At 73.1% G+C, this 229,470-nt stretch carries 188 protein-coding genes, 1 pseudogene and 1 riboswitch (2 of these 190 only partly in view); of the genes and pseudogenes, 82 read left to right on the forward strand and 107 right to left on the reverse strand.

Features of this window, described 5'->3' with window-relative positions; all coding sequences use genetic code 11:
* Positions 1–424: the 3' portion of a DUF1838 family protein gene (locus tag AMK18_RS31180; protein ID WP_073865437.1), read on the forward strand. 323 nt of this gene lie to the left of the window's left edge; the window shows 424 of its 747 coding nt (coding positions 324–747); its start codon lies beyond the left edge, outside the window; the stop codon is at positions 422–424.
* A gap of 214 nt (positions 425–638) precedes the next feature.
* Positions 639–3,836 carry a TIM-barrel domain-containing protein gene (locus AMK18_RS31185; protein WP_073865438.1) on the forward strand — a complete coding sequence of 1,066 codons (3,198 nt, stop codon included), beginning with the start codon at positions 639–641 and terminating at the stop codon, positions 3,834–3,836.
* 52 nt (positions 3,837–3,888) lie between these two features.
* Here AMK18_RS31185 and AMK18_RS31190 read toward each other — a convergent pair whose 3' ends face one another.
* The 5 genes and pseudogenes from AMK18_RS31190 to AMK18_RS31215 all read right to left on the reverse strand — a co-directional run bounded on the left by AMK18_RS31190 (position 3,889) and on the right by AMK18_RS31215 (position 27,161).
* Positions 3,889–4,338: a hypothetical protein gene (locus AMK18_RS31190; protein ID WP_018102969.1), complete on the reverse strand. Its 450-nt coding sequence runs from the start codon at positions 4,336–4,338 to the stop codon at positions 3,889–3,891.
* A gap of 107 nt (positions 4,339–4,445) precedes the next feature.
* Positions 4,446–11,987, reverse strand: coding sequence for a non-ribosomal peptide synthetase (locus AMK18_RS31195; RefSeq protein WP_073865439.1), 7,542 nt, complete (start codon positions 11,985–11,987; stop codon positions 4,446–4,448).
* Positions 11,984–20,704: an amino acid adenylation domain-containing protein gene (locus tag AMK18_RS31200; protein ID WP_443333243.1), complete on the reverse strand. Its 8,721-nt coding sequence runs from the start codon at positions 20,702–20,704 to the stop codon at positions 11,984–11,986. Before AMK18_RS31200 ends, AMK18_RS31195 begins: the two co-directional genes overlap by 4 nt.
* A 19-nt stretch (positions 20,705–20,723) precedes the next feature.
* A pseudogene (locus AMK18_RS31210) lies at positions 20,724–26,504 on the reverse strand (non-ribosomal peptide synthetase); the annotation flags it as partial.
* A gap of 438 nt (positions 26,505–26,942) precedes the next feature.
* Positions 26,943–27,161, reverse strand: coding sequence for an MbtH family protein (locus tag AMK18_RS31215; protein WP_018102966.1), 219 nt, complete (start codon positions 27,159–27,161; stop codon positions 26,943–26,945).
* A gap of 558 nt (positions 27,162–27,719) precedes the next feature.
* Between AMK18_RS31215 and thpR the strand changes: the two genes are divergently transcribed.
* Together thpR and AMK18_RS31225 are read left to right on the forward strand one after the other, a co-directional pair.
* Positions 27,720–28,349: an RNA 2',3'-cyclic phosphodiesterase gene (thpR, locus tag AMK18_RS31220; RefSeq protein WP_073865440.1), complete on the forward strand. Its 630-nt coding sequence runs from the start codon at positions 27,720–27,722 to the stop codon at positions 28,347–28,349.
* A 138-nt stretch (positions 28,350–28,487) separates the two neighbouring features.
* A complete protein-coding gene (locus AMK18_RS31225; RefSeq protein ID WP_018102964.1) occupies positions 28,488–29,048 on the forward strand; it encodes a hemerythrin domain-containing protein in 561 nt (186 codons plus the stop codon).
* Positions 29,049–29,103: 55 nt separating this feature from the next.
* On the opposite strand, the gene AMK18_RS31230 is transcribed toward AMK18_RS31225, so the two are convergent.
* Complete coding sequence (locus tag AMK18_RS31230; RefSeq protein ID WP_073865441.1) at positions 29,104–29,631, reverse strand: hypothetical protein; 528 nt, start codon at positions 29,629–29,631, stop codon at positions 29,104–29,106.
* 142 nt (positions 29,632–29,773) lie between these two features.
* On the opposite strand from AMK18_RS31230, the gene AMK18_RS31235 reads away from it, so the two are divergent.
* Complete coding sequence (locus AMK18_RS31235) at positions 29,774–31,327, forward strand: FAD-dependent oxidoreductase (RefSeq protein ID WP_073865442.1); 1,554 nt, start codon at positions 29,774–29,776, stop codon at positions 31,325–31,327.
* On the opposite strand, the gene AMK18_RS31240 is transcribed toward AMK18_RS31235, so the two are convergent.
* The 3 genes from AMK18_RS31240 to AMK18_RS31250 are packed head-to-tail and all read right to left on the reverse strand — an operon-like array spanning position 31,324 to position 34,584.
* Positions 31,324–32,445, reverse strand: coding sequence for a lipid II:glycine glycyltransferase FemX (locus AMK18_RS31240; RefSeq protein WP_073865443.1), 1,122 nt, complete (start codon positions 32,443–32,445; stop codon positions 31,324–31,326). The genes AMK18_RS31235 and AMK18_RS31240 overlap by 4 nt on opposite strands.
* 40 nt (positions 32,446–32,485) lie before the next feature.
* A complete protein-coding gene (locus AMK18_RS31245) occupies positions 32,486–33,922 on the reverse strand; it encodes an MFS transporter (RefSeq protein WP_073865444.1) in 1,437 nt (478 codons plus the stop codon).
* Positions 33,919–34,584: a TetR/AcrR family transcriptional regulator gene (locus AMK18_RS31250; RefSeq protein WP_073865445.1), complete on the reverse strand. Its 666-nt coding sequence runs from the start codon at positions 34,582–34,584 to the stop codon at positions 33,919–33,921. The genes AMK18_RS31245 and AMK18_RS31250 overlap by 4 nt, the downstream gene beginning before the upstream one ends.
* Positions 34,585–34,709: 125 nt before the next feature.
* Here AMK18_RS31250 and AMK18_RS31255 point away from each other — a divergent pair, with 125 nt between their 5' ends.
* The 11 genes from AMK18_RS31255 to AMK18_RS31305 all read left to right on the forward strand — a co-directional run bounded on the left by AMK18_RS31255 (position 34,710) and on the right by AMK18_RS31305 (position 40,678).
* Complete coding sequence (locus tag AMK18_RS31255) at positions 34,710–35,030, forward strand: gas vesicle protein GvpO (protein WP_073865446.1); 321 nt, start codon at positions 34,710–34,712, stop codon at positions 35,028–35,030.
* Between the two features lie 33 nt (positions 35,031–35,063).
* Positions 35,064–35,501, forward strand: coding sequence for a gas vesicle structural protein GvpA (locus tag AMK18_RS31260; protein WP_073865447.1), 438 nt, complete (start codon positions 35,064–35,066; stop codon positions 35,499–35,501).
* Positions 35,502–35,504: 3 nt separating this feature from the next.
* On the forward strand, positions 35,505–36,254 hold the full coding sequence (locus tag AMK18_RS31265) for a GvpL/GvpF family gas vesicle protein (protein WP_073865448.1): 750 nt from the start codon (positions 35,505–35,507) through the stop codon (positions 36,252–36,254).
* A 1-nt stretch (position 36,255) separates the two neighbouring features.
* Positions 36,256–36,510, forward strand: a complete 255-nt coding sequence (locus AMK18_RS31270) for a gas vesicle protein GvpG (protein WP_073865449.1) — start codon at positions 36,256–36,258, stop codon at positions 36,508–36,510.
* Positions 36,511–36,517: 7 nt separating this feature from the next.
* Positions 36,518–37,402, forward strand: a complete 885-nt coding sequence (locus AMK18_RS31275) for a histone protein (protein WP_073865629.1) — start codon at positions 36,518–36,520, stop codon at positions 37,400–37,402.
* A 6-nt stretch (positions 37,403–37,408) separates the two neighbouring features.
* Entirely contained in the window at positions 37,409–38,476 is a 1,068-nt protein-coding gene (locus tag AMK18_RS31280; protein WP_073865450.1) for an SRPBCC family protein, read from the forward strand.
* A complete protein-coding gene (locus AMK18_RS31285) occupies positions 38,469–38,795 on the forward strand; it encodes a gas vesicle protein (RefSeq protein ID WP_073865451.1) in 327 nt (108 codons plus the stop codon). Before AMK18_RS31280 ends, AMK18_RS31285 begins: the two co-directional genes overlap by 8 nt.
* A complete protein-coding gene (locus AMK18_RS31290) occupies positions 38,792–39,586 on the forward strand; it encodes a GvpL/GvpF family gas vesicle protein (RefSeq protein WP_073865452.1) in 795 nt (264 codons plus the stop codon). Before AMK18_RS31285 ends, AMK18_RS31290 begins: the two co-directional genes overlap by 4 nt.
* Positions 39,587–39,588: 2 nt before the next feature.
* On the forward strand, positions 39,589–39,816 hold the full coding sequence (locus tag AMK18_RS31295) for a gas vesicle protein (protein WP_073865453.1): 228 nt from the start codon (positions 39,589–39,591) through the stop codon (positions 39,814–39,816).
* On the forward strand, positions 39,813–40,091 hold the full coding sequence (locus tag AMK18_RS31300) for a gas vesicle protein K (RefSeq protein ID WP_073865454.1): 279 nt from the start codon (positions 39,813–39,815) through the stop codon (positions 40,089–40,091). The genes AMK18_RS31295 and AMK18_RS31300 overlap by 4 nt, the downstream gene beginning before the upstream one ends.
* 140 nt (positions 40,092–40,231) lie before the next feature.
* On the forward strand, positions 40,232–40,678 hold the full coding sequence (locus AMK18_RS31305) for an Asp23/Gls24 family envelope stress response protein (RefSeq protein ID WP_073865455.1): 447 nt from the start codon (positions 40,232–40,234) through the stop codon (positions 40,676–40,678).
* 26 nt (positions 40,679–40,704) lie between these two features.
* Here the strand turns inward: AMK18_RS31305 and AMK18_RS31310 are convergent, their stop codons facing one another.
* The gene (locus AMK18_RS31310) at positions 40,705–41,586 is read right to left on the reverse strand and encodes an RNA polymerase sigma factor SigF (RefSeq protein ID WP_073865456.1); all 882 of its coding nucleotides are present in this window, start codon (positions 41,584–41,586) and stop codon (positions 40,705–40,707) included.
* A 237-nt stretch (positions 41,587–41,823) separates the two neighbouring features.
* On the opposite strand from AMK18_RS31310, the gene AMK18_RS31315 reads away from it, so the two are divergent.
* Positions 41,824–41,994: a hypothetical protein gene (locus tag AMK18_RS31315; RefSeq protein ID WP_026171501.1), complete on the forward strand. Its 171-nt coding sequence runs from the start codon at positions 41,824–41,826 to the stop codon at positions 41,992–41,994.
* Between the two features lie 128 nt (positions 41,995–42,122).
* Complete coding sequence (locus tag AMK18_RS31320) at positions 42,123–43,331, forward strand: PP2C family protein-serine/threonine phosphatase (RefSeq protein ID WP_073865457.1); 1,209 nt, start codon at positions 42,123–42,125, stop codon at positions 43,329–43,331.
* On the opposite strand, the gene AMK18_RS31325 is transcribed toward AMK18_RS31320, so the two are convergent.
* Positions 43,276–43,731 carry a hypothetical protein gene (locus AMK18_RS31325; RefSeq protein WP_073865458.1) on the reverse strand — a complete coding sequence of 152 codons (456 nt, stop codon included), beginning with the start codon at positions 43,729–43,731 and terminating at the stop codon, positions 43,276–43,278. The two genes, AMK18_RS31320 and AMK18_RS31325, sit on opposite strands and share 56 nt — an antisense overlap.
* A gap of 169 nt (positions 43,732–43,900) precedes the next feature.
* Here AMK18_RS31325 and sigJ point away from each other — a divergent pair, with 169 nt between their 5' ends.
* From sigJ to AMK18_RS31340, 3 genes are all read left to right on the forward strand, one after another.
* The gene (sigJ, locus tag AMK18_RS31330) at positions 43,901–44,860 is read left to right on the forward strand and encodes an RNA polymerase sigma factor SigJ (protein WP_073865459.1); all 960 of its coding nucleotides are present in this window, start codon (positions 43,901–43,903) and stop codon (positions 44,858–44,860) included.
* Between the two features lie 40 nt (positions 44,861–44,900).
* Complete coding sequence (locus AMK18_RS31335) at positions 44,901–45,665, forward strand: uracil-DNA glycosylase (protein WP_073865460.1); 765 nt, start codon at positions 44,901–44,903, stop codon at positions 45,663–45,665.
* A 66-nt stretch (positions 45,666–45,731) separates the two neighbouring features.
* Positions 45,732–46,409 carry a DUF4232 domain-containing protein gene (locus tag AMK18_RS31340; RefSeq protein ID WP_241836687.1) on the forward strand — a complete coding sequence of 226 codons (678 nt, stop codon included), beginning with the start codon at positions 45,732–45,734 and terminating at the stop codon, positions 46,407–46,409.
* 25 nt (positions 46,410–46,434) lie between these two features.
* Here AMK18_RS31340 and AMK18_RS31345 read toward each other — a convergent pair whose 3' ends face one another.
* Both AMK18_RS31345 and AMK18_RS31350 read right to left on the reverse strand, forming a co-directional pair.
* Complete coding sequence (locus AMK18_RS31345) at positions 46,435–47,058, reverse strand: cysteine hydrolase family protein (protein ID WP_073865462.1); 624 nt, start codon at positions 47,056–47,058, stop codon at positions 46,435–46,437.
* 89 nt (positions 47,059–47,147) lie between these two features.
* Entirely contained in the window at positions 47,148–48,140 is a 993-nt protein-coding gene (locus AMK18_RS31350; RefSeq protein WP_073865463.1) for a GlxA family transcriptional regulator, read from the reverse strand.
* A gap of 157 nt (positions 48,141–48,297) precedes the next feature.
* Between AMK18_RS31350 and AMK18_RS31355 the strand changes: the two genes are divergently transcribed.
* Complete coding sequence (locus AMK18_RS31355; protein ID WP_018102948.1) at positions 48,298–48,486, forward strand: DUF6381 family protein; 189 nt, start codon at positions 48,298–48,300, stop codon at positions 48,484–48,486.
* A 17-nt stretch (positions 48,487–48,503) separates the two neighbouring features.
* Here the strand turns inward: AMK18_RS31355 and AMK18_RS31360 are convergent, their stop codons facing one another.
* The 6 genes from AMK18_RS31360 to AMK18_RS31385 form a co-directional block, all read right to left on the reverse strand.
* Entirely contained in the window at positions 48,504–48,911 is a 408-nt protein-coding gene (locus tag AMK18_RS31360; RefSeq protein WP_018102947.1) for a DUF6221 family protein, read from the reverse strand.
* A 67-nt stretch (positions 48,912–48,978) separates the two neighbouring features.
* Positions 48,979–49,425 carry a nitroreductase family deazaflavin-dependent oxidoreductase gene (locus tag AMK18_RS31365; RefSeq protein WP_018102946.1) on the reverse strand — a complete coding sequence of 149 codons (447 nt, stop codon included), beginning with the start codon at positions 49,423–49,425 and terminating at the stop codon, positions 48,979–48,981.
* A gap of 116 nt (positions 49,426–49,541) precedes the next feature.
* Positions 49,542–50,264, reverse strand: a complete 723-nt coding sequence (locus AMK18_RS31370; protein WP_018102945.1) for a DUF4230 domain-containing protein — start codon at positions 50,262–50,264, stop codon at positions 49,542–49,544.
* Positions 50,265–50,343: 79 nt separating this feature from the next.
* Positions 50,344–50,859: a DinB family protein gene (locus AMK18_RS31375; RefSeq protein ID WP_018102944.1), complete on the reverse strand. Its 516-nt coding sequence runs from the start codon at positions 50,857–50,859 to the stop codon at positions 50,344–50,346.
* Positions 50,860–50,901: 42 nt separating this feature from the next.
* The gene (locus AMK18_RS31380; protein ID WP_073865464.1) at positions 50,902–51,684 is read right to left on the reverse strand and encodes a DUF4389 domain-containing protein; all 783 of its coding nucleotides are present in this window, start codon (positions 51,682–51,684) and stop codon (positions 50,902–50,904) included.
* Between the two features lie 152 nt (positions 51,685–51,836).
* Positions 51,837–52,580, reverse strand: a complete 744-nt coding sequence (locus tag AMK18_RS31385; protein WP_073865465.1) for a VanZ family protein — start codon at positions 52,578–52,580, stop codon at positions 51,837–51,839.
* 129 nt (positions 52,581–52,709) lie between these two features.
* On the opposite strand from AMK18_RS31385, the gene AMK18_RS31390 reads away from it, so the two are divergent.
* The 3 genes from AMK18_RS31390 to AMK18_RS31400 all read left to right on the forward strand — a co-directional run bounded on the left by AMK18_RS31390 (position 52,710) and on the right by AMK18_RS31400 (position 56,362).
* Positions 52,710–54,239, forward strand: a complete 1,530-nt coding sequence (locus AMK18_RS31390) for an SDR family oxidoreductase (RefSeq protein ID WP_073865466.1) — start codon at positions 52,710–52,712, stop codon at positions 54,237–54,239.
* 66 nt (positions 54,240–54,305) lie between these two features.
* Positions 54,306–55,679 (forward strand): cryptochrome/photolyase family protein, encoded by a 1,374-nt coding sequence (locus AMK18_RS31395; RefSeq protein ID WP_073865467.1) that lies wholly within the window; start codon positions 54,306–54,308, stop codon positions 55,677–55,679.
* Between the two features lie 23 nt (positions 55,680–55,702).
* Positions 55,703–56,362: a YoaK family protein gene (locus AMK18_RS31400; RefSeq protein WP_073865468.1), complete on the forward strand. Its 660-nt coding sequence runs from the start codon at positions 55,703–55,705 to the stop codon at positions 56,360–56,362.
* 124 nt (positions 56,363–56,486) lie between these two features.
* Here the strand turns inward: AMK18_RS31400 and AMK18_RS31405 are convergent, their stop codons facing one another.
* The gene (locus AMK18_RS31405; protein ID WP_073865469.1) at positions 56,487–56,747 is read right to left on the reverse strand and encodes a type B 50S ribosomal protein L31; all 261 of its coding nucleotides are present in this window, start codon (positions 56,745–56,747) and stop codon (positions 56,487–56,489) included.
* A 332-nt stretch (positions 56,748–57,079) separates the two neighbouring features.
* Here AMK18_RS31405 and AMK18_RS31410 point away from each other — a divergent pair, with 332 nt between their 5' ends.
* Entirely contained in the window at positions 57,080–58,507 is a 1,428-nt protein-coding gene (locus tag AMK18_RS31410; protein WP_073865470.1) for a PP2C family protein-serine/threonine phosphatase, read from the forward strand.
* A 54-nt stretch (positions 58,508–58,561) separates the two neighbouring features.
* Here AMK18_RS31410 and AMK18_RS31415 read toward each other — a convergent pair whose 3' ends face one another.
* Positions 58,562–60,055, reverse strand: coding sequence for a DNA-binding protein NsdB (locus AMK18_RS31415; RefSeq protein WP_018102936.1), 1,494 nt, complete (start codon positions 60,053–60,055; stop codon positions 58,562–58,564).
* 232 nt (positions 60,056–60,287) lie between these two features.
* Between AMK18_RS31415 and AMK18_RS31420 the strand changes: the two genes are divergently transcribed.
* Positions 60,288–61,424, forward strand: coding sequence for an aminoglycoside phosphotransferase family protein (locus tag AMK18_RS31420; protein ID WP_026171500.1), 1,137 nt, complete (start codon positions 60,288–60,290; stop codon positions 61,422–61,424).
* 82 nt (positions 61,425–61,506) lie between these two features.
* On the opposite strand, the gene AMK18_RS31425 is transcribed toward AMK18_RS31420, so the two are convergent.
* On the reverse strand, positions 61,507–62,838 hold the full coding sequence (locus tag AMK18_RS31425) for an N-acetylmuramoyl-L-alanine amidase (protein WP_073865471.1): 1,332 nt from the start codon (positions 62,836–62,838) through the stop codon (positions 61,507–61,509).
* A 348-nt stretch (positions 62,839–63,186) separates the two neighbouring features.
* Here AMK18_RS31425 and AMK18_RS31430 point away from each other — a divergent pair, with 348 nt between their 5' ends.
* Entirely contained in the window at positions 63,187–65,400 is a 2,214-nt protein-coding gene (locus AMK18_RS31430) for a terpene synthase family protein (RefSeq protein WP_073865472.1), read from the forward strand.
* A 57-nt stretch (positions 65,401–65,457) separates the two neighbouring features.
* Here the strand turns inward: AMK18_RS31430 and AMK18_RS31435 are convergent, their stop codons facing one another.
* A complete protein-coding gene (locus AMK18_RS31435; RefSeq protein ID WP_026171499.1) occupies positions 65,458–65,958 on the reverse strand; it encodes a hypothetical protein in 501 nt (166 codons plus the stop codon).
* 113 nt (positions 65,959–66,071) lie between these two features.
* Positions 66,072–66,479: an ACT domain-containing protein gene (locus tag AMK18_RS31440; RefSeq protein WP_073865630.1), complete on the reverse strand. Its 408-nt coding sequence runs from the start codon at positions 66,477–66,479 to the stop codon at positions 66,072–66,074.
* Positions 66,480–66,602: 123 nt separating this feature from the next.
* Between AMK18_RS31440 and AMK18_RS31445 the strand changes: the two genes are divergently transcribed.
* Together AMK18_RS31445 and AMK18_RS31450 are read left to right on the forward strand one after the other, a co-directional pair.
* Positions 66,603–67,661 carry a right-handed parallel beta-helix repeat-containing protein gene (locus AMK18_RS31445; protein ID WP_073865473.1) on the forward strand — a complete coding sequence of 353 codons (1,059 nt, stop codon included), beginning with the start codon at positions 66,603–66,605 and terminating at the stop codon, positions 67,659–67,661.
* Positions 67,662–67,696: 35 nt separating this feature from the next.
* Positions 67,697–68,758 (forward strand): methyltransferase, encoded by a 1,062-nt coding sequence (locus tag AMK18_RS31450; RefSeq protein ID WP_073865474.1) that lies wholly within the window; start codon positions 67,697–67,699, stop codon positions 68,756–68,758.
* Between the two features lie 69 nt (positions 68,759–68,827).
* Here AMK18_RS31450 and AMK18_RS31455 read toward each other — a convergent pair whose 3' ends face one another.
* The 7 genes from AMK18_RS31455 to AMK18_RS31485 form a co-directional block, all read right to left on the reverse strand.
* The gene (locus AMK18_RS31455) at positions 68,828–69,160 is read right to left on the reverse strand and encodes a TcmI family type II polyketide cyclase (protein ID WP_073865475.1); all 333 of its coding nucleotides are present in this window, start codon (positions 69,158–69,160) and stop codon (positions 68,828–68,830) included.
* A gap of 20 nt (positions 69,161–69,180) precedes the next feature.
* Positions 69,181–69,660, reverse strand: coding sequence for an SRPBCC family protein (locus tag AMK18_RS31460; protein WP_018102927.1), 480 nt, complete (start codon positions 69,658–69,660; stop codon positions 69,181–69,183).
* A 1-nt stretch (position 69,661) separates the two neighbouring features.
* Positions 69,662–69,919, reverse strand: a complete 258-nt coding sequence (locus AMK18_RS31465; protein ID WP_018102926.1) for an acyl carrier protein — start codon at positions 69,917–69,919, stop codon at positions 69,662–69,664.
* 48 nt (positions 69,920–69,967) lie between these two features.
* A complete protein-coding gene (locus tag AMK18_RS31470; protein ID WP_073865476.1) occupies positions 69,968–71,206 on the reverse strand; it encodes a beta-ketoacyl synthase N-terminal-like domain-containing protein in 1,239 nt (412 codons plus the stop codon).
* Positions 71,206–72,465 carry a beta-ketoacyl-[acyl-carrier-protein] synthase family protein gene (locus AMK18_RS31475; RefSeq protein WP_018102924.1) on the reverse strand — a complete coding sequence of 420 codons (1,260 nt, stop codon included), beginning with the start codon at positions 72,463–72,465 and terminating at the stop codon, positions 71,206–71,208. The genes AMK18_RS31470 and AMK18_RS31475 overlap by 1 nt, the downstream gene beginning before the upstream one ends.
* Positions 72,462–72,896, reverse strand: coding sequence for a cupin domain-containing protein (locus tag AMK18_RS31480; RefSeq protein WP_018102923.1), 435 nt, complete (start codon positions 72,894–72,896; stop codon positions 72,462–72,464). The genes AMK18_RS31475 and AMK18_RS31480 overlap by 4 nt, the downstream gene beginning before the upstream one ends.
* Positions 72,897–72,969: 73 nt before the next feature.
* Entirely contained in the window at positions 72,970–74,091 is a 1,122-nt protein-coding gene (locus AMK18_RS31485) for a SchA/CurD-like domain-containing protein (protein ID WP_073865477.1), read from the reverse strand.
* A gap of 195 nt (positions 74,092–74,286) precedes the next feature.
* On the opposite strand from AMK18_RS31485, the gene AMK18_RS31490 reads away from it, so the two are divergent.
* Complete coding sequence (locus AMK18_RS31490; RefSeq protein ID WP_073865478.1) at positions 74,287–75,915, forward strand: FAD-dependent oxidoreductase; 1,629 nt, start codon at positions 74,287–74,289, stop codon at positions 75,913–75,915.
* Positions 75,916–75,934: 19 nt separating this feature from the next.
* On the opposite strand, the gene AMK18_RS31495 is transcribed toward AMK18_RS31490, so the two are convergent.
* Complete coding sequence (locus AMK18_RS31495; RefSeq protein WP_073865479.1) at positions 75,935–77,455, reverse strand: alpha/beta fold hydrolase; 1,521 nt, start codon at positions 77,453–77,455, stop codon at positions 75,935–75,937.
* Between the two features lie 183 nt (positions 77,456–77,638).
* Here AMK18_RS31495 and paaK point away from each other — a divergent pair, with 183 nt between their 5' ends.
* On the forward strand, positions 77,639–78,922 hold the full coding sequence (gene paaK, locus AMK18_RS31500; RefSeq protein ID WP_073865480.1) for a phenylacetate--CoA ligase PaaK: 1,284 nt from the start codon (positions 77,639–77,641) through the stop codon (positions 78,920–78,922).
* A gap of 102 nt (positions 78,923–79,024) precedes the next feature.
* Positions 79,025–79,813, forward strand: coding sequence for an SAM-dependent methyltransferase (locus AMK18_RS31505; RefSeq protein ID WP_073865481.1), 789 nt, complete (start codon positions 79,025–79,027; stop codon positions 79,811–79,813).
* An 18-nt stretch (positions 79,814–79,831) separates the two neighbouring features.
* Here AMK18_RS31505 and AMK18_RS31510 read toward each other — a convergent pair whose 3' ends face one another.
* Entirely contained in the window at positions 79,832–81,331 is a 1,500-nt protein-coding gene (locus tag AMK18_RS31510; RefSeq protein ID WP_073865482.1) for an acyl-CoA synthetase, read from the reverse strand.
* Between the two features lie 176 nt (positions 81,332–81,507).
* On the opposite strand from AMK18_RS31510, the gene AMK18_RS31515 reads away from it, so the two are divergent.
* On the forward strand, positions 81,508–83,337 hold the full coding sequence (locus AMK18_RS31515; protein ID WP_073865483.1) for a serine hydrolase domain-containing protein: 1,830 nt from the start codon (positions 81,508–81,510) through the stop codon (positions 83,335–83,337).
* A 145-nt stretch (positions 83,338–83,482) separates the two neighbouring features.
* The gene (locus tag AMK18_RS31520; protein ID WP_241836689.1) at positions 83,483–84,472 is read left to right on the forward strand and encodes a hypothetical protein; all 990 of its coding nucleotides are present in this window, start codon (positions 83,483–83,485) and stop codon (positions 84,470–84,472) included.
* Positions 84,473–84,498: 26 nt separating this feature from the next.
* Here the strand turns inward: AMK18_RS31520 and AMK18_RS31525 are convergent, their stop codons facing one another.
* Genes AMK18_RS31525 through AMK18_RS31555 form a run of 7 tightly spaced genes read right to left on the reverse strand, consistent with a single transcriptional unit; the run spans position 84,499 to position 92,753 of the window.
* Positions 84,499–86,043, reverse strand: a complete 1,545-nt coding sequence (locus AMK18_RS31525) for a phytoene desaturase family protein (protein WP_073865485.1) — start codon at positions 86,041–86,043, stop codon at positions 84,499–84,501.
* Positions 86,044–86,091: 48 nt separating this feature from the next.
* Entirely contained in the window at positions 86,092–88,164 is a 2,073-nt protein-coding gene (locus AMK18_RS31530; RefSeq protein WP_073865486.1) for a serine/threonine-protein kinase, read from the reverse strand.
* Positions 88,146–89,081, reverse strand: coding sequence for an oxygenase MpaB family protein (locus AMK18_RS31535; protein WP_073865487.1), 936 nt, complete (start codon positions 89,079–89,081; stop codon positions 88,146–88,148). The genes AMK18_RS31530 and AMK18_RS31535 overlap by 19 nt, the downstream gene beginning before the upstream one ends.
* Positions 89,082–89,124: 43 nt before the next feature.
* The gene (locus tag AMK18_RS31540; RefSeq protein ID WP_073865488.1) at positions 89,125–90,570 is read right to left on the reverse strand and encodes an amidohydrolase family protein; all 1,446 of its coding nucleotides are present in this window, start codon (positions 90,568–90,570) and stop codon (positions 89,125–89,127) included.
* A 35-nt stretch (positions 90,571–90,605) separates the two neighbouring features.
* Positions 90,606–91,550 carry an amidohydrolase family protein gene (locus tag AMK18_RS31545; protein WP_073865489.1) on the reverse strand — a complete coding sequence of 315 codons (945 nt, stop codon included), beginning with the start codon at positions 91,548–91,550 and terminating at the stop codon, positions 90,606–90,608.
* A 28-nt stretch (positions 91,551–91,578) separates the two neighbouring features.
* Positions 91,579–92,160 carry a nuclear transport factor 2 family protein gene (locus tag AMK18_RS31550; RefSeq protein ID WP_073865631.1) on the reverse strand — a complete coding sequence of 194 codons (582 nt, stop codon included), beginning with the start codon at positions 92,158–92,160 and terminating at the stop codon, positions 91,579–91,581.
* Between the two features lie 32 nt (positions 92,161–92,192).
* On the reverse strand, positions 92,193–92,753 hold the full coding sequence (locus AMK18_RS31555; RefSeq protein WP_073865490.1) for a flavin reductase family protein: 561 nt from the start codon (positions 92,751–92,753) through the stop codon (positions 92,193–92,195).
* Positions 92,754–93,037: 284 nt separating this feature from the next.
* On the opposite strand from AMK18_RS31555, the gene AMK18_RS31560 reads away from it, so the two are divergent.
* Positions 93,038–94,228, forward strand: a complete 1,191-nt coding sequence (locus tag AMK18_RS31560; RefSeq protein WP_073865491.1) for an acyl-CoA dehydrogenase family protein — start codon at positions 93,038–93,040, stop codon at positions 94,226–94,228.
* Between the two features lie 9 nt (positions 94,229–94,237).
* On the opposite strand, the gene AMK18_RS31565 is transcribed toward AMK18_RS31560, so the two are convergent.
* Entirely contained in the window at positions 94,238–95,563 is a 1,326-nt protein-coding gene (locus AMK18_RS31565) for a PucR family transcriptional regulator (protein ID WP_073865492.1), read from the reverse strand.
* A 114-nt stretch (positions 95,564–95,677) separates the two neighbouring features.
* Complete coding sequence (locus AMK18_RS31570; RefSeq protein ID WP_073865493.1) at positions 95,678–96,358, reverse strand: GntR family transcriptional regulator; 681 nt, start codon at positions 96,356–96,358, stop codon at positions 95,678–95,680.
* A gap of 117 nt (positions 96,359–96,475) precedes the next feature.
* On the opposite strand from AMK18_RS31570, the gene AMK18_RS31575 reads away from it, so the two are divergent.
* The 6 genes from AMK18_RS31575 (at position 96,476) to AMK18_RS31600 (ending at position 104,196) form a co-directional block, all read left to right on the forward strand.
* Entirely contained in the window at positions 96,476–97,339 is an 864-nt protein-coding gene (locus tag AMK18_RS31575) for a fumarylacetoacetate hydrolase family protein (RefSeq protein ID WP_073865494.1), read from the forward strand.
* Positions 97,340–97,400: 61 nt separating this feature from the next.
* Positions 97,401–98,360, forward strand: a complete 960-nt coding sequence (locus AMK18_RS31580; protein WP_073865495.1) for a VOC family protein — start codon at positions 97,401–97,403, stop codon at positions 98,358–98,360.
* 11 nt (positions 98,361–98,371) lie between these two features.
* Positions 98,372–99,967 (forward strand): bifunctional 3-(3-hydroxy-phenyl)propionate/3-hydroxycinnamic acid hydroxylase MhpA, encoded by a 1,596-nt coding sequence (gene mhpA, locus AMK18_RS31585; RefSeq protein ID WP_073865496.1) that lies wholly within the window; start codon positions 98,372–98,374, stop codon positions 99,965–99,967.
* Entirely contained in the window at positions 99,964–101,970 is a 2,007-nt protein-coding gene (locus AMK18_RS31590; RefSeq protein ID WP_073865497.1) for an acetoacetate--CoA ligase, read from the forward strand. The genes mhpA and AMK18_RS31590 overlap by 4 nt, the downstream gene beginning before the upstream one ends.
* 241 nt (positions 101,971–102,211) lie before the next feature.
* Complete coding sequence (locus AMK18_RS31595; RefSeq protein ID WP_143202282.1) at positions 102,212–103,591, forward strand: hypothetical protein; 1,380 nt, start codon at positions 102,212–102,214, stop codon at positions 103,589–103,591.
* Positions 103,588–104,196 carry a hypothetical protein gene (locus AMK18_RS31600; RefSeq protein ID WP_198957119.1) on the forward strand — a complete coding sequence of 203 codons (609 nt, stop codon included), beginning with the start codon at positions 103,588–103,590 and terminating at the stop codon, positions 104,194–104,196. The genes AMK18_RS31595 and AMK18_RS31600 overlap by 4 nt, the downstream gene beginning before the upstream one ends.
* Positions 104,197–104,256: 60 nt before the next feature.
* On the opposite strand, the gene AMK18_RS31605 is transcribed toward AMK18_RS31600, so the two are convergent.
* Positions 104,257–105,330: an Lrp/AsnC family transcriptional regulator gene (locus tag AMK18_RS31605; RefSeq protein WP_073865500.1), complete on the reverse strand. Its 1,074-nt coding sequence runs from the start codon at positions 105,328–105,330 to the stop codon at positions 104,257–104,259.
* Between the two features lie 104 nt (positions 105,331–105,434).
* Here AMK18_RS31605 and AMK18_RS31610 point away from each other — a divergent pair, with 104 nt between their 5' ends.
* The 3 genes from AMK18_RS31610 to AMK18_RS31620 are packed head-to-tail and all read left to right on the forward strand — an operon-like array spanning position 105,435 to position 109,042.
* Positions 105,435–106,652, forward strand: a complete 1,218-nt coding sequence (locus AMK18_RS31610) for a M20 metallopeptidase family protein (RefSeq protein ID WP_073865501.1) — start codon at positions 105,435–105,437, stop codon at positions 106,650–106,652.
* Positions 106,649–108,085, forward strand: coding sequence for an MFS transporter (locus tag AMK18_RS31615; RefSeq protein ID WP_073865502.1), 1,437 nt, complete (start codon positions 106,649–106,651; stop codon positions 108,083–108,085). The genes AMK18_RS31610 and AMK18_RS31615 overlap by 4 nt, the downstream gene beginning before the upstream one ends.
* A 39-nt stretch (positions 108,086–108,124) precedes the next feature.
* A complete protein-coding gene (locus tag AMK18_RS31620; RefSeq protein WP_073865503.1) occupies positions 108,125–109,042 on the forward strand; it encodes an ADP-ribosylglycohydrolase family protein in 918 nt (305 codons plus the stop codon).
* On the opposite strand, the gene AMK18_RS31625 is transcribed toward AMK18_RS31620, so the two are convergent.
* Positions 109,032–110,174 (reverse strand): methyltransferase, encoded by a 1,143-nt coding sequence (locus AMK18_RS31625; protein ID WP_073865504.1) that lies wholly within the window; start codon positions 110,172–110,174, stop codon positions 109,032–109,034. The two genes, AMK18_RS31620 and AMK18_RS31625, sit on opposite strands and share 11 nt — an antisense overlap.
* Before the next feature lie 85 nt (positions 110,175–110,259).
* Positions 110,260–110,460, reverse strand: coding sequence for a hypothetical protein (locus AMK18_RS31630; RefSeq protein ID WP_018102896.1), 201 nt, complete (start codon positions 110,458–110,460; stop codon positions 110,260–110,262).
* Between the two features lie 248 nt (positions 110,461–110,708).
* On the opposite strand from AMK18_RS31630, the gene AMK18_RS31635 reads away from it, so the two are divergent.
* Positions 110,709–111,527 carry an endonuclease I family protein gene (locus AMK18_RS31635; protein WP_018102895.1) on the forward strand — a complete coding sequence of 273 codons (819 nt, stop codon included), beginning with the start codon at positions 110,709–110,711 and terminating at the stop codon, positions 111,525–111,527.
* A 33-nt stretch (positions 111,528–111,560) separates the two neighbouring features.
* Here the strand turns inward: AMK18_RS31635 and AMK18_RS31640 are convergent, their stop codons facing one another.
* Positions 111,561–112,127 carry a hypothetical protein gene (locus AMK18_RS31640; RefSeq protein WP_073865505.1) on the reverse strand — a complete coding sequence of 189 codons (567 nt, stop codon included), beginning with the start codon at positions 112,125–112,127 and terminating at the stop codon, positions 111,561–111,563.
* Positions 112,128–112,277: 150 nt separating this feature from the next.
* Here AMK18_RS31640 and AMK18_RS31645 point away from each other — a divergent pair, with 150 nt between their 5' ends.
* Positions 112,278–113,393 carry a baeRF3 domain-containing protein gene (locus tag AMK18_RS31645; RefSeq protein ID WP_073865506.1) on the forward strand — a complete coding sequence of 372 codons (1,116 nt, stop codon included), beginning with the start codon at positions 112,278–112,280 and terminating at the stop codon, positions 113,391–113,393.
* 71 nt (positions 113,394–113,464) lie between these two features.
* On the opposite strand, the gene AMK18_RS31650 is transcribed toward AMK18_RS31645, so the two are convergent.
* The 7 genes from AMK18_RS31650 to AMK18_RS31680 all read right to left on the reverse strand — a co-directional run bounded on the left by AMK18_RS31650 (position 113,465) and on the right by AMK18_RS31680 (position 122,349).
* Positions 113,465–115,843, reverse strand: coding sequence for a phosphoketolase family protein (locus tag AMK18_RS31650; protein ID WP_073865507.1), 2,379 nt, complete (start codon positions 115,841–115,843; stop codon positions 113,465–113,467).
* 60 nt (positions 115,844–115,903) lie between these two features.
* Complete coding sequence (locus tag AMK18_RS31655) at positions 115,904–117,316, reverse strand: NADP-dependent succinic semialdehyde dehydrogenase (RefSeq protein WP_073865508.1); 1,413 nt, start codon at positions 117,314–117,316, stop codon at positions 115,904–115,906.
* A gap of 183 nt (positions 117,317–117,499) precedes the next feature.
* A complete protein-coding gene (locus AMK18_RS31660; protein ID WP_073865509.1) occupies positions 117,500–118,021 on the reverse strand; it encodes an ATP-binding protein in 522 nt (173 codons plus the stop codon).
* A gap of 168 nt (positions 118,022–118,189) precedes the next feature.
* Entirely contained in the window at positions 118,190–120,289 is a 2,100-nt protein-coding gene (locus tag AMK18_RS31665; RefSeq protein ID WP_073865510.1) for a xanthine dehydrogenase family protein molybdopterin-binding subunit, read from the reverse strand.
* 18 nt (positions 120,290–120,307) lie between these two features.
* Complete coding sequence (locus AMK18_RS31670; RefSeq protein ID WP_073865511.1) at positions 120,308–121,294, reverse strand: FAD binding domain-containing protein; 987 nt, start codon at positions 121,292–121,294, stop codon at positions 120,308–120,310.
* The gene (locus AMK18_RS31675; protein ID WP_073865512.1) at positions 121,291–121,863 is read right to left on the reverse strand and encodes a 2Fe-2S iron-sulfur cluster-binding protein; all 573 of its coding nucleotides are present in this window, start codon (positions 121,861–121,863) and stop codon (positions 121,291–121,293) included. The genes AMK18_RS31670 and AMK18_RS31675 overlap by 4 nt, the downstream gene beginning before the upstream one ends.
* A gap of 93 nt (positions 121,864–121,956) precedes the next feature.
* Positions 121,957–122,349, reverse strand: a complete 393-nt coding sequence (locus AMK18_RS31680; protein WP_073865513.1) for a hypothetical protein — start codon at positions 122,347–122,349, stop codon at positions 121,957–121,959.
* Between the two features lie 206 nt (positions 122,350–122,555).
* Here AMK18_RS31680 and AMK18_RS31685 point away from each other — a divergent pair, with 206 nt between their 5' ends.
* Positions 122,556–122,888: a DUF6479 family protein gene (locus tag AMK18_RS31685; protein ID WP_018102885.1), complete on the forward strand. Its 333-nt coding sequence runs from the start codon at positions 122,556–122,558 to the stop codon at positions 122,886–122,888.
* Between the two features lie 121 nt (positions 122,889–123,009).
* Entirely contained in the window at positions 123,010–123,831 is an 822-nt protein-coding gene (locus tag AMK18_RS31690; RefSeq protein WP_073865514.1) for a VOC family protein, read from the forward strand.
* Between the two features lie 10 nt (positions 123,832–123,841).
* On the opposite strand, the gene AMK18_RS31695 is transcribed toward AMK18_RS31690, so the two are convergent.
* Positions 123,842–124,333, reverse strand: a complete 492-nt coding sequence (locus AMK18_RS31695; RefSeq protein WP_241836690.1) for a GNAT family N-acetyltransferase — start codon at positions 124,331–124,333, stop codon at positions 123,842–123,844.
* Positions 124,334–124,378: 45 nt separating this feature from the next.
* Positions 124,379–124,783, reverse strand: a complete 405-nt coding sequence (locus AMK18_RS31700) for a J-domain-containing protein (protein ID WP_073865515.1) — start codon at positions 124,781–124,783, stop codon at positions 124,379–124,381.
* Positions 124,784–124,999: 216 nt separating this feature from the next.
* Between AMK18_RS31700 and AMK18_RS31705 the strand changes: the two genes are divergently transcribed.
* The gene (locus AMK18_RS31705; RefSeq protein WP_018102881.1) at positions 125,000–125,584 is read left to right on the forward strand and encodes a hypothetical protein; all 585 of its coding nucleotides are present in this window, start codon (positions 125,000–125,002) and stop codon (positions 125,582–125,584) included.
* Positions 125,581–126,141: a hypothetical protein gene (locus AMK18_RS31710; protein WP_073865516.1), complete on the forward strand. Its 561-nt coding sequence runs from the start codon at positions 125,581–125,583 to the stop codon at positions 126,139–126,141. The genes AMK18_RS31705 and AMK18_RS31710 overlap by 4 nt, the downstream gene beginning before the upstream one ends.
* A 75-nt stretch (positions 126,142–126,216) precedes the next feature.
* Here AMK18_RS31710 and AMK18_RS31715 read toward each other — a convergent pair whose 3' ends face one another.
* The 3 genes from AMK18_RS31715 to AMK18_RS31725 all read right to left on the reverse strand — a co-directional run bounded on the left by AMK18_RS31715 (position 126,217) and on the right by AMK18_RS31725 (position 127,984).
* Complete coding sequence (locus tag AMK18_RS31715; protein WP_073865517.1) at positions 126,217–127,020, reverse strand: tyrosine-protein phosphatase; 804 nt, start codon at positions 127,018–127,020, stop codon at positions 126,217–126,219.
* Positions 127,021–127,202: 182 nt separating this feature from the next.
* A complete protein-coding gene (locus AMK18_RS31720; RefSeq protein ID WP_073865518.1) occupies positions 127,203–127,505 on the reverse strand; it encodes an SHOCT domain-containing protein in 303 nt (100 codons plus the stop codon).
* 50 nt (positions 127,506–127,555) lie between these two features.
* Positions 127,556–127,984 carry a DUF6325 family protein gene (locus AMK18_RS31725; RefSeq protein ID WP_234011824.1) on the reverse strand — a complete coding sequence of 143 codons (429 nt, stop codon included), beginning with the start codon at positions 127,982–127,984 and terminating at the stop codon, positions 127,556–127,558.
* Positions 127,985–128,179: 195 nt separating this feature from the next.
* Between AMK18_RS31725 and mutA the strand changes: the two genes are divergently transcribed.
* Genes mutA through meaB form a run of 3 tightly spaced genes read left to right on the forward strand, consistent with a single transcriptional unit; the run spans position 128,180 to position 133,247 of the window.
* Complete coding sequence (mutA, locus tag AMK18_RS31730; RefSeq protein WP_073865519.1) at positions 128,180–130,036, forward strand: methylmalonyl-CoA mutase small subunit; 1,857 nt, start codon at positions 128,180–128,182, stop codon at positions 130,034–130,036.
* Entirely contained in the window at positions 130,036–132,237 is a 2,202-nt protein-coding gene (gene scpA, locus AMK18_RS31735) for a methylmalonyl-CoA mutase (RefSeq protein ID WP_073865520.1), read from the forward strand. The genes mutA and scpA overlap by 1 nt, the downstream gene beginning before the upstream one ends.
* Before the next feature lie 11 nt (positions 132,238–132,248).
* Positions 132,249–133,247 carry a methylmalonyl Co-A mutase-associated GTPase MeaB gene (gene meaB, locus AMK18_RS31740; protein WP_018102874.1) on the forward strand — a complete coding sequence of 333 codons (999 nt, stop codon included), beginning with the start codon at positions 132,249–132,251 and terminating at the stop codon, positions 133,245–133,247.
* 24 nt (positions 133,248–133,271) lie between these two features.
* On the opposite strand, the gene AMK18_RS31745 is transcribed toward meaB, so the two are convergent.
* The 6 genes from AMK18_RS31745 to AMK18_RS31770 all read right to left on the reverse strand — a co-directional run bounded on the left by AMK18_RS31745 (position 133,272) and on the right by AMK18_RS31770 (position 141,871).
* On the reverse strand, positions 133,272–134,633 hold the full coding sequence (locus tag AMK18_RS31745; protein ID WP_018102873.1) for an NAD(P)/FAD-dependent oxidoreductase: 1,362 nt from the start codon (positions 134,631–134,633) through the stop codon (positions 133,272–133,274).
* 133 nt (positions 134,634–134,766) lie between these two features.
* Positions 134,767–135,135: a hypothetical protein gene (locus tag AMK18_RS31750; RefSeq protein WP_073865521.1), complete on the reverse strand. Its 369-nt coding sequence runs from the start codon at positions 135,133–135,135 to the stop codon at positions 134,767–134,769.
* Positions 135,132–136,862 carry an aa3-type cytochrome oxidase subunit I gene (gene ctaD / locus AMK18_RS31755; RefSeq protein WP_018102871.1) on the reverse strand — a complete coding sequence of 577 codons (1,731 nt, stop codon included), beginning with the start codon at positions 136,860–136,862 and terminating at the stop codon, positions 135,132–135,134. Before ctaD ends, AMK18_RS31750 begins: the two co-directional genes overlap by 4 nt.
* A gap of 173 nt (positions 136,863–137,035) precedes the next feature.
* A complete protein-coding gene (locus AMK18_RS31760; RefSeq protein ID WP_018102870.1) occupies positions 137,036–139,255 on the reverse strand; it encodes an NADP-dependent isocitrate dehydrogenase in 2,220 nt (739 codons plus the stop codon).
* Between the two features lie 101 nt (positions 139,256–139,356).
* Positions 139,357–140,382, reverse strand: a complete 1,026-nt coding sequence (locus AMK18_RS31765; protein ID WP_073865522.1) for a glutathione S-transferase family protein — start codon at positions 140,380–140,382, stop codon at positions 139,357–139,359.
* Positions 140,383–140,392: 10 nt separating this feature from the next.
* A complete protein-coding gene (locus AMK18_RS31770; RefSeq protein ID WP_073865523.1) occupies positions 140,393–141,871 on the reverse strand; it encodes an MFS transporter in 1,479 nt (492 codons plus the stop codon).
* Positions 141,872–141,969: 98 nt separating this feature from the next.
* On the opposite strand from AMK18_RS31770, the gene AMK18_RS31775 reads away from it, so the two are divergent.
* The gene (locus AMK18_RS31775) at positions 141,970–142,365 is read left to right on the forward strand and encodes a TOBE domain-containing protein (RefSeq protein ID WP_018102867.1); all 396 of its coding nucleotides are present in this window, start codon (positions 141,970–141,972) and stop codon (positions 142,363–142,365) included.
* Between the two features lie 4 nt (positions 142,366–142,369).
* On the opposite strand, the gene AMK18_RS31780 is transcribed toward AMK18_RS31775, so the two are convergent.
* Positions 142,370–142,909: a DUF1697 domain-containing protein gene (locus AMK18_RS31780; protein ID WP_073865524.1), complete on the reverse strand. Its 540-nt coding sequence runs from the start codon at positions 142,907–142,909 to the stop codon at positions 142,370–142,372.
* A 146-nt stretch (positions 142,910–143,055) separates the two neighbouring features.
* Here AMK18_RS31780 and dhaK point away from each other — a divergent pair, with 146 nt between their 5' ends.
* The 4 genes from dhaK to AMK18_RS31800 are packed head-to-tail and all read left to right on the forward strand — an operon-like array spanning position 143,056 to position 145,609.
* Positions 143,056–144,048 carry a dihydroxyacetone kinase subunit DhaK gene (gene dhaK, locus AMK18_RS31785; RefSeq protein WP_026171490.1) on the forward strand — a complete coding sequence of 331 codons (993 nt, stop codon included), beginning with the start codon at positions 143,056–143,058 and terminating at the stop codon, positions 144,046–144,048.
* 28 nt (positions 144,049–144,076) lie between these two features.
* On the forward strand, positions 144,077–144,691 hold the full coding sequence (dhaL, locus tag AMK18_RS31790) for a dihydroxyacetone kinase subunit DhaL (protein WP_073865525.1): 615 nt from the start codon (positions 144,077–144,079) through the stop codon (positions 144,689–144,691).
* Complete coding sequence (locus AMK18_RS31795) at positions 144,688–145,089, forward strand: PTS-dependent dihydroxyacetone kinase phosphotransferase subunit DhaM (protein WP_018102863.1); 402 nt, start codon at positions 144,688–144,690, stop codon at positions 145,087–145,089. Before dhaL ends, AMK18_RS31795 begins: the two co-directional genes overlap by 4 nt.
* A gap of 28 nt (positions 145,090–145,117) precedes the next feature.
* Positions 145,118–145,609, forward strand: coding sequence for an NUDIX domain-containing protein (locus AMK18_RS31800; protein WP_073865526.1), 492 nt, complete (start codon positions 145,118–145,120; stop codon positions 145,607–145,609).
* 33 nt (positions 145,610–145,642) lie between these two features.
* Here AMK18_RS31800 and AMK18_RS31805 read toward each other — a convergent pair whose 3' ends face one another.
* The 8 genes from AMK18_RS31805 to AMK18_RS31840 form a co-directional block, all read right to left on the reverse strand.
* Positions 145,643–146,683, reverse strand: a complete 1,041-nt coding sequence (locus AMK18_RS31805) for an NAD(P)-dependent alcohol dehydrogenase (protein ID WP_018102861.1) — start codon at positions 146,681–146,683, stop codon at positions 145,643–145,645.
* An 81-nt stretch (positions 146,684–146,764) separates the two neighbouring features.
* Entirely contained in the window at positions 146,765–147,535 is a 771-nt protein-coding gene (locus AMK18_RS31810; protein WP_018102860.1) for an SDR family NAD(P)-dependent oxidoreductase, read from the reverse strand.
* Positions 147,532–148,209, reverse strand: coding sequence for a TetR family transcriptional regulator (locus AMK18_RS31815; RefSeq protein ID WP_073865527.1), 678 nt, complete (start codon positions 148,207–148,209; stop codon positions 147,532–147,534). The genes AMK18_RS31810 and AMK18_RS31815 overlap by 4 nt, the downstream gene beginning before the upstream one ends.
* A gap of 79 nt (positions 148,210–148,288) precedes the next feature.
* Positions 148,289–149,500: a PP2C family protein-serine/threonine phosphatase gene (locus AMK18_RS31820; protein ID WP_073865528.1), complete on the reverse strand. Its 1,212-nt coding sequence runs from the start codon at positions 149,498–149,500 to the stop codon at positions 148,289–148,291.
* Positions 149,501–149,660: 160 nt separating this feature from the next.
* Positions 149,661–150,374 (reverse strand): GNAT family N-acetyltransferase, encoded by a 714-nt coding sequence (locus AMK18_RS31825; protein WP_073865529.1) that lies wholly within the window; start codon positions 150,372–150,374, stop codon positions 149,661–149,663.
* A complete protein-coding gene (locus AMK18_RS31830) occupies positions 150,371–151,288 on the reverse strand; it encodes an NADP-dependent oxidoreductase (protein ID WP_073865530.1) in 918 nt (305 codons plus the stop codon). The genes AMK18_RS31825 and AMK18_RS31830 overlap by 4 nt, the downstream gene beginning before the upstream one ends.
* A gap of 240 nt (positions 151,289–151,528) precedes the next feature.
* Positions 151,529–152,434: an NAD(P)-dependent oxidoreductase gene (locus tag AMK18_RS31835; RefSeq protein WP_018102855.1), complete on the reverse strand. Its 906-nt coding sequence runs from the start codon at positions 152,432–152,434 to the stop codon at positions 151,529–151,531.
* 50 nt (positions 152,435–152,484) lie between these two features.
* On the reverse strand, positions 152,485–153,075 hold the full coding sequence (locus AMK18_RS31840; RefSeq protein WP_073865531.1) for an adenosylcobinamide amidohydrolase: 591 nt from the start codon (positions 153,073–153,075) through the stop codon (positions 152,485–152,487).
* A 374-nt stretch (positions 153,076–153,449) separates the two neighbouring features.
* Here AMK18_RS31840 and AMK18_RS31845 point away from each other — a divergent pair, with 374 nt between their 5' ends.
* The gene (locus AMK18_RS31845) at positions 153,450–154,460 is read left to right on the forward strand and encodes a PRC and DUF2382 domain-containing protein (protein ID WP_073865532.1); all 1,011 of its coding nucleotides are present in this window, start codon (positions 153,450–153,452) and stop codon (positions 154,458–154,460) included.
* A gap of 85 nt (positions 154,461–154,545) precedes the next feature.
* On the opposite strand, the gene AMK18_RS31850 is transcribed toward AMK18_RS31845, so the two are convergent.
* From AMK18_RS31850 to AMK18_RS31930, 17 genes are all read right to left on the reverse strand, one after another.
* Positions 154,546–155,331, reverse strand: a complete 786-nt coding sequence (locus AMK18_RS31850; protein WP_018102852.1) for an ABC transporter ATP-binding protein — start codon at positions 155,329–155,331, stop codon at positions 154,546–154,548.
* Positions 155,328–156,410: a FecCD family ABC transporter permease gene (locus AMK18_RS31855; protein ID WP_018102851.1), complete on the reverse strand. Its 1,083-nt coding sequence runs from the start codon at positions 156,408–156,410 to the stop codon at positions 155,328–155,330. Before AMK18_RS31855 ends, AMK18_RS31850 begins: the two co-directional genes overlap by 4 nt.
* Positions 156,407–157,447, reverse strand: coding sequence for an ABC transporter substrate-binding protein (locus tag AMK18_RS31860; protein WP_073865533.1), 1,041 nt, complete (start codon positions 157,445–157,447; stop codon positions 156,407–156,409). Before AMK18_RS31860 ends, AMK18_RS31855 begins: the two co-directional genes overlap by 4 nt.
* Before the next feature lie 60 nt (positions 157,448–157,507).
* Positions 157,508–157,694, reverse strand: a riboswitch (cobalamin riboswitch).
* A 37-nt stretch (positions 157,695–157,731) separates the two neighbouring features.
* Positions 157,732–158,955: a beta-ketoacyl-[acyl-carrier-protein] synthase family protein gene (locus AMK18_RS31865; RefSeq protein ID WP_026171489.1), complete on the reverse strand. Its 1,224-nt coding sequence runs from the start codon at positions 158,953–158,955 to the stop codon at positions 157,732–157,734.
* Entirely contained in the window at positions 158,952–159,191 is a 240-nt protein-coding gene (locus AMK18_RS31870) for an acyl carrier protein (protein ID WP_018102848.1), read from the reverse strand. The genes AMK18_RS31865 and AMK18_RS31870 overlap by 4 nt, the downstream gene beginning before the upstream one ends.
* Positions 159,192–159,433: 242 nt before the next feature.
* Positions 159,434–161,278, reverse strand: a complete 1,845-nt coding sequence (locus AMK18_RS31875; protein WP_073865534.1) for an acyl-CoA dehydrogenase family protein — start codon at positions 161,276–161,278, stop codon at positions 159,434–159,436.
* Between the two features lie 52 nt (positions 161,279–161,330).
* Positions 161,331–162,578 (reverse strand): beta-ketoacyl-[acyl-carrier-protein] synthase family protein, encoded by a 1,248-nt coding sequence (locus AMK18_RS31880; protein ID WP_073865535.1) that lies wholly within the window; start codon positions 162,576–162,578, stop codon positions 161,331–161,333.
* A 99-nt stretch (positions 162,579–162,677) separates the two neighbouring features.
* On the reverse strand, positions 162,678–163,610 hold the full coding sequence (locus tag AMK18_RS31885) for a carbohydrate kinase family protein (RefSeq protein ID WP_073865536.1): 933 nt from the start codon (positions 163,608–163,610) through the stop codon (positions 162,678–162,680).
* 79 nt (positions 163,611–163,689) lie between these two features.
* Positions 163,690–164,574, reverse strand: a complete 885-nt coding sequence (locus AMK18_RS31890) for an ABC transporter substrate-binding protein (RefSeq protein WP_073865537.1) — start codon at positions 164,572–164,574, stop codon at positions 163,690–163,692.
* A gap of 102 nt (positions 164,575–164,676) precedes the next feature.
* Positions 164,677–165,297, reverse strand: coding sequence for a GNAT family N-acetyltransferase (locus AMK18_RS31895; protein WP_073865538.1), 621 nt, complete (start codon positions 165,295–165,297; stop codon positions 164,677–164,679).
* Between the two features lie 42 nt (positions 165,298–165,339).
* On the reverse strand, positions 165,340–165,666 hold the full coding sequence (locus AMK18_RS31900) for a cupin (protein ID WP_020207421.1): 327 nt from the start codon (positions 165,664–165,666) through the stop codon (positions 165,340–165,342).
* A gap of 110 nt (positions 165,667–165,776) precedes the next feature.
* Positions 165,777–167,402, reverse strand: a complete 1,626-nt coding sequence (locus tag AMK18_RS31905) for a glycoside hydrolase family 13 protein (protein WP_073865539.1) — start codon at positions 167,400–167,402, stop codon at positions 165,777–165,779.
* A gap of 107 nt (positions 167,403–167,509) precedes the next feature.
* Positions 167,510–168,469 carry a carbohydrate ABC transporter permease gene (locus tag AMK18_RS31910; RefSeq protein WP_079199373.1) on the reverse strand — a complete coding sequence of 320 codons (960 nt, stop codon included), beginning with the start codon at positions 168,467–168,469 and terminating at the stop codon, positions 167,510–167,512.
* A 16-nt stretch (positions 168,470–168,485) separates the two neighbouring features.
* The gene (locus AMK18_RS31915; protein ID WP_018102839.1) at positions 168,486–169,445 is read right to left on the reverse strand and encodes a carbohydrate ABC transporter permease; all 960 of its coding nucleotides are present in this window, start codon (positions 169,443–169,445) and stop codon (positions 168,486–168,488) included.
* Positions 169,446–169,536: 91 nt separating this feature from the next.
* Positions 169,537–170,961: an extracellular solute-binding protein gene (locus AMK18_RS31920; protein ID WP_026171488.1), complete on the reverse strand. Its 1,425-nt coding sequence runs from the start codon at positions 170,959–170,961 to the stop codon at positions 169,537–169,539.
* A 214-nt stretch (positions 170,962–171,175) separates the two neighbouring features.
* Complete coding sequence (locus tag AMK18_RS31925) at positions 171,176–175,450, reverse strand: discoidin domain-containing protein (protein ID WP_107422377.1); 4,275 nt, start codon at positions 175,448–175,450, stop codon at positions 171,176–171,178.
* A gap of 398 nt (positions 175,451–175,848) precedes the next feature.
* Complete coding sequence (locus tag AMK18_RS31930) at positions 175,849–176,328, reverse strand: GNAT family N-acetyltransferase (protein WP_073865541.1); 480 nt, start codon at positions 176,326–176,328, stop codon at positions 175,849–175,851.
* A gap of 157 nt (positions 176,329–176,485) precedes the next feature.
* Here AMK18_RS31930 and AMK18_RS31935 point away from each other — a divergent pair, with 157 nt between their 5' ends.
* Together AMK18_RS31935 and pgm are read left to right on the forward strand one after the other, a co-directional pair.
* Positions 176,486–177,220: a 4'-phosphopantetheinyl transferase family protein gene (locus AMK18_RS31935; protein ID WP_073865542.1), complete on the forward strand. Its 735-nt coding sequence runs from the start codon at positions 176,486–176,488 to the stop codon at positions 177,218–177,220.
* Between the two features lie 46 nt (positions 177,221–177,266).
* Positions 177,267–178,907, forward strand: a complete 1,641-nt coding sequence (pgm, locus tag AMK18_RS31940; RefSeq protein ID WP_073865543.1) for a phosphoglucomutase (alpha-D-glucose-1,6-bisphosphate-dependent) — start codon at positions 177,267–177,269, stop codon at positions 178,905–178,907.
* A gap of 57 nt (positions 178,908–178,964) precedes the next feature.
* On the opposite strand, the gene AMK18_RS31945 is transcribed toward pgm, so the two are convergent.
* Positions 178,965–180,854 (reverse strand): rhamnogalacturonan lyase, encoded by a 1,890-nt coding sequence (locus tag AMK18_RS31945; RefSeq protein ID WP_073865544.1) that lies wholly within the window; start codon positions 180,852–180,854, stop codon positions 178,965–178,967.
* A 217-nt stretch (positions 180,855–181,071) separates the two neighbouring features.
* Between AMK18_RS31945 and AMK18_RS31950 the strand changes: the two genes are divergently transcribed.
* The gene (locus AMK18_RS31950) at positions 181,072–183,144 is read left to right on the forward strand and encodes a SpoIIE family protein phosphatase (protein WP_073865545.1); all 2,073 of its coding nucleotides are present in this window, start codon (positions 181,072–181,074) and stop codon (positions 183,142–183,144) included.
* 101 nt (positions 183,145–183,245) lie between these two features.
* Here the strand turns inward: AMK18_RS31950 and AMK18_RS31955 are convergent, their stop codons facing one another.
* Together AMK18_RS31955 and AMK18_RS31960 are read right to left on the reverse strand one after the other, a co-directional pair.
* The gene (locus AMK18_RS31955) at positions 183,246–183,725 is read right to left on the reverse strand and encodes a lamin tail domain-containing protein (RefSeq protein WP_073865546.1); all 480 of its coding nucleotides are present in this window, start codon (positions 183,723–183,725) and stop codon (positions 183,246–183,248) included.
* 405 nt (positions 183,726–184,130) lie between these two features.
* Entirely contained in the window at positions 184,131–184,430 is a 300-nt protein-coding gene (locus tag AMK18_RS31960; RefSeq protein WP_018102830.1) for a DUF1876 domain-containing protein, read from the reverse strand.
* A 166-nt stretch (positions 184,431–184,596) separates the two neighbouring features.
* On the opposite strand from AMK18_RS31960, the gene AMK18_RS31965 reads away from it, so the two are divergent.
* Both AMK18_RS31965 and AMK18_RS31970 read left to right on the forward strand, forming a co-directional pair.
* Positions 184,597–185,424 carry a PP2C family protein-serine/threonine phosphatase gene (locus tag AMK18_RS31965; protein WP_073865547.1) on the forward strand — a complete coding sequence of 276 codons (828 nt, stop codon included), beginning with the start codon at positions 184,597–184,599 and terminating at the stop codon, positions 185,422–185,424.
* A gap of 73 nt (positions 185,425–185,497) precedes the next feature.
* Complete coding sequence (locus tag AMK18_RS31970) at positions 185,498–186,493, forward strand: MASE1 domain-containing protein (protein WP_073865548.1); 996 nt, start codon at positions 185,498–185,500, stop codon at positions 186,491–186,493.
* Between the two features lie 9 nt (positions 186,494–186,502).
* Here the strand turns inward: AMK18_RS31970 and AMK18_RS31975 are convergent, their stop codons facing one another.
* A complete protein-coding gene (locus AMK18_RS31975) occupies positions 186,503–187,765 on the reverse strand; it encodes a D-arabinono-1,4-lactone oxidase (protein WP_073865549.1) in 1,263 nt (420 codons plus the stop codon).
* Between the two features lie 465 nt (positions 187,766–188,230).
* On the opposite strand from AMK18_RS31975, the gene AMK18_RS31980 reads away from it, so the two are divergent.
* Complete coding sequence (locus tag AMK18_RS31980; RefSeq protein ID WP_073865550.1) at positions 188,231–189,685, forward strand: sugar transferase; 1,455 nt, start codon at positions 188,231–188,233, stop codon at positions 189,683–189,685.
* Positions 189,686–189,772: 87 nt separating this feature from the next.
* On the opposite strand, the gene AMK18_RS31985 is transcribed toward AMK18_RS31980, so the two are convergent.
* A complete protein-coding gene (locus tag AMK18_RS31985) occupies positions 189,773–190,750 on the reverse strand; it encodes a GDP-L-fucose synthase family protein (protein WP_073865551.1) in 978 nt (325 codons plus the stop codon).
* Between the two features lie 112 nt (positions 190,751–190,862).
* Here AMK18_RS31985 and gmd point away from each other — a divergent pair, with 112 nt between their 5' ends.
* The 4 genes from gmd (at position 190,863) to AMK18_RS32005 (ending at position 195,800) form a co-directional block, all read left to right on the forward strand.
* Positions 190,863–191,876 carry a GDP-mannose 4,6-dehydratase gene (gene gmd, locus AMK18_RS31990; RefSeq protein ID WP_073865552.1) on the forward strand — a complete coding sequence of 338 codons (1,014 nt, stop codon included), beginning with the start codon at positions 190,863–190,865 and terminating at the stop codon, positions 191,874–191,876.
* Between the two features lie 137 nt (positions 191,877–192,013).
* Positions 192,014–194,260: a LamG-like jellyroll fold domain-containing protein gene (locus AMK18_RS31995; protein ID WP_073865553.1), complete on the forward strand. Its 2,247-nt coding sequence runs from the start codon at positions 192,014–192,016 to the stop codon at positions 194,258–194,260.
* Entirely contained in the window at positions 194,257–194,976 is a 720-nt protein-coding gene (locus AMK18_RS32000; protein WP_073865554.1) for a hypothetical protein, read from the forward strand. The genes AMK18_RS31995 and AMK18_RS32000 overlap by 4 nt, the downstream gene beginning before the upstream one ends.
* Positions 194,973–195,800 (forward strand): glycosyltransferase family 2 protein, encoded by an 828-nt coding sequence (locus AMK18_RS32005; protein WP_073865555.1) that lies wholly within the window; start codon positions 194,973–194,975, stop codon positions 195,798–195,800. Before AMK18_RS32000 ends, AMK18_RS32005 begins: the two co-directional genes overlap by 4 nt.
* Here the strand turns inward: AMK18_RS32005 and AMK18_RS32010 are convergent.
* Complete coding sequence (locus tag AMK18_RS32010; protein WP_073865556.1) at positions 195,772–196,962, reverse strand: glycosyltransferase; 1,191 nt, start codon at positions 196,960–196,962, stop codon at positions 195,772–195,774. The genes AMK18_RS32005 and AMK18_RS32010 overlap by 29 nt on opposite strands.
* 113 nt (positions 196,963–197,075) lie before the next feature.
* Here AMK18_RS32010 and AMK18_RS32015 point away from each other — a divergent pair, with 113 nt between their 5' ends.
* Positions 197,076–198,545 (forward strand): hypothetical protein, encoded by a 1,470-nt coding sequence (locus tag AMK18_RS32015; protein ID WP_073865557.1) that lies wholly within the window; start codon positions 197,076–197,078, stop codon positions 198,543–198,545.
* Here the strand turns inward: AMK18_RS32015 and AMK18_RS32020 are convergent.
* Genes AMK18_RS32020 through AMK18_RS32030 form a run of 3 tightly spaced genes read right to left on the reverse strand, consistent with a single transcriptional unit; the run spans position 198,520 to position 202,747 of the window.
* A complete protein-coding gene (locus tag AMK18_RS32020) occupies positions 198,520–199,758 on the reverse strand; it encodes a hypothetical protein (protein ID WP_073865558.1) in 1,239 nt (412 codons plus the stop codon). The two genes, AMK18_RS32015 and AMK18_RS32020, sit on opposite strands and share 26 nt — an antisense overlap.
* A complete protein-coding gene (locus AMK18_RS32025; protein WP_073865559.1) occupies positions 199,755–201,488 on the reverse strand; it encodes a lipopolysaccharide biosynthesis protein in 1,734 nt (577 codons plus the stop codon). Before AMK18_RS32025 ends, AMK18_RS32020 begins: the two co-directional genes overlap by 4 nt.
* On the reverse strand, positions 201,485–202,747 hold the full coding sequence (locus AMK18_RS32030) for a glycosyltransferase (RefSeq protein WP_073865560.1): 1,263 nt from the start codon (positions 202,745–202,747) through the stop codon (positions 201,485–201,487). Before AMK18_RS32030 ends, AMK18_RS32025 begins: the two co-directional genes overlap by 4 nt.
* A 165-nt stretch (positions 202,748–202,912) precedes the next feature.
* Between AMK18_RS32030 and AMK18_RS32035 the strand changes: the two genes are divergently transcribed.
* Positions 202,913–203,359: an adenylyltransferase/cytidyltransferase family protein gene (locus tag AMK18_RS32035; RefSeq protein ID WP_073865561.1), complete on the forward strand. Its 447-nt coding sequence runs from the start codon at positions 202,913–202,915 to the stop codon at positions 203,357–203,359.
* Here the strand turns inward: AMK18_RS32035 and AMK18_RS32040 are convergent.
* Entirely contained in the window at positions 203,328–204,059 is a 732-nt protein-coding gene (locus tag AMK18_RS32040) for a CDP-alcohol phosphatidyltransferase family protein (RefSeq protein ID WP_073865562.1), read from the reverse strand. The genes AMK18_RS32035 and AMK18_RS32040 overlap by 32 nt on opposite strands.
* A 151-nt stretch (positions 204,060–204,210) precedes the next feature.
* The gene (locus AMK18_RS32045) at positions 204,211–204,897 is read right to left on the reverse strand and encodes a ribonuclease H family protein (RefSeq protein WP_073865634.1); all 687 of its coding nucleotides are present in this window, start codon (positions 204,895–204,897) and stop codon (positions 204,211–204,213) included.
* Positions 204,898–205,048: 151 nt separating this feature from the next.
* Between AMK18_RS32045 and AMK18_RS34785 the strand changes: the two genes are divergently transcribed.
* The 7 genes from AMK18_RS34785 to ligD all read left to right on the forward strand — a co-directional run bounded on the left by AMK18_RS34785 (position 205,049) and on the right by ligD (position 209,349).
* Positions 205,049–205,216 carry a DUF6381 family protein gene (locus AMK18_RS34785; protein ID WP_158071815.1) on the forward strand — a complete coding sequence of 56 codons (168 nt, stop codon included), beginning with the start codon at positions 205,049–205,051 and terminating at the stop codon, positions 205,214–205,216.
* A 144-nt stretch (positions 205,217–205,360) separates the two neighbouring features.
* Positions 205,361–206,095, forward strand: a complete 735-nt coding sequence (locus AMK18_RS32050; protein ID WP_018102811.1) for an SDR family NAD(P)-dependent oxidoreductase — start codon at positions 205,361–205,363, stop codon at positions 206,093–206,095.
* Between the two features lie 22 nt (positions 206,096–206,117).
* A complete protein-coding gene (locus tag AMK18_RS32055; RefSeq protein ID WP_073865563.1) occupies positions 206,118–206,636 on the forward strand; it encodes an HAD domain-containing protein in 519 nt (172 codons plus the stop codon).
* A 93-nt stretch (positions 206,637–206,729) separates the two neighbouring features.
* Positions 206,730–207,362 carry a class I SAM-dependent methyltransferase gene (locus AMK18_RS32060; protein ID WP_241836691.1) on the forward strand — a complete coding sequence of 211 codons (633 nt, stop codon included), beginning with the start codon at positions 206,730–206,732 and terminating at the stop codon, positions 207,360–207,362.
* 128 nt (positions 207,363–207,490) lie between these two features.
* Positions 207,491–207,757 (forward strand): hypothetical protein, encoded by a 267-nt coding sequence (locus AMK18_RS32065; RefSeq protein WP_026171485.1) that lies wholly within the window; start codon positions 207,491–207,493, stop codon positions 207,755–207,757.
* Between the two features lie 3 nt (positions 207,758–207,760).
* The gene (locus AMK18_RS32070) at positions 207,761–208,336 is read left to right on the forward strand and encodes a hypothetical protein (RefSeq protein WP_073865565.1); all 576 of its coding nucleotides are present in this window, start codon (positions 207,761–207,763) and stop codon (positions 208,334–208,336) included.
* A gap of 44 nt (positions 208,337–208,380) precedes the next feature.
* Positions 208,381–209,349 (forward strand): non-homologous end-joining DNA ligase, encoded by a 969-nt coding sequence (gene ligD, locus AMK18_RS32075; protein ID WP_018102806.1) that lies wholly within the window; start codon positions 208,381–208,383, stop codon positions 209,347–209,349.
* A gap of 10 nt (positions 209,350–209,359) precedes the next feature.
* On the opposite strand, the gene AMK18_RS32080 is transcribed toward ligD, so the two are convergent.
* Positions 209,360–210,109, reverse strand: a complete 750-nt coding sequence (locus tag AMK18_RS32080; RefSeq protein ID WP_241836692.1) for an IclR family transcriptional regulator — start codon at positions 210,107–210,109, stop codon at positions 209,360–209,362.
* A gap of 265 nt (positions 210,110–210,374) precedes the next feature.
* On the opposite strand from AMK18_RS32080, the gene AMK18_RS32085 reads away from it, so the two are divergent.
* Positions 210,375–213,749 carry a pyruvate carboxylase gene (locus tag AMK18_RS32085; protein ID WP_073865567.1) on the forward strand — a complete coding sequence of 1,125 codons (3,375 nt, stop codon included), beginning with the start codon at positions 210,375–210,377 and terminating at the stop codon, positions 213,747–213,749.
* A gap of 96 nt (positions 213,750–213,845) precedes the next feature.
* Positions 213,846–214,688, forward strand: coding sequence for an acetylglutamate kinase (argB, locus tag AMK18_RS32090; protein ID WP_073865568.1), 843 nt, complete (start codon positions 213,846–213,848; stop codon positions 214,686–214,688).
* 47 nt (positions 214,689–214,735) lie between these two features.
* Here argB and AMK18_RS32095 read toward each other — a convergent pair whose 3' ends face one another.
* The gene (locus AMK18_RS32095) at positions 214,736–215,245 is read right to left on the reverse strand and encodes a GNAT family N-acetyltransferase (RefSeq protein WP_073865569.1); all 510 of its coding nucleotides are present in this window, start codon (positions 215,243–215,245) and stop codon (positions 214,736–214,738) included.
* A gap of 5 nt (positions 215,246–215,250) precedes the next feature.
* Positions 215,251–215,463, reverse strand: coding sequence for an MbtH family protein (locus tag AMK18_RS32100; protein ID WP_018102801.1), 213 nt, complete (start codon positions 215,461–215,463; stop codon positions 215,251–215,253).
* A 102-nt stretch (positions 215,464–215,565) separates the two neighbouring features.
* Here AMK18_RS32100 and AMK18_RS32105 point away from each other — a divergent pair, with 102 nt between their 5' ends.
* Positions 215,566–216,687 carry an alpha/beta hydrolase-fold protein gene (locus AMK18_RS32105; protein ID WP_073865570.1) on the forward strand — a complete coding sequence of 374 codons (1,122 nt, stop codon included), beginning with the start codon at positions 215,566–215,568 and terminating at the stop codon, positions 216,685–216,687.
* Between the two features lie 12 nt (positions 216,688–216,699).
* Here the strand turns inward: AMK18_RS32105 and AMK18_RS32110 are convergent, their stop codons facing one another.
* The 3 genes in view from AMK18_RS32110 to AMK18_RS32120 are tightly spaced (at most 57 nt apart) and all read right to left on the reverse strand, a layout consistent with a single transcriptional unit that may run on beyond the window.
* Complete coding sequence (locus tag AMK18_RS32110; protein ID WP_073865635.1) at positions 216,700–218,400, reverse strand: ABC transporter ATP-binding protein; 1,701 nt, start codon at positions 218,398–218,400, stop codon at positions 216,700–216,702.
* Positions 218,387–229,264: a non-ribosomal peptide synthetase gene (locus AMK18_RS32115; protein WP_073865571.1), complete on the reverse strand. Its 10,878-nt coding sequence runs from the start codon at positions 229,262–229,264 to the stop codon at positions 218,387–218,389. The genes AMK18_RS32110 and AMK18_RS32115 overlap by 14 nt, the downstream gene beginning before the upstream one ends.
* 57 nt (positions 229,265–229,321) lie before the next feature.
* Positions 229,322–229,470, reverse strand: the end of a protein-coding gene (locus tag AMK18_RS32120) for an ABC transporter ATP-binding protein (RefSeq protein WP_073865572.1). It continues 1,624 nt past the right edge of the window; the window shows 149 of its 1,773 coding nt (coding positions 1,625–1,773); its start codon lies off the right edge, out of view — the gene reads right to left on this strand; its stop codon occupies positions 229,322–229,324.

Here is a 229,470-nt window from a genome sequence, read left to right on the forward strand (position 1 = left end):
GGTGCCCATGACGGAGCTGGGCAGCCAGGTGTGCTTCAGCCTGGAGATCCCACTGGCCTATCCGTCGCCGCTGCCCGTCGCGGAGTACCCCGTGCACTCGTCCGGGGACACCTACCGGGCGCTGGAGCTCTTCCAGTTCTTCGCCGACCGGGCGGACCTGGCCGGTCCGGCGCCGAGTGTGCCCGCCACCATGTCGTGGACGCGGATGTCCCCGTGGCTGCCGTGGATGGCCCGGGGCCAGGCGCCGGGCGGGCTGACGTTCCACTGCCGGGGCCGGAAGCTCGGTTCGTACGCGGAGGTGCCCGAGCGCACCCGCGCCTACATCGCCGACCGGCACCCGGAGTTCGCGCACGCGCCGGAGCGGTGGAGCGAGCCGAACGAGACCAGCTGGACATACTTCCGCAAGCTCAATCCTCCGGCGTAGCAAGGAGCCGCCGCCCGGCTTATGGACACCGCGTCATGGGCGTGCTCTCATGCCACTTGCCCTTTTCCAACGATGCACAACGAGCGGTGCGGTACGGACGGGCCTGCCGGTCGGGGTGAGAACGGAGTCGCACATGAAACCTCCATCCGCGAGGCGGCGCAGAGGGCTGCGGCGGTGGATCGGTGGAGCCGCCGTCCTCGGGACCGCCGCGGCCATGACGGTGACCGGCACGGCGGGTCCGGCCTCGGCCGGCGGTCCGCGCAGCCACCGCGTCCCGACGGTGACCTCGGGCGACGCCCGGTTCCAGGTCCTGTCGCCGACACTGATCCGGACCGAGTACGCGGGTGACGGGGCGTTCACCGACGAGGCGACGTTCAACGCCATCGGCCGGGGCTCCTTCACCCCGGCGGCGTACACCGCGAAGACGGCGGACGGCTGGCTCACCGTCAAAACGAGCGCGGTGACGCTGCGGTACAAGGTCGGGTCCGGGCCGTTCGACGCGAGCAACCTGTCGGTCCGGCTCAACGCGGGCCACTCCCCCGTGACCGCCACCCCCTGGCACCGCATCAGTTGCCCGCCCGGCGCGCTGTGCGAGGCGGAGAACCTGCGGGCAGGCGGGGTCTCCGTGGCGTCCGACCACGAGGGCTACACCGGAACCGGGTTCGCCGCCGGGTTCGAGAGCACCGGCGCTTCCCTGTCCTCTGACATCGATGTCAAAGCGGCGGGCTCCTACCGGTTCGCCGTGCGGTACGCCAATGCGCGCGGCGGTGACGGCAAGAGCGAGCCGCGCACCCTCACCCTGTCGGTGGACGGCGGTGACGAGCAGCGGGTGACGCTGCCGCCGACGGCGGACTGGGACAGCTGGGACACCGTCTCCGCCGGGGTCCGGCTGGACGCCGGGCACCACACGGTCGGCCTGACCCGGGGCGCCGCGGACTCCGGCAGTGTGAACGTGGACAGCGTCGCGCTGCTGGGCGAGGGCGAGGCGTACCCGCCCGCGTCGAGCACGGCGATCGCCGACTGCCGGTTCGGGGTGAGCTGCGAGGCGGAGGCCGGGCGGGTCGTCGGTACGGCGGCCGCCGCCACCGACCATCAGGGCTTCGCCGGGAGCGGCTTCGTCGCGGAGCTCAACCAGGGTTCCTCGCTGACGACCCATGTGGTGGAGGTCCCCTCGGCCGGGACGTACACCCTGCGCGTCCGTTACGCCAACGGCCCGGGCGGCGACGGCCGGCACGAGGCGCGCACCGCCTCCGTGTCGGCGGGCGGCGCCACCGGGACCCTGTCGTTCCCCGCGACGGACGACTGGGACACGTGGTCCACGGCCACCCTGCCCGTCCACCTGGCGGCGGGCGCCAACGACGTCACCCTCGCCTGCCCGGACGCCGGGAGCTGCCATGTGAACGCGGACACCGTGTCCGTCGCCGCCCCCGGGGACCCGGCTCCGCAGCCGCATCTGGCCCTCGGCGGCTACCGGCGCGGCCTGGACGGCGTCACCGGCGACGGCGCACCGCCCGCCACCACGCCCGGCCTGCTCAACCAGGACGGCTGGTATCTCCTGGACGACACCCCGTCCGCGCTCTACGACTCCGCCACCCGCAAGGTGACCCAGCGCTCCGACCACGGCGGCGCCCCGTACCAGGACGGCTACCTCTTCGGCTACGGGCACGACTACAAACGGGGCCTCGGCGACCTGGCGACGCTCACCGGGCCGCCCGCGCTGCTGCCCTCCTGGGCGTACGGGGTCTGGTACTCGGAGTACATCGACCGCACGGACGCCGACTACCGGAACACGATCCTGCCGAAGTTCCGGTCGGAGGGTGTGCCGTTGGACGTGCTGGTGACGGACACCGACTACAAGGCCGTCAACGCGTGGAGCGGCTGGGAGATCGACCCGGCCAAGTTCCCCGATCCGAAGGGGTTCTTCGACTGGTCCGAGTCCCAGGGCCTGCACAACACGCTCAATGTGCACCCCAGCATCCTCGCCGCCGACCCCCAGTTCGCCCAGGCACAGAAGACCGCCAAGGGCAAGCTGAAGAAGGGTGGTTGCGCGGGCGGCGCGGGCTCCGACTGCTACACCTTCGACTTCGGGGACCCCGATCAGTTGCAGGCGTACATGGATCTGCACCGGACCATGGACGAGCAGGGCAACGACTTCTGGTGGCTGGACTGGTGCTGCGACGCGGCCCAGTCGTCGCTGCCCGGTGTGACCCCGGACGCGTGGATCAACCAGCAGTACGCGGACGCCACCGGCCGCCACCTCGACCGGCCGTTCGTCCTCTCGCGCGCCTTCGGTTCGCTCCAGGCGGGCGGCTACAGCGGCCAGCAGGCGGTACCCACCGGGCCCTGGGCCGACAAGCGCACCACGGTCCACTTCACCGGTGACACGTCGTCCACCTGGGGCACGCTGAAGTTCGAGGTCGGGTATACCCCGGCCGAGTCGGCGGCGACGGGCATGGCCAACGTCACGCATGACATCGGCGGCCACAACGACACGACGGGCCTGAAGGGGTCGGAGACGTACACCGACGGCGGCGGCACGCACACCACGACGAAGCTGCCCGACGACCTGTACGCGCGCTGGGTGCAGTTCGGCACCTTCCAGCCCGTCGACCGGCTGCACAGCAACCACAGCGACCGGCTGCCCTGGCAGTACGGCCCCGAGGCGTCGGCGTCCGCGAAGAAGTTCCTCAACCTCCGGGAGAAGCTGCTGCCGTACACGTACACCCTCGCGGAGGAGGCCAACCGGACCGGTGTGCCGATCGTCCGGCCGATGTATCTGGAGTACCCGGAGGAGCGGCAGGCGTACGAGAGGGCCGGCAGCGAGTACTTCTACGGCTCCGACCTGCTGGTCGCCCCGGTCACCACGCCCGGCGCCTCCGCGAAGACGTCGGTGTGGTTCCCGCCGGGGCAGTGGACGGACTACTTCACCGGCAGGACGTACGAGGGCGGCACCACCCAGGACGTGACGACGACGCTGGACACCATGCCGGTGTTCGTCAGGGCGGGCGCGATCGTCCCGGGCCGTACGCAGGACGTCGCCCACGACGGCGCGGCCGGCGCGGACGACCTCACGCTCACGATCGCCCCGGGCCGGTCCGGTTCGTTCAGCCTGTACGAGGACGACGGGGGTGCTGCGGGCAAGGCCCGGAGCGCCACGACGAAGGTCTCCTACAGGGAGTCGGGCGGACGCCACACGGTGTCGGTCGGAGCGGCGAAGGGGTCCTTCCGGGGCCAGGCGAAGGACCGTGTGTGGACCCTGTCGGTCAAGGCGGACCACGCGCCCCGGCAGGTCACCGCGAGCGGGACTCACCTGTCCGCCCAGGCGTACACGTGGGACGCGGGCTCCAGGACCCTGACCGTCACCCTGCCGAAGCGCAGCGTCCGTGCGCCGGTGACCGTCACTTACTGGTAGCGAGCGGCCCGCCCCCGGTGGGAGCCGGGGGCGGGCCGGTGAGCGGCGCGGGTCAGCGGACTTCGAGGGTCCGCTGTTCCTTCAGCGAGGCGCAGTTGGAGTTGTCGACGGACACGGACACGTTGGCGATGTGGCCGCCCCAGCTGACGCAGTGGCCCTTGCCGTAGGCGTAGACCGGACCGGCGTACGACGTGTAGTTGCCGTAGTCGCTCGCCGAGGCGTCGGTGTCGGGGACGTAGATGTACGCCGACATCTCCTTCGCGGCGCCGGGCGTGGACCGGATGGTCACGACACAGTTCTTGCCGTTCGACGCGTTGTACGTCAGGTAGACCGTGCCGAGGGAGCCCACGGCGGCGGAGTTGACGGTCTTGTACGCGCTGCCGCAGACCTTCTGCGGGGTGGTGTTGGGCGCGGCGGATGCGGTCGGGCCGAAGGCGGCCGTCGCGCCCACCATCAGGGTGGTCAGGGCCCCGGCGGTGGCGAGAGTACGGATGTTTCGCATATTTCCCCCTTGTAGTTCCAGGAGTGTTTTGCTCCCACTTGTTGGGACCTCCGGGGGACACGGATGGTTGTATGCGAATCGCCGGGGATCTGACGGTTGGTGATCGTTTACGTTCCCGGGAGCGCTCCGGGGGCCGGCAGGAAGCCCGTGACCTGGAAGTACGTCAGATAGCGCGTCAGAACCTCGTCGGTGAGAGGTGGTTGGCGTACGCCCGCCTCCGCCGCCGCCCGGGCCGTGCGGCCGGAGTCGAAGCGGCGGTGGTCCGCCTCGTCCTCGCCGGTCCCCCCGTCGTCGCCGAGGAACAACTGCGCCGCGTTCTCCGGGTGTTCGGCCACGCAGGCCCGCCATTCCTCGGGGGTCACGGGGCGCAGCTCGTATCCGAGGCGCGCCGCCGCCTCGAAGACGCGGTCCAGGCCCGGCGCGTCCGGGTTGGTGTAGTGGTACGCCGGTGCCCCGGGCCCTTCGGCGGTGCTGAGGGCCGCCACGGCGGCGCTGACGTAGTCCACCGGCACCCAGTCGGTCGTGCCGTGCGCCAGATCGGGCACCGCTCCGGCCTGGAGGCAGCCCTTGATGAGCTGCCAGAGCAGGTCCCGGTCCTGGCAGGCCCCGGTGGCGGTGTCGCCGCTGATGCGGCCCGGGCGGTGGACGGTCACCGGGAGGCCGCGCTCGCGGGCGAGGCCCACCAGTTGCTCGGCGACCCACTTGCTCTGCGCGTACCCGTCGGGCAGGCCGTCCGCCGGACCGGTCGGGGACGACTCGGTGAGCGGTGCGGGGTCCGTCCCGCGCGACGGGGCGTACACACCGGTGGTGGAGACGTAGTGCAGGCCGGGCGAGCCGGAGTCCGCGAGGAGCCGCAGCAGTTCCTCGGTGCCGCCCACGTTGGGCGCGCGCAGATCACCGTACGGGGCGGCGAAGTTGACGCGTGCCCCGTTGTGCAGGACGGGTCCGAGGCGCCGGGCGAGGGCGGTCCGTTCGGCGGGGTCGAGGCCGAGGCCGGGGGCCGCGAGGTCGCCGGGGACGGGGTGGATCAGGTCGGCGTACCGGGACTGCCACAGGCCGTAGTGCTCCAGGTTGGCCCGGATCCGCTGGGCCGCGCTGTCGGGGCTCGCGGCCCGGACGAGGCAGTCGACCGGGCCGTCCGTGGCCTCGATGAGGTCGCGCAGCAGGAACGCGCCGAGGAAGCCCGAGGCACCCGTGAGCAGGGGCCGCGCGGAGGGGCGGGCGGGGCGGCGTTCCCCGGGGCCCCCGCGCTCGGCGGTGCTCCGGCGCTCGGCGGTGATGTCGGAGGCGAGCCGCACCTCGGCGGCGAAGTCCGGGGCCGCCGCTTCCTCCGGCTCCTCCTCCCCCGGCGCCCGGCCGAGCAGCCGGTCGACGCCTTCGACCGTGGGCGTCGCGAACAGGGCGCGCAGGGAGGGCCGTACGCCGCAGCGTTCCCCGATCCGGCGGGCCAGGGTGACGGCGAGCAGGGAGTGGCCGCCCAGCGCGAAGAAGTCGTCGGTGACGCCGACTTCGGGCACGCCGAGGGTCTGCGCGAACACCTCGCAGAGTTCCCGTTCACGGGCGGTGCGCGGGGCCCGTCCGCCGGCCGCCGCCGGGCTCTCCGGGGCGGGCAGCGCGCGCCGGTCGGTCTTGCCGTTGGGCGTCATGGGGAAGGCGTCGAGCCGGACGTGGGCGGCGGGCACCATGTGTTCGGGCAGGGTGGCGGCGAGGTGGGCGCGCAGTTCGGCCCAGCCGGGGGCGGTTTCGCCGTCGGCGGCCACGGTGTAGGCGACGAGGCGCCGGTCGCCGGGGCGGTCCTCGCGGACGGTGACGCAGGCGGCGGCGACCCCGGGGTGCGAGCCGAGGGCGGCCTCGATCTCGCCGAGTTCGATGCGGAAGCCGCGCAGCTTGACCTGGTCGTCCACGCGGGAGACGTAGAGGAGGCGGCCGTCGGGCGTCCACCGCACCAGGTCCCCGGTGCGGTACATCCGGCCGCCCGCGCGGTCGAAGGGGTCGGCGACGAAGCGGGTGGCGGTGAGCCCGGGGCGGCCGAGGTAGCCGCGTGCGACGCCTTCCCCCGCGACGTACAGCTCGCCGGTGACGCCGGGCGGCGCGGGGGTCAGCCGGTCGTCCAGGACGTAGATGCGGGTGCCGTCGACGGGGGCGCCGATGGGGACGGTGCGGTCGGGGGCGAGGGGGCCTTCCGCGTGCTGGAAGGCGCTCATGGTGGCGCAGACGGTGGTCTCCGTCGGGCCGTAGGCGTTGACGAGGAAGCGGTCCCTGGCCCAGGCGTGTACGAGGGCGGGCGGGCACGCCTCTCCGGCGAGGGCCATGGTGAGGCCGGTGGGCAGGGAGTCCGGGGGCATCACGGCGAGGGCGGCGGGCGGGATGGTGAGGTGGGTGACGCCCCGGTCGCGGACCAGGGCGGCGAGGGCCGGACCCGGCAGCAGGGCGTCGCGGGTGTCGATCTCCAGGCAGGCGCCGGTGAGCAGCCCCATGCACAGCTCCCAGAACGCGGCGTCGAAGCTGACCGAGGCCATGTGCAGCACCCGGCTGCCCGGTCCGACGCGCAGCCGCTCGCTCTGGGTCCTGGCCATGGCGCGGACACCCCGGTGCGTGACGACGACGCCCTTGGGGCGGCCGGTGGAGCCCGAGGTGTAGATGACGTACGCCGGGTTGGCCGGGTCGATGCGGGCGGGCGCGGGGGCTGTGCCGCTCGCGCCGAGGTCGTCGGTGTACAGGTGCGGCACCGGGTGCTCGGGCAGGCGGCGGTGGAGTTCCGGGGTGGTGAGGAGCAGCCGGGGGCGCGCGTCGTCCAGCATGTACGACAGGCGCTGGGCCGGGTAGTCCGGGTCCAGCGGCAGATAGGCGGCGCCCGCCTTGAGGACGGCGAGCAGGGCCACGACGAGCTCGGACGTCCGGGGCAGCGCGACGGCCACCCGGTCCTCCGGGCCCACCCCGAGCGCGGCGAGGTGACCGGCCAACGCGGTTGCGCGGGTGTCGAGTTCGCCGTAGGTGAGGGTGGTGTGCGCGTCGCGGACGGCCGGGGCGTCGGGGGTGCGCCGGGCCCACTCGTCGAAGAGCGCGGGGACCGTCGTGGCGGGCAGGTCGTCGGCGGGCCCGGTGCCGAGGGCGGTGAGGCGGCCGTGCTCGGCGGGGGTGAGCAGGTCGTACGCGTGCAGGGGGCGGTCCGGGTCGGCGGTGACGGCGGCCAGGAGGCGGACGAGCCGGTCGGTGAGCCCCTGGACGGTGGAGGCGTCGAAGAGTTCGGTGGCGTAGTCGACGGTGCCCCGCATCCCGTCGAGGGCGCCGGTGTCGTCGTAGGTCTCGGTGAGCGCGAACGACAGGTCGAACTTGCTGACCTCCGCCTCGGCGGGCACCCCGGTGACGGTGAGGCCGGGGAGGTCGATGGCGGCGGCCGCCTGGTTCTGCAGGACCAGCATGGTCTGGAAGAGCGGGTGGTGGCTCTGGGCGCGCGCGGGGTTGAGGAGTTCGACCAGCCGCTCGAAGGGCACGTCCTGGTGGGCGTAGGCGGCGAGGTCGAATGCACGGACCCGGCCGAGGAGTTCGCGGAACGTGGGGTCGCCGGACAGGTCGGTGCGCAGGACGAGGGTGTTGACGAAGAAGCCGACGAGACCGTTGGCCGCCTCGTCGGTGCGTCCGGCGACGGCCGTGCCCAGGGGGATGTCCTCGCCGCCGCCGTGCCGGGACAGGACGGTGGCCAGGGCGGCCTGGAGGACCATGAAGGCGCTGGACCCGCAGGAGCGGGCGAGCTCCGTGACGTGGCGGGTGGTGGCGCGGTCCACGGAGAAGCCGAGGGTGGCGCCGGTGTGCCGGGAGGTGGCGGGGCGCGGCCGGTCCCAGGGCAGTTCGATCGCCTCGGGCAGCCCCTCCAGCGCGTGCCGCCAGTGGGAGAGCTGCCGGCAGACCAGGCTGTCGGGGTCCTTCTCGTCGCCGAGCAGGTCGCGCTGCCAGAGGGTGTGGTCCGCGTAGTCGACGGGGAGCGGGGCCCAGTTGGGTTCCTCGCCCCGGGCGCGGGCGCGGTAGGCGAGGCCCAGGTCGTGGGCGAGGGGCGCGAGCGACGTGCCGTCGGCGGCGATGTGGTGGACGACGAGCACCAGGACGTGGGCGTCGGGCGCCAGGCGGAGCAGGGTCGCGCGCAGCGGCAGGCTGCGTTCGATGTCGATGGCCTCGGCGGTGGCGGCGGCGACGCGGTGGCGCAGCTTCGCCTCCTCGACGCTCTCCATGGCGAACGGGATGACGACGTCGCCGGGTGCGGTGATCTGCTGGCACGGCCCGTCCTCGCCCTCGGGGAAGACGGTGCGCAGGGCGGTGTGCCGTGCGATGAGGTCGGCGACGGCGGTGCACAGGGCGTCGGGGTCGAGCGGTCCGTCGATGCGGACGGCGAGCGGGATGTTGTACGTGGCGGAGGGCCCGTCGAGCCGGTGCAGGAACCACAGCCGCTGCTGGGCGTACGAGAGCGGGAGTTCGGCGGGGCGCGGCTGCGGGACCAGCGGGGGGCGGGTGCCGCCCTCCGCGCCTTCCAGGGCGGTGGCGAGCGCGGCGACGGTGGGGTGCTCGAACAGGGTGCGGATGTCGGTCTCGGTGTGCAGGGCGGTGCGGATGCGGCCGACGAGGCGGGTGGCGAGCAGGGAGTGGCCGCCCAGCGCGAAGAAGCTGTCGTCGGTGCCGACCCGGTCGACTCCGAGCACATCGGCGAACAGCCCGGCCAGGATCTCCTCCATGGCGCTGCGCGGGGCGCGCCCCGCCGCCGTGCGCGGCACGGTGGGCGCGGGCAGGGCGTTGCGGTCGATCTTGCCGTTGGGCGTCAGCGGCAGGACGTCCAGCGGCTGGATGACGGCCGGAACCATGTACGCGGGCAGCAGCCGGCCGACGTGGGCGGCGAGCAGTCCGGGGTCGGGGGTCTCGCCGGGCGCGAGGACGACGTAGGCGGTGAGGGTGCGGTCGCCGGGCAGGTCCTCGCGTACGAGGACGCAGGCGGCGCGGACCGCCGGGTGGTCGCGCAGGACCGTTTCGATCTCGGCGGGTTCGATGCGGTGGCCGCGCAGCTTGATCTGCTGGTCGGCCCGGGCCACGTAGCGCACGGTGCCGTCGGCGTCCTGGCGCACCAGGTCGCCGGTGCGGTACATGCGGGTCCCGTCGGCCGCGAACGGGTCGGCGACGAAGCGGGTCGCGGTGAGGGCGGCCCGGCCGAGGTAGCCGCGGGCGACGCCGGGGCCCGCGAGGTAGAGCTCGCCCTCGGCGCCGGGCGGCACGGGGCTCAGGGCGGCGTCGAGGACGTAGGCGCGCATGCCGTCGAGCGGGTGGCCGATGGGCGGGGCGCCGCCGGGGGTGTGGTCGGGGCCGACGTGGTGGGCGGTGGCGAAGGTGGTGGTCTCGGTGGGGCCGTACACGTGCAGGACGGTCGTGCCGGGGTGGGCGGCGGCGATGCGCTGCATGACCCCGGGCGCGGCGGCCTCGCCGCCGGCGGCGACCAGGCGCAGTTGGCCGAGGGAGCCGGGGTCGGTCTCGGCCAGCACGTTGAAGAGGGCCGTCGTCAGGAAGGCGGCGGTGACGCCGTGCCGGGTCACCAGGTCCCGCAGGATGTCGGGCTGGAGCGGCCCGTCCGGGGCGACGACGACGCGTCCGCCGCGCAGGAGCGGGGCCCAGAGCTCGAAGGTCGAGGCGTCGAAGACGTACGCGGAGTGCAGCAGGACGGCGTCGGCGGCGTCGTCCCAGCCGTGGTGGGCGGCCAGTGCGGCGATGTCGCCGTGGCTGACGCCGACGCCCTTGGGCAGTCCGGTGGACCCGGAGGTGAACATGACGTACGCGAGCCGGTCGCCGCCCGGTGCGGCGGGGAGGGGGCCTGGTGTGTCGGGGCCGCCGGTGAGGGCGCGACCGGCCCGGTCGACGGTCAGGAGGGCGGTGTCCTGGCCGAGTTGGCGGACCCATGGCAGCGTGGCGGTCGTCTCGTCCACGACGAGGACGCGCAGGGGGACGACGTCGGTGACCCGGTTGAGCCGTTCGGTGGGCCAGCGGGGGTCGAGCGGCACGTAGGCCCCGCCCGCGCGCAGGGTGGCCAGCGAGGCGGTGACGGTGGCGGCCGAGCGGGCGACGAGGATGCCGACGCCGTCCTCGGGCCCGGTCCCGAGCCCGGTGAGGTCGGCGGCGAGCCGGTCCGCGAGGGCGGTGAGCCGGGCGTACGTCAGCTGCTCCCCGGCACCGGAGACGGCCACCGCGTCCGGGTGGCGGGCGGCGTGGGCGGCGACGGCCTCCGGGATGCCGAGGGCCGTGGTGCCGTCGGGGAGCGCGGCGCCGGTGCCCCGGGCGATCAGCTCCTCGCGTTCGCCGTCGAGGAGGAAGGGCGCGCTGTCGGCGCGGCTGCCGAGGTCCTGGGCCATGGCCGTCAGGAGCTGCCGCATGCGTGAGACGGTCTCGGCCACCTCCTGGCGGTCGAGCACGGCGGCCCGGTAGCCGAAGGTGATCCGCAGGGTGTCGCCGGGGGCGACGGTGAGGGTGAGCGGGTAGTGGGCGGCGTCGGTGCCGCTGAAGCCGGTGACGGCGAGACCGGGCAGTCCGCTCTGGGCGGTGCGCAGGGCCTCGGCGTCCATCGGGTAGTTCTCGAACACGACGAGGGTGTCAAAGAGTTCGTCCAGGCCGGTGACGCCCCGGATGTCGCTGAGGCCCACGTGCTGGCTGTCGAGGAGCCGGCCCTGTTCGGCCTGGAGCCGGGTCAGGTATTCGGCAAGGGTCTCGCCGGACGCGGGTCCGGTGCGTACGGGCACGGTGTTGATGAAGAGGCCTACCATGGACTCGACGCCGGGGATCTCCGGCGGGCGCCCGGACACGGTGGTGCCGAACACCACGTCGGACCGCCCGGTGAGGTGGCCGAGCAGCAGGCCCCAGGCACCCTGGACCAGGGTGTTGAGGGTGAGGCGGTGGGCGCGAGCCGTCTCGCGCAGCCGGGACGTCACGGCCGCGTCCAGGTCGAGGACGAGCGTCTCGGGCAGTTCGGCGGTGCCGTCGGGGCCGTCCCGCTCCGCGAGGAGGGTCGGCGCCTCGATGCCGGCGAGGGCGGCGGACCAGGTGTCGAGGGCGGCGGCGCGGTCCTGCTGGGAGAGCCAGACGAGGTAGGCGCGGTACGGGGTGACGCGCGGCAGTGCGCCGTCGTCGCCGCCGGCCGCGTACAGCTCGAAGAGCTCCCGTACGAGCAGGGGCAGGGACCAGCCGTCGAACAGGATGTGATGGCTCGTCATGACCAGGCGGTGCCGGTCCGGCGCGGTCCGTACCAGGGTGAACCGCATCAGGGGCGGGGTGGCCAGGTCGAAGCGGCGGGTGCGGTCGGCGGCGAGGAAGGCGGTGAGCCGGTCGGGCACCTCGTCGGCGCCGGTCAGGTCCAGTTCCTCCAGGGGTACGGGGACCTCGGCCGCGACCGCCTGCACGGGCTCGTCCAGGTCCTCGTGGAGGAAGCCGACGCGCAGATTGGCGTGGCGGCGGAGCAGTCCGGCGACGGCGGCGCGCAGCGTCGCGACGTCGACGGGGCCTTCGAGGTCGAAGACGAACTGCGCGGTGTAGACGTCCACGGCGTGCGCGTCGTACAGGGCGTGGAAGTACATCCCGGCCTGCAGCGGCGTCAGCGGGAGTACGTCCTCCAGTTGGAACCCGTTCACTTGCGTCCACCCCACTTGTTCTGCAGTCGGTCGATCTGGGTCTGGTTGAGCGAGACCAGGGGAAGGTCGGACGGCGTCCAGCCGCCTGCTCCGGGCTGTTCGGCGTGTTCCGCGACGGCACGCAGGGCGCGGTTGAACGCCTCGGCGAGTGCGCCCACGTCCTCCTCCTTCAGCAGGTCGCTGGGCCAGGTCCAGCGGGCCACCAGGCGGGGGCCTTCCGGCCGGTCCTCGGTGTGCGCGTTGATGTCGAGGACGTGGTGCACGGGCATGTCGGGGTCCTGGCTGCGGGGTCCGCCGGCGTCGAGCAGGACCTCCCAGTCGCCGTCCGCCGCCTGGCCCGGGGCCGCGTACCGTCCCAGGTAGTTGAAGCCGATCTGGGGTGCGGAGGCGGCCAGCCGGGGGCCGGTGGCCGGGTTGAGATGGCGCAGCATGCCGTGGCCGACGCCGTGGTCGGGGACGGCGCGCAGCTGTTCCTTGACGCGCTTCACTGCACGCTCAACGAGCGAGGCGCCGAAGCGTGCCGGGTCGCGGGCGTCCAGCGGGCCCGGGTCGACCCGGACGGGGTAGAGGCTGGTGAACCAGCCGACCGTGCGGGAGAGGTCGATGTGGTCGGCGATCTGTTCGCGGCCGTGGCTCTCCAGGTCGAGCAGGACGGCGGTCTCCGGGCGGCCCCGCCAGCTGCTGACGGCGAGGGCGAGCGCGGTGAGCAGGATGTCGTCGACTCCGGCGTGGAAGGCGCCGGGGACGGTGCTGAGCAGGGGCTTCGTCCAGGTGGCGGGCAGGTGGGTGGTGAGGGTGCGGGTGCCGTCGGCGGTGTCCAGGAAGGGGTCGAGCGGCCGGTATCCGAGCTGCGGGTCGGGGGTCCTCAGCGCCTCCTCCCACAGGGGCAGTTCGCCGGTGCGGGCCGGGGTGCGGGCCTGTTCGGCGAGGAGCTGGGACCAGCGCCGGTACGAGGTGGTGGTGGCGGACAGCGCGGCTGCCGTGCCGGTGGCCGCCTGCCAGGCGTGGGCGAGGTCGTCGGCGAGGATGCGCCAGGAGACCGCGTCGACGGACAGGTGGTGCACGACGAGGAGCAGCCGGCCGCGCGCACCGGGCCCGGCGTCGCCCCAGACGGCTTCGAAGACGGCACCGGCGGAGGGCCGCAGGCGCCTGCGGGCCCGTTCGCCCGCTTCGGTGAGCGCGGCCCGGGCGGCGTCGGCGTCGAGTCCGGCGATGTCGATGCGGGTGAAGCGGCGCCGGGCCGTGACGGCGCCGGGCGGCAGCGCTTCGAGTACGGGGTCGCCCCCGGCGGTGCGGGTGACGCGCAGGCGGAGCATGTCGTGGTGGTCGGCGAGGAGCTGGAGCGCGGCGACGAGGGTGTCCTCGCCGGCCCCGGCGGGGGTGCTCAGCACTCCGGACTGGTTGTAGCCGTCGGTGGTGCCGGGGCGTTCGAGGAACCAGGCGGCGATGGGGGGCGGTTCCATCGTGCCGGTGCCGTGGCCGTCCGGTTCGCCGGCGGCGTCGTCCAGCGGTGCGGCGACGGCCGCGATGGCCTCGGGGGTGCGGTGGACGAAGACGTCCCGGGGGGTGACGGCGAGCCCGGCTTCCCGGACGCGGCTGACGAGCTGGATGGAGAGGATGCTGTCGCCGCCGAGCGCGAAGAAGTCGTCGTCGGTACGGACGGCGGGGGCGCGCAGTACGGAGGCGAACGCCTCGCACAGGACGCGTTCGGGCGCGGTGCGCGGCTCCCGGCCCGGCCGGGCGGTGTCCGGGCGCTCCGGTGCGGGGAGCGCCGCGCGGTCCGTCTTGCCGTTGGGCAGCAGCGGCAGCGCGTCCAGGGCCACGAAGGCGGCGGGCACCATGTACGGCGGCAGCTGGGTGCCGAGCCGGGTGCGCAGTGCGCCGTCGGTGGGGCGGGCGCCCACGGTGTACGCGACCAGGCGCCGTTCGCCCGGCCGGTCCTCGCGGACGAGGGCGCAGGCGGCGGTGATGCCGTCGACGGCGGTGAGGGCGGCCTCGATCTCGCCGAGCTCGACGCGGAAGCCGTTGAGCTTGACCTGGTGGTCGGCGCGGGAGACGTAGTGCAGGAGTCCGTCGGCATCGCGCCGGACCAGGTCGCCGGTGCGGTACATGCGGCTGCCGGCCGGGCCGAAGGGGTCGGCGACGAAGCGGGTGGCGGTGAGCCCGGGGCGGCGGAGGTAGCCGCGGGCGAGGCCGTCACCGGCGATGTGGAGTTCGCCGGTGACTCCGGCCGGTACGGGCTGGAGCGCGGCGTCCAGGACGTAGGCGCGGGTGTTGTCGACGGGGCGGCCGAGCGGGACGCCGCCCTCTTCTCCCCCGGCGGTCACGTGGTGGGCGGTGGCGTCGATGGTGGTCTCGGTCGGGCCGTAGAGGTTGTGGACCTCGGCCGCCCAGGCCTTGGCGGCCCGGGCCGCGAGGGCGTGGGTCAGGGGCTCGCCGCCGCAGGCGACGGCCCGCAGCGCCGGGGGCGCCGCCTCGGCCCCGGTCTCGGTGAGCAGGAGCGCGAGGTGGGAGGGCACGAACTGGGCGAGGGTGACGCCCTCCTCGCGCATCCGGGCCAGCAGCCCGGCCGGGTCATGGTTGAGCGCGGCCGGTACGGGGCAGGTGGCGCCGCCGTGCAGCAGGGGCAGCCAGGTCTCCCACACCGAGGCGTCGAAGCTGGGCGAGGTGCGGGCGAGGACGCGGTCCTCGTCGGTGAGGCCGAAGTGGCCGGCCATCCAGGCCATGTGGTTGGTGAGCGCCCCGTGGGTGACGACGACGCCCTTGGGGCGGCCGGTGGAGCCGGAGGTGTAGATGACGTACGCGGCGTCGTCGGGGCCCGGCGCCGCGGCGGCCGGTGGCGCCCCGCGTCCGCCCGGCCAGGCGGACGGATCGCCGAGCGCGAGGCGGGGCACGGCCGTGAACCGGGCGGCCCGCGCCGCGTCGTGGACCAGGAACAGGGCGGGGCGGGCGTCGTCCAGCATGTGGGTGACGCGGGCCTCGGGGTAGTCCAGGTCGACGGGCAGGCAGGCGGCCCCGGCCTTGGCGACGGCCAGCATCGCGACGACCCGGTCGGCGGTGCCTTCGGCGGCGAGCGCGACGAGGTCGCCGCGGCCGACGCCCCGGTCGTGGAGGTGGTGGGCCAGGTCGTCGGAGCGGGCGTCCAGCTCGGCGAAGGTGAGCTGCGCGGAGCCGGCCCGGACCGCGATCCGTCCGGGGGTCCGGGCGGCCTGGGCGCGGAACGCCTCGGGGGCGGTCCGGGCGTGGACCGGGCGGACGGGGCCCGGGGCGGCCCGGTCCAGTTCGGCGCGCTCGGCCGCGTCCAGGAACGCGGCGGTGCGGACGCGCCCGTCGGGGTCGGCGGCGAGCGAGGCGAGCAGCCGGGTCAGGCGTGCCGCCAGGGCGTGCGCGGTGGCGGGGTCGAAGAGGTCGGTGGAGAACTCGAGGTTCCCGTCGAGCCCGCTGGGGCGGCCCGTGGCGTCGCGGGTCTCCGTGAAGGTGAAGGTGAGGTCGAACTTGCTGATCCCGGTCCGCACGGGCTGCCCGGTCACGGTGAGGCCGTCGAGGCCGAGCACGGTGTCCGCCTGGTTCTGGAGGACGATCATGGTCTGGAAGAGCGGGTGGTGGTCCTGTGCCCGGGCCGGGGCGAGGGCGTCCACCAGCCGTTCGAACGGCAGGTCCTGGTGGGCGTAGGCGGCCAGGTCGAACGCCCGGACCCGGTCCAGCACTTCGGTGAAGGTGGGGTCGCCGGTCAGGTCGGCGCGCAGGACGAGGGTGTTGACGAAGAAGCCCACCAGATCGTCCAAGGCTTCGTCGGTGCGTCCGGCGACGGCGGTGCCGAGGGGGATGTCCTCGCCGGCCCCGTGCCGGGAGAGCAGGACGGACAGGGCCGCCTGGAGCACCATGAACAGGCTGCATCCCCGGGCGCGGGCCAGCTCGGCGAGCGCCCGGTGCGTGTCGGCGTCCACGGGGAACGCGAAGGCGTCGCCCCGGTAGGTGAGGACGGCGGGGCGCGGCCGGTCCATGGGCAGGGCGAGCAGTCCGGGGCTGCCCGCCAGCGCGGTGCGCCAGAAGTCCAGCTGCCGGGCGGCCCGGCTGTCGGCGTCGTTCTCGTCGCCGAGGAGGGTGCGCTGCCAGAGGGTGTAGTCGGCGTACTGGACGCGGAGTTCCGGCCGGCCGGGCGCCTCGCCCCGGCTGCGGCTGCGGTAGGCGTCGCCGAGGTCGCGGGCCAGCGGGGCGAGCGACCAGCCGTCGCCCGCGATGTGGTGGACGAGCAGGACGAGGACGTGGGATTCGGCGCCGAGGCCGAGCAGCCGGGCCCGTACGGGCAGGTCGGCGGTGACGTCGAAGGCGTGCGCCACCTCGGCGGCCAGCGCCTCGTCCAGGGTGTCAGGGCGGATGTGCCGGGGGGTCAGGTCCAGGTCGGCGTGGTCGGCGGCGAGGACGAGCTGGCGCGGCACGCCGCCGGTCTCGGGGAAGACGGTGCGCAGGCTCTCGTGCCGTTCCACGACGTCCATGAGGGCGCGTTCCAGGGCCGGGGCGTCGAGCGGTCCTTCCAGGCGCAGCACCAGCGGCACGTTGTAGGTGGGGCTGGGGCCCTCGAACCGGTTGAGGAACCACAGCCGCTGCTGCGCGAAGGACAGCGGCAGCGGGTCCGGCCGGTGCGGGGTGCGTGTCAGCGGCGGGGCGGCGGTCTCGGCCCCGTCGAGGGCGGCGGCGAGCCCGGCGGGCGTGGGGTGCTCGAAGACCGCCTTGACCTGGATCTCGGCGGCGAGCGCGGTCCGGATGCGGGCGACGAGCCGGGTGGCGAGCAGGGAGTGGCCGCCCAGGGCGAAGAAGTCGTCGTCGGCGCCCACGGCCGGGAGGCCGAGGACGTCGGCGACGAGCCCGCAGACGATCTCCTCGCGCACGGTGCGGGCGGCGCGCCCGCGGGGTGCGGCGTGCGTTTCGGGCGCGGGCAGGGCGCGCCGGTCCACCTTGCCGTTGACGGTCAGCGGCAGGGCGTCGAGCAGGACGAACGCGGAGGGCACCATGTAGGCGGGCAGGGACCGGGCGACGGCCTCGGCGAGGTCGGCCGGGTCGGGGCGGACGGCCCCGGCGGGCACCACGTACGCGACGAGCCGCCGGTCTCCGGGGATGTCCTCGCGTACGACGGTGAAGGAGTCGGCGACTCCTTCGCAGCAGGCGAGGACGGACTCGATCTCGCCGGGTTCGATGCGGTAGCCGCGCAGCTTGACCTGGCTGTCGGCGCGGGAGACGTAGGCGATCTGCCCGTCCGGGGTCCACTTCACGAGGTCGCCGGTGCGGTACATGCGTCCGCCGTCCGGGTCGAAGGGGTCGGCGACGAACCGGGTGGCGGTCAGGGCGGGCAGGCCGGTGTAGCCCCGGGCGACGCCGCGCCCCGCGAGGTACAGCTCGCCCGTGACGCCCGCCGGGACCGGGCCCAGCGAGCCGTCGAGCACGTGGAGCCGCATGCCGTCGAGCGGCCGGCCGATGGGCGGCGGGCCCGCCGGGAGGTCGGCGGCCACGTCGTAGCGGGTGGCGAAGGTGGTGGTCTCGGTGGGGCCGTACACATGCAGGACGCGGACACCGGGCGCGGCGCCGGCGATGCGCTGCATGGCGTCGGGCGAGGCGAGTTCGCCGCCCGCGCAGACGAGGCGGAGCCCGGCGAAGGCGCCGGGGTCGGTGTCCGCGATCACGTTGAGCAGAGCAGTCGTCAGGAATACTGCGGTGACGCCGTGTTCGCGGACGGCGTCGCGGAGCGTCCCTGCTTCCAGGACGCCTTCCGGTGCGACGACGACCGTGCCGCCGCGCAGGAGCGGCGCCCACATCTCGAAGGTGGACGCGTCGAAGACGTACGCCGAGTGCATGAGGACGGCGTCGGCCGCGCCGCCGTGCCAGGCGGCGTCCTCGGCCAGCGCCGCCACGTCGGCGTGGCTGACGCCGACGCCCTTGGGCAGCCCGGTCGAGCCGGAGGTGAACATGACGTACGCGAGCGTGTCCGGGCCCGGTACGGGGACGGGCCCGCCGGGTGCCGGGGGCGCGCCGCGCAGGACGCGGCCGGTCCGGTCCACGACGAGGACCGGGACGCGGCGGGCGGTCTCGGTCACCCAGGCGGACGCGGCGGCCTGCTCGTCCACGACGAGGATCCGCACGTCCGCCACGTCGGCGACCTGGTCGAGCCGTTCCCGGGGCCAGCGCGCGTCCATCGGGACGTACGCGGCGGCGGCCCGCACCGCGCCGAGGGAGGCGGAGACGAGGGCCGGTGACCGGGAGAGCAGCACCCCGACGCCGGTCTCCGGGCCCGCGCCGAGCGCGGCGAGGGCAGCGGCCAGGTCTGCGGAGACGGTGTCGAGCGCGGTGTACGTGAGGGTGGCGCCGCCCCCGGTCACGGCCACGGCGTCCGGGGTGCGGCGGGCCTGCGCGGCGAAGAGCGCGGGCAGGGTGGTGTCCGGTGCGGGGGCGGGCAGTTCGCGGCCGGCGCCCCATTGCACGGTGCGGGTCCGCTCGTCCGGTGTCAGCAGGTCGTAGTCCGCGAGGGGCCGGGCGGGGTCGGCCGCCACCTGTTCCAGAAGCCGCAGCAGGCGCGCCGCCAGGGCTTCGACGGTGACGCGGTCGAAGAGGGCGGTGGCGTACTCGATCCCGGCGGTGAGTCCGGCCCCGCCCCGCTCCTCGCCGAAGGCGAAGGTGAGGTCGAACTTGCTCAGGTTGTTGTGGACGAGCCGGTCCTCGACGTCGAGCCCCGGCAGTTCGGGACGTACGGCGTCCTGGTTCTGGAGGACCAGCATCGTCTGGAACAGGGGGTGGTGGTTGCGGGCTCGGACCGGGTTGACGCTCTCGACCAGCCGCTCGAAGGGCACGTCCTGGTGGGCGTACGCGGCGAGGTCGAACTCCCGCACCCGCCGGAGGAGTTCACCGAAGGTGGGGGCGCCGGACAGGTCGGTGCGCAGGACGAGGGTGTTGACGAAGAACCCGACCAGCTCCTCCAGCGCCTCGTCCGTGCGGCCCGCGACGGGTGTGCCGAGCGGGATGTCGTCGCCCGCGCCGTGCCGGTGCAGCAGGGTGGCCACGGCCGCTTGGAGCACCATGAACAGCGTGGTTCCCGACTCCCGCGCCACGCGCAGGAGTTCGGTGTGCAGCCCGGGCGGTACGTCGAAGGCGTGCACGGCCCCTGAGGGGTCGGTGGTGACCGGGCGCGGGCGGTCGAGCGGCAGGTCGATGAGCCCGGGCAGTCCGTCGAGCGCGGTGTGCCAGTGGTCCAGCTGCTCGCGCAGGACGCTTCCGGGGGCGTCCGGGTCGCCCAGCACGGTGTGCTGCCACAGGGTGTAGTCCGCGTACTGGATCCCGTTCCCGGCCTCGGGCTCCCGTCCGGCGAGGCGGGCCCGGTAGGCGTCGCCCAGGTGGCGGGCGAGCGGGGCGAGGGACCAGCCGTCGCCCGCGATGTGGTGCAGGACCAGCACGAGCACGTGGTGGCCGGGCGCGGTGCGCAGCAGCCTGGCCCGCAGCGGCGGGTCGGCGGCCACGTCGAACGGTGCGTCCACGGCGTCCGTGACGGCCGCCTCCAGCCAGGCCGGTGCCGTGCTCTCCACGGGCAGCCGGGGCGCGACGACCTCGGCGGGCAGCACCAACTGGTGGGGCACGCCGTCGCGTTCGGGGAAGACCGTGCGCAGCGCCTCGTGCCGCTCCATGACGTCCAGCAGGGCGGCGCGCAGCGCGTCGGTGTCCAGCGGCCCGTCGATGTCGAGCACCAGCGGGATGTGGTACGAGGAGCTGAGCCCGTCGAGCCGGTTCAGGAACCAGAGCCGCTGCTGCGCGTACGACAGGGGCAGCGGGTCGGGCCGCTCGGCCACGGGGCGCACCGGCGGGCGGGACTGCCCCCGGGTGTCCAGGGCCCGGGCGAGCCCGGCGACGGTCGGGTGCTCGAACAGGGTGCGGACGGCGAGGTCGGCACCGAGGACCGTGCGGACCCGGCTGACGACGCGCATCGCGAGGAGCGAGTGCCCGCCCAGGTCGAAGAAGCCGTCGTCCCGGCCGACGCCGGGGCGGCCCAGCACCTCGGCGAAGATCCCGGCGAGCAGGTCCTCGCGGGGGCTGAGCGCGCCGGAGCCCTCGGCGGTGTGCGCGGCCTCCTCGTCGGGGCGGGGCAGGGCGCGCCGGTCCGTCTTGCCGTTGGGCAGGAGCGGCAGCTCGTCCAGGACGACGACCGCGGCGGGCACCATGTAGTGCGGCAGTGCCTCCGCGAGGGCGTCGCGCAGGGCGGCCGGGCGCGGCCCCTCGTCCGTGGTGACGGCGTAGGCGACGAGGCGGCGCTCCCCCGGCGCGTCCTCTCGGATCACGGCGCAGGCGGCGGCGACCCCGGGGTGGCCGAGCAGGGCGGCCTCGACCTCGCCGGGTTCGATGCGGAAGCCGCGCAGCTTGACCTGGTCGTCGGCGCGGGACACGTATTCGAGGAGCCCGGCCGTGTTCCACCGGACGAGGTCGCCGGTGCGGTACATGCGGGCGCCGGTGCCGTTGAAGGGGTCGGCGACGAAGCGGGCGGCGGTCGGTCCGGGCCGGTTGAGGTAGCCGCGGGCGAGGTTGGGGCCCGAGAGGTAGAGCTCGCCGGTGACGCCGGGCGGGACGGGCCGCAGCCGGTGGTCCAGGACGTAGGCGCGCATGGTGTCGACGGGCCCGCCGATCGGCACCGTCTCGTACGCGGTGTCCGGTGTGGCGGGGACGCGGTGGGCGGTCGCGTCGATGGTGGCCTCGGTCGGGCCNGACGAAGCGGGCGGCGGTCGGTCCGGGCCGGTTGAGGTAGCCGCGGGCGAGGTTGGGGCCCGAGAGGTAGAGCTCGCCGGTGACGCCGGGCGGGACGGGCCGCAGCCGGTGGTCCAGGACGTAGGCGCGCATGGTGTCGACGGGCCCGCCGATCGGCACCGTCTCGTACGCGGTGTCCGGTGTGGCGGGGACGCGGTGGGCGGTCGCGTCGATGGTGGCCTCGGTCGGGCCGTACAGGTTGTGCACCTCGGTACGCCACAGCGCGGCCGTCTCCTCGGCGAGGGCGCGCGGCAGGGGCTCCCCGCCGCACAGGACGGCGCGCAGCCCGGGCAGGGGCGCGGCGCCGGATGCCTCGGACAGGACGAGCGCGAGGTGCGAGGGCACGAACTGGGCGACGGTGACGCGGAACCGGCTCATCCAGGAGACCAGCGCCTCCGGCTCCGTGTTGGCTCCGGACGGCAGTACGCACACCTCGGCGCCGTACATCAGTGGCAGCCACACCTCCCACACGGAGGCGTCGAAGCTGGTGGACGTCCTCGCGAGGACCCGGTCCGCATGAGTGACCGTCAGGTGTCCCGCCATCCAGGCCATGTGGTTGGCCAGGGCGCCATGGGTGACGACCACGCCCTTGGGGCGGCCGGTGGACCCGGAGGTGTAGATGACGTACGCCGGATGCGCCGGGTGGGGTGCGTACGGGAGCGGGTTGGCGGGCGGGAGCGGGGCGTCGACGGCGAGCCGCGGGATGTCGCCGGTGGGCACGTCCCCGGCGGTGAGGACGAGGACGGGGCGCGCGTCGTCCAGCATGTGGCGGATGCGGGCGTGCGGGTAGGCGGGGTCGACGGGCAGGTACGCGGCGCCGGACCGCAGCACGGCCAGCATCGCGGTGACGGTGTGCACGGAGGGCGGCGCGGCGATGGCGACCGTGGTCTCCGGGCCCGCACCGCGCTCGCGCAGGGTGTGGGCGAGGGCATCGGCCCGGGCGTCGAGCTCCGCGTAGGTGAGGTGGGTGTGCGCGTCACGCACGGCGACGGCTTCCGGCGCACGCAGGGCCTGTCCCCGCACCGCTTCGGGGGCGGTGCGCACCGGCAGGGGCCGGGGCGCGCCGTGTCCCCGGGCGAGGAGGCCGTCCCGCTCGGCCGGGGTCAGGGGGTCCAGTTCGCCGATGGGGCGGCCGGGGTCGGTGACGGCCTGGGTGAGGACGCGGGCGAAGCGGGCGCAGAGGGCGCGGGCGGTGGCGGCGTCGAAGAGGTCGGTGGCGTACTCCAGGTAGCCGCCGATGCCCCCGGCGGCTTCCTCGGCCTCCGGGCCTCCGGTGGTCTCGGTCAGCGAGAAGGTGAGGTCGAACTTGGAGCCGCCGTGGTGCCGGGAGCGGTCGCGGACGGTGATGCCGGGCAGCTCCGGTTCGGCCCGGTCCTGGTTCTGGAGGACCAGCATCGTCTGGAAGAGGGGGTGGTGGTCGCCGGAGCGTTCCGGGTTGACGGCCTCCACGATCCGCTCGAAGGGCAGGTCGCTGTGGCCGAAGGCGGCGATGTCGGACCGCTTGACGCGGTCGAGGAGTTCGCGGAACGCCGGGTCGCCGGAGAGGTCGGTGCGCAGGACGACGGTGTTGACGAAGAAGCCGACCAGATCGTCGAGCACTTCGTCGGTGCGCCCGGCGACCGCGGTGCCCAGCGGGATGTCGCTGCCCGCGCCGTGGGCGCCGAGCGTCACGGCGAGGGCCGCCTGGAGCACCATGAACGGCGTGCATCCCGCGGTGCGGGCGAGCCGGACGAGCGCGGCGTGCGCCGGGGCGGGCAGCTCGAAGGGGACGGAGGCGCCCCGGTGGCTGGGCACGGCGGGGCGCGGCCGGTCGAGGGGCAGATCGAGCAGCCCGGGGGCGCCGCGCAGCGCCTCCTGCCAGAAGGCGGTCTGCCGGGCGGCGAGGCTGTCCGGGTCGCCGTCGTCGCCGAGCAGTCGGTGCTGCCAGAGGGTGTAGTCGGCGTACTGCACGCGCAGCGGCGCCCAGTCCGGGGTGCCCGTGCCCTCGGTCCTGGCCAGGTAGGCGGCGGAGAGGTCGCGGCAGAGCGGGGCGAGGGACCAGCCGTCGGCGACGATGTGGTGCAGGACGAGGACCAGGACGTGCCGGGCGGGCCCGTGCCGGAGCAGGTGGGCGCGGACGGCGGGGTCCCGGCTCAGGTCGAAGGGCGCGGTGCTCAGGCGGCGTACCGTCTCCGCCTCCCAGGCGTCGGTGTCCCCGTCGGCCGGGGGGTGTTCGACGGTGAGGGGGACGAGCTTCGCGGCGGCGTCCGCGTCGGTGATCCGCTGGCGGGGGACGCCGTCGTGCTCGGCGAACACGGTGCGCAGGCTCTCGTGCCGGACGGCCACATCGGCCAGGGCGCCGCGCAGGGCCCCGGCGTCGAGGGGTCCGTCGAGTTCCAGGACGAGCGGGACGTTGTAGGTGTCGCCGGGCGCCTCGGACCGGTTGAGGAACCAGAGGCGCTGCTGCGCGAAGGACAGCGGCAGCACCTCGGGCCGGGTCTGCGGTACGAGGACGGGGCGGGCGGCGCCCGCGGTGTCCAGGGCGGCGGCCAGGGAGGCGACCGTGGGGTGGTCGAAGAGGGTGGCGAGGGCGAGTTCGACGCCGAGGGCGGCCCTGACCCGGCCGGTGAGCCGGGTGGCGAGCAGGGAGTGGCCGCCGAGGGCGAAGAAGCTGTCGTCCACTCCGACCGCGCTCACGCCCAGCACGTCCGCGAACAGCCCGGCGAGCACTTCCTCGTACGCGGTGCGCGGTGCCCGGCCGGTGCCGGTGGCGGTCCGGGGCGCGGGCAGGGCGCGGCGGTCGACCTTGCCGTTGGGGTTGAGGGGCAGGGCGTCGAGGACGACGAAGGCGGACGGCACCATGTACGCGGGGAGCGTGCGCCCGACGCGGCGGGCCAGCGCGGCGGTGTCGGCGCGGGCTCCGGGGGCGGGCACCACATAGGCGACGAGCCTGGGGTCGCCGGGGGTGTCCTCGCGGACGACGACGCAGGCGCCGCGCACCTCGGGGTCGGTGAGCAGGGCGTACTCGGTCTCGGCCGGTTCGATGCGGAAGCCGCGCAGCTTGACCTGGCCGTCGGCGCGCCCGACGTACTCGATGTCCCCGGCGGCGGTCCAGCGCACGAGGTCGCCGGTGCGGTACATCCGGCCGCCGGGCGGACCGTAGGGGTCGGCGACGAAGCGGGCGGCGGTGAGCGCGGCGCGGCCCAGGTAGCCGCGGGCCACGCCGTGCCCGCTCACGTACAGCTCCCCCACCACGCCCGGCGGTACCAGGTCCAGGGTGCCGTCGAGGACGTACAGGCCCATCCCGTCCAGCGGGCGGCCGATGGGCGGCACGCCGGGAATGTCGGCGGTGACGGGGTGCCGGGTGGCGAAGGTGGTGGTCTCCGTCGGGCCGTACACGTGCAGGACGCGCGTGCGGGGCGAGGCGGCGGCGACGCGTTGCATGAGGTCGGGGGTGGCGGCCTCGCCACCGGTGGCGACCAGGCGCAGTCCGGCGAAGACGGCGGGGTCCGCCTCGGCCATCACGTTGAACAGGGCGGTCGTGAGGAACAGCGCGGTGACGCCGTGCCGTTCCGCCGTCTCGCGGACGGTGCGCGCCTCCAGGACGCCGCCGGGGGCGACGACCACCCGGCCGCCGTTCAGGAGCGGCACCCAGAGCTCGAAGGTGGAGGCGTCGAAGACGTACGCGGAGTGCATGAGGACGGCGTCGGACACCCCGTCGGTCCAGGCGCTGTCGGCGGCGAGGGCCAGTACGTCGGCGTGGGTGACGCCGACGCCCTTGGGCAGTCCGGTGGAGCCGGAGGTGAACATGACGTACGCGAGCCGGTCGGGTCTGCTGATCCGGGGCAGCGCTCCGGGCCGTTCCGGCGCACCGTCGAGCACCCGGCCGCTCGCGTCCACGACGAGGAGCGGCAGCTGGGCGGCGGCCTCGCGGACCCAGGGTTCGCGGGCGGTCCGCTCGTCGGCGATCAGGGCGCGGACGCGGGCCGAATCGGCGACACGGCCGAGCCGTTCGGCGGGCCAGGCCGCGTCCATCGGGACGTAGGCGGCGCCCGCGGCGACGGTCGCGAGGGTGGCCGCGGGCACGGCGGCCGAGCGCCCGAGGAGCACCCCGACGCCCTGCTCGGCACCGATGCCCCAGCCGGTCAGCGCGCTCGCCAGGTCGTCGGCCGCCCGGTCGAGCTGCCGGTACGAGAGGGTGTGCGTCCCGTCCACGACGGCCGGGGCGTCCGGGGTGCGGCGCGCCTGGTCGCGGAACGCCTCCGGCAGGGTCCGCGCGACGGCCCGTTCGGGCAGTTCGGTGCCGAGCCCCTGGGCGCGCAGGGCGGGGGCGGTGGATTCGTCCACGAGCGGCAGGTCGCGCAGGGGCAGGGCGGGGTCGGCGGCGGCCAGGGCGGAGACGAACGACACGACGGCCTGCTCGTGCAGCCGGACGTCCTCGGGGTGGTAGAGGTCGGGGCGGGCGTCGAATCCGATCAACGGCCCCTTGCCCTCGGCCCGTTCGGAGACGAAGAGGGACAGGTCGTCCACGGGACCGACCGACAGCACCCGGGAGGGCGCGGGGATTCCGGCGAAGTCCCGGTCGTAGTCGTAGCCCATGATGTTGACGACGATGCCGGTGAGGCGGGACGGGTCGTCGCCCGTGTTCAGTTCGCGGGCGAGCTGTTCGCGCGAGAAGCGGCGGTGGCGCAGGGCGCCGCGCATCTCGGCCGCGGCCTCACGGACGAGTTCGCCTACGGACATGGTGCCGGTGGGCGTCAGGCGCAGCGGCAGGATGTTGGAGGTCATGCCGACGATGTGCCGCAGACCGCCGTGCCGGCCGTTGGAGGCGAGGCCCACGGTGACCTCGCGGGTGCCGGTGACCCGGGCGGTGTAGGCGGCGACGGCGGCGACGAGGACGGCGCTCCACGTGGTGCGGTGGGCGGCGGCGAGCCGGCGCAGGTCCGCGAAAACCTCGGCGGACAGGGACTCGCCGTTGTGCAGCCGCAGGCCGGATGCGCCGGGGGCGGCCGGTGCGTCGCCCGCCGGTGCGGGGAGGTCGGTGCGGCGGCGGATGAGGGTCCGGCCGCTGTGCCCGTCGTCGTCCCCGGTGTCTTCCGGGGCCCGGTCCGCGAACTTGGCGGTCCAGTAGGCGCGGTCGGCGTCGTGGCGGCCGGATTCGCGGTGGGCCGTCTCGTCGGCGACGAGGTCGCGCAGGGGCGCGGCGGGCAGCGTGACCTCCGCGAGGTCTTCGCCCTTCACCGCGCGCCCGTAGAGGTCGGCCACGACGCGGGTGAAGACGGCACCGCCGAGGCCGTCGACGGCTATGTGGTGGAAGCGGACGTACCAGTAGGACAGCCCGGTGCCGGCCCGGAGCAGGGCCATGTGGTGGCGGGGGCGGTGCAGGGTGTCGGGCGTGGCCATGTCCGTCGCCAGGTAGCGCTCGACCTCGGCGGCGGGGTCGGCGGCCCCGGACACGTCCACGATCCGGAGCCGGCGGGCCCCGGGTTCGCGGACGACGCGCTGGAGGAGGGTGTCGCCCTCCGTGACGAACTCGAGGTTGAGGCTGTCGCACAGCTCGCAGGCACGGTCGACGGCGGCGGCGAATAGTGCCTCGTCCAGGTCGCCCCGGATCTCGAAGCATTCACCGACGTTGTATTTCGGGCTGTCGGGGTCGACGAGTTGCCCGTACCAGACGCCCTGCTGGGCTGCGGTCGTCCCGAAGAACTCTTCGGGAGCGGATTCAGGAGCGGATTCCGGGGAGACAGAGCCGTTTTCGCGCATGCCGGGACACACCTTCGGGGAGAGCTTTCGGGGGGACGAAGAGGGCAGGACGAAGCCGGCCGTGCCGGTGCGGCGTCCATGGCCGACAACGGGCGGGTAATAGCGAGGAGAAGGTCACCGGCCCCGGGCATCGGGCACCGCGGGACCGGCTTCCCGTTCCGAAAACCGGGAGCGGGCTCGGTTTTCTGCGCTTATCGAGGACAGGCCGGCGCACGGCCCATCAATGCGGTCCGTCGACACAGTCCATCAATGCAGCCCGTCACTGCAGTCCATCAATGAGGGAAATAAAGCCGCGTGACAGCGGTATGAACATTTCCCGCCGGAGTGTGATCGATCGCAAGCCGGGACTGATCGACTTTGCCCGGATGGGAACGACATCGATCGAATGGATCGCGCGCGGCCTGCGGACCGTAACGGCCTGCCGACCCGCGCGCCGCGCTACCCGGCGTCGGCCTCCATCGCCCGGACCAGGCCTGCGGGCCGCATGTCCGTCCACGTGGCCTCGATGGCGTCGAGACACTCCTGTCGCGAACCCTCCGGACCGCCGACGCTCCAGCCGCCCGGAACCTCGATGTGCGCCGGCCACAGCGAATACTGCCCCTCGCCGTTCACCAGCGTCACGAACCGGCCCGACTCGTCATCGAAAGGATTGGTCACGACTGTCCCCCCACTTGTTTTCCCACATGCCACCGCATGTTCCACAGATATATGCGGGCCTGCCGCACGGATTCACCGCTCCCCCGCCATCGGACCACCCGTCCCCACCGCGCAAGTCCGGCCGCATGGACCGGAGATACGTTACGCCTCGGGATACCGGCGTGATGCCGATGGCCGGCCGGTCATCCGGCTTCGCCCGTTCACGCCAATCACCATAGAGGACCGCCGACAGCCCAAGAGTCGAATTCGGCCCATTACTTATCAGCCCGCACGGCCGCGACGAGCGGGAAGGCCGGCCGGAGACATATGCCAGGCCCGCTCCCCCGGAAATTTTCAGCCACCCGATGTCCCGATTGTGCGCATTTAACTAAATACGACCCGCGCACATTCGGATAACCGCCGGCGTACACCCCCTCATTCGCGGGCACGCGCCGAACGCATCGCGCTCCCGTGCGCCGGGTGCGCGCCCCATTCGAAATCAATGGCCATTTCCCTCACCCTGCGTCATGTTCCGGGCCGTGGCGCGGGCGCCCACCCGGCGGGGACGGCCGGCCCCGCATGCGATACGAATGCCGGGTGACCGAAGAGACCCCGCCCGCGACCGTGCGCGTGTTCATCGCCCTCGCCCCGCCCGACCCGGCGAAGGACGAGCTGGCCCGGGTACTGCGCCCCGCCTACGCGACGCACCCGCAGGTGCGGTGGAACCGGGTGGAGGACTGGCACATCACCCTGGCGTTCCTGGGCGCGCTCCCGGTGGACACCGTTCCGCTGCTCCGTCCGCCGCTGGCCGCCCTCGCCGCGTCCCACCCCGCTCCGCGCCTGGCGCTGCACGGCGGCGGCACGTTCGACGAGCGGGTGGCGTGGAGCGGGATCGCCGGCGACCTCGAAGGACTGCACCGGCTCGCCGACGGCGTACGGGCCGTGGTCCGCGACTGCGGGATCGCCCTGGAGACCCGGCCGCTGCGCCCCCATCTGACGCTCGCCCGGGTGCGCCGGGGCGACCACACGTCGGCCGGGGAGATCGCCGCGCTGCTGACCGAGTTCCGCGGCCGCCCGTGGCCCGCCGAACGCCTGCATCTGGTCGGCAGCAACGCGGGGAACGGCCCCGGGCAGATCCGATACCGCGACATCGAGGCGTGGCCGCTCGGCACGGCTTCCGGGATCACGGCGCCGCCCGCACGTCCCTGAGGACGGGCCCGCCGGACCGTTACGCCAGCCTGACCGGAGTGGGGCGTGGCTCCGTGTGTTGGTGAGGTTCGGGGGTACCGCTGTGGAACGGTGAGCCTGACTTGGGCGCGCACCACACGAGCGGAGAGGGTTGCACTCATGGGACACGGCGGGAACGTGATCGCGGAGCTCACCACGGACCACCGCGAGGTAGACGAACTGTTCGCGAAGATCGAGGCTCAGCCGGTCGGCGACGAGCAGCGCAGGAAGCTCGCCGACGAGCTGACGATCGAGCTGGTCCGGCATTCCGTGGCGGAGGAGATGCACCTCTACCCGGTGGTCCGGCGGTTCGTGGACGACGGCGACGACATGGCCGACGAGGAGCTGGAGGACCACGCCAGGATGGAGCAGCACCTCAAGGAGCTGGAGGGGCTGCCGGCGGACGACCCGCAGTTCGACCACCTGGTGGCGCAGCTCAAGCTCGAAGTGACCAAGCACGTGCGCGACGAGGAGAACCGGCTCTTCCCGCTCCTGGCTGCGGCCGTCTCCCCGGAGACCCTGGACCAGCTGGGCGAGAAGGTGCGCGCGGCGAAGAAGACCGCGCCGACGCGTCCGCACCCGTCCATGCCCGACACTCCGCCCGGCAACAAGATCCTGGGCCCCGGCGCCGGTCTGGTCGACCGGGCCCGCGACCTCCTGAGCGGTCGCGGCAAGGGCTGAAGCCCCCGGCGCCCCCGCTCCCGGCGCCCTCGGCTCCCCGACGCCTCCCCCGGTCTCAGCAGGCGCGGGCCGGGCCGAGGCGCAGTCGGTCGAGCAGGTCCGCGTGGTGGAGGCGGGCTATCGGCTCCAGCAGGTCGGGGTGGCGCAGCAGTGCGGTGGCGGCCAGGTCGTGCGCGCTGGGCGCGGTCAGGCGGCGGAACTCGGCGGGTCCTGTCCCCCCGTGCTCGGTTTCTTCGAGCGCCCTCACCGCCTCCTTCGCCGCGTCGGGCGCGGTGAGCAGATGCGCGGCCCAGCTGGCGACCACCTCGTCCACCCAGCTGCGCCAGGCCAGGTCCGCCGGACCGGCCGCCGCCCGGCCGTGGCCGCCGGTGACCTCGTCCAGGTGGGCGGATCCGCCGGGGCCGGTCAGGACCACGAGCGCGGCGTCCAGGTCGGTCGGGTAGCGGAGCCAGGTGGCGACCGTGACGGCCTGGCGGGCCTGCGCCTCGGCCAGGGCGGCGGTGAGCGGGCCCCCGCCGGCCGGGAACGCGCGGGTCAGCCACTGGGTGGTGGCGGCGATGAGCGGGGCAAGGTCTGCGGGCATCGGGGCGTCCCCTCGGGTGCTGGATCGCCGTGCAGCGTACTGCGCCCCTCCCCGGCCCCCGTATGACGCAGAGCACCTTCCGGCCGTGGTGTGCGTCATGACCGGCGACACCCCGGGTTCTGAGCGATTGGGAGAGCACACGATGAACCACCCCCGCCCTCTTCCGGGGCTGGACGAGTCCTTCTGGATGGACAGCACCGACGCCCCCGAGCACCCGCGGCTGGCGTCGGACACCGATGCGGACGTCGTCGTGATCGGCGGCGGCATCGCGGGCCTGAGCACGGCGTGGGAGCTCAGCCGGGCGGGCCGGAACGTCGTGGTGCTGGAAGCGGACCGCATCGCCTCCGGGGTGACCGGCTACACGACGGCCAAGGTCTCCGCCCTCCAGTCGCTGGTGTACGCCCGGCTGCGGCGGACCCGGGGCCTGGACGCGACCCTGCTGTACGCGGCCTCGCAGCTGGACGCGGTGGACCGGGTGGCCGGGATCGTGGAGGAGCTGGGGATCGCGTGCGACCTGGAGCGGGTGAGCGCGTACAGCTACGCGGCCGGGCCGGAGTCCCGGCACCTGGTCGAGGCGGAGGCGCGCGCCGCCGCCGACGCGGGGCTCGATGTCGCGTACGTCTCCGAGACGGAACTGCCGTTCGCGGTCGCCGGGGCGGTCCGGGCGGACGGCCAGGCCCAGTTCCACCCGCGCAAGTACCTGCTGGCGCTGGCCCGGGATCTGATCGCGCAGGGGGGCCGGGTCTTCGAGCGCAGCCGGGTGACCGGGCTGTCCGAGGGGACGCCGTGCCGGGTGACCGTCGAGTCGGGGCGGAGTGTGACGGCCCGGGACGTGGTCGTCGCCACGCACTACCCGGTCTTCGACCGCGCGATGCTGTTCGCCCGGCTCTCACCCCGGCGGGAGTTGGTCGTCGCCGCGCCCATCCGGGCGGACCTGGCACCGAAGGGCATGTACATCACCGAGGACGAGGGGAAGCGCTCGGTGCGCTCCACCCCGCTCGACGACGGCCGGCGCCTGCTGATCGTGACCGGGGAGAGCTTCACTCCGGGCACCGGCGACCCGGGCGAGCGATTCCGGCGGCTCGACGCGTGGCTGCACGAGCGGTTCCCGGCGGCGGGCCCGACCGCGTACCGGTGGGCGGCGCAGGACAACGATCCCAGCGATACGGTCCCGTTGATCGGACCGTTCCACCTCGGGGCCCGGCACACCTATGTGGCGACCGGGTTCGGCGGCTGGGGGATGACCGGCGGGGTGCTCGCCGGGCGGCTGCTGACCTCGCTCATCGCGGACGGCGTCCCGCCACTGCCGTGGGCGGAGTTGTACGACCCGAGGCGGCTGGGGAGCGCGGTGCGCGAGGCGGGGTCGCTGCTGGGTGCGCAGGCGGAGGTGGCGAAGCACTTCGTCGGCGACCGGCTGCGCGTCAGCCACCTCGACTCGGTGAGCCAGGTGGTGCCCGGCACGGGGGCGGTGGTCCGGGTGAACGGCCGGCGCTGCGCCGTGTACCGGGAACCGGACGGCTCGGTGCGGGCGGTGTCCGCGCGGTGCACGCATCTGGGGTGCCTGGTGGCGTTCAACGAGGCGGAGACGGCGTGGGAGTGCCCGTGCCACGGTTCGCGCTTCGGGGTCGACGGCTCGGTGCTCCAGGGCCCGGCGGTGCGGCCGCTGGAGGCGCTGGACCTGGACGACAGGCCCTAGCGGCGCGCCATATAGAGGCTGAACGCCTTGTGCAGGACCTTGTTGAGCGGGTAGTCCCACTCGCCGACGTATTCGGCGGCCTGCCCGCCGGTGCCGACCTTGAAGCGGAGCAGCCCGAGCAGGTGATTGGACTCGTCCAGGGTGTCGGTGGTGCCCCGGAAGTCGTAGACGTGCGCGCCCATGGCGTGGGCGTCGCGGATCATCTGCCACTGGATGGCGTTGTTGGGCTGGACCTCGCGCCTGCGGCTGGTGGACGCACCGTACGAGTACCAGACGTGCCCGCCGACGGTGAGCATGGTGGCCGCGGCCAGCACCTCGCCGTCGTGGGCGGCGAGGTAGAGCCGCATCCGGTCGGGGTGCTCGGCGGTGAGCGCCTTCCACATGCGCTGGAAGTACGCCAGGGGGCGGGGGATGAACCGGTCGCGTTCGGCGGTCTCGGTGTAGAGCGCGTAGAAGGTGTCCAGGTCGGCGTAGTCGCCCTGGACGACCTTGACGCCGGCCTTCTCGGCCTTCTTGACATTGCGCCGCCACAGCTGGTTGAACCCGGCCAGGAGGTCGTCGGGCGAGCGGCCGGCCAGGGGCAACTGGAAGACGTGACGCGGCTGTCCGGCGGCGAATCCGTCCTCGCCGTCACCCCCGGAGCGCTGCCAGCCCATGGCCCGCAGACGGTCCGTCAGCGTGAGTGCACGGGGGTCCTGTTCGGTGGGGGCGACCTCGCCGAGGCGGTGGGCGCCGGGGTCGGCGATGGCCTCCTTGACGGTGGCCGCGTCCCAGCGGCGGGCGACGACGGGCGGGCCCATCTTCACGGTGAACGCGCCCTGTGCTTTGAGGTGGTCCAGGAGCGGGTTCAGCCACCGGTCGAGGTCGTCGTCGTACCAGTCGATGACGGGGCCCTCGGGGAGATAGGCGAGGTGGCGCTTGATCTTCGGCAGCGGCCGGTACAGGACCAGAGCGGTGCCGGTGATCCTGCCCGCGCCGTCGAACCAGCCCAGGCTCTCCGCCCGCCAGTCGGGCTTCACCTCGCCCCAGGAGGGGACCTGCATGTGGCTCGCGGACGGCAGAGTGTCGATGTACGCCAGGTGCTCGTCCCGGCTGATCGTCCTCAGGCGGAGGTCCATCGGTCTGCTCCTCGTCCACGGGTCGTGATCCTTCGGCAGCCTACTGGCGGTCGCCGCACCCCACGACGCGAGCGGGCGTTCGAGCGAGACCGCGGCCCCGGGGCAGCAGCGACGCCGGGATCAGCCCGAGCGCGGCGAGCGCCGCCACCGCGGGCAGCGCCTGGGCCGGCGCGAGATCCGCTACGGGGAGGAGCTGATGCCCCGGGCCGGTGACGGCCGACGGGGTGAGCGGCATCAGTCCGGCGGCCACGGCGATCCCGAGGGCGGGGCCGACGTTCATGGCGGTCTGTTTGAGGCCGCCGACCACTCCGGCGTACCCGGGCGGGGCGTCCCCGACGACGGTCCCGGTGGCGGTGACCATGACGGCGGTGAAGCCCGCGCCCAGCACCGCGAGGACGAGGCCGGTCAGCTGCCAGGGGGTCGCCGGGGTCAGCCGGGAGAGGCCGAGGACGGCGAGGACGACGCACAGCTGGCCGGTGATCGCGGTGCGGCGCGGCCCGAACCGGCCGAGCGCCGCCGAGGCCGCGGGCGCTCCGGCGATCATGAGCAGGGTCAGCGGCAGGCAGCGCAGCCCGGTGGTGAGCGGATCGAGGCCGAGCCCCTGCTGCAGGAAGAACGTGACGACGAACAGCGCGCCGAACAGGCCGCCGGAGGTGGTGAGGAGCAGCGCCATGGACGCCATCACGGGCACCGAGCGCGTCACCGCCGACGGCACGACCGGCTGGGCGCTGCGGCGTTCGTACGCGACGAGCCCCGCCCCGAGGAGCACGCTCAGCAGCAGCCCGAGCCCTGTCCGGGTGCCGGTCCAGCCCTCGTCGGGGATCCCGGCCAGGGTGTGGACGAGGGCGGCGAGCGCGGCGGCGAGGAGAACCCCGGAGGTGAGGTCGAACCGCCGGTGCGCGACGGGCGGCACGGCCGGGGTCCGCACGGCGAGGGTGAGCGCGGCGATGGCCAGGGCGGCCGGGATGTTGATCAGGAAGACGGCGCGCCAGCCCCAGTGCGTGACGAGGACTCCGCCGAGCACCGGACCGGCCGCCGCGGCCACCCCGATGGCGCTGGTCCGGAGGGCGACGGCGCGGCCAAGCCGGTCGGCGGGGTAGGCGAGCCTGAGCAGGGCGAGCGTCGCCGGTTGCAGGAGCGCGCCGAACACTCCTTGTGCGGCGCGCAGGGCGATCACGGGGCCGATGCCCTCGGCGATGACGATGCCGGCCGACGCGGCGCCGAAGCCGAGGACGCCGGTGCACAGCAGCCGCCGGTGCCCGTACCGGTCGCCGAGCCGGCCGGCGATCACCAGGAGGGCGGCGACCGCTAGGAGGTAGGCGGTGCTCGTCCACTGGACCTCGGTGACGGTCGCCCCGAGGTCGTCGCGCAGGTCCGGCTGGGCCACGAGCAGCACGGTGCCGTCCAGGGCGACGAGCATCGCGCCCGCCACCGACGCGAGGAGCGCGGCGCGGGACCGTACGGCGGTGGGGGTCACGCGTCCACCCGGCCGAGGTGGGCGTCGAGCACCGCGGTGAGGAGCGGGTCGGGCCCCTCGCCCGCGCCGGGAAAGGCGAGTTGGAGGCTGCCGCTCGCCCGGAGCACGGCGATGCCGTGCAGGTTGGTCCACAGGGCGGCCGCGGTCAGGGCCGCCGGGGGCGGGGCGGAGTCGTACGAGGGTTCGGTGCCGGTCTCCGTGCGGTGGGCGCGGTCCTGGGCGACGAGTTCGACGAGCCGCGCGAACAGCGGGAGGGTCGACTCGCGCAGGCGCGGCCCGCCGGGCGTGTCCGCGTCCGTGTCACTCGCGTGGGCCTCGCTGTCGAGCAGGTCGTGGCGGAACATCAGCTCGAACATGCCGCCGTGCTCCCCCGCGTAGTCCAGGAAGGCGTCGGCGAGGCCCCGCAGCTGCTCGCGCGGTGTCCGGGCCCCTTCGGCCGCCGCCGCGAACCGGGCGGCGAGCTCGGTGAAGCCGCGCCGGGCGATGGCCGAGAGCAGGGCGTGGTGGGTCGGGAAGTAGCGGCGCGGGGCGCCGTGGGAGACCCCGGCGCGGCGGGCGATCTCGCGCAGGCCGAGTGAGGCGGAGCCCTCGGTCATGACGAGGTCGACACCCGCGTCGATCAGGCGTTCACGCAAGGAGTTCGCTGGGGCGACTTGTTCCATAGACACTGTCTACCAGCCATTCGTAGACAGTGTCTACACGCTGCGGTGCCGTGCCACCGCGAGGCACGCGCCCCAATGCCCTCGCCCAAGATGCGGGAGCGGCGGGAGTGAGCAGACTGGGTCCCATGGCAGATCAGCGGCGCTCCCAGGCGGGAACCACGAAAACGGCGACCAAGCGGCACGCCCCGTCCGCACGGGGCCCCGAGCATGCGGCCCGCGCTGCCATCCAGAGCCTGGAGGGTCTCATCGACCACCACGCGGAGGGCGTGTCCGCCGTCCGGCGCACCGACGACGGCTGGTGCGTAGTCGTGGACGTTCTCGAAGTGCCCCGGATTCCGGACACCACGAGCCTCCTCGCCTCCTACGAGGTGCAGCTCGACCGGTCCGGTGAGCTCCTGGAGTACCGCAGGGTCCGCCGGTACCGCCGGGGCGCCGCCGACGAGTGAGCGGCGTCCACTCCCCTGCCGGAAGGACATTCCATGACCGCGACCACCTACTCCGACGAAGTCGTCGCCTGCCCGCCGCGCGCCGGCACCCTGTACGACGTCCTGGAGCTGATCCTCGACCGGGGCATGGTGATCGATGTGTTCATCAGGGTCTCCCTGGTCGGCATCGAGATCCTGAAGATAGACGCGCGCATCGTCGTCGCGAGCGTGGACACATATCTGCGGTTCGCCGAGGCGTGCAACCGACTGGACCTGGAACGGGACTCCGGCAGCACCACGGTTCCGGAGCTGATCGGCGGCGGCGCCGCCAAGTCCATCGGCAAGCGGAAGGTGCGCAGGGCCGCCGAGTCGGTGGGCGACACCGTACGCAAGGCGGTCGGCGGCGACGAGGACGAGCCGGAGGAGCGGCCGAGGAAGCGGCGCGCCCCGGCGCGCGACAGCGAGAGCCGGCGCCGCCGTGCGGAGGCGTGAGCCGTGACAGCCGACGGCGTGTACGTGTACGCGATCACCCGGGCGGGGACCCCGCTCCCGGACGGGCAGGGCGGTGTGGGCAGCCCGCCCGCACGCCTGCGGACCGTCCGGCAGGGGAGGCTCGCAGCGGTCGTCAGCGACGCTCCCCCGGACCTCCGGGCGCGCCGCCGCGATCTGCTCGCCCACCAGGATCTGCTGCTGCGCCTGATGGACGAGGGGCCGGTGCTGCCCATGCGGTTCGGCATGGTGGCCCCCGGCCAGGACACCGTGGAGCGGCAGCTGGCCGCAGGTGAGGACGGTCATCTGGCGGCCCTGAAGCGGCTCGCCGGCTGCCACGAGATCAACGTGAAGGCGCTGGCGGCCGAGGACGCGCTCGCCGACCTGGTCGCCGAGGACGGCACCGTACGCAAGCTGCGGGAGGCCGCGCGCCGGCGTCCGGGCTACGAGGCCAGTCTGCGGCTGGGCGAGGCGGTGGCCGCCTCCCTCGCGCGGCGGGCCGCCGAGGCGGGGCGGCGGGTGCTGCGGGAGCTGACGCCGAGGGCCAGGGCGGTTGCGGCGGGCCCCGAGGTCCAGGGGTGCGCGCTCAATGTGTCGTTCCTGGTGGAGCGCGAGGCCGGTGACGCCTTCCTGGCCGAGGCGCGCCGGTTCGCGGGCGACAACCGCGGCCATGTGGAGCTCCGCCTGGCCGGGCCGCTGCCCTGCTACAGCTTCGTCTCCGCCGAGGCCCGGCCGGCCCCCGTGGGTGGTGGCTGAGATGGGCCTCATCACCGGTCTGCTGACGCTGCCCATCGCACCCGTGCGGGGGGTGGTGTGGGTGGCGGAGAAGCTGAACGACGCCGCAGAGCGGGAACTGCACGATCCCGGCGTACTGCGCACACAACTGGCCGTACTCAACCAGGAGCTGGAGGCCGGAGACATCACGATCGAGGAATTCGAGCGGGAAGAAGAGCGGCTGCTCGACCGGCTGCACGCCGTTCGGGCGCGCCGAGTGCCAGACGATCGAAGGTGACGTGCTCATGGATGACCAGACGAAGGTGACTCTCGCAGCCGCGGTAGTGGGCGGCTATGTGCTGGGCCGGACCAAGAAGGGCCGGATGGCCCTGACCGTCGCGACGTACCTGGCGGGCAGACGGTTCGGGCTCGAACCCCGCCAGCTGGCCGCCGAGGGCATGCGCCGTCTCGGCAGTGTCCCCCAAGTCGCCGAGCTCCAGGAACAGTTGCGGGGCGAGGTCATGGACGCGGGCCGCCAAGCCGTGACGGCGGCTGCGAACCGCAGCATGGCCTCGCTTGCCGACGCGATCGGCGACCGCACCGCCCGGCTCCTGGAGGGCCCGCGCGAAGAGGACGAGGACGAGGACGAGAACGACGACGAGGCGTACGAAGACGAGTACGAGGAGGAACCGGAGGGCGAAGAGGAACCGGACGAGGACGAGGACGAGGGCGAAGAAGAGGCGGAGGAAGAGGAGGAAGAGGAACCGTACGAGGACGAAGAGGACGAGGGCGAAGAGGAAGAGGACGAGGACGGGAGCGAGACCGGCGAGGAGCCCGAGGAGCCCGAGGAGGAGGCTCAGGAAGAACCGCCGTCGAGCCGTCGGCGGGGCGGCAGGGACCGTAAGGCCCCCGAGGCGGCGAAGAAGACTCCGGCCAAGAAGAGTCCGGCCAAGAAGCCGACTGCCAAGAAGTCCGCTCCGGCCAAGAAGGCCGCTCCCGCGAAGAAGACCGCGGCGAAGAAGGCCGCACCCGCGAAGAAGACCGCCCGAGCCAAGAAGTCGGCGCCGAAGAAGTCGGCTCCCGCGAAGAAGACCGCGGCGAAGAAGACCGCTCCGGCCAAGAAGGCCGCGGCGAAGAAGACATCTTCGTCCAAGCGGGCCGCGTCCAAGCGCACCGAACGTCGGAGGTAGTGAGTCATGGCCAGGGCAGATCAGGACGAGCAGGACGAAACACAGGACGAGTCCGGCTCGGAATCGGGCTTCGGCCGGCTCCGGGAGGAGCTCTCCGGCTTCCTCAGCGCGAAGGTGGAGGATCTCGCGGGGAAGGCGAGCGGCAAGCTCACCGACGTCGCGGGCCAGTTGACGGACTCCGCCGAGAGCGGGTCCATGCCGGCCATCGCCTCTCGCGTGCTCCAGGGCGAATCGCCGCTGAAGTCGTTCGTCTCGGAGAAGGCCAAGGGCGTGAAGGACAACGTCACGGAGAAGGCCAAGGAGGCGTTCGGCGGCGGCAAGGGGAAGAGCAAGTCGAGCGGTGGCGGCAAGTCGATGAACATCGTGGAAGTCCTCGACGTCGGCGTGCCCCTGCGTACGGCGTACGACTACTGGACCCAGTACGACAAGTTCAGCAGTTTCGCGAAGGGCGTCCAGGACGTCTCGACGAGCGACGAGGCCACGAGCGACTGGAAGGTCAAGATCGGCCCGTCCTCGCGCAGCTTCAAGGCGACCGTCCAGGAGCAGATCCCCGACGAACGCATCGTCTGGACCTCGGAGGGCTCCAAGGGCACGACGCGCGGTGCCGTCAGCTTCCATGAGCTGACGCCGAACCTGACCCGCATCGTGCTGGTGGTCGAGTACTACCCGTCCGGCTTCTTCGAGAAGACGGGCAACCTCTGGCGGGCCCAGGGGCGCCGCATCCGCCTGGACTTCAAGCACTTCCAGCGTTACGTCACCCTCACCGACGAGGAGCCCGAAGCCTGGCGCGGCGAGATCCGCGACGGCGAGGTCGTCGTCTCCCACGAGGACGCCGTGGCCGAGGAGGAGGAGTCCGAGGGCGACGAGGAACAGCCTGAGGACGAGGACTACGAGGACGAGGCCGAAGGCGAAGACGAAGACGAGGAGGGGGCCGAGGACGAGGACGACGAGGACGAGGACGAGTGGGAGGACGACGAGGAACCGGAAGAGGAACCGGAGGAGGAAGAGGAAGAAGAAGAAGAGGAGGAGCCCGCCCCGAGCAGGCGGCGCGGGCGGAGGTCCCGTCGTGACTGATCTCGACTTCCGGCAGGACGCCGCCTACGCGCCCTCCGGCCCGCAGACGACCAACCTCGCCGACATCCTCGAACGTGTCCTGGACAAGGGCATCGTCATCGCCGGTGACATCAAGATCGATCTGCTGGACATCGAGCTGCTCACCATCCGGTTGCGGCTGTTCGTCGCCTCCGTCGACACGGCGAAGAAGGCCGGGATCGACTGGTGGGAGACCGATCCCGCGCTCAGTTCGCATGCGGCGCGCAACGCGCTGCAGGACGAGAACCGGGAGCTGCGGGCCCGCCTCGACGCCCTTGAGTCAGAGGCGTCCGCGTCATGACCGAGCACGCCCGCTCATCCGCGGACGCCCGTGCCGTGTACGTCTACGCCGTGTGCCGCACCGGGGAGCAGCCGGTCCTCGACGGCCCGGCGGGCGTCACATCCGAGAGCCCGCTGCGCACCCTGGCCCTCGGCCCGGCCCTCACCGCCGTCGTCCAGGCCGTACGGGCGGCCGACTTCACCGACGAGGCGTGGCAGGCCCGGCTCGCCGACGAGCCCGAACTCGAACGGTACGCACGGGCCCATCACGATGTCGTGTGCGCGATGGCCACCCGGTACCCCACGGTGCCCCTCCCGCTGGCCACGCTCTACCACGACGAGGAGAGGGCCCGGGCGGCGCTGGCCAAGGAGGCACGACGCTTCCACGCCGCGCTGGAACGTACGGCGCACCACTCCGAGTGGGGCCTGAAAGTGTACGTGGCCGACGCACCGGCCCGGGAGGCGTCCGAGGCCGCCCCACACAGGCCCGCTCCCGGGGCCGGCCGGGCCTATCTCGACCGGAAGCGGAGCCTGCGGGACCGGCGCGAACGGCACCGGACGGACGGGCTGCGGATCGCCGAGGTGATCGACGCGGACGTCAGCGGCCTGGCCGCCGCCTCGCGCAGGCTGCCCTCGCACGGCCCCCGGGTGCCGGACGAGCGGCGCACGCAGGTGCTCAACGCCACGTATCTGGTGGCCGAGGACCGGGCGGCGGAGCTGGCGCGGCTGGCGCAGAGCCTCCGCGAGCGGACCGGGGCGCAGGTCGAGCTGTCGGGGCCCTGGGTCCCGTACTCCTTCGTCGGTGAGGTGTAGAGGTGGAGCGTTCCGTCGTGCCGTGGGACGAGCCGGAACCGCTGAGCGGGCCGATCGGGGTGCCTCTGGTCGATCTGCTGGACCGGGTGCTGGCGACCGGGGTGGTCATCAGCGGGGACCTGGTCATCGCGATCGCCGATGTGCCTCTCGTACGTCTGTCGCTGCACGCGCTGCTGTCGTCGGTCAGCGAGCGGGTACCGGCGCCCTGGGCCGACGGGGGGCCGCTGTGACGGACGCGCGGGTGGACCTGGACTCCGGGAAGGTGGGCCAGGACCTCGTCACGCTGGTGCTCACCGTGGTGGAACTGCTGCGCCAGCTGATGGAGCGCCAGGCGATCCGCCGCATCGACGAGGGCGACCTCACCGAGGAGCAGACCGAGGAGATCGGCACGACGCTGATGCTCCTGGAGCAGCGGATGACGGAGCTGTGCGAGCAGCACGGGGTGCGGCCCGAGGACCTGAATCTGGACCTCGGGCCGCTGGGGACGCTGCTGCCGCGCGACTGAGCCGCCGCGGGTCTCCCGGGGTGCGGCGATCACCCGAATGGCGGGGGCGCGGGAGCCGGAGGAGAGTGGGATGAGGGGCCGGAACGGCTTCCGCCGGGAAGCCCCCCATCCCACCCCAGCTCTTTTCGTGTGAGGAACTCATGGCGACCAACGAAAGCGGCGGCACCCAGCTGGACGGCGGTGCGGCGGGCGGCACGCGAGGGACGACGACCATCGCGGACAACGTGGTGTCGACCATCGCCGGCATCGCGGTGCGGGAGACCGACGGGGTCACGTCCGTCGGCAAGGGCCCGTCGCGAGCGATCGGAGCCGTCAAGGACAAGGTCTCCCGCTCCAATGACCCGGGGCGGGGCGTCAAGGTGGAGGTCGGCGAGAAGCAGACCGCCATCGACGTCGACATCGTCGTGGAGTACGGCGCCCCCATCCTGGACACCGCCCGCAGCCTCCGTACGAACGTCACGGACGCGGTCGAGACGATGACCGGTCTCGAAGTGGTCGAGATCAACATCAACGTCACCGACGTCCATGTGCCGGGTTCGGACGACGACGAGGACGAGGACGAGTCGTCCTCGCGTCGCGTCCAGTGACGAGGCCCGGCGACCCCGTGGGGGTCCTAGTCCTCGGTGAGGATGCCTTCGCGGAGCTTGCCCAGTATGCGGGCGATCAGCCGTGAGACATGCATCTGGGAGAGACCGAGACGTTCACCTATCTGGGACTGCGTCATCTCCTCGCCGAAGCGCATCTGGACGATGGCGCGCTCCCGCTCGTCCAGCGTCTCCAGCAGGGGCGCCAGGGCGTGCAGGTTCTCGACCAGTTCGATGCCCGGGTCGCACTCGCCGGTGATGTCCGCGTGGGTGCGGCTCACCCCGCTGGGGCTGTCGGACTCCGCCCCGTCGAGGGGTACGTCCAATGAGTGCGCGGTGTAGCCGTTCGAGGCGACCAGGCCCTCGATGACCTCCTCCTCGCTGATGCCGAGCTTTTCGGCGAGTTCGGCGACGGTGGCCTCCCGGCCGAGCGAGGTGGCCAGTTCCTCCTTGGCCTTGGCGAGGGTGACCCGGAGCTCCTGGAGCCGCCGGGGGACGTGGACGGACCAGGTGGTGTCCCGGAAGAAGCGTTTGATCTCACCGACGATGTAGGGAATGGCGAATGAGGTGAATTCGACTTCCCTGGTGAGTTCGAAGCGGTCGATGGCCTTGATCAGGCCGATGGTGCCCACCTGGATGATGTCCTCCATCTGGCCGTTGCCGCGGTTGCGGTAGCGGGCCGCGGCGAAGTGCACCAGGGTGAGGTTCATCTCGATGAGCGTATTGCGGGCGTACTGATACTCGGCCGTGCCCTCTTCGAGGGTTTGCAACCGGTCGAAGAACAGCTTGCTGAGTGCCCGGGCGTCCTTGGGCGCGACCTTCAACGGGTCAGCGATCTCGGGGAGTTCGGCCGGCGCACCTGTCGTGGTCCCCGGCACCTGCGCAGATACGGATGTCGGCATGGCGATCATTCCTTCCGTCGGACAGCGGCTGCTTACGCATGCGCGAAGCTGCGACTACCCGGAGCCATGCGTTCCACACACGTGTGCGACAAGATCCTTGGCGGGTCCGTCAGCTGACATGGTGTCGGTGGCGCCTGGGCACCAGCATTCGGAATCTCCTTCCCGTCCCTCCCCCGGAAAAGTCAGGGGTTTTTCAGGAATACAGGGAGGGGGCCGGGGCAACTGATGCTTCGGAGGTTGATACCCATGGTTCCCGTGATTCTGGTTCTTCTGCTTGCGCTCATTCTCTTCGGGGCGGGTTTCGCCCTGAAGGCCCTGTGGTGGATAGCCATCGCCGTACTTGTGGTGTGGCTGCTCGGGTTCGTCGTCCGGCCTGCGGGCGGCGGCGGGAAGCGAGGTCGCTGGTACCGCTGGTAGATCTGACCGGGCGATACGTCGCAGCGGCACATAAAGTGAGGGTCGGCCGGGAATTTCCCGGCCGACCCTCACTTTTTCGTATGGCTTTCCTACGGTGCGCACACATCTGCCGGGCGGTCGATATTCCCATGACTCACTCCCCCACCAGTGACGGCGAGCGGCTGATGCACGGGTTTCTGGCGGAGGTGCATGCCACCGCCCCGACCGACCTGCCGGCTCTGGTCAACCGGTACGCCGGTCTGCTGGGCCTGCGCCGGGTGGAGATCTACATCGTCGACCTCCAGCAGCAGCGCCTCTCCCCGCTCTCCGGCGAGGCGCAGCTCCACGTGGACGCGTCCCTGGCCGGTTCGGCCTTCCGCTCGCTGGCCCTGCGCGTCGAGTCGACGGAGACCGAGACGCTGATCGCCTGGCTGCCGCTGGTGGACGGGGTGGAGCGGCTGGGGGTCATCGGTGTCCAGGTGGACGCGCTGGACCGGACGCTGCTGGAACGGTGCGCGAGTCTGGCGTCCGTCCTGGCGATGGCGATCACGTCGAAGCGCGCGTTCAGCGACCGGTTCGTGGAGCGGGCGCGTACGGAGACGATGACGCTGCCCGCCGAGATGGTGCGGACCCTGCTGCCACCGCGCGCGATCGGTGAGGACCGGGCGCTGTCCACGGCGGTGCTGGAACCGGCGTACGAACTGGGCGGCGACGCCTTCGACCACGCGCTGACGGAGTCGACGCTGCACGCGGTCATCCTCGACGCGATGGGTCACAATCTGGCGTCCGGGCTGACCAGCGCGATCGCCATCGCCGGCTGCCGCAGCGCCCGGCGCAGGGGGGCGGGGCTGCGGGAACTCGTCAGGACGGTGGACGACGCGCTGGCCGAGTGGCTGCCCGATCAGTTCTGCACCGGCGTCGCCCTGCAACTGGACATGTCCAGCGGCGTCCTGAGCTGGATCAACTGCGGTCACCCGCCGCCGCTGCTGATCCGCGAGAACCGCGTCCTGGACAACGCCCTCGACCGCCCCGGCGAACCGCCCCTCGGCACCCCGGGCCTGATCTGCGAGGCGGAACGGGTGGTCCACGAGGTGCCCCTGCTGCCCGGTGACCGGATCCTGCTGTACTCGGACGGGGTGACCGAGGCCCGCATGGCGGACGGCACCCAGTTCGGCCTGAACCGCTTCACGGCCTCGATCATCCGCGCCACGGCCGCCGGGGAGCCCGCTTCGGAGGCCCTGCGGCAGCTCATCCACTCCATCCGGGAGTACCAGCACGACCGGCTGAGCGACGACGCCACGATCATGATGCTGGAGTGGCACCCGACCCCCCGGCAGCCCGCCGCAGCAGCCGGGTGAACACCGCGTGGCCGAGTGCCACCGTGCTCAGGCCGAACATCAGGACGCCCAGCGGGACATGCCACGCCGCCTCGTGTGCGATGCCCAGCACCACCTGCACCGAGGCGAGGACGAGGAAGCCGGTCGCGTACAGGATGGGACGGGGCGATCCGCCGCCCGGCCGCCAGGCCAGGACCGCCGCCAGCACGTAGAGCATCGACGCCCCGTACATCACGCGCGCGCCGACGCCGTGCAGGGTCTCTCCGTAAGAGGTGGAGAGCAGCAGCCCCGCGGTGACCGCCTGGAAGAAGATGGCCAGGGTCTGCAGGGCGAGGGAGACCTCGACGAAGGTGGTACGGACCCGGGCGGGCGCCGTCGCGGGCGTGGTGCTGCTCGGTGCTGCCATCGTCGGTGCGGCCATGACGTGGTCCTCTCTTCTGCCTCGCGGCGGTGGATCGGTACTGTCTCGTCGGTCCGACGACGTAGATCCACGGAATGTGAGGCCGCCGGCCGCCTCACATTCCGGCGGGCTGTTCCGTCGGACCGTCAGCAGCGGAAACGCACGACGACAACCAGGGGCGGTCACGTACATGAGCACACCTTCCGAGCCGGACCTGAGCGCCGTGATCGGCGAGCGGCGTCAGCTGATGAACCTCGCCTACCGGATGCTCGGTTCGGTCGCCGAGGCGGAGGACGCCGTACAGGAGACGTACGCCCGGTGGTACGCGATGTCACCGGAGCAGCGGGACGCCATCGCGTCGCCCGGGGCGTGGCTCACGACGGTGGCCAGCCGGGTCTGCCTCGACGTCCTGGGCTCGGCGCGGGTCAGGCGGGAGCGTTACGTCGGCGAGTGGATACCGGAGCCGCTGCCGGACCGCTCCGAGTGGACCGGCGGGCGCGCCGACGGCGGCCGCGACGACCGGGCGGACCCGGCGGACCGGGTCACCCTGGACGAGTCCGTGAACATGGCCTTCCTGGTGGTGCTGGAGTCCATGACCCCGGCCGAGCGGGTGACGTTCATCCTGCACGACGTGTTCCGGTACCCCTTCGCGGAGGTGGCGGACATCGTCGGCCGGAGCGCCCCGGCCTGCCGTCAGCTCGCCGCGTCGGCCCGCCGCCGCCTCCGGGACGCCCGCGCCGAGGCGGCCCCGGCGACCGGACAGGCGGCCCTGGTGCGGGAGTTCAAGGACGCCTGGGAGGCCAAGGACATCGGGGCGCTCATCGCCCTCCTCGACCCGGAGGCCGCGATGGTCACCGACGGCGGCGGGCTGGCCGGGGCGGCCCTGCGCCCGGTCGAGGGCGCCGAGCGGGTCGCCCAGTACCTGGTCCACTTCGCGGACAAGGTGCCCGAGCTCCTGCTGCTGGAACGCACGGTGAACGGACGGCCCGGCCTGGTCGCCCAGCACGCCGGAATCACCGTCACCGTGGCCGCGTTCGGCCTCGCCGGGGACCGTGTGCACCGCATCTGGGCGGTCCGCAACCCGGAGAAGCTGCGGACCTGGCCCGGGCACGGCGGGTCCGGGGCGGCGCCTCGGTCCTGGGGCGGGTAGGTCGGCCGGCCGGCCGTTCCCGCTGGGTACGCTCGTTTCGATGAGCGATGACTACCCCGTACGGGCCGCCGCCCGCTCCCGGACGCTGGCGGAGCTCGACGGGCGGCTGGTCACGTGCCGTGCCTGTCCCCGGCTCGTGGAGTGGCGCGAGGAGACCGCCCGTATCAAGCGCCCCGCGTTCCGCGACTGGGAGTACTGGGCGCGTCCCGTACCGGGCTTCGGCCCTCCGGACGCCGCCCTGGCCGTCACGGGGCTGGCGCCCGCCGCGCACGGCGGGAACCGGACCGGCAGGATGTTCACCGGCGACCGGGCCGGTGACCTGCTGTACGCCACGCTGTACGAGTTGGGGCTCGCCTCCCGGTCCACGGTGACGGACCTGGCCGACGGGCTCGAACTGTACGGGGTCCGGGTGACGTCCCCCGTGCACTGCGCGCCGCCCGCCAACCGCCCCACGCCGGGGGAACGGGACACGTGCCGGCCGTGGCTGGCCCGGGAGCTCCGGTTGCTGCGGCCCACGGTGCGGTCGGTCGTCGTACTCGGCGGCTTCGGCTGGCAGGCGACCCTTGCCGCCCTGGAACGAGCCGGGTGGCGGATCCCCCGGCCCCGGCCGGTGTTCGGCCACGGCGCCCGTACGGTGCTGGAACCGGCCGACGAGGCGGACGGCCCGCTGACAGTGTTCGGCTGCTACCACGTCAGCCAGCGCAACGTCTTCACCGGCCGGCTCACCCCGGCGATGCTCCGCGAGGTGCTGGCCGAGGCGGCGGAGACGGCCGGGCTGCCGGTGGTCCGGCCGGATCCGGAGTGACCTGGCGACAGGATTTTTTGCCAGATCATCAGATTGGGATCACAGAAAATCGAGCAGGCGCCCGTTATGGGCACACTTTCTCGCACCACCACCAGTCGTACGCTCCGCCGCCGCCTCCTCGTGCCCGTCGCGATGATGTCGTTCGCCCTCGTCGCGGCGGGCTGCAACGACGACGGCTCCGGGTCGGAAGGAGCGGCCTCGCCCGCGGCCCACGCCGGGACGACGGGCCCCGCGCAGAGCTCGCCGGAGTCGTCCGACCCGGCCGCCTCGCCCCCGGAGACCGCACCGTCCTCCCCCGCCGCGCCCAGCGATTCCGGCGCGTCGTCCGGGGCCGACGCCGCCGGTCCCGGCCGGTGCACGGCCGACGGCCTGGGCATGAGCGTGAAGCAGAGCGACGGGGGCGCCGGGCAGGTCTACTACGAGCTCACGTTCGTCAACAAGTCCGGGCACTCCTGCACCCTGAACGGCTTCCCCGGCGTGTCCCTGATCCAGCGTGACGGCCAGGTCATCGGCGCCCCCGCCAAGCGCGACGGCGCCTCCCACGGGGCGACGGTGCTCGCTGCCGGCAAGACGGCGCACGTCGTGCTGCACACGCTGAACCAGGGCATCGCGGACGGCGGCTGCTGGAAGCAGGGCGCCTACCTGCGGGTGTACCCGCCGGGCTCCAAGGAGGCGCTGACCCTGCGCGACCCGCAGATCCGCGTCTGCGGCGACCGCTTCACGACCACGTCGGTCGAGCGCTGACCTCTCGGCCCGGCGGCCGCGGCCGTCAGGCCGGGATGTCGTCCACCGTGGGGGCGACCGGCGCGAACAGGTCTCCTATGGCGGTGAGCGCGGCGGTCTTGAGCGCGCTCGCCGCCACCACCGTGCCGTCGGGCGCGGGCAGGCTGCGGGTGGCCGTGGCCTCCGCGACGACGGCGGGCCGGTAGCCCAGGTTGAACGCGCCCTGCGCGGTGTGCGTGACGCACATGTGGGCCATGAACCCGGCAAGCACCAGGTCCTTGCCGCTGCCCGGCTCGGCGCCCAGGGCGGTGAGGGTCTTCTCCAGCTCCGTGCGGTGGAAGGAGTTCGGGAACTGCTTCACGACCACCGCCTCGCCCTCCCGGGGCGCCACCTCGTCGCTGAGCGCGCCGATGTGCTCGCGGATGTCGTACGGGGAGCCTTCGCCGCCGTCGTGGATGACATGGATCACCGGCGTGCCGGCGGCCCTGGCCCGCTCCAGGAGGCGTGCACTGGCCGCGACGGCCTCCTCCGCGCCTTCCAGGGCCATGACGCCGGTGCGGTAGGTGTTCTGGATGTCGATGAGGATCAGCACGGATTCGCTCAGCCGGGGCAGCCGGGAGTCCAGGCCGGAAACCTCGCGGAGGGTCGCGGAGGGCTGGTTCGTGGTCATGGTGGTGCCTTTCTCGGGGTGGTGGGCAGGTTTTGCGGGCATGGCGAAGCCGTACGCCGTGCCGGGTAAGAGGTGTGAGGGCGGAGCGGTCAGGCCGCGTGGGTGCGGAAGCGGCGGCGGTAGGCGGCCGGTGTGGTGGCGATCTGCCGCCGGAACACCCGGTGCAGGGTCTCCGCCGACCCGAGTCCGGCGGCGGATGCCACCCGGTCCAGCGGGTCGTCGGTCGTCTCCAGGAGCCGGCGGGCCGCCTCGACGCGGGCGGACTCCACATAGGCCGCCGGGGAGACTCCGGTCTCCTGTTTGAAGACCCGGGCGAAGTGGCGCTCGCTCAGACACATCCGCGCCGCGAGCACCGGGGCGGACAGGTCCTCGTCGAGGTGGTCCGCGATCCACAGCCGCAGCGCGTCGATCTCGCGCCGGGAGGCGGCCGGTCTGCTCAGGGGCACGGAGAACTGGCTCTGTCCGCCCTGCCGCTTGAGGTACATCACCAGCTGGCGTGCCACGGCGAGCGCGGCGTCCTCGCCCAGGTCCTCGGCCACCAGGGCGAGCGCGAGGTCCAGGCAGGCGCTGATGCCGGCGCCGGTCCACACCCGGCCCCGGTCCGCGCGTACGAAGATCGGGTCCGCGTCGACCGTGACCTCCGGGTGCTCGGCGGCGAGCTGGGCGGCGGTCGACCAGTGCGTGGTCGCCGTCCTGCCGTCCAGGAGCCCGGCGGCCGCCAGCAGGTGCGCGCCGACGCACACGGACGCCACCCGGCGGGCGTGCGGGGCGGTCTCCCGCACCCAGCTCACGATGTCCGCGTCGACCCGGGCGACGGGCCCGTCCTCGGTCACGTCGACCGCGCCGGGCACCAGCAGGGTGTCGACCTCCCGGCCCACCTCGCCGAAGGTGAGGTCGGTCAGCAGCCGCACCCCCGCCGAGGTCCGGACCTCGCCCGCCTCGGGCCCGGCGAGCCGGACCTCGTAGCGGTCGCGGCCGCCGGACACCCGGTTGGCCAGGGCGAAGACCTCGGCGGGGCCGGAGACGTCGAGGAGATCGACGCCGGGGAAGACCGCGATGACGACGCGGTGTGCGGTGGACATGACTCCATCCTGGCCAACCGGACGGGTGGCCGCAATGACGGTTCCCTGTCACATTCGGACACCGGTGGGGCGGCCGGGTCCCGCGTTCGGGATGCGGGCGCGGGGGCGCGCTGGTTCGCTGGGAGGGACGGCTCTCCACCGAGAACCTGGAGTGATCATGAGCGTTGCGGACGAGACCGGCGGCCGGGCCGAGCGCATCCGGGCGAAGGCCGAGGAGATGCGGGAGACCGCCGAGCGCACATCGGACCCGCAGGAGCGGCAACGCCTCCAGGACAAGGCCCGCCGGCTCCAGGAGCGGAGCGACCAGGTGACCACCAAGGGCGACCACGGGACGAACGCGCTCTGAGCCGACGGGCCCTTCCGTTACTGGGTGAACCGGGGCAGCCACTTCACCAGGTAGTCGGGGTGGCCCGCGTTCTCGGCGGCCAGCTGCCGGACCACGAAGCCCAGGCCGAAGGCCCGGCCGGAGGCGAAGTCGCGCTGCGGGCGGTCCACGTCGAGCGCGGCCACCTCGGCGTACTCGTCCAGGAGGACCCGGTGGGTCTCGATGCGCTGGAGCGTCCGGGCCGGGTCCTGGCGGACGATGTGCCGGTCGTAGGCGTGGCCGTGCGTGCGCAGGGTGAAGGCGATCGCACCGCCCCGGTCGTGGATCTCGCCGGGCGTCTCGGCCGGGCACCGCCATGCCTCGCCGCCGGCCGCCCGCGCGAGGTCCTCTTCCTCGTCCAGGCGCGCCCTGACGAAGGCGACGAGGTCGGAGTTGTCTGTCGTCATCTGGTTTCGCATCCTTCCGCTCGGCCCCACCCCCTGGGGGCCGAGCTGGACACTATCCCGACGCGCCTCAGTGGCTCCCGTCCACGGGCTCCAGTACGAACACGGGGATCTGCCGGTCCGTCTTCTTCTGGTAGTCGGCGTAGTCGGGGAACGCGTCGACCGCGCGCTCCCACCACTGGTCCTTCTCCGCGCCGGTGACCTCGCGTGCCGTCATGTCGCGGCGCACCGGGCCGTCCTGGAGCTCGGCGCGCGGTTCGGCCTTGAGGTTGTGGTACCAGACGGGGTGGGTCGGAGCGCCGCCCTGGGAGGCGACCACCGCGTACCGGCCGTCGTGCTCGACGCGCATGAGGGGCGTCTTGCGGATCTTCCCGCTCTTGGCGCCCACGGTCGTCAGGACGATGACGGGCATGCCGCGCATCGTCGTCCCTTCCGTGCCGCCCGAGCTCTCGTACTGCTCGACCTGGTCGCGAACCCACTGGGAGGGGCTCGGCTCGTATTCGCCCTGGAGAGGCATGCGTTCTGTCCCGTCGTCGGTCTGTCCGGCCGTGGCGACTCGTCGGCCGCGGCATCTCATCATGGCTTCAACGACTTCTGCGGCCGGGGTAATCCGCCCCGGCCGTCGTGTCGCGGTCAGGAGCCGCCGGTGCCCTCGGTGCCGTAGCGGACCGTGACCTGCTCGAAGCCCAGGGATTCGAGCAGGCCCTTGAGCATCGCGGTGGTGTTCTTCTCGGCGCGCTGCGCCAGGCCGCTCTCCTTCGCCGCGTCGCCGATGTGGCGTGCGGCCAGCTTGTTGACGGCCTGCTCGCTGCCGGGGTTGTCGGAGAAGAAGTCGCCGAGCCGGTCGAGGAGGCCGCGCTGCTTGGACACCGCGTAGGAGCGGTCGGGGTCGAGCGCCGGCTTGCCGAGGACCGCGTGCGGGAGCCGGATCTCGGCGGTGGTGCGGTCCTTGTTCACGACCACTCCCCCGCTCGTCACCCGCCCGAGGTCGACGTACGCGGACACGGTGCCGGCGCCGACGTACAGCGTGCGGCTGCCGCGGATCACGTCGGGGACGTACTTGGTGTCCTTCTCCAGGTCGACCACGACCTGGAAGTTGCCGGCCGCCGCCTCGTACCTGCTCATGTCCTGGATCGACTTGAGCACCGCGGGGCCCGAACGGTCGTGGGTCTCCTCGCCGAAGATGTCGCCCAGGCCGGGCAGCAGGCTGAGGCGGGTGCCGAGGAACAGCAGGGCGAGCGCGGCCGCGGTCAGGGCGGCCGCACGGCCCCAGCGGCGGTTGCGACGGCGGCGCCGGCCGTCGTCGGCCGGGCCGGGCTTCGTGGACGGTTCTGTCGCCGGGTCGGTGGAGGTCATACGGTCCGTATGACCCGGCCCGCCGGGTTCACGCCGGGCGGACCGCCCTTGGGTCAACTCCCGGGCCCCCAAAGGCCCCTCAGGCCCCGGTGACCCCGTCCAGCCGCTCGCGCACCAGGTCGGCGTGGCCGATGTGGCGCGCGTACTCCCCGATCATGTGGACGTGGACGAGGCGCAGCGAGTACACCTCCCCGTCGTGGGTGAAGGTGTCGTCCAGCGAGGCTCCGGCGACGATCTCGTCGGCGAGCCGGCACTGCTCGATGAGCTGGGCGTAGTCCTCGGCGGCCGTGGCGGGGTCCAGGTCCTCGAAGTCCGCGTCCTTGCCCTTGGCCGGGTCGTACAGGGGCTCCAGGTCCTCCCCGGCGAACCGCTGCCGGAACCAGGTGCGTTCGACCTTGGCCATGTGGCGTACGAGCCCCAGCAGGGACAGGTTCGACGGCTCCACCGTCCGTTCGGCGAGCTGTTCACCGGTGAGTCCGGCGCACTTCTGGAGGAGGGTCGAACGGAACCAGCCGAGATAGCCGGTGAGCATCTCCCGTTCGGCGGCGACGAGCGAGCCCGGCGTACGGGTGGCTGCGGGTGCGGTCCAAGTCATCCGGCGATCATGCACCTGGAGCGGCTGTTCGTACGAGTCGTTTTACGCGTGCATGCTGTAGTCGTCGCCGTCCGAGGCGGAGCGGGTCACGGAGGTCGTGGCACCGCCGACGAGCCCGAGGACCAGGAAGAGGACCACCAGGGCCTTGCCCGCGGTGCTCATGACCAGCGGCCTGGTGGCGGAGCGGGGCTGCCCCTGCGGTACGGAGAGGTCGTCGTCGCCGAAGAGTCCCTTGGGGTAGGCGGGGCTGAGCAGGGAGAAGTAGGCGGAGACCCGCATCTCGTAGCGCAGGGTGGCCGCCGTGGCCTCGAACAGCGGGCGGGGCATGCGCCCCAGGATCAGGGTGATGAGCCACCACAGGACCGCCAGCGCGGACCAGCCGGACGTGGCGAGGCCCTGCACGATCGCGGCGGGGATGACCAGGATCAGCCGGAAGAAGACGGCGAGCCGGTTCAGCCGTGTCGGGCGGACGTCGATGCGGACGGGGTAATCCGGCGGCTGCGACAGGCTGAACGGCGGGTAGCGGTCGACCAGGAGCATGGCGCTCGCGCCGACCCGGGTCCGGTAGGCCAGGACCTGGGCGAGGAAGCGGTAGACGGGCCCGGGCAGCCTCCCGAGCGCCAGGGCGGCGAACCAGCCGAAGACGACGGTGAAGAAGGCCCCGATCTCCAGGAAGAACAGCACGATGAAGTGCGGGATCAGCAGGAGCAGCCGGAAGAACACGGTGAGCCGCCGCTGCCGGGCCGGCTCCACGACGTCCAGCACGGGCCGGAACTCGTCGGCGTCCCCGGCGCGGGGACCCGGGCTCCACTGGGCGTCGGTCATGTCGCTCCTCTTCGGCGGTGACCGCGCGCCGGGCCCGCGGTCATGGCCACCGGTGTGCCGGTGCGCGGCACCCCGGTGGCCTTCCACCGTCGGCCCCCCGGACACGGCCCGCAATCGGTCACGGGCCGATCGGGTAGCCGTACCGCCGCAGGTCAGCGCTTGCCGGACCGGTCGCGTTCGGCCCTGCGGCGGACGCCGTGGCGCAGCCGCGACCAGGCGGACGCGGACCGCCCGGTGCGGTGGGGCTCGGCCTTCGCAGCCTTGGGGCGCGGGGTGGTCTTCTTGCCGGGCGCGGCCTTGGTACCGGGCGCGGCCTTCGTGCGGGGCTTCGGCTTCGTACGCGTGGCGGTCTTCGTCCGGGGCGCGGCCTTCGGGCGGTCCGGCGCGGGCTCCGGGTCCTCGGCGAGGACGTGGTAGCGGTGGCTCAGGCGACGCCCCACCAGCACATAGGCCAGGAGGGCCCCCGCGGTGTTGAGGATGACGTCGTCCACGTCGAAGGCGCGGCCCCGGACGACCGCTCCCTGCACCAGCTCGATGAGGACGATGACCGCCGTGGTCAGCAGGAACATGCGCAGCATCCGGAGCCGTCGCGGTATGAGGATGGGCAGCAGGATGCCGAAGGGCATGCCGAGCACCAGGTTGCCGCCGGCCTGCTTGCACGCCGCGAGGAACGTGTAGTCCTCGGCGTACTGCCGCAGGGAGCGGCCCGGGTGCAGGTTCGATTTCACGAGGTCCTCGGAGGCGGGCGACGGGGTCAGCGTCACCTTCGCCAGCACCACCGAGAATCCGACCATGGCCACGAAGGCGAGTACGAGGATGGAGACGCGCAGCAGGAGCCGCCCCCATCCCTTCCGCCGGGCCGTGTCCCGCTGGGGTCTTGCCGCCGCTGCGTCCATGCGCCACGGATGCCCCGCGAACGCCGGACCACACCCCCGCGCCGTGCGGGCCGGGCCTCCCGGCGTCAGACTGGTCGCGACGGGCCGGTCCCGCACGGCCCGGCGCACCCGGACCGATGCGGAGGTCTCATGACGGACGACCACGCCGACACCCCCCTGACCTGCCTGGTCACCGGCGCCAGCGGCTATATCGGCGGCCGCCTGGTCCCGGAGCTGCTGGCGGCCGGGCACCGGGTGCGGTGTCTGGCCCGCACCCCGGAGAAGCTGCGCGACCACCCCTGGGCCGGCGAGGTGGAGACGGTACGCGGCGATGTCACGGACGCGGCCTCGCTCGCCCCGGCGATGGACGGCATCGACGTGGCGTACTACCTGGTGCACGCGCTGACGACCGGGGCCGGTTTCGAGGAGACCGACCGGCGGGCGGCCACCGCCTTCGCGGAGCAGGCGCGGGCCGCCGGGGTCGGCCGCATCGTCTATCTGGGCGGCCTCACCCCCGAGGGCATGTCCGAACGGGAGTTGTCGCCGCATCTGCGCTCCCGGGCCGAGGTCGGACGCATCCTGCTGGACTCCGGCGTGCCGACGACCGCGCTGCGCGCGGCCGTCATCATCGGCTCGGGCTCCGCGTCCTTCGAAATGCTGCGCTATCTCACCGAGCGGCTGCCCGTGATGGTGACGCCGAGCTGGGTCTCGACGCGCATCCAGCCGATCGCCGTCCGCGATGTGCTGCGCTATCTGGTGGGCAGCGCCCGCATGCCCCGGGACGTGAACCGCACCTTCGACATCGGGGGCCCCGACGTTCTCACGTACCGGGACATGATGCAGCGTTACGCGGAGGTGGCGGAGCTGCCGCATCGGCTGATCCTGCCCGTGCCGATGCTGTCACCGGGTCTGTCCAGCCACTGGGTCGGGCTCATCACGCCCGTGCCGGCGTCGATCGCCCGGCCGCTCGCCGAGTCCCTGCGGTACGAGGTGGTGTGCCGGGAGCACGACATCGCGGGGTACGTCCCCGACGGCGCGGGGCAGCCGTTCGCCTTCGACACGGCGCTGCGCCTGGCGCTGCAGCGCATCCGGGAGGCCCGGGTCACCACCCGGTGGTCCTCCGCCTCGGTGCCGGGCGTGCCCAGCGACCCGCTGCCCACGGACCCCGACTGGGCGGGCGGCAGCCTGTACGAGGATGTGCGGGAGCGCGAGGTGGACGCGTCGGCGGAGGCCCTGTGGCGGGTGGTGGAGGGGATCGGCGGGGAGCACGGCTGGTATTCGTTCCCGCTGGCCTGGGCGGTGCGCGGCTGGCTGGACCGGCTGGTGGGCGGCGTCGGCCTGCGGCGCGGCCGGCGCGACACGGACCGGCTGCGGGTGGGCGACTCGCTGGACTTCTGGCGGGTCGAGGAGATCGAGCCGGGGCGGTTGCTGCGGCTGCGGGCGGAGATGCGGCTGCCGGGCCCGGCCTGGCTGGAGATGTACGTGGAGCGGGACGGCAAGGGCCGCTCGCGCTACCGGCAGCGGGCCCTGTTCCATCCGCGCGGGCTGCTCGGGCACGCGTACTGGTGGAGCGTCTCGCCGTTCCACGCCGTGGTGTTCGGCGGGATGGCGCGCAACATCGCGCGGGCGGCGGAGAACCGGACGTCACCCGGACGGGCGGTACCGGCGGTGTCGCCCTGAACGGTGCGTCCCGGGGCGGCGGGGTAGCGGCAGCATGGCTGTCCCCGCCTCAACTGGAGTTGCGCCATGACCGTTGCGGTCGTCCTGTTCACCGCCGACCTCCGTCTGCACGACCATCCGCCGCTGCACGCCGCGCTGGCGTCGGCCGACGAGATCGTGCCCCTGTTCGTCCGGGACAGCGCGATCGGGGAGGCGGGCTTCGACGCCCCGAACCGGCGCGCGTTCCTCGCGGACTGCCTGCGCGATCTGGACGCCGGACTGCGCGACCGGGGCGGCCGGCTGGTCGTCCGGTCCGGGGAGGTGGCCGAGGAGGTGTGCGCGGTCGCCTCGGAGACCGGTGCCGACGAGGTGCACGTGGCGGCCGGCGTCAGCGCGTACGCCCGGCGCCGCGAGGAGCGGCTGCGCGAGGCGCTGGAGGCGGACGGGCGGCGGCTGCGCGTCCACGACGGGGTGGTCACGGCGGTGGCGCCCGGCGCGGTGACGCCCGCCTCATCGGACCACTTCGCCGTGTTCACCCCGTACTTCAGGCGCTGGGCGCAGGAGCGGCTGCGTGACGTGTTCGGCGCGCCGCGCACGGTCCGGGTGCCGGACGGGCCGCGCTCCGAGAAGCTGCCGTCCCGCGGCGGCGTCTCCGGTGTGTCGGAAGGGCTCGCGGAGGGCGGCGAGGAGGCGGGGCGCAAGGCGTTCACGGCCTGGCGGCGGCGCGGGCTCGCCGGGTACGAGGACAGCCACGACGACCTTGCGGCGGACGGCACTTCACGCCTCTCGCCGCATCTGCACTTCGGCACCCTGTCCCCCGTGGAGCTGGTGCGCAGGTGCCGGGACGCGGGCGGCGCGGGGGCCGAGGCCTTCGTACGGCAGCTGTGCTGGCGGGAGTTCCACTACCAGGTCCTCGCGGCCCGGCCCGCCTCCTCGCACGCGAACTACCGCGACAAGCACGACCGGTGGCGCTCCGAGGCGGACGCGGCCGACGAGGTCGAGGCATGGCGGCAGGGGCGCACCGGCTATCCGATGGTCGACGCCGCGATGCGCCAGCTGCGCCACGAGGGCTGGATGCACAACCGGGGCCGGCTGCTCACCGCCTCCTTCCTCACCAAGACGCTGTACGTGGACTGGCGCGTCGGGGCACGCCACTTCCTGGACCTCCTGGTGGACGGCGACATCCCCAACAACCAGATGAACTGGCAGTGGATGGCGGGCACCGGCACCGACAGCCGCCCCAACCGGGTGCTCAACCCGGTCGTGCAGGGCAAGCGGCTCGACCCGGACGGGGAGTACGTCCGGCGCTGGGTGCCGGAGCTGGCCCCGGTGTCCGGGTCCGCCGTGCACGAGCCGTGGAAGCTGCCGGAGGAGGAGCGGAAGCGGCTGGGCTATCCGGAGCCGGTGGTGGAGCTGGCCGAGGGCCTGGCCCGGTTCCGGCAGGCGCGTGGGCTGGAGTGAGGGGGCGGGAGCGCGTCGCGCTGTTGCTGCTGTCGGCGGCGTCCGGGGCGGCGGACGCGTTCGTCTTCCTCTGTGTCGGCCAGGTCTTCGCCGGGGTGATGACCGGGAACCTGGTGCTGCTGGGCGCCTCGGCCGCCGGGGCGGGTGAGGAGGGCGTCGCGCTGCGGGTGGTCACCGCGCTGGTCTCGTACGGCTGCGGGGTGGCCGGTGCCGCGCTGGCCGGGGAGCGGATGTGGCGGCGGGTGCCGTTGATGCTGCTGGCCGAGGTGGTCCTGCTCGCGGCGGGGGCGGGGCTGTGGGCGGCCGGGCTGGTGGCGTCGGACACGGACCGGCTGGGTCTGCTGGTGCTCATGGGGCTCGCGATGGGGATCCAGGGGCGGGTGCGGGCGACGCCCACGAACTACTTCACCGGGACGCTGACCTCGCTCCTCGGCCGTCTCGCGGTGGGGGCGCGGCGGGGCGACGACGGCTGGACGGCCGGGCGGCTGGCCGCCGTGGTGGCGGGGGCCGCGCTCGCGGCGCTGACCGTGCGGCTGTGGCGGGAGGGCGGTGCGATCGTGGCCGTGGCGCTGGCGGCTGCGGCACTGCTGGTGGAGGCCGCGGCGGGGCCCGGACGGGCGGTGGCCGGGCCGGGAAAGGGGAAGCCCCGGCCGGATCGGGGGAATCCAGCCGGGGCGGCTTGAGTGCGGGCGCTCAGTGCGTCATCCACATATAGGTGAACGATAAACCATCACTGTCCGTTCCCCGCAATCCGCGCCCCGGACTGTGATCCAGGGCACGGGGCGGGCGGCCCGCAGGGAGTCTCGGTCAGCGGGCGGCGGGTGCCTCGGTGCCGTAACGGCGGTGGAACTGCTCGATCCGGCCCGCCGGGTCCAGCACCTGCCGGGTGCCCGTGTAGAAGGGGTGGCTGGCCGACGAGGTCTCCACGTCGATGACGGGGTAGCTGCGGCCGTCCTCCCATGTCACGCGCCGCTCGGAGTCGGCGGTGGAACGGGTGAGGAAGGCGGTCCCGGCGGCGCGGTCGCGGAAGACCACCGGACGGGAGACGGGGTGGATACGGGACTTCATGAGGCGTTCCTTCCTGGACGCGGACGGTCGTAAGCGGTGACGATCACGGACCCCGGACCCTGATGGGAACGGGATTCGTTTTCGTTCTGCCCGTACAACACGGCACCCCTCCCCCGCATTCCCGGCCGCCGCACACCTCGCGACTTGCACCAACCGCCGCCAGCAGCAAGGCTGTTCGAAAATAGATGGGTTACAGTCAGCCGCTGGCATATGCCGGATGCAAGAACGCATCGAGTGTTGCCAAACCACTTACGGGCCTCTTCCGGCTGTGCGAAAGTCGTATGCGGTCCACCCTTCGTCACTGGTTGTGCCGCCCTGTATCGGAGTACGACATGCCGTCCCCCCTCTCCGCGGACCGCTCCGCCCCGCAACCGCCCGAGCGCGATGCGGTCGACGCGTTGATCCACCGCACGCGCCGGCTGCGCGGCGACGTGGACGCGGTGCGGCGCGACGCCGTGCGCGTGGTGGACGAGGACGACCCGCGGACGCGGTGGCAGCGCGCGCTGTGCGAACTGGCGGTGCACCAGCTGGACGATCTCGGCACCCATCTCGGACAGCTCCGGGACGGCCTGCCCGCCGAGCCCTCCGAACAGCCCGCGGACACCGCCGACGAGCCCGCCGGCTCCCTGATCGGCCGGGTCGGCAGCGCCGAATGGAATCTGCTCACCGACGAGGTCAGCTGGTCCGGCGAGCTGTTCCGGATCTTCGGCCGGGACCCGGAGGCGGGCGGGCTCTCGCTGGACGCCCTGCCCTCCCGGCTGCTCCCCGAGGACCAGCCGTTACTCACCGCGCTCGTCACGGACTGCCTGGTGGACGGCAAGCCGATAGACGGCGAGTTCCGCATCCGGCACACCGACGGGCGGGTGCGGACCCTGCACATGATGGGCGAGCCCGTGCTCGACACGGACGGCTGCACCGCCTCCATGTGGGCCGTCCTGCGCGACGTCAGCGCGCTGCGGCGCAGCCAGCAGGTCGTGCGCCGCACCCATGACTCGCTGCGCCGCGAACAGCCCGCCACCGGACACCGGACCCCGGCGGAGCCGGCGGAAGCCGTCCTCCCGCCGTGGCAGACCTCCCTCCGCCTCCCCGACCGGGGCCCCGGCGCCCTGGACATCGCCGCGCACTACCTGCCGTCCGAGACGAGCGCCCTGGTCGGCGGCGGCTGGTACGACGCCATGGAACTGCCCGACGGCAGGACGATGCTCACCGTCGGCGATCTCACCGGCCACGGCGTCCAGGCCACCTCCGCCATGGCGGTCGTGATGGGCGCGGTGCGCGGCATGGCGACGGCCGGTATCGAGCCCGGTGCCCTCCTCGGGCACCTCAACCAGTTGCTGGAGACCTCCATTCAGCCGGCGCTGGGCAGCGCCGTGTGCGGCAGGTTCGACCCGGCGACGCGCACCCTGGACTGGGCGCAGGCCGGACACCCCGCGCCCCTGCTCTTCCGTGACGGCACCGGACGCCCGCTGCCGCTGCCGGACGGGGTGCTGCTCGGAGCGGCCTCCGGGGTCGCCTACGAGCAGGTCGAGGTGCAGCTGCTGCCCGGCGACGTGCTGGTGCTGCACACCGACGGACTGGCCCGCGACGATGCCGCCGGGCACGGTGGTGCGCGCCCGGGTACGGACACGCTGCTGGGGCTGGCCCCGCGGTTCACCGAGGCCCGCTCGGCGCAGGAGTGCGTACGGATCGTCGTCGAGACCTTCGGCGCGGCCGAGCGGCTGGACGACGCGTGCGTGCTGGTCGCCCGCGTCGGGGCGTAAGGAAGCGACAGCCCCCTTCTGCGCGGCCCGGTACTCCCTCGCGTCCCGGGCTCGTCAGATCGTTGCGCTCCCCGGCTTCTTGCGCTGGTTCGGCGGCACGGCGAGCTGGATCTGCTCGCGCAGGTCCTCGATCTTCGCGTAACCCGAGAACTGCCCGGTCAGCCGGTACATCTCGCGCAGCCGGTCCCAGGTCCGGTGGGAGGAGGTCTCCCCCATGGTGACCAGGGCGAGCCGGGCGTAGCGGTCGGCCTGTTCCGGGTCGTCGGCGATGAAGCACGCCGAGGCGAGCGAGATGTAGTCGAAGATCTTGGACCGCTCGCGGCCGTTGACCCGCAGCTCCAGGGCCTGCTTCGCGTGCCGCTGGGCGATGACCGCCGCCGAGGGGTCGTGTTCGGCGAGCGTCCGGAAGGCGAGGGCCTGCATGCCGTGCATGTCGGCCTCGTCGAACATCTGCATCCAGCTGGGCGGGGGCACGTCGGCCTTGTCCGAGACGAAGAGCTCCTCGGCCCGGCCCAGGGTGCGCCGCATGGCCTGGCCCCGGCCCATGGACGCCTGCGCCCACGCCTCGATGGTGCAGAGCATCGCCTGGGTGCGCGGCAGAACGGCGTCGCCGGAGCCGGACTTGGCGAGCTTCATCAGGTCGAGGGCGTCGTCGGGACGGCCCAGGTGGACCATCTGGCGCGCCGCGCGGGACAGGGCCTCGCCGGCGCGCGGGCGGTCGCCGCCCTCGCGTGCCGCGTGCGCGGCGATGACGAAGTACTTCTGGGCGGTGGGTTCGAGGCCGACGTCGTGCGACATCCACCCCGCCAGAACGGCGAGGTTGGCGGCGACGCCCCACAACCGCTTCTGGAGATGGGCGGGGTGGTGGTACGCGAGCATGCCGCCCACCTCGTTGAGCTGGCCCACCACGGCCTTGCGCTGGAGGCCGCCGCCCCGGGAGGCGTCCCAGGCGCGGAAGACCTCGACGGACCGCTCCAGCGCCTCGATCTCCTCGGAGCCGATGGGGGCGGCCTCGTACCGGTCGAAGCCGGCCTGGTCCGCGTGCAGGGCGTCGCCGGCCCGCGGGGCCTGTGCCGCGAGGGCGGGGTCGGTGTGCAGCCAGTCGTACATGGGGCCGGCGATGGCGGAGCCGGCGGCGAGCACGGCGCCCGCGCTCATCAAGCCGCGTCGGTTGAGCATGAGGTCCATTCCCGTGAATTCGGTGAGGACCGCTGCCGTCCGTTCGGGCGGCCACGGGAGTTGCTCGGGATTGTCCTGCGTCCCGGCCTCTCGCCGCTTCCCCGCACGCCCGCGCCGGCCGAACCCGAGGTCCTCGATGGTCACGACACGACCGAGCCGCTCGGTGAACAGAGCCGCCAGCACCTTCGGCACGGGATCGCGGGGGGACTCCCCCATGTCGATCCAGCGCCTCACGCGCGAGGTGTCGGTGGCCAGTTGCGGATGGCCCATGGCCGCCGCCTTCCGGTTCACCATTCTCGCGAGTTCGCCCTTGGACCAGCCGGCAAGGCCGAACAGGTCCGACAGGCGGGTGTTGGGTTCTCCGGTCACGTCAAGCCCCCAGGTTCTCGGCTGTGTTGACAGTAACCCCGTGTCAGATGCCCTGCGACTATTCGCCAGGGTTTCGCCAGGGTGCGCTATGTCGAGAGACACCCGCATCCCGGTGTCAGGTAAGAAAGCGCAACCCCGCCCGGCAGCCCTAGGTACTCCCCAGGGTGCCGAACGGCCGCCGGCCGGGGTGGCGCACGCAACTTGTCGGCGCACGAAGGGATCTGTATCGCCCATGTACACAGCATCGTCCTCCGTGTCCGCCCCGCCCCGGCCGCTGCGTCCCCTCCAGGCGGGCGGCGGACCGTACCTCGACCCGCGCACCACCGTCCCGCCCCCCGGCCTCGGGCGGCCCCGGCGGCCGGGAGGGCCCGGCGCCCCCTCGCTCGGCGGGCGCCTGGACCTGTCGGGCCCCCAGGGCGCCCAGCTGAGGATGGTGATCGCGTCCGTGCACCGGATCTGCCCGGAGTTCAATCCGGTGCAGGTGCTGCGGCGCAGCGGGCGTTCGGTGCTGCTGGTCGGCTCCACGGGGCGGGCGACGGCGGTGGCGAAGTGTTTACTGGACCACTCCCCCGCGTGGTCGGAGCGGTTCCGGCACGAAATAGCGGCATACCGGGCGTTCGTCCGGCACCGCCCGCCGGTCCGGGTGCCCCGGCTCATCGCCGCGGACCCGGAGAACTGCACGCTGGTCATCGAGCGGATGCCGGGCCGGGTGGCCGCCCTGACGCGCCACCCCGCCGAGGCCCCGCCCCGCGCGGACCTGCGTGCCGTGCTCGGAGCGGTGGCCCGGGTGAACGCCTGGCGTCCGCCGGCGGGCCTGTTCGAGGCGCCGCTGGACTACGCGGCGCGGATCAACCGCTACCACGAGCTGGGTCTCTTCACCGACCGGGACCTGGGCGACCTGCAGAAGCTGCTGCACGGGATCGCCCACTCCGGCGGGCGCGGCGCGACGGGGCAGTTCTGCCACGGGGACGCGCTGCTGTCCAACATCCTGCTGTCGCCCACGGGTCCGGTGCTGGTGGACTGGGAGCACGCGGGCTGGTATCTGCCGGGGTACGACCTGGCGACGCTGTGGACCGTACTGGGTGACGCCCCGGTGGCCCGGCGCGAGATCAGCAAGCTGGCGCAGGTCGCCGGTCCGGCGGCGCGCGACGCGTTCCTGGTCAACCTGATGCTCGTCCTCACGCGGGAGATCCGCCGGTACGAGACGGCCGTGCAGCGGGCCATGCGGGAGGCCGGGCCCGCCCGGGCCGTGCAGGACCGGGCGGGCGCGCTCGCCCCGGGCGAGGAGCAGCGGCTGCTGCTTCGCCGGCTGCACGACGACTGCGCGATGGCCCGGAACGCCGTGCGGGCGGCGGTCGGCACGCGCTGACCGGCCGGCCCCACGGGGCGCGCCGCGGGTCCGGTGCCGACACACCGGGCCCGCGGCGCGCTGTTGTGTGCGGGCCGGGGCCTCAGCGGGCGCGGACGATGTCCACGTCGGACGCCTTGACGAAGGCGACGCGGTGGCCGATCTGGACGGTCACGTACTTCTCCTTGCCCTTGAAGTACGCGTGGTCCAGCGGGAGGGAGGCGTCGATCGTCGGCGCGTAGAAGAAGCCGGTGGGCGCCTCGCCGCCGCCGGGGTAGGACTGGCCGGCCTTGATCGTGTACTGGAGCGGTGTGCCGACCCGCTGGTCCGCGAAGTCCGCCGGGTACTCCGACTTCTCCGGGTAGGCGACCCCGTACACCGGCACCTCCGCCTTGCCGGCCTTCGGGCGGACGACGTAACCGGAGGTGGGAACGGTGGTGTGGGTGAAGGCCGGGGTACGGAACCACGCCTTCTCGCCGTACCACCAGATCGCCGTCCAGCCGGGGGCGCGGCCGGCGACCACGGCCTGCTGGGTGGCGCTGATCTTGCTGCCCCAGTCGGCGGCGCAGTTGGTGCCGGGCGAGCCGTCCGTGTGGATGCCGGGGTCGGAGAAGAGGGGCGCGTCGTCGGAGGGCGCGGTGTGCAGCGGGACGGCGCTGGAGCCCTGGACGGGCAGGTCCACGTTCTTCTCGCAGTCGCGGAAGGCCTGCTGGTTCTTCTTGAAGCTCGGGCTGACGGTGACCAGTTGGCTGCCGGGGAGAGCGGTCGGCAGGGTGGGCCTGCCGAGCAGGGTCATGAAGTAGTTCCAGTCCCAGTAGGTGCCCGGGTCCCAGTGCATGCCCTTGGTGCCGGCGGCGCTGGTGGGCGGGACGCCGTCGTGGCCGATGATGTGCTGGCGGTCGAGCGGGATGTCGTACTTGGCGGCGAGGTAGCGCACGAGGGCGGCGGTCGAGCGGTACATCTCGGGGGTGTACCACTGGGCGCCGTCGACGGCGACGCCTTCCTGTTCGATGCCGATGGAGTGGCTGTTGACGTACCAGTTGCCGGCCTGCCAGGCGACGTCCTTGTTCTTGACCATCTGGGTGACGTGGCCGTCGGCGGAGCGTACGACGTAGTGGGCCGAGGTCTGCTTCAACGGGTTCTGGAAGATCTTCAGCGTGGTGTCGAAGTCCTCCTCGGTGTCGTGCAGCACGATGAACTTGATCTTGTTGGTCTGCGGCCGGTCGGCGGTGTCGTAGTTGCCGTACGTCTCCTTGTCGGCCGGGTCGCCGGTCTGCTGGTAGGCGGCCGGGACCCAGTCGCAGGCGAGACCGCGCGGGCACTCGGGCCGGACCCCGTCGGCGCCGGCCTGGGCGACCGGGCTGAGCAGCGCGAGGCTCAGCGCCCCGGCGGTGGTGAAGGCGAGTGCGAGCCTGGTCCTCTGCTTGGACGTCATGACAACCCTTCGTAGAGCCGGGTGGAGCCGTTGCGGGCGTGCGCGCACACTCTGTGACCTGAGGTGAAGGGGCGTCAAGAGTGCTGGGAGCGCAGCGCGTTGAGCCACTGGACCAGACCACTGACAGGGCCTGTGACCTGCGAAGGGCGGGAAACGGCGGGGGTGTGGCGATGACCCGTTACCAGGGTTTTACGCGTCCGCACCGGCACGGGTGTCCCTCGAACGGGCGCTCTGCGGTGTGACTAATCGCGGCTGTGCGTGCCCCGAACGGACCAAGGGTAGTGCTGGCGCCGACAGGACCGATGCGCGTGGGACTCACGCGATGGCTCTCGGAAAGGCCGGACGCACATGGCTCAGCCGTTCACCCTGCCGGACTTCTATGTTCCGTATCCGGCGCGTCTCAACCCCCATGTGGAGGAGGCCCGGCAGCACACGAAGACGTGGGCGCGGGCCATGGGGATGCTGGAGGGGTCCGGTATCTGGGAGGAGAAGGACCTCGACGCGCACGACTACGCGCTGCTGTGCGCGTACACCCATCCCGACTGCTCGGCCGAGGCGCTGTCGCTGGTCACCGACTGGTACGTGTGGGTCTTCTTCTTCGACGACCACTTCCTGGAGCTGTTCAAGCGGACCCCGGACCGCGAGGGCGGGAAGCGGTATCTGGACCGGCTGCCCGCGTTCATGCCGATGGAGCGCGGTGCGCCGGTGCCGGAGCCGGAGAACCCGGTGGAGGCGGGGCTCGCGGATCTGTGGGCACGTACGGTGCCCGCGATGTCGGACGCGTGGCGGTCGCGGTTCGCGGAGTCGACGCGGAACCTCCTCAACGAGTCGCTGTGGGAGCTCGCCAACATCAACGAGGGCCGCATCGCGAACCCCGTCGAGTACATCGAGATGCGCCGCAAGGTGGGCGGGGCCCCCTGGTCGGCGGGTCTGGTGGAGTACGCGGCCGGGGCCGAGGTGCCGGAGGCGGTGGCCGGTGAACGGGCGCTGCGGGTGCTGAGTGACGCGTTCTCGGACGGGGTGCATCTGCGCAACGACCTCTTCTCGTACCAGCGCGAGGTGGAGGACGAGGGCGAGAACAGCAACGGGGTGCTGGTCCTGGAGCGTTTCCTCGGCTGCTCGACGCAGGAGGCGGCCGAGGCGGTGAACGACCTGCTGACGTCCAGGCTCCAGCAGTTCGAGAACACCGCGCTGACCGAGGTGGGCCCGCTCTGCGCGGCCAAGGGGCTGGACGCGGCGCAGACGGCGGCGGTCGGGGCGTATGTGAAGGGGTTGCAGGACTGGCAGTCGGGCGGCCATGAGTGGCACATGCGCTCCAGCCGCTACATGAACGACGGCGGGGCCGGTGAGGCCGAGCCGGGCTTCGGGATGTCCGCCGCGTCGATCCGGTTCACCCGGCGCTCCGAGTCGGCCCGGCTGCGCAGCCACAGCCATGTGCTCTTCCAGCACGTGGGCCCGTCGTTGCTCCCCGACTTCGACCTGCCGTTCGACACCACGCTGAGCCCGCATCTGGAGGGCGCCCGCGAACGGCTGGTGGTCTGGGCGGACCGGATGGGCATCCTGGGGCCGCAGCCCGGGGTGCCGGGTTCGCACATCTGGGACGAGGAGCGTCTGCGGGCGATCGACCTGCCGTTGTGCGCGGCCGGTATCCACCCGGACGCGACGCCGGACGGGCTCGACCTGTCCTCGGGGTGGCTGGCGTGGGGGACGTACGGCGACGACTGGTTCCCGGTGGTGCACGGCCGGACCCGCGATCTGGCGGGGGCCCGGCTGGCCAACGAGCGGCTGTCGCTGTTCATGCCGCTGGACGGGAGCCCGGCCCCGGAGCCGGTCAACGCGCTGGAACGGGGGCTCGGCGACCTCTGGGAGCGTACGGCGGGCCCGATGGACGACGCCGGGCGGCGCGCCTTCCGCACGTCCGTGGAGGACATGACGGCGAGCTGGCTGTGGGAGCTGGCGAACCAGGCGCAGCACCGGATTCCCGACCCGGTGGACTACGTCGAGATGCGGCGCATGACGTTCGGCTCGGACCTGACGATGAGCCTGTGCCGGATCGGGCACGGCCGGAAGGTGCCGCAGGAGATCTACGAGAGCGGCCCGCTGCGCTCCCTGGAGAACGCGGCCGCCGACTACGCGGCGTTGCTCAACGACCTGTTCTCGTACCAGAAGGAGATCGAGTACGAGGGCGAGGTGCACAACGGCGTCCTGGTGGTGCAGAACTTCTTCGGGGTGGACTACCCGACGGGTATGTCGATCCTGTACGACCTGATGAAGTCGCGGCTGCGGCAGTTCCTGCATGTCGCCGAGTACGAACTGCCCGTGCTGTACGACGACTTCGGCCTGGACGCGGAGGCGCGGGAGACCCTGGCGGGCTACGTGCAGGAGCTGAAGCACTGGCTCGCGGGCATCCTGATCTGGCACCGGGGCTGCCGGCGCTACCGCGAGGAGGATCTGCGACGGGGCACCGGCGCCCCCTGGCACCTCAACGGCCCCACGGGGCTGGGCACTTCGGCGTCCCAGGTGGCGGCGCTGTTCGGCCGGCCGTCGGAGGTGAAGGTGTAGCTCCTGCAGGTGCACCTCGGTCACCGGGCGGCGCGGCCCGGTGACCGTGGTGTGTACTCAGCCCTGCTGGAAGAGTTCGGCGGGCAGCGGCTTGAGGAGGGCGTACAGGTCGTCGGTGATGGGGCGGTCCCAGCTGGCGATGGTGACGAGCACACCGTCGCTGCGGTCGAACTGCACACAGGAGATACGGCTCTCGGAGAGCTTCACCCGGCGCACGATCATGAGGTTGTCGCCCTGCATGACGGGCATGTCCTCGGTGCCGGTGACCTCGACCGGCTCGTCGTTCTCCAGCGCCAGCAGCAGCTGGGCCACCTCGAAGGGAACCTGCCCCTCCTCGGTCTCGCGCGCGGGTGAACCCTCCGGCAGGTTGCCGATGATCATCGCGGGGCCGCGCCCGCCGAACAGGTCGTACCGGAGGAACACACCCTGGCAGCTGCCGTCGGGTGCGGGGAGCAGACCGGCGCCGAGGTTGCCGGGCCAGTCACCGGGGTCCATGGCCAGGACGTCGAAGTCGGGGCCCGCGGGTGTGGCGGCGCTGCGGCGGCGGAGGAAGGACATGCACATATGTTACGTGTCCCAGCTCACCTCGCCGAGCCGGGCCCGGACCGGCATATGCCCAGGCCCGGGGGCACACCTCCGTACACCGCACACGTCCCTCGCGTGTACACCTCTCACCCGGTGCGCGACTCCGCGGCCAGCCGTTCCAGCACGGTGACGGCCTCGTCCATCCGCTCGTGCGGCACGAAGAGGTGGTCGTGGTGGAACCCCGCCACCACGTTGCAGCTGATCCCCGCGTCGGTGAGCGCGAGCGACACCGCGGCGGTCAGCCCGACCGCCTCCAGCGCCGAGTGCACCCGCAGGGTGATCCAGCCGGCGACATAGGTGTACGTCAGCCCGGCCGCCGCGGCCTCGGCCTCGGGGAGCACCAGGGTGAGTCCTTCGCTCTCGCGGACCGTGACGACGGGTGCGACACCGCCGGGCAGGGTGCCGTCGGGCACGGTGGCGTAGACGTACCGGCCGGGGTGGGGCTCGGGGCTCAGGTCGCTCAGCAGGACACGCAGATCGCTTTCGGCTGTCACGGTCACCACGCTACCGACGGGGCGCGGGCGTGAGCCATTCGGGCACGTCCCGCGTCCAACCGGTCACCGTGCGTGGCACCGAGCCGGGATCGCCCATAGCTTCGGCTCATGAGGAAACGACACATGACACGCCTCGTGAGCATCGCAGCCGTATCGGCCGCCGGACTGGTCGCGGCGGTGCCGTCCGCACCGGCCGCCGCGGCGGGTGCGCGCGTGGTGTCACCGGGGCAGTCCATCCAGGCGGCGGTGGACGCCGCACGGCCCGGGGACACCATCGTCGTCCGGCCCGGGACCTACCGCGAGAGCGTCCGGATCAGCACGCCGGGCCTGACCCTGCGCGGCTCCGGTGACGACACGGTCATCATGCCCGCGGCCGAGCGCGCCGCCTCCGGTGACGACTGCGCGGGGGCGGGCAACGGGATCTGCGTCCTGGGGACGGCGGACGGCACCGTGGACGGGGTGACCGTCAGGTCCCTGCGCGTCACCGGGTTCGCCCGCAGCGGCCTGTGGGCGTCCTGGACGGACCGGCTGTCCGTCCGCTCGGTGACCGCCGACGCCAACGGTGTCTGGGGCATCGCGCAGCAGCGGTCCACCCGCTCCGACCTCCGGGACAGCACCGCCCGCTCCAACGGGGACGCGGGCATCTTCGTCGCCAACAGCGTCGACGAGGAGGGCGGTGCCACCGACACCGGCGGCACCCGGGTCCGGGGCAACACCCTGACCGACAACCGCATCGGGTTCACCGCACGGAGGGTGCGCAACCTGTCGGTGCGCGACAACACCTTCACCGCGAACTGCAGCGGGGTGTTCGTCGTGGGCGACGAGGGCACCCCGCAGGCCGGTGCCATGTCGGTCCGCTCCAACCGGATCACCGGCAACAACAAGTTCTGTGCCGCCACCGACCGGCTGCCCGCGATCCAGGGCTCCGGAATCGTGCTGACGGGCACCGAGTCCACCGAAGTGCGGAACAACGAGATCCGCGACAACGTGGGCGCGACCCCGCTGTCCGGCGGCGTCGTGCTGTTCAAGAGCTTCGTGGGCGCCAAGAACACCGACAACACCGTCACCGGCAACGTCGTCCTCGGCAATCAGCCCGCGGACCTGGCGAACCGGGACACCGGCACGGGCAACCGGTTCACCGGCAATGTCTGCACGACCTCCGCACCGGCCGGGATGTGCTGACCGGTGACCCCCCGCACGAGGAGAAGCGAGACGGCATGACCACCGTGAGCACCACCCCCGGCACCACTCCCGTCCAGCCCCTTCCCACCCCGCAGCCGGCGATGCGGCTGCGCGAGCTCGTGTTCGGCGCGGCCCGCTCCGCCGCCGTGCGCGCCGTCGCCCGGCTGGGTGTCGCCGACGCCCTCGGTGACACCCCCGAGACCGCGGAGCAGTTGGCGGCCGCGGTGGGGACCGAGCCCGGGCCACTGCGGCGGCTGCTGCGGGCCCTGGCCTGCTACGGCGTCTTCTCGGAGAACGCCGACGGCACCTTCGCGCACACCGACATGTCCCGGCTGCTGCGGGAGGACGCCCCGGACAGTCTGCGGGCGATCTCTCTGTGGTGCACCGAGCCCTGGACCTGGGAGGTGTGGCCCCGCCTGGAGGACGCGGTGCGCTCCGGCGGCAACGTCTTCGAGGACGTGTTCGGCAAGGAGTTCTTCGACTACCTCCACCAGGACGCCCACGAGTCGGCGCAGGTGTTCAACGCGGCGATGACCACCTCCAGCGTGCAGTCGGCGCTGGACGTCGCCGCCCTGCTCGACCTCGGCGGTGTCGCGTCGGTGGCCGACATCGGCGGCGGCCAGGGGCACGTGCTGGCGAGCCTGCTGGAGAAGCACCCGTCGGTGAGCGGCACCCTGATGGACCTGCCGGGGGTCATCGCCCGGGCCGACGAGCGGCTGCGGGACGGCGGGGCGCTGGCCGGGCGGGCGTCCATCGTGGCCGGGGACTGCCGGGAGGGCATCCCGGTCACCGCCGACCTCTACATCATCAAGAACATCCTGGAGTGGGACGACGAGTCCACCCGCCGGGCGCTCGCCGCCGTCGTCCGGGCGGCCCGTCCCGGTGCCCGGGTCGTCGTCATCGAGAACCTGGTGGACGACACCCCGTCCATGCGGTTCACGACCGCCATGGACCTGCTGCTGCTCCTGAACGTGGGCGGCGCCAAGCACACCCGGCAGAGCCTGGTGGACCGGCTCTCCGAGGCGGGGCTGCGGATCGACGGCGTCCGGCCGGTCAATCCGTATCTGCACGCCTTCGAGTGCGTGGTGCCCGGCTGACCCTCCGGCGTACGCGAAACCGCCCCGGTCCCCGTAGCAGAACGGGGACCGGGGCGGTTGGCGTCCCGCCTACGCGGGGGCGCCGCGCTCCCAGCGGTAGAACTCGTGGGCCATCGCGTCCTTCGGCCCGCGCCAGGTCTCGGGGTCGTACGGACTGATGAAGGCGGTGAGCCGTTCGCTGATGGCCCGGAACTCCGGGTGCTCGGTCACCTTGGCGATCTCCGGGCCGGGCGGCTGCTCGGACTCGATCATGTGCAGGTAGACGTCGCCGAACTGGAAGAGCTTGCGGCGGGTGACGCCGACCAGGTGCGGCAGTTCGCTGTTGTCGGACGCGGCGAACAGTTCCGCGATGTCCGGGGCGGATCCCGGCGCCATCCGGGCGACGATCAGTGCGTGATGCATGGGTGGTGCCTCTCTGCCGGTCAGTTGGCCGGGACGGCGGCGGAGCGGCGCTCACGGTCGCGCTGCTCGATCTTGTCCCGGATCAGCGCCATCTGGACCTTGGAGTTCCGGTTGATGTTGTCGGTCATCCAGGCGTCGTCCACCGGCGCGTCGGGGCGCATCGCGAAGTCCTGCTGCCAGTGCATGCGGGTGCCGCCGGGGACCTCGGCGTACTCCCACCGGATGTCCATGTGCTGGAACGGCCCGGGCTCGACGCGGCGGGCCCGGACGTTGCGGCCCGGACGGTCGGTGGTGCGCTCGGAGACCCAGCTCCACACCTTGCCGTTCTCGTCGGGGTGCATGGTCAGGCGGAAGGTGGTGCGCTCGCCGTCCCGTTCCAGGACCTCGACGGCCGCGTACTCGCTGAAGAGCTGCGGCCAGTTCTCCAGGTCGTTCGTCATGTCCCAGACGAGGTCCAGGGGGGCGGCGATGACGATCTCGTTCTCGGTGTGTCCGGACACGTCAGGCTCCTGTCATGAGGCTGTTGTTGACGAGGTCGAGGAACTCGCGGGGCGTCTTGCACCGGTCCGCGTCGGCCGGCAGCGGCTGCCCGTGCCGGTTCTCGAGTACGCCGACGATGCCGAGCAGGCCGAGGGAGTCCAGGCCGTACTCGTCGAAGGCGGCGTCGGAGCGGTTCTCCATCTCCTTGGGGTCGACGGAGAGGCCGGCGCCCTTCTTCATGAGGGCGGCGAGTTCTGCGTACGTCAGTCGTTCGGTCATGCGGGACTTCTCCTTCTCACGAGGGGTGGAGGCGCGGGGTGGACGGGCTCACGCGGGGCGCCGGAGCACCAGGGCCGCGTTCGAGCCCATGAGGCCGCGGCTGAGCACGAGCGCGGTGCGCAGTTCGGCGGGACGGGCCCGTTCGGTGACGACGTCGAGGTCGTGGCAGACCTCGAAGACGTTGGGCGTGGGCGGGACGAGGCCGTTCTCCATGGCCAGGACGGCCGCCGCCGCGTCCAGCACCGGACCCCCGCAGTAGGCCCGGCCGATGCCGGTCTTGGGGGCGGTCACCGGGACGCGCCGGCTGTGCGGGCCGAGCGCGTCGGCCAGCGCCAGTGCCTCGGCCCGGTCGGCGGCCGGCGAGCCGAGCGCGTCCGCGAAGACGACGTCGACCTCGTCGGGGGCGCAGCCGGCTTCCCGCAGCGCGCCCTCGATGGCGTGGGCGAGGCCCTCCCGGGACTCCTCCCAGTGGGCGGCCGTGGTGAAGGTCGCGGCGTGACCCGCGATCTCCGCCCGGATCCGGGCACCGCGCTCGCGGGCCGACTCCTCCTCCTCGACCACGAACATCGCCCCGCCCTCGGCGGGCACGAAGCCGCAGGCGTCCGAGGTGAAGGGGCGGTAGGCGCGCGTCGGGTCCTCGGCCGCGCTCAGGTCGCGGTAGCCGAGCTGGCAGACCACGGAGTACGGCGCGAGCGGGGCCTCCGCCGCGCCGACCACGACCGCGTCGGTACCGCGCCGCACGGAGCGGTCGGCGTGCGCGAGTGCGTCGAGGCCGCCCGCCTCGTCGCTGGCCACCACCGCGCACGGGCCCTTGAAGCCGCCGCGGATGGAGATCTGGCCCGTGCTCGCCGCGTAGAACCAGGCGATCGACTGGTAGGGGCCGACATATGTGGAGCCCTGGCCCCACAGCCGCTGCAGTTCGCGCTGGCCGAACTCGCCGCCGCCGGAACCGGCCGCGGTGACCACGCCGACGCCGAACGGCCGGTCCTCGTAGTCGGCGCGGCCGAGCCTGGCGTCGTCCAGCGCCATGTCCGCGGCGGCCATCGCGAAGTGCGTGAACCTGTCGGTCTGGACGAGGTAGCGCTCCTCGATGAGCGCGACCGGGTCGAAGCCGCGGACCTCGCCGGCGATGTGCAGCGGCAGGTCCTCGCACCCTTCGCGGGTGACCTTGTCCAGGACGCTCATGCCTTCCTGGGTGCGCTTCCAGAAGGCTTCGGTGCTGGTGCCGTTGGGGGCGACGACGCCGATGCCGGTGACAACGGTGCGCCGGGCCTTGGGGGTGCTCATCAGGTCCTCCCTCGGGTCAGGGCCACCGCGGACTGGAAGCCGCCGAAGCCGCTGCCGACCGAGAGGACGCTGCGCAGCTTCAGGGGGCGGGCGGTGCGCGGCACGTAGTCGAGGTCGCACTCCGGGTCCGGGGACTCGTAGTTGGCCGTCGGCGGCACCGTCTGGTTGACCAGGGCCAGGACGCAGGCGGCGATCTCGATCGCCCCGATCGCGCCGAGGGAGTGGCCCACCATCGACTTGATGGAGCTCATCGGCACCTTGTGGGCGTGCGCGCCGAGGGCCCGTTTGACGGCGGCGGTCTCGTGCCGGTCGTTCTGCTTGGTGCCCGAGCCGTGCGCGTTGACGTAGTCGATGTCCTGCGGGGAGATCCGGCCGTGGCCGAGTGCGTGGTTGATGGCCTCGGCCATCTCCAGGCCCTCGGGGGTGAGCCCGGTCATGTGGTACGCGTTGCCGAAGGTCGCGTAGCCCGCGATCTCGCAGTAGACCGTCGCCCCGCGGGCCCGGGCGTGTTCCAGTTCCTCCAGGACGAGTACGGCTCCGCCCTCGCCCATGACGAAGCCGTCGCGGCGTGCGTCGAAGGGGCGGGAGGCGTGTTCCGCGTCGTCGTTGTTGGGGGAGGTCGCCTTGATCGCGTCGAAGCAGGCCACGGTGATCGGGGTGATCGGCGAGTCCGACGCACCGGCTATGCAGACGTCGACCCGGCCCTCCTCGATGGAGTGGAAGGCGTAGCCGATGGCGTCCAGGCCCGAGGTGCAGCCGGTGGAGACGGTCTGCACGGGGCCGTGCGCGCCGACCTGTTCGGCGACGGCGGACGCCAGCGAACTGGGCGAGAAGGCGCGTTCCAGATGGGCGCCGGCCCTGCGGTGGTCCACGTCCCAGCGCGCGCCCTTCTCGCTGACGGCGACGTAGTCGTGCTCCAGGCGGGTGGTGCCGCCGACCGCGGTGCCGAGGGAGACCCCCATCCGCCAGGGGTCGGTGCGCTCCGGGTCCAGTCCGGCGTCGGCCAGCGCCTCGCGGGCGGCGACCATCGCGAACTGCACATAGCGGTCCGCGCGGGCGGTGTCCTCGTCGTCCAGGCCGTGGGCAGCCGGGTCGAAGTCGCACTCGGCGGCGATCCGGGAGCGGAAGCCCGCCGGGTCGAAGAGGGTGATGCCCCGGGTCGCGGTGCGGCCGTTGGAGAGCAGGTCCCAGAAGGCCGGGGCTCCGATGCCGCCCGGGGCGACGACGCCGACCCCGGTGACCGCCACGCGCCGGGTCATGACGCGGCCTCGGTTCGTTCTGGCGGGGCACCCCGCTCGGCGGTCTCGGTCACCTCGGTGTCGACGTGGCCGAGTTCGGGGCGGGGGGCGAGCGGGCCGAGGTGGAAGACCATGCGGGCCTCGGTGTCGCCGACGTTCCGGAAGCGGTGGCGGACGTGCGGGGGGATCAGCAGGCCCTGGTCGGGGCGCATGGTGTGCGTCTCCCCGTCGAGGTCGACCTCCAGGTGCCCCTGCACGACGTACACGAACTCCTCGGAGTACGGGTGGTAGTGCTCGCCGATGCGGTCGCCGGGGTCGACGAGGGCGAGGCCCATGAAGCCGCTGGTGGCGCCCACCGCGGTGGGGGTGAGCAGGGCGCGCAGGTCGCCTCCGCGCCTGGTGTTGGGCTGGGTCTCACTGAGGTCCACGATGCGTGGCCGGTGGGTGGTCATCTCTGCTTCTCCTCCTGGGCGCAGGGCGCGTGGGGTGACGGGTCGGGCGAGGGCCCGGGTGCCGGAGCGCGGTTCAGGACTCCGCGGCGCGCCGGTCGGTGATCAGCCGCATCTCGGACCGGGCGAGGAAGCGCGCGGCGTCCTCGTCGGTGGCGGGGACGGGGTTCGCCTCGCCGTCGAGGAGGCGGGCCAGGCGGGCCGCCTTGCCGGGGCCGTGGATGCCGAGGGCCTGGGCGGGCTGCGCGTCGAGCGGGCCGTCCGCTTCCAGGAGGCGTACGACGACGTCGTCGCGCTGGAAGATGGTGCTGCTGTCGATGGGGCTGCCGGTGTCGTCGGCGGCCTCCTCGTCGTGGCCGGCCAGGAGACGGGCCAGGGCCATGCCGCAGCCCTCCTTCGCCTGGTAGAACACGGCGTGCCGGCGCAGGCTCTCGGGGGCGTGGCGGCCGGCCGAGACGTGGTGCACGGTGGGCAGCGCCGCGCGGGTGAAGAACATCCGGGCGGAGTCGGGGTCGGCGAGGTCCCGGTCCTGTTCGAGGTAGGGGTTGATGGCCTCCTCGACGGCGCGGATCTCGGGCTGGCGGGAGACGTGCCGCAGCGCGGCCATCAGGTCGCCCTCGACCTCGACGGCGCGCACGACGCGGTTGCCGTGCATGAAGAGCGAGGTGCGGCGCAGCCGGGTGTGGTCGTCCACGCGGGAGCGGGGCGACTCGTAGTCGGCGAGGAGCTTGGCGACGATGTCCTCGGTGCCGGGCTTCACGGTGAAGGTGAGCGCGTGGCGCACGACACCGTCACCGAGGCGCGGCGAGGTCTGGAGGCTGCCCTTGACCGGGTCGGGGACGGCCTCGAAGCCCTTGCCGGTCTCGCGCAGCACGCTGAACCGCAGCGACCTGGTGTCGCGTACGCAGCTGTGCAGGGGCTGCACGGTGGCGACGTGCTCCTCGCTGTTCACCCAGGCGAGGAAGGGCGGGGCGCTCTCCCACTCGCTGGTGATCAGCCACTGCGAGGGGTTCTCGATGGACTGGCACAGCTGGTCGCTGATGTGGCCCGGGATGGACGCGACCTGGTTGCGCATGTGCTCGTACGCCTCCAGGAACTGCTTCTGGGCGCCGTCGTGCAGGTCCAGCAGCAGCACGACGCGCAGCCGGGATCCGTCGAAGGCGGACTGTGAGATCCGTTCCGAGAGGGTGGTGGTCATCTGGCGAACTCCTTCGACGGTGGGAGGCAGGAATGCGGGGAGACCCGGCCGTCTCCGTGACCGATCGTGAAACGCTGGTCCGCCCGACGCGAGATTTATGAACCGTTCAGGTGAGCAGGCGTCCGAAGGGCTCCGACCGGCTCCGGCCCGGGCATGGAACAGAGCATCTGTACGGCGTCGGAGCTGGAGCAACTGATGAACGAGAACGTCGACCTCCATGTACCGGTCCTCATCGTGGGCGGTTCGCTGGTGGGTCTGTCCGCGTCCCTTTTCCTCGGCCGGCTCGGCGTCGAGCACCTGCTGGTCGAGAAGCACGCCGCCACGTCGACGCATCCGCGTGGCCGGGGCAACAACGTCCGCACGATGGAGGTGTTCCGCCGTGCGGGTGTCGAGCAGGAGATCCGGGCGGCCGCTTCGGTGCTGGCGGACAACCACGGCATCCTCCAGGCGGGCTCGCTGACCGGTGAGGACCAGGAGTGGCTGTTCAAGGAGATCGACCCGGGCGGCGCGCTGGCCCGGTTCAGCCCGACGGGCTGGTGCCTGTGCAGCCAGAACGACCTGGAGCCGGTCCTGCTGGAGCGGGCCCGGGAGCAGGGCGGTGACCTGCGCTTCTCCACGGAGATGATGTCGTTTGACCCGGATGCCTCGGGCGTGACGGCGACCCTGAAGAACCGGGAGACCGGTGAGCACACGACGGTGCGGGCGGACTACCTGATCGCGGCGGACGGGCCGCGCAGCCCGGTCCGTGAGCAGCTGCGCATCGGCCAGTCGGGGACCGGCGACCTGTTCCACAACGTGAGCGTCACCTTCCGCTCGCGCGGGCTGGCGGAGGTGCTGGGCGACCGGCGCTTCATCGTGTGCTACCTGACGAACCCGGAGGCGGAGGGCGCGCTGCTGCCGGTGGACAACGAGGTGGAGTGGGTGTTCCACGCGCCGTGGCAGCCGGAGCGGGGCGAGACGCTGGAGGACTTCACGGACGAGCGGTGCGCCCGCCACATCCGTACCGCCGTCGGCGCGCCGGACATCGATGTGGAGATCACCGGCAAGGCGCCGTGGCACGCGGCGGAGCGGGTGGCCGAGCGGTATGCGCGGGGGCGGGTGTTCCTGGCCGGTGACTCGGCGCACGAGATGTCGCCGACCGGCGCCTTCGGCTCGAACACCGGCATCCAGGACGCGCACAACCTGGCGTGGAAGCTGGCCGCGGTGCTGCGGGGCGAGGCGGGCCGGGGGCTGCTGGAGACGTACGGTCAGGAGCGGCTGCCGGTGGCCCGGGCGACGAGTGAGCGCGCGTCGGCGCGGTCCGAGGAGCACAACCACCCCGGCTACGCTCCCCCGCCCTCGGTGGGCGGCGGGAAGCGGGGCGGGATGCTGAACGTGGCGCTGGGCTACCGGTACACGGCGGGCGCGGTGCTCGGTGTGGCGCCGGACGCGCCGGTGGTCCCGGAGGGGATGCGGCTGACGGGCGAGCCGGGCAGCCGGGCGCCCCATCTCTGGGTGCGCCGGGCCGGGGAGCGGATCTCGACCCTGGATCTGTACGAGCGGTCGTTCGTCCTGCTGACGGACGGGGCGGACACGGTGTGGCGGCGGGCCGCGGCCCGGGTGGCCGACCGGCTGGGGGTGCGGCTGGACGCGTTCGGCATCGGTGCGGGCGCCGAGCTGGAGCCGGAGGACGGGGCGGACTGGGCCGAGGCGCACGGGACGGACCGGGAGGGCGCGGTCCTGGTGCGCCCCGACGGCTTCGTCGCCTGGCGTACGGAGTCGGGCTCCGAGGACGCCGAGTCGACGCTGCACGACGTCCTGGTGGCGCTCCTGCACCGTGACTGACGTGCTGTCAGCTCGGTGATCAGATGCCGAACGACCGGAGGGCGGTGAGGAATTCCTCCGGTCGTTCGGTGTGTACGAGATGGCCCGCGTCGATGGTGACGAACTCCGCGCCGGGAATGGCGCGGGCCATCCGGGCCAGGTCCTCCTGGGCGATCTGGCTCCGCGGGCCCCCGCCGACGACGAGGGTGGGGGCGGTGATCTCGCCCAGGAGTTCGCGGCCGGCCGGGTCCGGTTCGTTCAGCTGGGCGTCGATGGCGGGCACGAGCGGCCAGTCGAAGTCCAGCTTCTCGTCGGGCCGTTGGGGCACCGGGCGGGGCGGGTCGAGCGGGATGAGCGGGGGCGCCTCCTCAAGGACGAGGCGGCCGATCAGCCCCGGGTGGCGCTCGGCGAGCAGACAGGCGGCGGCTCCGCCCATGGAGTGTCCGACGACGGTGGCGCCGGCGAGGTTGCGGGCCTCCAGGAAGCCGTGCAGGTCGTCGCGGAACAGCTCGAAGCTGTAGCGGCCGGGCCAGTCGCTCAGCCCGTGGCCCCGGAAGTCGAAGGCGTACACCCGGTGGGTGGCGGCCAGCCGGGCGGCGACGACAGCCCAGTCGCCGCTGTTGCCGCAGCGGCCGTGGGCCAGGACGACCGGTGGTGCGGCCGGGTCGCCCCACACCCGGTACGCGAGCCGCGTGCCGCCTGCCCGGACGCTGTGCACCTCCGGATCGAGGAACGCCTCGACGGTACGGGCGAACGCGCCCGCGTCGTCGATCCACGGGAAGTGCGCGGCGCCGCGCTGCACGGCGAACTCGGCGTGCGGGAAGAGCGCGGCCAGTTCGGCGGCCCGGTCGGGGGTCAGGACGGTGTCGTACTCACCGGCCAGCACGAGGACCGGCGCCTGCAGCGTGCGCAGGGCGGGGACCGTCGCGGCCGGGTCGAAGGCACCTTCACCGGCGTACCGGGCGGCGGCCTCGGCGTTGATCTGCGCGGGTGAGGCGGCGGCGTGCTCCTGGGCGGCGGCGTCCCAGCGCCCGTACAGGAACGGCCTTGTCCTGGCGCGGAGTTCGCCGGTCATCCGGCCCGCCCAGATCTCTTCCAGGGCGGCGAGCGCGTCCTCGTACCAGGGTTCCGAGGCGCGCAGGGCGGCCACCTCGCGGGCGTCACCCACGGCGGCGGGGAGGCCGGCGGCCTGCGTGGTGGGGGTGACGAGGACCAGGTTGCGCAGCCGGTGCGGATGGCGGGCGGCGTAGAGCGCGGCGAGTTCGGCGGCCGCGGAGTGGGCGAGGAGGTCGACGCGTTCGAGGCCGAGGTGGGCGCGCAGGGCCTCGACGTCCTCGGTCTGCCGGTCGCAGCGGTAGGTGGCGGGGTCGTCGGGGGCGGCGGAGTCGCCGGTGCCCCGGAGGTCGAGGAGGACCAGCTGCCGGCGGTCCGCGAGCCCGCCGAGGGTGCCGAGGTAGGCGCTCGCCCGCATGGCACCGCCGGGCAGGCAGATCAGCGGTGTCCCCTCCCCCACGAGGTGATAGGCGAGCTCGGTTCCGTCGTACGTGTGGAAGGTCGGCATGCCCCCATCCAAACAGGGCCGTCCGGGTGACGCAGCCGTGTTCGGTACCGGCGTAGCCGGGTCGGAGGGCGATGTGCGTCACGCCTCTTGCCAGGCGGTGCAAGATCCTGAATTACTGCTCCGGAGGGAAACGACCGAATGATCGGTCGTCCGCACCATGTGTACGGAACGAGGGAGGCCCGCGTGACGGCTCGGCTGGATACGGCGGAACGGATGAGCCGCGACGAGTTGGCGGCGCTCCAGCTGGAACGGCTGCGCGCCACGTTGCGCCACGTTTACGAGAACGTGGCGCACTACCGGGCCGCCTTCGACCGGGCGGGACTGAAGCCGGAGGACTGCCGCTCGCTCGCCGACCTGGCCCGGTTCCCGTTCACCACCAAGGCGGATCTGCGGGACAACTACCCGTTCGGGATGTTCGCCGTGCCGGAGGACCAGGTCCGCCGCATCCACGCCTCCAGCGGCACGACGGGCCGCCCGACCGTCGTCGGCTACACCGGGAAGGACCTGGACACCTGGGCCGATGTGGTCGCCCGTGCCATCAGGGCGGCGGGCGGCAGGCCGGGGCAGAAGATCCATGTGGCGTACGGCTACGGGTTGTTCACCGGTGGTCTCGGGGCGCATTACGGGGCGGAGCGGCTCGGCTGCACGGTGATTCCGGCGTCCGGCGGCATGACGGCCCGCCAGGTGCAGCTGATCCAGGACTTCCGGCCCGACATCATCATGGTGACGCCCTCGTACATGCTGACCATCCTGGACGAGTTCGAGCGGCAGGGGGTCGATCCGCGGACGACCTCGCTGAAGACGGGGATCTTCGGGGCGGAGCCGTGGACGGAGGAGATGCGCCGGGAGATCGAGGAGCGGTTCGCGATCGACGCCGTCGACATCTACGGCCTGTCCGAGGTGATGGGCCCGGGTGTGGCCCAGGAGTGCGTGGAGACGAAGGACGGGCTGCACATCTGGGAGGACCACTTCTATCCGGAGGTGGTCGACCCGATCACGGGCGAGGTGCTGCCCGACGGGGAGCGGGGCGAGCTGGTGTTCACCTCGCTGACCAAGGAGGCCATGCCGGTCATCCGGTACCGGACGCGGGACCTGACCCGGCTGCTGCCCGGCACGGCCAGGGTGTTCCGGCGGATGGAGAAGGTGACCGGGCGCAGCGACGACCTGGTGATCCTGCGCGGGGTGAACCTCTTCCCGACGCAGATCGAGGAGATCGTGCTCCGTACCCCGGGGGTGTCGCCGCACTTCCAGCTGCGGCTGACCCGGGAGGGCCGGCTCGATGTGCTGACGGTGCGGGCGGAGGCCAGGACCGGGGCGACGCCGGAGCAGCGGGCGGCGGCGGCCGCGTCGGTCGCGGCGGCGGTCAAGGACGGGATCGGGGTGTCGGTGGGCGTCGAGATCGTGGACCCGGAGACGCTGGAGCGGTCGGTGGGCAAGTTCCGGCGGATCGTGGACGAGCGCCCGTAACTTCCGCGCAGGCCAATGGGGTTGCTGTGGCAGGATGGGCCGGAATGACCGTCGTCCGCAGGAGGACTCGTGTTCTCCCGCCGAGGGATTGGGGAGCACACCATGACGGCAGGCCCGTCCGGCACACCGGTCGACACCAGCAGGCCGCACCCGGCCCGTGTCTACGACTACCTCCTCGGCGGCAAGGACCACTACCCGGTCGACCAGGAACTCGGCGAGCAGATGCCGGAGCTGGCGAAGGTGGGGGTCGCGCAGAACCGGGCCTTCATGCACCGGTCGGCCGCCTGGGCTGCGCGGGCGGGCATCGACCAGTTCCTGGACATCGGGACCGGGATCCCGACCCGGCCGAACCTCCACCAGATCGTCCAGGAGGTGAACCCGGCGGCCCGGATCGTCTACACGGACAACGATCCGATCGTCCTGCGGCACGCGGAGGCGCTGCTTGTCAGCACCCCCGAGGGCGCCACCGATTACCTGGAAGCCGATGTGCGCGACCCGGAGAAGATCCTCGCCCACGCCCGTACGGTGCTGGACTTCGACCGGCCGGTGGCGCTGTCGATGATCGCCCTGATGCACTTCCTGGCCGAGGAGGACGATCCTTACGGCATCGCCCGCACCCTGGTGGACGCGCTGCCCCCGGGCAGCTGTCTGGCGCTCTCCCACTTCACGGTGGACTTCCTCGTCGTGGACCAGGAGGCGCTCGACCGCTACCGGTCGAGCGGCATCACGCTGCAACCCCGCGATCGCGCGGAGGTGGCCCGCTTCTTCGACGGGCTCGACATGGTCGATCCGGGCCTGGTGCCCGCGCCGCGGTGGCACAACGGAACGCCCCCGCCGGAGCCGCAGGACGCCACCGACACCATCTACACGGGGGTGGGCCGCGTCCGGTGAGACGCGGCCGGGCGGCCGTCAGGCGAGGCGGTCGCGCAGTTCCCGCTTGAGGATCTTGCCGCTGGCGTTGCGCGGGAGGGCGTCCGAGAAGACGACCCGCTTCGGCGCCTTGAAGTGGGCGAGGCGTTCGCGGGCGTGCGCGATCAGCTCGTCCTCGGTGGCCTCGCCCTTCAGGACGACGACGGCGGTGACGGCCTCGATCCAGCGCTCGTCGGGCAGCCCGACGACGGCGGTCTCGGCGACGGCGGGGTGGGTGTAGAGGGCGTCCTCGACCTGCCGGGAGGCGACGAGGACGCCGCCGGAGTTGATGACGTCCTTCACCCGGTCGACCACCGTGAGGTAGCCGTCCGACTCCCGGACCGCGAGGTCGCCGGAGTGGAACCAGCCGTCCCGGAACGCCTCCGCGCTCTCCTCCGGCTTGTCCCAGTAGCCGGTGCACAGCTGGGGTGAGCGGTAGACCACCTCGCCCGCGGTGCCGTCGGGGACCTCCTCGCCCTTCTCGTCCACGACCCGGGCCTCCACGAAGAGGACGGGCCTGCCGCAGGAGTCCATCCGGCCCTCGTGCTCGTCCGGTCCCAGCACGGTGGCCAGCGGGCCGATCTCGCTCTGCCCGAAGCAGTTGTAGAAGGCCAGTCCGGGCAGTCGGTCGCGGAGGCGTTCCAGCACGGGGACGGGCATGATCGACGCCCCGTAGTACGCCTTGCGCAGGCCGCCGAGGTCACGGGTGGCGAAGTCCGGATGGTTGGCGAGGCCGATCCAGACGGTGGGCGGCGCGAAGAGGCTGTCGGCCTCCCCCGACTCGACCAGGTCGAAGATCCGGGCCGCGTCCGGTGCGTCCAGGACCGTGTTCTCGGCGCCCACCGCGAGGTAGGGCAGCAGGAACACGTGCATCTGCGCCGAGTGGTAGAGCGGCAGCGTGTGGACGGGTCGGTCCCCGGCGCGCAGGTCGAGCGCGGTGATCGCACTGACGTACTCGTGGACGAGGGCGCCGTGCGTCATCATCGCGCCCTTGGGGAGCGCGGTGGTCCCGGAGGTGTACAGCAGCTGGACCAGGTCGTCGGCGGCCGGTTCGCGCGCGGGGGTGAACGGGCGCGGGGTGCCAAGCCCGGCCAGCAGCGACCCGTCGTCGTCGCGCAGCGCCCGTACGGCGAAGCCCTCCGGGATGCGGTCCGCGAGGGCCGGGTCGGTGAGGACCAGGGAGCTGGCGGACTGGCTCAGGATGTACGCCAGGTCGTCACCGGTGAGGTTCTGGTTGACGGGCACATGGACGAGCCCGGCCCGGGCGCAGGCGAGGAAGGCGATGAGGTACGCGTCCGAGTTGTGGGCGTAGGCGGCGACCCGGTCCCCCGGGCGCAGCGCGTGGCCCTCGGTGAGGAGGGCGGCCGCGGTGGAGACGGCCTCGTCCAGCTCGCGGTAGGTCCAGGCCCGGCCGGCGTACCGCAGGGCGGTGCGTGCGGGGGTGCGCCGTGCGCTGCGGGTCAGGACGCCGTCGACTGTGCTGCTGCGTACACCGGTCATGGCGTGATCCTGTGCGGCCGGGGCCCGGCGGTCAAGGGCCTGACGCGACATCAGATTCTTTACCGTTCACGCCCCTACGGGACGGCGGGTCCTGACAGTACTCTCTGCTCGGCAGGAAGTTTCACGCTCGGAAGAGATTTCGAAAGTTACTTTCAGGCAGCGAGAAGGGGTTGTGCATGACGGAGGACACGGCGGCCGGGGAGATCAGCCGACGGAGGCTCGGCGGTGGGATGCTGGCCCTGGGCGGGGCACTCGCCCTGGCGCCGATTCCGTTCGCGGGCACGGCGTCCGCCACGGAGCCGGGGACGGGGTCGTCACAGATGCACGCGGGCAGGGGCGCGAAGCCGACGCTGCGGCGCGGATCGGCCGCCCGTGCCGGGCTGTTGCAGGAACCGCTCGACCAACTGGTCACCGAGGCGGAGCGCTATCTCGGCGCCTCGCCGAAGCACCCGTGGTACGCGGGCGCGGTGCTGCTCGCGGGCCGGGGCGGGACGGTGGCGCTGCACCACCCGATCGGCAAGGCGGTGCGCTACTCGGCGTACGACGAGGCGACCGACACCGGGGTGGAGTTCCCCGAGGACCAGCAGATCGCGATGGCCGAGGACACGGTCTTCGACCTGGCGTCGGTCTCCAAGCTGTTCACCTCGATCCTGGCCGTGCAGCAGATCGAGCGCGGCACGCTGGAGCTGGAGGCGACGGTCGCCTCCTATCTGCCGGAGTTCGCGGGCGGCGGCAAGCAGGACATCACGATCCGTCAGCTGCTCACCCACACCTCGGGGTTCACCGCCTGGATCCCGCTCTACAGCGCGCCGACCCGGGAAGGGAAGCTGGAGCTGCTGTGGAAGGAGGTCCCGGCCAATCCGCCGGGCACGGTCTACCTCTACTCCGACCTGAACCTGATCTCGCTCCAGCTCGTCCTGGAGAAGCTGACCGGGCGGACCCTGGACGTCCTGCTCCGCGAGCGGATCACCGCTCCGCTCGGGATGCGGCGCACCCGCTACAACCCGCCCGCCTCCTGGAAGCCGAAGATCGCCGCGACCGAGGACGCCCGGCTCCCCTGGTCCGGGCTCGACCGCGGCCTGGTCTGGGGCGAGGTGCACGACGAGAACGCGTTCAGCCTGGACGGGGTCGCCGGGCACGCCGGGGTGTTCTCCTGCGCCTGGGACCTGGCGGTCCTGGCCCGCACCCTGCTCAACGGCGGGGTCTACGGGCGCGCCCGCATCCTGTCGGAGGACTCCGTCGACCTGCTGTTCACCGACTTCAACACGGCGTTCCCCGGTGACGCGCACGGGCTGGGCTTCGAGCTCTACCAGCACTGGTACATGGGCGCCATGGCCACGCCCCGGACGGCCGGGCACACCGGCTTCACCGGGACCAGCCTGGTCCTGGACCCGTCCACGGACTCGTTCCTCATCGTGCTGGGCAACTCGGTGCACCCGGTGCGCAACTGGCGGTCCGGCAGCGCGCCGCGGGTGGCCACCGCCAACCAGCTGGCCCGGGCCGTCGCGGTCCGCCCGGCCCGGGGCCGTACCGCCTGGTTCTCCGGGATGGCGAGCGCGTCCACGGCCACCCTGGCGCTGCCCGCCCTGCCGCTCGCCTCCTCGCGGGCCCGGCTGAGCTGCGCGCTGTGGTGGGACACCGAACCGGCGTCGGACTTCCTGTACCTGGAGGCTTCGGCGGACGGCGGTGCCACCTGGCAGCCGGTCCCGTTCACCACCACCCCGACCGGGCAGGGCGGGCGCCCCCGGCCCGAGGACCATCCGGACGGCTCGCTCTCCGGCTGGTCGGGCCGGGTCTGGCACCGCCTGGACGCGGACCTCGCACAGTGGCGTGGCACCGGGACCGTGCTGCGATGGCGGTACACGACGGACCAGTTGTACGTGGGCCGCGGGGTGTACGTGGACGCCGTACGGGTCGAGGACGGCGGCCGTACGGTCTTCGACGAGAACCGGCCGGGTGACGCCCGGCGCATCACGGCCGTGGGCTGGGCCGCGTCGGCGGACTGACCGCCGCTCCTCCGGGGAACCGGGTGCCGGGGGCCGGAACGCACACGTCCGGCCTCCGGGATGGGTAGGCTCACGCCGCACGCCGAGCGGGCGGTCCGAGCCGCGCCGCGTACGGCCCGGAACCGAACCATCGAGGATGCGCGGCATGAGTACCTACGGCAACGGCCCCTGGGGACCGCCCGGCGGGCCCGGCCCCGGACAGCCCGGCCCCGGTCCCGGACCCGGCCCGTACCCCTACCCGTACCCCGGCGGGCCGGGTGGACCGGGCGGTCCCGGCGCGGGGCCCTACCCGCCGGGCGGAACCGTGCCGCCCCAGGGGCCGTACCCGCCGGGGCCGTACGGTCCGCGGCCCCCGTCGCCGTTCACGCCCCGGCCGCCGCTGTCGCGCGGACGGCGGATCCTCAAGTGCGTCTACAACCCGTTCTACGCGGCCCAGCGCGCCTTCCGCCCCTCGCGCCCGGGCACCGTCGAGGACCCGACGGTGCGCAGGATCCAGAACTGGCGGACCGGGCTCGGCATCGTCGCCTGGCTCGTCCTGGTCATGTCGTACAAGCCGGTCGACAGCGCCAAGGGTGTCGGGGAAGTGGCGGACGACAAGTTCGGCGACAGCTGGATCAGCACGCTCGTCCTGGTGTGCGCGTTCCCGTTCGTGATCGCCCTGTTCGCGTTCGCCGCGCGGGGCGCTCTGCGCGGGCTCTACCTGCGGAGGTCCCTCAAGTCCTTCGGGGCGGTGGCGGCGCTGATGGGGTCGATGGCCACGTTCCCGCTGGCGATGGCACCCGACGCGGCGACCACCGCCTTCCGCGACGCCGTCGGGACCCCCGGCAAGGTCGTGATGATCACGCTCTGCGCATGGTCGACGGGCTTCGCCCTGTACGGGATCTGGCTCTGCCTCACGCATGTGTTCCGCACGGCCGACATCCACGAGGTGCTGCCGCCGGTCCTCGCCACCTTGCTGGTCTGGGTGATGGCGGCCCTCGCCGTGTTCAACAACGAGAACGCGGATGTCCCCGCCCTGGCGCGGATCGCGTTCCTGCTCGGCGGGCCGGTGTCGGTGACGGTGCTGTCGTGCTGGGAGCTGTACCGGCTGGGCAAGTACCACGACGTGAGTGTGCGTCAGGCGCTGGGCCGCTAGGGCCTGTCCGCGGCGCCCCCCCCTGGTCACAACCCCAGCGCCGCCATCGCCGCGTTGTGGCCCGGGACCCCGCTCACCCCGCCTCCGCGCACCGCGCCCGCCCCGCACAGCAGGACGTTGGGGTGCGCGGTCTCCACGCCCCAGCGGCCGGTGGTCTCCGTGGCGTAGGGAAAGGCGAGGTCGCCGTGGAAGATGTGGCCGCCCGGCAGGCGCAGGTCGCGTTCGAGGTCGAGCGGGGTCTTCGCCTCGATGCACGGCTGGCCGTTCGCGTCGAGTGCCAGGCAGTCGGCGAGCGGCTCCTCCAGGTGCGCGTCGAGTTCCGCGAGGGTGGCCCGGAGCAGGGTGGCGCGGGCGGTGTCGTTGTCGTCGGCGAAGAGGCGGGACGGAGTGTGCAGGCCGAAGAGGGTCAGGGTCTGGTAGCCCCGGGCGGCGAGGTCCGGGCCGAGGATCGAGGGGTCCGTCAGCGAGTGGCAGTAGATCTCGGACGGCGGTGCGGCGGGCAGCCGTCCGGCCGAGGCGTCCCGGTGGGCGGCGGCGAGCTGCCCGTACCCCTCCGCGATGTGGAACGTACCGGCGAACGCCTCGCGCGGGTCCACCGACCGGTCGCGGAGCCGGGGCAGCCGGGTGAGCAGCATGTTCACCTTGAGCTGGGCGCCCTCGGCGGGCGTCGGCGGCTCGTCCCCGAGGAGGGCGGCGAGGGCCTGCGGGGACGCGTTGACCAGGACCCGGCGTGCGCCGACGGTGTGTTCGCCGTCGTCCGTGCGTACGGTCACCTCGGCGCGCGTCCCGTCGGTGTCGATCCGCAGCGCCTCGTGACCGGTCCGGATCCGTGCGCCGGCGGCCAGGGCGGCCCCGGCGAGGGCGTCGGTGAGGGCGCCCATGCCGCCGACCGGGACGTCCCAGTCACCGGTGCCGCCGCCGATGACGTGGTAAAGGAAGCAGCGGTTCTGGAGCAGTGAGGCGTCGTGGGCGTCGGCGAACGTGCCGATCAGCGCGTCGGTGAGGACCACGCCGCGTACCAGGTCGTCCGCGAAGTGCTCCTCGACGGCGACGCCGACGGGCTCCTCGAACAGCATGCGCCAGGCGTCCGCGTCGCCGATCCGCTCCCGCAGCGCCTCGCGGGTGGGCAGCGGTTCAGTCAGGGTCGGGAAGACGCGGCCGGCGAGCCGCCCGGTCATCGTGTAGAAGCGCTGCCACGCCTCGTACTCCCGGTCCGAACCGGTGAGCGCGGCGAAGGAGTCGCGGGTTCCCCCGCCGCCGACGAGCAGGCCGGTGGGCCGTCCGTCGCGGACGGCCGGGGTGTACGAGGACACGGTCCGCTTGCGTACGGCGAAGTCCAGGCCGAGGTCGCGGACGATCTTCCGCGGGAGCAGCGAGACCAGGTAGGAGTAGCGGGAGAGCCGGGCGTCGACCCCGGCGAAGGGCCGGGTCGAGACGGCCGCTCCTCCGGTGGCCGGGAGCCGCTCCAGGACCAGCACCCGTTGGCCGGCGCGGGCCAGATAGGCCGCCGCGACCAGGCCGTTGTGGCCACCGCCCACGATCACCGCGTCATAGCTGTCCCGTACCGTCATGCCCCTTGGTAACACGGCGCGGGCGGCCGGGCCAGGGCGTGCGGCCGGTCAGGGCTGCGGGCGGCCGCGGCCGGTCCGTTGCCGGAGCGCCGCCACCTCGCGGTAGAGGTCGGCGGCCTCGCGGGCGCGGCCCAGCTGTTCCAGGCAGTGCGCCTCGTCGTCGCGGCCCGCGAGCGTGTCCGGGTGGGCGGGGCCCAGCAGCCGGGTCCGGGCATCGGCGACCTGCCGGTACACGGCGAGCGCGTCCGTCCAGCGCCCCAGCCAGCCGAGGGCGACGGCGACCTCGCGGCGGCTGACGAGGGTGTCGGGGTGATCGGGGCCCAGGACGTGTTCCCGGGCACCGCACACCGCCTGCGCCTCGGCCAGGGCCTCGTCCCAGCGGGCCAGCCGGCCGAGGTTGACGCCCAGTCCGTGGCGGGCGCGCAGGGTCTCCGGGTCGGTGGGGCCGTTGACCCGGGTGCGGTCGGCGACGAGCGCGCGGTACAGCTCCAGGGCGTCGGCGCTGCGGCCGAGGCGGCCCAGGCTGATGCCGACCTCGTAGCGGGTGGCGAGGGTGTCCGGGTGCTCGGAGCCGAGCAGCCGGGTCCGCGCCTCGGCGACCTGGCGGTACGTGTGCAGGGCTTCCGTCCAGCGGCCGAGGCGCCCCAGCGTGTAGCCGACCTCGTAGAGCGTGACCAGGGTGTCCGGGTGGTCGGCGCCCAGCACCCGGGCGCGGGCGGCGGCCACGTCGCGGGCCATGCGGTACGCCTCCTCCAGGCGCCCCAGTCTGCTGAGGCTGAAGGCCAGGTTGTGGCGGCAGCGCAGGGTGTCGGGGTGGTCGGGACCCATCGCGCGCTCCCGCGACGCGAGCACGGAGGTGTGCAGTTCGTGGGCCTCGGTGTGCCGTCCGAGGCGGCCGAGCGCGTACGCCATCTGCTGGCGGGCGGCGAGCGTTTCGCCGTGCTCGGGGCCGAGGGCGCGGGCGCGGTCCTCGGCGATGCGGCCGAACTCGCGCAGCGCGTTCTCCGCCCGCTCCTTGCGGGTGGGGCCGGGGCTCAGCACCTGGCGGTCGGCGCGGGGGCCGGGCGGGGCGGTCCCGGTGGTCCAGGCGAGGGTGAGGCCCGCCGCGTGGTCGGGGGGTGGCAGCGGGGTCACCGCGCCCGTCGCCTTGTGGCCGCCGGTCATCGTGTGCGCCCAGGCGGGCAGCGGCGCGGCGGGCGCGAGGGCCGGGCCGACGAGGGTGACGGGCGTGGTCGGCGCCTCGCCGGGCGGGCCGAGGAAGGGCTGCTCGCCGGTGCGGCCGACGGCGATGCGGCGGCGCAGGTCGTGGGCGTCGGCCGGGCGTTCCTCGGGGGTCTTGGCGAGCAGGTCGAGGACGACCCGGTCGAAGAACCCGGGGAGTTCGGCGCGGTGGGAGCGCAGGGGCTCGGGCGGGGTGTCGCGGTGGCCGACGAGGATGCCCCAGGAGTCCCCCAGGTCGAAGGGCGGGGCCCCGGTGGCGATTTCGTACAGCACGCAGCCCAGAGAGTAGAGGTCGCTGCGGTGGTCGACCTGTCCGCCGCTGATCTGCTCGGGCGACATGTAGTGCGGGGTGCCCATGGCGATGCCGACGCCGGTGAGCCGGGAGCTGACCGGGATGCCGTGGCCCGGCCGGGCGATCCCGAAGTCGCAGATCTTCACCGTGCCGTCGGACAGCCGCATGATGTTGGCGGGCTTGAGGTCGCGGTGGACGATGCCCTGCTGGTGGGTGTAGCCGAGGGCGTCCGCGACCTGTTCGGCGATGTCCACGATGTCGTCCACGGGCAGCGGGTGCTGCTCGTTGTCCTCCAGGAGCTGGCTGAGGTTGCGGCCGTCCAGCAGCTCCATCACGAGGTAGAGCACGCCCTCGTACTCGCCGAAGTCGTGGACGACGGTGACGCCCCGGTGCTGGAGGGCGGCGGCGACGCGGGCCTCGCGGCGGAAGCGTTCGCGGACGATGCGGGTGTAGTCCTCGTCGTGCTGGGCGCTCATCGGCTTGAGGCATTTGACGGCGACCTGGCGGCCCAGCGCTTCGTCGCGGGCGCGCCACACCTCGCCCATGCCGCCGCGACCGATCAGGTCGAGCAGCCGGTACCGGCTCTGGATCAGCCTGGTTTCCGCCATCCCTGTTGCCGCCCCCGTCGTTCAGCCCGCTGTCGCCGCACCCTCCCCGGTGCGTCCAGTATGGCTGCCTGCCTCTTCAGTGTGTACGGGGTGGGGCGGCTGCCGGGTCCGAGCCGCGCCATCGCGTTCATGATGTGACCGGGCGGAAGCCGCCAGCGCAGCCGTGCGGGAACGGCGCGGAGGAGCACCCCGGCGGCGCGCAGCCGCCGGTCGACGGCGGCGGGCGGCGGCGCCGTCCTCCCGTACAGCTCATGGGCGAACGGCGGCAGCGACTGGTACGCGAGGGTGGCGACGCGCCGCCACAGCAGGGCCCGTACGGGGACGAGGAGCGGGGGCACGGGCGGGCGGCGCAGGAAGCTGTCGACGTCCAGCGCCTCCGGGGTGCGGGCGAGCCGGGGCCGTACGCGGGCGAAGTAGTCGGCCATCTCGGCGGTCGTCGCGGGCACCTCCTCGGGGTCGAGGCCGACGAGCCGGGCGCCGTGCCGGTGTTCGGCGAGGTACTGGTCGGCCTGCCGGGCGGTGAGCGGGTAGCCGGAGCGGCGCAGGACCTGGAGGTAGGAGTCGGCTTCGGCGCAGTGCACCCAGAGCAGCAGCTCGGGTTCGTCCACGCCGTGGACGGTTCCGGTCGCCGGGTCGGTGACCTTCAGGCGGGCGTGGATCCTGCGGACCCGGGCGCCCGCCTTCTCGGCGGCCTCGGTGGTGCCGTAGGTGATGGTGCCGACGAAGCCCGCCGTGCGCATGAGCCGGCCCCAGGCGTCCTCGCGGAAGTCGGAGTTCTGCATCACGCCGCGCACGGCGAGGGGGTGGAGCGCCTGGAGGTAGAGGGCCCGCACTCCGGCGATCCACATCATCGGGTCGCCGTGCAGCTGCCAGGTGACCGATGCGGGTCCGAAGAGCCCGGGGTCGGCTTCCGTCATGTGCGTGTCCCTCCCGCTCGGGGCGTTCCGGCCGGTGCGGACGTCAGCGGGCGCCGGGCGCGGCGGCGACGCGTTCCAGCACGGTATCGAGGTCGGCGCGGGACCACCAGGAGCCCTCCCGCAGCACCCCGGCGATCCGGCGCAGCGCGGTGTGGTCCGTCAGCGGGTCCTCGTCGAGGAGCACCAGGTCGGCGGGCATGCCGGGGGCGATGCGGCCGGACGCCTCCGGCTCGCCGAGGAATCGGGCGGGCTCGGTCGTGGTCATGCGCAGGATGGTGAGCGGGGCGAGACCGGCCTCGGCGAGCAGGTCGAACTCGTCGTGCAGCGAGAAGCCCGGGATGATGTGGGCCGCTCCGCAGGCGTCGGTGCCCGCGATCATCGGGACCCCGGCGTCGGCGAAGGTCCTGGTCAGCCGGAGCTGGGCGGCCCAGTGGTGGCGCAGGGCGTCGCGGGTGACGCCGGGGAGCCGGGCGAACTTCCGTACCGACTTGTCCCAGGCCCGCAGCTCCCCGGGCGCCATGTAGCGGCGCCTCGGGTCCCCGGTGTGCTCGGGGGCGTCGCCGAACTGCTGGGTGTGGACCCGGATCAGGGTGGGGCACTGCCAGGTGGTGTGCGCGGCGAAGAGGGCGGCCAGCTCCTCGGCCTTCTCCTGGTCGTACGAGCCGTCGGCGAGCTCGTAGGCGTGGGCCTCGTGCGCCGAGGTGTGGGTGGCCGGGTTCACGACCATGCCCTTGATCAGCTTCGTCACCAGCCGCTCGGCACCGGGAAACCGGAGCTTGGGGAGCGGCGGGAGCTTGCGGGTGGCGTTGCGGGCGCGTACTTCGGCCTCGCGGGAGGAGGCGGCGGCGAACACGGTGACGCCGGGGCCCAGGTGCTCGATCGACCACACCCCGCCGCGTGCCGCCTCGCGCGGGTCGAGGTCGGCCGGGAGGTGGCCGCCCAGCCGGATGCCGAGCCGGTTCGCCTCGCCGAGTGCGGCGAGGAAGGTCGCGCGGGTCGTCATGCCCGCCTTGACGAAGTTGGCGCCGTCCCGGTGCTGTTCCCGCACGGCCCGCACCGCGTCGTCGGCGGTGCTCGCGTTGAACGGGGTGAGGAGGTCGCCGGCGGTCGCCTTCAGGTCCGGGGCGCCGGTGGGCCTGGGCAGGGTGCCCTCGCGCCGGGACTTCAGGAGCGCCCGGCTGCCCGACATCTGGCGGAAGCCGGCGATGCCGTTGGCGAGCAGGAGGGCGTAGGTGCCGTCGACGTCCTCGGGGGTGTTCAGGGCGTGCAGGTGCATGTCCATGTACGCCGGGACGGCGAACCGGCCCCGCCCGTCCACCTCGTGGCGTCCGTCGGCCGGGGTGCCGGTGGCTGTGACGGCGGTGATCCGGCCGTTCTCGGTGAGGACGTCCTGGCCGGGGGTGGCCGTCCCGTCCAGCGGGTCCACCACGGTGACGTCCCTGACCACTACCCGGCCGGTGACCGGTGAGGGGTCCACGTACCTGCTCATGTCTCTCCTGGCTGTCGTCGTCGTGGGGCCGGTCGTCACACCGCGAACAGGCGCTGTGCGTTACGGGTGGTGAGGTCGCGCCAGGTGTCGGTGGCGGAGGGCGGGGCCGCCGCGTCGACGGAGGCGATCTGGGCGCGGGCCGCCTCGGCGGGGGTCCAGCAGTAGTCGCTGCCGTAGAGCAGGCGCTCGGTGGAGAACGCGGCGTCGAGGGCCGGGATCTGGCGGGGGAACGGCGTCCCGGCCATGTCGTACCAGAGGCGGCCGAGCTGTTCCACGGCGCCGGGCCCGTCCCCGCCGCCCGTGAGCGTACGGAACAGGTCGATGCGGTCCGCGAGCAGCGGCAGCGCTCCCCCGCCGTGGGTCAGCACCCAGCGGATCCGGGGGTGGCGGGTGAACACGCCGCGCAGCAGCAGGTCGCTCGCGGCGCGGGCGGTGTCGAAGAGGAATTCCAGCATCGGGCGCGGGCGTCCGAGCGCGGTCTCGTCCGCGTGCGGCGGCGAGGTGGGGTGGACGAAGACGAGGGCGCCGCGCGAGTCGAGCGCCTCCCACAGCGGTTCGAGTCGGGGATCGCCCGGGTAGAGGCCGTGGTGGTTGGTCTCCACGGCGATCCCGTCGGCGCCGAGCACGTCGAGCGCGTACGCGGCCTCGGTGAGCGCGCCCTCCACGTCGGGCAGCGGCAGGGAGGCGAACTGGCCGAAGCGGTGCGGGTGTCCGGCGCGGACGCGGGCGCCGTATTCGTTGACCTGCCGGGCCAGGGCGCGGGCCGCGCGGTCGTCCCCGAAGTGCACGCCGGGCGAGGAGACGGAGAGGTAGGACTTGGCGATTCCCGCGTCGTCCATCAGGTCGAGGTGCCGCTCGACGCTCCACGAGGGCCAGCCGGGCATGCCGTCGGGGTGTTCGATCCCGGCGGACCGGGCGGCGTCGGCGTAGGCGTCGGTGACGAAGTGGGCGTGGACGTCGATGAGTCCGGTCCGGGTCATGGGTGCTCCTTGCGGTGGGGCCGGCGGTTCAGCCGGCGAGCCACTTCAGCGTGTCGTCGTAGAAGGCGGCGGTCTGCTCCGGGCGGTCGTCGCCCAGCAGTTCGCCGGAGACGGGGTAGCCGCGCCGGTCGAGGTGCCAGGCGAGGATCGCGTAGGGCGCCCGGAACGGCGCGAGGTCCCGCGCGGTGAGGGGCACGGGGGTGCCGGGCAGTACGGGCGCGATGGTGTCCCGTTCGTAGACGCAGTCCAGCCGGGCGATGGCCCACCGGCCCGCGCGCCGCTCCAGCCGGTGCACGATCCGGGTGTACGAGACGAGGTCCACGGCCACCCCGTCCAGCTCGGTGCGCACCTCGATGGCGGCGGGCAGTTCCGCGAACGCCCGGTCCGCCGCGATCCGCACGACGGGCGGCGAGAGACGGTGCACACTGGCGTCGCCGCGCCCGGCCATGCGCGCGGAGGCGTCCACGAATCCGGGGCCGGAGCCCCGGTACCAGCTGAGGTTCACCGCGGAGTCGGGCCAGTAGCACTCGCGCATCCGGTCCCACCAGCCCCGGTCCCGCGCCTGGCGCTCGCGCAGGACGGTTTGCGTGACGCTTTCGGTGTCCGTCATGGGTTCTCCCGTGGGCGCGTCGTCGGCGGCGGTCAGCGGTCCCACCAGCCGAAGGAGTGGGTGGGTGCGTGGACCGCGTGCGCGCGGTCGAGGCGGACCAGCCGGCCCCGGTGGAAGAGGAGCGGGCGGCGCGGTCCGTCGGCGGCGGCCAGGTCCAGGACGCGGCCGATCACCATCACATGGTCACCCGCCGGAACGCTTCCTTCCACAGCGCAGGTGAGCCAGGCCGCCGCACCGCCGAGCCGGGGCGGCCCGTCCGGCGGGTACGCCCAGTCGCCGGTGGCGAAGCGGTCCGGGGTCCGGCGCGCGAAGGCCGCGCACACCTCCTGCTGGTCCTCGGCCAGGACGTTGACGCCGAACCGCCCGGCGCCCGCGATGGCCTCCGCGCTGGCCGAGGCAGTGCCCGCCCAGAACGCGACCAGGGGCGGTTCCAGGGACACGGAGGTGAAGCTGCCGACGGTGACGCCGACCGGGCCGGCGTCCGTCGTGGCGGTCACCACGCAGACCGAGGTCGGCACATGGCCCAGGACGTGGCGGAAGGCCGAGGCGGCGGGGGCGGTGAGGGGCGGGGGCGTCCCGGTCGGGGCGGACATGGGCACAGCGGCCTCCTGCGGTGGGTGGGGTCCGGGCTCTGGTTCCAGTGATTCCACGGGCCGCCGCCCGCCGCACTGGGCCGGGAGGCCAAGCCGGGCGGGCCCGTCCTGGCGGCGGGCCCAAAGGACCGCCGGACTGGTCCGGCAGCGCAGGGGACGAACCGGGATCTGTGCTCCGGGACCGGGGACAGCCGGGCGGACGAGGCGTGCAATCCCCCCAGCGGACCCCGTCGCGGCAGTCGCCCGGGGCCGCCGTCTGAGCCGTACGACGCCCGGAGGACACCATGACCACGACCGCACCGACCTCGCGGACCGCGCTGAAGGCGAACGCGACGGAGCTGCTTCCGCTGCTGAGGGAGAACGCCGCCCGGACGGAGGCCGACCGCCGGGTCGCCGAGGAGAACATCGAGGCACTGACGGACGCGGGGCTGTTCCGGCTCACGGTGCCGCGCCGCTTCGGCGGCCACGAGGCGGACTTCCGGACCTTCCTGGACGTGACGTCGGAGCTGGCGCGCGGCTGCGGCTCGACGGCCTGGGTGGCGACCCTGGTCAACGTCTGCAACTGGATGGTCGGCCTGTATCCCGAGCGCGTCCAGCAGGAGGTGTTCGGCGAGAACCCCGACGCCCGGGTCTGCGGTGTCCTCGCGCCCAGCGCGACCTGCCGGGCGGTCGACGGCGGCCTGGTCGTGAGCGGCCGGTGGGGCTTCGCGTCCGGCAGCCTGCACGCGCAGTGGGCCTCGCTCGGCATCCCCGTCGTGGACGCCTCCGGACAGCAGACGGACCAGGGCGCCGCCCTGATCCCGATGGACGAGCTGACGGTCGAGGACACCTGGTACGTCGCCGGGATGCGCGGCACGGGCAGCAACACCCTGGTCGCCGACGAGGTCTTCGTACCGGAGCGCCGCATCCTGTCGGTGACGCGGGGCGTGCGGGGGGCGTACCCGACGGAGCACACGGAGGAGGCGCTGTACCGCTCGGCGTTGGTGCCGGTGCTCGCGCTGGTCCTGGCGGGCCCGCAGGTGGGGCTCGCCCAGGCCGGGATGGACGTGGTCCGGGCGTCCCTGGCGAAGGGCAAGGGCATCTCGTACACGTTCTACGAGCGCGCCAGTGAGGCCCCGTCCACGCAGATCCAGCTGGCCGAGGCCGCGCAGCTGATCGACACCGCCCGGCTGCACCTGATGCGGGCGGCCGAGGACATCGACTCCTGGGCGGCGCGCGGGGAGTACATGCCGTTCGAGACGCGGGCCCGGGTCCGGATGGACACCGGCTACGTGGCCCGGCGCTCCCGCGAGGCGCTGGATCTGCTGCTGAGCATCCAGGGCGCCGGCAGCTTCGCCGAGGCGAGCCCGCTCCAGCGGATCTGGCGGGACCAGGAGACCGGCAGCCGGCACGCAGTGATCAACCCGGCGATCGGCAGTGAGCTGTATGGGCGGGCACTGCTGGGGATCGAGGAGCAGGTCACCCCGCTGATCTGAGCGGCCGGGTCAGGCGTCGTGGGCTGCGTTCTCGGGCCGGAGCACGGCCGGGCCCAGCACCCTGGCCGCTTCGAGGGCCGCCATCACCTCGGGCAGCCGGGCCGTCAGGTCGTGTCCCAGGAGTTCCTGGGCGCGCTTGACGCGGTACGTGACGGTGTTGCGCGCCACGTGGAGCTGGGCCGCGGCCGCCATCAGGCTGCGTTCGTTGCGCAGGTAGAGCCGCAGGGTGCGGCGCAGCTGCTCGGCGTGCGGGCTGTCCGCCGCCAGGGCCCCCAGTTCGTCGCCGGTGAAGCGGCGCAGGGCGGGGAGGTCGGCGGAGAGCAGGGCCGGGAGCTCGACGTCCGGGTAGTCCACGACCGGCCCGGTGCCGCCCGGGTTGAGCCGCATGACGCGGGCGGCGTGCTGGGCGTCCTGGTGCGACTGGCGGAAGCCGGTGAGCCCGTGGCGTACGGAGCCGAAGGCGAACCCGAAGCCCTCGGGATACGTGGCGCCCGGCGGCATCTCGGCGGGGTGCGGGGCCTGCGGGTCGCCCCAGGCCCACAGCGTGGTCCGGCCGGTCGGCAGGATCAGGGCCGAGGAGCAGCCGCGCAGGTGGAGCAGGTCGGCCGCGGCGCGCTGGAGGTCCCCGGCGGCACCGGCGGCCGGGCTCTCGCACCAGGCGACGAGCGCCAGATGGCGGCCCTCGAGGCGGTAGGCCAGGAGTTCTCGCGCCGTGTCCTCGCGTACGGGCTGCCCGTCGAGGATCGCGCGCACGGTCTCCTCGCGCGCCGCCGCACCGCTGGCGAGCCAGCGGTCGTGCTCGGTCAGGTATTCGGTGGTCATCCGGGAGGAGAACTCGTCCATGAAGCCGAAGAGCAGTTCGGAGATGCGCAGGAACTCCTCCGCGCAGTCCTCGGGCGCCGCGCGTTCCCGGCAGGCGGCCATCAGCTCCCGGGCCAGTGCGGCGTGTGCGACGCGGATGCCGCGCAGCACCTTGTCGAGCCCGACCCGGCGCCGGGCGAACTCGCGGTCCCCCAGGAGGGATTCCTCGGGGACGGTCCGGTCGGCCGCCGGGTCGGCCAGCAGGAGCAGCGCGCGCAGGACGGCCGCTTCGGTGCCCATCCGGAGGGTTTCGAAGGGGGCGGGGCCGCCGCCCAGTTCGGGCACCTCGCGGATGATGACGCGGGCCAGTCCGGTGCCGACGAGCACGGCCCAGGCCACGGGCCCCTGGCCGAGGCGGCCGGTCGCCTCGGCCAGGGTGGGCTCCGAGCCGGCGGGCGTGCCCGGCGCGTCCGCCGGGGCGGGGGCGAGCCGGTGGACCCAGCCGGAGGGGGCGGGGTCGTGGTGAGCCGTCATGACGTCGTCCTTGCCGTCGTGAGAGCAGCGGGCGCTGCGTTGCCGTGCCGGTCGCCGGGCCGCTGCCTCGCAGGCTGCCACCGGACAGCGGCTCCCGCATCCGGGCCCGGCGGACTAGGCGACCGCCGCCGGGTCGTCCGCGATCACGGTGCGCAGGGCCTGCGAGGTGCGGTCGATGTGCCGGGCGAGGAGGGCGGTCGCGGTGTCGGCGTCCCGGGCGAGGACGGCGTCCACGATCGCCTGGTGTTCGCCGGCGACATCGCGCTCGGTGTCGTGGCCCACGGGCAGCGACCAGCGCCGGTAGAGCGTCGCGGCGTCCCGCAGGCCGAGCGCGGCGGTCAGCAGCCTGGCGTTGCCGCACCCCTCCAGCAGGGTCTGGTGGAAGCGCTCGTGGACGGCGAACCACTCGGGGTTGGGCGTGCCGTCGCTCCGCATGCCCTCGGTGCCGGCCAGATGGTGGTGGGCGGCGACGACGGCCGCCTCCCATGTGATGCCCCCACGTTCCATGGACCGGCGCAGGACCAGGGTCTCCAGCTCGATCCGGGCCTCGGTCAGCTCGTTGAGGTCCGCGAGCGAGACGGTGACCACGCTGAAGCCCTGCTGCGGCGCGGCATGGACGAGGCCCTGCCCGGAGAGGCGGGTGAGCGCTTCGCGGACGACCGACTGGCTGACCGAGAAACGCCGGGCCAGCTCGACCAGGCGCAGTCGCTGCCCGGGCTCGAAGACCCCCTGAAAGATGTCCTCGCGGATCTGCGCGTAGACGACGCCGCCTCGTGTTGCCTTCTCACCAGCCATGACCACACACCGTAGCAGTCGAACGACAGTCATAGAAAATATCGTTAATCTCTTGCTTCATCGAGATTACAGGGCAAGACTGCGCAGCAGACACCCCCGCACGGCATGGAGGACCTCATGCGCCTGGCGCACATCGACGGACGGCTGGCCATCAAGGGCCCGCAGGGCTTTCTCGACGCGGCGGAGGCGAGCGGGGGACGCTTCGGACCCGATCCGCAGGACGTGTTCACCGACTGGGAGGCGTTCTCCACCTGGTGCGGCGAGTATCTGGCCTCGCCCGCCGCGGCCGGGGCGCCCGTGGTGGGCGCGGGCGAAGGCGCGGTGTGGGGCCCGCCGGTCCCCCGGCCCGCCCAGATCTTCGCGGTCGGCCTCAACTACCTCGACCACATCGCGGAGTCGAAGCTCGACGTCCCGGCCGAGCCTGCCGTCTTCACCAAGTTCCGGACCTCGCTGACCGGCCCCGAGTCGCCCGTCACCCTGCCTGACGGGCTGGTCGACTGGGAGACCGAGCTCGTCGCCGTCATCGGCCGCCACTGCCACCACGCGACGCGCGAGACCGCCTGGTCGTACGTGGCGGGGCTGACGGTGGGCCAGGACCTGTCCGAGCGCCGGCTCCAGCTGACCGGCCCGGCGCCGCAGTTCTCGCTCGGCAAGTCCTACCCGGGCTTCGCGCCGACCGGCCCGGAGCTGGTCAGCACCGACGAGTTCGCGAACCCGGACGACCTGGAGCTGGGCTGCCGGCTCGACGGGGGTGAGGTCCTTCAGAAGAGCCGCACCTCGGAGATGGTCTTCGACGTCCCGGAGCTCATCGTCCGGCTGTCGGCCGTCTGCCCCCTGCTCCCGGGCGACCTGGTCTTCACCGGCACCCCGGCCGGGGTCGGCGGCGCCCGCACCCCGCAGAAGTTCCTCGCCCCCGGAGACGTACTCGTCACCTGGATCGAAGGCATCGGAACGCTGCGCAACCCGATGCTCGCCCCCTGACCGTCCCGGCCCCCGGGTCTCCCCCGGTCCAGCCCCGCCGACCCCGAAAGAGAGCCGTTCCATGTCACTGCACCGACTGACCCGGATCGTCATGGGCGTGCCGAACGTCGAACAGACGGCCGCCTACTACGCCGACTTCGGCCTCACCCCCGTGGGCGGCGCCCCCGGCCGGGCCGACGAGCCGCAGTCCTCGTACACCCTGTCCACGGTCGACGGCAGCGAGCAGTTGCGCGTCGTGCACGCGCCCCGCCGCCGCCTGGTCGAACTCGGCGTCGGGGCCGAGGACCCGGACGACCTGGACCGGGTGGCCGCTTCGCTGGCCCGGCTCGGCGTGCCCGTCCACCGCGCGGAGCAGTCGGTGACGGCGGTCGACCCGGGCACCGAGGTCCTGGTCCGCGTCGAGATCGCCCCGCGCCTGCGGCAGACCCCCGTCGAGGCGCCGCTCCACAACGCGCCGGGTGCGGACGTCCGTCTCGGGCACCGCGCCCCCGGCATCCTGCGCGAGGAGCCGGTGCGGCCGCGCAAGCTGGGGCACGTGGTCCTCGGCTCGACGGACCAGGAGACCTCCCAGCGCTTCTTCCGGGAGGGCATCGGCTTCAAGGTCAGCGACACGGTCAAGGGCCTGGCCGCGTTCATGCGCTGCTCCAGCGACCACCACAACGTCCTGGTGCAGCAGGCCCCCGTCGCCTTCCTGCACCACACCTCGTGGCAGGTGGACGACGTGGACGAGATCGGCCGGGGCGCCACCGCGATGCTGGAGGCGGACCCGGACCGGCACACCTGGGGGCTCGGCCGCCACTACATCGGCTCGAACTTCTTCTGGTACCTCAAGGACCCGGCCGGCACCTTCTCCGAGTACTACTCCGACCTCGACTGCATCGTGGACGACGCGCTGTGGAAGCCCGGCGTCTTCGAGGGCATGAAGTCGCTGTACGCGTGGGGCCCGCCCCCTCCCCCGTCGTTCCTCGCCCCGGAGGACCTGGCGGCCCTGATGACCGGCGCCCACGCGCCGACCCGGTGAGGACGCACGCCATGCAGCACACACACGACCGCAGCGACGTCCTGGTCGTCGGAGCCGGGCCGGTCGGCCTGACCACCGCTCTGTTCCTGGCCCGGGACGGATGGCGGGTCACCGTCCTCGAACAGTGGCCCACCCCCTACCCCCTGCCGCGCGCCGTCCACTTCGACGACGAGGCCGCCCGGCTGCTCGCCGACGCGGGCATCGGCGACCGGCTGGGCGCGCTCTCCGAACCGGCCGACACCTACGAGTGGCGCAACGCCTCGGGCACCCCGCTGCTGACCTTCGACTGGTCGGGCCCCGGCCCGTCCGGCTGGCCGCGCGCCTCCATGACGTACCAGCCCGACCTGGAACGGGCGCTGGCCGAGGCCGTCGAGGCGCGCCCGGAGGTGACGGTCCTGCGCGGGTACGAGGCGGTGGCCCTGGCCCAGGGTGACGAGGACGTCACCGTGACCGCGCGGGACACCGAGGGGCGTCAGCACGAGATCACCGCCGCCTGGGTGGTGGGCGCGGACGGCGCCCACAGCTTCGTACGCGGCCACATGCCGACCCGGATGACGGACCTCGGGTTCTTCTACGACTGGCTCATCGTGGACGTCCGCCCGCACGTCCCGCGCGTCTGGGACCCGGTCAACCTCCAGATCTGCGACCCGGAGCGGCCCACGACCGTGGTGTCCGGCGGGCCCGGCCGGCGGCGCTGGGAGTTCATGCGCATGGCCGGCGAGACGGTGGCGGAGCTCGACACCGAGGCCACCGCCTGGCGCCTGCTCGAACCCTTCGGGATGACCCCGGACAGCTGCGAGCTGGAACGGCACGCCGTCTACACCTTCCAGGCGCAGTGGGCGGACGTCTGGCGTTCCGGGCGGCTGCTGCTCGCCGGGGACGCGGCCCACCTGATGCCGCCGTTCGCGGGCCAGGGCATGTGCTCCGGCATCCGGGACGCCGCCAACCTCACCTTCAAGCTCGACCTGGTCCTGCGCGGCGCCGCCGCCCCGGAGCTGCTGGACACCTACGGCAGCGAGCGCGCGGCCCACGTCCAGCACGCGATCGGGATGTCGGTGGAGCTGGGCAAGGTCATCTGTGTCACGGACCCGGAGCGGGCGGCGGAGCGCGACGCGTATCTGACCGGCCACGGCGCCGACCCGGACAAGGCCCTGCCGCCGCTGCCCCCGGCCGTGCTGACGGACGGTCTCGTGGCCCGTGCCGGTGGCGGGGCCGCCGGGGTGCAGAGCAGGCAGGCCCGCGTCACGTACCGGGGCCGCACCGGCCTGCTCAACGAGGTCACCGGACGCGGCTTCGTCGTCGCCTGCCTCACCGACCCGCGTACGGTGCTGTCGGCGCGGCAGCTGGCCTTCCTCGACGGGATCGGGGCGCGCCTGCTGCACCTGGTGTCCTCACCTGACGACGGCGAGGAGAACGTGGCCGCCGTCGACGTGGACGGCTTCTACCTCCCCCATCTCGCCGAGGAGGGGCAGGCGGCCGTCGTGATCCGCCCCGACCACTATCTCTTCGGCACCGCCACCACGCCGGACGGCCTCGCGGGGCTCGTGGACGACCTCGCGGAGCAGCTGGCCCCGGCGCCCGTCGTCACGGCAGGAGGCGCGCGATGAGCACGACGGTCCCCACGCCCCCCGAGCCCATCTGGCTGCCCGACCCGGCCGAGGCCGCGCGCTCCCGGCTCGCCCGGTTCACGGACTTCGTCGCCGAGCGCACCGGCACCGTCCACGCCGACTACGCGTCACTGCACGCCTGGTCGGTCGAGGACCTGCCCGGCTTCTGGTCCGCCGTCGGCGAGTTCTTCTCCCTCCGGATCACCGGCACCTGGGACCGGGTCATCGACGACACGCCGATGCCGGGCACCCGCTGGTTCTCCGGGGCCCGGCTGAACTACGCGGAGCACGCGCTGCGTCCGGGCGAGCCGGACGAGGCGGCGCTGATCGCGGCGGACGAGAGCGGTGCCACCGCGTACGTCACCTGGGGCGAACTCCGTTCCCGAGTAGGGTCGTTGTCCGGCTGGCTGCGGCGGCAGGGCGTGACGGCGGGCGACCGGGTCGTCGGCTACCTGCCGAACAGCGCGCACACCGTGGTGGCGTTCCTGGCCTGCGCGTCGATCGGCGCCATCTGGTCGGCCTGTGGCCAGGATTACGGTGCCGAGGGCGCCGCCGGCCGTTTCGCCCAGCTGGAACCGGTCGTCCTCTTCGCGGCCGACGGCTACCGGTGGAACGGCCGGGAGCACGACCGCCGCGCCGAGACCGCCGCGCTGCGCGAGGCGCTGCCGTCCGTCCGGGTCACCGTGGAGGTGCCGGTCCTCGGCCTCTCCCCGGCGGGGCACCCGGAAGCCTCCGTGGTGAGCTGGGCGGACGCCCTCGCCGAGCCCGCGGAGTGCGTGTTCGAACAGCTGCCGTTCGACGCGCCGCTGTGGGTGCTGTTCTCCTCCGGCACCACGGGCACGCCCAAGGGCATCGTCCACGGCCACGGCGGGGTCCTCTTCGACCACCACAAGCTGCTCGGACTCCATCTGGACCTCGGGCCGGGCGACCGGTGCCTCTGGTACACGACGCCCAACTGGATGATGTGGAACATGGTCGTCTCGGGCCTCCTGATGGGCGCCACCCCGGTGCTCTACGACGGCAGCCCGGCCCATCCCGGACCGGGGCGCCTGTGGGAGCTCGCCGCCGAACACCGGGTCACCGTCCTCGGCGTCAGCCCCGGCTACCTCCAGGGCTCGGCCAAGGCGGGCCTGGAACCCGGGCGCGATCTGGACCTGTCCGCCCTGCGCGTCCTCGGCTGCACCGGGGCGCCGCTGCCCGCCCAGTCGTACCACTGGGTCCACGACCACGTGGGCCCCCGCGTGCAGACCGCGTCCACCAGCGGCGGCACGGACATCGTGAGCGGCTTCGCGGGCGGCGCCCCCACCACACCCGTGTGGCCGGGCGAGATGTCCGCACCGCTGCTCGGGGTCGCCCTGGAGGCCTTCGACCGGGACGGCAGGCCCGTCACCGGCGAGGTCGGCGAGCTGGTGGTCACCCGGCCCATGCCGTCGATGCCGCTCCGCTTCTGGAACGACCCCGACGGCATCCGGTACCGCGAGGCGTACTTCGGCGCGTACCCGGGTGTGTGGCGGCACGGCGACTGGATGACCCGCACCGCGCACGGCAGCGTCATCGTCTCCGGCCGCTCGGACGCCACGCTGAACCGGCACGGGGTGCGCCTCGGCAGCGCGGACGTCTACGCGGTGGTGGACGAGCTGCCCGGCATCCGGGAGAGCCTCGTCATCGGCGCCGAACTGCCCGACGGCGACTACTGGATGCCCCTGTTCGTGGTCCTGGAGCCCGGCCGGGTACTGGACGAGGAGCTGCGCGACACGATCAGGACCGCGATCCGCACGCACGCCTCGCCGCGCCATGTCCCCGACACGGTCATCGAGGTGCCCGCGCTGCCGCACACCCGTACCGGCAAGAAGCTGGAGGTGCCGGTCAAGCGGCTGCTCCAGGGCGCCGCGATCGACAAGGTCGCCGGGCGGGAGGCGGTGGACGACTTCTCGGCGCTCGCCTACTTCACCCGGTTCGCGTATGGCGGCCCGATGCTCCCGGCACTCTGTGATCGGGGGTGAGGGGCCGATATCGTGAGGGGTGACGGGAGGGGCGTCATGACGTCCGGCCTCCACCTCGCACAGGGGCGGACTGGCCGGAGCGCGAAGCTGAACTCCGCACCACGACGATGCGATGTTCCTCCGGGAGACGGCAGACGGTGGAGGGGGTGCGGTGGTTCCGACAGCTTGGACGTGCTGCACCGATTCGCAAGACCCGCCCTGGTGGGTGTGGCTCATCGTCGGCGGATGCGTCGGTGCTTTCGTGATCTACGTCCTCACGCGCGTCATGATCGTTCTCCGGCGCGGGACGGCCCGTGATCCTCTGCCCAGGCTCGCCGCTGAGCCCGTTCCCGCGGTGGTTCGGGCCTTCCATCCCGCGCCGCTTCCCGTGTGGAACCGTCGGCACACCTCGCCCGTGGGCAGGTTCCTCGACTGGTGTCGAAATCTTGCGCCTGCGGCGGCGCACGAGGCGTATGTGCGCTCGCTGATCCACGATGCCTGGTTGGTCGAGGTCGAATACGCCACGAAGGCGGGTGAGCGGATCAGGGCCTGTCTCGCCGATGTGATCCCGGGCGGCCAACTGCCGCGTTTCACGGTCGGCGCCGAGGTCTCCGTACGGTACTTGGAGAACCCTCGGACACGACTGCGCGCGGACGCGGTACCGGGTGCTCCGGCGACGACGCGGTGCCTGCTCGCGGATTCACTCACCGCCGTGCCGCGCGCCGGCTACGACCTCGACGGGGTGCGTGCCCGCGTCGAGCGCGTGCGATGGTCCGAGCCGCGGGCCGGTTCTCCGTTCCTCGGGATCATGAAGTTCAAGACCGAGCGTGATCCTTTCGACGGCGAGGTACGGGGTGAGCGGCGTTCGTTCCCCGCCGACCCGCAGGGCATCTGGGCGGCCCTGTCCCGTCCGGCCCCGGTCATCCGTCGCCCGGAGGACGCACCGCTGCCGGAATCGGTGCAGGAGGTCCGGCTCTGGGAGGACTCGGGCAGCTTCGCGCGTACGCAGCTCATCCACGCGCCGGTCTTCTGGGTGTGCCTGCCGGTGGCGGCGATCGGGCTTCTCTGGTTCCTGACCGTCGACGATTCGAGCGATGCAGGGCCTGACGGGTTCTTCTGGGCGCTGTGGGTAGCGGCGTTCGTATGGCTGCTGGTCTCGGTCGGCGTGCTCGTGCACCGATTGAACATCCGGAGAGAAGACCTGGCCGACCACGAGCGGATCTACCGACACGGGGTGCTCTGCACCCTCCACCGCGCTCCGTGGGACCTTGGCGGCGGCGAGGGTGACAGCTCCCCGACGTTCATCGCGCTCGATCACCGGCTCGGTGATCGAGCCGCCAGGCGGATCCATCAGGCGCTGCGCACCTGGATCACGGCTGTCACCGCCGTCGACACCTCCTGTCTGGACGAGACTCTCCCGGCGGAACGGCTCTTCGGGACGGAGGCGAAAGGCGGCTGGTATCTCCCGTTCATCCCGGGGTTCGGAACCTCCGAGGACTTCGCCGCGCACCAGTGGGTGCTGATCACCGCCCCGAAGGACCCCGAGGACCCACAGCCTGTGGTGACAACGGTCCCGCGGGGGAAGACCTTTCAGCGGATGCGCGAGAAGGCGCGCCGTCGGGCCGCGAGGAGCGCGCGATGAGCATGCGCGAGAACGCCATCGTGCAGACCCTGTTCCCGCCCCGTGCGCAGACGGCCGAGTGGACGGCCGCGGCGCGCACGCCGGAGACCCGGGCGCGCATCCGGCGCTGGGCGCGCCTGAAGCGCGTCTGCCTCGTCCTCGCGATCCCCGGCACGTGCGTCTCCGTCCTGGTGCTGGTCGGGTTCCCGCTCCTGGCGGTCGCCGGCCTCTTCGTGCCGGGGCTCCGGATCTTCACCGATGCGCCGTGGTGGGTCGCCCCCGCCGCGCTGGCCGCCCTGGTGGCCATGATCCTGCCGTGGTTTGTCACGTCCCTTCTGCTGGAGGCGGCGTGCTACGCCGACGGCACGGAGACCCTGGGCACGATCACCGAGGTCGTCGTCGATACGACCTCGGACAGCGAAGGGCAGCCTCAGTACGATCTCACCATCGCGGCGGAGCTGGACCAGGACGCTTCGATCCGGAGGTCCGTGCGCACCGCCGAGCGCAGGGAGCCCCGGGTCGGGCAGGCCGTTCGATTCCTGCACAACACCCTCGACCCCGGTGCGCTCGACGACATCCTGTATCTCGGCGTCGTCGACGACACCCCTCGGAGAAAGCGCTCCTGAGCACGTCTGGCCGCACGTCCCGCACCCGGTTCACCGCCGTGACCGGCCGACTTCGCGCCTCTACGGACCCGCCCCAGGGCCTCTCCGGAGGCGGTCCAGGAGGGCCGCCTCCGCGGTGTCGGAGTGGGTGCCCTCCCAGCTGGCCAGGGGGACGGCCCGCAGATGGCGGCCCTGCGGGTCGAGGAGGTGCCCGGCGAGCTTCATCGGCCAGAGGGTGAGCGCCCGGTCGGCCACCGTCAGTTCGGGGTGGCGGGCGGTCAGCCGGGTCTCGAAGGCGCCGATGTCGTCCACCGAGCGCAGCCAGGCGGCCAGGAGCAGGTTGTGCGGGCCGGTCAGCGAGGCGCAGAGCCGGATCTCGCGGATCTGGCTGATGCTCTTCGCGAGCTGGGGCGCCCGGCTCTGCGGCACCGCCGCCCAGTACGAGACCGAGACCGGCCAGCCGGAGAGCGACCGCGCCACCTCGCACCGGTAGGAGAGCGCCCGGTCGGCGTCCAGGCGGTCGAGGCGGCGGCGGACGGTCGTCGGGCTGAGCCCGGTGCGTTCGGCGATGTGGGCGACGGGTCGGCGCGGGTCCTCGCCGAGGACCCGGACGAGTTCGAGGTCGCGTTCGGGAACGGTGTGGGTGGGCTGCCGGTGCGGGGCGGGCGGAGCGAGCTTGCGGCGCTGCTCCTCGGTGAGGCGGTCGAGCCGCCAGCGGCTGCCCTCGGTGTGCAGGGTAGTGGCGACCTGGGTGCGGGAGGCCGCGACGCCGTCGAGGGCGCCGAGGCGGAAGCCGACGTACCGGGCGAGCTGGGCGTGGTCCGTGAAGACCGCGGTGATCACGAGGTCCCGGCTGCCGCTGACGTGCTCCAGGTTGAACACGTGCGGGTCGTCCGCGATGTGCCCGGCCACCTCGTGCAGCCGCCCGGGGACACAGTCCACCTCGATGAACGCGACCAGGGTCCAGGTGTGCGGGCCGCTCGCCGCGACCGAGGGGTGTACGCCGATCCAGGCGTGCCCGGCCTGGGTGAGCCGGGCCCAGCGCCGGGCGACCGTCGAGGCGTCGATGTCGAGCACGTCCCCGATGGTCCGCCAGTCCGCGCGCGGCGCGATCTGGAGCGCGGTGACGAGGAGCAGATCGAGTTCGTCCAGCACGAGGCCGCCCTCCGGAGTGGTGGTTATCGGCAAACGATCCGCCCGTTCCGGAGGATACGTGCACACGAGCCGGTCCGTTCGGCCGGATCGGCACCATACCAGGCATGTTCGCACGCACTGACGCCCTCGCCTTCGAAGACTCCCTGGTCCGGCTGCGCCACGCCCTGCACCGGCAGCCCGAGCTCGGTCTCGACCTCCCCCGCACCCAGCGGGCCGTCCTGGACGCCCTGTCCGGACTGCCCCTGGAGATCACCACCGGCAGCCGGCTCACCTCGGTGACCGCCGTCCTGCGCGGCGGCCGCCCCGGCCCCGCCGTGCTGCTGCGCGGTGACATGGACGCGCTGCCCGTCCAGGAGGACAGCGGGGTGCCGTACGCCTCCGAGGTGCCCGGGCGGATGCACGCCTGCGGCCACGACGTGCACACCGCCGGGCTGGTCGGGGCCGCCATGCTGCTGGCCGCGCGGCGCGAGGAGCTGGCGGGCGACGTGGTGTTCATGTTCCAGCCGGGCGAGGAGGGCATGGGCGGCGCCCCGCTGATGATCGAGGAGGGCGTGCTCGACGCGGCCGGGACCCGGGTCGTCGCCGCGTACGCGCTGCACGTCACCTCCGCGGTGCTGCCCGTCGGCACCGCCGCCGTACGGCCGGGCCCGATGCTCGCCGCCTCCGACGAGGTCACCGTCCGGGTGGTGGGCGCCGGCGGTCACGGCTCTTCGCCGCACCTGGCCCTGGACCCGGTCCCGGCCGTCTGCGAGATGGTCACCGCGCTCCAGACCCTGGTCACGCGCACCGTCGACATCTTCGACCCGGCCGTGATCACCGTGGGATCGCTGCACGCGGGCTCGGCCGGGAACGTCATCCCCGGGACCGCCGAGTTCACCGCCACCATCAGGACGTTCTCCGAGGAGACCCGGGCCCGGGTCCGGGCCGCCCTGGAACGGACCGTGCGGGGGATCGCCGCCGCGCACGGCCTGACCGCCGCGACCGACTACCGCGAGGGCTACCCGGTCACCGTCAACGACGCCGCCGAGGCCGCGTTCGCGCTGCGCACCGCACGCGAAGTGCTCGGCGCCGCGCAGGTCTTCGAGGCGCCGCGCCCGATCGCCGGCTCCGAGGACTTCTCGTACGTACTGAACGAGGTGCCGGGCGCCTACGTGGGCCTCGGCGCGTGCCCGGCCGGTCGGGATCCGTCGGCCGCCCCCATGAACCACTCCGCGCAGGCGGTCTACGACGACCGGTCGGTGGCGGACGCCGCCGCCCTCCTGGCCGGGCTCGCGGCGCGACGCCTCCAGGAGGCCGGCGACCGCACGGAGCAGCCGTCATGAGCACGACGGAGTCGGCCGGGGCCGCCCGCACCGGCACCGCGTCCGTCGGCGCGGTCGTCGGGCTCCTCGTCCTCTTCGAGCTGACCAGCGGCTTCCTTCAGGGCGGAATCGCCCCGCTGCTGCCGGACATCGGCACGGAGCTGGGGATCGCGGACGCCGATCTCAACTGGGTGATCGCCGCCCAGCTGCTCGCCGCCGCCGTGTCCGTGCCCGCGTTCGGCCGGCTCGGCGACGTGTACGGGCACCGCCGGATGCTGCGGGTCTCCCTGGTGTGCGTCGCCGTCGGCTCGCTGCTCGTGGCCTTCGCCCCCTCGCTGCCCGTGCTGCTGGCCGGCCGGGTGCTGCTGGGCCCGCTCGCCGCCCTGCTGCCGCTGGAGATCGCGCTCGTACGCGACCGGCTCTCCGTCGAACGTGCCCGCAGCGCCATCGCGCGCCTGGTCGGCGCGCTCACCCTCGGCACCCTGCTCGGCGGGGTGGTCATGGGCCTGGCGCACAAGGCGACCGGCGACGTCCGGATCACCCTGCTCCTCCCGGCCGTGCTGGCCCTGCTCTGCGTGCCGGTCTCGTTCCTGGCGATCCCGGAGTCCGCCCGGACGCCGGGCGCCCGGCTCGACTGGCCGGGCGTGGGCCTGCTGAGCCTGGCGGTGCTCCTGCTGCTCGCGGGGATCTCCGCGGCGAAGACCGGCCCGCTGCTCTCCGGCGCGGTGCTGGTCCCGGTGCCGCTCGCCCTGCTGACGGGCGCGGTGTGGGCGGTGCGCGAGCTGCGGGTGCCGGATCCGCTGGTGGACCTGCGCGCGCTGGCCGACCGCAGTGTCGCCCCGTACTTCCTGTGTGCGGCGGCGTTCGGTGTCGTCTACTTCGGCAGCCTGGCCCCGGACTCCACGTTCCTCGCGGCGGACCCGGAGCGCACCGGTTACGGCTTCGGGCTCTCCGCCCTCGCCATCTCGCTGATCGCCCTGCCCGCCGGGGTCGCCGCGGTCGTCTGCTCCTCGCTGACCGACCGCATCGCGGGGCGCCTCGGCTACCGCCCCGCGCTGATCGCCTCGTTCGCCCTGATCGGCGCGAGCTTCCTGTCCACGGCCGCGTTCCACACGGCGATCTGGCAGCTGGTGGCGGCCAAGGTGCTCGCGGGCGCGGGGATCGGCGTGGCGCTCGGCGCGCTGCCCACGGTGATCGCGGAGGCCGGTGCGCCCTCACGTACGGGGATCACCACGGCCCTGTACAACAACGTGAAGACCCTGGGCGGGGCGGTCGCCGGAGCGGTCATCGCGGTCGTCCTGGCGACCCCGGCGTCCGAGACCGGAAGCGCCGTCCCCGACGCCCAGGACGCGGCGAGCGAGTCCGGGTACGTCACGGTCTGGCTGCTGTGCGCGCTTCTCTCGGCGGGCGCGGCCGTGGCGGCGGCCGCCGCGCGGCGCGGGGCGGCGGAATAACCCGGGCGGGCGGAGCACCCGGCTTGTCATACTGCTCCGATGACCGTCGCACCTGTCCCCGCACTCGACTCACTGGCCGGACTCGCCTTCGGTGACGCCTTCGGCGACCGCTGGTTCGGCATCCTGCGCCGCGAGGGCGCCGAGGCCTTGGAGGCGCGGACGCTGCCCGAGGAGCCCGTGTGGCGGTGGAGCGACGACACCGCGCAGGCGCTGGTCCTGGTCCGCGAACTCGCCGAGGGCGAAGGCGCCGTGGACCAGGACCGGTTCGCCCGGCGCCTCGCCGAGGAGTACGCCGCCGACACGCACCGCGGCTACGGCGCCTCGATGCACGACGTGCTGCGCCGCATCGGCGCGGGCGAGCCCTGGCAGGAGCTGGTGACCGCGCAGTTCGAGGGCATGGGCTCCTGGGGCAACGGGGCGGCGATGCGCGTCGCCCCGCTCGGCGCCTGGCACGCCGCGGACCTGGACACCGCCATTGAGCAGGCCGCCCGTCAGAGCGCGGTCTCGCACCACCACCCGGAGGCGGCCGCCGGGGCGGTGGCGGTCGCCGTGGCCGCGGCGCTGGCCGTGCGCGGCCGGGGCACTCCGGCGCCCGGGCGCGCCGCGTTCCTCCAGGAGGTCGCCGCGCACCTGTCCGACAGCGATGTGCGCTCGGGCATCCGGATCGCGTCGCGGATGCCCGCCCACACCTCGGTCCGCCACGCGGCGGAGGTCCTGGGCTCCGGCTACCGGATGTCCGGGCCGGACACCGTCCCGTTCGCGCTGTGGTGCGCGGCGGGGCACCTGGACGATCTGGAGGAGGGGCTGTGGTGCACGGTGGCCGGGCGCGGTGACATCGACACCACCTGCGCCATCGCGGGAGGCGTGATCGCCGCCCGTACCGGCGTCGCCGACCTGCCTCCGGCCTGGCACACGGCCCGCGAGCCGCTGCCGGAGTGGGCGGCGCTCAGCGCCTGACCGCGCGCAGCACGACGAACTTCGGGTCGCCCGCCACCGTCGCGCAGTTGCCGAAGACCCGGCGCAGGGTGGTGTGGTGGCCCAGGTGCCGGTTGGCGACGACCCAGAGCTCGCCGCCCGGCCGCAGCGCGCGCCGGGCCCCGTGGAACATGGTCCGGGCGGTCGCGTCGGTGGTGGCCTGGTGGGAGTGGAACGGCGGGTTGTTGAGGACCAGGTCGGCGCTTCCGGGCTCGGCGCCGGCCAGTCCGTCCCCGACGACGAAGCGCGCCCGGTCGTCCGGCCCGGCGTTGTCGCGGAAGGTCGCCTCCGCCGAGGCCACGGCCTGGTACGACTCGTCCACGAAGGTGACGGTGGCGTCGGGGTTGGCGAGGGCGGCGGCGAGGCCGAGGACGCCGTTGCCGCAGCCGAGGTCCACGACGCGGTCGGGGCCGCTGCGGTCCGGCAGGTGCTTGAGGAAGAAGCGGGTGCCGATGTCGAGCCGGTCGGCGCAGAAGATCCCGGCGTGGTTGGTGACGGTGCGCCCGGCGGCCGCCCCGGCGTCCTGGGGCAGCGCGTAACGCAGCGGCCAGGGGCTGGGGGTGCGAGGCAGGGCGGGGTCCGGGGTGCAGTGGATGAGCCGGGCCTTGCGGACGGCGAGGGAGGTCCGGGTCGGGCCGATGATGCGCTCGAACAGGTTGAGCGTGGAGGTGTGGATCTCCTTGACCATCCCGGTGCCGACGACGACCGTGCCGGCGTGCACGGCGGGCGCGATGCGGTGGAGCTGGTCCTCCAGGAGCGCGAGGCTCTTCGGCACGCGTACGAGGAGGACGTCGACGCGGTCCGGCGGGGTGTCGCGCGGGGACATGAGGCGCACCGCATCGGCGGGCAGCCCGTTCCGCTCCAGGTTGGCGGCGGTGGCCCGCTGACCGAGGTAGGAGTCGCTGATCTGTACGGGGTGGTGCGCGGCCAGGACCGTACTCAGGGCGCCCCAGCGGTCGCCGATCACGACGACGTTCCCCGAGACGTCGACCGCCTCCTCCAGGTGCTGGAGCAGATAGGCGTCGGCCGCGTCCCAGGCACGGAACGGGTCGCGGGGGTCCTCGGGGAAGCGGGCGAGGTCGTAACCGGCCTCTGACGTCGTCAAACGGTTCATTGTGCGTTCAGGCTAACCGAGCGGCGCCCGGCGCCCGTACCACGCAGGGGGCGCGACGGCCGTGGCCGCCGCGCCGTACCGCCGGCTACGGCAGTCGCTTGTCCATGGCCGCCCGGCCCTCCCTGGCCAGGGTGCGCTCCGCCCACTCGAGGTTCGCCGGGGTCAGGTCCCGCCCGGACGCGAGCACCAGGTCCTCGGCGGACGGGTTGTCCGTGGCGCCGGTGTGCAAGAGGTCGTCCGGAGTCAGGCCCCGGGTACTGGATACGGAATCGGACTCGTCGCTCATGCCGCCTCCTTGTCCTTCCCGTCATTCTCGCCCGCCCCCGGCGCTCCCGCATCCGAGGCCGGGGCGGGGTTCCGGAACGGGTTCCGGGCCCTCACTTGACCTGCACATGATAGATACGCGGGGTTCACACATCGTGACGGTCCGCATGGAAGGCTCCCGCGTACACATAGCGGACACGACCACCGCGGAGCCGTCCCCCACCCCGTGACGGCGCCGCGGTGCGCGTATTCCCGGAGAGGACACCCCACATGTCCCGTCGTCACCTTCCCGCGCGCCACGCACTGCCCGCCGCGCTCGCCGCGCTCGTGGTGTTCAGCGGCACGGCCGCCGCCGCGCCCGTCCCGACGCCACCGCCCACCGCCGCATCCGCGCTCTCCGCGCTGGACGACACGTACTACCAGGACGCGACCGGCAAGACCGGCGCCGCGCTGAAGAGCGCCTTGCACACGATCATCAGCGACCAGAGCAAGCTCACCTACAGCCAGGTATGGGACGCCCTGAAGGACACCGACGAGGACCCGGCGAACTCCTCGAACATCATCGAGCTGTACACCGGGCGCTCCGAGCCGAAGAGCAACAACGGCGGCAGCACCGGCCAGTGGAACCGCGAACACGTCTGGGCCAAGTCCCACGGCGACTTCGGCACGGCCACCGGCCCCGGCACAGACATCCACCACCTGCGCCCGTCCGACGTCCAGGTCAACTCCACGCGCGGCAACAAGGACTTCGACAACGGCGGTACGGAGCTGAGCGACGCCCCGGGCAACTACACCGACTCCGACTCCTTCGAACCGCGCGACGCGGTCAAGGGCGACGTGGCGCGGATGATCCTTTACATGGCCGTGCGCTACGAGGGCGACGACGCGTTCCCCGACCTGGAACCGAACGACAGCGTGTCCAACGGTTCCTCACCGCACATCGGCCGGCTCTCCGTACTCAAGGCATGGAGCGAGCAGGACCCGCCGGACGCCTTCGAGAAGCGGCGCAACGACGTCATATACGAGGACTACCAGCACAACCGGAACCCGTTCGTGGACCACCCCGAGTGGGTGGAGTCCATCTGGTGACGGACCCGCGCCTCTGACACCGGCCGTCGGCCGTCAGTTCCGCTCCGCCTGGGCGATCCGGGGGAACGACTTGACGCCGGCGGCCTTGCGGCTGTTGGCGTGCTGGCTGACGGTCTTGTCGGTCGGCGCGTCCGGGAAGCCGAGCACCACGGAGTCCAGCACCTTGCCCGACGCGTCCACGAACTCGACGCGCACGGCGAAGAACGCCTCCTCACCGCTCCGGTTGGTCACCCGCACCAGGGCGCTGCGGAACTTCTCCCCGGGCGCGACCGCGATGCCGTTGACGGAGACGTCGTCCACTGCGTTGCCCTTGCCTTCGACGCCCTTGAGGGTCGCCGCGGCCTTCTGCCGGTTGCGCTCGGCGTCGGCGGAGACGGAGGCGGCGAACTCGTCCGGGGTGCGCTCGCTACGGGTCGGGCTCGGGCTCGCCGTCGGTTCGGCCGAGAGCGTGCGGGTGCTTCTGGCCGTACCCGGCGACGAGGTGTCGGAGTCGCCGCAGGCGGCCGCCCCGGCGACGAGCACCGCGACGAGTGCGGCGGGGGTCAGGCCGCGGAAGGCGCGGCCTCGGAAGGGGCGCCGCGCGGGGCCGGTCCGGTTCACAAACGCTCCGTCCACGAAGCGGGCACGGGGAAGCAGCGCTTCCCGCACCCGGGATGACCAACTCGCCCATATTAGGATCAAAAGGTATGAATTGACTCGTTGAATCACCCGCCCCGCACGCAGTGCGCGCAATTCCCCGGGAGGGAACTGATGGACACGGACGCCCTGACCGCCGGCCTGCTGCAGGAGCTCCGCCGGACCAGGCCCTATCCCGCCCTGTCCCTGACCATGCCGACCCACCGGCGCGCCCCGGACAACGCCCAGGACGCCGTACGGCTGCGCAACCTGCTGTCCGAGGCCCACAACCGGCTGGAAGCCGATCCGGAGGTCGGCCGGGAGGCATGCGCCGCGATCAAGCAGCAGCTCGACCGGGCGGCCGGTGAACTCGACCAGCGCCGGGCCCTGGACGCGCTGGTGCTCCTCGCCACCGCCGACGAGTACCAGATCTGGCGGCTGCCGCGTACCGCACCCGAACGGGTGGTGCTGAGCGACAGCTACCTCACCCGCAACCTGGTCGCCGCGAAGGCGCAGGCCCGCCCCTTCTGGGCGCTGACCGTGGCCGCCGACCACGCCGCCCTCTTCAGCGGCACCACCGAGTCCGCGCAGGAGGCCCACGTCGGCGGCTTCCCGCTGGCCGCCCCGCGCGAGGAGTTCAACCCGCAGCGCATGGAGCGGATCGGTGACACGGCGAGCAACTTCGCCAGCGAGGACACCCGGAACTTCCTGCGCACGGTGGACGAGAAGCTGCGCGCCGTCCTGGCCACCGACCCCCGCCCGCTGTACCTGGTGGGCATCGCACCGGCGCTCGCGCTGTTCGACGAGGTCAGCGAGTGCGCCAAGGACGCGGTCGGCCGGGTCACCAAGGGTGCGCCCGCCGACAACGCGCCCCGCGACCTGCTCACCGAGCTGCGCCCGGCACTGGACGCGCGGCGCGCGCACTTCGCGAAGGAGATCGAGGGTCGGCTGGACGCGGCGCGCGGCCGCAAGGCGTTCGCCGGCGGTCTGGACGAGGTGTGGGCCGCGGTGCGCGAGGGCCGCGCGGGTCTGGTGGCCGTGGAGGAGCACTACCAGCAGACGGTACGGGTCGACCAGGAGCACCTGAAGCCGGTGACCGACGACGTGGTGGACCCGGCCGACGCGAGCGTCCGCGAGGACGTCGTGGACGAACTGGTCGAGGCGGCGCTGGACAGCGGCGCGGAGGTGTTCTTCGTCGCGGACGACTCGCTGAAGGGGCACGGTCGCATCGCGGCCGAACTGCGCTTCTGAGCCCGCGCGGTACGCGGTGAGGGCCCGGACGGGGATTTCCGTCCGGGCCCTCACCGTATGCCTGGGACTGGTCAGCCCTCCCAGGTCCAGTCGGCGACCTCGGGCAGGTCGGTGCCGTGTTCGCGGATCCAGGCGTGGTGGCGGGTGCGGGTGTCGGCCATCTCCTGACGCACCGCCACGGCACGTACGCCCAGGCCGGGGACCCGGTCGATGACGTCCATCACCAGCCGGTAGCGGTCGAGGTCGTTGCGGACGACCATGTCGAAGGGCGTGGTGGTCGTGCCCTCCTCCTTGTAGCCCCGCACGTGCAGTTCGCCGTGGCCGGTACGGCGGTAGGCCAGCCGGTGGATCAGCCACGGGTAGCCGTGGTAGGCGAAGATGACCGGCCTGTCCCGGGTGAACAGCGCGTCGTACTCGGAGTCCGGCATGCCGTGCGGGTGCTCGGAGTGCGGCATGAGCCGGGCCATGTCGACCACGTTGACCACCCGCACGGCCAGCTCCGGCAGATGGCGCCGGAGCAGCTGGGCGGCCGCCAGGGTCTCCAGCGTGGGTACGTCACCGGCGCAGGCGAGGACGACGTCGGGCTCCCGGCTGCCGTCCTCCGTGCCCGCCCACTCCCAGAGACCGGCGCCGCGCGCGCAGTGCACCCGGGCCTGGTCGAGGGTGAGCCAGTCGAAGCTGGGCTGCTTGCCGGCCACGATGACGTTGACGTAGTCCCGGCTGCGCAGGGCGTGGTCCGCGACGGAGAGCAGGGTGTTGGTGTCGGGCGGCAGGTAGACGCGTACGACTTCGGGGCTCTTGTTGAGGATGTGGTCCACGAACCCCGGGTCCTGGTGCGAGAAACCGTTGTGGTCCTGGCGCCAGACGTGTGAGGTGAGCAGGTAGTTGAGCGAGGCGATGGGGCGGCGCCAGGCGAGGCGGCGCGAGGTGCGCAGCCACTTGATGTGCTGGTTGACCATCGAGTCCACGATGTGCGCGAACGCTTCGTAGCAGGAGAACAGCCCGTGCCGCCCGGTCAGCAGATAGCCCTCCAGCCAGCCCTGGCACAGGTGCTCGGACAGGACCTCCATGACCCGGCCGTCCCTCGACAGGTGTTCGTCGGTCGGGAGGGTGCGGGCCTGCCATGCCTTGCCGGTGGCCTCGTAGACGGCGTCGAGCCGGTTGGAGGCCGTCTCGTCGGGGCCTACGAGCCGGAAGTCCCTGCGGTCCGCCGTCGCCGCCATGACCGCTTCGAGGAGACCGCCCAGGACGCGGGTGGGCTCGCGGAGCGTGGTGCCGGGGCGGTCCGCGGGGACGGCGTACCCGTCGAGGTCCGGGACGGGCAGGTCGCGCAGGAGCAGGCCGCCGTTGGCGTACGGGGTGGCGCCGAGGCGGGCGGCGCCCTCGGGGACGCAGGCCAGCACCTGTGCGGTCGGGCGGCCCTCGGCGTCGAAGAGTTCGTCCGGCCGGTAGGACCGCATCCACGCCTCCAGCTGGCGCAGGTGGTCCGGGTTGTCGCGGACGCCGGGCAGCGGCACCTGGTGGGCGCGCCAGGTGGCTTCGACGGGCAGCCCGTCGACCTCGGCGGGCCCGGTCCAGCCCTTCGGGGTGCGCAGCACGATCATCGGCCAGCGCGGGCGTTCGGTCTCACCGCCGGTGCGGGCGGCGGCCTGGATCTCCGCGATGCGGTCGGCGGCGCGGTCCATGGCGAGGGCCATCGCCCGGTGCACGGCGCGGGGTTCGTCGCCCTCCACGTACAGCGGGTCGTGTCCGTAGCCGCGCAGCAGGGCGTCGAGCTCTGTGTGCGGGAGGCGGGCGAGGACCGTGGGGTTGGCGATCTTGTAGCCGTTGAGGTGGAGGACCGGCAGGACGGCCCCGTCGTGGACCGGGTCGAGGAACTTGTTGGCGTGCCAGGACCCGGCGAGCGGTCCGGTCTCCGCCTCGCCGTCGCCGATGACGCAGGTGACCAGCAGTTCGGGGTGGTCCAGGGCGGCGCCGTAGGCATGGGCGAGGGAGTAGCCGAGCTCGCCGCCCTCGTGGATGGAGCCGGGGGTCTCGGGCGCGACGTGGCTGGGGACGCCGCCGGGGAACGAGAACTGCTTGAACAGCAGGCCCATGCCCGCCGCGTCCCTGCTGACGTCCGGGTACGCCTCCGAGTAGCTGCCCTCCAGCCAGGAACCGGCGAGGACGGCGGGGCCGCCGTGGCCGGGGCCCCAGATGCAGAGCGCCGGTGTTCCGCGCGCGCCGATGAGGCGGTTGAGGTGGGTGTACACGAGGTTGAGCCCGGGCGAGGTGCCCCAGTGTCCGAGCAGCCGGGGCTTGATGTGCTCGGGGGCGAGCGGCCGTGTCAGCAGGGGGTTGTCCATCAGGTAGATCTGCCCGACGGCCAGGTAGTTGGCGGCCCGCCAGTGCGCGTCCAGCGCGTCGAGCTCCTGGTCGGACGGGCCGGGCGGCGGTGGGGCGTCGCTCATGGTGACCTCTCGGCGTGGCGGGGCGGGTTCAGGGGCAGGGGTGGGACGTCGCGCGCACGGTCACCGGGGTTCGGAGCCGTACCAGACGGTGGTGGCGTTGCAGAACTCGCGGATGCCGTGTCCGGCGAGCTCGCGCCCGTAGCCCGAGCGCTTCACCCCGCCGAAGGGCAGCGCGGGGTGGGAGGCGGTCATGCCGTTGAAGAAGACGCCACCGGCCTGGAGGTCCCGGACGCAGCGGTCGGCCTCGTCGGCGTCGCGGGTCCAGACGTTGGAACTGAGCCCGAAGGAGGTGTCGTTGGCGAGCTCGACGGCCTGGTCCAGGCTGTCCACGCGGTAGAGGGTGGCGACCGGGCCGAAGGTCTCCTCGCGGTGGATGCGCATCTCGGGCGTGATGCCGGCGAGGACGGTGGGCGCGTAGAACCAGCCGTTCTCCAAGCCGCCGCCCAGGCCCTCGGGGCGTCCGCCGCCGCACAGCACCTCGGCGCCCCGGTCCACCGCGTCGTCCACCAGCTCCGCGAGGTCCGTACGGCCCTGTTCCATGGCGATCGGCCCGACGTCGGTGGACTCCTCCAGCGGGTCGCCCACGGTCAGCTGCCGCATGCCGACGGTGAAGCGCTCGGCGAACTCCTCGTAGACCTGGGTGTGCACGATGAACCGCTTGGCGGCGATGCACGACTGGCCGTTGTTCTGGGCGCGGGCGGTGACGGCGGTGCGGGCGGCCTTGGCGACGTCCGCGGAGGGCAGGACCAGGTAGGGGTCGCTGCCGCCGAGTTCGAGGACGGTGTGCTTGACCTCGTCACCGGCGATGGCGGCGACGGAGCGGCCGGCCGGTTCGCTGCCGGTGAGGGTGGCGGCCACCACCCGGCGGTCGCGCAGGATGCCCTCGACGGCCTTGGAGCCGACCAGCAGGGTCTGGAAGCAGCCGGCCGGGAACCCGGCGCGGCGGAAGAGCTCGCCGAGATACAGCGCGGTCTGCGGCACGTTCGACGCGTGCTTCAGCAGCCCCGTGTTGCCGGCCATCAGGGCGGGGGCGGCGAAGCGCACGACCTGCCACAGCGGGAAGTTCCACGGCATCACGGCCAGGACCGGGCCGAGCGGCCGGTAGCGGACGTACGCGCGCACCGCGCCGGAGTCCTTCACATCGGCGGCGGTGGGGTGCTCGTCGGCGAGCAGTTCCTCGGCGCGGGCGGCGTACCAGCGCATCGCCTTGGCGCACTTAGCGGCCTCGGCGCGGGCGGCCGTGACGGGCTTGCCCATTTCCAGGGTCATGGTGCGCGCGATGTCCTGCTGGTCCTCGTCCAGGAGGTCGGCGGCCCGGTTGAGCAGCCTGGCCCGTTCGGCGAACGTGGTGGTGCGGTAGTCGCGGAAGGCGGCGTCGGCCGCGGCGATCCGCTTCTCGATCTCGTCGTCGTTCAGCGCGTCGAACGTCCTGAGCGTCTCGCCGTTCGCGGGATTGACCGTCGCGATGGGCATGACTGTGGCCTCCTTGCCTCGGTACTTCGACCGTGCCGCGCGGCGGGCCCGCCCGCAACGCGGGCCGTGACACGGCGCGGCCCCCGGCACCGCATACCCGGCCGGCGCGGATCATGCATGCTCGGGACATGCGATCCGCGCCGGCCGGGGGCCTGGGGTGCGGCGGGGGCGGGGCCGTACGTCTCAGACGAGCGCCGGGGCGGCGTCGGGGACGGTCTCGTCGGCGGCGGCCGGGACCGGCTCGGGGATCTCCGCGACCGCGGCCGGCGGGCGGCGGAACTCGCGGACGCCGGGCAGCGGCGGCAGCGGCACCAGCTCGATGTGCTGCGGCTCCTGGGCGTACCGGGTGAACCAGACGACCTTGCCGTCGGCGGTCCGGCAGGTGCCCCAGCTGTCGCTGAGGGCCATGACGCGGCTCAGGCCGCCGCCCTCGTGGAGCAGCCGTGGCATCTCGGAGCCGTTGTCGGCGACGGAGACCGTGAGGTGCCGTCCGGACCACCGGAGTTCGACGACGCAGCGGTTGTCGTCACCGACATGCCGGTGGACATTGGTCAGCAGCTCCTCCACGGCACGGCACACGGGCCGTACGTGGAGTTCGAGACTCCAGTGGCGCAGATGGGCCGCGACTATGCGTCGCAGCTGGTCCACACGGTCTGCGGAAACCTGGAGTTCGACCAGATAGTGCCGGTCGAGTGGAACGGTCATCGTCGAGGCTCCTCACATCGAGGCCCACGACTTCGCCTCGTTGAACCAACGACCCCCGAATACGAAGAGTGAGCAGATGTCTCTTCTGGGTCACTCCACAGGGTGACCCCGCTGGGCCGGTCGCGCAACATATCGGGCCGCGCACCCGGGGTGACCGGCGCTTTCGCGTCAGGCCAGGTGGGTGAGCACCCGGTCGGGTGTGAGGGGCAGGGTGCGCAGCCGGACTCCGGTCGCGTGCCGGAAGGCGTTCCCGACGGCCGCGGCGGCGCCGACGATGCCGATCTCGCCGATGCCCTTGCTGCCCATGGGGTTGAGGTGGGGGTCGTCCTCCTCGATCCAGTGCGCGTCGACGGCGGCCACGTCGGCGCAGACGGGGACGTGGTAGGAGGCGAGGTCGCACTCGGTGAAGTCGCCGTACACCGGGTCCATCGTGGAGCCCTCGGTGAGCGCCATCCCGATGCCCATGGTCATGCCGCCGATGAACTGGGAGCGCGCGGTACGGGAGTTGAGGATGCGGCCGGCCGCGAAGACGCCGAGCATCCGCCGCACCCGGACCTCTCCGGTGCGGGTGTCGACGGCGACCTCGGCGAAGTGCGCCCCGAAGGCGTGCCGGGCGTACGGGGATTCCTCGGCGGTCTCCTCTGTGGTGTCGGCGGTGACGGTCACCCCTTCGGCGGGCAGCGGCCCGCCGCGCGCGGCGAGCTCTTCCGCGAGCCCGGAGGCCGCCTTGTGCACGGCCCAGCCCCAGGAGGCGGTGCCGGACGAGCCGCCGGCCAGCGAGGCGTCGGGCAGGTCGCTGTCGCCGATGTCGATGGCCACGTCGTCCAGCGGTGCGCCCAGCACCTCGGCGGCGATCTGCGCGAGGACGGTACGGGCGCCGGTACCGATGTCCGTGGCGTTGACGGCGATCCGGTAGGTGCCGTCGGGGGCCGCGTGCGCGGTGGCGTGGCCCGCGCTGACGTAGACGGGGTACGTGGCCGAGGCGACGCCTGTGCCGAGCAGCAGGGCGCCCTCGCGGCGGACGCCGGGGGCGGGATCGCGGTCCTGCCAGCCGAAGCGTGCGGCGCCCTCGCGCAGACAGGCGGCCAGGCCCCGGCTGCTGAAGGGTTTTCCGGAGTCGGGTTCGTCGGCCGGGTCGTTGCGCAGCCGCAGGTCGACCGGGTCGACGCCGAGTTCCGCCGCGAGTTCGTCCATGGCGGATTCGAGGGCGTACATGCCGGGGGCCTCGCCCGGGGCGCGCATCCACGACGGGCTGGGCACGTCGAGGGCGGCGACCCGGTGCGTGGTGCGGCTGTGCGGCGAGCCGTACATGACGCGAGCGGGGACGGCTGCCTGCTCCACGAACTCCTTGATCCGGGAGGTGTGGGTGATGACCTCCTGGGCGACCGCGGTGAGGGTGCCGTCGGCCCCGGCGCCGAGCCTGACGCGCTGCACGGTGGGCGCCCGGTGCCCGACGAGCGCGGGCAGCTGCCGCCTGGGCAGGGCGAGTTCGACGGGCCGGCCGGTGTGCAGGGCGGCCATCGCGGCGAGTACGGTCTGCGGGCGCGGGGTGCCCTTGGAGCCGAAGCCGCCGCCGACGTGCTCGGAGACGGCGGTGATCCGGTCGGCCCCGATACCGAAGGCGGCGGCGAGGCTGTCGCGCACCTTGGTGGCGCCCTGGCTGGAGTCGTGGACGGTGAGGTGCCCGTCGGGCGACCAGTGGGCGGTCGAGGCGTGCGGTTCCATGGGGTGGTTGTGCAGCGCCTCCAGGGTGTACGTGACGTCCACGCGTACGGGCGACTCCTCGAAGGCCCGGTCGAAGTCGCCGCGTTCGCGCACCGCCGGGTAGCCGCCGTTGGCCTGTTCCGGGGTGTAGAGGCCCGCGTGGTCCTCGGTGAGCACGACGTCGTGCGGGTTCGTCTCGTAGGTGATGTGCAGGGCGGCCGCCCCGGCCCGGGCGCTCGCGAGGCTGTCGGCGACGACGAGCGCGACGGGCCAGCCCCGGTGGGGCACCCGGTCGTCCTGGAGGACGGCGAGGATCGGGTCGTCCGGCTCGGCCAGGCGCGGCGCGTTGTCGTGGGTGAGGACGCTGTGGACGCCGGGGTGGGCGAGGGCGTCGACGGTGCGGACGGCGGTGACCCGGCCGGACGGCACGGTGGCGGGCACCGGCCAGGCGTACAGGCAGCCGGGCAGGCCGCGTTCGGCGGCGTAGCGCGCGGCGCCGGTCACCTTGGCGCGGCCCTCGCGGCGGACGGCGGGCGCGCCGAGCGGCTGGGGGGCGTGGCTCATGGCGGGATCCTCGGCTCTTCAGGTGCGGGCGGTGAGTTCGGCGAGGGCGTCGACGGCCAGGTGCCGGGCGAGGCGGACCTTGAACGCGTTGTCGCGCAGCGGGCGGGCCTGGGCCAGCTCGGCGTCGGCGGCCCGCAGGAAGGTCGCGTCGGTGGCGGGTGCGCCGCGCAGGATCTCCTCGGCGGCGCGGGCCCGCCAGGGGCGGTGGGCGAGCCCGCCGAACGCGAGCGCCGCGTGCTCGACGCGCCCGTCGCGTACCCGCAGGACGGCGGCGACGGAGGCCAGCGCGAAGGCGTACGAGGCGCGGTCGCGGGCCTTGCGGTAGAGACAGACCGTGCCGTCGGCCAGGGGCGGCAGCGTCACGTCGGTGACGAGTTCGCCGGGCCGGACGACCGTGTCGGCGTCGGGGTTGTCGCCGGGCAGCCGGTGGAAGTCGGTCACCGGGACGGTCCGTTCGCCCTCCGGCCCGTGCAGCACGACGTCCGCGTCGAGCGCGGCGAGGGCGACGGCCATGTCGGAGGGGTGGGTGGCGACGCACTCCTCGGAGTGCCCGAGGACGGCGAGGTCGCGGTGGGCGCCCTCGCGGGCGGGGCAGCCGGTGCCGGGTTCACGCTTGTTGCAGGGCTTGGACGTGTCCTGGAAGTAGAGGCAGCGGGTGCGCTGGAGGAGGTTGCCGCCGGTGGTCGCGATGTTGCGGAGCTGCCCGGACGCGCCGGCCAGCAGGGCCTGCGACAGGGCGGGGTAGCGGGTGCGTACGGCGGGGTGGGCGGCCAGGTCGCTGTTGCGTACGGTGGCGCCGATGCGCAGGCCCCCGTCGGCGGTGTCCGTGACCTGGTCCAGCGGCAGCCGGCTGACGTCGACCAGCATGCCGGGGGTCTCCACGCCGAGCTTCATCAGGTCGACCAGGTTGGTGCCGCCGCCGAGGAACTTGGCGCCCGGGTGGGCGGCGCAGGCGCGCACCGCGTCGGTGACGGTCTCGGCGCGCAGATAGGCGAAGGGTTTCACGACGCCACGTCCTCGATGGCCTCGACGATGCGCGGGTAGGCGCCGCACCGGCAGAGGTTGCCGCTCATCCGCTCCCGGATCTCCTCCGGGCCGAGCCGGGCGGGGGTGGCGACGGGTGCGTCGTGCGGGGTGACGTGCGAGGGGTGGCCGTGGTCGGCCTCGGCGAGGACACCGGCGGCGGAGCAGAGCTGGCCCGGTGTGCAGTAGCCGCACTGGAAGGCGTCGCGCTCCAGGAACGCCTTCTGGAGGGGGTGCAGCCGGTCGCCGTCCGCCAGGCCCTCGACGGTGGTGATGCGTGCGCCGTCGTGGGCGACGGCCAGCAGGAGGCAGCTGTTGGCGCGGCGGCCGTCCACGAGGACGGTGCAGGCGCCGCACTGGCCGTGGTCGCAGCCCTTCTTCGCCCCGGTGAGGTCCAGGTGGTGGCGCAGGGCGTCCAGGAGGGTGGTGCGGTGGTCGAGGGTGACGGTGCGCTCGGTGCCGTTGATGTGCAGGGTCAGGGTGGCGGAGGGGAGGTCGCCGGGCGCCGGCGATTCGGCGGCGCTGCCCTCCCACGAACTGGCCGGATCCACGCGCGGCACCTTTCCACGAAGTTACTTTGTCCGATTTCTACCAGAAACGGATGGCGCCTCGGGTCCCTCGCGCCCCCGGACGGGGCGTTCGGCCTACTTGTTCTCCAGGCGCAGCCGCACTTCCTCCTCCTGGTCCCCCGACACCGTGCCCACCACCCGGACGGCGAAGGCGTCGGCCAGCCCGCCCCTGAGCCGGTCCACCGCGTGATAGCCGCCCTGCACATCGAGCGTGACGGGGACGCCGAGGGTCACGGACCCCGAGACCACCCGGGCCTCGGACACGTCGACGGTCGCGGCCCACGCCGTGGGCCGCCTGCCGGCGGTCTCGTGGGGCACGTCGGCCGAGGCCCGGTCGGTGGTGAAGGCGGCCCTCAGCACGTCGAAGACGGTGCGCGCGTCCTCCTCGGGGCACTCGCTGAGGACGACCGACACCTCCTGGTCGTGGTGGTCCTCCGTGGCCTGTCGCTTGTCCTGTGCGCTGTTCACCGCTGCTCCTTCCGAAGGGGCGTTGCCGTCATAACCAGGCTGACCCCGCGCGCGAGCGGCGGCGACAGGAGCGGCCCGGACTCCCCCGCGTGCCCGGCGCGGGCGGGGCTCACACCCTCGAAACATTTTCTGCGCCCATATCCACTTAAAATATGAATTCGATCGCCGTACCGAGTGACGCGTGTGTCCTGGGGTATCCGGCAAGCATGGACGTTTCGGATGGAGCCCTGAATTCCCTGGCGGTCACCCTCGCGGACGGACGCGGCGCGACGGGCGTCGTGATGGGCGTGATCGGCGTGCTCCTGGTGATCATGCTGATCGGCGCCTTCCTGCTGGGCAAGCGACGGCACGACCAGGAGCTGCCCCCGCCCCGGCCGGACGAGCAGCCGGTCGGCCCCGAGCACCGCAGCCACGAGGAGAAGCCGGACGTCCACGGTGACGACCACTTCCCGGAGAACGGCCGGGGGCTGTCCCCGTACGAGCTCGGTGAGCACGGCAACGAGCCGATCCGACACGAGGACGACGACAAGCGCGACTGACCGGGGCGCGGGGCGGGCGGCGGCGTCGCGTTTGCGGGAGCGGCCGCCCCCGGCGAGGCTTGGTGACGGCCCCGAAGCCCGTCGGCACATCTGCCGCACCCCCCATGAAGGCAGTGGCACCATGACCCCAAGCACCTCCGGTACGGCGCCCGCGCGTGCGGCCCTGACCGGGTCCGCCGCGCCCTGCTGGGTCAATCTGATGACCCGCGATCTGGAGTCCGCCCAGCGGTTCTACGGCCCGGTGATGGGCTGGAGCTTCCGCCCGGGCCGGCTCGGCGACGACTTCTCGGTGGCCCGCCGGGGCGATGTGCCGGTCGCCGGCATCGGGGCCGTGGCCACCGCCTTCCGGGTCGCGGTGGCCTGGACGCCCTACTTCGCCGTCCGGGACGCCGATGTGGCCGCCTCCCGCATCCGGGAGCGCAGCGGCACGGTGGCGGTGGGCCCGCTGACGCTCGGCAAGGGGCGCGGCGCACTGGCCGCCGACCGGGACGGGGCCGGGTTCGGCATCTGGGAGCGGACCGCTCCAGCCACGTCCCCGCCCGCCCCGGACGGCCACGCGCACGCCTGGCTGCGGCTGCGCACCCGGAGCGCCTTCGACGCCGCGATCTTCTACGGCGAGGTGCTGGACTGGGCGAGCGGGCAGCCGGGGGCCTGCGAGGTGTCGTACGCGAAGGACGAGGTGATCGTGCAGTGCGGGGGCCGCCAGCTGGCCCGGATCAGTTCCGGCGCGGTCGAGGCCGCCCCCGATCCGCTGGTCCGCCCGCACTGGCAGGTCAACTTCCCGGTGGACGACGTGACCCTCGCCGTGGAGCGGGCCCGTGAGCACGGGGGCTCCCTGGTGGAGGAGCTGTCGCACCCCGAGGGCCGGGAGGCGACGCTCCTGGACCCGGACGGCGGGCTCTTCACCGTGACGGACGTCCACCGGGCGTCGGACGACGTCTGAGGGGCGCGCTTCAGGCGACCGGCAGCAGCAGTTCGGGCCGGTCCCACATCACCGCCGGGGGTGCGGCGCGTACGGTGCCGGTCCGCTCGGCGCCCATGGTCAGGTAGAAGCCCTCCGCCGGGGGGTGCGAGACGACGCGGACGCCCGGCAGTCCCCGCGCCTCCGCCTGAGCCCGCAGGTGGCCGATGAGCAGCCGTCCGGTGCCGGTGCCCTGGGCGTCGTCCGCGACGAAGAGCAGGTCCAGCTCGGGCGGGTCCAGGATGAGCGCGTAGAAGCCGAGCACACGGCCCGTCTCCTCCCGCACGGCCACGAAGACCTCGTGGGCCTCGATGTAGTCCGGCCCCACCCGGTACCCGGCGACCATCGGCGCGTAGGGGCCCTCGTAGGCGCGCGAGGACCGGACCAGCCGGGTCAGGCGCTTGGCGTCGCGCGCGATCGCCCGCCTGACGCGGACCGGGCCGCCGGATGCCCGGCGGCCCGTCGGCGTAACGCTTGATCTCATGAAGTGAGTATTACGCATCCGGGCCGGCCGTCGGCCCGGGGCCCTTCAGGAGGCGGCGCGGGCCTCGCGCCACTGCTCGACGAGGGCGTCCACGTCGAACGGCCGCAGATTGAGCAGCGGCCCCGGCGGCGGGCGGCGGACGGCCTCCCGGATCTTGTCGTTGACCTCGCTCAGCACCCGGCGGACCTGCGCCTCGGTCCGGATCTCCGGCAGCCCGGCGAGGACGTCCTCGGCCTCCTTGCGCAGCGCCAGCGCCGGCGGGAGCACCGACACCCCTTCGCGCTGCATCTTCGACTTGATCCACCACGACTCGTCGTACGGGGCGCTCAGCGCCTCGATCGGCTTCCCGAACCCGGGCAGCTTCGAGACGTCGCCCTGCCGTTCGGACTCCCGGATCTGCTGGTCCACCCATGATTCGAAGCTGACACCCGCGGGTTTGCGCTCGGTCACCGTGATCCCCTCTCGGAGTACGCCTGCTGCGGCGCTTCCCACCCTACCGACGGGGCCTCGGGGGCCCCTTGGCCACGGATGCCGGAACCGCCGCGACTTGAACGCGTTCGCCGGGGTACACGAGCGTCACGCCCGGCCGGAAGGCACGCCGGGCAACGAACCCGAAGGGGTGGTGGGAGTGGAACACAGCGACCCGCGGACCGACTACCGCCGGGGGTGGTGACGATGACGACCCTCGTGATCATCCTCGCGGTCGTCGTGGTGGCGGCCGCCGGAGCGTTCCTCGTCTTCGGCCGGAAGAACGGCGGCCACGGACTGCGGCGGCGTTTCGGACCGGAGTACGAGCGTGCCGTGGCCCGGCACGACGGCGACACCAAGGCCGCCGAACACGAACTGAACGAACGGCTGAAGCGGCATGGCTCGCTGGACGAGCGCGCGCTGTCGCCCGAGGAGCGGGAGCGCTACGTCGCCCGCTGGGCGCAGGTCCAGGACCGGTTCGTGGACTCCCCGCAGCAGGCGGTGGCCGAGGCCGACACGCTCCTCGCGGAGCTGGCCCGGGACATGGGCTTCCCCGACGGCAAGGACTTCGAGGAGCAGAGCGACGCGCTCTCCGTCCACCACGCCAAGCACGTCCACGGCTACCGGCGCGTGCACGCCGCCAAGCGCGGCGAGGGCGACACGGAGCAGCTGCGGACGGCGCTGGTCGAGGCCCGGGGCCTCTTCGACGTCCTCGTATCCAACGGCACGGACCGCCCGGTCCGCCGGGACAAGCACCATGCGGAAGGAAGTGGCACGGCATGACCAAGGACACCGACCCCACCCCGCGGCCCCCGGCCGCACCCACGAGCCGTCCGGCCACCGAGGACCGGTCCGCTCCCGGCGCCTCCCCGTACTTCTCCGACGACACCTCGGCCCGTCCGTCCCGGACGGCGCCCTCCACTCCCCCGCCCGCCGCCGCCCCGGTCCCCCTCGCCGAGAAGGACCTCGGCCACAAGGACGAGGACAAGCACACGGCCACGGGCGCCACGGAACGGCCGCACACCCCGGACCGCGACGGCCGGGCGCACGCCGCGCACAGCGGCACCGACCGCCTCCTCCCGGCGGGCGACCAGGACAAGCTGGCCCACCGGCTGCACCAGGCGGTGACCGACTTCGTGGAAAGCCCGCACCGGGCGGTGGAGGAGGCCGAGTCCACCTTCGACGCGGTGGTCGCCGGTCTCACGGACGCCCTCAAGGAGCGCCGCAGCTCCCTGCACGTGAGCGAGGGGGACGGCGGCGACCCCGGGGCGCGGACGGAGGAGCTGCGGATCACCCTCCAGCACTACCGCGACCTCACGGAACGGCTCCTGAAGGTCTGACAGAAGCTCCGAGACGAAGGCTGCCCCGGCACCGAGCGTGCCGGGGCAGCGTGCTGTGCGGGCAGGAGCGGCGGGCTACTGGCCGGTGTAGACGACCAGTTCGCTGCGCAGCCGCCGCAGTGTCGGACCGGGCACGCGCAGGCAGTCGCGTACGTAGGCGTCCAGGCCGCCCCAGCGCTCGTCCATGGCGGCCAGGGCCGTTTCGAGGTAGCGGGGGCGGACCTCGATGATCGCGGAGGCGATCTCCGGGTCGCCTCCGGCGTCGAGGAAGCCCTGCACGTACGGCCGTCCGACGACCCGCAGCACCGGGTTCACGGCAAGGAACTCCTGCCGCACGACATCGCGCGAGGCGCCGAGGATCAGGAGCAGCAGGGCGGCCCCCCAGCCGGCGCGGTCCTTGCCGGTGGCGCAGTGGAAGAGCACCGGCCGCGCGGCGGGGTCGGCGGCCGTGTCGATGAAGGCGCGGTACGCGGCCGCGGCGCCCGGCGAGAGCACCAGCTGCCGGTACGACCGCGCGACCGCCTCCTCCGCCTTGCCGTCGCCCAGCAGCCGCTCGGCCTCGACGGGATCGGCGAGCAGCGCCCGGAAGCGGGCGGGGGTCACACCCGGGTTGTCGCCCAGCACATCGGCGACGAAGAGCCGGGCGCCGGGCGGCAGGGAGTCGGGGGCCGAGCCCCGCTCGTCGGCGGTCCGCAGGTCGACGACCGTACGGATGCCGAGCGCGGCGACGGCCGCGGCGTCCACCGGGTCCAGTCCACCGAGCCGGCCGGAGCGCAGCACCGCGCCCGGCCGCACCTGTCGGCCCGGGCCCAGCGGGATGCCGCCGAGATCGCGCAGATTGAGGGCGGAAAAGGTCGGGACGGCCCTGACGGTTTGCACGATGGATTTCCTCTTTTCCCGGCGCGCATCCGAAATGATTTCGGCCTGGCCGGATCAAAAGTCGCATGATGTCGTCACATCGACAAAGTAAAACGCCGGAGATCATCGAACGGCCGGGCATAGCCGTCATGCGCGCAGGCGGAAGGGGGGTTACGGGGCGGATGCCCCGCGACCCCGTTGCCTCACCCGGCGAGCAGGCGTGCCTTCTGGGCCTCGAATTCGGCCTCGGTCAGGATGCCCTGCTGCTTGAGCGCGGCCAGCCGTTCCAGCTGCCCGATCATGTCCTCGCCCGGTGCCGCGGCCGGTGGGGCCGCGGGCTGCGGGGCGGGCGCCATCGGCTGCTGGGCGGCCAGTTGCTCGGCCTCCTGCTCGGCGAACCTGTTCTGCTGGCGCTGCTGGACGCGCCCGGTGACGGCGGACGCGGTGCCCGCGATGACGGCGGTGCGCGCGGCGGCCCCGATGAGGCCGGGTCCGCGGCGGTTCATTCCGGGTCCTCGGAAGATCGGCATGGCGTGTTCCCCTTCCGGTGCGGGCGTCAGCCGGTGTGACCGGCGGCGGATGCGGCGGCCTCCGCGACCTCGGCCGGAATCCGTTCGTGGGCGATGACCTGCCCGCCCGACGCGCGGACGGCCTCGGCCAGCGGGACGGCCCACAGGTCCTCCCACACGATCAGCGCGGCGGAGCTCCCCGGCGGCACGCGCTCGCCGAGCAGCCGGATGTCCTCGCTGCTCAGCATGCCGCTGACCTCGCCCTCGACCGGCTCGAAGGAGACCAGGTCGTCGGGGTCGAGATCGTCCAGTTCGACGGCCTGGATCGTGCCGTCCTCGGCTCTCTGCACAAAGGTCAGGTCCAGGATGCGCACCGCCTTCGAGGCGACCGCGTCGGCCAGCGCGGGCGCGATGGCGCCGGTGAACCGGCTGCCGGGAAACGCGACGACGAGGTATTCCACTGGTCCCACGGTCACGGGTGCGTCCTCTCCGCATGAATGGATTGTGAGCAGCATAACTTTGGGCAATCAGTGCCGCACTGCGGCAAATCACCACATAGCAACAAGAGCGGCTACGCGACCGTACGTAAAGGATCAAGTGCGCTGGGGGAGGGCAAGGTCACAGGCCGACGCACTGCTCCTCCCCCGGGAAGCTGCCCTAGCATCTGGGCCATGACGGTCCAGCCTGCTGACGGGCTTCCGCTGGCCGCCGGATTCCCCGACCCCACCCATGAGCAGTGGCAGAGCCTTGTCGAAGGTGTGCTGCGCAAATCGGGCAAGGACGTATCGGGACCGGCCGCCGAGGAAGCACTGTCCACCACGGTGGAGGACGGGCTCATCACCCGGCCCCTCTACACCTCGCGCGACGACGCGCCCGATGCCGGTCTCCCGGGCTTCGCCCCGTTCACCCGCGGCAGCAAGCCCGAAGGGTGCACGGCGGGCGGCTGGGGCGTACGCCAGCGGCACGCGTTCACCGACCCCGCCCGGCTCAACGAGGCCGTGCTCGCGGACCTGGAGAACGGCGTCACCTCGCTGTGGCTGGCCGTCGGCGGCGCCTCCGGCGTGCCGGTCTCCGGTCTGGACCGGGCCCTCGACGGCGTCCTGCTCGACCTGGCGCCGATCGTCCTGGACGCGGGCGCGGAACTGGACGCCGCGGCGACCGAGTTGCTGCGGCTGCACGCGGAGCGCGGTGTCCCGGCAGGAGAGGTCCGGGGCAGCCTCGGCGCCGATCCGCTGGGTCGGGCCGCGCGCGAGGGCACCCAGCCCGACCTGTCGGAGGCCGTCCGCTGGGCGCGACGCTGCGCCGAGGAGTACCCGGGGCTGCGCGCGGTCGTCGTGGACGCGCTGCCGTACCACGAGGCGGGCGGTTCGGCGGCCGAGGAGCTGGGCGCCTCGCTGGCCACGGGCGTCGCCTATCTGCGGGCGCTGACCGAGGCCGGGCTCGATGTCGAAGCGGCGTGCGGGCAGTTGGAGTTCCGGTACGCGGCGACCGCCGACCAGTTCCTGACGATCGCCAAGCTGCGGGCAGCGCGCCGGCTGTGGGCGCGGGTCGCCGAGGTCTGCGGGGCTCCCGGCGCCGGGGCGCAGCGGCAGCACGCGGTGACGTCACCGGTCATGATGACGCGGCGCGATCCGTGGGTGAACATGCTGCGGACCACCCTCGCGAGCCTCGGAGCGGGCGTCGGCGGGGCGGACGCGGTGACCGTGCTGCCGTTCGATCACGCGCTGGGCCTGCCCGACGCGTTCGCCCGGCGCATCGCCCGCAACACCTCCACGATCCTGCTGGAGGAGTCGCACCTCGCCCGGGTCATCGACCCGGCGGGCGGTTCCTGGTACGTGGAGCGGCTGACCGACGAACTCGCGGAAGCGGCCTGGTCGTTCTTCCAGGAGATCGAGCGGGCGGGCGGCCAGACGGCCGCGCTGAACTCGGGTCTGGTCGCGGAGCGGATCGCGGCGACCTGGGCGGCGCGCAGCAAGGACCTGGCGCGGCGCAAGGAGCCGGTGACCGGGGTGAGCGAGTTCCCGCTGCTGGCCGAACGCCCGGTGGAGCGCGAGCCGTTCCCGGCGGCCCCGGCGCGGGGCGGCCTCCCGGTCGTCCGGCGCGACGAGGCGTTCGAGGCGCTGCGGTCCCGCTCGGACGCCCATCTGGCGGCGACCGGGAGCAGGCCGCGCGTGTTCATCGCCGCGCTGGGCCCGGCGGCTGTGCACACCGCGCGGGTCTCCTTCGCCGCGAACCTGTTCCAGGCGGGCGGCGTCGAGCCGGTCCACGAGCCGGTTCAGGTGGACGCGTCATCGGTGGCCGCGGCGTTCGCCGCCTCCGGGGCGGACGCGGCGTGCCTGTGCTCCAGCGACGCGCTCTACGCCGAACAGGCGGCGGAGGTCGCCGCGGCGCTGGTCGCGGCGGGTGCGCGGCGCGTGTATCTGGCGGGGCGGCCGGGTGCGTACGACGGTGTGGACGAGTACGTCTTCGCCGGCTGCGACGCGGTGGCCGTGCTGTCTTCCCTTCTCGACCGGATGGGTGTGGCGTAATGCGTATCCCCGACTTCTCCGACATCGGGCTCGGGCCGGACGGCTCCCCCGAGGTCACCGAGGACCAGTGGCGCGCCGCGGTCAAGGAGTCCTCCGGCAGCTCGGTGGGCGACCTGCTGTGGGAGACCCCGGAGGGCATCGGCGTCAAGCCGCTGTACACCGGACACGACCTGGAGGGCCTGGACTTCCTCGGCACGTACCCCGGAGTCGCGCCGTACCTGCGCGGTCCGTACCCGACGATGTACGTGAACCAGCCGTGGACGATCCGGCAGTACGCGGGTTTCTCCACAGCTGAGGAGTCCAACGCGTTCTACCGGCGGAATCTGGCGGCGGGTCAGAAGGGCCTGTCGGTCGCCTTCGACCTGCCGACGCACCGCGGCTACGACAGCGACCACCCCCGGGTGACCGGCGATGTCGGCATGGCCGGTGTGGCGATCGACTCGATCTACGACATGCGTCAGCTCTTCGACGGCATCCCGCTGGACCGGATGTCGGTGTCGATGACGATGAACGGGGCCGTGCTGCCCGTCCTCGCGCTGTACATCGTGGCCGCCGAGGAACAAGGCGTACCGCCGGAGAAGCTGGCCGGGACCATTCAGAACGACATTCTGAAGGAGTTCATGGTCCGCAACACCTACATCTATCCGCCGAAGCCGTCGATGCGGATCATCTCCGACATCTTCTCGTACACCTCGCAGAAGATGCCCCGCTACAACTCGATCTCCATCTCCGGCTACCACATCCAGGAAGCCGGAGCCACGGCCGATCTGGAGCTGGCCTACACCCTGGCCGACGGGGTGGAGTACCTACGCGCCGGGCAGAACGCGGGCCTCGACGTCGACGCGTTCGCACCCCGCCTGTCCTTCTTCTGGGCGATCGGCATGAACTTCTTCATGGAGATCGCGAAACTGCGCGCCGCCCGGCTCCTCTGGGCCAAGCTCGTACAGCAGTTCGACCCGAAGAACCCCAAGTCATTGTCGTTGCGGACGCACTCGCAGACGTCGGGCTGGTCGCTGACCGCGCAGGACGTGTTCAACAACGTCACGCGCACCTGTGTGGAGGCGATGGCAGCGACCCAGGGGCACACCCAGTCGCTGCACACCAACGCCCTGGACGAGGCGCTGGCCCTGCCGACGGACTTTTCTGCGCGCATCGCCCGCAATACCCAGCTGCTGCTCCAGCAGGAGTCCGGCACGGGCCGGGTCATCGACCCGTGGGGCGGCAGCGCGTACGTGGAGAAGCTGACGTACGACCTCGCGCGGCGGGCCTGGCAGCACATCGAAGAGGTCGAGGCGGCAGGCGGCATGGCCAAGGCCATCGACGCGGGCATCCCGAAGCTCCGCATCGAGGAGGCCGCCGCCCGTACCCAGGCCCGCATCGACTCCGGCCGCCAGCCGGTGATCGGCGTCAACAAGTACCGCGTCGAGACCGACGAACAGATCGACGTCCTCAAGGTAGACAACACCTCGGTCCGCGCCCAGCAGATCGAGAAGCTGCGCCGACTGCGCGAGGAACGCGACGAAACCGTCTGCCAGGACGCCCTGCGCGCGCTGACCGCGGCCGCCGAGCGCGACCCGGGCCCCGGCCTGGAGGGCAATCTGCTGGCGCTGGCCGTGGACGCGGCCCGTGCGATGGCGACCGTGGGCGAGATCTCGGACGCGTTGGAGAAGGTCTATGGCCGTCACGCGGGCCAGATCCGTACGATCTCCGGTGTGTACCGCAACGAGGCAGGGGAGTCGCCGTCCGTGGACCGCACCCGCGCACTGGTCGACGCGTTCGAGGAGGCCGAGGGGCGCCGTCCGCGCATCCTGGTCGCCAAGATGGGCCAGGACGGGCACGACCGGGGCCAGAAGGTCATCTCCACCGCCTTCGCCGACCTGGGCTTCGACGTGGACGTCGGCCCGCTCTTCCAGACCCCGGGCGAGGTCGCCCGGCAGGCGGTCGAGGCGGACGTGCACATCGTGGGCGTCTCCTCCCTGGCCGCCGGCCACCTCACCCTCGTCCCGGCGCTCCGCGAGGAGCTGGCCGCCGAGGGGCGCGAGGACATCATGATCGTGGTGGGCGGGGTGATTCCGCCGCAGGACGTGGACGCGCTCCTGGAGGCGGGCGCCGCGGCCGTGTTCCCACCCGGGACTGTGATCCCGGAGGCGGCCCACGACCTGGTGACGCGGCTCGGTTCCGCGCTCGGCCACGAGCTGTGAGCCGCTGAGCGATGGCCCCGAGGATCGATCTCGACAGTTATGTGAAGGGCGTGCTCGACGGGAAGCGCGCGCACATCGCGCGCGCCATCACCCTGGTCGAGTCCACCCGCCCCGACCACCGGGCGCTGGCGCAGGAGTTGCTGCGCCGACTGCTGCCGCACTCGGGCCACGCCCGGCGCGTCGGCATCAGCGGGGTGCCCGGGGTCGGCAAGTCGACGTTCATCGACGCGCTCGGCACCATGCTCACCGGGCTCGGGCACCGGGTCGCCGTGCTGGCGGTCGACCCGTCGTCCAGCCGGACGGGCGGTTCCATCCTGGGCGACAAGACCCGGATGGAACGGCTCGCGGTGGACCCGGCGGCCTTCGTGCGCCCCTCCCCCACCGCCGGCACGCTGGGCGGGGTGGCGAAGGCGACCCGCGAGTCCATCGTGGTGATGGAGGCGGCGGGCTACGACGTCGTGCTGGTGGAGACCGTCGGTGTCGGCCAGTCGGAGACCGCGGTCGCCAACATGGTCGACACGTTCCTGCTGCTGACCCTGGCGCGCACCGGTGACCAGTTGCAGGGCATCAAGAAGGGCGTCCTGGAACTCGCGGACGCCATCGCCGTCAACAAGGCGGACGGCCCGCACGAGCGCGACGCGCGGTCCGCCGCCCGTGAACTGGCGGGCGCGCTGCGGCTGATGCACCCGGCGGACGCGGCGTGGACCCCGCCGGTCCTGACGTGCAGCGCCCGCGAGTCGACCGGTCTCGACACGCTGTGGGAGCGGCTGGAACAGCACCGGGCGCTCCTGGAGTCGACCGGCCGGCTCGCCGCCAAGCGCAGCGAGCAGCAGGTGGACTGGGCCTGGACGATGGTGCGCGACGAACTCCTGGAAAGCCTGCGCGGCCACGCCGGGGTGCGGGCGGTGGCCCCGGACCTGGAGCGCCGGGTGCGGGAGGGGACGCTCCCGGCGACCCTGGCCGCCGAGGCGATCCTCAACGCGTTCCGGGGGTCCGGCCCGGCTGTCTGAGCGGCCGCCGCCCGCCGCGCCCGGTCACATCCGGGTGTGGAGGGCGGCGGTGTGCTTCCGGACCTCCTCCGGAGTCAGGTAGCTGTCGGTGTATTCAAAATTGCGCAGGGTCGCCTCTTTGCGCATCTGGAAGCCGGTGCGGACGAAGTCGTCGCCCGCGGCGGCGTTGATCAGCCAGTTCGCCATGACCCGGGCCTTGGCGACGTTGGTGCGCAGCGCCGACCAGTGGTAGCCGCGCGCCACGGCCTGGGCGCTGATGCCGTGCATCTCGATGCCGAGGGGCTTGGACACGGCGTCCTTGCCGCCGAGGTCCACGACGAGCCCGAGGTCCTTGTGGACGTACGGCTGAAGCGGCTGGTTGCGCAGCTTCGCGAGGAGGTTGTCGGCGAGCTTGCGGCCCTGGCGCTGCGCGTGCTGCGCGGTGGGCGGGCAGACCGCGCCGTCGCCCTTGGCCAGGTCGGGCACGGCGGCCACGTCGCCGAGCGCGAAGATGCCGTCGTGGCCCGGCAGCACCATCTCGGGCGTGACGGCGAGCCGCCCCTTCACGGTCTCCGCGTCGAAGGTGCCGACCAGCGGGCTGGCGGCGACCCCGGCGGTCCAGATCAGCGTCCGACAGGGCAGCACCCGGCCGTCGGTGAACGTCACGGTGTCGGGCCCGGCCTCGGCGACGGACACGCCGAGCGACACCTCGATGCCCCGGTCGCGCAGCACCTTGAGGGCGCTGGCGCCCAGCTTGTCGCCCAGTTCGGGCATGAGCTTCGGGGCGATGTCGATGAGGTGCCACTTGACGAGCTTCGGGTCGAGCCTGGGGTAGTGCCGCAGCGCGTTGGTGGTGAGGCGCTGGAGGCAGGCCGCGGTCTCGGTCCCGGCGTACCCGCCGCCGACCACGACGAACTGGAGCCGGGAGGCCCGCTCCTCCTCGTCGTGGCTGGCGTCCGCGAGGTCGAGCTGCGCGATGACGTGGTCGCGTACGTAGGCGGCCTCGGCGAGCGTCTTCATCCCGCGGGCGTGATCGAGGAGCCCGGGGATGTCGAAGGTCCGGGTGACGCTGCCGGGGCTGAGGACGAGGTGGTCGTACGGTTCGTTGACGATCTCGTCGGTGATCTTGCGGATCACGCACACCTTCGCCTCGGGGTCCACGCCGATGGCCCCGCCGGGAATGATGCGGGTGCGGTGGCGGCTGCTGCGGCGCAGCGAGAGCGCGACGGACTGCGGGGTCAGCACCCCGGACGCCACCTGGGGCAGCAGGGGCAGGTAGAGCTGGTACGAGAACGGGGCGACGAGCGAGACGTCCGCTTCACCGGGCCGCAGCCCCCGCTCCAGACGGCGTACGCACTCGACCCCGGCGAAACCGGCTCCGACTACGAGAATCCTGGGTCGTGCCACAGTGATCGTCCCTTCTGGGGGTCTGCACGGTCGTCCGTTCGCCTGCCCCGTCACACGCGACCGTCACCTCTCATCTTCACGACCGGGCGGCGAGTGCGCCTGCTGGGAAGGCAGAACGGACGACCGCGCCGGATCATCTGGCCAGGTAGGTGACGACCCCGCAGGCGCCGCCCGCCGCGCCCGCGCAGACCACGGCGGCGGCGACGCAGCGGGCCCGCAGCCTGCGGTAGCGCTCGGTGTACTCGCCGCGCAGTTGCAGGGCGCGGGCGGAGATCCGCGCCAGCGTCACCCGGGACTCGGCGGTCCGCTCGGCGGTGTAGACCCGCTCCACGTCCTCGCGCTGGGCGGTGGTGAGCCAGGGCAGCTGGTCGGTGAAGCGCCGGGCGAGCCTGCGGGCCTGCTCGACCTCGGCGTTCCACAGCAGGTAGCCCTCCATCCGGGCCAGTCCCCGAGCGCTCTCGGCGTCCGGGTCGGTCTGCGCCCGTCTCTTCTCGCCGCTCACTCTTGCTTGTCCCCCGGCGCCACCGTCACGGAGGTGTGGGGCCGGGTGGCGGCCTCCTCCAGCTCGCGCACGGCGGGGTGGTGGAGGTCGAAGGCCGGGGATTCGGAGCGGATACGGGGCAGGGTGACGAAGTTGTGCCGCGGCGGCGGGCAGGAGGTCGCCCACTCCAGCGAACGGCCGAAGCCCCACGGGTCGTCGACGGTGATCTGCTTGCCGTACTTGGCGGTCTTCCAGACGTTGTACATGAACGGCAGCATCGACAGGCCGAGCAGGAACGAGGAAATGGTCGAGATGGTGTTCAGCGCGGTGAAGCCGTCCGCGGCGAGGTAGTCCGCGTACCGGCGGGGCATGCCCTCGGCACCGAGCCAGTGCTGCACCAGGAACGTGCCGTGGAACCCCACGAACAGCGTCCAGAAGGTCATCTTGCCGAGCCGCTCGTCCAGCATCTTGCCGGTGAACTTCGGCCACCAGAAGTGGAATCCGGCGAACATCGCGAAGACCACGGTGCCGAAGACGACGTAGTGGAAGTGCGCGACCACGAAGTACGAGTCGGAGACGTGGAAGTCGAGCGGCGGGGACGCCAGGATCACCCCGGTCAGTCCGCCGAAGAGGAACGTGACGAGGAAGCCGACCGACCAGAGCATCGGGGTCTCGAAGGAGAGCGAGCCCTTCCACATGGTGCCGATCCAGTTGAAGAACTTCACCCCGGTGGGCACCGCGATGAGGAACGTCATGAACGAGAAGAACGGCAGGAGCACCCCGCCGGTGACGTACATGTGGTGCGCCCACACCGTGATCGAGAGCCCGGCGATGGCGGTCGTCGCCGCCACCAGACCGATGTAGCCGAAGATCGGCTTGCGGCTGAAGACCGGGATGATCTCGGAGACGATGCCGAAGAACGGCAGGGCGATGATGTACACCTCCGGATGGCCAAAGAACCAAAAGAGGTGCTGCCAGAGCAACGCGCCGCCGTTGGCCGCGTCGAAGACATGGGCGCCGAACTTGCGGTCCGCCTCCAGCGCCAGGAGTGCCCCGGCGAGCACCGGGAACGCCAGCAGCACCAGCACGGCGGTCAGCAGGACGTTCCAGACGAAGATCGGCATGCGGAACATCGTCATGCCGGGCGCGCGCATGCAGATGATCGTGGTGACGAAGTTGACCGAACCGAGGATCGTGCCGAAGCCGGAGAAGGCCAGGCCCATGATCCACAGGTCACCGCCGATCCCGGGCGAGCGGACCACGTCGGTCAGCGGGGAGTAGGCGAACCAGCCGAAGTCCGCGGCGCCGTTCGGGGTGAGGAAGCCGGCCACCGCGATGAGCGAGCCGAAGAGGTAGAGCCAGTACGCGAACATGTTCAGCCGCGGGAACGCCACATCGGGCGCGCCGATCTGCAGCGGCATGATCCAGTTCGTGAATCCGGCGAACAGGGGCGTCGCGAACATCAGCAGCATGATCGTGCCGTGCATCGTGAACGCCTGGTTGAACTGCTCGTTCGACATGATCTGCATGCCCGGCCGGGCCAGCTCGGCGCGCATGAACAGGGCGAGCAGCCCGCCGCCGAGGAAGAACGCGAACGAGGTGACCAGGTAGAGGGAGCCGATCGTCTTGTGATCGGTGGTGGTCGCCCACCTGATGACGACGTTGCCGGGTTCCCGGCTGCGCACCGGCAGCTCGTTGGAGTACGACTCCTCGTCCTCGGCCGTACCTGGTGTGCCCGTCGTCGTCACGGGGCCGCTCCTTCGCTTGTGCGTCCGTGTTACCGGATGCAGCAAAGCAGCGAAGGGGGCCCGTCGCGCGGCCCGGCACCCGCCGGGGCGCGACATTCACCCGTCAGGGGGGTTACGGAACGCCGATGCCCCGGCGCGGCGGAAGCCGGCCGGGGCATCGGGTGACCTTCGGGTCAGGCGAGGCTCGCGATCGCCTGGTTGAACGTCGCGGACGGACGCATGACGGCCGCGGCCTTGGCCGGGTCGGGCTGGTAGTAGCCGCCGATGTCGGCCGGCTTGCCCTGGACCGCGATCAGCTCGTCCACGATCGTCTGCTCCTGCTCGGACAGCGTCTTGGCGAGCGGGGCGAACGCGGCGGCGAGCTCGGCGTCGGCGGTCTGCTGCGCCAGCTCCTGGGCCCAGTACAGGGACAGGTAGAAGTGGCTGCCGCGGTTGTCGATGCCACCGAGGCGGCGGGACGGCGACTTGTCCTCGTTGAGGAACGTGGCCGTGGCCCGGTCCAGCGTGTCGGCGAGGACCTGGGCGCGGGCGTTGCCGGTGGTCTGCGCGAGGTGCTCGAAGCTGACGGCGAGGGCCAGGAACTCGCCCAGGCTGTCCCAGCGCAGGTAGTCCTCCTTGACGAGCTGCTGCACGTGCTTCGGCGCGGAGCCGCCGGCGCCCGTCTCGAAGAGGCCGCCGCCGTTCATCAGCGGGACGACGGAGAGCATCTTCGCGCTGGTGCCGAGCTCCAGGATCGGGAAGAGGTCCGTCAGGTAGTCGCGGAGCACGTTGCCGGTGACGGAGATGGTGTCCTCGCCGCGGCGGATGCGCTCCAGGGAGAAGGCGGTGGCCTTCTCGGGGGTCATGATCTCGATCTGCAGACCCTCGGTGTCGTGCTCGGCGAGGTACGTCCGGACCTTCTCGATGAGCTGCGCGTCGTGCGCGCGGTCCTCGTCGAGCCAGAAGACGGCCGGGTTGCCGGTCGCGCGGGCGCGGGTGACGGCGAGCTTGACCCAGTCCTGGATCGGCAGGTCCTTGGTCTGGCACATGCGGAAGATGTCGCCGGCGCCGACGGCCTGCTCCAGCACGGCGTTGCCGGCGGCGTCCACGACGCGGACGGTGCCGGTGGCGGGGATCTCGAAGGTCTTGTCGTGGCTGCCGTACTCCTCGGCCTTCTGCGCCATGAGGCCGACGTTGGGCACGGAGCCCATCGTGGCCGGGTCGAAGGCGCCGTGGGCGCGGCAGTCGTCGATGACGACCTGGTAGACACCGGCGTAGCTGCTGTCCGGCAGGACGGCGATGGTGTCGGCCTCGTTGCCGTCCGGGCCCCACATGTGGCCGGAGGTGCGGATCATGGCCGGCATGGAGGCGTCCACGATGACGTCGCTGGGGACGTGCAGGTTGGTGATGCCCTTGTCGGAGTCGACCATGGCGAGGGCGGGGCCCTCGGCGAGCTCGGCCTCGAAGGACTCCTTGATCTTCGCGCCCTCGGGCAGGGCCTCCAGGCCCTTGAGGATGCCGCCCAGACCGTCGTTCGGGGTCAGGCCGGCCGCGGCGAGCGCGTCACCGTACTCGGCGAAGGTCTTCGGGAAAAAGGCGCGCACCACGTGGCCGAAGATGATCGGGTCGGAGACCTTCATCATCGTGGCCTTGAGGTGCACGGAGAAGAGGACGCCCTCGGCCTTGGCGCGGGCGATCTGGGCGGTGATGAACTCGCGCAGGGCGGCGACGCGCATGACGGACGCGTCCACGACCTCGCCCGCGAGGACCGGTACGGACTCGCGCAGGACGGTGGTGGTGCCGTCGTCCCCGGCGAGCTCGATGCGCAGGGTGCCGGGCTCGGCGATGACCGCGGACTTCTCGGTGGACCGGAAGTCGTCGACGCCCATGGTGGCGACGTTGGTCTTCGAGTCGGCGGTCCACGCGCCCATGCGGTGCGGGTGGGTCTTGGCGTAGTTCTTGACCGACGCGGGGGCGCGGCGGTCGGAGTTGCCCTCGCGCAGGACCGGGTTGACGGCGCTGCCCTTGACCTTGTCGTAACGGGCGCGGACGTCCTTGTCCTCGTCGGTCTTCGGGTCGTCCGGGTAGTCCGGGAGGGCGTAACCCTGGGCCTGGAGCTCGGCGATCGCGGCCTTCAGCTGCGGGATCGAGGCCGAGATGTTCGGCAGCTTGATGATGTTGGCGCCCGGAGTGGTGGCCAGCGCGCCGAGCTCGGCGAGAGCGTCGTCGATGCGCTGGTCCTCGCGGAGGCGCTCCGGGAAACCGGCGATGATCCGGCCCGCCAGGGAGATGTCCCGGCTCTCGACGGTGACCCCGGCCTTGGAGGCGTACGCCTCGATCACGGGCAGGAACGAATACGTCGCCAGGGCCGGGGCCTCGTCGGTGTGTGTATAGATGATGGTCGAGTCAGTCACCCTGTGCTCCGCTCCACGTCTGCAACATTGCTTGACATCAAGATATCTCGTGAGCGGCGCGGGCTCGACAGGGCCCTGCCCCAGACCGGCCGGATCCCGCGCTACGGGCGGCCTTCCGGCGGGATCTCCTCGCCGGGCGGGACGGGTCCGGGCGGGGTGCCGTCGCCGAAGGGGCGGCCGCCGAGCTGTTCGCGGTGGTGCGGGGTCAGCCAGCCGGAGAGGTCGGGGCCCGCGGGCACGATGCCGGTGGGGTTGATCCCGGTGTGCACCCGGTAGTAGTGCTGCTTGATGTGGTGGAAGTCGACCGTGTCCCCGAAGCCGGGGGTCTGGTAGAGGTCCCTGGCGTACGCCCACAGCACCGGGTCCTCGGAGAGCTTCCGGCGGTTGCACTTGAAGTGGCCGTGGTAGACGGGGTCGAAGCGGACCAGGGTGGTGAAGAACCGGATGTCGGCCTCGGTGATCGTGTCACCGACGAGGTAGCGCCGGTCCGCGAGCCGTTCCGACGTCTGGTCGAGGCGGCGGAACAGGGCCTCGTACGCCTCCTCGTAGGTGTCCTGGCCGTCCGCGAAACCGGCGCGGTACACCCCGTTGTTGACGTCGCGGTAGATGCCCTCCATGACCTCGTCGATCTCCGCGCGCAACGGCTCGGGGTAGAGGTCCGGCGCGCCGGGACGGTGCAGGGCGGTCCACTCGGTGGCGAGGTCCAGGGTGATCCGCTGGTAGTCGTTGGTGACCAGCTTGCCGCTGGGGACGTCCACGATCGCCGGGACGCTGACGCCGCCCGGGTAGTCGCGCTCGCGGGCGTCGTACGCCTCGCTGAGGTAGCGGATGCCCAGCACCGGGTCCCGGCCGTCCGGGTCGAGCGTGAAGCGCCAGCTGCGGTCGTCCTGGAGCGGGTCGGTGACGCCGAGCGAGAGCGCGTCCTCCAGGCCGAGGAGCCTGCGGGAGACCAGGGCGCGGCTGGCCCAGGGGCAGGCCCGGCTGGCGACGAGCCGGTAGCGGCCCGCCTCGACGGGCCAGCCGTCGCGGCCGTCGGCGGTGATGCGGTCCGCGAAGTGGCTGCGGGAGCGCTTGAAGGGCTTGTGTCCGTAGGAGCTGTTGCCATCGGTACCGGCGGAGTCGTTCATCGCGTTCTCCTCAGGAGGCGGCTGCGGGTGGGGAGTGCTGTGTACGGCGTCTGCCCCGTCGGCCGCCGCCCACGTCGGCGACCGCGACGAGCAGGGCGCCGACGACGAACGCGACGGAGACGATGAGCCCGTGGTCGTATGCGTCGGACCAGCCGTCGCCGCCGACCTGGGCGAAGAACACCGCTCCGACGGCGGCGATCCCGATGGCGGAGCCGACGCGCTGCCCGGTCTGGAGGGTGCCCCCGGCGCTGCCCGCGGTGGCCACCGGCACCTCGGACAGGGTCAGGGTCTGGTTGGGCGCGATGACCAGGCCGCTGCCGAGCCCCGCGAAGAGCAGCGGGGCGGCCATCGCCCAGCCGGCGCCCCGGCCGGGCACCAGGTGGACGGCGAGCGCGGTGGCCCCGAGCCCGATGGCCACGGCGGCCAGGCCGACGACGACGAGGGGGCGGCCGAAGCGTCCGACGAGCCGTCCGCCGGGGCTGGCGGCGACGGCGGAGCCCAGGGCGAAGGGGGTGATGGCCAGACCGGCCTGGAGGGCGGTGTAGTGCAGGCCGCTCTGGAGATAGAGGGTGGTGATGAAGAAGATCGAGGTGAATCCGGCGAAGTAGAGCAGGATGAGCAGACAGCCCAGCCAGTACGAACGCACCTTGAAGAGCCGGAGGTCCACGACCGGCTGGGTGCCGCGCCGGCCGCACCGGGACTCCCAGCCGACGAACGCGGCGAGCAGCGCCACGGCCAGGATCAGCAGCAGCCACTTCTCGTCACCGGGCCACTGGCGGGACTGGACGAAGGGCAGCAGCAGGGCCAGGACGCCCGTGCCGAGCAGCAGCACGCCGAGCGGGTCGAGGTCGCGCAGCCGGACCGGGCCGGCGGACGGGGTGTCGGGCAGCAGGCGGCGGGCCAGCAGGAGGCAGACGAGCCCCAGCGGCAGGTTGACGTAGAACACCCAGCGCCAGCCCTCCTCCGCTCCGGCCGCCTGGATCAGCAGGCCGCCGAGCAGCGGGCCCACGGCGGTGGAGATGCCGACCACCGTGCCGAACATGCCGAAGGCGCGACCGCGTTCCCGGCCCTGGAACATCTGCTGGATGAGGGCGGAGATCTGCGGCGAGACCATGCCGCCGGCCAGCCCCTGGACCAGCCGGGCGATCACCAGCCACATGCTGGACTGGGCGGCGCCGCAGGCCGCGGAGGACAGCGTGAAGAGCGTGAGCCCCGCCATGAACACGGCGCGCCGCCCGCGTGCGTCGCCGAGCCGCCCGGCCGGGATGAGGAACAGGCCGAAGGCCAGGGCGTAACCGGACAGGACCCACTGCAGGTCGGACTCCGGGGTGTGCAGCCCTTCCTTGATGGAGGGGAGCGCGACGTTGACGATCGAGACGTCCAGGAGGGTCATGAACCCGGCGACCAGGCAGACGGCGAGCGCCTGCCAGCGTCGCGGATCGGGCGTGTCGTGCCCGTCGGAGCCCCGGTCCCCCGCGCTGTCTGCCATGGTTCGCACCCTAGGACGCGCGCCCGGATTCCTCATCCCGGCTGGTCCACCCGGCCGTGCCGCGTACGCGGGGTCGCGGGCCGGTTAGGGTACGGCGCATGCAGTCGTACACGATCGGGCAGGCGGCCCGGCTCCTGGGGGTCAGCCCCGACACCGCCCGGCGCTGGGCCGACGCGGGGCGCGTCGCGACCCACCGCGACGAGGGCGGCCGCCGCCTCATCGACGGCCGCGACCTGGCGGCGTTCTCCGTCGAGGTCGCGCAGAACGGGGCGGGCGACGAGGAGGTCTCGTACACCTCCGCGCGCAACGCGTTCGCGGGCATCGTCACCGCGGTGAAGCTGGGCGACGTGGCCGCGCAGGTCGAGATCCAGGCGGGACCGCACCGGCTGGTGTCCCTGCTGACCAGGGAGGCCGTGGAGGAACTGGGCCTGGAGGTCGGTGTGCAGGCCACCGCCCGGGTGAAGTCGACCAGCGTGCACATCGACCGGGCCTGACCGGTCAGCCCTTCCGGGCCGCGGCCAGGATCTTCGCGACGGTGTGGAAGAAGCGGGTGGTGGCGTCACGGCCGAGGACGCCTTCCTGGAAGCCCTTGGCGGCCGGTGCCTTGCCGTTGATCAGGTGCCAGACGACGAAGGCGTCGTGGTCCGTGTGGCCGATGATCTCCATGTCCTTCTTCGGGGAGAGCATCGGCAGGTCCAGATCCGACGGGATGCGCTCGGTCGTGAACACGACGCAGAGGCGGATGTCGTCGGTGACCGTCACGTCCTTGAACGGGTCGAGCGCGATCAGCGCCTCCAGCTCGGGGATCGTGCGCAGGCACACCGCGACGTCGTAGCCGAGAGCCCCGGCGAGGTGGTCGCCGATGCGGGCGGCGAGGGCGGCCCGGTCGGTCTCGTCGGACTCGAAGAAGACGTTGCCGCTCTGGATGTAGCTGCGTACGGAGGCGAGGCCCAGCTCCGTGAAGAGCCCGCGCAGCCGCTCCATCTTCACGGAGCGGCCCGGCACGTTCAGCCCTCGGAGCAGCGCGATGTACAGCAAATCCGGTCACCTGTTCCTGCGGGAGGGGCGCGGGGCGCGGCGGACGCCGACAGCGTAGCCCCGCCGTCTTCGCAGCGGCGCGATCACGGCCTACGGTGGGAACGGTTCACGCCGTCCGGGTCCGACAGCTCTCCTGGGAGATTCCGTTGCGCATGCTGATCAACGTTCCCGAAACCGTGGTGGCCGACGCCTTGCGCGGGATCGCCGCCTCCCATCCCGGACTGACCGTGGATGTGGAGAACCGGGTCGTCGTACGCCGGGACGCGCCCGTGGCCGGGAAAGTGGCCCTGGTCTCCGGCGGCGGGTCGGGGCACGAGCCGCTGCACGCCGGGTTCGTCGGCCCCGGCATGCTGTCGGCGGCGTGTCCGGGCGAGGTGTTCACGTCGCCGGTGCCGGACCAGATGGTGCGGGCGGCGGCCGCCGTGGACAGCGGCGAGGGCGTGCTCTTCGTCGTCAAGAACTACACCGGGGACGTCCTCAACTTCGAGATGGCCGCCGAGCTCGCCGAGGAGGAGGGGCTGCGCGTCGAGCAGGTCCTCGTGGACGACGACGTCGCGGTGACCGACAGCCTGTACACCGCCGGGCGCCGGGGCACGGGCGCCACCCTGTTCGTGGAGAAGATCGCGGGTGCGGCGGCCGACGAGGGCGCCCCGCTGGACCGGGTGGCCGCGATCGCCCGCCGGGTGAACGAGTCCTCGCGCAGCTTCGGGGTGGCCCTCAGCTCCGTCACGACGCCCGCGAAGGGCTCCCCCACCTTCGACCTGCCCGCCGGTGAGCTGGAACTGGGCATCGGCATCCACGGCGAACCCGGCCGGGAGCGGCGGGCGATGATGACCTCCGGGGAGATCGCGGACTTCGCCGTGAACGCGGTCCTGGACGACCTGCGGCCCAGCGGCCCGGTGCTCGCCCTGGTCAACGGCATGGGCGCGACCCCGCTGCTGGAGCTGTACGGGTTCGGCGGCGAGGTGCACCGGGTGCTGCGGGAACGGGGCGTGGTGGTCGCTCGTACGCTCGTGGGCAACTATGTGACCTCGCTCGACATGGCGGGCTGCTCGGTGACGCTGTGCCAGGTGGACGAGGAGCTGCTGCGGCTGTGGGACGCACCGGTGGAGACGCCGGCGCTGCGCTGGGGACGCTGATCCGCACGTGACGGACCGAGGAGTGCATGTGCTCGACGCCGATTTCTTCCATCGCTGGATGACCGCGGCCGCCGTTCTGGTCGACCGCGAGGCGGCTCACCTGACGGACCTGGACTCCGCGATCGGGGACGCCGATCACGGCAGCAACCTCCAGCGCGGGTTCGCCGCGGTCTCGGCGGCGCTGGCGAAGGAGCCGCCGCAGACCCCGGGGGCCGTGCTGGCCCTCGCCGGACGGCAGTTGATCTCGACGGTCGGCGGAGCCTCGGGGCCGCTGTACGGGACGCTGCTGCGGCGTACGGGCAAGGCGCTGGGGGACGCGGCGGCCGTGTCCCCCGCCGATCTGGCGCGGGCGCTCGGCGAGGGCGTCGCGGCGGTGTCCCAGCTGGGCGGGGCGCAGGCCGGTGACAAGACGATGCTCGACGCGCTGCTGCCGGCCGTGGAGGCGCTGGGGACCTCGTTCGCGGCGGGCCGGGACGCGGCGGCCGCGGGCGCCGAGGCGACCGTGCCGTTGCGGGCGCGCAAGGGCCGGGCGAGCTATCTGGGCGAGCGGAGCGTCGGGCACCAGGACCCGGGGGCGACGTCGGCGGCGCTGCTGGTCGCCGCGCTGGCGGACACGGCTCAGACGGACGGGGGCGCGGCGTGAGCGCGCAGGTGGGCATCGTGCTGGTCTCGCACAGCGGGCCGGTGGCCGAGTCGGTGGCGGAGCTGGCCCGGGGGCTGGCGGCGGGCGGGGCGACGGCTCCGGTGGCCGCGGCGGGCGGCACCGGGGCGGGCGGGCTCGGGACGAGTACGGAGCTGATCGCGGAGGCCGTCCGGGCGGTGGACGGCGGGGCCGGGGTCGCCGTTCTGGTCGATCTGGGGAGCGCGGTCCTCACGGTCAAGGCGATGCTGGCGGAGGACGAACTCCCGCCCGGTACACGGCTGGTGGACGCCCCGTTCGTGGAGGGCGCGGTGGCCGCGGTGGTCACCGCGTCGGCGGGCGGCGACCTCGACGCGGTGGAGGCGGCGGCCTCGGAGGCGTACGACTACCGCAAGGCGTGACGACCGGTCGCCGGGCACACTTGACGGTATGACGGCCGAGAGGACCACCCGCCGCAGCGCGGGGCTGCTGCTGTTCCGCACCGGGGCCGGGCGCGGCCTCGAGGTGTTCATCGGCCACATGGGCGGCCCGTTCTGGGCGGGGCGCGAGGAGGCCGCCTGGTCGGTGCCGAAGGGCGAGTACGGCCCCGATGAGGAGCCGGAGGCGGCGGCGCGGCGGGAGTTCGGGGAGGAGTTCGGGCATCCGGCGCCGGACGGTGCCTGGCTGGCGCTGGGCGAGGCGCGTCAGGCCAGTGGGAAAACGGTGACCGTGTGGGCGCTGGAGGGCGATGCCGACCCGGCGACGGCGGTGCCCGGCACCTTCTCGATGGAGTGGCCCCGCAGGTCGGGGACGCTGCGGGAGTTCCCGGAGATGGACCGGTTCGCCTGGTGCACGCCCGAGGAGGCGGCGGAGCGGCTGGTGAAGGGGCAGCGGGTCTTCGTGGACCGGCTGCGCGAGCGGCTGGCGGAGGGCGGGGCCTGACGTCGGCACCCGCCCTCCTCGTCGTGGGACCGGTCAGCTCTGCGGGAGGATGACCGCGCGGCCGTTGATCTTGCCGGCGTGCAGGCGTTCGTAGGCGAGCGGCGCCTCGTCCAGCGGGTAGGTCTCGACGTGGACGTCCACCGCGCCGGTGCGGGCCAGGTCCAGCACCTCGGCCAGTTCGGAGCGCGATCCCCAGTACGGGGCGGTGACCGTCGTGTTGAACGGAAGGGCGCCGAAGCCCACGGGCAGCGCTCCGCCGCCGATGCCGACGATGGTCACGTCGGAGTCGATGGCGGCCGCCGCACCGGCGGTGGCGACGGTCGGCGGGGCCCCGACGAAGTCCAGGACGACCTGGGCGCCGATGCCGCCCGTGAGTTCGCGGATGCGGGCGGCCGCGTGCTCGTCGGACAGGACGGTCTCGTGCGCCCCGACAGTGCGGGCGAGGGCGAGCTTGTCCTCGGTGACGTCGAGGGCGATGACCCGGGCGGACGTCAGGGCGCGCAGCAGCTGGATCGCCACGTGGCCGAGGCCGCCGGTGCCGATGACGACGGCGGTGGCTCCGGGCACCAGCTTCGGCAGGGAGCGCTTGATGGCGTGGTACGGGGTGAGGCCCGCGTCGGTGAGCGGCACGGTCCGGACCGGGTCGAGGTCGCCGAGGGGCACGAGGTGGCGCGGGTCGTCCACGATCATGTACTCGGCCATGGCGCCGGGCGAGCCCAGGCCGGGCGGGTTGATGCCGAGCTCCGCGGCGCGCAGGCAGTAGTTCTCCTTGCCCTCGGCGCACTTCACGCAGGTGCCGCAGCCCCAGGGGCCGTAGACGGCGACGGACTGGCCGGTCTCCAGGCCGCTGACGCCGTCACCGAGCGCGGCGATCGTGCCGACGCCCTCGTGGCCGAGGGTGAGCGGCAGCGGGTACGGGAACTCGTCCGCGGTCCAGCTCATCACGGCGATGTCGGAGTGGCAGACGCCCGCCGCCGTGACCTTGAGCAGGACCTGCCCGGGGCCCGGCTCGGGGTCGGGCACGGTGACGACCTCGGGTGCGGCGCCTATCTCGCGGTACTGAACTGCCTTCATGGGGTCCTCCTCGACCTCTGTGGCGTGTGTGCTGACCCCCGAAACCCCCCGTTGTCCCCCGTGCCCCGTCCGCTCCCCCGGTCAGGAGGCGGAGTAGCCGCCGTCCACCAGGTGGTAGCTGCCGTGGATGAACGAGGCGCGGTCGGAGAGCAGGAACGCGGCGAGCTCCGCGACCTCCTCGGACGTGCCCAGGCGGCCCGCCGGGTGCAGCGAGATCAGGTGGTCGCGGGCCGGGCCCTCCGTGTTGCGCAGCAGCGGGGTGTCGATGAAGCCGGGGCCCACCGCGTTGACCCGGACGTTCTGCGCGGCGTACTCCAGGGCGGCGGTCTTGGTGAGGCCGACGACGCCGTGCTTGGCGGCGACGTAGGCCGGGGAACCGGCGAAGCCGTTGGTGCCCAGGATCGAGGACATGTTGACGATCGCGCCGCCGCCCGCCGCGACGATGGCGGGCAGTTCGTAGCGCATCGAGTAGAAGACGCCGCTGAGGTTGGTCGCGACGACCCGGTCCCAGTCCTCGACGGCGTACTCACCGGTCGGGTTGCTGGGGCCGCCGATGCCGGCGTTGTTCACGGCGAGGTGCAGGGCGCCGAAGGTGTCGACGGCGAACCGCACGCCCGCCTCGACGGACGCGGGGTCGGTGACGTCCATGGCCACGGCGGCGGCCCGGCCGCCGGCGCTCTCCAGCGCGGCCGCGGCCTCGCGGGCGCTCGCCTCGTTGTAGTCGGCGACGACGACCGAGGCGCCCGCGCCGGCGAGCCGGTGGGCGAGGGCCAGGCCGATGCCGGAGGCCCCTCCGGTGACGAGGGCGGTGCGGCCGGCGAACTCCTGGTCGGCGGGGGTGGTGGTGCTCATGATGTGCCGTTTCCTTCCGTGGTGCTGGTGGTGCTGGTGGTGCTGTGCGGCGCGGGGCCGGTGAAGAGCTCGCCGGCCAGGGCGCCGAAGGCCCGTTCCACGAGCCGGGGCAGCTCGTCGGGGCGGTTTCCGCGCACCCAGGCGGCCTGGGCGGCGAGGAGGGCGCCGGCTCCGGCGGCGACCGTGACGGCGGGCCGCAGGTCGCTGAGGGGGTCGGTGCCGAGCCGGTCCGCGACGATGGCGACCGAGTCCGCCTGCGCGTCCACCCGGATGTGGTGGAAGGCCGCGTAGAGGGTCGGTTCGCGCTCGGCGAGGACCAGCAGCTCGAAGATGCGCGGGCGGCGGTGCCAGGCCGGGACCCCGGGGTCCGCGAGCCAGTCCTGGACGGCCCGGTGGTAGGCGGTGAGCGGGGGCTCATCGGCCGGCCGGGCGCGCAGGGCCTCGTTGATGCGGTCGCCGTCGCCCCGGACCGAGTCCAGGACGGCGTCCTCCTTGCTCGCGAAGTACCGGCTGAAGGTGCGGCGGTCCAGGTCGGCGCGTTCCGCGATCTCCTCGACCGTGACCTCCCTGAGCCCCCGGTCGAGCACGAGCTCGAACGCGGCTCCGGCCAGGGCGTCCCGGGTCCGGCGGGCCTTGCGGCCCCGCCTGTCCGGAATCTTCTGTTCCGCTTGCATGTCTTTCACCGTACACCCGAAAATGTCCCGACGCGACAGAAGTCGCATCGGGACATCGTGTGCCGGTGAGCTGCGCGGATCAGCGCCCGCTGAGCGCCTCGGCGGGCCGCATCGCCTCGTACACCGTCGGCTCGGACGGTGTGGGGGCCGACTCGGCGACCCGGCTCAGGGCGAGTACGGCGATGTCGTCGCGCCGCACTCCGCCGGAGAACTGCTCCAGGTCGTGTCCGAGCGCGTCGAGCAGTTCCCGGGGGCCCTGGCGGGCCCAGCGGCTCAGCCGAGCGTCGAGCGGATAGAAGCGGCCCTCGGCGTCGCGGGCCTCGGTGACCCCGTCGGTGAACGTCAGGAGCGTCGCGCCGGGCGGGAAGTCGAGCCGTTCCGCGGAGCGGCCCTCGTTGCTGAGTTCCGCCAGACCCAACGGTACCGACGTCCGGCGCAGCGGCACGGTGGCGGCGACCCCGTCGTGCACCAGGCGGGGCGGCAGATGGCCGCAGTTGACGGCCTGCGCCCGGCCGTCGCCGTCGAACCCGAGGACGAGCGCGGTCACGAAGCGTTCCGCGTCACCGGTCTGGGCGGCGAAGGCGTTCTGCCGGGCCACGGCGTCCTCCAGCCGGTCCACCACACCGATGAGGGAGGGTTCGCGGATGGCCGCCTCGCGGAACGCGCCGAGCACGGCGAAGCCCACGCCAATGGCGGGGAGGCCCTTGCCCTGGACGTCGCCGATGATCACGCGGGTGCCGTAGGGCGACTGCACGACCTCGTAGATGTCCCCGCCGACCAGATGGTCCTCCTCGATCCGCGTGTACGAGCCGTGGGCGGTGATCTGGTCGGTGGGAATGGGCAGGGGGCGCAGGATCTGGCGCTGGAGCGCGACGGCGGCGGAACGGAGCCGGGCGACCTCGGTGGCGTGCCGGATGCGCAGGACGCAGGCGCCGATACCGAGGAGGCACGCCAGGGCGGTGAAGACCACACTGCTCGCGATGTCCCAGTTGCTCCCCCCGGCCGACAGGCGCGAGGCGACGGCCACCACCATGACGAAGGCGGCGACACCGGTGGTCTGGCCGATGGTGCCGAAGACCGAGACGAAGGCCGGTACCACCACCAGCAGGGGCACCAGACGCAGATCCTGGCCCGTCAGGACGTCCAGGCAGACGATCGCGGCGGTCAGCAGGGCCAGCGCGCCGAACAGCACCCCGTTCCCGACCCCGGGGGCGCGCACGGCGGCCTCTCCGAGGTCGGTGCCGGGAAGCGTCACGCGGGGCGCGGGCCGGCTCAGGAGTCCGATCGTCAAGGCCCTCTCCTTCCGGGGTCTGCCGGCCGGATGCCGACGCGTACCTCCATTCGACCCGGTCGCGGGGGCGGCGCACACGAGGCTTACGGCCCCGGGGGCCCGGCCGAAGGTCCCGTAATGCGCCGGGGCGGTGTCTCCCGGCCCGGAGACACCGCCACGCTCAGCGCGAGGCGGGCACCCCGGCCGGTACGAGGGCGGCCAGGAAGTCGATCCGGCGGCGGAGCTCGAAGCCGAGCGATTCGTAGAGCCGGACGGCTCCGGTGTTGGCGGCGGCCGCGTGCAGGAACGGGGTCTCGCCGCGCTGCCGGATCTCGTGGGCGACGGCGCGCACGAGTCCGCCGCCGAGCCCCTGGCCCCGTACCGACGCGTCGGTGCAGACGGCGCTGATCTCGCTCCAGCCCGGCGGGCGCATGCGCTCACCGGCCATGGCGACGAGCACCCCACCCCGGCGCACCCCGAGGTAGGTGCCGAGCTCGACGGTCCGGGGCTCGAAGGGGCCCGGCCGGGTGCGGGCGACGAGGTCCAGCATCTCCGGGACGTCGGCGGGGCCCAGCCGGACCGCTCCGGGGAGGGGCGCCGCGGCCACGCCCGCGTCCACGAGCTGGACACCGGGGGCGTGGAAGGTGATCTCCCAGTCGGCGGGCGGGGGCTCCCGGAACGCGGTGATCGTGACGGCTCCGCCCGGCCCGGTGAGCGCCGCCACGTCGGCCCAGTCGGCGGGCCCGGGGTCCGGCGGGAGGGCGACCCAGGGGGCGACCGCGGCCGGGTAGCGCAGCACGCGGCCCCGGCCTTCGGCGAAGTGGGCGTGCGGGCCGCGCAGCGCGCTGCCCACCGGGTCGTCCAGCGGGTGGCCCGGGTCCGGGTACGTGCTCACGCGGTCACCTCGATCACGGTCTTGCCCAGGGCGTGGCCTTCCTCCACCGCGCGCAGCGCCTCGGCCGCCCGGTCGAGGGGCACGGTCCGGGTCACCTGGGTGCGCAGGACGCCCTCGACCGTCAGCCGCGCCACCTCGTCGAGGACGGCGGCGGTCCGGGCCCGCCGGACGGGTGCGCCGCCGAGCTCGGTCACCAGGGGCTTGCCCCCGGCGCTGATGAGCGCGGCCGGGTCGGTCAGCCCGGCCGCCTCGCGCAGGGTGTCGCCGCCGACCAGGTCGAAGACGGCGTTCACGCCCCCGGGGGCGGCCGCGCGCACCCGGTCGGCGAGGCCGGGGCCGGACGGGATGTGCTCGGCGCCCAGGGACTCCACGAAGTCCTTCTTGGCCGCGCTCGCGGCGCCGAGGACCCGGAGGCCCGCGTGGCGGGCGAGCTGGACGGCGGCGCTGCCCACGCCGCCGCCGGCGCCGGTGACCAGGAGCGTGGCGCCGGGGGCGAGACCGAGCTGGCGCAGCCCGTCGTAGGCGGTGGCGGCGGCGACGGGCAGGACCGCCGCGTCGGTGAAGGACAGGGCGGCCGGCTTGTGGGCGGTGACCGCGACGGGCATCAGCGTGTACTCGGCGTATCCGCCGGTCAGCGGGTTGCCGAAGACCTCGTCGCCGGGGGCGAAGCCCTCCGTTCCGGGGCCGGTCTCCACGACGGTGCCTGCGGCCTCGCTGCCGAAGACGGTCGGGAACGGCAGCGGCTCGCTGCCGGGCCGGGTGTAGCCGGTGCGCAGCTTCCAGTCGACCGGGTTGACGCCCGCCGCGCGGACGGCGACGAGCAGTTCGCCGGGGCCGGGTTTCGGCCGTTCCAGATCGGCGAAGCCCTCCACCTCCGGTCCGCCGTTGCGGGTGAACACGTACGCCTTCGGCATGAGCTCCTTCTCCCCTGTTGGTGCGCCGGCGCCCTACTGACGGGCGCCACAGCTGCGGCAAGGACGCGTGGCGCGCGGGTATTCCCGTACCGTCGATTTCGACTCAATCACGGCCCGTTACGCGCCTGGCCGCCCCTGCGGCGGGCCGTCCTGTGGCACGCTGAGGGCGGCCGTCCCACCGGGCTCCCCCGTACCGGTGGGGCGGTCTCGCGTCGTTACGGGGCCGGTGCCCCGGTCCGGTCAGTCGCCGTCGCGCTCGGGCGCCCGGCCCGCGTAGTAGGTGGCGACCATGTCCTCCTCGCCGTGTCCGGCGGCCTCCGCGCGCTCGAAGCGGGCGGCCGACGCGGCGGCCAGGTCCAGCCGGACACCGGCCTGGGCGGCCGCGTCGAGGATGAGCCGGGTGTCCTTCAGGGCGGTGGACAGGGCGAAGCTGGGCGTGAGGTCGCCGTCGAGGACGGCGGCGGACTTGGCCTGGAGGTAGCCCGAGTCGAGCGGTCCGCCCTTGACCAGGCCGAGGAACGTACGCGGGTCGACGCCGAGTCCTTCGGCGAGGTTCAGGCACTCCGCGACGCCGCCGACCATGTTGACGACCCAGGCATTGACCACGAGCTTCAGCCGGGACGCCGCTCCCGGCTCCTCACCGGCCCACACCGTGCGCTGCCCGATCGCGTCCAGCACCGGTCCGACCACCGCGCGGGCGGCCTCCGGGCCGGAGACGAGGACGGTCAGCGCGCCCTGCTCGGCCGGCTGACGGGTGCCGACGACCGGGGCGTCGAGGTGGATCAGCCCGAGGTCGGCGGCGCGCTGGGCCAGTTCGACGGCGCCGTCCGGGCCGACCGTGGAGGTCTGGAGCAGCACCTGGCCCCGATGCAGCCCGTCGTAGGCGGCGGTGAGCGCGGCGGCGACGGCGGTCGTGTCGGTGAGCGCGGTGAGCACGACATGGGCGCCGCGCACTGCCTCGGCCGCCGTGTCGGTGACGGTGGCGCCGTCGGCGGCGAGCGGGGCGGCCTTGGCCTGCGTGCGGTTCCAGGCCCGGACCTCCAGACCGGCGCGGAGCAGGCTGCGGGCCATGGCCGCGCCCATGATCCCGGCGCCGAGGACGGCGACGACCGGCTGCTGCGGTGCGGCGGGGACTGCTGAAGTCATGGGGTTCCCTTCGTCGGCCGCGCTCCGGAGGGCGCGGCGGCTTCGGCTTCTCAGGGGTGCCGCAGCGCGCCTTCCAGCACGGCGGCGTGTACGGCTCTGGCGAGTCGCGCGCCCCAGCGGGAGCGTGGACCGGCGAACGGTTCGGCGGCGCCGGTCTCCGGCCCCGGTTCGGGCGCGGCGAGGCAGACGGCGTCCGTGGGGGTGCCGGAGCAGTCGAGTCCGGCGTCCAGGAGCGCCTGGACCTTGGCCTCCGTGGCGGTGGCGACGGCGTTGACCAGGGCTGCGTCGGACAGGGGGACCGGGAGCGTCACCACGATGTTGACGGTGCCGGGGCGCGGCGGTCCGCCGGTGCCCTCGGCCGGTGCGGCGGCCCAGCCGCGTACGCCCAGACCGCAGGTGGCGGTGGCGTGCACGTCCTCGTCGTCGGCGGTGGTGTACGCGGTGACGTCGGCGGCGGTCATGAGGCCGGCGCCGGGGCCGGTGAGGCGGGCGGCGGCGGCGATCTCGGCGAGGTGGCGGTCCGGGTCCATGCGGGGGTAGCCGCCGGGGACCTGCGCGTTGAGGATCCACTCGCGCGGGCCGATGCCGCCGCCCAGGACCGCGCTGCTGCACACCCGCCAGCCGGGGCCGAGGCGCCACACGAGGTGGTGCAGCTCCGCGCCGTCCTCGCGCCGGGCGAGCAGTTCGCCGCGTTGGGCGGGGAGCCGGATGCGTACGGAACGGATGGGGCACCCCCGGGTGGCGCGGCTGGACGCCGGTCGGCGTGGTCCCGTTGATCATATGGGGCGGGACCGGGGCGGCCGGGACCCGGTCCGTTCACCCGGATGGCGTAACGGGCGCGAGTGCCGCGCAGCCGCGTGAGGCGGGGGCTGCAACGGTCCGGGGCGGATGCCGCGTGCCGCGCCCGGTGGCCGGGCGGTTGCAGCGTCCATCCGGGTGAGGCGCGATGGAATCCGGACGCGCCTTCTCTGCTGGACCCACCCACAGGACGCGCCCGGGCGAGGAGGATTCGGATATGGGAGCCGCTGACGGTTTCACGGATTCCGGAGAGCTCGACGGCCTGACGGTGTACGACACCGAGGGCGAGAAGATCGGCAACGTGGGCCGCGTGTATGTCGACGACAACACCGGCCGCCCGGACTGGATCACGGTGAAGACCGGCCTGTTCGGCATGAAGGAGAGTTTCGTGCCTCTCGCCGGAGCCCGTCGAGTGGGCTCCGACCTGCACATCTCCCACGGCAAGGACCAGGTCAAGGAAGCCCCCCGGGTGGACGCGGACGCACATCTGTCCGTGTCGGAGGAGGAGGAGCTGTACCGGCACTACGGCCTGACCAGGAACACCCGGGGCAATCTCGGCGACAGTTCCGGGACCGGCGCACCGACCACGACGGGCACCGGCACCATGGGCGCGGCCGGGACCGGCGCGGCGGCCGGGGCCGGAGCAGGGGCCGGGGCCATGGGCGCGGCCGGCACCTCCGGCAAGGACCGCACGCAGACGACCGGTACCGGCAGGCACCGGGACACCGAGGCTGCGGGCACGGGCGCGGGACGTCCGCTGGCCGGGGCCGGGGCGGGCACCAGGTCGGGGGCCGACCTGGGCGGCAAGGAGGAGATGATCCGCTCCGAGGAGCAGCTGCACATCGGCACCGAGGAGTACGAGAGCGGCAGGGCCCGCCTCCACAAGTACGTCGTCACCGAGAACGTCACGCGCAGCGTGCCGGTCTCGCACGAGGAGGTACGGGTGGTCCGTGAGCCGCTGCAGCCGGGCGACAAGACGACGCGCGCGGGCGACCTGACGGAGCAGGACGTGGAGGTCACCCTGCACGCGGAGCGCGCCACGATGCGCAAGGAGACCGTCCCGGTCGAGCGCGTCCGGATGGAAACCCAGAGGGTGACGGAGCAGAAGGAGGTCTCCGCCGAACTGCGCAAGGAGCAGATCGACTACGCGGACGGCACCACCAAGGACGGCAAGGACATGGGTGGCAAGGACACCGGCGGCGACATGGGACGAGGACGCCACCGCTGACCCCCCGCCGGCATGACTGCCGCACCGCATCACAGGCGAAGGGCGGGCCCGCCGACGGGCCCGCCCTCTCGTGTGCCCGGGCCCGTCAGGGCAGGAAGCGCACCGAGGGCCGCCCCTGCGGGCCGTCCGGGGTGACGACCGACCGCACCCGGTAGACCTCCTCGATCAGTTCCTCGGTGACGACCTGCGCGGGGGTCCCGCCCGCGACCGCCCGGCCGCCGCTCAGCACCACGATCCGGTCGCAGAACATGGCGGCCAGATTGAGGTCGTGCAGGGCGACGACGGCCGTGAGCGGGAGCGAGGCGACCAGGGAGAGCAGTTCCAGCTGGTGCTGGATGTCCAGGTGGTTGGTCGGTTCGTCCAGCAGGAGTTCGCGCGGCCGCTGGGCGAGCGCGCGGGCGATCTGGACGCGCTGGCGCTCACCGCCGGACAGGGTGTGCCAGGACTGGTCGCGGCGGCCGGTGAGCCCGGTGCGTTCCAGCGCCTCGTCCACCGCCGCCGCGTCCTCGCCCGTCGGGGCGGCCCAGGCGCGGCGGTGCGGGATGCGGCCCAGGCGTACGACGTCCAGGACGCTCAGCTCGTCCTGGGTGGCGGCGTGCTGGTCCACGACCGCGACGCGCCGGGCCACCGCGCGCCGGCCGACGGCGGGCAGCGGTTCGCCGTCCAGGGTGACGACGCCCGCGTGCGGGGCGAGGACCCCGGCGAGGATGCGCAGCAGCGTGGACTTGCCGGAGCCGTTGGGGCCGATCAGGCCCACGGTGGTGCCGGGTTCCGGGGCCAGCGTCACGCCGTCCAGAAGGAGGCGGCCACCGGCTTCCCGGACGACCCGTTCGGCCCGCAGCCCCTCGGTCGTCGTCCCGGTCCCGGTCATGCGGGCCGCCTGGTGCGGTAGAGGACGGCGACGAAGGCGGGCACGCCGATGAGGGCGGTGACGACGCCCACCGGGACCTCCTGGGGGTCGAGGACGGTCCGGGCGAGGGTGTCGACCCAGACGAGGAAGACGGCCCCGGTGAGCGCGGTGACCGGCAGCAGTCTGCGGTGGCCCGAGCCGGTGAGGGCGCGGGCGGCGTGCGGCAGGACCAGCCCGACGAAGCCGATGGCCCCGGCCGAGCTGACGAGCGCGGCGGTGAGCAGCGCGGTCGTGCAGAGCAGGACGGTCCGGACGCGTGCGACGTTCACGCCGAGGGCGGCGGCCGCGTCCTGCCCGAAGGCGAAGGCGTCGAGCGTACGGGCGTGGCCCAGGCAGATGAGCAGGCTGACGGCGAGGACGGCGGAGCAGACCCAGACATCGGTCCAGCCGACTCCGCCGAGCGAGCCCAGCAGCCAGAACAGCACCCCGCGGGTCTGCTCGGCGTCGGCGGCCGTCATGACGACGAAGGAGGTCAGCGCCGAGAACAGCTGCATGGCGGCGACCCCGGACAGCACGACGCGGTCGGTGGAGCCGCCCAGGGTGTGGCTGAGCAGCATCACCAGGGCGAAGGAGCAGAGCGCCCCGATGAACGCCCCGGCCGGCAGCGTCACCGCTCCCCCGCCGACGCCGAGCACGACGACCAGGACCGCGCCGGTGGACGCGCCGGAGGAGACGCCGAGGACGAACGGGTCGGCCAGCGGGTTGCGCAGCAGGGACTGCATGACGGTCCCGCAGACCGCGAGCCCGGCCCCGCAGACGGCGGCGAGCAGGGTGCGCGGCATGCGCAGGTTCCAGATGATGCCGTCGCGGATCGGGCTGAGCCGGGCCTCGCCGATGCCGAGGTGGGCGGCGACGGCGGACCAGACGTCCACGACGGAGATCCGGGCCGGTCCGATGGTGACCGCGACCGCGACGGAGAGGGCGAGCAGCAGCAGGCCGCCGGTCCACAGGAGGCCGTCGCGCAGGCCGCGCGGCCGGGGGCGGGCGGCTTCCGGGGCCTTTTCGCCCGGGGCGATGTCGCGCGAGTCGGTGGCCGTCACCCCGTCAGTCCGAAGTCGCGCAGCCCGGCGGCCACCAGCTCGATGCCCTCGACCGTGCGGATGGTCGGGTTCATGGCCTGTCCGCTGAGCAGGACATAACGCTTGTGCCGTACGGCGTCCATCTTCTTGGTGACGGGGTTGGACTCCAGGAAGGCGATCTTCCCGGCGGCGCTCTCGGCGGTCTGCGACTTGCGGGTGAGGTCGCCGATGACCAGGACGTCCGGGTTGCGGTCGGCGACGGTCTCCCAGTTGATCTGGGGCCATTCGTCGTGCGTGTCGTCGAAGACGTTCTTCAGGCCCAGCTCCCGGGTCATGATGCCCGGCGCCCCGCAGCAGCCCGCCAGATAGGGGGACTCGGAGTTGGCGAACCAGTACATGACGGAGGTGCCGGATCCGTCGATGCCGTCGGTGGCCTTCCGGATACGGTCGCGGAGCCGGGCGACCAGCTTCTCGCCGCGCTCCGGCACGCCGAACACGCGGGCCAGGTCGTTCACTTCGGCGTACACGCTGTCCATGGTGAGCGCGCCGGTGCGGACGCCGTCGCCGTCCTTGGTGTTGTCCTTGGCGGTGCAGTCGGCGGGCGCGACATAGGTGGGGACGCCCAGCTTCTCGAACTGTTCGCGCGGGGCGACGCCGCCCTTGGCGAGGGTCGACTCGAAGTCGGCGGCGACGAAGTCGGGCTCCTGGTCGAGGACCTTCTCGGACGAGGGGCGGTTGTCGGCGATCCGCTTCACGCCCGCGTTGGCCTTCTCCAGGCCCTTCATCACCGGGTCGGTCCAGGTGGCGGTGGCCGCCATCCGGTCCTGGAGGCCGAGCGAGAGCAGGATCTCCGTGGTGCCCTGGTCGACGGAGACCGCGCGGCGGGGTGCGGCGTCCACGGTGACGGTGCGCCCGCAGTTCTTGAGGGTGACCGGATAGCCGTCCGCCCTGCCGGACGCGTCGGCCTTTTCGGAGGGCGACCCTCCGCAGGCCGTCAGCAGCAGGAGCGCGGCGGTGAGCAGGGCGGCGGAACGGGCGGGGCCGGATATCGGCGGCACGGGGTACCTCGGCGTCTCTGGGCCCATGCGCGGGGCCCGCTGTACGGTCCGCCGCCCGGTCCCGGGCGGCGGTCGCCAGCAGGTCTTCGGACTCGGGTTCGTTCGGGCGGGACGCCTTCCCGGGAGACGCCGGGTCTCCCAGTGGCCGTGGCCCCGCCCGTCCCCCTCACCGCTGCGCGTCAGTTCCGGATTCGCACCGGATTCCCTGACCCCTACGTGGAGTTCGACTGGCTCCGGGGAAGCTATCACGGGCGTCCGCGCAGCTCAGAGCCGCCCCCAGGGGCTCATGGACGTTGCAGGGCCACCACCGCGTTGTGCCCGCCGAAGCCGAAGGAGTGGCTGACGGCCCGGCGGACCGGCCGTACCAGCGGCACCTTGGTGACGCAGTCGATGTCGAACCCGGGCGCGGGCGCGTCCAGGTTCGCGACCGGCGGGACGACCCCGCGCTGAAGGGTGAGGATCGTCAGCCCCGCCTCGATCGCCCCGGCCGCGCCCATGCAGTGCCCGAGCACGCCCTTGGGGGCGGTGACGGGTGGGCGGTGCGGGTACACCCGGCTGATCAGCGCGGCCTCGGCGGCGTCGTTGCGTACGGTCGCGGTGCCGTGCGCGTTGACGTGCTCCACCTCGTCGGCCCGCCAGCCCGCGTCGCGCAGCGCGGCCTCGACGGCGGCCCGGGCGATCCGGCCGTCGGGGTGCGGGCTGGTGGGGTGGTGGGCGTCCGTGGTGGCGCCGGTCCCGGCGAGCAGGGCCCGGGGTTCGGCGCCCCTGGCCTCCGCGTCGGCGGCGCGTTCCAGCACCATGACCGCGGCGCCCTCGCCCATGACGAGTCCGGCCCGGTCGGCGGCGAAGGGGCGGCTGAGCCGGGACAGGTCGCCGTCCGCGAGGGCGGCGGCCCCGGACCGGGCGAAACCGGTCATGGCGATCGGGAAGACCGTCGACTCGGTCGCCCCCGCGATGGCCACGTCGCACTGCCCGGTGGCCAGCAGGTCGCGGGCGACGGAGAGCGCGGTGACGCCGGACGAACACGCCGTGCAGGGCGCCATGCTGGGGCCGGTGGCCCGCATCTCGATCGCGATCTCGGCGGCGGGCATGTTGGGGATGGTCAGCAGGACCCCGGCGGGCGAGGTCGCCTCCGGGCCCCGCCGCTCCAGCACGAGCGCCTGGTCGGTGAGGTGCGCGGAGCCCCCGCTGCTGGTGCCGACGACGACCGCGACCCGGCTGCCGTCCCAGCCGGCCGGGTCGAGCCCGGCGTCCGCGACGGCCTCCCGGGCGGCCAGGACCGCGAACTTGACGTACCGGCCCATCCGGAAGGCCGTACGGCGGCCGATCTCGGCGTCCAGGTCGATGCCGTCGACCACGCAGGCGAAGTCGATCGCGCACCCGGCGAGCGCGGGGACGGTGCGGGCCGGGCTCACGGCGGCGCACACCCCGGCCCAGGTGGACTCGGTGTCGTTGCCGACCGGGGTGATCATGCCGAGCCCGGTGACGGCGATGGCCGGGTTCCTCATCGGGCGCCGGCCGACGCGTGGAGGTGCGCGGTGAGCTCGGCGAGGGTGGTGCCCCGGGTGAGGGTGCCGGTGTCCAGCTCGGCCCCGGTGGTCTCCCGGAGGACGACGGCGAACTCGGCGGCCGCGAGGGAGTCCATGTCCAGGCTGTCCAACGTGGAGTCCGGAAGGATCTCGGCCACGGGCACCTTGAAGGTACGGCTGAGAACGTCGGTGATGTGGGGGTGGATCGTGCTCATGGTCTTCCTTTCCTCAGGTCCATCCGGTCGGGTGTCCGGCGTCGGCGCGTACGGCCCCGACGCCGGAACAACTGAGCAGCGTCGCTCCGGTTACGCCTTGCGGCGAACCGATTCGGCAGGCGCCGGCCGGGGCGCCCCGTACCAACGCGCGAACAGAGCGACGCTCGTCCAGTAGACGAGGAGGACGGTCCCCGCCCCGAGCCCCTGTACGGCCCGTGCCGCGCGGCGCGTCCGGGTGCCCCTCACCGGCCCGCCGCCGTGTGCCAGTGGGCGTCCGGATCGTCGTACGCCTCGGCGTATCCGGCGCCCGTGATCGGCCAGTCGGCGAGCATCTCCTCGGGGAAGGCGAAGGAGTCGGCGAGCTCCGGGAGGTGGGGGGCCACCGCCTCGATGAGCCGTTCGGTGTGGTCCGTCAGCTCCTCCGCCTGACCGGCGCTCAGGTGCCCGGCCGCGAGGAGGTTCCCGCTGTCGCGCGCGACCCGGCCCAGGGCGAACAGCCGGGCCAGCTCGCCGAGCCGGTCCCGGTCCGCCCCGGCGGGCAGCGCCTCGACCGCCTCCGCGTACGCCTCGGCCGCCTGCCGGCAGGCGTGCGCCTCGACCCCGCGCAGCGCCGGGCCCGCCGCCGCGTTCCACCGGCCCAGCGGGTCGCCGGGCGCCGTCCGGGCCGCCCGGGCCCCGGCGCGCGCGAACCACAGCTCCTCGGCGCGGCCCAGCAGCCCGACCAGGAACCGGAGGTCGGTGAGGTCGCCACCGGCCGGGGCGGCCGGCTCGTACGGGGCGCGGTCGGCGAGCAGGGCGGCGGCGGCCCGGGCGTGGACGGCGAGGTTGTCGCCCTCGGCGGTGATGGCGCCCTCGACGCCGGTGACGAGCGCGGCCATCCCGTTGTTCTCCAGGAGGCCCTGGGCGCCGCAGCGTTCCCGGGACTCCACGATCACGGCCCTGGCCTGCCAGGTGATCCAGCCCTTGGCGATGTCCACCAGGCGCTCGGCCGCCTCCCGCCCGGCCTCGGGCCCCGTCTGGGCCGCCTCCCAGCGGTCCAGGACGCGGCGGTGCAGCAGGCTCATGGCGAAGACCGTGGCCATGGCTTCGGCGAGCGGCCCGTGGTGGGTGCGGTACGCGAGCACCGGCAGCCGCGCCCCGCGTCCGGCGGAGACGTGGCGGTGGCCGCCGTACCGCACCGCGACGGCCAGCGTGGCGCGCGCCGAGCCGACGGCGCTGGCGCTCATGGAGATCCTGCCGGTGACGACCCGGGCGATGGAGGCGAGGAAGCGGCGCCTGCGGCCCTCGATGACGCTGCGGAACTCCCCGTCCGCGTCGATCCACCCCTGCGGGCCCGTCAGCAGCGCCTCGCGTCCCACGAAGACCCGGTCGAACGAGGTCAGGCTGTGGTCGACGGGGCTGCCCATGCGGGCGGGCAGCCTGCGCACCCGTACCCCCGGCAGCGGCCCGGTGGCGCCGGTGAGCGGCACCAGCAGCAGGAACACCCCCCGGTCGGCCCCGCCCACCAGCAGCCGCGCGGCCACAAGCCCCGTCTTGGGGCCCCCGGGCTGCCCGGTGTTGGGCATGAACTTCTGCGCCCCGCAGTGCGGGGTGTGCAGCACGAACCCGTCGCGTACGGGGTCGTAGGAGGCGGTCGTCTCGACGGCCGCCGCGTCGTTGCCGTGCGCCACCTCCGTACACAGGAAGGTTCCGGTGCGGCGCAGCGCCAGGAAGTCCGACAGGTCGCGGGGGCTGTCGGCGATGTGGTCCAGGAGGCTGCCGAGGAACAGGTTGTAGTGGATGCCGGCGATGGTGGCGAGCGCCGGGTCGACCGGGGCCAGCCACTCGTGCAGGGCCGCCAGCGCCCGGAAGTCGGAGGCCGGGCGGGCGGCGCTGTCCAGGGAGTCGTTGAGGGCGCGCAGTCGTGCGTACGCGCGGGCGAGCCGTTCGTCCGGGGTGCCGCCGGCCGCCGGCCCGGGGGGCAGCCGGAACGGGTCGGTGGCGACGAGCCGCCGCCAGAATCCGTGCTCGCGGCGGGCGTCGGCGCCGAGGAGTACGGAGGTGAGCGGGCGCGCGAGGGGATCGGCGCCGGTGAGCATGGTGGTCATACAAGACTGAACGACCGGCGTACGGGTCAGGACACCGCGCTCGTGCAGATGTTCACCGGCCGGAGGGGCGAACCCGTTCGAAGCAGAGGGCGACGTTGTGCCCGCCGAAGCCGAAGGAGTGGCTGACGGCCCGCTCGACGCGCAGGCGGCGCGGCGCCTTGGTGACGCAGTCGATGTCCCAGTCGGCGGGCGGAGCGTCCAGGTTGGCGATCGGCGGGACGACCCCGTGTTCGAGGGTGAGCACGGTGGCGGCTGCCTCGATCGCACCGGCGGCGGCGAGCGTGTGCCCGAGGACGCCCTTCGGAGCGGTGACCGGGGGCCGGTGCGGGAAGAGACCGGCGATCAGCTCGGCCTCCATCGCGTCGTTCAGCGGGGTCGAGGTGCCGTGCGCGTTGACGTGGCCGACCTCGTGGGCGGCCCAGCCCGCGGCGTCCAGGGCGGCCTCGACGGCGCGCCGGGCGCCCCGGCCGCCGGGGTCGGGCGCGGTGGGGTGGTGGGCGTCCGTGGCGGCCCCGGTCCCGGCGAGCACGGCCCGCACCCGGGCGCCCCGGGCCGCCGCGTGCGCGCCCCGCTCCAGGACGAGCACACCGGCGCCCTCGCCGAGGACGAAGCCGTCGCGGTCGGGGGCGAAGGGGCGGGATGCGGCGGCCGGGTCGCCGGTGCGCGTGGACAGCGCGCCCAGCTGGGCGAAGGCCGCGGCGACCAGGGGCGTCAGGACGGATTCCGCGCCGCCCGCGACGACGAGGTCGCACCGGCCGGTGGCGAGGAGGTCGTGCGCGGTGGCGAGGGCGGTGGCGCCCGAGGCGCAGGCGGTGGCCGGGGCCAGGCTGGGGCCGCGGGCACCCAGGTCGATGGCGATCTCGCCGGCCGCCGCGTTGGGCATCATCATCGGCGCGAGCAGCGGCGAGACGGCCTGCGCGCCGCCGCCGTCGAACCGACGGACGTTGTCCACGAGGGCGGAGACCCCGCCGACGCCGACGCCGAGCACGACGCCCACCCGGCCGCCGTCCCAGCGGTCCGGGCGCAGCCCCGCGTCGGCGACGGCCCGGCGCGCCGCGACCAGGGCCATCTTCGCGAACCGCGCCATCCGCCAGGCGGCGCGGCCCCCGATGGCCTCGTCCAGATCGGTCCGGTCGGCCCGGCAGCCGAAGTCGGCGGGCAGCCCGGCCAGTTCCCCGCAGCGCCGGGCCGTGGACCGCCCCGCGCACAGCCCGGCCCAGAAGGCGCGCTCGTCGTCGCCCGCGGGGGTGACCACCCCCAGACCCGTCACCACGGTTGCCGTCCCGGTGTCCCGCGCCATGCCCCGGCCCTCCTTCGCGTCGTCGGTCCTTCGGAAGTCGTCGGTCCTTCGGAAGGGGAACGCGCCGGAGGCCGTCGAGGGTGCGGGCGGGGCCGGATGTCAGGCCGGCCCGAGCGCCTCGCGCAACTCCGCCTCGTCCGGCGGGTTCGCCCCGGCCCGGGCGACCGTGACGGCCGCCGAGGCTGCCGCGTGGCGCAGGACGTCGCTCACCGCGCCCCGCTCCGGGGAGCGCAGCCGCTCGCGGCCGGACGCGCCGAGCATGCCGTGGGCGGCGAGCGCGTGCAGGGTGCCGGACATGAAGGCGTCCCCCGCGCCCACCGTGTCCACGACGTCGGCGGGGAGCGCGCCTGTGTCCACCTGGCCGCCGGGCAGCACCGCCGTGGCGCCGTCGCCGCCCCGGGTGACGAGGACGAGCGCGGGGCCGGACGCCAGCCAGCGCCGGGCGGTCTCGGCCGGGTCCTGGCCGGGGTACAGCCAGCCCAGGTCCTCGTCACTGGCCTTGACGACGTCGCTGAGGCCCACGCACCGCTCGACCCGGCGCACGGCGGTGGCGTGGTCGCCCATCAGCGCGGGCCGCACATTGGGGTCGTAGCTGACGGTGGCGGCCGTCCGCAGCGACTCGACGGCGGCGAGCACCGTGGCCGCGCCCGGTTCGGTCACCGCCGCGATCGACCCGGTGTGGACGTGCCTGGGCTGCCGGTCGAGCGCGACCCGGCCGAGCGTCCAGGCGATGTCGAACGCGTACGCGGCGCGGCCCTCGCCGTCCAGGGTGACGACGGCCGACGGGGTGGGGCCGGGCGCCCCGTCCGTCAGCACCTCGACCCCCGCCCCGGTGAGATGCGCGCGGATCAGCCGTCCGTTGTCGTCCCGGCCCAGCTGGGTGAGCAGCGCCGCGTCGTGGCCGAGCCTGGCCAGGCCGTACGCCAGGTTGGCGGGGCTGCCCCCGGCGTGCACCCGGTCGGGGGCGTCCGGGACGCGGACGATGTCGGCGACGCATTCACCGATGACCAGGAAGTCGGGGCGGTCGGGCATGAGGGCGGGGTCTCCCGGGGTTCGACGGAGGGCTGACGGAACGTCCGGCCCACCGTACGACCCCGGCCGGCCCGGGGCCTCAGGCCGTGTCCGGAGCGTCCAGCGCGTCGGCGACCAGCTCCAGGAACCGCGCGTGGGCGTGGGCGCTGCACACCGGTTCCGGGTTCCACGGGACGACGCGGGCCGTCGCGGCGACGGCCGCCCACTCGGCGTTGTCGCGCAGCTCGGCGAGCGGGACCGCGTTGACCCGGATGTCGGCGAGGACGACGTCGGGGCGCAGGGCGGCGGCTTCGGTCCAGCCGGCCGTGGACCAGTTGGCCCCGGGGCCCTCGGCGGGTTCGATCAGGCCGACGCCGAGGTCGGCGAGGACCCGGAGCTCGGGCCACATGCGGGGCCGGGCCAGGTAGGCCTGGTCCTGGTCCGCCGGGGACAGGGCGAGGACCTTCGCACGGTCCGGGCCCGTGGTGAGCGCGCGCAGGCGGTCCCGGGCGGCGTCCAGTTCGCGGGTCGCCGACGCCGGTTCCTCGGCGCCGAGCGAGCGGGCCAGTTCGGCGAACCGGTCGCCGATCTCGGCGAGGGTGCGCGCCTGGCCGACGTCGATGACGACGACCGGGACGTGGCCCTCCAGGTGTTTGGCGGTCTCCGGGTCGAGGCCGTAGACCTGGCCGCCGCCGTAGCTGACGGCGACGACGAGGTCCGGTGCGCAGCGCAGTAAGGCGTCCACGTCCAGAGTGGTCCCGGCACCGGCGTACGCGATCCCGTCCAGCGGGAGCGACCCGGTCTTCGCGGGGTCGGGCGCGGCCGGGTCGTCGTGGCCGGAGCCGAAGAGCCCGGCCGGGCGTATCCCGTGGTCCCACAGGGTCGCGCCGGCCTGGATGTAGGCGAGCACCCGTTGCGGGATCTCGCCGGTTGCCGACAACTGCCCCCGATCGTCGGTGAATTGCCACACGTTCCGCTCGTTCACGTCACACGCCTCCCAGCCGAATCCGCCGCCCGGCGACGGCGGTCGACCAGTACCTGCCCAGCAATCGCGGGCGGCACCCTCCCGGGGGGCTACGGACAAGCCCTAAAGCGCGGTGCCGCGTACGAGGTAGCTGACGGGGCCCGGATCCGGGACGTGGATCTCGGTGAAGCCGAGCCGGTCGTAGAAAGCCCTGGCCGGTGTGTTGGAGGTGAGCATGGACAGATGGACGCCCTCGACGCCCTTGGCGTTCAGCGCCGCGAGGAAGGTGTGCATCAGCTCCTTCCCGTACCCCTTGCGCTGCCAGTCGGGCAGCAGGTCGATGTGCAGGTGGGCGGGGTGGGCGGCGAGTTCGGGCAGGACCATGCGCTCCGGGTTGTGCAGGAGGGCGGTCATCTCGTCGGCGGGGCTCCGCGGCGGGCCCTCGGGCAGCGGGTAGCGGTCGGCGACCCGGGGCAGCCAGCTCTCGCGGTACTCCTTGACGAAGCGGGGCGTGTCGGCGGTGCCGAGGATGTAGCCGACCGGGCGGCCCGTGCCGTCGTCCAGGACGAAGGTGAGGTCCGGTTCCAGCTCGGCGTAGGGCGTGGCGAAGATGGACGGGACCAGCTCGTGGTCCGGGTAGATGTCCCGGGCGTCACTGCCGCCGTCGGCGGTGCGTATGCAGATGTCGGAGAGCGCGGCGCTGTCTTCGGGGCGGTAGGGCCGGAGGCCGGGATGCGAGGTCACCGGCCCATCCTGCCGACTGGGAGAGCGCTCCCACAAGAGGATTCAGGGGTTGACGGCGGTGAGGAGGACGACCGCGTCCTCCAGGGCGAGCAGCCCGTGCCGCTCCTGCGGGATCGGGTGCAGCCGTCCGGGGGTCAGTTCGACGTCGCCCGAGGCGGCGGTGAGCCGGACGGAGCCGCGCAGGACCTGGAGCGAGGCGGCGGGCGGGGCGTTGTGCTCGTCCAGCGCGGAGCCCGAGGTGAGCGCGATGACGGTCTGCCGCAGCGGGTCCTGGTGGAGCAGGAGGTGGGCGCTGCGGCCGTGCGGGGCGTCGCGGGCGGCGGCCAGGTGCTCGGCGGCGAGGGCATTCAAGTCGTTCGGAGCGTCCATATGCCCACTGTGCCGCAGCCCCGCCCCGCCCGCGAACGTGCCGCACGGGTCTGGACGCGCTCCCACACGTCCCGGCCCGTGCGGCCCGGTGCGGCCCCGTCATGGCGTCGTCAGGCGCGCAGCCACACCGCCGTGTCCTGCGGGAGGCGCCCCGCCTCGTCCAGGGGTCCGCTGGTGAGCAGCACCGCGCTGTGCGGGGGCAGCTCCGCGGCCTCTGCGGCCAGGTTGACGACGCACAGCGGTCCACCGGTCCTGGCGAAGGCGAGCACCCCGGGCGCGGCGTCGAGCCAGGTCAGCCGCTGGATGCCGGGCTCCCCCTCGGTGCCGAAGCCGGGTTCGGAGCGCCGCAGCCGCAGGGCCTCGCGGTAGAGGTTGAGCATGGAGTCCGGGTCGCCGTTCTGGATGTCGGCGGCGTAGCCGGACCAGCCCTCCGGCTGTGGCAGCCAGGTCTCCGTGGTGGCCCCGAATCCGGCGTACGGTTCGCCCGCCGCCCAGGGCATGGGCACCCGGCAGCCGTCCCGGCCCGGGTCGGCGCCGTTCTTGCGGAAGTGCATCGGGTCCTGGATGCGGTCGAGCGGGATGTCGGCCTCGGGCAGGCCCAGTTCCTCGCCCTGGTAGAGGTAGGCCGCGCCGGGCAGGGCCAGCGAGAGGAGGGCGGCGGCGCGGGCCCGGCGGGTGCCGAGGGCCAGGTCCGTGGGGGTGCCGAAGGTCTTGGCGGCGAAGTCGAACCCGGTCTCCTCGCGGCCGTAGCGGGTGACGGTCCGGGTGACGTCGTGGTTGCAGAGGACCCAGGTGGCGGGGGCGCCGACCGAGGCGTGCTCGGAGAGCGTGTCGTCGATGGCGGTCCGCAGCTTCTCCGCCTCCCACGGGCAGGCCAGGAAGTTGAAGTTGAAGGCGGTGTGCAGCTCGTCGGGGCGCAGGTAGCGGGCGAAGCGCTCGGTGTCGGGGAGCCAGACCTCGCCGACGAAGACGCCGCCGTACTCGTCGGCGATGGCGCGCCAGGAGCGGTAGATGTCGTGGAGTTCGTCGCGGTCGACGAAGGGGTGCGGGTCGCTGCCGATGACGAAGTCGGGGAGCGCGGGGTCCTTGGCGAGCAGGGCGGCGGAGTCGATGCGTACGCCGGCGACGCCGCGTTCGAACCAGAAGCGCAGGACGTCCTCGTGCTCGCGGCGGACGGCGGGGTGGGCCCAGTTGAGGTCGGGCTGCTGGGTGGCGAAGAGGTGGAGGTACCACTCGCCGTCGTCCAGCCGGGTCCAGGGGGTGCCGCCGAATTCGGAGACCCAGTCGTTGGGCGGGATCTCGCCGTTCGCGCCGCGGCCCTTGCGGAAGTGGAAGAGGTCGCGCTCGGGGCTGCCGGAGCCGGCTTCGAGGGCGGCGCGGAACCAGGCGTGCTGGTCGGAGACGTGGTTGGGCACGATGTCCACGATGGTGCGGATGCCCAGCTCGCGGGCCTCGGCGATGAGTTTCTCGGCCTCGGCGAGGGTGCCGAACGCGGGGTCGATCGTACGGTAGTCGGCCACGTCGTAGCCGCCGTCGGCCAGCGGCGAGAGGTACCAGGGGGTGAACCAGAGGGCGTCCACGCCCAGCTCCACGAGGTAGGGCAGCCTGGCCCGTACCCCTGCCAGGTCGCCGGTGCCGTCGCCGTCGCCATCGGCGAAGCTGCGTACGTAGATCTGGTAGATGGCGGCGTCGCGCCACCACTGTGCGGTGGCCTCGGACGGACGGTTGGCTGCCACTGACGTTCCTTTCGGGCAGGTGGGACTCCGCCGCCGGCCCGGCAAGCGGGGCAGGATGGGTGAGCCGGCGGCGGAGCGCTGAGGGGAAGCGGTTCGGGGAGCGGGCGTCAGCCCTTGAGGCCGCCCGCGGTGAGACCGCTCATGATGTTGCGCTGGAAGAGCAGGAAGATCAGCAGCGTCGGGATCGACGCGATGGTGAGCGCGGCGATCAGGACGTTCTCGGGGACACCGCTGGCCAGTGAGTAGATGCCCACGTTGAGGGTCTGCTTGCCCGGGTCGGGCAGCGTGAGCATCGGCCAGAGGAAGTCCTTCCACACGCCGACGACGGCGAAGATGGAGACGACTCCGAGGATCGGCCGGGAGATGGGCAGGATGATCGAGCGCAGGGTGCGCAGGGGTGAGGCGCCGTCCATGGCCGCGGCGTCGAGGAGTTCGCCGGGGATGGAGTCGAAGAACCGCTTCAGCAGGAAGATGTTGAAGGCGTTGGTGACCGACGGCAGCCAGATCGCCCAGGGCGAGTTGACCAGGTTGCGCTGGACCAGGGGCACGTCCAGGACCGTGAGGTACTGCGGGACGACGAGCACGGTGGCCGGGATCATCAGGGTGGCCAGCATCATGCCGAGGATGACCTTGCCGAAGATCGGCCGCAGCTTGGACAGCGAGTAGGCCGCGGCCACGTCGAAGATCAGCTGGAAGGCGAGCGCGCCGAAGGCGTAGTACAGGGTGTTGAACAGCAGCTTGGACAGGTCCATGACCGTCCAGGCCTGGCTGTAGTTCTCGGTGTGGAGGGAGCTGGGGAAGGCCGTGGGCGGGCTCTGCACCACTTCCTGGGTGGTCTTGAGACCGCCGGTGACCATCCAGTACAGCGGGCCGAGGAAGACCGCCGTGAACAGGACCATCACCAGGCCGAAGACGATCCAGTAGACGGCCTTGCCGCGGGGCCGGCCGAGCTGGGCCGGTGAGATCAGGGTGCGCTGGCGGGCGCGTTCGGCGGCACCCTCGGACCTGCGCCGTGCGGACTTGCGTGAGGTGCTCCCGCGCCGGGAGACAAGCGTGTTCGATGCCATGGTCCTGGCTCCCGTCCTAGTCTTCGCTGCTGCGGCTCAGTCGTACGTACACCGCGGAGAATCCCGCGAGGACGACGAGCAGGACGAGGCCGAGTGCCGCCGCGCTGCCGTAGTTGTTGAAGTTGAAGGCGTACTGGTAGATGAGGTAGACGACGGTGGTGGTGGAGCCCTCGGGTCCGGCGCCGTTGGTGAGCAGGAAGGGCTCGGTGAAGACCTGCATCGTCGCGATGATCTGCATGAGCAGCAGGAGCGAGAGGATGAGGCGGGTCTGCGGGATGGTGACGTGCCAGATCTTGCGCAGCAGCCCGGCGCCGTCGAGCTCGGCCGCCTCGTAGAGCTCACCGGGGATGCCCTGGAGCGCGGCGAGGTAGATGAGGGTGGCGCCGCCCATGTTCATCCAGGTCGCCGCGATGACGACGGAGAGCATCGAGGTGCTGGTGTCCTGGAGCCACTGCTGTTCGGGCAGGTGGAAGATGCCCAGGATGCGATTGAACAGCCCGTAGCCGGGGTCGTAGAAGTACTTGAAGAGCAGGACGGAGGCGACCGGCGGCAGCATCACGGGGAGGTAGACGAGCAGCCGCAGGTAGCCCTGGCCGTGCCGGAACTCGTTGAGCACGACGGCGACGGCGAACGGGACGACGAAGCCGAGGAGCAGGGCGAGCACCGTGAACAGCAGGGTGTTGCGCCAGGCCTGCCAGAAGGCCGGGTCGTTGAAGACGTACGTGAGGTTGGACCAGCCGGCCCAGGTGGTGGTGCCGTCCTCGTTCTTCTGGAAGGCCAGGATGAATTCCCGGACCATCGGATACCAGGAGAAGAGCGAGAAGCAGAGCACCGCTCCGATCAGGAAGCCGTGCGCCGAGATGTTGCGGCGCAGGGCGCGCAGGAACTCCTCGCGGGCGGAGTCCGGGCGGGCGGAGCTTCGGTGTCCTGGGCGAGGCCGGGTCGCCTTGCGGGGGGACAGGGTTGGGGCCGACATGGTGTCTCCTCGGTGCCGGTGTACGACGAGCGCGTAGCGGACGGGGTCCGGATGCGGGGCCGGGTCCGCGTGACCCGGCCCCGCGCGTCCGTTACTGGTTCGCCAGAACCTGGTTGACCTGCTGCTCGGCGGTGGAGAGCAGCTTGTCGACGTCGGCGTTCTTGTTGGTCAGGACACCGGACATGGCGTTGTCGAGGATCTTGTAGATCTCCTGGGCCTTCGGCGGCTCGGCCTTGCCGGGGACGGGGTTGTCCATGAACGCCTTGAAGTTCTCGACGGGCATCGTCGCGTTCTGGGCGCGTGCGGCGTCGTCCGTGGTCTTGCTCTCGCCGAGGAAGAAGTTCGGCTGGGGCAGGCCCACGGGGAGCTTGTCGGCCTTGGTGCGGGCCCAGTCGAACTGGCCCTTGCCGGGGGTGAGGTTCTTGAAGTTCAGCCAGGCGATGGCGGCCTTGATCTGGTCGGGCGAGCTGCCCTTCTTGATCAGGTAGTTGTTGCCGCCGAAGAGCGTGCCCTTGCCGCCGGGGATGGGGCCGAGGCCGAAGGTCTCGTACTGGGCACCGAGCTGCTGCACCATGTACGCGATGTCGTCGGGGGCGGCGAGGAACATGCCCAGCTTGTCGCTGGCGATCTGCTTCTGGAGGTCGCCCCACTTGAGCAGCTGGGTCTTGCCCATGCTGTCGTCCTCCCAGCGCATGTCGTGCAGCTGCTGGAGGACCTGCTTGCCGGTCTCGTTGTTGAAGGCGGCCTTCTTGCCGGAGGCGTCGACCACCTCTCCGCCGAGGCCGAATTGCGTCGCGGCGAAGTGCCAGCCGCCGTTGTTGCCGGCGCTGTACTCGCCGTAGCCGGAGATGCCCTTGCCGAGGCCCGCGATCTTCTTGGCGGCGGCGCGCACCTCGTCCCAGGTGGCGGGCGGGGTGTTCGGGTCGAGACCGGCCTGCTTGAACAGCTTCCGGTTGATCATCAGGCCCATGGTGTAGTTGCTGGTCGGCAGGCCGTAGAGCTTGCCGTCCTTGCGGGCCACGTCGACCACCTGCGGCTGGATGTCCTTCAGCGCGGGCACGGTCTTGTCGTTGACGTACGCGGAGATGTCCTCGGCGCCGTCGTTGTCCAGGACCTGCTGGAGGTCGCTGAAGTAGGCGTAGAAGACGTCGGGCTGGGACTTGCCCTTCAGCATGGCGGTGAACCGCGGCGGCTCGTTGCACTGGCCCGGGGTGGACTTGCCGTTGATCGTGACGTTCGGGTACTTCTCGTTGAACGTCTTGATGTCCTCCTTCCACTCCCGCAGCTCCGCGGCCTTGGCGGCCGGCGGCATGCAGTCGATGGAGATCGTCACCTTGGTCTTCGGGTCCAGCGGAGCCGAGGGGTCGGACGAACCCTTGGACGAACTGCTCGAGTCGTCGTCCTTGCTGCTGCTCGTGCCGCAGGACGCGAGCGAGGTCAGGGCAAGTGCGGTGACAAGGGCAGCCGCGGAGGCACGGCTGATACGGCGTGTGCGGCGCAACCCAGCACTTCTCATCGATGGTCCCCTTCGGGCATGAGCGTGGATGGCCCTCGGCCGACTGACTGCCGGGGCGAGGCACACTCAACCAGCGTCGACATGTGAACGCAATATCTCGCGCAGTTTTCGTAAAAGTTTGACAGCCATGAGTACGCCGCATGCGGAACACGGCGTGAGCGCAGCACGGGGCGCCGCCCGGCGAACCGGACGGCGCCCCTGTGTGCGGTGGTTGCTACGGGTTGATGTTGATCTTCATGGTGGACGTCGTGTTCTTCACGTCCTGGGCGTTGTCGCTGAACCTGAGCCCGTTGAAGGTGACCTCACCGACGGCGGGTCCCTGGCCGGCCTCGGGCATCTCGTTGGCCCACAGTCCGAACCCGGACTTGGCGTCGAAGGCGTCCCCGCTCTTGTGGGCGCCGGAGATGGAGATGTCGGTCAGGATGGTGTCCTTGATGGGGAACTGCGGCTGGCCTCCCACGTAGTTGGTCTGGAACATGATGCCGCTGTACGTCGGGTCGACGATGTCGACGTGGTTGATCCGGATGCCCTGGAAGACCTTGGAGGCGGAGAACAGCCAGATGCCGGGGAAGGTCTGCGTGCCCCAGAAATGGCCGCCGGAGCGGATCACGGAGACGTTCTCGACCGTCGTCGGGCCGGTCCCGAAGCCGTTCATCGGGTAGCCGAAGTCGAGCGAGCTGACGGTGATCCCCGAGTACACCAGGGTGTCCGCGATGCGGATGTTCCGGAAGGTGTTGTCGTAGCCGCCGTAGACGGCCACACCGGCCGCGCGCCAGGTCAGGAGCGAGGTGAGGTTCTCGTAGACGTTGTTCTTCATGTCCGCGCCGCCGGAGTCGATCGCCGAGAACAGCGCGAAGCTGTCGTCACCGGTGGCCCGCGACTCGTTGTTGACGACGTGGTTGTCCGTCGAGCCGTTGGTCATGTTGATGCCGTCGGCGAACGTGTCGCGGATGCGGGAGTTCTTGATGGTGATGTTGTCGGTGTTGGCGCCCCAGTAGAGGCACACCGTGTGCTCGTTCCAGATGTTGTCGATGACCATGTCCGACACGTTGGAGAAGTCGAACACCTTGCCCGGTCCGTCGATGCGCGAGGTGTAGTTCCCGAAGTACGCGAAGTTCGCGAACGTCGAGCCCTTGGCGCTCGCCTCGGCCCGGAAGCCGATGTCGGTGTTCTCCTGTGTCGAGGGCGCGTGGAACCTGGTGTACCAGGGCCCCGCACCGATCACCTTGACGGCCTTGCCGTAGACCTGGAACTTGCTGGCGGTCTCGTAGTCGCCCGCGGGCAGGTAGACACCCACCAGCTTGCCCGTGGTGTCCATCCGCACCTTGTCCAGGGCGTTCTGGACGTCCTGGTGGGTGAAGCCGGCCGGAACGGCGTAGGCGGCCGGGTCCGGGTTGGCCATCTGGGTGGCCTGCTCCAGGCTGACGAAGTCGATCGCGTAGGTGCTGGTGTTCGCCGCGTCCTTCTGGAGCCGGATCTTGCTGCCTGCCGGGACGGTCTTGCCCAGCATCACGTTGGCCTCGTCGTAGATGTGCCGGGGTGAACCGGAGCCCGGGGAGTTGCCGGGGCCGGTCTCGGCGCCGTACAGCCAGGCGTACTTCGAGGTGAGGTCGATCGCCTTGAGGAAGGTGCCGTCCACGTAGATGTTGAGCTTGGAGTCGATGCCTCCGCCGCCCGCCGAGTCCGGGATGGAGTAGCGGGTCACCAGGGTGTTCGTGTCGCCCCGGGTGGTGAACTCGACGTAGTTGCCGGTGCTGTTCAGCGTGACCGCCTTGCGGCCCGACGCCTCGCCCGCGACGTCGCCGACGGTCCTGTTCGGCCCGACGACCTTCGCGCCGCCGCCGATGACACCGTCCTCCGCCTCGTAGGTGTCGTACGGCATGTTGGCGCCGCGCCCGACGAAGAGGGAGCTGCTGACGGTGTTGTTCTCGCGCTTGACCGGAAGTTCCTCGGCGTCGTCCGCGACGACCGTCTTCACGGTGTACGAGCCGTTGACCGCCGCCCAGGAGCCCAGGTTCACCGGGGAGCTGGTGGCGCCCGCGGCGATCGAGCCGTTGTAGCTGCCGGTGAGGGTCTTCACCGTGGCGCCCTTGGCGTCGAGCAGGGTCACGGTGACGGCGTGACCGCCCGAGGCCGAGGCGACCGTGCCCTGGTTCCGGATGGCGACGGAGAAGGCGACGTTGTCGCCCTGGGCCGGGGCGGACGGCGAGGTGGTGACCGCGGGCACCAGGTCGGAGCTGGCGACCGGCTTCACGACCAGGCCGGAGGCGCTGGTGTAGGTGTTGTCGGTCTCGTTCTGCTCGATGATCTGGTTGTCCGGGTCGACGACCGCGCTCAGCGTGTACGTGCCCGCGCCGCGCGCCCCGATGTCCGCGCTGACCTGCGAGGAGGCACCCGCGGCGAGCGCGCCCACGTTCGCGGTGGCGACCTTGGTGTCACCGAGCCGGAATTCGAGCTTGCCGGCCGGGGCGGCGACGGCGCCGGTGTTGCGCACCGTCGCGGTGAGCGTGACCGGGTCCGACTCGACGGGCGCGGCCGGGCTCACGGTGATGCCGCTGACCTGGAGGTTCGGGTTGGGGGCCGGGGCGCCCAGCACCTGGAACTCCGCGACCTGCCCGGCGGGCGCGCCGGTGTTGGAGGTGAACTTCAGCTGGACGTCGGCGACCCGGGCGTCGACCGGGATCGTCACCGTGTTGGCGCTGCCCGGGCTGAACGCGTAGTCCTTGGCGGCGACCAGGCTGGTGAAGGACGAGGCGCTCTGCTCACGGCCGAGGACCTGGATGTTCTGGGTCCTGGCCCCCCAGCTGCTGTCCGGGTTGAGCTTCACGACGACGCTCTGGGTGTCGGCGTTGGCGCCCAGCTTCACCGTGAGGGTGTTGGGGTAGCTACCGCCCGCGCCCTCCCAGTAGGTGGAGAGCTGGTTGTCGTTGGCGTTCTCCGCGACGAAGGTGTGCACCACGGAGGAGGCGGTGATGGGCTTGCCGACGGCGAGGTTGGAGGCCGCGCCGGTGGAGCCGTTGCGGGTGACGGTGTTGCTGTCGCCGGAGACGTTGCCCGCCGCGTCCTTGGCCCGTACGACGTACGACACGGTGGTGCCGGCGGACTGGGTGTCGGTGTAGGTGGTGACATCGCCGGCCACGGTCTTGCGCAGCACGTTGTTGGCGTAGATGTCGTACCCGGTGACGCCCTTGTTGTCGGTGGACGCCGTCCAGGTCAGCTTGATCTGCCCGGAGCTGGGCTCGGTGAAGCTCAGGTTGGACGGTGCGGTGGGCGCCTGGGTGTCACCGGAGTCCCCCTTGCGGGTGACGGTGTTGCTGTTGCCCGAGACGTTGCCCGCAGCGTCCTTGGCCCGTACGTAGTACGAGACGGTGGAGCTCGCCGGGCGGGTGTCGGTGTACGTGGTGACGTCACCGGCGACGCTGGTCAGCAGGGTGTTGTCGGCGTAGATGTCGTACCCGGTGACGGCGGTGTCGTCCGTAGACGGCTTCCAGGTCAGCTTGATCTGCCCGGTGGCCGGTTCGGTGTACGCCAGCTGCGTCGGGGCGCTCGGCGCCTGGATGTCCCCGGTCTCGGGTCCGTAGACCTCCAGCTCGGAGACCTGGGCGCCGGGCTGGACGCTGTTGGCGGTGACCAGGACGCGGACGTAGCGGGTGGTGGTGGCGTCGAAGGTGATCGTCGCCGTCTCGGAGCCGGGGCTGAAAGTGTACGCCTTCGCCTGGGTCAGGTCCGTGAAGTCGGAGCCGTTGGCGCTGCCCTGGATCTTCAGCGTCTGACTGCGGGTCTCCCAGCCGTCGGGCAGCCGCAACACCACGCGGTCGACGCGCACCGAGGAGCCCAGGTCGGCCTGGAGCCACTGCGGGAACTCGTTGTTGCGGCTCTCCCAGTAGCTGGCCCGGTTGCCGTCGTTGGCGTTGGCGGCGATGTACGTCTGGGTGTTGCTGCTCGCCGTGAGCGGGCGCCCGGTGGCGAGGTTCACCGAGGACTCCGCGGCCGCCCGGACCTCGAGTTCGGCGAGCTGGCCGTTGTCGGACGCGGTGTTCGCGGTGATGTCGGCCCGGACGAAGCGGGTCCGGGCCGCCGGGAAGCTGATGGTGACCTTGTTGGAGCTGCCCGGTGCGAAGGAGTAGGAGGCCGAGGTCTTCAGCGTGGAGAAGCTGGTGCCGTCGACGCTGCCCTGGAGGGAGAGCGTCTGGCGGCGGGCCGACCAGTCGGCGGGGAGCTTCAGGGTGACCTGGTCGATGCGGGTGACCTTGCCCAGGTCGCTCTGCACCCACTGGGGCAGGGACTTGCCGGACCCCTCCCAGTAGGTGGACTGCTGTCCGTCGGCGATGTTCCCGGCGGACTTCCCGCTGCTCGCGGCGGCGCGTTGGCCGGCGGCGATGTTCGGGCCGCCGGCGGCCGAGGCGTTCAGCGCCGGCCAGGCGACCATCATCAGGCTGGTGGAGACGGTCGCGGAAAGAATCCGCCATCTCCAGCGTCGCGTTCTCATCTGTCCCCGATCTGCTGCCTCGGCGCAGGGGGCCGAGGCGCGGCTCAGTCTGCGACCCCGCCGGTACATGAATTTCTGCACTGACGGGATGACCTTTTGCGTTTTGCGGTCAGAGAGTTGCAGAGAATTGACGCGGAGTCCACCACTCCGGCAGAAGTAGGTAACGCTTTAGGTGCTGCCCATAGAGGCCAACTGGCCCGACAAGAAGGGCATTTGCTAGCAGTCCCGCCCAGGCGCCCGGACGCCGCCGAGCTCGCAAGGAATTTGCGTGAATATGCAAGCCGGTGAAAGGTGCCAGCTCGGAGGGGGTCGCCGCGGGACACCCCGCACGACGAAGGGCGGGGTCCGCCGCCGCGGACCCCGCCCTCGCTCGCTCCCCGTTTCTCAGCCCGGGTGGCTCACCCGCCGGGCGCCCACCGGTACCGCACGTCCGGCTCGTTCTCCTCGTTGCGGCTCCCGTCGTCGAAGGCGACCGGGGTGAAGCCGTGGTGCTCGTAGAAGGACCGGGCCGCGGTGTTGCGCTGGAAGGTGTACAGCGCGAGCCCTCCGGGGCTGGCCTCCTTGGCCGCCGCCAGCAGGAGCGAGCCGATGCCCCGGCGGCGCAGGCCGGGGTCGAGGTAGAGGTGTTCCAGCTCGGAGCCGTCCAGCGAGAGGAAGCCGGCGATCCGGGCCTGCCCGCCCTCATGGATCTCGGCCACCCGGACATCGGTGCCCGGCAGCACCACATGGGTCACCCAGGCCAGCGTCGCCTGGTCGCTGTGCACCCGCGCCAGATACGGCATGGCGGCGGCGCGGGAGGCGAGGAAGAGCCGGGTCAGGGGCCCGGCGTCGTCCGCCCGGGCCTCCCGGAGCACGGCGGGGCGGCTGTCCAACGGCATGCGCGATCTCCTGTCCGAGTGGCCGCCACCCTGGGCGCGGGGCACACGGTGATCGAACATACGTCGGACGCGTTCCGGATCTCCATAGGATAAGAGGGCCCCTGCCCCACCGGTGCCCGCCCGGGGCGCCCGACCCCGCCGAGGAAACGACGTAACGGTGTACCAGCCCCATGTGTTCACGCTGACCGAGGACGGCTACCGGGGGCCCGCGCCCTCCTGGAGCACCGGCGTCCCCTCCCTGTGGCTGGTGGACACGGACCGCGCGGCCGAGGCCGCCCTGCTGCTGGCACCGAAGATCCTCGACGCCTCGGAGCTCGCCCGGGTGGAGAAGCTGGCCTTCCCCGCGGACCGGGCGTGCTACACCGCCGCCCACCTGGCCCTGCGCCTGCTGCTCGGGGCGCGCCAGGGCGTCGCTCCGGAGGCCGTACGGCTGACGCGGGAGCGCTGCCCGTCCTGCGACGGCCCGCACGGCCGGCCCGCGACGGGCGGCGGCACGCACTTCTCGCTCTCGCACACCCGCGGCGTCGCGCTGCTGGCGTTCGCGGGCGCCCCGGTCGGGGTGGACGTGGAGCGCGTCCCGGAGGCGCGGGTGGTCCAGGAGGTCTCCGCGCAGCTGCACCCCGCCGAGGCGGCCGAGCTGGCCGAGCTGCCGCCGGAGGAGCGGCCCACCGCCTTCGCCCGGGTGTGGACCCGCAAGGAGGCGTACCTCAAGGGCGAGGGCACCGGCCTGGCGGGCGGACTGGCCCGCGAGCACGTCGGCACCGGCCCGCGCCCGGTCGGCCCGCCGGGCTGGGACGTCACCGATGTCGCCGTCCCCGGCGGGTACGCGGCGGCGGTGGCCGTGCGAGCGGCGGGGCGGCCGCCCGCCGAGGGCGACGACCGGCGAAAATGACCGCACGGGCACATCGCACCGACCGACCGATACGGAGGAGTGGCAGATGCCGCACGCACGAGCCGGACAGCAGGCGCGCCCCGAGGATCTGACCGATGTGGCACGGCTGGTGACGGCGTACTACGCGCTGCACCCCGATCCGGCCGAGCCCGGCCAGCGGGTGGCGTTCGGCACCTCCGGGCACCGTGGTTCATCGGTGGCCACCGCGTTCAACGAGGACCACATCGCGGCGACCAGCCAGGCCATCAGCGAGTACCGGGCGCAGCAGGGCACCGACGGACCGCTGTTCCTGGGCGCCGACACCCACGCCCTGTCGGAGCCGGCCCGGGTCACCGCCCTGGAGGTGTTCGCCGCCAACGACGTGCGCGTCCTGATCGACACGGAGGACGGGTACACCCCGACGCCCGCGGTCTCGCACGCCATCCTGACGTACAACCGCGGCCGCTCCTCCGGCTTCGCGGACGGCGTGGTGGTCACCCCGTCGCACAATCCGCCGGGCGACGGCGGGTTCAAGTACAACCCGCCGAACGGCGGTCCGGCGGGGTCGGACGCGACCGGCTGGATCCAGGACCGGGCCAACGAGATCATCGCCAACGGGCTCAAGGACGTCCGCCGGATGCCGTACACGCGGGCGCTCGCCGCCGCCACGACCGGCAGGTACGACTTCCTCGGTACCTATGTGGCGGATCTGCCCTCCGTCCTGGACCTGGACGCGGTGCGCGAGGCCGGTGTCCGGATCGGCGCCGACCCGCTGGGCGGCGCGTCGGTCGCGTACTGGGGGCGGATCGCCGAGCAGCACCGGCTCGACCTCACCGTGGTCAACCCGCTGACCGATCCCACCTGGCGGTTCATGACGCTGGACTGGGACGGGAAGATCCGGATGGACTGCTCGTCGCCGCACGCGATGGCCTCGCTGATCGACCGGCGCGACCGCTTCCAGATCGCCACCGGCAACGACGCCGACGCCGACCGGCACGGCATCGTCACCCCGGACGCCGGGCTGATGAACCCGAACCACTACCTCGCCGTGGCCATCAACTACCTGTACGCGCACCGGGAGAACTGGCCGTCCGGGGTGGGCGTCGGCAAAACCCTGGTGTCCTCCGGGATGATCGACCGGGTCGCCGCCGACCTCGGCCGGGAGCTGGTCGAGGTGCCGGTCGGCTTCAAGTGGTTCGTGGACGGGCTGTCCGACGGGTCGCTGGGCTTCGGCGGCGAGGAGTCGGCCGGGGCGTCGTTCCTGCGCCGGGACGGCTCGGTGTGGACGACCGACAAGGACGGCATCCTGCTCGCCCTGCTGGCCTCCGAGATCCAGGCGGTCACCGGCGAGTCCCCGTCCCAGCACTACGCCGCGCTGACCGCCCGCTTCGGCGAGCCCGCCTACGCGCGGATCGACGCCCCCGCCGACCGCGAGCAGAAGGCGGTGCTGGCCCGCCTCTCCCCCGATCAGGTCGCCGCGGACACCCTCGCCGGTGAGCCGGTCACCGCCGTACTGACCACGGCACCGGGCAACGGGGCCGCGATCGGCGGGATCAAGGTGACCACGGAGAACGCCTGGTTCGCGGCCCGGCCCTCCGGCACGGAGGACGTGTACAAGATCTACGCGGAGTCCTTCCGGGGCGCCGAACACCTGACGCAGGTCCAGGAGGAGGCCAAGGCCGTGGTCTCGGCGGCACTGGACGCCTGACCCGGCGGGGCGCCCGCTCGTCCTCCCGGTACCGGTACCGGGAGGACGGGTCTCAGCTCACGGGGTCCACACCGTCGGCCTCGGGGCGGTCGCCATGCCGTCGCCGAGGAAGAAACCGGGGTGCGGGGGCTGGTTGTACGCGGTGTTCTGCCAGGCCAGTGCGGTGCGGTAGGTGGTGTCGTGGAGCAGGGTGGTGATCCGGGTGGTGGTCTCGTACGGCGTGGAGTAGATCCGTAGCGCGGTGTTGTTCGTCGTCGCCCAGACCACCTCCTCGCGCCAGTCGCCGAGGAGGTCGCCGGAGAGGACCGGGGTGGCCTTGGTGCCGTTGTTGGAGTGGACCGAGGCACCGGTCAGCAGGCGGGTGTCGCCGGAGGTGCCGTACTTGTCGATGTGCGTGCCGTCCAGCAGTTCCCGGGTGGTGTCGCCGTCCCACCAGGCCAGGAAGTTGGTGCTGGAGGGCTTGCGGCTCGCGACCACCGTGCCGTGCGGGTCGCGTATCCCGGAGGCGGCCGACGACCAGGACTCGGCGCCCGGACTGCCTGCCCAGATGTCGTCGCTGACACCGCGTCCGTTGTCACCACCGGCGGGCGTCGACCAGATGATCTGCCCCGTCTTCGCGTCGGCCATCCAGGACGAGGGCTTCGAGCCGTCCTCGTCCACCTTGAACTCCTCCAGGCCCGGGCGCGCCGGGTCAAGGTCGCCGACGTGCATGGCGTCGCCGTGGCCGTTCTTCGTGGTCCACAGGGAGCTGCCGTTGTCGTCCACGGCCATGGCGCCGTAGACGATCTCGTCCCTGCCGTCGCCGTCGACATCGGCCACCGACAGCTGGTGGTTGCCCTGTCCGTCGTAGCCCCGGCCGGTGTTGGTGGAGCTGTTGGTGTCGAAGGTCCAGCGCCGGGTGAAGGCCCCGCCGCGCCAGTCCCAGGCGGCGATCACCGTACGCGTGTAGTAGCCGCGCGCCATGATCAGAGAGGGCCTGCCGCCGTCCAGGTAGGCGGTGCCGGCGAGGAAGCGGTCGACGCGGTTGCCGTAGCTGTCGCCCCAGGAGGAGACGGTTCCGCGTGCCGGCACGTAGTCGACGGTCCCCATGGCGGCGCCGGTCAGGCCGTTGAACATGGTGAGGTATTCGGGGCCGGACAGGACGTAGCCGGAGGAGTTGCGGTGGTCGGCCGACGCGCTGCCGATCACGGTGCCCCGGCCGTCCACGCTGCCGTCGGCGGTCTTCATCGCCACCTCGGCCCGGCCGTCGCCGTCGTAGTCGTACACCTGGAACTGCGTGTAGTGCGCGCCGGAGCGGATGTTGCGGCCCAGGTCGATCCGCCACAGCCGGGTGCCGTCGAGCCGGATGCCGTCCACGACGGTGTTGCCGGTGTACCCGGACTGGGAGTTGTCCTTGGCGTTGGTGGGCTGCCACTTCAGTACGAAGTCGAGCGCGCCGTCGCCGTCGAGGTCGCCGACGGAGGCGTCGTTGGCCTCGTAGGTGTAGGCGACACCGTCGGGGGTCGTGCCGCCCGGGGGCGGGCTGATGGGCACGTCCTTGTAGCCGGCGCGGAACTGGACCGCGTGCACGGAGTCGGCCTGTTCGACGCCGCCGACCACCGCGCGCACGGTGTAGTCGGCGGAGTTCGGGGCGCCGGAGTGGAAGTAGTTGGTGGAGCCGGTGAGGGGCGAGGCGTTGACCTTCGTACCGGCGCGGTAGACGTTGAAGGCGACGGAGTCGGGGTCGGTGGCGAGCCAGCGCCAGCTGACGAGGTTGCCGGAGTCGGTGTGCACGCTGACGACGCCCCGGTCCAGCGCCTCCACCTGGCGTGCGGTCGCGGCGTGCGAGGTATGGCCGGTGACGACCAGTCCGGCGGCGGCGAGGATTCCGGCGGTGACGGCGCCGAGCAGGGTGCGGGTCCGGGTGGTGCGGCGTCTGCGGACGGTGCGGGCATGCGCGAGAGCCACGGTACGAGCCTTCCGGAGTGGGGGTGGGTGGGCTACTCCTCAGTGGCCGCCGGGCGCGGAAAGGTTGCCGCCCCGGGCAATGAGGATGCCGCCCCGGAGCATTCCGTACGCGCTCACCCGTTCGGCTCCGCGCGGTGGCGGGCGCGGAGCGGGGGCGCGCAGGCTGTCCGGAGAGCTGCCGATCGCCAGGGGTGGCGGAGCCCGTTGGGGGTGCGACGTGTCGGACACCGGTACCACGGCCCCAGGTGCGGACCCGGGCGACGAGATGGCGGGGGCGCTGCTCGACACGCTGTTCAGCCAGTCCGCGGTCGGTCTGCACGTCCTGGACCTGGATCTCCGGGTGGTCCGCGTCAATGCCCTGACCGAGGTGGTCGACCCGGAGCACATCGTCGGCCTGCACTTCACCGACGCCTACCGGCTGGACGACCCGGAGGAGGCCGAACACCGGCTGCGCCAGGTCCTGAAGACGGGCGCGCCGGTGATCAACTACGCGGTGCGCGGGCGCGTCGCCGAGGCTCCCGGCCCCGACCGCAATCTGAACGTCACCCTGCACCGCCTGGACGCCCACGACGGGCGCCCGCTCGGGCTGCTTGCGGCCGTGGTCGACGTCAACGAGCGGGACAAGGCCCATGTCCGGGCCGATGTGCTGGCGGCGGTGCGCCGGGGCGCGGGCCACTCCCTCGATGTGGCGGCGACCTGCGAGGGGCTGGCGTCGGCGCTGGTGCCGCCGTTCGCCGACCTGGCCGTGGTCGAGGTGGTGGACGAGGTGCTGCGCGGGGCCGATCCGCCGCTGAGCCCGCTGGGCCGGGACGTCCCGCTGCGGCGTGCGGCGGTCCGGGGCACGGGGACGGCGTCGGACAACCTGGTCGGCGAGCTGCGCCGGCTGCCGGAGGCGACCCCGTTCGCCCTCGCCGTCACGGATCTGCGGCCCCGGCTGGTCCAGCTGGGCCCGGACACGCCCTGGCTGGACGCCGACCCGGCGACGCGCCGGATGATCGAGGCGACCGGGGCGCACTCGATGATCGTGGCGCCGCTGAAGCTGCACGGCTCCGTCCTCGGCCTGGTGAGCCTGTTCCGGCACCGGGGTGATCCGTACAACGAGCGCGACCTCACCCTCGCGCTGAACGCCGCCGCGCACGCGGCGCTGAGCATCGAGAACGCGCTGCGCTTCGCCCGCGAGCACGTGATCGCCTCGACCGTCCAGCGCCGGCTGCTCCCCCAGCACGAGGGCGACCGGGTCGCGATCGAGACCGCGCACGTCCTGCTGCCGGGGCGCAACAGCGGATGCTGGTTCGACACGATCGGGCTCTCCGGCGCCCGGACGGCGCTCATCATCGGCAATGTCGCCGGACACGGACTGCAGACGGCCATCACGATGGGGCAGCTGCGCACCGTCATCCACGCGCTGGCGGGCCTCGACCTGGAGCCCGACGAGGTGCTGGCCCGGCTCAACGACACGGCGGACCGGCTGGTCGAGGAGCGGCGGTCGCTGCCGCCCGGGGACTCGCTGCACCGCCAGCCGCTGACCGCGAGCTGCCTGTACGCGGTGTACGACCCGTTCACGCAGGTGTGCACGGTGGCCCGGGCCGGGCATCCCGCTCCGGTGGCCGTCGGGCCGGACGGGCGCCCGCTGGTGCTGGACGTCCCGGAGGGACCGGCGCTCTTCTCGACGGACAGCGCGCCCTTCGCGACGGGTTCGGTGCGGCTGGAGGAGGGCAGTGTGCTGGCGTTCCTCACCGGTTCGCTGCTGCCGGAGGAGCGGTCGGTGGAGCGGGTGCGGGAGGCGCTGGCCTTTCCGGAGCGCCGGCTGCGGGACCTGTGCGACGCGATCGTGTACAACCTGCCGGCCGAGGCCGATCCGGACGGGGCGGCGCTGCTGCTCGCCCGGACGGGCGTGGTGCCGCCGGACCGGGTGGCGACCTGGGAGCTGGCCCACGACCGGACCACTCCGGCGGTCGCCCGCACCCTGGTCCGGGACCGGCTGGAGGGCTGGGAGCTCGACGAGGACACCATCGAGGCGACCGAGCTGATCGTCAGCGAGCTGATCACGAACGCGGTCCGCTACGGGACGCCGCCCCTGCAACTGCGGCTGCTCCTCGACCGCGCGCTGACCTGCGAGGTGCACGACACCAGCCCGGTGGCCCCGCATCTGCGGCATGCGCGGACGGTGGACGAGGGCGGGCGCGGGCTGTTCATCGTGTCGCAGCTCGCCAACCACTGGGGCACCCGCTACAGCACGAACGGCAAGGCGCTGTGGACGGAGCAGGAGATCCGGGACGGGGACTCCTGACGGGCATACGGGTGCGGCGCACCCCGGCCGGGAGGGCCGGGGTGCGCCGCGAGGAGAGGCCACGGGCGGCGGCACGGGTCCAGCGGGCCGCCGCCGGTGGGTCAGCGGCGGGGACCGTGGTGGCGGTGCCCCCAGGACTTGGAGTCGACCTTGTGGCCGTGCGCGTCGCGCAGGGTGGCCGTGTCGCTGTTGTCCCAGACGTAGCTGCGCCGGTCCTGGTAGACGTCGTGGCGGGTGTCGCGGCCGACGCCGGTGTGCACGCGCACGGAGGAGCGGCCGGGCAGGCGCAGGTCGAACTTGTACGTGCGGTGGCTCTCGTCGCTGAGCGTCCAGCCGCGCAGGTTCACCGTCTGCCGCCCGGTGTTGGTGACGGTGACCCACTCACCGTTCAGGCTCCGGTTGGAGCCGTTGTCGCGACCGGGGCTGTCGTACTGGATCTTGCCCAGGACGACGGTCGGGCGCGGGGCGTGGTGGCCCCGGCCGTGGTCACGGCCGTCGGCGACCGCCGGGAGGGCGGCGGCGGCGACCAGTGCGCCGGAAGCGAGGACGGCGGCGGTGATCCGCCGTGCGGAACGGGACATGAAGACCCCTCAGGTGCGGGCCCGGACCGGTGGGTCCGGGCGGTTTTCCGTTCCCGGCGTCGTGCCGGGAGCCACACCTTGGACCTGGCGGGGGCCGTGCGGGAACCGCATCGGGGCCTGTTACAAAGTACGGACATTTCCGTCACAGACGGGTGTAGTCGACATTGAGGGAAAGGTACGGGTACCTGTCAATTCCTGACCGCTGCAACCAGCCGTACGACGCCGGGTTGACGGGGTCCACCGTGCGGGCGACGCGGCCGGGCGGGCCGTCGGCGGCCGCGCGCGCCTGGCCTGGGAGTGCGTAACAAACAGACCGCGAGCCCTGTTGAACGCCCGTTCCGTTACCACCGGGACGGGCGTACGGATGTTCCCTCGAACGCCGGGCGAGGTGCGGTCCCCTTGCGCTCAGGCCGTGGCGTCCGACCAGGCGTAGGGCGGTGGGACCGGGCCGTCCGGCCGGCCGGCGCCGGCTTCGCCGATGGCGCGGTCGGCCACGCTCATCAGCTGTCCTGCGACGTCGTGCATGGCCCGGCTCGCCGCGACCTCGTCGCCGATCGTGGGGACGTCGGGGTCCTGGGGGCTCAGCCGGGCGATCCCCTGCCCGGTGAGCCTCGCGGTGCCGGTGTCCAGCACCGCTTCCGCTTTGGTCGTCCCGCTCTCCTCGGAGAGCTCGACGCGCACCGTCCATTCCAGCGTGCGGTTCATCGCATACCTCCCGGCCCGCACCGGCCGGCGGGCGCGGGCCGACGCACGGGTCCACTCCCAGCATCCACCCAACCGGCCGCCGCCGCCCGCCCGGCCTGCGCCCCGTCCGCCGCCGAAATAGGATGCAGGGGCCCGGCCCGCCAACCCCCGTCCCGCGGAGCGGCCCATGAACCGGCGTCGTCCTTCCCGGTCGGCCAGCTCCGACGAACTGCTCACCACCCTGCACGACCTCACCTCCCGGGCCCGCCGCGAGGTGGAGCTGCACCAGGCCCGGGTGGAGCTGGCCGAGGCGCTCCAGCGGGAGATGCTGCCCCCCGACCTGCCCTCGCCGCCGGGCCTGCGGACCGCCGCCCGGTACACCCCCGCGCGCAGCGGCCTGGACATCGGCGGCGACTGGTACGACGGGTTCGTGCTCCCCGACGGGGCGCTCGCGTTCGCCATCGGGGACGTCCAGGGGCACGACGTGGAGGCCGCCGCCTTCATGGGCCAGACCCGGATCGCGATGCGGGCCCTCGCACTGACGGCGGACGACCCGGGCGAGGTCATGAGCCGCACCAACGACCTGTTGCTCGCCGCCGACACCGGACTGCTCGCCACCTGCACCTTCGTACGTCTCGACCCGGTCACCCGGGAGCTGCGCAGCGCCCGGGCCGGTCATGTGGCCGCCGTCTGGGCCACCGCCGACGGCCGGGCCGGCACCACGGAGGACGAGGGCGGGCTGCCGCTCGGGGTGCAGCCGGGCGAGGAGTACCCGGTCACGACGCGCTCGCTGGACGGCGAGGGGGCGTTCGTCCTGCTCACCGACGGGGTGGTCGAAGGGCCCTCGTACTCCCTGGACGAAGGGCTGGACGAGGTGGTGCGGCTCGTACGCTCCCGCGTGACCGGGGATGCGGACGCGCTGGCCGACGCGGTCATGGGCTCGGCCGAGCGGACCGGGCACCAGGACGACGCGGCGGTGCTCGTCCTGCGCCACGGGTGCCCCGGCTCCGGCTGAGGGTGCGGCGGACCCGGGCCGCCCGTGCGTGTCAGACCGGCGTCCGCCCCGGGGCCGGTGTCTCATGAGAGGCGTGATCCACAGCGAGCGGAACCGCCGGCACCTGGTGGCGGTCCTGCGTGTCGTGGGCGTCGCCGCCGCCTACTACGGGGCGGCCCGCCTGGGCCTGCTGCGGGAGGTGACCGTCCACGGCGCGGTGGTGACACCGCTGTGGCCGCCGACCGGGATCGCGCTGGGCTGCCTGCTGTACTTCGGGTTACGCGTGTGGCCCGGGATCGCCGTCGGCTCGCTGGTCGTCGTCGGCATGCTGGGCGGTACGGTGACGCCGTCCACGCTCGTGGTCGCGGCGGGCAACACGCTCGCACCGCTGTGCGCGTACGCGCTGCTGCGGCGGACCGGTTTCCGCCGGGAGCTGGACCGGCTGCGCGACGGCGTCGTCCTGGTGTTCCTCGGGGCGATGGCCGCCATGGTGGTCGGTGCGACCGCCGGGACGACGATGCTCGTGGTGGACGGCAAGCTGCCCGCCGATCACTTCTGGTCCGTCTGGGCGGCGTGGTGGGCCGGTGACGCCATGGGCGTCCTGGTGGTCACGCCGGTCGTGCTGGTGCTCGACCGGGTGCGGCTCCCCCGGCTCACGGACCGCTGGGCGGAGGCCCTGGCGCTGCTGGCGGTCGCGGTCGCCGGGACGCTGGTCGCCACCCGGAGCTCGCTGTCGATGCTCTATCTGGTGTTCCCGATCGTCATCTGGGCCGCCCTGCGCTTCCGGCTCGCGGGCAGCGCGCCGTGCGCCCTGCTGGTGTCCGTCCTGGCGATCGTGGCGGGGACGGACCGGGACGGACCGTTCGCGGGGCACACCATGGTGGAAGTGATGATCAACCTCACGGTGCTGAACGGGGCCGTCGCCCTCACCTCGCTCCTGCTGGCCGCCATCGTCACGGAGCAGCAGAACATCCGGCACCGCATCGAGCGCGCCTGCGAGGAGCTGGCCGAGGTGGTCGACCAGCTCGCCCCGGGCCGCTCGGCCGCCGCCTGGCCGTCCCGGGCCGAGGACGAACGCGGCAGCCGCTGAGCCCGCCGATCAGCGGCGGAAGTACCGGTCCAGGAACGCGTTGCGGAAGGTGCCCTCCGGGTCGTAGCGGCGCGTCAGCGCCTCGAAGTCCGCGTAGCGCGGGTACAGCGTGCGCAGCACCTCCGGGTCCGTGGAGAAGACCTTGCCCCAGTGCGGGCGGGCGCCGAACGGGGCCAGGGCCTCCTCGATCGCCGCGGCCACCGGGGCGACGGCCGCCGCGTCCGGGACCCAGGTGAAGTGGAAGGCCACCGAGTCCCGGCCGTGGGCGGGGCTCAGCCACAGGTCGTCGGCGGCGACGGTGCGGAGCTCGGAGATCTGGAGCACCGGGGTGATCCGGTCCCGCAGCCGGGCCAGGGCCTCGTAGGCGGCGACGGCGTCCGCGCGGGCCACGAAGTACTCCGACTGGAGCTCGTCGCCGTTGCTCGGGGTGAACTCCATCCGGAAGTGCGGCAGCCGCTCGTGCCAGGGGCCGGGCACACCCTGCTGTGCGGTGCAGTTCCCGGCGGGCACCCCGGGGATCGGGTGCCGGGGGCCGTCGGCGAGCCGGGCGCCGAGCCACTCGGCGGGCATCGCGGCCGTGGTTCCCTCGTCGCCCACCCGCTGCTTCAGCCAGACCTGGCCGACCGGGCCGGGACGCCAGTCGGTGAAGACGCTGACGCTGTAGGCGGCGGACATCACCTCGTCGAAGCGGGCGGTGAGTGTGGCCTCGGGCAGCTCCTCGTACACCCACTGACGCACCTCGAAGGCGGGCACCAGCTCCAGGTCCAGCGAGGTCACCACGCCGAGGGCGCCGAGGGAGACCACCGCGCCCGCGAAGTCCTCGTCGGTGCGCCGCAGGGTGCGCGTCTCCCCGTCGGCCGTCACCAGGGTGAGCGCGCGCACCGAGCCCGCCAGTGACCGGTTGCCCACGCCGGAGCCGTGGGTGCCGGTCGCGATGGCTCCGGCGGCCGAGATGTGCGGGAGCGAGCCCAGGTTGGCCAGGGCGAGACCGCGCTCGTGGAGTTCGGCGGCGAACTCGCCGAAGCGGAGTCCCGCTGTCAGCGAAACGGTCCGGCCCGGGACGTCGATGTCCACGACGCGCGGGAGTCCGGCGAGCGACACATGGTCGCCCGAGGTGTCCGCGACGGTGTTGAAGGAGTGCCGGGTGCCCAGGGGGCGGACCGCGTCGGAGGCGGCGACCGTCTCGCGCAGTTCGCGGACGGATCGCGGCACACACAGCCGCTTCGCCCCGAAGGTGATGTTGCCGGCCCAGTTCTTCTCCGCGGGGGTCACCGTGCGTCCCTCTTCCACTCAGGGCCGGGCACGTGCTCCCGGCACCGCATTCTCCCAGACCTCCCGGTGGCGGCCGGAACCGAGCGGGCCGAATACCACCCGCGCAACCACACGAGCACGTACGGTAGTTGGCGACCGAGGTACATATCCGCACACCAACCGTTTGGCACATGTCACACATACCAACAGGTGCACACAGAACCAGAGATCCGGTACGGATCGGGACGAGTGCGGGAACACCGCGCCTGTCTGAACTTCACCGGAACTCCAGCGAAATGCCATGTGTGTGGATATCGTGCACCGAGCGAGGGCGCGTCCGTCAGTCCACTGGATCGGCGGATGCGCCCCGTTTGTGGCGATGCGACTGTGACTGGGGGGTTCATGGGGCATGTCGAGCTACCCGAATCCGATATACCGAGGCCCGTGGGACTGGCGGGAGCGCCACGTCCGCGGACCTCTTCAGGAATGCCGCGCGGCCAGGACATCGGCCGGCCGCGGCAGCTCCCGCACGTACCGTACGAACGCGGCGCCGGGGCGCCCGGCAGGCGCCCGGGCCTGCTGCCCCTGGTGGTGTGTGCCGAGTCCGCCGGACTGGGCCTGCCCGCCTGGCTGGTGCTCCGCGCCGGAGGGCAGCCCGAGGCCCTGGCCGGGGCGCTCGCGGCCACCCTCGTGTGGTGCGGGGTCCGGGCCGCGCGGGGACGTTACGTCTTACGTGTGCCGGGCCGCCCGCCCGGGGCGCTGACCACGCCCGGGGACTGGTTACTGCTCATCGGTGTGCTGGCGGTGCTGTGGACCGTCCTCGACGCGCCGATCGACCCGGCGGCGGCCGTGGTCGCGCTGATCCCCGGGCTCCTGGCCGGGGCGGGCACCTCGTGGGCACGTCGGCTGGCCTGGTCCGGGAGGCGCCGGACGGCGCGCCGGGTACTGGTGGTCGGCGAGGCCGCGGGGGTGGACCGGGCGGTGCGGCTGCTCACCTCGCGGGAGGACCACGGCTATCTGGTCGTGGCCGCGCTGCCGGTGGGCGCGGCGGCGCTGAGCTGCGAGGTCCCGGTGCCGGGGCGGCTGGCTCCGGCGCCTGCGGGGGACGACGCCTCGACGGTGCTGGGCGCGGCCTTCGCGCACGAGGCGGACCTGGCGCTGGTGGTCCCGGGGCCGGGGCTCGCCGAGGAGCGGTTGCGGCGGCTGACCTGGGGACTGCACGACGGCGGCCTGGAGGTGTCGGTGCTCTCCCACCTCTCGGAGACCGCGGCGGACCGGATCAGGCCCTCGTCGGCGGCCGGGCTCACCCTGCTGCACATCGTGCCGCCGCTGCGCCGGGGGCTCCAGCCGGTCCTGAAGGCGGCGGTGGACCGGGCGGGTGCCGCCTGCGGGCTGGTCGCCCTGTCTCCGTTGCTGCTGCTGATCGCGGTGGCGGTCCGGCTCACCTCGGCGGGTCCGGTCTTCCACCGGCAGGTCCGCCAGGGGCAGCACAACCACCCGTTCGTCATGTGGAAGTTCCGCACGATGGTGGTGGACGCCGAGCGGCACAAGGCGCGGCTCGCCGAGGCCAACGAGAACGACGGCCCGATGTTCAAGATGCGCCGGGATCCCCGGGTGACCCGGCTCGGCCGTCTGCTGCGCCGCTCGTCGCTGGACGAACTGCCCCAGCTCATCAACGTGCTCAAGGGTGACATGTCCCTGGTCGGCCCTCGTCCGCCGCTGCCGGACGAGGTGTCCCGGTACGACGAACGGGAGTTGCGCAGGCTCGCGGTGAAGCCGGGGCTGACGGGGCTGTGGCAGGTCAGCGGCCGGTCCGATCTCTCGTGGCAGGAGACGGTGTCGCTGGACCTCTGGTACGTCGACAACTGGTCGGTGGCCACGGACATGGGGCTCATGGCCCGGACACTGCGTGCCGTCACCGACGGCCGCGGGGCGTACTGAGTGCGGGGGCCGATGAGCACCGGGAAGAGGGGCCGGGTGGTCCGCCCGTCGTGGACGGGACCGGGCCGCCCGGCCGGGCGGGGGTGGCTACGCGGCCTGCTGCCGGAGCCACCAGGAGTACGTCTCCGCGATGCCCTCCTTCAGGGGGATGCGCGGCGCGAAGCCGAGGGCGGTCAGCCGGGACACGTCCAGGAGTTTGCGCGGGGTGCCGTCGGGCTTCCCGGTGTCCCAGCGGATGTCACCCCGATAGGCCGTCACCTCACCGACGATGGAAGCGAGTTCACGGATGGTGAGGTCGTCGCCGCAGCCGACGTTGACCGGTGCGTCGTCGTCGTAGCGCTCCAGCAGGAGTACGCAGGCGGCGGCGAGGTCGTCCACGTGCAGGAACTCGCGCCGGGGGTTTCCGGACCCCCAGAGCGTAAGGGCCGGTGCGCCCGACTCGCGGGCCTCGTGGAAGCGGCGGATCAGGGCGGGCAGGACGTGCGAGGTCTCCAGGTCGAAGCTGTCGCCGGGGCCGTAGAGGTTGGTCGGCATGGCGCTGATGTAGGAGGCGCCGTACTGGCGGCGGTAGGACTGCGTCTGCACGATGCCGGCGATCTTCGCCAGCGCGTACGCCTCGTTGGTGGGTTCCAGCTCCCCGGTGAGCAGGGCGCTCTCGGGGATCGGCTGCGGGGCGTGCTTCGGGTAGATGCAGGACGAGCCGAGGAAGAGCAGGCGCTCGGTGCCCGCCGCGTGCGCGCCCGCGATCACGCTCAGCTGGATGCGCAGGTTGTCCTCGATGAACTGCACCGGATACGTGCTGTTGGCCATGATCCCGCCGACCCGGGCGGCGGCCAGCACCACGGCGTCCGGGCGTATGCCGCGCAGGAAGGCGGCGGTGCGCTCACCGTCCCGGAGGTCGAGGAGGTCGCGGCCGCGGGTGATCACCTCGTGGCCGTCGGCGGTGAGGCGGCGGACCACCGCCGACCCGACCAGGCCCCGGTGACCGGCGACGAACACGCGGGCGCCGGGGCGTAGCAGGGAGGGGACTCGTTCCCGGAGAGGGCCGGGGAGATCAGTCGTCATGTTTTCGGATTGTGCCAGCAGCCGGGCGAAACGGTGATGTTTTGTACCGGATCCCTCAGACCTTGACATTCCATGACCAACTGCCTTACGGGCGACCGCAGAAGGGGGAAACGTGGCGAAGACCGCGCTCATCACCGGGGTGACCGGACAGGACGGTTCGTACCTCTCGGAGCTGCTGCTCCAGAAGGGATACACGGTCCACGGCCTGATCCGCCGCTCGTCCAGTTTCAACACGGAGCGGATCGACCACATCTACCAGGGCCCGGAGCAGGAGCACCGGTCCTTCGTGCTGCATCACGCGGACCTGGCCGACGGGGTCGCGCTGGTGAACCTGTTGCGGGACATCCGGCCCGACGAGGTGTACAACCTGGGCGCCCAGTCGCATGTGCGGGTCTCCTTCGACGCGCCGCTGTACACCGGGGATGTGACCGGCCTCGGCACGATCCGGCTCCTGGAGGCGGTACGGGCCAGTGGCATCGACACCCGGATCTACCAGGCGTCCTCCTCGGAGATGTTCGGCGCGAGCCCGCCCCCGCAGAACGAGCAGACGCCCTTCCACCCGCGCAGCCCGTACAGCGTCGCCAAGGTGTACTCGTACTGGGCGACGGTCAACTACCGCGAGGCGTACGGGATGTTCGCGGTGAACGGCATCCTGTTCAACCATGAGTCGCCCCGGCGCGGGGAGACCTTCGTGACCCGGAAGATCACCCGTGGCGTGGCCCGGATCAAGGCGGGGCTCCAGTCCCGGCTGCATCTGGGCAACCTGGACGCGGTGCGCGACTGGGGCTACGCCCCCGAGTACGTGGACGCGATGTGGCGCATGCTCCAGTGCGACACCCCGGACGACTACGTGGTGGCCACCGGGGAGGGGGTCAGCGTCCGGCAGTTCCTGGAGTACGCCTTCGAGCACGCGGGCCTCGACTGGCGCGAGTACGTCCGCTACGACGCGAAGTACGAGCGGCCCAGCGAGGTGGACGCGCTGATCGGGGACGCCTCGAAGGCCGGACAGCTGCTGGGCTGGAAACCTGCCGTACGCGCCCGGGAGCTGGCCCGGATCATGGTCGACGCCGATGTGCGCCGCCTCTCCGACGAACTCGCGGGGGCCGCCGTGCGCGTGGACAGATAACGGACTCCGGCGCGCACCCCCACCCCCACCGGTGACGCGGTGGGGCCGCACGCGCCGGTTCGGGCGGGGCCCCCGGCTCCGCCTCCTCGACCGCGGCCAAGGGGCCGCAAGCTCGTTCTCACCTTCGGAGCTGAATGATGAACCGAACCACAGGGCGCCGACGCGGCCGGACGCGGGCCGCGGCCGCGGCGCTCGGCCTGCTCGCGGGCGCCCTGAGCGCCGCCGCCGCGGGCAGTCCCCCGGCCGCCGCCCTCACCGCGCCCGTCTCGATCACCGCGGACGACCTGTCTACCTGGCAGACCAACGGCATCGTCTGGTCGATGGCCGCGTCCGACGACGGTGTGGTCTACGCGGGCGGCACCTTCTCCACCGTACGGCCGCCGGGCGCGGCCGCCGGGACCTCCGAGCAGCCCGCGGTGAACTTCGCCGCGTTCGACACCGCGACCGGTGCGCCCACCGGCTGCTCGCTGTCGTTCACGCTCTCCTCGGGGACCGCGACGGTGCGCGCGCTGGCCCTGTCCCCGGACGGTGACACCCTGTACGCGGGCGGCCAGTTCGGGGCGGTGAACGGGGTGGGCGTGAGCAACATCGCGGCCATCGACACCGCCACCTGCACCCCGCGCCAGAACTTCAAGGTCGCGGTCTCCGCCACCGTGCGGGCGCTGGCGGTCACCGACGACACGGTGTACCTCGGGGGCGACTTCAAGAGCGTGGCGGGGCAGTCCCGGACCTTCTTCGCCGCCGTCACCACCGGTGCGGCGCTGAAGCCGTGGACGGCGAACGCGGACGAGGTGGGCCGGGCGGTGGAGGTCACACCGGACGGGCAGCACGTGGTGCTCGGCGGTGACTTCTTCACCATGAACGGCACCAGCTCGCACGCGCTGGCGGTGGTGAACGCCACCACCGGAGCGCTGTCCAAGAGCTACCCGGGCTTCATCCCCAACACCTCCACGGTGCAGGATCTCACCAGCGACACCAAGCAGTTCTACACCGCCAACGAGGGCACCGGCGGTGGGGTGTTCGACGGGCGGATCGCCGTCGACCTCGGCACCTTCAACCAGGTGTGGCGGGACACCTGCCTGGGCGCCACACAGGCGCTGCTGGTGCACAACGGGGTGCTCTACAGCGGCAGTCACGCGCACGACTGCGCGTCCATGGGCGAGTTCCCCGACCAGCCGCGCAAGCACCTGCTGGCCCAGTCGGTGGACGACCCGAAACTGCTGCCGTGGTTCCCGGACACCAACGACGGGATCGGTGAGCCGGTCGGCCCGCGTGTGATGGCGCAGACCGACAAGGGCGGCCACCACTACCTGTGGGTGGGCGGCGAGTTCACCACGGTCAACAGCAAGGCGCAGCAGGGGCTCACCCGGTTCGCCGACGGCCCGGACACGGGGGCGCCCTGGGTGCCGAACGTCAGCGTCTCCACCGTCGCCCCGGACAAGGTGGACGTGAACTGGCAGACCAGTTTCGACGCCGACGACGGGGTGCTCACGTACCGGATCTACAAGGACGGGGCGACCACCCCGGTGCACACGACGACCGGCTACTCCGTGTTCTGGGACCGTCCGCAGCTGCGGTGGACGGACACCGACGTGGCACCCGGTGAGACCCACACGTACCGGATCACCGCGAGCGACGGCACCAACACCAGCGCGAAGTCGCCCGCGGTGAGCGCGACCGTGGCGTCCAAGGCGGAGAGCTATCCGGCGAAGGTGCTCTCCGACGGGGCGAGCCTGTACTGGCGCTACGACGAGGGCACCTCGACGTTCGCCGCCGACACCGGGGCGGGGCTGGACAACGGCTTCCTGCGCAACTCGCCCTCGTACCGGCAGACCCCGGCGGCCGTGGCCGGGCCCTCGACCGCCATCGGGTTCAACGGGTCCACCCAGTACGCGTACAGCAACGGCAGCCGGCCCCAGCCCAAGGCGTTCTCCGTGGAGACCTGGATCAAGACCACGACCACCAAGGGAGGGAAGATCATCGGCTTCGGCAGCAACACCATGGAGCTGAGCGGCAAGTACGACAAGCACGTGTACATGCTCAACAACGGGCGGCTGACCTTCGGCACCTCCAACGGCGGGGGTCAGACCGTCAGCACCACCGGGGCGTACAACGACGGTGCCTGGCACCATGTCGTCGCCACCCAGGGCTCCGGAGGTATGGCCCTGTACGTGGACGGGCAGTTGCGCGCCTCGAACTCGCGGTACACCCAGAACCAGAGCTACACCGGTTACTGGCGGGTGGGCGGGGACAACCTCGCGAGCTGGCCGAACCGGCCGACGAGCAACTTCTTCGCCGGGCAGATCGACGAGACCGCCGTGTACCCGGCCGCGCTGACCGCTGCCCAGGTCAGTGCCCACTACGCGCTGAGGAACAGTGCATGAGGAATACGTTCCTGGCCGGCGCCGCCGTCGTTCTCGCGACGGTGGCGCTGGCCGCCTGCGGCTCGTCCTCCGGTGACGGGGGCGGGAGCGGGGAGGGCGGCGGCAGGGCGGCGGGCCCCGCGGCTTCGGGCAGCGCGGCGCCGTCCGTGCCCGCGGCCGGAGCGGAGGCCGACCCCACCGAGCCCGCCGGTCCTGAAGTGACCCGCAGCAGCGAGCCGCCGAAGATCCCCACCGACCGGCTGACGCCCGCCACCGGCACGTTCACCAAGAAGCAGAAGGAGTACCTGACCGACCGGGTGCCCGTGGGCATGGACCCGGCCGCGGTGCTCCAGACCGGGCAGGAGACCTGCGACCGGCTGGACTACCTGGTCAAGGTGGACCGGGACACCGCGGTGGGTGCCGTCGTGACGGGCGAGATCAGCGGCGCGGAGCCCGCCGTCGCCCATCTGTGCCCCCGGCACAAGGACCTGGTGGAGCGGGCCTCGCACGGATACGCCGACGGTGCGCACCGGGACGGGAAGGTGCGGCCCGGCCGCTACCGGGACGTCTCCCCCACCCCGGACTGCACCTGGGAGGTCACCGGCCCGGGCGGGAAGGTGCTGGCCTCCGGCTCCTCGCACGGCGGGAAGCGGACCACGATCACGATTCCGGAGGCGGCGCTCGCCTTCACCTCCACAGGCTGCTGGGCCTGGCTGCCCGAAGGGGACAACGGATGAAGAAGCTGCCCATAGCCGTGGCGATCCCCACGAAGAACGAGGGGCTGAACATCGCGGAGGCCGTGCGGTCGGTCATCGACCACTTCGAGGCGGTGGTCGTCGTGGACTCGCACAGCTCCGACGACACGGCGAAGATCGCCGCCGAGTGCGGCGCCGAGGTCGTCCTGTACACCTGGGACGGCGGGCACCCCCGGAAGAAGCAGTGGTGCCTGGACCACGTGCGCACGGACCTGGACTGGATCCTGCTGCTCGACGGGGACGAGCGGCTGAGCCCCGCGCTGCTGGCCGAACTGCGGGGGATCTTCGCCGATCCGGACGCGCCGAAGCCCGCCGCGTACGACATCCCGCTCGGCTACTGGTTCTCCGGGAAGCGGCTGCGGCACGGCTACACCATCCGCAAACGCTCGCTGACCGACCGGACCCGCTGCCACTACCCGGAGGTCGGCGATCTGGACGCGCCCGGCATCGGGGAGGTGGAGGGGCACTACCAGCCGGTCGCGCAGAGCACCGCGGCGCTGCGCCATCCGATCGAGCACCAGGACCTGGACCCGGTGACCGCCTGGTTCGAGCGGCACAACCGCTACTCGGACTGGGAGGCGTGGCTCAACCACCATCCGGAGGTGAAGGAGCAGGTGCGCCGGGCCAAGTCGCGGCAGGGGCAGCTGTTCCACAAGGCACCGTTCAAACCGCTGATGTCCTTCGCCTACATGTACGTCTACCGGCGCGGGTTCCTCGACGGGCGCGCCGGGTTCGACTTCGCGCTGGCGATGAGCTTCTACCGCTGGCAGATCGCCCTCAAGTCGCGGGAGAGGCCCGCTTCTTGACTTCTTCGCTCCTCCGGCGGACCACGTCCTCGTAGGTCCGCCGGAGGGTGCGGGTGACGACCTCGATGGTGAAGTGCTCGTTGACCAGCTCCCAGGCGGCCTTCCCGGCAACCGCGTTGGCGTCCGGTTCGAGCAGTTCCAGGACCGCCCGCGCGACCTTGTCCGCGTTGGCGGCGTCCTCGCCGACCCGGCTGTCGATGACCCGGCCCGCCCCGGCCCGCGCCACATCGGGCCCGAGTCCGCAGGTGCGGGTGATGACGGCCGGGGTGCCGACGGACATCGCCTCCAGGACCGAGACGCCCAGGGGCTCCTCGATGGACGGCAGGACATACACATCGGCCTCGCGGCCGGCCGCCAGCACCTCCTCGTGGCCGAGGGGTCCCACATGGTCGAGCGAGTCCGTCACGCCGAGGCGGCGGGCCAGTGCGAGGGTGCCGGGCAGGGCGCCGGTGTCCGGTCCCGCGAGGACGAAGCGGGCGTCGGGGTGCTCGGCCAGGACGGCGGGCATCGCGGCGACGAAGTCCTCGGGGCGCTTGCGCTCCTGGATGCGGGCGAGGAACAGCACGGTGGGCGGGCGGCCGGGCTCACGGGCCGGTTTGAACGGCTGCGGGCGCACCCCGTTGACCAGGCGCACGGTCCGGGTGAGCGGCACGGGGGCGGCGACGGCGTTGACGTCGACGCGCTCGGCCTCGGTGAGGTGCAGCACCGCGTCGGCGCCGCGCAGCACCCGGCGGACGCCGAGGAGGTCGGTGAGCTGGGCGACGCGCTTCTCGGTCGGGTCGACCATGCCGTGGGTCTGGACGACCAGGGGGGTGCCGGAGGCCAGGGCGAGGAGGGCGGCGGGCAGGGTGACCAGGTCGCGCATCAGGTGGACGTGGACGAGGTCGGCGCCGCGCATCATGCGGTGGGCGGTCCGCAGCAGGGCGGCGGAGGTGATCCCGCTGACCTCGAACACCGGCAGCAGGTGGCGGGCCTGGAAGAGGTGGACGGGGACGCCCTCCACCTCGCGCGGCAGGGGCCCGTCGAAGCCGTCGCCGAGCGCCATGATCCGCGCGTCGTCGCCCCCGACCCGCTGGACCTTCGAGAGGTTCAGCGCCACCCGGGTCGGACCGCCGAAGGCGTGGTCCGGGGTGTGCAGCGTGACGATGTGCAGGATCTTCACCAGGGTCCCCCTCGCCCTCGTCCGGCCCTGCCCAGACTAGTCGTCACATCTCCTCACGTGTGGTGATTCGTTAATGTGTAGCCACACAACCGCGCTTCGGGGACGGGGAGTTGATGGCATCCGTGCACGAGGGCACAACCTCCGCGCCCGCCCGCCCGCTGTCCTGGGCGATGCTGTCGCGGGCGCTGGCCGTGCCGCTGATCCTCGGCCTGGTGTGCTTCCTGCCCGCGCTGATCGCCGCCCAGCCCGGGACCGGGGTGCGGGACACCGCGTACTGGTTGCAGCTCGTCCTGACCTGTTACGCGGGGGCGCGGCTCGCGACGATGATCCTGTCCACGCGGCGGCGGCTCCTCCAGGGCGTCTTCTGGATGTTCGTGTACATCGCGATGGGGGTGGCGCCGTTCGCGCAGGTGGTCATCGGCCAGACGCCGACGCCCGCGGTCGGGCCGCGCGCCGATCTGGTGACCGCCGTCGCGCTGGTCCTTGTGGGGTGCGCGGCCTTCGACCTCGGGGCGCTGCTGGCGTCGCGGCGCCCGCTGCGCCGCCGTCGCACGGCGCGCGGGGACGGGCACGGCGCCACCGCGCACCCGGTGCGGCTGCGGCTGCTGGTGCTGGTGGCGTTCGCGGCGAGCGGGTACTACGTGCTGAAGCTGGGCGGGCCCGCGGTCTTCTTCTCCAGCAGGCAGGAGATCAGCGCCTCGGTCGCCGAGAGCGGGGTGGCGTCGGGCGAGTCCAATGTGGGCTCGGCCTTCCTGAAGGGCTTCGGCACGGTCCCGGCGCTGCTGGCGCTGCTGTTCTACACGCGCAGGCTGGTGACCTCGCGCCGGGCCAGGCGCGCACCGTCGACCGTGCTGGTCTGGTGCGGTCTCGCGGCCGTGAACCTGGTCGTGAACAACCCTGTCTCCAACGCCCGTTACTGGTTCCTGACGGTGCTGGTCTCGCTGCTGTTCACGGCGTTCCCGTGCAGTGCGGCGATGTACCGGTCGGTGCTGGCGCTCGGGGTGATCGGGGCGCTGGTGCTGTTCCCGTACGCCGACCGGTTCCGGTACGACGACGAGGGGTACCGGCCGGTCCAGTCGTCGTCGGTGTTCGAGCCGCTGGCCACCAAGGACTACGACCAGACGGTGATGTTCGCCAACACCGTCACCTGGGTCGGCACCCGGGGGCACACCTACGGGCGGCAGCTGGCGGGGTCCGCGTTCTTTTTCGTGCCGAGGGCGGCGTGGAGCGGGAAGCCGGAGGACACCGGGGTGCGCGTCGGGCAGTGGATGGGGATGAACATGACCAACCTCTCCGCGCCGCTGTGGACGGAGCTGTGGGTCGACTTCGGGGCGGTGGGCCTGGTCGGCGGGCTGGCGCTGACGGGGTACGGGGCCGCGCGCACCGACCGGCGTTACGCGCGGGCGGTCTCGCGCGACGGGCCGGGTCCGGGCAGTGTGCTGGCCATCGCGGCGCCGCTGATCGCCGGGTACACGTTCATCCTGCTGCGCGGCCCGTTGTTGCAGGCGGCGGGGAAGCTGGCGATCGCGGCCCTGTGCCTGGCACTGGTGACGAGCTTCAGGTCCGGGCGGCGTCCGCGCTGACCGGCGCCGGGTGCCGCGCGCCCGCCCGGGTCAGCCGGGCCACCCGGGTCCAGGTCGCGACGGCCTTGCAGACGGAGCCCAGGCACAGGCCCCAGGCGGCCCCGGTCACCCCGCCGAGCGCGTAACCCGTGGCGAGGAAGGCGACCGCGGCAAGCGAGAACACCACCTGGATCGAGAGCGTGGTGCGCGGGTCGAGGAGCCGGAGGGCCAGCAGTCCGCAGGTGCCGACGGCCATCGCCGCGTACTGGCTGCCGGTCGCCGGGAGGAGCGCCGCCGCCGTGGGCCAGGTGGCGCCGAGCAGATGGCGGCCGGCGGAGCCGGGCAGCAGGGCGAGGGCGGTGGCCCAGGCGGCGGCCGTCAGGGCCAGGACGGCGGCCAGCGCGGCGGTCGCGCGCACCCGGAGCCGGTCGGTCGCGAGCCGCCCGAGGAGCGGGGGGCCGAAGCCGGTGGCGGAGGTGAACAGGACGTTGAGCGGGCCGAAGAGCGTGGTGGCGCCGCGCAGGGCGCCGACGACGAGGGGGTTGCCGACGGCACCGAGCCCGAGCACGGAGAGCTGGGAGGTGGCGTTGCCGACGCCGAACTCGACCACGAACCTCCGGCCGAGGTGACCCTTCGCGAGCATCGGCCTCAGCTCCACCGGGGCGCCCGTGGTCCTGCGGTGCAGGGCGGCCGCCGAGAGCAGCAGCGCGGGGAGCGCCGAGAGCCCCCAGACGGCGACCAGCCGGGCGGCCGGCGCCCCGTGCGGCTGTACGGCCAGGGCGCCGATGACGCAGACCAGCCGGAGGGTGTCGGCGGTCAGGGCCAGATGCTGGGCGTGCAGGGTGGCGAAGGCGTACCGGGCGATGTCCTGCCCCAGCACCACCGGCAGCACCAGGCCCAGCGTCATCAGGGCCCGTGCCGTGGAGCCGGGCAGCAGGAGGCAGACGGCGGCGAGCAGGCCGCCGAGGGCGCTGGCGGCGAGCAGCGTGAAGCAGACGGCGGACCGGCAGGCGGACCGGGTGTCCTCGCCGCCGCCCCGGCGCAGCACCAGGGGCTGTCCCGTGAAGGCGCCGGAGACGCCGAGCAGGACGGTGAAGACGAGGTAGACGGCGGAGAAGCGGGCGAAGCCGGACACGGTGGAGAGCCGGGCGGCGGCCACCAGCACCAGGATGTTGGTGAGGGCGGCCACCCCCTGGTCCGCGACCGAGCAGACGATCGCGGTCCGGGCTCTCATCGGTGTCCGGCGGCGCTGTTGCGACCGTCGCGTCCGTGACCGCCGTCCACGGTGCGCAGGCCCAGCGTCTCGGCGGGGTCGCCGGTGCGGCCCGTCACGTCGGGGTCGCCGTATCTGCCGCCCGGGGCGGCGGGTCCCTGACCGGCGGGCCGCTGCCCCGGCGCCCGGACGGCGCCGGACTTCCTGCGGGCCCTCCGGTCCAGCCGGCCGGAGCCGGGGTGGAGCAGGGTGCCGAGGACCGAGCCGCCCGCCGCGCCGATGACCTCGCGGATGCGTTCGAGGTCGCTGCGGTGCACCTCGCGCGGCCGGCAGACGATGACGACGTCCTCGACGCGGTCCACGAGGGCGACGGCGTCCGCGTACGACAGGACGGGCGGGGCGAGCACGATGACGACCGCGCCGGGCCTGCCGCCCTCGGCGATGAGGCGGCTGACGGGGGCGGAGGTCAGGGCGCGCGGCACGTTGTCGGTGCGGCGGCCCGCGACCAGGGTGAAGGCGCCCGACCCCGGCACGTCGACGTTGGCCCGGCTGTCGGACGGCCAGCCGCGGTCCTGGCCGCCCGTCGCCCAGCGGGGGCTGCGGCCCGGGTGGGCGGCGCCGAGGTCACCGGCCAGGGAAGGGGTCCGCAGGTCGGCCTCGACCAGCAGGACGTCGCGGCCCATCTCTGCGAAGGCGGCGGCGAGGTTGGCGGCGGCGGCCCGCGCCATGTCGTTGTCGCCGCGGGGCGCGGTGACCAGGAGGCGGCGGCGTTCACCGAAGGACGGGTCGTAGGCGAGCCGGAAGGCGACCGCCCGGTACTCCTCGGCGAGCCTGCTGCCGGGGCGGCCGATCGCGAGCAGGGTGCCGGCGGTCGCGCGCTCCCTGGGCAGGGTGCCGAGCAGCGGGGCGCCCAGGGAGCGGACGAGCTCCCTGGTGGAGCGGACGGCCGGGTCGAAGACGAGGCGCACCCAGGACAGCAGCAGCCCGAGGGCGAGGCCGACGACACCGCCGAGTCCGAGGAGGAGCGGCAGTCCGGCCCCGGTGGGGTGCTGCGGGGCGACGGGCTTCTTGTTGAGGTAGCCGGGTGTGGTGTCCAGGGCGCGGAGTTCGGAGACCTTCTGGTTGAGCGCGGAGATGGCGACGATGAGGTTGGCGCGCGCGCTGGAGACGTCGTCGCCGACGCCGGTCTCCTGCTCGGCGAGCCGGTCGCGCTGCTCGGTGAGGGGTTTGAGCTGGGCGCGGTAGCCGTCGATCATGTTGTCGATGCTGTCCTCGGTGCGCTCCCGGCGTATCTCCAGGTAGGCCTCGGCGAGGGCTTGGGCCCGGGCCCTGGCCTGCTCGGGGGTGCGGCCGGTGTAGGCGAACTTGAGGACGAGGGTGTTGGGCGGGTTGGTGACCTGGAGCCCGGAGAGCAGGGCCCCGACCTCGACGGTGTCGCCCTGCTTGGCGAGGGTGCCGGCCGCGATGGTGCCGACCGCGTCGCTGACGGCGGTCTGGCGTTCGGAGCCGATGTTGATGCCCTTGTCGGCGGAGGCCCCGGCGGCGAAGGGGTCGGAGGTGGCGGACCGTACGGACACCTCGCCGGTGGCCGCGTAGGTGTCCTCGCCGCTCAGGGCGAGCCAGCCGCTGCCGAGGAGGCCGAGGAGCACACCGGTGACGAGGAGGGCGCGGTAACGCAGGAGCTGGCGGAACTGGTCCCGGAGCAGGGCGGGTTCGTCCTGCTCGTCCAGGGAGCGGATCGGTTCGGTCATCGTCGTCGGCCTCCCCGGCCGTCCCGCAGGGCCTCGGTGAGCAGGGCGTCGAAGCGGGCCAGCGCCGCCTCCCGGCCCAGGTGGCCGGCCACGTAGCGCGGCCCGTTGGCGCCGAGCGCGTCGGCCTCGGCGGGTGACTCGACCAGTTTGCGTACGGCGCCGAGCACGGCGGCCGGGTCCTCGGGCGCGACGAGGAGCCCGGCCCCGGAGCGCCGCACCTCCTCGGCGGTGCCGCCCTCCTCGGCCACGGAGGCGACGACGGGGCGCCCCGACACGAAGTACGAGGTGAGCTTCGAGGGCACGCTCATGTCGAGCACCGAGGCGCGCTGGGTGACGGCGAGGACGTCGGCGGCGGCCAGGACGTCGGTGAACTCCTCCGCACCGGCCGGGGGCAGGAAGTCGAGGTTGGGCAGCCCGGCGGCGCGGGCGCGCAGGTCCTCGCGCTGGTTGCCGTCGCCCATCAGGACGATCCGGATGTCGGGGGCGAGCCGGGCCGCGTCGACCAGGACCTCCAGGCCCTGTTTGAGCCCCATGTTGCCGGAGTGCAGGACGACCGGTGTGCCCTCGCGCCAGCCGAGCCGGGCCCTGGTCGCGGCGCGGTCGGCCGAAGGGGCCTGTACGTGGCTCCAGTTGGGCACGACGCGGATGCGGTCCGGGTCCACCCCGTAGGCGGTGACACGGGGGACGAAGGTCTCGTGGATGACGCCGACGAGCGTCGCGGCGCGCAGGGCGAACCGCTCGGCCTTCGAGGCGAGGGCCGCCGCCCCGTCGCCGCCCCGGATGCCGCTCTGGGCCGCGGCGGCGCCCATCAGATCCTGGACGACGGGGAGGTAGGGCACCCGGTGGCGGCGGGCGAGGCGGGCGCCGATGACCCCTCCGGCGAGGCTGGGCATCTGGGAGACCACCGCGTCGGGCCGGATGCCGGGCGGGGCGAGGAGGCCGTGCGCCAGGACGCTCCCCTCGAATGCGGCTCTGCGCAGGGCGCTCTGGCGGGCCGGTACGTAGTGGCGCCTGCGGTGCACGGTGACGCCCGCGCGCCGCTCCTCGGTGCGCCAGACGCCCCGGTAGGCCGCGTCGGTCCGCCAGGCCGGGTAGTGCGGCATGCCCGTGAGCACATGCGTGTCGGCGCCGGACGCGGCCCAGTGCTCGGCGAGCTGGGCGGCGTACGGGCCGATGCCGGTCAGCTCCGGCGCGTAGTTCGTGGAGACCACCAGCAGGCGGCGCCGCTCGAACGGTCTGTGGTGCTCTTCGTCTGCCATCGGACGATCGCCTTCCCCCCGGAGCCACCTGTGTTCCACCGACTGTGTCCACCGAGGAACAGCCCCAAAAGCGAGCTTATCCGTTCATGAGATGAGCAAGTGGTCTTCACAGTAAGGTCGTTGGACTATCGCGGACATCGCGTTCACCGTGGGGGGAGAGAACGGATGGTGCACAGAGTCGGTTACGCGCCGGGGGTCTACGACCTGTTCCATGTGGGACACCTCAATATCCTTCGTCATGCGCGCAGCCAGTGCGACTACCTGGTGGCGGGGGTCGTCTCCGACGAGATGGCCACGCTCGCCAAGGGACACCGGCCGGTGATCCCGCTCCCGGAGCGGCTGGAGATCGTGCGGAGCGTGCGGTACGTGGACGCCGCCTTCGTGGAGACCGTGCCGGAGAAGGTCGAGACCTGGCAGCAGGTCAGGTTCGACGTCATCTTCAAGGGGGACGACTGGCGGGACACGGAGAAGGGCAGGAAGCTCGAACGCGACTTCGCCGAGGTGGGCGTGGAGGTCGTGTACTTCCCGTACACCGTGCACACCTCCAGCACCCAGTTGCGCCGGGCGCTGGACACGCTCGTCAGTGCGCCCGGAGCGCTTTCAGCTCCCTGAACCACTTGCCCAGGAACAGGACGAGGAACAGCGCGTGCACGGCGGCGAGTACGGCGTATCCGGTCCGGAACGCGGTCTCGTCGCCGAGCAGCAGGAAGACCAGGCAGAACACCCCGTAGTCGGCGGGCAGCAGCGCCACGGCCCGCAGCCGGGACGGCGGCGCGGCGGGCCCGGGCGCGGCTGCCGCGCCGTGCGCCGCCGCCTTGCCGAGCTGTTCGCGCAGCAGCCCCGCGCAGAAGGTCAGCACGGCGACGAACAGGAAACCGAGCGGGAGCAGCAGCCAGCCGTCGCCGGGCAGTGCGAAGTACCGGTGGAACGCGATGAGTACGACGGTGTGGACCAGGATCATCTTGGCGCAGTCGACCACATGGTCCAGCCACTCGCCGTCGGGCCCGCCCCGCCCCGTCAGCCGGGCGAGCTGCCCGTCGGCCGAGTCGAGGGCGAAGCCCACGGCGAGCCCCAGGTAGACCAGGACGGCCATCCCGGGCCCCGGGCGCACCAGCGCCACGCAGGCGAGGGCGGTGAAGGTGAACGCCGCGCTGGTCAGGGTGACCTGATTGGGCGTCATGCCGAGCCGGTACGCGGCGGCGGCGAAGACCCGGCCGGCCGGGCGGTTCACGTACCGCGAGTAGAGCGAGACCCCCTTGGCCGTCTTCTGCGCCCCGCGCAGCCGGCCGAGCACCGTCGTCGTCGTTTCCATACGCCCCCCAGCGTCCCGGTGTCGCCACCGCTCCCCCGGCGGCGCTCCCCGCGCGCCGCCGGAGCGCATCATGGCACGGGGACGCCCGCCGCGCGGGCGGATCGCCCCATCTGGTGGGCTTACGGGGGCAGTTGGCCGGGAACAGCCGCCCTCAGGCGGAGGCGGTGCGGCACTCCGGGTGGCCCCAGCCGTGGTCGTTCTTGGCGATCATGTCCTTGGCCGCGTACGGCCGTCCGCAGTGGCAGCGGCCGGCGAACTTGGCCCGGATGGTGGCCCCGCCCCCCGACTTCCGCGGCGCGCTCTTCTTCGCCGTCGCGCCGGTCCTGCGGCCCTCGGTGGCGCGGGAGGGTGCCGGTACGGGGGTGGCCGAGCCGTGCGCGGTGCCGGCCGCGGTCTGGGAGACGGCGACCTCGCTGGCGGCCTGGTCGGCGAGCGCGTTGAGCGGGTCGCCGTCCACCTGGTGGGCGGGCACGTAGACGAAGCTCACGGCGCGCCCGGTCAGGAGCGCGTCGATGCGGGTGACCAGCTCGCGGTTGGCGACGGGCTTGCCGCCCGAGGTCTTCCAGCCGTTGCGCTTCCAGCCGGGCAGCCACTTGGTGACCGCGTTCATCGCGTACTGCGAGTCCATCCGGACCTCGAGCGCCACGGCGGGGTCCACGGACTCCAGGAGCTCCTGGAGGGCGGTGAGCTCGGCGACGTTGTTGGTGGCGGTGCCGAGCGGCCCCGCCTCCCACCGCTGGGGACGGCCCTCGGCGTCGGCCACCACATAGGCCCAGGCGGCCGGCCCCGGATTACCCTTCGACGCCCCGTCACACGCGGCGATCATGCGCTCGTTCATACCCTCGATCATGCCAGCGCGCGGGACCGGTTCCGTCCCCCCTCCCCCCACCTGCGGTCTTCACGGTGGGTGATGCTTCGGCGTGCATCGGTGACGGGGCGCTGCTTCCCTGAAGGGGCCCGCTCTCCCCTACCGTCCCCGAGGAGTGACGATGAGCGTTGCACGAGAGGTGAACCGAGCCCAGCAGATGCGCGAGAAGGCGCGGCACCTGACCGAGGCCGCGGAGCGCACCAGCGACCCGGAGCAGCGCAGCCGCCTCCAGGAGAAGGCCCGCAAGCTCCAGGAGCAGAGCGACCGCCAGGACGGCATGCCCGTCTGACGCAGGGCAGCACAGACCGGTGGACTGTCACTCTTCCATGAGTGGGTGACAGTCCACTGCCGCGTTTCCGGCCCCCTCCGGGGTGGATGATCACCCGCGCCTACGATGGCTCCGCAAGCGAGTACGAGGAAAGTGGGGCCTGCCATGAACGGTCAACCGGTCACCGTGGTCACCGGAGGCAGCCGCGGCATCGGTGCGGCGGTCTGCGTACGCCTGGCGGACGAGGGCCATGACATCGCGCTGGCGTACCACTCGGACGCCGAGGCGGCCGAGAAGGTCGCCGAGGCGGTACGGGGAACGGGCCGGCGCTGCGTGACGGTCCGGGTGGACACGGCGGACGAGACGGACGTGGACCGCCTCTTCGACACCGCCGCCGCCGAGCTGGGCCCGGTCACCGGCCTGGTCAACAACGCGGGCATGAGCGGCCCGCTCGGTCCCCTGGCCGACGCGGACGCGGCGGGGATGCGGCGGGCCCTGGAGGTCAACGTCCTCGGCTACCTGCTCTGCGCGCGCCGCGCGGTGCGGGACATGACCGCCTCGGGTGGCGGGGCGATCGTCAACGTGTCCTCGGCCGCCGCCACGATCGGCAGCCCCGGCGAGTACGTGCACTACGCCGCCGCCAAGGGGGCCGTCGACACGATGACCGTCGGCCTGTCCAAGGAGGTCGGCCCGTCCGGCATCCGCGTCAACGCGGTCGCCCCCGGTGTCATCCGCACCGAATTCCACGCCGACCCGGCCCGCCCCGACAAGCTGGGCCCCGGCACCCCGCTCGGCCGCCCCGGCGAACCGGAGGAGATCGCGGGCGCCGTCGCCTGGCTGCTCTCACCGGACGCCTCGTACGCGACGGGAACGGTGCTGCGGGTGTCGGGCGGGCGCTGAGGCCGGTGGGTACGGTGCCGGGGTGACCGCCCCGGACCCACTCCCCCTGCTCTTCCTCGACGTCGACGGCCCCCTGATCCCGTTCGGTGCGCGGCCCGGCGGCCACCGCACGTATCCGATGGGGCCGGTGCCGCCCGGTGCGGCGGCCCACCCGCTGCTGGCGAGGGTCGACCCGTCGCTCGGGCCCCGGCTCGGCGCGCTGCCCTGCACGCTGGTCTGGGCGACGACCTGGGAGGACGAGGCGAACACGGTCGTCGCGCCCCGGCTCGACCTGCCCGTTCTGGACGTGGTCGCCTGGCCGGACGCGCCCGAGCAGGAGGCGCGGGACGCCCGGGCGGGGCTGCACTGGAAGACGCGCCCGCTCGTGGAGTGGGCGGCGGGGCGCGCGTTCGCCTGGGTCGACGACGAGATCGGCGAGCCCGACCGGCGCTGGGTCGCCGGTCACCACGGCGGGCCGGCCCTGCTCCACCGCGTCGATCCCGTCCTGGGCCTGACCGGGGCCGACCTCCGGCTGATCGAGGCGTGGCTGCGGTCGGTGTAAGGGCCGCGGCACACCGGTTTCCGGTGGTTTCGGGGCGGGGGTGTGCCTGTTGCAGTAGAAGTGGTGGTGCACCGCAACAGGAAGGGGCCTGCCATGTCAGCGGGACGAGGTCGCACCGCCGCAGCCGTGTTCGACGCTCTCGGGACCGATTACGAGGCGGCGTTCGCCGCTTCGGCGGCCCACCGTGCCTCGCTGGAACGGCTTCTCGGGGTGCTCCCGCCGCACGCGTGGGTGCTGGACGTGGGGAGCGGGACGGGCCGGCCGACGGCGCAGACCCTGGTGGACGCCGGGCACGAGGTGCTGGGGGTCGACGTCTCGCCGGTGATGGTGGACATCGCCGCGCGCCAGGTGCCGGGGGCGGAGTTCCGCTGCGCCGACATCCGCACGCTTCCGCTGGAGGACGGCTCCTTCGACGCGGTGTGCCTGTACTTCGCACTGTTGCAGATGGAGCGCGCGGACCAGGGCGAGGTGCTGCGGCTGACCGCGCGGGTGCTGCGGCCGGGGGGTCATCTGGCCGTGGCGACGGTGCCGTTCGACGTGGAGGGCGTGAGCGGCACGTTCATGGGCCAGCCGGTCGAGGTGACCAGCTTCGGCGAGGACGCGTTCGCGGCGCTGGTGGAGGACGCCGGGTTCACCGTGCTGTCCCGGGAGAGCACGATGTTCGTGCCCGCCGTCCCGGCGGCCGTGCCCGAACCGCAGATGTTCCTCCTCGCCCGGCGGCGCTGAGCGGGCGGACATGCCGTGCGGTCCGCACCGGCCCACAATGAGTTGGCCGGACCTCCGTGGGTACCCGGCACCGCGAGGCTGCCGATGCCCCGCCGCCTGCCCGCGGGGACGACGACGGAGGATCTTCCATGACCGACCGCAGACCAGAGGGCCCCATCCACGAGGGCGCGACCCCGAGTCCCCCTCCGGTGCCCGCGGACATGCCCGACCAGCAGGTCCAGGAGGGCGAGGACCCGATGGACGTGCCGGGCCCGCCGCGCACCGGGCGGACCGGGGACGACGGCCGGGAGGACGAGGAGCTGCCCGACCCGGACGAGTCGGGGTCGGGACGCGGTTCCGCCCGTAACGCCGGAGTGCACCCGGAGCATCCGGTGCCGGACGAGTCACCGGGCTGAGCCGTGCCCCGTGAGCGCCGGGCCGCCCGGCGCGTCCTGGCGCTCGCGGTGGCCCCGTGCCTCGCCCTGGTGCTCACCGCCCCGGCGGCCCGCGCGGACGCCGGGGCCGGGCGCGCGGCCACGTGCGACCAGGACCGCGAGCGCTGCCTCGACGGCAGGCGCCTGCTGTACTGGTACGGCTACGGGCTCGGCGTACACCCGTTCACGACGCCGGAGGCCGTACGCCGGCAGCTCACCGACAACTTCCGGCTGTTCCCGGTGAGCGGGAGCTGCCCGGGCCGCGTCCGTACGGGCGACACCTGCGATCTGCTGGGCGGCAATCCGGTCCGCGTGGAGTCCGCCGCCGGGGACCACCTCCAGATCGCCACGCTCCCCGGCCACGACCTGGGCAACGGCCTGCACATCCGGTTCACGTTCACCCGCTCCCTCGGCTTCCACTACCTGGACGTCGCCGCGTGGCAGGACCGGGAGACGGACTGCACCCGGCAGGTGCTGTGCGGCGCGGCGAGCCGTGCGGGCGCCTGGGCCCTGTGGCAGGTCCTCGCCCAGACCCTGACCGTGTCCGCCTGGGCGGCGTAGCACTCGGACTGCGGGGAACCGCCGGCCGTTCGATCATGGAGGCTATGGCCCCCATCCCCGCCGACGCCTCCGGGTCACCCCCGTGGATCGCACCGATGCTGGCCGTGCCGGGACCGCTCCCCGTACCGGACACGGAGTGGGCCTTCGAGGCCAAGTGGGACGGTGCCCGGTGCGTCGTCGCGACACCGGGGGACGGCACCCTGCGGCTGACCTCGCGGGCGCGCAACGACGTGACCCCGACCTATCCGGAGCTGCACGCGCTCGGTGACGTGCTGCGCGGCCGCAGCGTGGTCCTGGACGGCGAGATCGTGGCCCTGGACGGGGCGGGGCGGTCCGACTTCGGGCTGCTCCAGCGCCGGATGGGCATCCTGAACGCGCGCCGCGCCGCCCGCCTGGCGCTGGACGTCCCCGCGCACCTGGTGGTCTTCGACGTGCTGTACCTGGACGGCCGGAGGCTGTCGGCGCTGGGTTACGAGGAGCGCCGCGCGATCCTGTCCGGGGTGCTGTCCGCGGGACCGCACTGGTCGGTGCCGTCCTATGTGCGCGGCCAGGGCGCGAAGGCGTGGGACACCGTCGTGCGCGGGGGCCTGGAGGGGGTGGTCGCCAAGCGGCTCACCTCTCCGTACACACCGGGCCTGCGTTCACCCGACTGGCGCAAGACCAAGCGGGTCGAGACGCTGGACGTGGTCATCGGCGGCTGGACCCAGCGCAACGGCGCGCCCGCGGGTGTCCCCGGGGCGGTGCTGGTCGGGCTGGACGACCCGGCGGGGCTGCGGTACGCGGGGTCCGTGGGGTCGGGGATGTCGGACCGGGAGCTGGGCGAGCTGAGGGACTACCTGAGGGTGATCGCGCGTCCGGAGTCCCCGTTCACGGGGCCGGTCGACGTGGCCGGGGCGCACTGGGTGGAGCCGAGGCTGGTGGCGGAGGTCAGCGCGTCGCAGTGGACGGCGGCGGGGCGGCTGCGGCATCCGGTGTGGCAGCGGCTGCGGCCGGACCTGACCCGGCTGGACTGAACGCGGCCCCTCAGCCGGGCAGCGTGAGCCTGCGGGACACGCTGACGGCGGCCGACAGGAGCTCCGCGCGGACCCGGGATGTGCGGTACATCCGGTCGGACCGGAAGGAGATGCCGAGGGAGCCGATCTGATCGCCGCTGTAGACCGGGACCGCGACGCAGGTCGTGCCGCGTACGTACTCCTCGCGGTCCATGACCACCGGCGCGGGCGAGCCGTCGAGCTGCCGGACCAGCTCCTCGCGGTGGGTGATGGTCCGGGGGGTGAGCCCGGTCAGGTCGTGCCGGGAGAAGTAGTCGTCCCGCGCCTCGTCGTCGAGCTCCCGCAGCACGCTCTTGCCGAGCGCCGTGGCGTGCCCGGCCTCGTCCAGTCCCACCCACAGGTCCACGCGCGGGGTGCGCGCGCTGTCCACGATCTCCATGACCCGGACCTCGCCGTCCACGTAGAGCGTGAGATAGGCGGCGGCCCCCAGGTCGTTGCGCAGGGCGGTGAGGGCGGGCCGTACCCGGGCGGGCACCGACTGCGTGCCGGGGCCGCCGCCCGGGGCGTCGTCGGCGAGGACGTAGGTGTGGTCCTCCAGCTCCCTGAGGTAGCCGTCGCCGATGAGCATGGGCAGCAGCTCGCGCACGGTGGCCGGGGGAAGCCCCGCCTCCCGGGCCAGCTGCTGCGCGGTGGCCTCGCCCCCGTGGGCGCCCGCGGCCTCCAGCAGGCGGAGGGCGCGCCGGACGGTGCCGACGGGTTCGGGGCCGGCGTGGTCGGCCATGCCCACCAGCATGGCCCCGCCGCCAAGAACCGGCAAAACATCGTGGTGGCGGGGGTGCGTCCGGGGGACGTTTTGGGGCGTGACGCAAGCCATCTTTTGCGCTCGCGATCTCGGGGGAAGTCTCCGGTACGGTGTCGAACGCTCCGTACCCGGCGGGTCACGGAGCACCTCGCCACCGCCGTACGGTCTCCGACGCGGAGCAGCGTGTCCGTGCCGTACCGCCCGTCCTCGACGCCACACAGCCGCGACACGACTGGGGAGTTTGATGTTCGACAAGGTATTGGTCGCCAACCGCGGGGAAATCGCGATCCGCGCGTTCCGTGCGGCCTTCGAGCTGGGCATCTCCACGGTGGCCGTGTATCCGCACGAGGACCGCAACTCCCTGCACCGGGCCAAGGCGGACGAGGCGTACCGGATCGGTGAGCCGGGGCATCCGGTGCGGGCGTACCTGTCGGTGGACGAGGTGGTGAAGGCGGCCCGCAAGGCGGGGGCGGACGCGATCTACCCCGGTTACGGCTTCCTGTCGGAGAACCCGGACCTGGCGGCGGCGTGCGCGGAGGCGGGCATCACCTTCGTCGGGCCCCCGGCGTCGGTGCTGAACCTGACGGGCAACAAGTCGCGTGCGGTGGCGGCGGCCCGCGAGGCCGGGGTGCCGGTGCTGAAGTCTTCGGAGCCGTCCGAGGACGTGGACGCCCTGGTCGCGGCCTCGGAGGAGATCGGCTTCCCGGTGTTCGTGAAGGCGGTCGCCGGGGGCGGCGGGCGCGGCATGCGGCGGGTGGCCGAGGCCGCTGACCTCCGCGAGGCGATCGACGCGGCGATGCGCGAGGCGCGGTCCGCGTTCGGGGACGCGACGGTGTTCCTGGAGCAGGCGGTGATCAACCCGCGCCATATCGAGGTGCAGATCCTGGCCGACGCCGAGGGCAATGTGGTGCACCTCTACGAGCGGGACTGCTCGCTCCAGCGCCGCCACCAGAAGGTGGTGGAGATCGCGCCGGCCCCGAATCTGGACCCGGAGCTGCGGGCGCGGATCTGCGCCGACGCGGTCTCCTTCGCCCGGCACATCGGGTACGTGAACGCGGGCACCGTCGAGTTCCTGGTGGACGAGCGCGGCAACCACGTCTTCATCGAGATGAACCCGCGCATCCAGGTCGAGCACACGGTGACGGAGCAGGTCACCGGCCGCGACCTGGTGATCGCGCAGCTGCGCATCGCGGCGGGCATGACGCTGCCCGAGCTGCGGCTGTCCCAGGACTCCATCTCCCTCAACGGCACCGCGATGCAGTGCCGGATCACGACGGAGGACCCGGTCAACGGCTTCCGTCCGGACACCGGGACCATCTCCGCGTACCGCTCCCCCGGCGGTCCGGGTGTGCGCCTCGACGGCGGGACCGTGCACACGGGTGCGGAGGTGTCGGCGCACTTCGACTCGATGCTCGTCAAACTCACGTGTCACGGCCACGACTTCGCCAACGCGGCCCGCCGCGCGCGCCGGGCGATCGCCGAGTTCCGCATCCGCGGGGTGGCGACGAACCTGCCGTTCCTGGGCGCGGTCCTCGACCACCCGGAGTTCCGGGCGGGGCGCGTCACGACCTCGTTCATCGACGAGCACCCGGAGCTGATCCGGGCCCGCCCGTCGGCCGACCGGGGCAGCCGGATGCTCAGTTATCTGGCGGAGACCACGGTCAACCGGCCCTACGGGCCCCGCCCTTCGGTCATCGACCCGGCGGACAAGCTGCCCGCGCTGCCGCCCGGCACGCCGCCGCCCGGTTCGCGGCAGCGGCTGGCCGAGCTGGGTCCGGAGCGGTTCGCCGCCGAGCTGCGGGCGCAGTCGGCGGTCGCGGTCACCGACACCACGTTCCGCGACGCCCATCAGTCGCTGCTGGCCACCCGGGTCCGTACCCGGGACCTGCTGGCGGTCGCGCCGCAGGTGGCGCACACCGTGCCGCAGTTGCTGAGCCTGGAGTGCTGGGGCGGGGCCACCTACGACGTGGCGCTGCGCTTCCTCGCGGAGGACCCGTGGGAGCGGCTGGTCAAGCTGCGTGAGGCGGTGCCCAACATCTGTACGCAGATGCTGCTGCGCGGCCGCAACACGGTGGGCTACACGCCGTATCCGACGGAGGTCACCGAGGCGTTCGTGTCGGAGGCGGCCTCGGCCGGGATGGACATCTTCCGGATCTTCGACGCGCTCAACGACGTGTCGCAGATGCGTCCGGCGATCGACGCCGTACGCGCCACGGGGACCTCGCTGGCGGAGGTGGCGCTGTGCTACACCGCCGATCTGTCGGACCCGGGCGAGACCCTGTACACGCTGGACTACTACCTGCGGCTGGCCGAGCAGATCGTGGAGGCGGGCGCCCATGTGCTCGCCATCAAGGACATGGCGGGGCTGCTGCGTCCGCCGGCCGCGCGCACCCTGGTCACGGCGTTGCGCGAGCGGTTCGACCTGCCGGTGCACCTGCACACCCACGACACGGCGGGCGGCCAGCTGGGCACGCTGATCGCCGCGATCGACGCGGGGGTGGACGCGGTGGACGCGGCCGTCGCCTCGATGGCCGGGACGACCAGCCAGCCGCCGCTGTCCGCGCTGGTGGCGGCCACGGACCACACCGAGCGCGCGACGGGCCTCTCGTTGCAGGCGGTCGGCGATCTGGAACCGTACTGGGAGGCGACCCGCAAGGTGTACGCCCCGTTCGAGTCGGGGCTCGCCTCGCCGACGGGCCGGATCTACCACCACGAGATCCCGGGCGGTCAGCTGTCCAACCTGCGGCAGCAGGCCATCGCGCTGGGCCTCGGCGACCGCTTCGAGCTGATCGAGGACTGCTACGCGGCGGCCGACCGGATGCTGGGCCGGCTGGTGAAGGTGACCCCGTCCTCGAAGGTGGTCGGGGACCTGGCGCTGCACCTGGTGGGCGCGGGCGTGAGTGCCGCGGACTTCGAGTCGGACCCGGGGAAGTTCGACGTACCGGACTCGGTGATCGGGTTCCTCCGCGGTGAGCTGGGCGACCCGCCCGGCGGCTGGCCCGAGCCGTTCCGCACCCGGGCGCTCAAGGGCCGCCCGGACAAGGCGAAGGCGCCGCACCTGTCGGACGAGGACCGTCAGGCGCTGCGCGAGTCGCCGCGCGCGACGCTGAACCGGCTGCTGTTCCCCGGCCCGACGAAGGAGTTCACCGCGCACCGGGAGGCGTACGGCGACACGTCGGTGCTGCCGACGCCGGACTTCCTGTACGGGCTGGAGCCGGAGACCGAGCACCCGGTCGAGCTGGAGCCCGGGGTCACCCTGCTGTTCGAGCTGGAGGCCATCTCGGAGGCGGACGAACGCGGCTTCCGGAGCGTACTGGCCACGCTCAACGGGCAGTTGCGGCCGGTCTCGGTGCGGGACAGGTCCGTGGCGACCGAGGTGAAGGCTGCGGAGAAGGCGGACCGGACCGACGCGGGGCATGTCGCGGCGCCGTTCGCCGGGGTGGTGACGCTCCAGGTGGAGGAGGGCGCTTCGGTGTCGGCGGGGCAGACGGTCGCCACGATCGAGGCGATGAAGATGGAGGCGTCGATCACCGCCCAGTCCGCCGGTGTGGTGCGCCGCCTGGCCATCGGCCGGGTGCAGCAGGTGGAGGCGGGCGACCTCCTCATCGAGATCGGCTGATCACGCGCGGGGCCGCCCGCCGGTGGAGGAGAGCTTCCTCGACCGGCGGGCCTCTTCTTGACCAACAACGAGCCAATTAAGGTTAGGCTAAGCTAAATGGAAGAGGATTCGGGACCGGTCGTCGTCATCAAGTTCGGCGGCAACGCCATGGTCGACGCACAGCTGCAACAGACCTTCGCCCAGGATGTCGTGGAGCTGCGGCGCACGGGTCTGCGCCCGGTCGTCGTGCACGGGGGCGGCCCTCAGATCAGCGCCATGCTCGACCGCCTCGGGCTGGAGAGCCGCTTCGAGGCGGGCCTGCGGGTGACCACGGCGGAGACGATGGAAGTCGTCCGCATGGTGCTGTCCGGCCGCGTCCAGCGCGAACTGGTGGGCCACATCAACAGCCATGGGCCGTACGCCGTGGGCATGACCGGCGAGGACGCGCACACGATGACAGCTGTGCGGCGGCCCGCCTGGGTGGACGGCGCACCGGTGGACATCGGCCAGGTCGGGGACGTCGTGGAGGTGAACCCGGGCATGGTGCGCGCCCTCCTGACGCAGGGTCACATACCGGTGGTCTCGCCGGTGGCGCGGGGCGCGGACGGCCAGGTGTACAACGTCAACGCGGATCTCGCCGCCTCCGCCCTCGCCGTGGCGCTCGGCGCGCAGCGGCTGGTGGTCCTGACGAACGTGGCGGGGCTGTACGCGGACTGGCCGGCGAGCACCGAGGTGATCGGGCGCCTGACGGCGGACGCCCTGGACGGCCTGCTGCCGGGCCTGGCGAGCGGGATGCTGCCGAAGATGGAGGGCTGCCTGCGGGCGGTACGGGGTGGGGTCGGCCGGGCGGACGTGCTGGACGGCCGGGTGCCGCACGCGGTGCTGCGGAGCGTCCTCGGCGGGGACGGCGCGGGGACCACGGTGGTGCCGGACGAGGACCACGCGGTGAGCCCGGCCTGACGTGTGGGGGGCGCCGGGCCGGGCTCACGTTCGGCCCGGCGCCCGGTTCACAGGGCGCGGGCGAGGATCAGCGCGTTGCGCCGGGGATCCAGGGATTCGGCCCAGGCGCTCGGCGCCTGACGGGCCGTCACGGGCGCGAAGCCGTACCGGCGGAACAGCCGGTCGTCCCCGGTGGTCGCGGTGAAGAGGGCGCCGAGCGCCTGGGTGCACCCCAGGGCCAGCGCGGTCCGCAGGAGGGCGCCCCCGACTCCGCGCCCCTGCCGGTGGCCCGCCACGCAGAAGTTGTACAGGACGCCCGCGTGGGCCCCCTCCCCCTCGTGGACCCGCAGGCCCACACAGCCCTCGATCCCGCCGTCGGAGCCGACGGCCACGAGGAATTCGGCGGCGCGTGCCGCGTAGAGGGAGTCGGGCCGTTCGCGCAGGGCGCCCGAGCGGGCGAACGGCCGGGACAGCTCCGCGAGCGCGGCGGCGTCACCGGACCCGGCGGTCCGGACGCGCGCCGCCCGCGGGCGGGACGGGGAGGGCAGGGGTACGGGACGCGGCGCGACCGTGGTCACGGGGGTCAGGCGTCCATCGACGCGGCGAGCGAACGGGGCCGCAGATCGGTCCAGTTGGCCTCGACGTACTCCAGGCACGCCTCGCGCGTGTTCTCCTCGAAGGCGACCGTCCAGCCGCCGGGCACCTCGGCGAACGACGGCCACAGGGAGTGCTGGCCCTCGTCGTTCACCAGGACCAGGAAACGGCCTTCGGGATCGTCGAACGGGTTGGTGCTCATGCGGGCAGTGCCTCCTCATCAAGAACAAACAGCTTAGGTTAGGCTCGCCTAACAATTCGTGAGCTTAGCCTTTCCCTTTCCCCCTGCACAAGGAGACCCCTCATGCCCTCCGGTGATCGCACGGATCAGCTCCCGGCCGCCACCGGCAGCCCCTTCGCCGATTTCGGGCTGCCCGGCGAACCCGGCACCGAGGCGTTCTGGGCGGCGGCCCGGACGCCCGTGTCGCGGCCCGGTGGGGGCGGCGGCTGGACGACTCTCTTCCTCCGGCGCGGCGGCCCGGCCGACATATCCTTCGAGAGCTGGACGCGGGAACCGCTGCCGCTGCGCCGGTGGGGCGCGACGGACTGCTGGTACGCGGAGGTGGAGATGCCCGCGCGGCTGCGGGTGACCTACCGGTTCATCACGGACGAGGGGGCGCACGCCGACCCGTTCAACCCGTCCGCCGCCGGTGGCGACCGCTCGATCGCGGCCACGCCGGACGCCCCGGCACAGCCCTACTGGCCGCTCGTCGGCGCGGACGACGTCCTGCCCGTGCCCCGCACCCGGCTGCGCTGGGCGTCCGCGCGGCTCGGCGGACGCCGCACGGTGCGCGTGCATCCGGTGGCGGGCGGCGGGCCCGTGGTGCTGCTGCTCGACGGGGACGACTGGCTGTATCTGCACCCGGCCATGACCGCGTTCGAGGCGGCCGTCGCGGACGGGGCGCTGCCCCCGGTCACCCTGGTCTTCCTGCCGTCCAAGGACCGGATGGGCGAGTTCGGGTGCCGGCCGGAGCTGTGGGAGGCGGTCCGGGACGAACTGCTGCCCCTGGTCGCGGAGTCCGGGGTGCCCGCCGACCCCGGCACGCTGGTGGTCGCGGGGCAGAGCCTCGGCGGGCTCAGCGCGCTGTACGCCGCCCTGGAGTTCCCGGAGCTGGTGACGCGGGTCGCCTGCCAGTCCGGGTCGTTCTGGTGGGCGCCCGACTGCGCGGAGCGTACGGACCTGCTGGACGGCCCGGCCGGCGGCGCCCTCGCCGACCGGCTCCGGCAGCGGCCCGGTCTCTCCGGCCTCCGCATCGCCTTCGACCTGGGGGAGCACGAGACGCGGATGCTCCCCCACTGCACGGTGGTCGAGGCCCTGACCGAGCAGGCCGGGGCGGCGGTACGGGTGTCGCGGTCCCCCTCGGATCACGACCGCGCGGGCTGGCGGCACGCGATGCTGAGGGACGTCGCCTGGGCGCTCGGCTGAGTCACCGCCGCATCACCGCGCCACGGCCAGGCAGTACGCCTCGTCCGTGGAGAGCAGGTTGCGGTGGGTGTCCTCGGCGGTGATGAGGCCGTCGTCCAGGACGAGGACCCGGTCGGCTGCGTCCAGGACGGCCGGGCTGCTGGTGATGACCACGGTGGTCCGGCCCCGGCGCAGCTTCGCGATGTTGCGGGCGATGAGCTGCTCGGTCACCGCGTCGACGGCCGTGGTCGGGTTGTGCAGCACCAGGATCTCCGCGTCGGCGGCCAGCGCGCGGGCCAGCGAGAGCCGCTGGCGCTGGCCGCCGGAGAGGTTCGCTCCCCGGTCGCGGATGGCGTAGTCGAGACCCTCGCGGTGGAGGGCGACGACGTCGGTCAGCATGGACGCCTCGACGGCCTCGGGGAGCATGGTGCTGGTGCCCGAGGGGTCGATGTTCGTCCGGAGGGTGCCCGCGAAGATCTCCCCGTCGTACGGGTTCACCAGCAGGTGCTCCCGGACCGCCTCGGCCGACAGGTCCGCGAGCGCCCGCCCGCCGACCCGCACCACTCCCCCGTACGTCCCCGGGGGCACGGACAGCGCGAGGACCGCGGCGAAGTCGGCGGCGGCGCGCGGCTGGTAGGCGGCGACGGCCACGAACTCCCCGGCGGCCACCTCGAACTCCACGCCGCGCAGCACCCCGTGGCGCAGGCCGTCGATCTCCAGCGTCCCGCCCGGTGCCGGACTCCCGGTCCCCGGCTCGGTGACCGGGGGCGCGGAGAGCACCAGGGCCATGCGCTCGGCCGAAGCGCGCGCCATCATCACGTACTTGGGCATCTCCGAGAACAGCTTGAGCGGTTCCATGATGAACTGCGCCAGGCCCACCGCCATGACGAGTTCCCCGATGTTGATGTGCCCGGCGAAGGCCAGGTATCCGGCCGTGAGGGTGACGGCGGTGGCGAGGGCCGCGTTGAGGGCCAGCGCGGTGCCCGCGTACACCCCGTTGACCCGGGCGACGGTGATCGACTGCTCCTTGGCCTCGGTGCTGACCCGGCGGTAGGAGCCGAAGGCGGCGTGGTTGCCGCCGAAGCCGTGCAGCGGGCGCAGACCGGTGATCAGGTCGGCGACCTTGGCCCCGGCGCGCGCGACCCGGGCCTGCTGCTCCTGCGTACTGGCGCCGATCCGCCGGGACATCACGCTCAGCACGGACAGGATCGCCACGGTGCCCACGATCACCAGCAGCCCGAGCCGCAGGTCGGCGAGCCCGAGCGCGACGGCGGCGACCAGGACCGCGACCACCGAACTGATCAGCAGCGGCACCACCTCGATGATGTCCGCGGTCTGGTCGGCGTCCTCGGTGGCGATGGTCAGCACCTCGCCGGACTTCAGGTCCACGTCCCGGGCCACCGGCTGGAGTCCGCAGGCCGCGACCCGGACCCGCCACCGGTGCGCCTCGGTGGTGTTCGCCTTCTGCAGGGTGCGCATCCCGAACCGCCAGGACAGCGAGACGGTCGTGATGATCACCGCCAGCGCGCCGATCGACAGACCGAGCGCGGTGGCGCTGCGGTGTTGCAGCGTGTGTTCCACGATCAGGCCGAGCGCGATCGGGAAGGCGGTCTCCCCGGCCTGGTAGAGGCCCATGAGGACGGTGCCCCAGGCCATGGCGCCGACGTTGCGCCGCAGTGCGGTGCGCAGGATGGCGGCGCCCTGGCGGGGCCGGGGGGTGTCAGGAGTGTTCATCGAGGTGGCCGGCAATCGCTTCGGGGGTTCGCAGGGTGAACAGGTCGCGGATGGTGATCACTGGACCGTACTCCCGCCGGAGCAGCCCGGTCAGCCGGACCGCCAGCATGGAGTGTCCGCCGAGGGAGACGAAGTCGCTGACCGCGCTCACCTCGTCGTCGTCCAGGTCGAGTGCTTCGGCGAAGAACTCGCACACCGTGATCTCGGTGTCGGTCTCCGGGGCGCGCTCCCCCGCCCCGGCCAGGACGCCGAGCGGCTTGGGCTCGGGGAGCGCCTTGGTGTCGGCCTTGCCGTTCACGGTGAGGGGGATGCTGTCCACCTCGGCGTAGTGGGACGGGCGCAGGAAGTCCGGCAGCGCGGCGCCCACTTCGGCGGCGACGGCGGCGAGATCGCCGTGGTCGAGGACGAGGTAGGCGGCAAGCCGGTAGGCCCCGTCCACCTGGGGGTCCGGCTGGGCGACGGCGGCGGCGAACCGGACCGCCGGGTGCGCGGCGAACGCGGCCTCCACCTCGCCGGGTTCGACGCGGTGGCCGCGGATCTTGACCTGCTGGTCGGTGCGGCCGAGGTAGGCGAGGTTGCCGTCGGGCCGCCGGACGACCAGGTCTCCGGTGCGGTACATGCGCTCGCCGGGCGCCCCGAACGGGCAGGCGACGAAGCGGTGGGAGGTCTGGGCGGGCTGCCCGAGGTAGCCGCGCGCGATGCCGACGCCGGAGACGTACAGCTCGCCCGGGACACCGTCGGGCAGCGGTCGCAGCCACGGGTCCAGGACGTACACCTCGGTGTTGTCGATGGCCACGCCCACCACCGGGTCCTGGCACTCGAAGGTGCCGACGCCGAGGGTGTTGATGGTGTACTCGGTGGGCCCGTAGAGGTTGTAGCCGACCGTGCCCTCCGTGTCCGCGAGCCGCTGCCAGAGGCCCGGGGTGACGGCCTCGCCGCCGAGCAGCACCAGCGCGGGCCGCCGCCCGGGGTTGTCGAGCAGCCCCTCGGCGACCAGTTGCTGTGCGTAGGTCGGGGTCACGTTGATGACGTCGATGCCGTGGTCGAGGCAGTACGCGACGAGCCGGGGCGCGTCGCGGCGCAGTTCCTCGTCGCAGATGTGCACCTCGTGCCCGTCGGCGAGCCAGAGCAGTTCCTCCCACGACATGTCGAAGGCGAACGACACGGTGTGCGCGATCCGGAAGGTGCGGTGGCCGTGCTCGGCCAGGACCGGTTCGAAGATCCGGCGCTGGTGGTTGACGAGCATGTTGGTGAGTCCGGCGTACTCGGTGACCACACCCTTGGGCCGGCCGGTGGAGCCGGAGGTGTAGATCGTGTACGCGGGGTGCCGCAGCCGGTCCGGGTCGCCGGGCGCGAAGGTGGTGTACGGCTCGGCGGCGGGCAACGGGCGGTCCAGCTCGATCAGTTCGCCGGTGAGGCGGGGTGCGACGGTGCTCACGGTGAGGGTCACGTCGGGCCGGGCGTCCGCGACGATCGCCGCGATCCGCTCGTCGGGGTGGTCCAGTTCCAGCGGCACGTACGCGGCACCGGTGCGCAGCACGGCGAACAGCGCCACGATCGAGTCGAGGGAGCGCGGTACGGCGATGCCCACCGCCCTCTCCGGTCCGATGCCCCGTCCGGCGAGCACCCCGGCCACCTCGCGGCTGCGGTCCCGGAGCTGCCCGAAGGTCATGGCCGCGCCGTCGGCGACGAGGGCGACGCGGTCCGGGTGGCGGTCGGCCGCCCGGTCGAAGCGGTCCACGACGGTGTCCGTGCCGAATTCCGTGCGCACGGCCGGTTCGGGGGCGGCTTCCGGCCCCGGGAGGGCGCCGAGCGGGCCGGTCGCCCGGGCCAGGTCCTCAAGGAGCCGCACGTAGCCGTCCAGGAGGCGGCGGGCGGCGGCGGGGTCGTCGTCGCGGTGCTCCAGCTTGACGGTGAGCCGGTCTCCGGGGGTGACGACCCAGGTGTACGGGTAGTGCGTCGAGTCGTCGGCGTGCACCGAGGTGATGCCGTGGCGTGCGTTGATCCCGGCGAGGGCGTCCAGGTCCAGGAAGTTCTGGAGGACGAAGAGGTTGTCGAACAGGGTGTCGTGGCCGCTGGCGCGCTGGATCTCGCCGAGTCCCAGGTGCTCGTGCTCCATGGCCTCGACCCGGGACGCCTGCACGCGCGCCAGGTACTCCCCTGCCGTGTCACCGGGCCGGGCCCGGGTCCACATGGGCACGGTGTTGAGCAGGACGCCCACGATGTCGCCCAGGCCCTCGCCCTCGCGCCCGGAGACGGTCACGCCGAACACCGCGTCGCCGCGCCCGGTGTGCGCGCCCAGCAGCAGGCCGAAGGCGCCGGTGAGGACGGTGTTGAGGGTGACCCCGTGCGCCTTGGCCGCGCCGCGCAGCAGCTCGGACAGTTCGGCGGACAGGGTGTGCAGGAGCGCCTGCGGCAGCTCGTCCGTGCGGGGCGGCTGCGCCCCGGCGAGCAGCGTCGGGCCGGTGAGCCCGGTCAGGTGCTCCGCCCAGAACCGCTCCGCCACCGCGGGGTCCTTGGCGGCGAGCTGGCGGGCGTGGTCCTCGAAGCCGGGTGTCCGGGGGGTGGCGTCGGTGAGGGGTTCGCCCGCGACGAGGGTCGCGTAGGCGTCGAACAGGTCCCGCAGCAGGATCTCCCGGGACCAGCCGTCCCACAGCAGCAGGTGGTAGCTGAGCAGCAGCCCGTCGCGGCCGTCGGGCAGGCGGTGCACGGTGAGCCGGATCAGCGGCGGCTCGCCGGGGTCGAAGCCGGTGTCGCGGTCCCGGGCGCGCAGGGCGTCGGACTCCGCCTCGGAGGCGACGTCGACCGTGCGGACGGGGACGCGGGTCCCGGGCCGCAGGATCTGGACCGGGTTGCCGTCGTCGTCGGTGGTGAATCCGGCACCGACGACCGGGTGCCGGGCGATGACGTACGCCATCGCGTCGGCCAGTGCGCCGGTGTCGAGGCGCCGGTCGAAGGTGAAGTGGCTCTGGGCGACGTAGTGCCCGGTCGCGCCGGTCAGCTCGGCCTGGAAGTACAGGCCGCGCTGGAGCGGGGTGACCGGTGCGGTGCGCTCGGCGGTCGCGGCGGTGTCCGCGAGGCGTTCCAGGGCCGCGCGCCAGTGGCCGGTGAGCTCGTCGGGGACGCCTTCGGCGAGCAGGAACTCGGCGTGCAGGCTGCCGGTGACGGCGTCGGTCCAGGCGTTGACCTCGACGGCGTACGGGCTGTCGCCCTCGCCGCCGGTGATGCGCGGGACGTCGGACTCGCCGCCCCGGCCGAGGTAGTTGAAGAGCACCTGCGGGCGGGCGGTCAGCAGGGGCGCGGTCTGCGGGTTGAGGTACCGGAGCCGGCCGTAGGCGACGTGCCCGTGCTCGTCGGGCTGGCGCGCCACGACTTCCCGGGCGGCGGCGACGGGGTCGGTGTGCGGGGTGAGCCGTACGGGCGCGATGGAGGTGAACCAGCCGACGGTACGGGTGTAGTCGTGGCCGTCCAGGGCGGGGACCCGGCCGTGGCGTTCCAGGTCGACCGCGAGGTCGGTGGGCTCGGGCTGGACGCGGGTCAGGGCGGTGCGCAGGGCGCCGCAGAGCAGTTCGGTGAGGCCGATGCCCAGGGCGGCGGGCGCGGTCCGCGTGACCCGGTCGCTCACCTCGGGGCCGAGGACCACGGTCGTCTCGCGCAGCTCCCCGTCGGCGGGCAGCGCGGCGGGGGCGTCGAGCACCGTGATCCAGTCGCCCAGGTCCTCGGTGGTGTGCGCGGCCCGGGCGGTGAGCGCGTCGGCGTACTCCGCGTAGGAGGTGGTCGCGGGCGGCAGGGCCTCGCCGCGCAGGGCGGTGGCCAGGTCGTCCAGGACGATCAGCCAGGACACCGTGTCGACGGCGAGGTGGTGCGCGGTGACGACCAGGGTCCGGGTGGCGGCCAGCCAGGTGAACGCGACGACCTCGCCGGTCTCCGGGTTCAGGTGTGCGGCGGCCGCGTTGGCGGCGAGCGCCGGGTCACCGAAGTCCGCGTGGACGAGCGAGACCTCGCGGGCGGGCTCGACGCGCGGCGTCCACACGCCGTGCCGGGTGTCCAGGCTCATCCGCAGGGCCGGGTGTGCGGCCACGACGGCGTTCGCGGCGCGCTCGATGGCGGCGGGGGTGACCCCCTCGGGCGTGACCATCGTGCGGGCCTGCGCGAACCCGTCGAGCGGGCCGTCGAGTTCGCGCCTGCGCAGCATGACCGGCGTCGGGGCGAACGGCCCGTCGGCGCGGCGCTTCCGCTCGGGCGCGGCGGTCTGCGGGGCGCGCGAGCGCAGTTCTCCGGCGAGGGCGCGCGGGGTCTTGCACAGGAAGACGTCCCGGGGCGCGATGGCCAGACCGCGCGCCCGGGCCCGGTTGATGACGGTGATCGCGACGATGCTGTCGCCGCCCGCCATGAAGAAGTCGGTGTCCTCGTCGACGGCGGCGCCGGGCAGCACCTCCGCGAAGATCGCGGTCAGCACGGCGAGCGCGGAGTCGTCCACCGGGGCGGAGACGGTGTCCGCCTGCGTGGCGGCCCGGGCGGTCAGCGCCTTGCGGTCGAGCTTGCCGTTGACCGTGAGCGGCAGCGCGTCGACCGTCAGCACCCGGCCGGGCACCATGTGCACGGGCAGCTTCGCGGCGAGCAGGACGCCGAGGTCGCCGGGGGCCCGGCCCACGACGTGCGCGATGAGCTGGTCGGCGTCGGCCGACGGGGTGACGGCCACGTCGACCACGCCGTCCAGTTCCCGGACCGCCGCCTCGACCTCGCCGAGCTCGATCCGGAAGCCCTTGAGCTGGACCTGGTCGTCGGCGCGTCCGGCGAACTCCAGCTCGCCGTCGAGCGTGCGGCGGGCCAGGTCGCCCGTGTGGTACATCCGGGAGCCGTCGTCCGCGAAGGGGTTGGCGACGAAGCGCCCGGCGGTGAGGCCCGGGCGGCCCAGGTAGCCGAGGGAGACCTGGTCGCCCGCCACGTAGATCGCGCCGACCCGGCCGGGCGGGACCGGGCGGAGCCGGTCGTCCAGCAGATAGGTCGTCAGCCCGGGGACCGGGCCGCCGATCGGGCTGACCTCGCTGCCGAAGTCCTCGTCGGTGAGGACCCGGTGGGTGACGTGGACGGTGGTCTCGGTGATGCCGTACATGTTGACCAGCTCGGGCGACCCGGTGCCGTACCGCTCGACCCAGCCGCGCAGCCGGAGCGGGTCCAGCGCCTCGCCGCCGAAGATGATCCGGCGCAGGGCGGTGGCCCGTTCCCCGGCGTGCCGGTCGGCCTCGATGAACTGGTAGAAGGCGGACGGGGTCTGGTTGAGCACGGTGACCCCGCGCTCGCGGACCAGCCGGTGGAAGTCGACCGGGGAGCGGGTCAGCCCGTAGTCCGGGACCAGCAGCTCCCCGCCGTGCGCCAGCGCGCCCCACAGCTCCCAGACGGCGAAGTCGAAGGAGTACGAGTGGAACTGCACCCACACGTCGTCGGGCCCGAAGTCCATGTCGGCGCGGGTGTTCGCGAGCAGCGCGGCCACGCTGAGGTGCGGGACGACGACGCCCTTGGGGCGGCCGGTCGAACCCGAGGTGTAGATGACGTACGCCGGGTCGTGCGGGGCGGGGCCCGTCGGGGCCGCCGGCTCCTCGCCGGTCCCGGCCGGTTCGTCGCCGAGGACGAGCACCCGGGCCGGGACGCCCGCCCGCTCCAGCAGCCCGGTGAAGCGCTCGCGCTCGTCCGGGCCGACCAGGACGGCCTGCGGGGCGGCGTCGCCGAGGATGTACTCCAGCCGCTCGTCGGGGTACGCCTGGTCGAGCGGGACGTAGGCGCCGCCCGCCGAGACGATGGCGATGAGCGCGGTGACCTGTTCCAGGGAGCGCGGTACGGCGACGGCGACGCGCAGCCCCGGCCGGACCCCGGCGGCGCGCAGGGTCGCGGCCAGCCGGTCCTTGGCGGCGGCGAGTTCGCCGTACGTCAGGGAGGTGGTGGTGCCGTCGAGGCCGCACCGGGTGACGGCGGTGGCGGCCGGGTCGCGCCGGGCGGCGGCGTCGAACAGGGCGTCCAGCGTGGTCGGGGCGGTGCCGGGGGCGAGGCGCGCGGTGTCCTCGGCCGCCAGTTCCCGGACCGGGGTGCCGGGCCGGGTGAGGAGGCCGGTGAGGGTGCGGGTGAAGGTGTCCAGGATGCGCCGGGCACCCGGTTCCCGCAGGAGGGCGCCGTCGTAGATCAGGTTGAAGCGGGGGCGGCCGTCGGGGGCGCGCTCCACCACCAGGGTCAGCGGGTAGTGCGGGGCGCCCTCGTTCACGATGCCGGAGACGACCAGCTCGTCACCGGGGCTGCGCAGCGCGGTCACATCGGTGGCGACGTCGAACACCACCAGGGTGTCGAAGCGGGCGGCGGCACCGTCGAGGCGGCCGATCCGCGCCAGGGAGACGTGCTGGTGCGCCAGGACCGCGCTCTGGTGGTCGCGTACGGAGGTGAGCAGGTCCCCGGCGGTGGTGGACCCGGTCCAACGGGCGCGTACCGGAATGGTGTTGATGAGGAGGCCCACCATGTCCGCGATGCCGGGCACATCGGCGTCGCGGCCCGAGACGGTGGAGCCGAACACCACGTCCTCGCGGTGCAGCAGGCCGCCCAGCGTCACCGCCCAGGCGCTGTGCACGGCCACGCTCAGCGGCACCCCGGCCTCGCGGGCGGCGGTGTCGATGTCGTGGGCGGGCTCCACGGCCGTGTCGGCGAACGTGTCGGACGGGGTGTGACCCTCGGCGACCAGCGATGCGCCGGGCAGTCCGGCCAGCTGCTCGCCCCAGACCCGGTCGCTCTCCTCGTCGTCGCGGGCGGCGAGCAGGCGTACGTAGTCGGCGAAGCCGCCCGCCCGGTAGGCCGCGCCGGGCCGGTGGTACTCGGCGAGCAGCGCGCGGAGCATCGGCGGCACGGACCAGCCGTCGGCGACGATGTGGTGCACGGTCTGCACGAGCACGGTGCGGCCGGGGCCGCCCCGCACGAGCGTGTACCGCATGAGCGGCCCGGCGGCCAGGTCGAACCCGGCACGGCGGTCCCGCTCGGCGAGGTCGCGGATCTCCTCGTCGGTGATGCCGGGCCGGTCCAGAACGGTGAAGGGGGCCTCGGTGCCGCTCTCCAGGACGGAGACGACCCGGCCGTCGGCGAGGGCCGTGAAGCGCGCGGCCAGGTTCGGGTACAGGGTGAGCAGCCGGGTGGCGGCCGCGGCCAGCCGTCCGGGGTCCACCTCGCCGTCCAGGGTGAGGAGTTGCTGTTCGACGTAGCTGCCCGCCGACTCGTCGTCGTAGACCGAGTGGAAGTACAGGCCCTCCTGGAGCGGGGTCAGCGGCAGGATGTCGCGCAGGGCGGGTCCGTCGAGCGCGTCGACGTCGGCCTGGGTGAGCGGGACGGGTGCGAAGTCGCTGGGCGAGTGGCCGCCGCCGTCGAGCGCGGCCAGGGCGGTCAGGGCGTCCTGGAAGTACCCGCCGAGGGTGTCGATGTCCTCGTCGGTGAACAGGCCCTCGGGCCAGGAGACGGTGGTGGCGAGGCCGTAGGCGCCGCTCGCGTCGGGTTCGGCGATGGCATTGAACTCCAGGGCACGCGGCAGCCGCATCCGCGGGTCGCGCTTCTCGCCCAGCTGGCCGGTGGTGCCGGCGAGCTGCCAGTCCCCGCCGGTGCCCGCGTCGAACCGGCCCAGGTAGTTGAAGAGCACCTGGGGCGCGGGCGACGCGTCGAGGGCGCCGTGCAGGTGGCGCAGGGCGCCGTAGGACAGGCCGTTGTGCGGTACGAGGGCGAGGTCTTCCTTCACCGCCTTGAGGGCGGCGGCGAGGTCGGCCGCCGGGCCGGGGTCCACGGTCACGGGGAAGAGGGTGGTGAACCAGCCCACGGTCCGCGACAGGTCGGGCTCGAATCCGGCGGTGTCCGCGACCGCCCGGCCCTCGCGGCCGTGGCCTTCGAGTTCGATGTGCGCGAAGGTCTGGTCCTGGCCGAGGTCGCGCCGCCACCGGGCGAGGGCGACGGCGAGCCCGGTGAGCAGGACGTCGTTGACGCCCGCGTGGAACCTGGCGGGGATCTCGCCCAGCAGGGCCGAGGTGGTGGCGGGGCCGAGCGTGAAGGTCCGCTGCCGCTCCCGGGCGACCGTGTCGTCCTCGGTGAGGGGGCGGCGGCCCAGCGGCGCGTCCGGGCCGGGCAGGGGGCGCGCGTAGTGGTCCCGGTCGGCGTCGAAGGCGGCGTGGCCGAGGAGTCCGGCCCAGCGGCGGAACGAGGTGCCCTCGCGGGGCAGTGCGACCGGGGCGCCCGCGACGGACTGCTCCCAGGCGGTGGCCAGGTCCTCGGTCAGGACGCGCCAGGAGACGCCGTCGACCACCACGTGATGGGCGACCAGGACGAGTTGGCGGGCCTCGCCGCGCCAGACGGCGCGCAGCATGACGCCGTTGTCCGGGTCGAGTCCGGCGGTGGCGCGGGCGACACAGGCGTCGAGCGGTTCGCCGCTCTCCTCCCAGGCGGCGACGGCGTCGTCCGCCCCGGGTATGTCGAAGCTCCAGTGCTCGCCCCGCACCAGCCGGGCGCGCAGCATGTCGTGGCGGCGGACGAGGGCGGTGAGGACGTCGTCCAGCGCTTCGGCGGTCAGGTCCGCCGGGGTGTTCACCACCACGGACTGCACGAATCCGTCGATCGCGTCGGTGGTCTCGCCGAGCCACCGCACGATGGGCGTGCCCGCGACGGGTCCGGTCGGCTCGTCGTCGTCCCGGGCCGTGGAGACGTCCTCGCGGCTCGCCACCGCCGCGAGTTCGCCGATGACGCTGTGGGTGAAGATCTGGCGTGCGGTGACGTGGAGACCGGCCTTGCGCAGCGCGCTCAGCAGGGAGATCGCCAGGATGCTGTCGCCGCCGAGGCGGAAGAAGTCCTGGTCGGTGCCGACCGCGTCCAGCCGCAGCACCTCCGCCACCGCCGCGCACACGGTGCGCTCCTCGTCGGTGGCGGGCGCGGTCACCGGACCGCTCGTGAGCACCGGTTCGGGCAGGGCGGCCCGGTCGGTCTTGCCGTTCGCGGTGAGCGGGAAGGCGTCGAGCACGACGGTGTGGGCGGGCACCATGTACTCCACCAGGTGCGCCTCGGCCCAGGCCCGGACGTCCTCCGGGGTCAGCTCCTCGTGTCCGGCGGCGGGGATCACGTACGCCACGAGGTAGGTCCCGCCCGCGGTGTTCTTCCGGGCGACGACACAGGTGTGCCGGACGCGGGGGTGCTCGGCGAGACCGGCCTCCACGTCCTCGATCTCCAGCCGCATGCCGCGGATCTTGATCTGGTTGTCGGCGCGGCCCAGGAAGTCCAGCGAGCCGTCCGGCATGAACCGGGCGAGATCGCCCGTGCGGTAGAGCCGGGAGCCGTCCTGTGCGAAGGGGTTGGCCACGAAGCGGGACGCGGTCAGCCCCGGCGCGTTGACATAGCCCCGGCCCAGCAGGAGCCCGCCCGCGTAGAGTTCGCCGCCGACGCCGACGGGGACCGGGCGCAGCTCGTCGTCCAGCACGTAGAGCTGGGTGTTGGGGTTGGCCTTGCCGATGGAGGTGGACAGGCGCTCGGCCTCGCCCCGGTAGATGACGTGCGAGACGCCGATCGTCGTCTCGGCGGGGCCGTAGCCGTGGTACAGGGGGATGCCGAGGCGGGCGCGGAACCGCTCGTACAGCTCGGGGGTCAGCAGCTCGCCGCCGCACCACACATGGCGCAGGCTGTCGAGCCGGCCGGATTCGCCGGTCATCTCCAGCAGGACATCGAGCATGGAGGAGACCAGGTAGGTGAAGGTGACCCGGTGCCCGGCGATGACGTCCAGCAGGTGGTGCGGGTCGCGTTCGCCGCCCGGGCGCAGGACAACCAGCCGGGCGCCGGTGACCAGCGGCAGGAAGATCTCGTTGATCGAGATGTCGAAGGAGAGCGGCGCCTTGAACAGCGAGGCGTCGTCGTACCCGAAGCCCAGGATCTCGCGGGACTGCCACAACAGGCGTTCGCTGATGGCCTCGTGGCGGATCATCGCGCCCTTGGGGCGGCCGGTCGAGCCGGAGGTGAAGATCACGTAGGCGAGGGACTCCCCCGCGACGGCCACGGCGGGCGGGGCGGTGGGGTGTGCGGCGAAGGCCCAGTCGTAGAGGTCGACGCGCACCGCCTCCGGCTCGCCCGGGGTCTGCTCGCCCGAGCCGTTGAGCTGGAGCACGATCCGGGCGTCCTCGGCGACGACGGCACGCCGGGCGGCGGGCCACAGCGGGTCGAACGGGACGAACGCGCACCCGGCCTGGAGGACGCCGAGCAGGCCGATGACCATCTCGGCGGAGCGGCCGAGGGATATCCCGACGACCTGCTCGGCGGCGAGGCCGCGCCCGGCGAGGTGGTGGGCCAGCTGGGCGCTGAGCCGCGCGGCCTGGCGGTATGTCAGGGAGCGGTGCTCGTCCACGATCGCGACGGCGTCCGGCCGCAGGCGTGCCTGCTCGTGGAACATCTCCACGATCGTGGGGCGGTCCCGGTCCGCGCCGGTGTCGTTCCAGCGGGCCAGTTCCTCGATGCGGGTGGCGGGCCCGGAGGGGGCGATGGTGCCGAGCGGCCGGTCGGGGAATGCGGCGAGGTCGTCCAGGGCGAGCTGCGCGTCGTCCCGGTCCACGCCCTCGGGAAGGGCGATGAGGCCGTCCGTGCCGGTCTCCCAACCGGTGGGCGCCGTACCGCCGTTGTCGGCCCAGGCGAGCACATCGGCGAAGAGGGTGGCGGGCGTCAGGTCGATGCCCTCCGGGCTCCGGCCGCTCGCCCAGTACGCCAGGCCGATCGCGCAGGCTTCGGTCAGGGTCCGGTCGTCGCGGTCGCCGGTCCGCCGGCGCAACTCCGCCTGCCCCCGGGGAGAAAGCCGTGCATGGTGACCGCTCGGTTCCGACATCGATGACTCCGCTTCTCTCCGAGATAGTTAGCTGAGCCTAACCTAAGTACTCACGGCCTAACTTCCTTCTCGCCACGCCCGCCACAGCCGGGCGTAGCGGCCGCCGAGGGCGACCAACTCCTGGTGGGAGCCCTGTTCCACCACGCGCCCGGCGTCCAGCACGGCAATGCGGTCCGCCGCCATCGCCTGGGTCAGCCGGTGCGCCA

The sequence above is a fragment of the Streptomyces sp. CB01249 genome (genome assembly GCF_001905735.1).
Taxonomy (GTDB): Bacteria; Actinomycetota; Actinomycetes; order Streptomycetales; family Streptomycetaceae; genus Streptomyces.

Excerpts from the sequence above, each read along its gene's own strand:
- AMK18_RS31870 (WP_018102848.1), bottom strand. The coding sequence starts at position 159,191 with ATGAGCACGATCCACCCCCACATCACCGACGTTCTCAGCCGTACCTTC.
- AMK18_RS31520 (WP_241836689.1), top strand. The coding sequence starts at position 83,483 with ATGAGTACCTACGGCAACGGCCCCTGGGGACCGCCCGGCGGGCCCGGC.
- AMK18_RS31985 (WP_073865551.1), bottom strand. The coding sequence starts at position 190,750 with ATGACGACTGATCTCCCCGGCCCTCTCCGGGAACGAGTCCCCTCCCTG.
- AMK18_RS31850 (WP_018102852.1), bottom strand. The coding sequence starts at position 155,331 with ATGACCGGGACCGGGACGACGACCGAGGGGCTGCGGGCCGAACGGGTC.
- AMK18_RS31770 (WP_073865523.1), bottom strand. The coding sequence starts at position 141,871 with ATGGCAGACAGCGCGGGGGACCGGGGCTCCGACGGGCACGACACGCCC.
- AMK18_RS31355 (WP_018102948.1), top strand. The coding sequence starts at position 48,298 with ATGAGCGTTGCGGACGAGACCGGCGGCCGGGCCGAGCGCATCCGGGCG.
- AMK18_RS31925 (WP_107422377.1), bottom strand. The coding sequence starts at position 175,450 with ATGAGAACGCGACGCTGGAGATGGCGGATTCTTTCCGCGACCGTCTCC.
- AMK18_RS32110 (WP_073865635.1), bottom strand. The coding sequence starts at position 218,400 with ATGAACACTCCTGACACCCCCCGGCCCCGCCAGGGCGCCGCCATCCTG.
- AMK18_RS31590 (WP_073865497.1), top strand. The coding sequence starts at position 99,964 with ATGAGCACGACGGTCCCCACGCCCCCCGAGCCCATCTGGCTGCCCGAC.
- AMK18_RS31885 (WP_073865536.1), bottom strand. The coding sequence starts at position 163,610 with ATGCCCGACCGCCCCGACTTCCTGGTCATCGGTGAATGCGTCGCCGAC.
- meaB (WP_018102874.1), top strand. The coding sequence starts at position 132,249 with ATGGCCCCGAGGATCGATCTCGACAGTTATGTGAAGGGCGTGCTCGAC.
- AMK18_RS31370 (WP_018102945.1), bottom strand. The coding sequence starts at position 50,264 with ATGACCTCCACCGACCCGGCGACAGAACCGTCCACGAAGCCCGGCCCG.
- AMK18_RS32040 (WP_073865562.1), bottom strand. The coding sequence starts at position 204,059 with ATGGAAACGACGACGACGGTGCTCGGCCGGCTGCGCGGGGCGCAGAAG.
- AMK18_RS31335 (WP_073865460.1), top strand. The coding sequence starts at position 44,901 with ATGAGCGATGACTACCCCGTACGGGCCGCCGCCCGCTCCCGGACGCTG.
- AMK18_RS31865 (WP_026171489.1), bottom strand. The coding sequence starts at position 158,955 with ATGAGGAACCCGGCCATCGCCGTCACCGGGCTCGGCATGATCACCCCG.
- AMK18_RS32080 (WP_241836692.1), bottom strand. The coding sequence starts at position 210,109 with ATGGCCGACCACGCCGGCCCCGAACCCGTCGGCACCGTCCGGCGCGCC.
- AMK18_RS31260 (WP_073865447.1), top strand. The coding sequence starts at position 35,064 with ATGACCGCGACCACCTACTCCGACGAAGTCGTCGCCTGCCCGCCGCGC.
- AMK18_RS31545 (WP_073865489.1), bottom strand. The coding sequence starts at position 91,550 with ATGACCCGGACCGGACTCATCGACGTCCACGCCCACTTCGTCACCGAC.
- AMK18_RS32045 (WP_073865634.1), bottom strand. The coding sequence starts at position 204,897 with ATGAACGAGCGCATGATCGCCGCGTGTGACGGGGCGTCGAAGGGTAAT.
- AMK18_RS31365 (WP_018102946.1), bottom strand. The coding sequence starts at position 49,425 with ATGCCTCTCCAGGGCGAATACGAGCCGAGCCCCTCCCAGTGGGTTCGC.
- AMK18_RS31470 (WP_073865476.1), bottom strand. The coding sequence starts at position 71,206 with ATGAGCACCCCCAAGGCCCGGCGCACCGTTGTCACCGGCATCGGCGTC.
- AMK18_RS31375 (WP_018102944.1), bottom strand. The coding sequence starts at position 50,859 with ATGACTTGGACCGCACCCGCAGCCACCCGTACGCCGGGCTCGCTCGTC.
- AMK18_RS32060 (WP_241836691.1), top strand. The coding sequence starts at position 206,730 with ATGTCAGCGGGACGAGGTCGCACCGCCGCAGCCGTGTTCGACGCTCTC.
- AMK18_RS31345 (WP_073865462.1), bottom strand. The coding sequence starts at position 47,058 with ATGACCACGAACCAGCCCTCCGCGACCCTCCGCGAGGTTTCCGGCCTG.
- AMK18_RS31690 (WP_073865514.1), top strand. The coding sequence starts at position 123,010 with ATGACCCCAAGCACCTCCGGTACGGCGCCCGCGCGTGCGGCCCTGACC.
- AMK18_RS31540 (WP_073865488.1), bottom strand. The coding sequence starts at position 90,570 with ATGAGCAGGTACGTGGACCCCTCACCGGTCACCGGCCGGGTAGTGGTC.
- AMK18_RS31290 (WP_073865452.1), top strand. The coding sequence starts at position 38,792 with ATGACCGAGCACGCCCGCTCATCCGCGGACGCCCGTGCCGTGTACGTC.
- AMK18_RS31395 (WP_073865467.1), top strand. The coding sequence starts at position 54,306 with ATGACCGTTGCGGTCGTCCTGTTCACCGCCGACCTCCGTCTGCACGAC.
- AMK18_RS31450 (WP_073865474.1), top strand. The coding sequence starts at position 67,697 with ATGACCACCGTGAGCACCACCCCCGGCACCACTCCCGTCCAGCCCCTT.
- AMK18_RS32030 (WP_073865560.1), bottom strand. The coding sequence starts at position 202,747 with ATGGCAGACGAAGAGCACCACAGACCGTTCGAGCGGCGCCGCCTGCTG.
- AMK18_RS32020 (WP_073865558.1), bottom strand. The coding sequence starts at position 199,758 with ATGAGAGCCCGGACCGCGATCGTCTGCTCGGTCGCGGACCAGGGGGTG.
- mutA (WP_073865519.1), top strand. The coding sequence starts at position 128,180 with ATGACGGTCCAGCCTGCTGACGGGCTTCCGCTGGCCGCCGGATTCCCC.
- AMK18_RS31765 (WP_073865522.1), bottom strand. The coding sequence starts at position 140,382 with ATGAACGACTCCGCCGGTACCGATGGCAACAGCTCCTACGGACACAAG.
- AMK18_RS31710 (WP_073865516.1), top strand. The coding sequence starts at position 125,581 with ATGACCAAGGACACCGACCCCACCCCGCGGCCCCCGGCCGCACCCACG.
- AMK18_RS31560 (WP_073865491.1), top strand. The coding sequence starts at position 93,038 with ATGACCACGACCGCACCGACCTCGCGGACCGCGCTGAAGGCGAACGCG.
- ligD (WP_018102806.1), top strand. The coding sequence starts at position 208,381 with ATGGCCCCCATCCCCGCCGACGCCTCCGGGTCACCCCCGTGGATCGCA.
- AMK18_RS31535 (WP_073865487.1), bottom strand. The coding sequence starts at position 89,081 with ATGACGGAAGCCGACCCCGGGCTCTTCGGACCCGCATCGGTCACCTGG.
- AMK18_RS31185 (WP_073865438.1), top strand. The coding sequence starts at position 639 with ATGACGGTGACCGGCACGGCGGGTCCGGCCTCGGCCGGCGGTCCGCGC.
- pgm (WP_073865543.1), top strand. The coding sequence starts at position 177,267 with ATGCCGCACGCACGAGCCGGACAGCAGGCGCGCCCCGAGGATCTGACC.
- AMK18_RS31315 (WP_026171501.1), top strand. The coding sequence starts at position 41,824 with ATGGTTCCCGTGATTCTGGTTCTTCTGCTTGCGCTCATTCTCTTCGGG.
- AMK18_RS31915 (WP_018102839.1), bottom strand. The coding sequence starts at position 169,445 with ATGTCGGCCCCAACCCTGTCCCCCCGCAAGGCGACCCGGCCTCGCCCA.
- AMK18_RS31445 (WP_073865473.1), top strand. The coding sequence starts at position 66,603 with ATGACACGCCTCGTGAGCATCGCAGCCGTATCGGCCGCCGGACTGGTC.
- AMK18_RS31665 (WP_073865510.1), bottom strand. The coding sequence starts at position 120,289 with ATGAGCCACGCCCCCCAGCCGCTCGGCGCGCCCGCCGTCCGCCGCGAG.
- AMK18_RS31835 (WP_018102855.1), bottom strand. The coding sequence starts at position 152,434 with ATGACTTCAGCAGTCCCCGCCGCACCGCAGCAGCCGGTCGTCGCCGTC.
- AMK18_RS32015 (WP_073865557.1), top strand. The coding sequence starts at position 197,076 with ATGGCATCCGTGCACGAGGGCACAACCTCCGCGCCCGCCCGCCCGCTG.
- AMK18_RS31280 (WP_073865450.1), top strand. The coding sequence starts at position 37,409 with ATGGCCAGGGCAGATCAGGACGAGCAGGACGAAACACAGGACGAGTCC.
- AMK18_RS31480 (WP_018102923.1), bottom strand. The coding sequence starts at position 72,896 with ATGACCACCCACCGGCCACGCATCGTGGACCTCAGTGAGACCCAGCCC.
- AMK18_RS31580 (WP_073865495.1), top strand. The coding sequence starts at position 97,401 with ATGTCACTGCACCGACTGACCCGGATCGTCATGGGCGTGCCGAACGTC.
- AMK18_RS31920 (WP_026171488.1), bottom strand. The coding sequence starts at position 170,961 with ATGAGAAGTGCTGGGTTGCGCCGCACACGCCGTATCAGCCGTGCCTCC.
- AMK18_RS31550 (WP_073865631.1), bottom strand. The coding sequence starts at position 92,160 with ATGACGGACACCGAAAGCGTCACGCAAACCGTCCTGCGCGAGCGCCAG.
- AMK18_RS31490 (WP_073865478.1), top strand. The coding sequence starts at position 74,287 with ATGAACGAGAACGTCGACCTCCATGTACCGGTCCTCATCGTGGGCGGT.
- AMK18_RS31305 (WP_073865455.1), top strand. The coding sequence starts at position 40,232 with ATGGCGACCAACGAAAGCGGCGGCACCCAGCTGGACGGCGGTGCGGCG.
- AMK18_RS31420 (WP_026171500.1), top strand. The coding sequence starts at position 60,288 with ATGTACACAGCATCGTCCTCCGTGTCCGCCCCGCCCCGGCCGCTGCGT.
- AMK18_RS31525 (WP_073865485.1), bottom strand. The coding sequence starts at position 86,043 with ATGACGGTACGGGACAGCTATGACGCGGTGATCGTGGGCGGTGGCCAC.
- AMK18_RS31910 (WP_079199373.1), bottom strand. The coding sequence starts at position 168,469 with ATGGCATCGAACACGCTTGTCTCCCGGCGCGGGAGCACCTCACGCAAG.
- AMK18_RS31240 (WP_073865443.1), bottom strand. The coding sequence starts at position 32,445 with ATGGACCTCCGCCTGAGGACGATCAGCCGGGACGAGCACCTGGCGTAC.
- thpR (WP_073865440.1), top strand. The coding sequence starts at position 27,720 with ATGCGATACGAATGCCGGGTGACCGAAGAGACCCCGCCCGCGACCGTG.
- AMK18_RS31655 (WP_073865508.1), bottom strand. The coding sequence starts at position 117,316 with ATGCCCATCGCGACGGTCAATCCCGCGAACGGCGAGACGCTCAGGACG.
- AMK18_RS32105 (WP_073865570.1), top strand. The coding sequence starts at position 215,566 with ATGCCCTCCGGTGATCGCACGGATCAGCTCCCGGCCGCCACCGGCAGC.
- AMK18_RS31515 (WP_073865483.1), top strand. The coding sequence starts at position 81,508 with ATGACGGAGGACACGGCGGCCGGGGAGATCAGCCGACGGAGGCTCGGC.
- AMK18_RS31455 (WP_073865475.1), bottom strand. The coding sequence starts at position 69,160 with ATGCATCACGCACTGATCGTCGCCCGGATGGCGCCGGGATCCGCCCCG.
- AMK18_RS31250 (WP_073865445.1), bottom strand. The coding sequence starts at position 34,584 with ATGGAACAAGTCGCCCCAGCGAACTCCTTGCGTGAACGCCTGATCGAC.
- AMK18_RS31435 (WP_026171499.1), bottom strand. The coding sequence starts at position 65,958 with ATGTCCTTCCTCCGCCGCCGCAGCGCCGCCACACCCGCGGGCCCCGAC.
- AMK18_RS31270 (WP_073865449.1), top strand. The coding sequence starts at position 36,256 with ATGGGCCTCATCACCGGTCTGCTGACGCTGCCCATCGCACCCGTGCGG.
- AMK18_RS31845 (WP_073865532.1), top strand. The coding sequence starts at position 153,450 with ATGGGAGCCGCTGACGGTTTCACGGATTCCGGAGAGCTCGACGGCCTG.
- AMK18_RS31880 (WP_073865535.1), bottom strand. The coding sequence starts at position 162,578 with ATGGCGCGGGACACCGGGACGGCAACCGTGGTGACGGGTCTGGGGGTG.
- AMK18_RS31575 (WP_073865494.1), top strand. The coding sequence starts at position 96,476 with ATGCGCCTGGCGCACATCGACGGACGGCTGGCCATCAAGGGCCCGCAG.
- AMK18_RS34785 (WP_158071815.1), top strand. The coding sequence starts at position 205,049 with ATGAGCGTTGCACGAGAGGTGAACCGAGCCCAGCAGATGCGCGAGAAG.
- argB (WP_073865568.1), top strand. The coding sequence starts at position 213,846 with ATGGAAGAGGATTCGGGACCGGTCGTCGTCATCAAGTTCGGCGGCAAC.
- AMK18_RS31230 (WP_073865441.1), bottom strand. The coding sequence starts at position 29,631 with ATGCCCGCAGACCTTGCCCCGCTCATCGCCGCCACCACCCAGTGGCTG.
- AMK18_RS31430 (WP_073865472.1), top strand. The coding sequence starts at position 63,187 with ATGGCTCAGCCGTTCACCCTGCCGGACTTCTATGTTCCGTATCCGGCG.
- AMK18_RS32050 (WP_018102811.1), top strand. The coding sequence starts at position 205,361 with ATGAACGGTCAACCGGTCACCGTGGTCACCGGAGGCAGCCGCGGCATC.
- AMK18_RS31320 (WP_073865457.1), top strand. The coding sequence starts at position 42,123 with ATGACTCACTCCCCCACCAGTGACGGCGAGCGGCTGATGCACGGGTTT.
- AMK18_RS31465 (WP_018102926.1), bottom strand. The coding sequence starts at position 69,919 with ATGACCGAACGACTGACGTACGCAGAACTCGCCGCCCTCATGAAGAAG.
- sigJ (WP_073865459.1), top strand. The coding sequence starts at position 43,901 with ATGAGCACACCTTCCGAGCCGGACCTGAGCGCCGTGATCGGCGAGCGG.
- AMK18_RS32000 (WP_073865554.1), top strand. The coding sequence starts at position 194,257 with ATGAGGAATACGTTCCTGGCCGGCGCCGCCGTCGTTCTCGCGACGGTG.
- AMK18_RS31930 (WP_073865541.1), bottom strand. The coding sequence starts at position 176,328 with ATGCCGTTGGACAGCCGCCCCGCCGTGCTCCGGGAGGCCCGGGCGGAC.
- AMK18_RS31385 (WP_073865465.1), bottom strand. The coding sequence starts at position 52,580 with ATGGACGCAGCGGCGGCAAGACCCCAGCGGGACACGGCCCGGCGGAAG.
- AMK18_RS31635 (WP_018102895.1), top strand. The coding sequence starts at position 110,709 with ATGTCCCGTCGTCACCTTCCCGCGCGCCACGCACTGCCCGCCGCGCTC.
- AMK18_RS31570 (WP_073865493.1), bottom strand. The coding sequence starts at position 96,358 with ATGGCTGGTGAGAAGGCAACACGAGGCGGCGTCGTCTACGCGCAGATC.
- AMK18_RS31800 (WP_073865526.1), top strand. The coding sequence starts at position 145,118 with ATGACGGCCGAGAGGACCACCCGCCGCAGCGCGGGGCTGCTGCTGTTC.
- AMK18_RS31965 (WP_073865547.1), top strand. The coding sequence starts at position 184,597 with ATGAACCGGCGTCGTCCTTCCCGGTCGGCCAGCTCCGACGAACTGCTC.
- scpA (WP_073865520.1), top strand. The coding sequence starts at position 130,036 with ATGCGTATCCCCGACTTCTCCGACATCGGGCTCGGGCCGGACGGCTCC.
- AMK18_RS31225 (WP_018102964.1), top strand. The coding sequence starts at position 28,488 with ATGGGACACGGCGGGAACGTGATCGCGGAGCTCACCACGGACCACCGC.
- AMK18_RS31775 (WP_018102867.1), top strand. The coding sequence starts at position 141,970 with ATGCAGTCGTACACGATCGGGCAGGCGGCCCGGCTCCTGGGGGTCAGC.
- AMK18_RS31960 (WP_018102830.1), bottom strand. The coding sequence starts at position 184,430 with ATGAACCGCACGCTGGAATGGACGGTGCGCGTCGAGCTCTCCGAGGAG.
- AMK18_RS31410 (WP_073865470.1), top strand. The coding sequence starts at position 57,080 with ATGCCGTCCCCCCTCTCCGCGGACCGCTCCGCCCCGCAACCGCCCGAG.
- AMK18_RS31955 (WP_073865546.1), bottom strand. The coding sequence starts at position 183,725 with ATGTCCCGTTCCGCACGGCGGATCACCGCCGCCGTCCTCGCTTCCGGC.
- AMK18_RS31380 (WP_073865464.1), bottom strand. The coding sequence starts at position 51,684 with ATGACCGACGCCCAGTGGAGCCCGGGTCCCCGCGCCGGGGACGCCGAC.
- AMK18_RS31275 (WP_073865629.1), top strand. The coding sequence starts at position 36,518 with ATGGATGACCAGACGAAGGTGACTCTCGCAGCCGCGGTAGTGGGCGGC.
- AMK18_RS31625 (WP_073865504.1), bottom strand. The coding sequence starts at position 110,174 with ATGAACCGTTTGACGACGTCAGAGGCCGGTTACGACCTCGCCCGCTTC.
- AMK18_RS31310 (WP_073865456.1), bottom strand. The coding sequence starts at position 41,586 with ATGATCGCCATGCCGACATCCGTATCTGCGCAGGTGCCGGGGACCACG.
- AMK18_RS31350 (WP_073865463.1), bottom strand. The coding sequence starts at position 48,140 with ATGTCCACCGCACACCGCGTCGTCATCGCGGTCTTCCCCGGCGTCGAT.
- AMK18_RS31805 (WP_018102861.1), bottom strand. The coding sequence starts at position 146,683 with ATGAAGGCAGTTCAGTACCGCGAGATAGGCGCCGCACCCGAGGTCGTC.
- AMK18_RS31555 (WP_073865490.1), bottom strand. The coding sequence starts at position 92,753 with ATGTCCGCCCCGACCGGGACGCCCCCGCCCCTCACCGCCCCCGCCGCC.
- AMK18_RS32025 (WP_073865559.1), bottom strand. The coding sequence starts at position 201,488 with ATGACCGAACCGATCCGCTCCCTGGACGAGCAGGACGAACCCGCCCTG.
- AMK18_RS31495 (WP_073865479.1), bottom strand. The coding sequence starts at position 77,455 with ATGCCGACCTTCCACACGTACGACGGAACCGAGCTCGCCTATCACCTC.
- AMK18_RS31235 (WP_073865442.1), top strand. The coding sequence starts at position 29,774 with ATGAACCACCCCCGCCCTCTTCCGGGGCTGGACGAGTCCTTCTGGATG.
- AMK18_RS31190 (WP_018102969.1), bottom strand. The coding sequence starts at position 4,338 with ATGCGAAACATCCGTACTCTCGCCACCGCCGGGGCCCTGACCACCCTG.
- AMK18_RS31510 (WP_073865482.1), bottom strand. The coding sequence starts at position 81,331 with ATGACCGGTGTACGCAGCAGCACAGTCGACGGCGTCCTGACCCGCAGC.
- AMK18_RS32005 (WP_073865555.1), top strand. The coding sequence starts at position 194,973 with ATGAAGAAGCTGCCCATAGCCGTGGCGATCCCCACGAAGAACGAGGGG.
- AMK18_RS32115 (WP_073865571.1), bottom strand. The coding sequence starts at position 229,264 with ATGTCGGAACCGAGCGGTCACCATGCACGGCTTTCTCCCCGGGGGCAG.
- AMK18_RS31610 (WP_073865501.1), top strand. The coding sequence starts at position 105,435 with ATGTTCGCACGCACTGACGCCCTCGCCTTCGAAGACTCCCTGGTCCGG.
- AMK18_RS31485 (WP_073865477.1), bottom strand. The coding sequence starts at position 74,091 with ATGACCACCACCCTCTCGGAACGGATCTCACAGTCCGCCTTCGACGGA.
- AMK18_RS31810 (WP_018102860.1), bottom strand. The coding sequence starts at position 147,535 with ATGAGCACCACCACCCCCGCCGACCAGGAGTTCGCCGGCCGCACCGCC.
- AMK18_RS31630 (WP_018102896.1), bottom strand. The coding sequence starts at position 110,460 with ATGAGCGACGAGTCCGATTCCGTATCCAGTACCCGGGGCCTGACTCCG.
- AMK18_RS32100 (WP_018102801.1), bottom strand. The coding sequence starts at position 215,463 with ATGAGCACCAACCCGTTCGACGATCCCGAAGGCCGTTTCCTGGTCCTG.
- AMK18_RS31600 (WP_198957119.1), top strand. The coding sequence starts at position 103,588 with ATGAGCATGCGCGAGAACGCCATCGTGCAGACCCTGTTCCCGCCCCGT.
- AMK18_RS31405 (WP_073865469.1), bottom strand. The coding sequence starts at position 56,747 with ATGAAGTCCCGTATCCACCCCGTCTCCCGTCCGGTGGTCTTCCGCGAC.
- AMK18_RS31565 (WP_073865492.1), bottom strand. The coding sequence starts at position 95,563 with ATGACGGCTCACCACGACCCCGCCCCCTCCGGCTGGGTCCACCGGCTC.
- AMK18_RS31530 (WP_073865486.1), bottom strand. The coding sequence starts at position 88,164 with ATGGCGGAAACCAGGCTGATCCAGAGCCGGTACCGGCTGCTCGACCTG.
- AMK18_RS31685 (WP_018102885.1), top strand. The coding sequence starts at position 122,556 with ATGGACGTTTCGGATGGAGCCCTGAATTCCCTGGCGGTCACCCTCGCG.
- AMK18_RS31255 (WP_073865446.1), top strand. The coding sequence starts at position 34,710 with ATGGCAGATCAGCGGCGCTCCCAGGCGGGAACCACGAAAACGGCGACC.
- AMK18_RS31360 (WP_018102947.1), bottom strand. The coding sequence starts at position 48,911 with ATGACGACAGACAACTCCGACCTCGTCGCCTTCGTCAGGGCGCGCCTG.
- AMK18_RS31620 (WP_073865503.1), top strand. The coding sequence starts at position 108,125 with ATGACCGTCGCACCTGTCCCCGCACTCGACTCACTGGCCGGACTCGCC.
- AMK18_RS31995 (WP_073865553.1), top strand. The coding sequence starts at position 192,014 with ATGAACCGAACCACAGGGCGCCGACGCGGCCGGACGCGGGCCGCGGCC.
- mhpA (WP_073865496.1), top strand. The coding sequence starts at position 98,372 with ATGCAGCACACACACGACCGCAGCGACGTCCTGGTCGTCGGAGCCGGG.
- AMK18_RS31830 (WP_073865530.1), bottom strand. The coding sequence starts at position 151,288 with ATGCCGAAGGCGTACGTGTTCACCCGCAACGGCGGACCGGAGGTGGAG.
- AMK18_RS31425 (WP_073865471.1), bottom strand. The coding sequence starts at position 62,838 with ATGACGTCCAAGCAGAGGACCAGGCTCGCACTCGCCTTCACCACCGCC.
- AMK18_RS31875 (WP_073865534.1), bottom strand. The coding sequence starts at position 161,278 with ATGACCACCATGCTCACCGGCGCCGATCCCCTCGCGCGCCCGCTCACC.
- AMK18_RS31900 (WP_020207421.1), bottom strand. The coding sequence starts at position 165,666 with ATGGACGCTCCGAACGACTTGAATGCCCTCGCCGCCGAGCACCTGGCC.
- AMK18_RS31325 (WP_073865458.1), bottom strand. The coding sequence starts at position 43,731 with ATGGCCGCACCGACGATGGCAGCACCGAGCAGCACCACGCCCGCGACG.
- AMK18_RS32065 (WP_026171485.1), top strand. The coding sequence starts at position 207,491 with ATGACCGACCGCAGACCAGAGGGCCCCATCCACGAGGGCGCGACCCCG.
- AMK18_RS31615 (WP_073865502.1), top strand. The coding sequence starts at position 106,649 with ATGAGCACGACGGAGTCGGCCGGGGCCGCCCGCACCGGCACCGCGTCC.
- AMK18_RS31645 (WP_073865506.1), top strand. The coding sequence starts at position 112,278 with ATGGACACGGACGCCCTGACCGCCGGCCTGCTGCAGGAGCTCCGCCGG.
- AMK18_RS32085 (WP_073865567.1), top strand. The coding sequence starts at position 210,375 with ATGTTCGACAAGGTATTGGTCGCCAACCGCGGGGAAATCGCGATCCGC.
- AMK18_RS31505 (WP_073865481.1), top strand. The coding sequence starts at position 79,025 with ATGACGGCAGGCCCGTCCGGCACACCGGTCGACACCAGCAGGCCGCAC.
- AMK18_RS31980 (WP_073865550.1), top strand. The coding sequence starts at position 188,231 with ATGCCGCGCGGCCAGGACATCGGCCGGCCGCGGCAGCTCCCGCACGTA.
- AMK18_RS31815 (WP_073865527.1), bottom strand. The coding sequence starts at position 148,209 with ATGCAAGCGGAACAGAAGATTCCGGACAGGCGGGGCCGCAAGGCCCGC.
- AMK18_RS31390 (WP_073865466.1), top strand. The coding sequence starts at position 52,710 with ATGACGGACGACCACGCCGACACCCCCCTGACCTGCCTGGTCACCGGC.
- AMK18_RS31650 (WP_073865507.1), bottom strand. The coding sequence starts at position 115,843 with ATGAGCGACGCCCCACCGCCGCCCGGCCCGTCCGACCAGGAGCTCGAC.
- AMK18_RS31660 (WP_073865509.1), bottom strand. The coding sequence starts at position 118,021 with ATGACCGTTCCACTCGACCGGCACTATCTGGTCGAACTCCAGGTTTCC.
- AMK18_RS31720 (WP_073865518.1), bottom strand. The coding sequence starts at position 127,505 with ATGAACCGCCGCGGACCCGGCCTCATCGGGGCCGCCGCGCGCACCGCC.
- AMK18_RS31475 (WP_018102924.1), bottom strand. The coding sequence starts at position 72,465 with ATGACCCGGCGCGTGGCGGTCACCGGGGTCGGCGTCGTCGCCCCGGGC.
- AMK18_RS32035 (WP_073865561.1), top strand. The coding sequence starts at position 202,913 with ATGGTGCACAGAGTCGGTTACGCGCCGGGGGTCTACGACCTGTTCCAT.
- AMK18_RS31695 (WP_241836690.1), bottom strand. The coding sequence starts at position 124,333 with ATGAGATCAAGCGTTACGCCGACGGGCCGCCGGGCATCCGGCGGCCCG.
- AMK18_RS31340 (WP_241836687.1), top strand. The coding sequence starts at position 45,732 with ATGGGCACACTTTCTCGCACCACCACCAGTCGTACGCTCCGCCGCCGC.